At 39.4% G+C, this 230,686-nt stretch carries 205 protein-coding genes, 3 tRNA genes, 4 rRNA genes, 2 pseudogenes and 1 riboswitch (2 of these 215 running past the window's edge); of the genes and pseudogenes, 129 read left to right on the top strand and 85 right to left on the bottom strand.

Annotation, left to right across the window (positions count from 1 at the left end; translation table 11 throughout):
• The 3 genes in view from FGD67_RS09425 to FGD67_RS09415 are tightly spaced (at most 31 nt apart) and all read left to right on the top strand, a layout consistent with a single transcriptional unit that may run on beyond the window.
• On the top strand, positions 1-23 hold the 3' end of the coding sequence (locus tag FGD67_RS09425; protein WP_257174769.1) for a hypothetical protein. It extends 3,619 nt beyond the left edge of the window; 23 of the gene's 3,642 nt are visible here — the last part of the coding sequence; the start codon falls outside the window, past its left edge; it ends in the stop codon at positions 21-23.
• Complete coding sequence (locus FGD67_RS09420; RefSeq protein WP_257174768.1) at positions 20-229, top strand: DUF1289 domain-containing protein; 210 nt, start codon at positions 20-22, stop codon at positions 227-229. The genes FGD67_RS09425 and FGD67_RS09420 overlap by 4 nt, the downstream gene beginning before the upstream one ends.
• Positions 230-260: 31 nt before the next feature.
• Positions 261-1,904 (top strand): response regulator, encoded by a 1,644-nt coding sequence (locus FGD67_RS09415; RefSeq protein ID WP_257174767.1) that lies wholly within the window; start codon positions 261-263, stop codon positions 1,902-1,904.
• A 20-nt stretch (positions 1,905-1,924) separates the two neighbouring features.
• Here FGD67_RS09415 and queG read toward each other — a convergent pair whose 3' ends face one another.
• Positions 1,925-3,070 carry a tRNA epoxyqueuosine(34) reductase QueG gene (gene queG, locus FGD67_RS09410; RefSeq protein WP_257174766.1) on the bottom strand — a complete coding sequence of 382 codons (1,146 nt, stop codon included), beginning with the start codon at positions 3,068-3,070 and terminating at the stop codon, positions 1,925-1,927.
• Between queG and FGD67_RS09405 the strand changes: the two genes are divergently transcribed.
• The 15 genes from FGD67_RS09405 (at position 3,069) to FGD67_RS09335 (ending at position 20,748) form a co-directional block, all read left to right on the top strand.
• Positions 3,069-4,613: an NAD(P)H-hydrate dehydratase gene (locus FGD67_RS09405; RefSeq protein ID WP_257174765.1), complete on the top strand. Its 1,545-nt coding sequence runs from the start codon at positions 3,069-3,071 to the stop codon at positions 4,611-4,613. The two genes, queG and FGD67_RS09405, sit on opposite strands and share 2 nt — an antisense overlap.
• 41 nt (positions 4,614-4,654) lie before the next feature.
• The gene (tsaE, locus tag FGD67_RS09400; protein ID WP_257174764.1) at positions 4,655-5,140 is read left to right on the top strand and encodes a tRNA (adenosine(37)-N6)-threonylcarbamoyltransferase complex ATPase subunit type 1 TsaE; all 486 of its coding nucleotides are present in this window, start codon (positions 4,655-4,657) and stop codon (positions 5,138-5,140) included.
• A gap of 120 nt (positions 5,141-5,260) precedes the next feature.
• A complete protein-coding gene (locus FGD67_RS09395; protein WP_257174763.1) occupies positions 5,261-6,580 on the top strand; it encodes an N-acetylmuramoyl-L-alanine amidase in 1,320 nt (439 codons plus the stop codon).
• A gap of 7 nt (positions 6,581-6,587) precedes the next feature.
• Positions 6,588-8,546: a DNA mismatch repair endonuclease MutL gene (gene mutL, locus FGD67_RS09390; RefSeq protein ID WP_257174762.1), complete on the top strand. Its 1,959-nt coding sequence runs from the start codon at positions 6,588-6,590 to the stop codon at positions 8,544-8,546.
• A 12-nt stretch (positions 8,547-8,558) separates the two neighbouring features.
• Positions 8,559-9,515 (top strand): tRNA (adenosine(37)-N6)-dimethylallyltransferase MiaA, encoded by a 957-nt coding sequence (gene miaA / locus FGD67_RS09385; protein WP_257174761.1) that lies wholly within the window; start codon positions 8,559-8,561, stop codon positions 9,513-9,515.
• Positions 9,516-9,631: 116 nt separating this feature from the next.
• Complete coding sequence (hfq, locus tag FGD67_RS09380; protein ID WP_257174760.1) at positions 9,632-9,895, top strand: RNA chaperone Hfq; 264 nt, start codon at positions 9,632-9,634, stop codon at positions 9,893-9,895.
• A 33-nt stretch (positions 9,896-9,928) separates the two neighbouring features.
• Entirely contained in the window at positions 9,929-11,215 is a 1,287-nt protein-coding gene (hflX, locus tag FGD67_RS09375; RefSeq protein ID WP_257174759.1) for a ribosome rescue GTPase HflX, read from the top strand.
• A 75-nt stretch (positions 11,216-11,290) separates the two neighbouring features.
• Positions 11,291-12,436, top strand: a complete 1,146-nt coding sequence (hflK, locus tag FGD67_RS09370) for an FtsH protease activity modulator HflK (RefSeq protein WP_257174758.1) — start codon at positions 11,291-11,293, stop codon at positions 12,434-12,436.
• 3 nt (positions 12,437-12,439) lie between these two features.
• Positions 12,440-13,324 (top strand): protease modulator HflC, encoded by an 885-nt coding sequence (gene hflC / locus FGD67_RS09365; protein WP_257174757.1) that lies wholly within the window; start codon positions 12,440-12,442, stop codon positions 13,322-13,324.
• Positions 13,325-13,425: 101 nt separating this feature from the next.
• On the top strand, positions 13,426-13,611 hold the full coding sequence (locus FGD67_RS09360; protein WP_257174756.1) for a DUF2065 domain-containing protein: 186 nt from the start codon (positions 13,426-13,428) through the stop codon (positions 13,609-13,611).
• A 147-nt stretch (positions 13,612-13,758) separates the two neighbouring features.
• Positions 13,759-15,057 (top strand): adenylosuccinate synthase, encoded by a 1,299-nt coding sequence (locus FGD67_RS09355; protein ID WP_257174755.1) that lies wholly within the window; start codon positions 13,759-13,761, stop codon positions 15,055-15,057.
• A 551-nt stretch (positions 15,058-15,608) separates the two neighbouring features.
• Positions 15,609-16,850, top strand: a complete 1,242-nt coding sequence (locus FGD67_RS09350) for a malic enzyme-like NAD(P)-binding protein (RefSeq protein ID WP_257174754.1) — start codon at positions 15,609-15,611, stop codon at positions 16,848-16,850.
• A 234-nt stretch (positions 16,851-17,084) separates the two neighbouring features.
• The gene (locus FGD67_RS09345; protein WP_257174753.1) at positions 17,085-18,521 is read left to right on the top strand and encodes a sigma-54-dependent Fis family transcriptional regulator; all 1,437 of its coding nucleotides are present in this window, start codon (positions 17,085-17,087) and stop codon (positions 18,519-18,521) included.
• A 191-nt stretch (positions 18,522-18,712) separates the two neighbouring features.
• Positions 18,713-20,092 carry a cytochrome c oxidase accessory protein CcoG gene (ccoG, locus tag FGD67_RS09340; protein ID WP_257174752.1) on the top strand — a complete coding sequence of 460 codons (1,380 nt, stop codon included), beginning with the start codon at positions 18,713-18,715 and terminating at the stop codon, positions 20,090-20,092.
• Positions 20,093-20,334: 242 nt separating this feature from the next.
• Positions 20,335-20,748, top strand: a complete 414-nt coding sequence (locus FGD67_RS09335; RefSeq protein WP_257174751.1) for a VOC family protein — start codon at positions 20,335-20,337, stop codon at positions 20,746-20,748.
• A 116-nt stretch (positions 20,749-20,864) separates the two neighbouring features.
• On the opposite strand, the gene metJ is transcribed toward FGD67_RS09335, so the two are convergent.
• Positions 20,865-21,197 (bottom strand): met regulon transcriptional regulator MetJ, encoded by a 333-nt coding sequence (gene metJ / locus FGD67_RS09330; protein ID WP_077287301.1) that lies wholly within the window; start codon positions 21,195-21,197, stop codon positions 20,865-20,867.
• Between the two features lie 235 nt (positions 21,198-21,432).
• Between metJ and metB the strand changes: the two genes are divergently transcribed.
• Together metB and metL are read left to right on the top strand one after the other, a co-directional pair.
• The gene (gene metB / locus FGD67_RS09325) at positions 21,433-22,590 is read left to right on the top strand and encodes a cystathionine gamma-synthase (protein ID WP_257174750.1); all 1,158 of its coding nucleotides are present in this window, start codon (positions 21,433-21,435) and stop codon (positions 22,588-22,590) included.
• A 30-nt stretch (positions 22,591-22,620) separates the two neighbouring features.
• Positions 22,621-25,125 (top strand): bifunctional aspartate kinase/homoserine dehydrogenase II, encoded by a 2,505-nt coding sequence (gene metL / locus FGD67_RS09320; RefSeq protein WP_257174749.1) that lies wholly within the window; start codon positions 22,621-22,623, stop codon positions 25,123-25,125.
• A 1,065-nt stretch (positions 25,126-26,190) separates the two neighbouring features.
• Here metL and FGD67_RS09315 read toward each other — a convergent pair.
• A complete protein-coding gene (locus FGD67_RS09315; protein ID WP_257174748.1) occupies positions 26,191-26,856 on the bottom strand; it encodes a TorF family putative porin in 666 nt (221 codons plus the stop codon).
• Positions 26,857-27,183: 327 nt separating this feature from the next.
• Between FGD67_RS09315 and rpe the strand changes: the two genes are divergently transcribed.
• Entirely contained in the window at positions 27,184-27,855 is a 672-nt protein-coding gene (gene rpe, locus FGD67_RS09310; protein WP_257174747.1) for a ribulose-phosphate 3-epimerase, read from the top strand.
• A gap of 62 nt (positions 27,856-27,917) precedes the next feature.
• Entirely contained in the window at positions 27,918-28,922 is a 1,005-nt protein-coding gene (gene trpS, locus FGD67_RS09305) for a tryptophan--tRNA ligase (RefSeq protein ID WP_257174746.1), read from the top strand.
• A 136-nt stretch (positions 28,923-29,058) separates the two neighbouring features.
• Here the strand turns inward: trpS and FGD67_RS09300 are convergent, their stop codons facing one another.
• Positions 29,059-30,027: an FHA domain-containing protein gene (locus FGD67_RS09300; RefSeq protein ID WP_257174745.1), complete on the bottom strand. Its 969-nt coding sequence runs from the start codon at positions 30,025-30,027 to the stop codon at positions 29,059-29,061.
• Positions 30,018-31,271 carry a serine protease gene (locus FGD67_RS09295; RefSeq protein ID WP_257174744.1) on the bottom strand — a complete coding sequence of 418 codons (1,254 nt, stop codon included), beginning with the start codon at positions 31,269-31,271 and terminating at the stop codon, positions 30,018-30,020. Before FGD67_RS09295 ends, FGD67_RS09300 begins: the two co-directional genes overlap by 10 nt.
• Before the next feature lie 615 nt (positions 31,272-31,886).
• Between FGD67_RS09295 and FGD67_RS09290 the strand changes: the two genes are divergently transcribed.
• The 3 genes from FGD67_RS09290 to FGD67_RS09280 all read left to right on the top strand — a co-directional run bounded on the left by FGD67_RS09290 (position 31,887) and on the right by FGD67_RS09280 (position 34,788).
• The gene (locus tag FGD67_RS09290) at positions 31,887-32,114 is read left to right on the top strand and encodes a FeoA family protein (RefSeq protein ID WP_257174743.1); all 228 of its coding nucleotides are present in this window, start codon (positions 31,887-31,889) and stop codon (positions 32,112-32,114) included.
• Positions 32,114-34,294: a ferrous iron transport protein B gene (feoB, locus tag FGD67_RS09285; protein WP_257174742.1), complete on the top strand. Its 2,181-nt coding sequence runs from the start codon at positions 32,114-32,116 to the stop codon at positions 34,292-34,294. The genes FGD67_RS09290 and feoB overlap by 1 nt, the downstream gene beginning before the upstream one ends.
• Before the next feature lie 101 nt (positions 34,295-34,395).
• Complete coding sequence (locus FGD67_RS09280) at positions 34,396-34,788, top strand: MmcQ/YjbR family DNA-binding protein (protein ID WP_257174741.1); 393 nt, start codon at positions 34,396-34,398, stop codon at positions 34,786-34,788.
• A gap of 37 nt (positions 34,789-34,825) precedes the next feature.
• Here FGD67_RS09280 and FGD67_RS09275 read toward each other — a convergent pair whose 3' ends face one another.
• From FGD67_RS09275 to FGD67_RS09245, 7 genes are all read right to left on the bottom strand, one after another.
• A complete protein-coding gene (locus tag FGD67_RS09275; protein ID WP_257174740.1) occupies positions 34,826-36,037 on the bottom strand; it encodes a class I SAM-dependent methyltransferase in 1,212 nt (403 codons plus the stop codon).
• A 232-nt stretch (positions 36,038-36,269) separates the two neighbouring features.
• Positions 36,270-36,704 (bottom strand): thiol-disulfide oxidoreductase DCC family protein, encoded by a 435-nt coding sequence (locus tag FGD67_RS09270; RefSeq protein WP_257174739.1) that lies wholly within the window; start codon positions 36,702-36,704, stop codon positions 36,270-36,272.
• A gap of 12 nt (positions 36,705-36,716) precedes the next feature.
• Positions 36,717-37,370 (bottom strand): flavin reductase family protein, encoded by a 654-nt coding sequence (locus FGD67_RS09265; protein WP_257175097.1) that lies wholly within the window; start codon positions 37,368-37,370, stop codon positions 36,717-36,719.
• Positions 37,371-38,225: 855 nt separating this feature from the next.
• A complete protein-coding gene (locus tag FGD67_RS09260) occupies positions 38,226-39,971 on the bottom strand; it encodes a sugar phosphorylase (protein ID WP_257174738.1) in 1,746 nt (581 codons plus the stop codon).
• The gene (locus tag FGD67_RS09255) at positions 39,955-41,214 is read right to left on the bottom strand and encodes a glycosyl transferase (protein WP_257174737.1); all 1,260 of its coding nucleotides are present in this window, start codon (positions 41,212-41,214) and stop codon (positions 39,955-39,957) included. Before FGD67_RS09255 ends, FGD67_RS09260 begins: the two co-directional genes overlap by 17 nt.
• Before the next feature lie 18 nt (positions 41,215-41,232).
• Positions 41,233-42,090 carry a mannosyl-3-phosphoglycerate phosphatase gene (locus tag FGD67_RS09250; protein WP_257174736.1) on the bottom strand — a complete coding sequence of 286 codons (858 nt, stop codon included), beginning with the start codon at positions 42,088-42,090 and terminating at the stop codon, positions 41,233-41,235.
• Entirely contained in the window at positions 42,087-42,968 is an 882-nt protein-coding gene (locus tag FGD67_RS09245) for a kinase (RefSeq protein ID WP_257174735.1), read from the bottom strand. The genes FGD67_RS09250 and FGD67_RS09245 overlap by 4 nt, the downstream gene beginning before the upstream one ends.
• Positions 42,969-43,314: 346 nt before the next feature.
• On the opposite strand from FGD67_RS09245, the gene FGD67_RS09240 reads away from it, so the two are divergent.
• Together FGD67_RS09240 and FGD67_RS09235 are read left to right on the top strand one after the other, a co-directional pair.
• The gene (locus tag FGD67_RS09240; RefSeq protein WP_257174734.1) at positions 43,315-43,575 is read left to right on the top strand and encodes a DUF3081 domain-containing protein; all 261 of its coding nucleotides are present in this window, start codon (positions 43,315-43,317) and stop codon (positions 43,573-43,575) included.
• An 8-nt stretch (positions 43,576-43,583) separates the two neighbouring features.
• Entirely contained in the window at positions 43,584-43,802 is a 219-nt protein-coding gene (locus tag FGD67_RS09235) for a TIGR02450 family Trp-rich protein (RefSeq protein WP_373567867.1), read from the top strand.
• Positions 43,803-43,828: 26 nt separating this feature from the next.
• Here the strand turns inward: FGD67_RS09235 and FGD67_RS09230 are convergent, their stop codons facing one another.
• The 3 genes from FGD67_RS09230 to FGD67_RS09220 all read right to left on the bottom strand — a co-directional run bounded on the left by FGD67_RS09230 (position 43,829) and on the right by FGD67_RS09220 (position 45,816).
• Positions 43,829-44,530, bottom strand: a complete 702-nt coding sequence (locus tag FGD67_RS09230) for an SDR family NAD(P)-dependent oxidoreductase (protein WP_257174733.1) — start codon at positions 44,528-44,530, stop codon at positions 43,829-43,831.
• A gap of 621 nt (positions 44,531-45,151) precedes the next feature.
• On the bottom strand, positions 45,152-45,511 hold the full coding sequence (locus tag FGD67_RS09225; protein ID WP_257174732.1) for a hypothetical protein: 360 nt from the start codon (positions 45,509-45,511) through the stop codon (positions 45,152-45,154).
• Positions 45,508-45,816, bottom strand: a complete 309-nt coding sequence (locus FGD67_RS09220) for a hypothetical protein (RefSeq protein ID WP_257174731.1) — start codon at positions 45,814-45,816, stop codon at positions 45,508-45,510. The genes FGD67_RS09225 and FGD67_RS09220 overlap by 4 nt, the downstream gene beginning before the upstream one ends.
• Before the next feature lie 162 nt (positions 45,817-45,978).
• On the opposite strand from FGD67_RS09220, the gene FGD67_RS09215 reads away from it, so the two are divergent.
• From FGD67_RS09215 to FGD67_RS09190, 5 genes and pseudogenes are all read left to right on the top strand, one after another.
• Positions 45,979-46,959, top strand: coding sequence for a transposase (locus tag FGD67_RS09215; RefSeq protein ID WP_257174730.1), 981 nt, complete (start codon positions 45,979-45,981; stop codon positions 46,957-46,959).
• Between the two features lie 429 nt (positions 46,960-47,388).
• Positions 47,389-47,715, top strand: coding sequence for a hypothetical protein (locus tag FGD67_RS09210; protein ID WP_257174729.1), 327 nt, complete (start codon positions 47,389-47,391; stop codon positions 47,713-47,715).
• On the top strand, positions 47,716-49,164 hold the full coding sequence (locus FGD67_RS09205; protein WP_257174728.1) for a hypothetical protein: 1,449 nt from the start codon (positions 47,716-47,718) through the stop codon (positions 49,162-49,164).
• 332 nt (positions 49,165-49,496) lie between these two features.
• The gene (locus FGD67_RS09200) at positions 49,497-50,390 is read left to right on the top strand and encodes a site-specific integrase (protein ID WP_257174727.1); all 894 of its coding nucleotides are present in this window, start codon (positions 49,497-49,499) and stop codon (positions 50,388-50,390) included.
• Positions 50,391-50,397: 7 nt separating this feature from the next.
• Positions 50,398-51,628, top strand: a pseudogene (locus FGD67_RS09190) (IS91 family transposase).
• 489 nt (positions 51,629-52,117) lie between these two features.
• Here FGD67_RS09190 and FGD67_RS09185 read toward each other — a convergent pair.
• On the bottom strand, positions 52,118-52,645 hold the full coding sequence (locus FGD67_RS09185) for a transposase (protein WP_257174724.1): 528 nt from the start codon (positions 52,643-52,645) through the stop codon (positions 52,118-52,120).
• 60 nt (positions 52,646-52,705) lie between these two features.
• On the opposite strand from FGD67_RS09185, the gene FGD67_RS09180 reads away from it, so the two are divergent.
• Complete coding sequence (locus FGD67_RS09180) at positions 52,706-53,731, top strand: IS110 family transposase (protein ID WP_257171489.1); 1,026 nt, start codon at positions 52,706-52,708, stop codon at positions 53,729-53,731.
• A 420-nt stretch (positions 53,732-54,151) separates the two neighbouring features.
• Here the strand turns inward: FGD67_RS09180 and FGD67_RS09175 are convergent.
• Both FGD67_RS09175 and FGD67_RS09170 read right to left on the bottom strand, forming a co-directional pair.
• Positions 54,152-55,081: pseudogene (locus FGD67_RS09175) on the bottom strand (IS1182 family transposase); the annotation flags it as partial.
• A gap of 284 nt (positions 55,082-55,365) precedes the next feature.
• Positions 55,366-56,241, bottom strand: coding sequence for a LysR family transcriptional regulator (locus FGD67_RS09170; RefSeq protein ID WP_257174723.1), 876 nt, complete (start codon positions 56,239-56,241; stop codon positions 55,366-55,368).
• A 94-nt stretch (positions 56,242-56,335) separates the two neighbouring features.
• Between FGD67_RS09170 and FGD67_RS09165 the strand changes: the two genes are divergently transcribed.
• The 16 genes from FGD67_RS09165 (at position 56,336) to FGD67_RS09090 (ending at position 69,448) form a co-directional block, all read left to right on the top strand.
• On the top strand, positions 56,336-56,839 hold the full coding sequence (locus FGD67_RS09165) for a lactoylglutathione lyase family protein (RefSeq protein ID WP_257174722.1): 504 nt from the start codon (positions 56,336-56,338) through the stop codon (positions 56,837-56,839).
• 388 nt (positions 56,840-57,227) lie between these two features.
• Positions 57,228-57,866, top strand: coding sequence for a hypothetical protein (locus FGD67_RS09160; protein ID WP_257174721.1), 639 nt, complete (start codon positions 57,228-57,230; stop codon positions 57,864-57,866).
• A gap of 98 nt (positions 57,867-57,964) precedes the next feature.
• Positions 57,965-58,357 (top strand): hypothetical protein, encoded by a 393-nt coding sequence (locus FGD67_RS09155; RefSeq protein WP_257174720.1) that lies wholly within the window; start codon positions 57,965-57,967, stop codon positions 58,355-58,357.
• A 222-nt stretch (positions 58,358-58,579) separates the two neighbouring features.
• Complete coding sequence (locus tag FGD67_RS09150; protein WP_257174719.1) at positions 58,580-59,116, top strand: DUF2878 domain-containing protein; 537 nt, start codon at positions 58,580-58,582, stop codon at positions 59,114-59,116.
• Positions 59,100-59,711, top strand: coding sequence for a chalcone isomerase family protein (locus tag FGD67_RS09145; RefSeq protein ID WP_257174718.1), 612 nt, complete (start codon positions 59,100-59,102; stop codon positions 59,709-59,711). Before FGD67_RS09150 ends, FGD67_RS09145 begins: the two co-directional genes overlap by 17 nt.
• Positions 59,708-60,259 carry a DUF3833 domain-containing protein gene (locus FGD67_RS09140; protein WP_257174717.1) on the top strand — a complete coding sequence of 184 codons (552 nt, stop codon included), beginning with the start codon at positions 59,708-59,710 and terminating at the stop codon, positions 60,257-60,259. The genes FGD67_RS09145 and FGD67_RS09140 overlap by 4 nt, the downstream gene beginning before the upstream one ends.
• 190 nt (positions 60,260-60,449) lie before the next feature.
• Entirely contained in the window at positions 60,450-61,019 is a 570-nt protein-coding gene (locus tag FGD67_RS09135; RefSeq protein WP_257174716.1) for an LON peptidase substrate-binding domain-containing protein, read from the top strand.
• Positions 61,020-61,108: 89 nt separating this feature from the next.
• Positions 61,109-61,735: a sigma-70 family RNA polymerase sigma factor gene (locus FGD67_RS09130; RefSeq protein ID WP_257174715.1), complete on the top strand. Its 627-nt coding sequence runs from the start codon at positions 61,109-61,111 to the stop codon at positions 61,733-61,735.
• Positions 61,728-62,411 (top strand): ChrR family anti-sigma-E factor, encoded by a 684-nt coding sequence (locus FGD67_RS09125; RefSeq protein WP_257174714.1) that lies wholly within the window; start codon positions 61,728-61,730, stop codon positions 62,409-62,411. The genes FGD67_RS09130 and FGD67_RS09125 overlap by 8 nt, the downstream gene beginning before the upstream one ends.
• Before the next feature lie 11 nt (positions 62,412-62,422).
• Positions 62,423-63,382 (top strand): DUF523 and DUF1722 domain-containing protein, encoded by a 960-nt coding sequence (locus FGD67_RS09120; protein ID WP_257174713.1) that lies wholly within the window; start codon positions 62,423-62,425, stop codon positions 63,380-63,382.
• Positions 63,383-63,401: 19 nt separating this feature from the next.
• Positions 63,402-64,805, top strand: coding sequence for a deoxyribodipyrimidine photo-lyase (gene phrB / locus FGD67_RS09115; protein WP_257174712.1), 1,404 nt, complete (start codon positions 63,402-63,404; stop codon positions 64,803-64,805).
• A gap of 65 nt (positions 64,806-64,870) precedes the next feature.
• A complete protein-coding gene (locus tag FGD67_RS09110) occupies positions 64,871-65,350 on the top strand; it encodes a nuclear transport factor 2 family protein (protein WP_257174711.1) in 480 nt (159 codons plus the stop codon).
• A complete protein-coding gene (locus FGD67_RS09105) occupies positions 65,347-66,090 on the top strand; it encodes an SDR family NAD(P)-dependent oxidoreductase (RefSeq protein ID WP_257174710.1) in 744 nt (247 codons plus the stop codon). The genes FGD67_RS09110 and FGD67_RS09105 overlap by 4 nt, the downstream gene beginning before the upstream one ends.
• The gene (locus tag FGD67_RS09100) at positions 66,087-67,358 is read left to right on the top strand and encodes an NAD(P)/FAD-dependent oxidoreductase (protein WP_257174709.1); all 1,272 of its coding nucleotides are present in this window, start codon (positions 66,087-66,089) and stop codon (positions 67,356-67,358) included. Before FGD67_RS09105 ends, FGD67_RS09100 begins: the two co-directional genes overlap by 4 nt.
• A 5-nt stretch (positions 67,359-67,363) precedes the next feature.
• Positions 67,364-68,176: a DUF1365 domain-containing protein gene (locus FGD67_RS09095; protein WP_257174708.1), complete on the top strand. Its 813-nt coding sequence runs from the start codon at positions 67,364-67,366 to the stop codon at positions 68,174-68,176.
• Between the two features lie 42 nt (positions 68,177-68,218).
• Positions 68,219-69,448: a cyclopropane-fatty-acyl-phospholipid synthase family protein gene (locus tag FGD67_RS09090; RefSeq protein ID WP_257174707.1), complete on the top strand. Its 1,230-nt coding sequence runs from the start codon at positions 68,219-68,221 to the stop codon at positions 69,446-69,448.
• 53 nt (positions 69,449-69,501) lie between these two features.
• On the opposite strand, the gene FGD67_RS09085 is transcribed toward FGD67_RS09090, so the two are convergent.
• The 15 genes from FGD67_RS09085 to FGD67_RS09015 form a co-directional block, all read right to left on the bottom strand.
• Positions 69,502-71,643 carry a bifunctional diguanylate cyclase/phosphodiesterase gene (locus tag FGD67_RS09085; protein ID WP_257174706.1) on the bottom strand — a complete coding sequence of 714 codons (2,142 nt, stop codon included), beginning with the start codon at positions 71,641-71,643 and terminating at the stop codon, positions 69,502-69,504.
• The gene (locus FGD67_RS09080) at positions 71,627-72,142 is read right to left on the bottom strand and encodes a Rab family GTPase (RefSeq protein ID WP_257174705.1); all 516 of its coding nucleotides are present in this window, start codon (positions 72,140-72,142) and stop codon (positions 71,627-71,629) included. The genes FGD67_RS09085 and FGD67_RS09080 overlap by 17 nt, the downstream gene beginning before the upstream one ends.
• A gap of 113 nt (positions 72,143-72,255) precedes the next feature.
• Complete coding sequence (locus FGD67_RS09075) at positions 72,256-74,016, bottom strand: OmpA family protein (protein ID WP_257174704.1); 1,761 nt, start codon at positions 74,014-74,016, stop codon at positions 72,256-72,258.
• On the bottom strand, positions 74,016-74,552 hold the full coding sequence (locus FGD67_RS09070) for a hypothetical protein (RefSeq protein ID WP_257174703.1): 537 nt from the start codon (positions 74,550-74,552) through the stop codon (positions 74,016-74,018). Before FGD67_RS09070 ends, FGD67_RS09075 begins: the two co-directional genes overlap by 1 nt.
• A gap of 270 nt (positions 74,553-74,822) precedes the next feature.
• The gene (locus tag FGD67_RS09065; protein ID WP_257174702.1) at positions 74,823-79,103 is read right to left on the bottom strand and encodes a cobaltochelatase subunit CobN; all 4,281 of its coding nucleotides are present in this window, start codon (positions 79,101-79,103) and stop codon (positions 74,823-74,825) included.
• Between the two features lie 13 nt (positions 79,104-79,116).
• On the bottom strand, positions 79,117-79,422 hold the full coding sequence (locus FGD67_RS09060; RefSeq protein WP_126667454.1) for a DUF2149 domain-containing protein: 306 nt from the start codon (positions 79,420-79,422) through the stop codon (positions 79,117-79,119).
• Entirely contained in the window at positions 79,409-80,017 is a 609-nt protein-coding gene (locus FGD67_RS09055) for a MotA/TolQ/ExbB proton channel family protein (protein WP_126667455.1), read from the bottom strand. Before FGD67_RS09055 ends, FGD67_RS09060 begins: the two co-directional genes overlap by 14 nt.
• A gap of 105 nt (positions 80,018-80,122) precedes the next feature.
• The gene (locus tag FGD67_RS09050) at positions 80,123-81,325 is read right to left on the bottom strand and encodes an HmuY family protein (RefSeq protein ID WP_257174701.1); all 1,203 of its coding nucleotides are present in this window, start codon (positions 81,323-81,325) and stop codon (positions 80,123-80,125) included.
• 18 nt (positions 81,326-81,343) lie between these two features.
• Positions 81,344-83,302, bottom strand: coding sequence for a TonB-dependent siderophore receptor (locus FGD67_RS09045; RefSeq protein ID WP_257174700.1), 1,959 nt, complete (start codon positions 83,300-83,302; stop codon positions 81,344-81,346).
• Between the two features lie 218 nt (positions 83,303-83,520).
• Positions 83,521-84,336 carry a dienelactone hydrolase family protein gene (locus FGD67_RS09040; protein WP_257174699.1) on the bottom strand — a complete coding sequence of 272 codons (816 nt, stop codon included), beginning with the start codon at positions 84,334-84,336 and terminating at the stop codon, positions 83,521-83,523.
• 103 nt (positions 84,337-84,439) lie between these two features.
• A complete protein-coding gene (locus FGD67_RS09035) occupies positions 84,440-85,546 on the bottom strand; it encodes a type 1 glutamine amidotransferase domain-containing protein (RefSeq protein ID WP_257174698.1) in 1,107 nt (368 codons plus the stop codon).
• Between the two features lie 140 nt (positions 85,547-85,686).
• A complete protein-coding gene (locus FGD67_RS09030; RefSeq protein ID WP_257174697.1) occupies positions 85,687-87,033 on the bottom strand; it encodes a HAMP domain-containing sensor histidine kinase in 1,347 nt (448 codons plus the stop codon).
• Between the two features lie 35 nt (positions 87,034-87,068).
• A complete protein-coding gene (locus tag FGD67_RS09025) occupies positions 87,069-87,749 on the bottom strand; it encodes a response regulator transcription factor (protein ID WP_257174696.1) in 681 nt (226 codons plus the stop codon).
• Between the two features lie 487 nt (positions 87,750-88,236).
• Positions 88,237-89,202, bottom strand: a complete 966-nt coding sequence (locus FGD67_RS09020; RefSeq protein WP_257174695.1) for a siroheme synthase — start codon at positions 89,200-89,202, stop codon at positions 88,237-88,239.
• A gap of 68 nt (positions 89,203-89,270) precedes the next feature.
• Positions 89,271-89,753 (bottom strand): putative 4-hydroxy-4-methyl-2-oxoglutarate aldolase, encoded by a 483-nt coding sequence (locus FGD67_RS09015; RefSeq protein ID WP_257174694.1) that lies wholly within the window; start codon positions 89,751-89,753, stop codon positions 89,271-89,273.
• 218 nt (positions 89,754-89,971) lie between these two features.
• Between FGD67_RS09015 and prmA the strand changes: the two genes are divergently transcribed.
• The 6 genes from prmA to purD all read left to right on the top strand — a co-directional run bounded on the left by prmA (position 89,972) and on the right by purD (position 96,586).
• Positions 89,972-90,853, top strand: a complete 882-nt coding sequence (prmA, locus tag FGD67_RS09010; protein WP_257174693.1) for a 50S ribosomal protein L11 methyltransferase — start codon at positions 89,972-89,974, stop codon at positions 90,851-90,853.
• Positions 90,854-91,050: 197 nt separating this feature from the next.
• Positions 91,051-92,028, top strand: coding sequence for a tRNA dihydrouridine synthase DusB (gene dusB, locus FGD67_RS09005; RefSeq protein ID WP_257174692.1), 978 nt, complete (start codon positions 91,051-91,053; stop codon positions 92,026-92,028).
• Positions 92,029-92,033: 5 nt separating this feature from the next.
• Positions 92,034-92,321 (top strand): DNA-binding transcriptional regulator Fis, encoded by a 288-nt coding sequence (fis, locus tag FGD67_RS09000; RefSeq protein ID WP_044832893.1) that lies wholly within the window; start codon positions 92,034-92,036, stop codon positions 92,319-92,321.
• 214 nt (positions 92,322-92,535) lie between these two features.
• The gene (gene purH, locus FGD67_RS08995; RefSeq protein WP_257174691.1) at positions 92,536-94,131 is read left to right on the top strand and encodes a bifunctional phosphoribosylaminoimidazolecarboxamide formyltransferase/IMP cyclohydrolase; all 1,596 of its coding nucleotides are present in this window, start codon (positions 92,536-92,538) and stop codon (positions 94,129-94,131) included.
• 271 nt (positions 94,132-94,402) lie between these two features.
• Positions 94,403-95,230: a class I SAM-dependent methyltransferase gene (locus tag FGD67_RS08990; protein ID WP_257174690.1), complete on the top strand. Its 828-nt coding sequence runs from the start codon at positions 94,403-94,405 to the stop codon at positions 95,228-95,230.
• A 69-nt stretch (positions 95,231-95,299) separates the two neighbouring features.
• Positions 95,300-96,586: a phosphoribosylamine--glycine ligase gene (gene purD, locus FGD67_RS08985; RefSeq protein ID WP_257174689.1), complete on the top strand. Its 1,287-nt coding sequence runs from the start codon at positions 95,300-95,302 to the stop codon at positions 96,584-96,586.
• Between the two features lie 69 nt (positions 96,587-96,655).
• Here purD and FGD67_RS08980 read toward each other — a convergent pair whose 3' ends face one another.
• A complete protein-coding gene (locus FGD67_RS08980; protein WP_257174688.1) occupies positions 96,656-97,399 on the bottom strand; it encodes a hypothetical protein in 744 nt (247 codons plus the stop codon).
• Positions 97,400-98,237: 838 nt separating this feature from the next.
• Here FGD67_RS08980 and FGD67_RS08975 point away from each other — a divergent pair.
• The 7 genes from FGD67_RS08975 to epmA all read left to right on the top strand — a co-directional run bounded on the left by FGD67_RS08975 (position 98,238) and on the right by epmA (position 105,390).
• Positions 98,238-99,782 (top strand): 16S ribosomal RNA (locus FGD67_RS08975).
• Positions 99,783-99,904: 122 nt separating this feature from the next.
• Positions 99,905-99,981: transfer RNA gene (locus FGD67_RS08970), tRNA-Ile, on the top strand.
• A gap of 119 nt (positions 99,982-100,100) precedes the next feature.
• A tRNA-Ala gene (locus FGD67_RS08965) sits at positions 100,101-100,176 on the top strand.
• Between the two features lie 526 nt (positions 100,177-100,702).
• Positions 100,703-103,600: ribosomal RNA gene (locus tag FGD67_RS08960) — 23S ribosomal RNA — on the top strand.
• 309 nt (positions 103,601-103,909) lie between these two features.
• Positions 103,910-104,024 (top strand): 5S ribosomal RNA (rrf, locus tag FGD67_RS08955).
• Between the two features lie 97 nt (positions 104,025-104,121).
• A 5S ribosomal RNA gene (rrf, locus tag FGD67_RS08950) occupies positions 104,122-104,236 on the top strand.
• The 16S, 23S and 5S rRNA genes sit together here with 2 tRNA genes alongside, the layout of an rRNA operon.
• 176 nt (positions 104,237-104,412) lie before the next feature.
• Positions 104,413-105,390: an elongation factor P--(R)-beta-lysine ligase gene (gene epmA, locus FGD67_RS08945; RefSeq protein WP_257174687.1), complete on the top strand. Its 978-nt coding sequence runs from the start codon at positions 104,413-104,415 to the stop codon at positions 105,388-105,390.
• Between the two features lie 12 nt (positions 105,391-105,402).
• On the opposite strand, the gene glnG is transcribed toward epmA, so the two are convergent.
• The 4 genes from glnG to glnA all read right to left on the bottom strand — a co-directional run bounded on the left by glnG (position 105,403) and on the right by glnA (position 110,021).
• On the bottom strand, positions 105,403-106,812 hold the full coding sequence (gene glnG / locus FGD67_RS08940; protein WP_257174686.1) for a nitrogen regulation protein NR(I): 1,410 nt from the start codon (positions 106,810-106,812) through the stop codon (positions 105,403-105,405).
• Positions 106,809-107,897 (bottom strand): nitrogen regulation protein NR(II), encoded by a 1,089-nt coding sequence (gene glnL / locus FGD67_RS08935; RefSeq protein WP_257174685.1) that lies wholly within the window; start codon positions 107,895-107,897, stop codon positions 106,809-106,811. Before glnL ends, glnG begins: the two co-directional genes overlap by 4 nt.
• Positions 107,898-107,973: 76 nt before the next feature.
• Complete coding sequence (locus FGD67_RS08930; RefSeq protein ID WP_257174684.1) at positions 107,974-108,501, bottom strand: DUF4124 domain-containing protein; 528 nt, start codon at positions 108,499-108,501, stop codon at positions 107,974-107,976.
• A 113-nt stretch (positions 108,502-108,614) separates the two neighbouring features.
• Positions 108,615-110,021 carry a glutamate--ammonia ligase gene (gene glnA, locus FGD67_RS08925; RefSeq protein ID WP_257174683.1) on the bottom strand — a complete coding sequence of 469 codons (1,407 nt, stop codon included), beginning with the start codon at positions 110,019-110,021 and terminating at the stop codon, positions 108,615-108,617.
• Between the two features lie 344 nt (positions 110,022-110,365).
• Here glnA and typA point away from each other — a divergent pair, with 344 nt between their 5' ends.
• The 6 genes from typA (at position 110,366) to dtd (ending at position 115,515) form a co-directional block, all read left to right on the top strand.
• Complete coding sequence (gene typA, locus FGD67_RS08920) at positions 110,366-112,183, top strand: translational GTPase TypA (RefSeq protein WP_257174682.1); 1,818 nt, start codon at positions 110,366-110,368, stop codon at positions 112,181-112,183.
• Between the two features lie 313 nt (positions 112,184-112,496).
• Positions 112,497-112,679: a hypothetical protein gene (locus tag FGD67_RS08915; RefSeq protein ID WP_257174681.1), complete on the top strand. Its 183-nt coding sequence runs from the start codon at positions 112,497-112,499 to the stop codon at positions 112,677-112,679.
• A gap of 33 nt (positions 112,680-112,712) precedes the next feature.
• Positions 112,713-112,877 carry a hypothetical protein gene (locus tag FGD67_RS08910; protein ID WP_257174680.1) on the top strand — a complete coding sequence of 55 codons (165 nt, stop codon included), beginning with the start codon at positions 112,713-112,715 and terminating at the stop codon, positions 112,875-112,877.
• 262 nt (positions 112,878-113,139) lie between these two features.
• Entirely contained in the window at positions 113,140-114,018 is an 879-nt protein-coding gene (locus tag FGD67_RS08905) for a virulence factor BrkB family protein (RefSeq protein WP_257174679.1), read from the top strand.
• Positions 114,019-114,102: 84 nt separating this feature from the next.
• Positions 114,103-115,077, top strand: coding sequence for a prolyl aminopeptidase (gene pip, locus FGD67_RS08900; protein WP_257174678.1), 975 nt, complete (start codon positions 114,103-114,105; stop codon positions 115,075-115,077).
• Positions 115,078-115,515: a D-aminoacyl-tRNA deacylase gene (gene dtd / locus FGD67_RS08895; protein WP_257174677.1), complete on the top strand. Its 438-nt coding sequence runs from the start codon at positions 115,078-115,080 to the stop codon at positions 115,513-115,515.
• 11 nt (positions 115,516-115,526) lie between these two features.
• Here the strand turns inward: dtd and FGD67_RS08890 are convergent, their stop codons facing one another.
• Positions 115,527-116,294, bottom strand: coding sequence for a hypothetical protein (locus FGD67_RS08890; protein WP_257174676.1), 768 nt, complete (start codon positions 116,292-116,294; stop codon positions 115,527-115,529).
• Between the two features lie 70 nt (positions 116,295-116,364).
• Between FGD67_RS08890 and FGD67_RS08885 the strand changes: the two genes are divergently transcribed.
• From FGD67_RS08885 to FGD67_RS08870, 4 genes are all read left to right on the top strand, one after another.
• Positions 116,365-117,270 (top strand): bifunctional GNAT family N-acetyltransferase/hotdog fold thioesterase, encoded by a 906-nt coding sequence (locus FGD67_RS08885; protein WP_257174675.1) that lies wholly within the window; start codon positions 116,365-116,367, stop codon positions 117,268-117,270.
• A 109-nt stretch (positions 117,271-117,379) separates the two neighbouring features.
• A complete protein-coding gene (locus FGD67_RS08880; RefSeq protein WP_257174674.1) occupies positions 117,380-117,856 on the top strand; it encodes a nuclear transport factor 2 family protein in 477 nt (158 codons plus the stop codon).
• A gap of 45 nt (positions 117,857-117,901) precedes the next feature.
• Positions 117,902-118,753, top strand: a complete 852-nt coding sequence (locus FGD67_RS08875) for an SDR family NAD(P)-dependent oxidoreductase (protein ID WP_257174673.1) — start codon at positions 117,902-117,904, stop codon at positions 118,751-118,753.
• 94 nt (positions 118,754-118,847) lie between these two features.
• The gene (locus FGD67_RS08870; protein ID WP_257174672.1) at positions 118,848-119,171 is read left to right on the top strand and encodes a hypothetical protein; all 324 of its coding nucleotides are present in this window, start codon (positions 118,848-118,850) and stop codon (positions 119,169-119,171) included.
• Between the two features lie 79 nt (positions 119,172-119,250).
• Here the strand turns inward: FGD67_RS08870 and FGD67_RS08865 are convergent, their stop codons facing one another.
• Genes FGD67_RS08865 through FGD67_RS08855 form a run of 3 tightly spaced genes read right to left on the bottom strand, consistent with a single transcriptional unit; the run spans position 119,251 to position 121,603 of the window.
• Positions 119,251-120,186: an SPFH domain-containing protein gene (locus FGD67_RS08865; protein ID WP_257174671.1), complete on the bottom strand. Its 936-nt coding sequence runs from the start codon at positions 120,184-120,186 to the stop codon at positions 119,251-119,253.
• Positions 120,183-121,103: a stomatin-like protein gene (locus tag FGD67_RS08860; protein WP_257174670.1), complete on the bottom strand. Its 921-nt coding sequence runs from the start codon at positions 121,101-121,103 to the stop codon at positions 120,183-120,185. Before FGD67_RS08860 ends, FGD67_RS08865 begins: the two co-directional genes overlap by 4 nt.
• 47 nt (positions 121,104-121,150) lie before the next feature.
• Entirely contained in the window at positions 121,151-121,603 is a 453-nt protein-coding gene (locus tag FGD67_RS08855; protein ID WP_257174669.1) for an NfeD family protein, read from the bottom strand.
• A 255-nt stretch (positions 121,604-121,858) separates the two neighbouring features.
• On the opposite strand from FGD67_RS08855, the gene FGD67_RS08850 reads away from it, so the two are divergent.
• The gene (locus FGD67_RS08850; RefSeq protein WP_257174668.1) at positions 121,859-122,191 is read left to right on the top strand and encodes a PBPRA1643 family SWIM/SEC-C metal-binding motif protein; all 333 of its coding nucleotides are present in this window, start codon (positions 121,859-121,861) and stop codon (positions 122,189-122,191) included.
• 174 nt (positions 122,192-122,365) lie between these two features.
• Here FGD67_RS08850 and FGD67_RS08845 read toward each other — a convergent pair whose 3' ends face one another.
• The 3 genes from FGD67_RS08845 to hutC form a co-directional block, all read right to left on the bottom strand.
• Positions 122,366-124,396 carry a urocanate hydratase gene (locus FGD67_RS08845; RefSeq protein WP_257174667.1) on the bottom strand — a complete coding sequence of 677 codons (2,031 nt, stop codon included), beginning with the start codon at positions 124,394-124,396 and terminating at the stop codon, positions 122,366-122,368.
• A gap of 19 nt (positions 124,397-124,415) precedes the next feature.
• On the bottom strand, positions 124,416-125,945 hold the full coding sequence (hutH, locus tag FGD67_RS08840) for a histidine ammonia-lyase (RefSeq protein WP_257174666.1): 1,530 nt from the start codon (positions 125,943-125,945) through the stop codon (positions 124,416-124,418).
• A 168-nt stretch (positions 125,946-126,113) separates the two neighbouring features.
• Complete coding sequence (gene hutC, locus FGD67_RS08835; protein ID WP_373567865.1) at positions 126,114-126,830, bottom strand: histidine utilization repressor; 717 nt, start codon at positions 126,828-126,830, stop codon at positions 126,114-126,116.
• Positions 126,831-127,033: 203 nt separating this feature from the next.
• Here hutC and hutI point away from each other — a divergent pair, with 203 nt between their 5' ends.
• Complete coding sequence (gene hutI, locus FGD67_RS08830) at positions 127,034-128,269, top strand: imidazolonepropionase (RefSeq protein WP_257174665.1); 1,236 nt, start codon at positions 127,034-127,036, stop codon at positions 128,267-128,269.
• A 157-nt stretch (positions 128,270-128,426) separates the two neighbouring features.
• Here hutI and rraA read toward each other — a convergent pair whose 3' ends face one another.
• Positions 128,427-128,912 (bottom strand): ribonuclease E activity regulator RraA, encoded by a 486-nt coding sequence (gene rraA, locus FGD67_RS08825; RefSeq protein WP_257174664.1) that lies wholly within the window; start codon positions 128,910-128,912, stop codon positions 128,427-128,429.
• Between the two features lie 170 nt (positions 128,913-129,082).
• Here rraA and FGD67_RS08820 point away from each other — a divergent pair, with 170 nt between their 5' ends.
• Positions 129,083-131,083, top strand: a complete 2,001-nt coding sequence (locus FGD67_RS08820) for a bifunctional diguanylate cyclase/phosphodiesterase (RefSeq protein WP_257174663.1) — start codon at positions 129,083-129,085, stop codon at positions 131,081-131,083.
• Positions 131,084-131,095: 12 nt separating this feature from the next.
• Here the strand turns inward: FGD67_RS08820 and FGD67_RS08815 are convergent, their stop codons facing one another.
• The 5 genes from FGD67_RS08815 to priA form a co-directional block, all read right to left on the bottom strand.
• Complete coding sequence (locus tag FGD67_RS08815) at positions 131,096-131,482, bottom strand: gamma-butyrobetaine hydroxylase-like domain-containing protein (protein ID WP_257174662.1); 387 nt, start codon at positions 131,480-131,482, stop codon at positions 131,096-131,098.
• A gap of 27 nt (positions 131,483-131,509) precedes the next feature.
• Positions 131,510-132,838: an HslU--HslV peptidase ATPase subunit gene (hslU, locus tag FGD67_RS08810; RefSeq protein ID WP_257174661.1), complete on the bottom strand. Its 1,329-nt coding sequence runs from the start codon at positions 132,836-132,838 to the stop codon at positions 131,510-131,512.
• Between the two features lie 23 nt (positions 132,839-132,861).
• A complete protein-coding gene (gene hslV / locus FGD67_RS08805; protein WP_257174660.1) occupies positions 132,862-133,380 on the bottom strand; it encodes an ATP-dependent protease subunit HslV in 519 nt (172 codons plus the stop codon).
• Positions 133,381-133,561: 181 nt separating this feature from the next.
• Positions 133,562-134,113, bottom strand: coding sequence for an SPOR domain-containing protein (locus FGD67_RS08800; protein ID WP_257174659.1), 552 nt, complete (start codon positions 134,111-134,113; stop codon positions 133,562-133,564).
• Between the two features lie 110 nt (positions 134,114-134,223).
• Positions 134,224-136,440: a primosomal protein N' gene (priA, locus tag FGD67_RS08795; protein ID WP_257174658.1), complete on the bottom strand. Its 2,217-nt coding sequence runs from the start codon at positions 136,438-136,440 to the stop codon at positions 134,224-134,226.
• Positions 136,441-136,687: 247 nt separating this feature from the next.
• Between priA and rpmE the strand changes: the two genes are divergently transcribed.
• From rpmE to alr, 6 genes are all read left to right on the top strand, one after another.
• Positions 136,688-136,900: a 50S ribosomal protein L31 gene (gene rpmE, locus FGD67_RS08790; protein WP_077286181.1), complete on the top strand. Its 213-nt coding sequence runs from the start codon at positions 136,688-136,690 to the stop codon at positions 136,898-136,900.
• Positions 136,901-137,096: 196 nt separating this feature from the next.
• The gene (locus tag FGD67_RS08785; protein WP_257174657.1) at positions 137,097-137,654 is read left to right on the top strand and encodes an RNA polymerase sigma factor; all 558 of its coding nucleotides are present in this window, start codon (positions 137,097-137,099) and stop codon (positions 137,652-137,654) included.
• 3 nt (positions 137,655-137,657) lie between these two features.
• The gene (locus FGD67_RS08780) at positions 137,658-138,179 is read left to right on the top strand and encodes a hypothetical protein (RefSeq protein WP_257174656.1); all 522 of its coding nucleotides are present in this window, start codon (positions 137,658-137,660) and stop codon (positions 138,177-138,179) included.
• Positions 138,180-138,220: 41 nt separating this feature from the next.
• A complete protein-coding gene (locus tag FGD67_RS08775; RefSeq protein ID WP_257174655.1) occupies positions 138,221-139,162 on the top strand; it encodes a DUF4097 domain-containing protein in 942 nt (313 codons plus the stop codon).
• A 471-nt stretch (positions 139,163-139,633) separates the two neighbouring features.
• Positions 139,634-141,052, top strand: a complete 1,419-nt coding sequence (gene dnaB / locus FGD67_RS08770) for a replicative DNA helicase (RefSeq protein ID WP_257174654.1) — start codon at positions 139,634-139,636, stop codon at positions 141,050-141,052.
• A gap of 6 nt (positions 141,053-141,058) precedes the next feature.
• Positions 141,059-142,138, top strand: coding sequence for an alanine racemase (alr, locus tag FGD67_RS08765; protein ID WP_257174653.1), 1,080 nt, complete (start codon positions 141,059-141,061; stop codon positions 142,136-142,138).
• A gap of 231 nt (positions 142,139-142,369) precedes the next feature.
• Here the strand turns inward: alr and ccmE are convergent, their stop codons facing one another.
• The 5 genes from ccmE to ccmA are packed head-to-tail and all read right to left on the bottom strand — an operon-like array spanning position 142,370 to position 145,244.
• Positions 142,370-142,882, bottom strand: coding sequence for a cytochrome c maturation protein CcmE (gene ccmE / locus FGD67_RS08760; RefSeq protein ID WP_257174652.1), 513 nt, complete (start codon positions 142,880-142,882; stop codon positions 142,370-142,372).
• Between the two features lie 18 nt (positions 142,883-142,900).
• The gene (ccmD, locus tag FGD67_RS08755) at positions 142,901-143,128 is read right to left on the bottom strand and encodes a heme exporter protein CcmD (RefSeq protein WP_257174651.1); all 228 of its coding nucleotides are present in this window, start codon (positions 143,126-143,128) and stop codon (positions 142,901-142,903) included.
• A complete protein-coding gene (locus tag FGD67_RS08750) occupies positions 143,118-143,873 on the bottom strand; it encodes a heme ABC transporter permease (RefSeq protein ID WP_257175094.1) in 756 nt (251 codons plus the stop codon). The genes ccmD and FGD67_RS08750 overlap by 11 nt, the downstream gene beginning before the upstream one ends.
• Before the next feature lie 4 nt (positions 143,874-143,877).
• On the bottom strand, positions 143,878-144,561 hold the full coding sequence (gene ccmB / locus FGD67_RS08745; RefSeq protein WP_257174650.1) for a heme exporter protein CcmB: 684 nt from the start codon (positions 144,559-144,561) through the stop codon (positions 143,878-143,880).
• An 11-nt stretch (positions 144,562-144,572) separates the two neighbouring features.
• Positions 144,573-145,244 carry a cytochrome c biogenesis heme-transporting ATPase CcmA gene (ccmA, locus tag FGD67_RS08740; RefSeq protein ID WP_257174649.1) on the bottom strand — a complete coding sequence of 224 codons (672 nt, stop codon included), beginning with the start codon at positions 145,242-145,244 and terminating at the stop codon, positions 144,573-144,575.
• 277 nt (positions 145,245-145,521) lie between these two features.
• Between ccmA and FGD67_RS08735 the strand changes: the two genes are divergently transcribed.
• A complete protein-coding gene (locus tag FGD67_RS08735; RefSeq protein ID WP_257174648.1) occupies positions 145,522-146,073 on the top strand; it encodes a glutathione peroxidase in 552 nt (183 codons plus the stop codon).
• Positions 146,074-146,081: 8 nt separating this feature from the next.
• Entirely contained in the window at positions 146,082-147,101 is a 1,020-nt protein-coding gene (hemH, locus tag FGD67_RS08730) for a ferrochelatase (protein ID WP_257174647.1), read from the top strand.
• A 136-nt stretch (positions 147,102-147,237) separates the two neighbouring features.
• On the opposite strand, the gene FGD67_RS08725 is transcribed toward hemH, so the two are convergent.
• The 4 genes from FGD67_RS08725 to pepA all read right to left on the bottom strand — a co-directional run bounded on the left by FGD67_RS08725 (position 147,238) and on the right by pepA (position 152,663).
• Positions 147,238-147,447, bottom strand: coding sequence for a cold-shock protein (locus FGD67_RS08725; RefSeq protein ID WP_077286195.1), 210 nt, complete (start codon positions 147,445-147,447; stop codon positions 147,238-147,240).
• 310 nt (positions 147,448-147,757) lie between these two features.
• Complete coding sequence (locus FGD67_RS08720; protein ID WP_257174646.1) at positions 147,758-150,628, bottom strand: valine--tRNA ligase; 2,871 nt, start codon at positions 150,626-150,628, stop codon at positions 147,758-147,760.
• 22 nt (positions 150,629-150,650) lie between these two features.
• Positions 150,651-151,127 carry a DNA polymerase III subunit chi gene (locus FGD67_RS08715; RefSeq protein ID WP_257174645.1) on the bottom strand — a complete coding sequence of 159 codons (477 nt, stop codon included), beginning with the start codon at positions 151,125-151,127 and terminating at the stop codon, positions 150,651-150,653.
• A 30-nt stretch (positions 151,128-151,157) separates the two neighbouring features.
• Positions 151,158-152,663: a leucyl aminopeptidase gene (gene pepA, locus FGD67_RS08710; RefSeq protein WP_257174644.1), complete on the bottom strand. Its 1,506-nt coding sequence runs from the start codon at positions 152,661-152,663 to the stop codon at positions 151,158-151,160.
• A 251-nt stretch (positions 152,664-152,914) separates the two neighbouring features.
• Between pepA and lptF the strand changes: the two genes are divergently transcribed.
• Both lptF and lptG read left to right on the top strand, forming a co-directional pair.
• Positions 152,915-154,039 (top strand): LPS export ABC transporter permease LptF, encoded by a 1,125-nt coding sequence (gene lptF, locus FGD67_RS08705; RefSeq protein WP_257174643.1) that lies wholly within the window; start codon positions 152,915-152,917, stop codon positions 154,037-154,039.
• A complete protein-coding gene (lptG, locus tag FGD67_RS08700) occupies positions 154,039-155,106 on the top strand; it encodes an LPS export ABC transporter permease LptG (protein ID WP_257174642.1) in 1,068 nt (355 codons plus the stop codon). Before lptF ends, lptG begins: the two co-directional genes overlap by 1 nt.
• 32 nt (positions 155,107-155,138) lie before the next feature.
• On the opposite strand, the gene FGD67_RS08695 is transcribed toward lptG, so the two are convergent.
• Positions 155,139-155,639 carry an RDD family protein gene (locus FGD67_RS08695; protein ID WP_257174641.1) on the bottom strand — a complete coding sequence of 167 codons (501 nt, stop codon included), beginning with the start codon at positions 155,637-155,639 and terminating at the stop codon, positions 155,139-155,141.
• A 292-nt stretch (positions 155,640-155,931) separates the two neighbouring features.
• Between FGD67_RS08695 and FGD67_RS08690 the strand changes: the two genes are divergently transcribed.
• Positions 155,932-156,016, top strand: a tRNA-Leu gene (locus tag FGD67_RS08690).
• A 216-nt stretch (positions 156,017-156,232) separates the two neighbouring features.
• Complete coding sequence (locus FGD67_RS08685; protein WP_257174640.1) at positions 156,233-156,511, top strand: peptidylprolyl isomerase; 279 nt, start codon at positions 156,233-156,235, stop codon at positions 156,509-156,511.
• A 323-nt stretch (positions 156,512-156,834) separates the two neighbouring features.
• Here the strand turns inward: FGD67_RS08685 and FGD67_RS08680 are convergent, their stop codons facing one another.
• The 7 genes from FGD67_RS08680 to thiC form a co-directional block, all read right to left on the bottom strand.
• On the bottom strand, positions 156,835-157,755 hold the full coding sequence (locus tag FGD67_RS08680; protein WP_257174639.1) for a diguanylate cyclase: 921 nt from the start codon (positions 157,753-157,755) through the stop codon (positions 156,835-156,837).
• A gap of 4 nt (positions 157,756-157,759) precedes the next feature.
• Complete coding sequence (locus FGD67_RS08675) at positions 157,760-162,550, bottom strand: CHASE domain-containing protein (protein WP_257174638.1); 4,791 nt, start codon at positions 162,548-162,550, stop codon at positions 157,760-157,762.
• A 539-nt stretch (positions 162,551-163,089) separates the two neighbouring features.
• The gene (thiE, locus tag FGD67_RS08670; RefSeq protein WP_257174637.1) at positions 163,090-164,676 is read right to left on the bottom strand and encodes a thiamine phosphate synthase; all 1,587 of its coding nucleotides are present in this window, start codon (positions 164,674-164,676) and stop codon (positions 163,090-163,092) included.
• Positions 164,676-165,479: a thiazole synthase gene (locus FGD67_RS08665; protein WP_257174636.1), complete on the bottom strand. Its 804-nt coding sequence runs from the start codon at positions 165,477-165,479 to the stop codon at positions 164,676-164,678. Before FGD67_RS08665 ends, thiE begins: the two co-directional genes overlap by 1 nt.
• Positions 165,480-165,482: 3 nt before the next feature.
• Complete coding sequence (locus tag FGD67_RS08660; RefSeq protein ID WP_257174635.1) at positions 165,483-165,701, bottom strand: sulfur carrier protein ThiS; 219 nt, start codon at positions 165,699-165,701, stop codon at positions 165,483-165,485.
• Positions 165,702-165,728: 27 nt separating this feature from the next.
• A complete protein-coding gene (locus FGD67_RS08655; protein WP_257174634.1) occupies positions 165,729-166,904 on the bottom strand; it encodes an FAD-binding oxidoreductase in 1,176 nt (391 codons plus the stop codon).
• An 8-nt stretch (positions 166,905-166,912) separates the two neighbouring features.
• Complete coding sequence (gene thiC, locus FGD67_RS08650; protein ID WP_257174633.1) at positions 166,913-168,880, bottom strand: phosphomethylpyrimidine synthase ThiC; 1,968 nt, start codon at positions 168,878-168,880, stop codon at positions 166,913-166,915.
• A gap of 93 nt (positions 168,881-168,973) precedes the next feature.
• A riboswitch (TPP riboswitch) is annotated at positions 168,974-169,072 on the bottom strand.
• Positions 169,073-169,322: 250 nt separating this feature from the next.
• Between thiC and FGD67_RS08645 the strand changes: the two genes are divergently transcribed.
• From FGD67_RS08645 to FGD67_RS08635, 3 genes are all read left to right on the top strand, one after another.
• Positions 169,323-170,216, top strand: coding sequence for a mechanosensitive ion channel family protein (locus tag FGD67_RS08645; protein WP_257174632.1), 894 nt, complete (start codon positions 169,323-169,325; stop codon positions 170,214-170,216).
• Between the two features lie 27 nt (positions 170,217-170,243).
• Entirely contained in the window at positions 170,244-170,954 is a 711-nt protein-coding gene (locus tag FGD67_RS08640; protein ID WP_257174631.1) for a pseudouridine synthase, read from the top strand.
• A gap of 183 nt (positions 170,955-171,137) precedes the next feature.
• Positions 171,138-171,611, top strand: coding sequence for an FKBP-type peptidyl-prolyl cis-trans isomerase (locus tag FGD67_RS08635; protein ID WP_257174630.1), 474 nt, complete (start codon positions 171,138-171,140; stop codon positions 171,609-171,611).
• A gap of 140 nt (positions 171,612-171,751) precedes the next feature.
• Here FGD67_RS08635 and FGD67_RS08630 read toward each other — a convergent pair whose 3' ends face one another.
• The 3 genes from FGD67_RS08630 to FGD67_RS08620 all read right to left on the bottom strand — a co-directional run bounded on the left by FGD67_RS08630 (position 171,752) and on the right by FGD67_RS08620 (position 175,282).
• Positions 171,752-173,125: a sigma 54-interacting transcriptional regulator gene (locus FGD67_RS08630; protein WP_257174629.1), complete on the bottom strand. Its 1,374-nt coding sequence runs from the start codon at positions 173,123-173,125 to the stop codon at positions 171,752-171,754.
• 88 nt (positions 173,126-173,213) lie between these two features.
• Complete coding sequence (locus FGD67_RS08625; protein WP_257174628.1) at positions 173,214-173,774, bottom strand: hypothetical protein; 561 nt, start codon at positions 173,772-173,774, stop codon at positions 173,214-173,216.
• A complete protein-coding gene (locus FGD67_RS08620) occupies positions 173,774-175,282 on the bottom strand; it encodes a sensor histidine kinase (RefSeq protein ID WP_257174627.1) in 1,509 nt (502 codons plus the stop codon). Before FGD67_RS08620 ends, FGD67_RS08625 begins: the two co-directional genes overlap by 1 nt.
• Before the next feature lie 361 nt (positions 175,283-175,643).
• Here FGD67_RS08620 and FGD67_RS08615 point away from each other — a divergent pair, with 361 nt between their 5' ends.
• From FGD67_RS08615 to FGD67_RS08580, 8 genes are all read left to right on the top strand, one after another.
• Positions 175,644-175,943 (top strand): hypothetical protein, encoded by a 300-nt coding sequence (locus FGD67_RS08615; protein WP_257174626.1) that lies wholly within the window; start codon positions 175,644-175,646, stop codon positions 175,941-175,943.
• Positions 175,944-176,049: 106 nt separating this feature from the next.
• Complete coding sequence (locus tag FGD67_RS08610) at positions 176,050-176,400, top strand: hypothetical protein (RefSeq protein ID WP_257174625.1); 351 nt, start codon at positions 176,050-176,052, stop codon at positions 176,398-176,400.
• 57 nt (positions 176,401-176,457) lie between these two features.
• Positions 176,458-177,069: a fumarylacetoacetate hydrolase family protein gene (locus tag FGD67_RS08605; protein WP_257174624.1), complete on the top strand. Its 612-nt coding sequence runs from the start codon at positions 176,458-176,460 to the stop codon at positions 177,067-177,069.
• Between the two features lie 95 nt (positions 177,070-177,164).
• Entirely contained in the window at positions 177,165-177,395 is a 231-nt protein-coding gene (locus FGD67_RS08600) for a glutaredoxin family protein (RefSeq protein WP_257174623.1), read from the top strand.
• 367 nt (positions 177,396-177,762) lie between these two features.
• Positions 177,763-179,622 carry a diguanylate cyclase gene (locus tag FGD67_RS08595; RefSeq protein WP_257174622.1) on the top strand — a complete coding sequence of 620 codons (1,860 nt, stop codon included), beginning with the start codon at positions 177,763-177,765 and terminating at the stop codon, positions 179,620-179,622.
• A 161-nt stretch (positions 179,623-179,783) separates the two neighbouring features.
• The gene (locus FGD67_RS08590; RefSeq protein WP_257174621.1) at positions 179,784-180,887 is read left to right on the top strand and encodes a hypothetical protein; all 1,104 of its coding nucleotides are present in this window, start codon (positions 179,784-179,786) and stop codon (positions 180,885-180,887) included.
• Between the two features lie 54 nt (positions 180,888-180,941).
• Positions 180,942-183,050, top strand: a complete 2,109-nt coding sequence (gene ovoA, locus FGD67_RS08585) for a 5-histidylcysteine sulfoxide synthase (RefSeq protein WP_257174620.1) — start codon at positions 180,942-180,944, stop codon at positions 183,048-183,050.
• A 3-nt stretch (positions 183,051-183,053) separates the two neighbouring features.
• Positions 183,054-184,067 (top strand): pyridoxal phosphate-dependent aminotransferase, encoded by a 1,014-nt coding sequence (locus FGD67_RS08580; protein WP_257174619.1) that lies wholly within the window; start codon positions 183,054-183,056, stop codon positions 184,065-184,067.
• A 156-nt stretch (positions 184,068-184,223) separates the two neighbouring features.
• On the opposite strand, the gene FGD67_RS08575 is transcribed toward FGD67_RS08580, so the two are convergent.
• Together FGD67_RS08575 and FGD67_RS08570 are read right to left on the bottom strand one after the other, a co-directional pair.
• Positions 184,224-184,859, bottom strand: coding sequence for a hemolysin III family protein (locus FGD67_RS08575; protein WP_257174618.1), 636 nt, complete (start codon positions 184,857-184,859; stop codon positions 184,224-184,226).
• Between the two features lie 355 nt (positions 184,860-185,214).
• Positions 185,215-185,433 (bottom strand): EF-hand domain-containing protein, encoded by a 219-nt coding sequence (locus FGD67_RS08570; RefSeq protein ID WP_077286225.1) that lies wholly within the window; start codon positions 185,431-185,433, stop codon positions 185,215-185,217.
• Positions 185,434-185,808: 375 nt separating this feature from the next.
• Here FGD67_RS08570 and FGD67_RS08565 point away from each other — a divergent pair, with 375 nt between their 5' ends.
• From FGD67_RS08565 to ribBA, 10 genes are all read left to right on the top strand, one after another.
• Complete coding sequence (locus tag FGD67_RS08565) at positions 185,809-187,305, top strand: alpha/beta hydrolase (protein WP_257174617.1); 1,497 nt, start codon at positions 185,809-185,811, stop codon at positions 187,303-187,305.
• A 3-nt stretch (positions 187,306-187,308) separates the two neighbouring features.
• On the top strand, positions 187,309-188,055 hold the full coding sequence (locus tag FGD67_RS08560; RefSeq protein WP_257174616.1) for an ATP-binding cassette domain-containing protein: 747 nt from the start codon (positions 187,309-187,311) through the stop codon (positions 188,053-188,055).
• Positions 188,052-189,215 carry an ABC transporter permease gene (locus tag FGD67_RS08555; protein WP_257174615.1) on the top strand — a complete coding sequence of 388 codons (1,164 nt, stop codon included), beginning with the start codon at positions 188,052-188,054 and terminating at the stop codon, positions 189,213-189,215. The genes FGD67_RS08560 and FGD67_RS08555 overlap by 4 nt, the downstream gene beginning before the upstream one ends.
• A 31-nt stretch (positions 189,216-189,246) precedes the next feature.
• A complete protein-coding gene (locus FGD67_RS08550; protein ID WP_257174614.1) occupies positions 189,247-189,834 on the top strand; it encodes an RNA polymerase sigma factor in 588 nt (195 codons plus the stop codon).
• On the top strand, positions 189,831-190,508 hold the full coding sequence (locus FGD67_RS08545) for a hypothetical protein (protein ID WP_257174613.1): 678 nt from the start codon (positions 189,831-189,833) through the stop codon (positions 190,506-190,508). The genes FGD67_RS08550 and FGD67_RS08545 overlap by 4 nt, the downstream gene beginning before the upstream one ends.
• 290 nt (positions 190,509-190,798) lie before the next feature.
• The gene (glyA, locus tag FGD67_RS08540; RefSeq protein WP_257174612.1) at positions 190,799-192,055 is read left to right on the top strand and encodes a serine hydroxymethyltransferase; all 1,257 of its coding nucleotides are present in this window, start codon (positions 190,799-190,801) and stop codon (positions 192,053-192,055) included.
• 242 nt (positions 192,056-192,297) lie between these two features.
• Positions 192,298-192,753, top strand: a complete 456-nt coding sequence (gene nrdR / locus FGD67_RS08535; protein ID WP_077286232.1) for a transcriptional regulator NrdR — start codon at positions 192,298-192,300, stop codon at positions 192,751-192,753.
• A 38-nt stretch (positions 192,754-192,791) separates the two neighbouring features.
• Positions 192,792-193,919: a bifunctional diaminohydroxyphosphoribosylaminopyrimidine deaminase/5-amino-6-(5-phosphoribosylamino)uracil reductase RibD gene (gene ribD / locus FGD67_RS08530; RefSeq protein WP_257174611.1), complete on the top strand. Its 1,128-nt coding sequence runs from the start codon at positions 192,792-192,794 to the stop codon at positions 193,917-193,919.
• A 64-nt stretch (positions 193,920-193,983) separates the two neighbouring features.
• Positions 193,984-194,643 (top strand): riboflavin synthase, encoded by a 660-nt coding sequence (locus FGD67_RS08525; protein WP_257174610.1) that lies wholly within the window; start codon positions 193,984-193,986, stop codon positions 194,641-194,643.
• 10 nt (positions 194,644-194,653) lie between these two features.
• A complete protein-coding gene (ribBA, locus tag FGD67_RS08520; protein WP_257174609.1) occupies positions 194,654-195,763 on the top strand; it encodes a bifunctional 3,4-dihydroxy-2-butanone-4-phosphate synthase/GTP cyclohydrolase II in 1,110 nt (369 codons plus the stop codon).
• Between the two features lie 153 nt (positions 195,764-195,916).
• On the opposite strand, the gene dxs is transcribed toward ribBA, so the two are convergent.
• From dxs to xseB, 3 genes are read right to left on the bottom strand one after another with little or no spacing between them, the layout of a single operon-like run.
• Positions 195,917-197,803, bottom strand: a complete 1,887-nt coding sequence (dxs, locus tag FGD67_RS08515) for a 1-deoxy-D-xylulose-5-phosphate synthase (RefSeq protein ID WP_257174608.1) — start codon at positions 197,801-197,803, stop codon at positions 195,917-195,919.
• A 23-nt stretch (positions 197,804-197,826) separates the two neighbouring features.
• Positions 197,827-198,717, bottom strand: coding sequence for a (2E,6E)-farnesyl diphosphate synthase (ispA, locus tag FGD67_RS08510; protein ID WP_257174607.1), 891 nt, complete (start codon positions 198,715-198,717; stop codon positions 197,827-197,829).
• A complete protein-coding gene (gene xseB / locus FGD67_RS08505; RefSeq protein ID WP_257174606.1) occupies positions 198,710-198,964 on the bottom strand; it encodes an exodeoxyribonuclease VII small subunit in 255 nt (84 codons plus the stop codon). Before xseB ends, ispA begins: the two co-directional genes overlap by 8 nt.
• A gap of 234 nt (positions 198,965-199,198) precedes the next feature.
• Between xseB and pomA the strand changes: the two genes are divergently transcribed.
• The 3 genes from pomA to thiI all read left to right on the top strand — a co-directional run bounded on the left by pomA (position 199,199) and on the right by thiI (position 202,964).
• Positions 199,199-199,963: a flagellar motor protein PomA gene (gene pomA / locus FGD67_RS08500; protein WP_257174605.1), complete on the top strand. Its 765-nt coding sequence runs from the start codon at positions 199,199-199,201 to the stop codon at positions 199,961-199,963.
• A gap of 12 nt (positions 199,964-199,975) precedes the next feature.
• Positions 199,976-200,914, top strand: a complete 939-nt coding sequence (locus tag FGD67_RS08495) for a flagellar motor protein MotB (protein WP_257174604.1) — start codon at positions 199,976-199,978, stop codon at positions 200,912-200,914.
• A gap of 595 nt (positions 200,915-201,509) precedes the next feature.
• On the top strand, positions 201,510-202,964 hold the full coding sequence (gene thiI / locus FGD67_RS08490) for a tRNA uracil 4-sulfurtransferase ThiI (protein ID WP_257174603.1): 1,455 nt from the start codon (positions 201,510-201,512) through the stop codon (positions 202,962-202,964).
• Positions 202,965-203,043: 79 nt separating this feature from the next.
• Here thiI and FGD67_RS08485 read toward each other — a convergent pair whose 3' ends face one another.
• The gene (locus tag FGD67_RS08485) at positions 203,044-203,943 is read right to left on the bottom strand and encodes a ketopantoate reductase family protein (RefSeq protein WP_257174602.1); all 900 of its coding nucleotides are present in this window, start codon (positions 203,941-203,943) and stop codon (positions 203,044-203,046) included.
• Between the two features lie 2 nt (positions 203,944-203,945).
• A complete protein-coding gene (locus FGD67_RS08480) occupies positions 203,946-204,308 on the bottom strand; it encodes a VanZ family protein (protein WP_257174601.1) in 363 nt (120 codons plus the stop codon).
• Between the two features lie 193 nt (positions 204,309-204,501).
• Between FGD67_RS08480 and FGD67_RS08475 the strand changes: the two genes are divergently transcribed.
• Entirely contained in the window at positions 204,502-204,984 is a 483-nt protein-coding gene (locus FGD67_RS08475) for a YajQ family cyclic di-GMP-binding protein (protein ID WP_257174600.1), read from the top strand.
• Positions 204,985-205,236: 252 nt separating this feature from the next.
• Positions 205,237-206,583, top strand: a complete 1,347-nt coding sequence (locus FGD67_RS08470) for a sodium-dependent transporter (RefSeq protein WP_257174599.1) — start codon at positions 205,237-205,239, stop codon at positions 206,581-206,583.
• A gap of 109 nt (positions 206,584-206,692) precedes the next feature.
• On the opposite strand, the gene FGD67_RS08465 is transcribed toward FGD67_RS08470, so the two are convergent.
• Positions 206,693-207,397 (bottom strand): TIGR01621 family pseudouridine synthase, encoded by a 705-nt coding sequence (locus tag FGD67_RS08465; RefSeq protein WP_257174598.1) that lies wholly within the window; start codon positions 207,395-207,397, stop codon positions 206,693-206,695.
• Complete coding sequence (locus FGD67_RS08460; protein ID WP_257174597.1) at positions 207,397-208,755, bottom strand: Na+/H+ antiporter NhaC family protein; 1,359 nt, start codon at positions 208,753-208,755, stop codon at positions 207,397-207,399. Before FGD67_RS08460 ends, FGD67_RS08465 begins: the two co-directional genes overlap by 1 nt.
• Positions 208,756-209,167: 412 nt before the next feature.
• Here FGD67_RS08460 and gshA point away from each other — a divergent pair, with 412 nt between their 5' ends.
• Positions 209,168-210,736 (top strand): glutamate--cysteine ligase, encoded by a 1,569-nt coding sequence (gshA, locus tag FGD67_RS08455; protein WP_257174596.1) that lies wholly within the window; start codon positions 209,168-209,170, stop codon positions 210,734-210,736.
• A gap of 659 nt (positions 210,737-211,395) precedes the next feature.
• The gene (locus FGD67_RS08450; protein ID WP_257174595.1) at positions 211,396-212,019 is read left to right on the top strand and encodes a hypothetical protein; all 624 of its coding nucleotides are present in this window, start codon (positions 211,396-211,398) and stop codon (positions 212,017-212,019) included.
• A 306-nt stretch (positions 212,020-212,325) separates the two neighbouring features.
• On the opposite strand, the gene FGD67_RS08445 is transcribed toward FGD67_RS08450, so the two are convergent.
• The gene (locus tag FGD67_RS08445) at positions 212,326-213,216 is read right to left on the bottom strand and encodes a LysR family transcriptional regulator (protein ID WP_257174594.1); all 891 of its coding nucleotides are present in this window, start codon (positions 213,214-213,216) and stop codon (positions 212,326-212,328) included.
• Between the two features lie 127 nt (positions 213,217-213,343).
• On the opposite strand from FGD67_RS08445, the gene FGD67_RS08440 reads away from it, so the two are divergent.
• The 3 genes from FGD67_RS08440 (at position 213,344) to FGD67_RS08430 (ending at position 215,653) form a co-directional block, all read left to right on the top strand.
• Positions 213,344-214,330 carry a zinc-dependent alcohol dehydrogenase family protein gene (locus tag FGD67_RS08440; protein ID WP_257174593.1) on the top strand — a complete coding sequence of 329 codons (987 nt, stop codon included), beginning with the start codon at positions 213,344-213,346 and terminating at the stop codon, positions 214,328-214,330.
• 10 nt (positions 214,331-214,340) lie between these two features.
• On the top strand, positions 214,341-214,466 hold the full coding sequence (locus tag FGD67_RS08435; RefSeq protein WP_257174592.1) for a hypothetical protein: 126 nt from the start codon (positions 214,341-214,343) through the stop codon (positions 214,464-214,466).
• Between the two features lie 383 nt (positions 214,467-214,849).
• Entirely contained in the window at positions 214,850-215,653 is an 804-nt protein-coding gene (locus tag FGD67_RS08430) for an SDR family NAD(P)-dependent oxidoreductase (RefSeq protein ID WP_257174591.1), read from the top strand.
• 907 nt (positions 215,654-216,560) lie between these two features.
• On the opposite strand, the gene FGD67_RS08425 is transcribed toward FGD67_RS08430, so the two are convergent.
• The 3 genes from FGD67_RS08425 to FGD67_RS08415 all read right to left on the bottom strand — a co-directional run bounded on the left by FGD67_RS08425 (position 216,561) and on the right by FGD67_RS08415 (position 219,918).
• Positions 216,561-217,844: an HlyC/CorC family transporter gene (locus tag FGD67_RS08425; RefSeq protein WP_257174590.1), complete on the bottom strand. Its 1,284-nt coding sequence runs from the start codon at positions 217,842-217,844 to the stop codon at positions 216,561-216,563.
• 88 nt (positions 217,845-217,932) lie between these two features.
• A complete protein-coding gene (locus FGD67_RS08420) occupies positions 217,933-218,733 on the bottom strand; it encodes an inner membrane protein YpjD (RefSeq protein ID WP_257174589.1) in 801 nt (266 codons plus the stop codon).
• Positions 218,734-218,829: 96 nt separating this feature from the next.
• Positions 218,830-219,918 (bottom strand): SO_0444 family Cu/Zn efflux transporter, encoded by a 1,089-nt coding sequence (locus FGD67_RS08415; RefSeq protein ID WP_257174588.1) that lies wholly within the window; start codon positions 219,916-219,918, stop codon positions 218,830-218,832.
• 205 nt (positions 219,919-220,123) lie between these two features.
• On the opposite strand from FGD67_RS08415, the gene ffh reads away from it, so the two are divergent.
• Positions 220,124-221,509: a signal recognition particle protein gene (gene ffh, locus FGD67_RS08410; RefSeq protein ID WP_257174587.1), complete on the top strand. Its 1,386-nt coding sequence runs from the start codon at positions 220,124-220,126 to the stop codon at positions 221,507-221,509.
• 207 nt (positions 221,510-221,716) lie between these two features.
• Positions 221,717-221,953 (top strand): hypothetical protein, encoded by a 237-nt coding sequence (locus FGD67_RS08405; RefSeq protein ID WP_257174586.1) that lies wholly within the window; start codon positions 221,717-221,719, stop codon positions 221,951-221,953.
• A gap of 51 nt (positions 221,954-222,004) precedes the next feature.
• Here the strand turns inward: FGD67_RS08405 and FGD67_RS08400 are convergent, their stop codons facing one another.
• Positions 222,005-222,985: a DMT family transporter gene (locus FGD67_RS08400; protein WP_257174585.1), complete on the bottom strand. Its 981-nt coding sequence runs from the start codon at positions 222,983-222,985 to the stop codon at positions 222,005-222,007.
• A 238-nt stretch (positions 222,986-223,223) separates the two neighbouring features.
• On the opposite strand from FGD67_RS08400, the gene rpsP reads away from it, so the two are divergent.
• From rpsP to acs, 9 genes are all read left to right on the top strand, one after another.
• A complete protein-coding gene (rpsP, locus tag FGD67_RS08395) occupies positions 223,224-223,472 on the top strand; it encodes a 30S ribosomal protein S16 (RefSeq protein ID WP_077286254.1) in 249 nt (82 codons plus the stop codon).
• Between the two features lie 29 nt (positions 223,473-223,501).
• Positions 223,502-224,032 carry a ribosome maturation factor RimM gene (gene rimM, locus FGD67_RS08390; protein ID WP_373567863.1) on the top strand — a complete coding sequence of 177 codons (531 nt, stop codon included), beginning with the start codon at positions 223,502-223,504 and terminating at the stop codon, positions 224,030-224,032.
• Positions 224,033-224,034: 2 nt separating this feature from the next.
• Positions 224,035-224,835, top strand: coding sequence for a tRNA (guanosine(37)-N1)-methyltransferase TrmD (trmD, locus tag FGD67_RS08385; RefSeq protein ID WP_257174584.1), 801 nt, complete (start codon positions 224,035-224,037; stop codon positions 224,833-224,835).
• A 12-nt stretch (positions 224,836-224,847) separates the two neighbouring features.
• The gene (rplS, locus tag FGD67_RS08380) at positions 224,848-225,201 is read left to right on the top strand and encodes a 50S ribosomal protein L19 (protein ID WP_077286256.1); all 354 of its coding nucleotides are present in this window, start codon (positions 224,848-224,850) and stop codon (positions 225,199-225,201) included.
• A gap of 279 nt (positions 225,202-225,480) precedes the next feature.
• A complete protein-coding gene (locus FGD67_RS08375; RefSeq protein WP_257174583.1) occupies positions 225,481-226,068 on the top strand; it encodes an ECF-type sigma factor in 588 nt (195 codons plus the stop codon).
• Entirely contained in the window at positions 226,065-226,388 is a 324-nt protein-coding gene (locus FGD67_RS08370; RefSeq protein ID WP_257174582.1) for a hypothetical protein, read from the top strand. Before FGD67_RS08375 ends, FGD67_RS08370 begins: the two co-directional genes overlap by 4 nt.
• A gap of 389 nt (positions 226,389-226,777) precedes the next feature.
• Entirely contained in the window at positions 226,778-228,514 is a 1,737-nt protein-coding gene (locus tag FGD67_RS08365; protein ID WP_257174581.1) for a serine/threonine-protein kinase, read from the top strand.
• A gap of 303 nt (positions 228,515-228,817) precedes the next feature.
• Positions 228,818-229,771, top strand: a complete 954-nt coding sequence (locus tag FGD67_RS08360) for a DUF2703 domain-containing protein (RefSeq protein ID WP_257174580.1) — start codon at positions 228,818-228,820, stop codon at positions 229,769-229,771.
• 693 nt (positions 229,772-230,464) lie between these two features.
• A protein-coding gene (acs, locus tag FGD67_RS08355; RefSeq protein ID WP_257174579.1) for an acetate--CoA ligase crosses the window boundary here: on the top strand, positions 230,465-230,686 show its 5' portion. 1,722 nt of this gene lie beyond the right edge of the window; the window shows 222 of its 1,944 coding nt (coding positions 1-222); the start codon lies at positions 230,465-230,467; the stop codon falls past the right edge of the window.

Raw genomic sequence — 230,686 nt, 5'->3', positions numbered from 1 at the left:
CTGAGTTTGCAGAATCGATATGAGCGTTAAATACCACCAGCCAATAGACAATGTTGAGGATGATATTGCCAGTCCTTGTGTGCGTAATTGTTGCTTAAATGAGGCTGATATTTGCTTAGGCTGTTTTCGCCATATTGATGAGATTATGGCATGGCGAAAACTTGATGTCACAGGTAAAAAATCAGTACTTAATCAATGCCAGCAGCGTCAACAACAGCTAGGAAAATAGTAGCCTAGGATTATGGTCAACAGGGTGAATAATGGAAGAGGTTGAAAAAAATACCTTAGCGCAGCTAGATAAACTTAATGTGTTGATTATCGATGATAATTTATTGGTGCATAGCGTTTTAAAAGAAAGCCTATTTGCCCTTGGCATTAAAGAGGTACGTTGTGCACAAAACTCTTATTATGGACTTAGGTTGTGTGATGAAATGCACTTTCATATTATCATTTGTGCATTTAATGTTAAAAGTGATAAAGATGGCTTTCATCTATTAGAAGAACTGAAATTTAAAGGTCATGTCACTAAAACCACAGTATTGATTTTTCTTAGTACTGAAACCAATGAATCCTTAGTCAACTCTATTATCGAATTACAACCTGATGATTTTTGGACTAAACCCCTAGCGGTAAAAAAGGTTCGTACACGTTTAATTTCGACCTTAAAAATCAAACAAGTGCTGTTTAATATTAATAGTGCAATTGACAAAAAAGCCTATGCTAAAGCCATCTACTTTGCTGATAGGCACCTGCAAAATGAAAAGCTAGCGCATTTTTTCCCTAATATTAACCGTATTAAAGGTGAGTCATACATTTCATTACTTGAATTTGAAGAAGCGGAAGTTTTTTATCGTCAATTATTGAAGAAATACCAGTATTCTTGGGTCTATTTGGGCTATGCAAAAGCCTTGCTAAAGCAAGGGCGTTTAGATGAAATTAGTGACATGCTAAAAAACTTAGTTAATAAGCCTGAAACACGGTTTGGTGCTCACGATATGATGGCACAATATTTCATCGAACAAGAGCAATATCAGCAAGCTTATGAAGAAATTAAAAAAGCCATGGAGTTGGCGCCGAGAAATATTGAACGTAATAAGAAATCATGGGATTTAGCACGGTTAACTCATGATTATAAAGGACAGTTTTTAGCGACCCGTAATATTGCACAACAAGCGAAAAACTCTATTCATGACTCACCAGAGCTGATACTTAATGTGATTAGAGCCGGTATAGATCTGGTTTGTTCAACCCCCGATGAAAGTGCAGATGCGATATTGCAGCAGACCGAACGTTATATTAATCAGTTGGAACGCGATCGTGAAGATGCGAGCTTTTTTAAGCAACAATTATTAGTTGTTAAAGCGAGATTGCATAATGTAAGGGATGAACCAGATAAAGCGAAAAAATTGGTTGAAAATCATATGTCACTTAAGCCAAGTACGGTGTTAGAAGATAATTTAGATCGAGTCAAAGTGTTACATGAACTGGGTATGCGTGAAGATGCTGTGTTGCTTCTTGAAGCGATAAAGAATCAGATTTCTGGAGATAGCTTAAATAGTCAGGTGGTTAGACGCTATATCGCTCAGGAAACCCAAGAACGTGAAGAAGTGCACTTTAGTGCTAAAAAGCTTAACACCATGGCGGTTGAGCATTTCCAAAAAAACCGCTTTTTACCGGCACTTAATACTGTTGAACAAGCATTAAAAATTAACCCAGATAATGTCAAACTGCTCTTTAGCCAATTAAAAATATTGATGAAAATTAAGCAAGAAGGGTTAGACGAACCCGAGCATATAACGTTAGTTGACAATATTTTTGCTAAGTTAACATCTTTAAACTTGGAAGGTAAAAGTGCCACTGTTTTTGCTGATTTGGCTACGAAATGGCAGCAATTAAACGTATAATTTAAAGCGCTTGGTATTACTTAGGCATCACGCGGCATACCTTTTTCAACCGAGCGAATTAACCGTGCAGTTAAACGTAAATTTTTATCTTTATTTAATGCTTGTTGCTTTAATTTTTGCTGAGCGAGTGCCCATTCAATATGCTCGGCGACCATTGGCTCTGCGTTGTTAAGCTTCTCGGTTAATGCCTCGCTATTTTGCACTGAAAAATTGGCATTACCCAACGCAACGGCAATATTACGTTGCCAACATTGAAAACCAATACGACGAATGGGTGAACCTTCGGTTTTGTTTAGAAATGTTTTCTCGTCCCAAGCAAATAATGTCAGTAAAGCAATATTATCTAAATTTTGTCGAGGCTTAAAATCATCTTCGCTGCCAAGTTTTGCAAACTTATTCCATGGACAAATCAGTTGGCAGTCATCACAACCATAAATTCTATTGCCGATGAGTGGCCGAAACTCGACAGGAATAGCATCACGTAATTCTATTGTTAAGTAGGAAATACAACGTCTCGCATCAACAACATAAGGCTCGACAATAGCTTGTGTTGGACAAATTTTTATACAAGCGACGCAAGTGCCGCAATCGTTTTCTGGCTTAGTGTCAGGTATTAACGGTAAATCAACGAGTAGCTCACCGAGAAAAAACCATGAGCCTGCTTGTTTGTTGATCAATAAGGAATGTTTACCTACCCAGCCTAAACCAGCTTTTTCTGCTAACGGCCTTTCAAGTATGGGGGCAGAATCAACAAAAGGACGGTAATTAAAGTTTTCACAATGGGCTTTAATTTTTTCACCGAGTTGCTTTAGACGTTTACGCATGAGTTTGTGGTAATCGCGTCCTAATGCATAGCGACTGATATAGGCATGGTCTTTATTTTTTAAAATGCGCGCAAATTTGGCGTCAGTGGGTAAGTAGTCCATGCGAACACTGATCACATTAAGGGTACCCTCTACTAGCTCAGGCGCTCTTGCTCGCATTAAACCATGACGCGCCATATAATCCATATTGCCGTGATAATCATTTTCTAACCAGCGTGTTAGCGCGGCTTCATGTTTAGATAAGTCAACATCGCTGATGCCTACTTGTGAAAAACCAAGTTCTTGACCCCAAAGCTTGATTTTTTCTGTTAAATCTTGATAGTTAATAGCAGGTGTAGTCATGGTAGCCGAATGTTCAAACGATAAGGTGGTATTGCAAGTGTCGACAAGTTTAACACATCATGCTTATAAGGTTAATCAACTACAGCGCTATGAAGCTGATGCAGCGCAAGTGATAGGGATTAACTTATGGCAATTAATGCAACGGGCTGGAACGGCTGTTTTCCAACAAATATTAGCTAAATATCCTACGGCTCGCGAGCTAGTGATTATTTGCGGCAAAGGTAACAATGGCGGTGATGGTTATATTATCGCGAAATTGGCGCACCAGGCAGGCCTAGCGGTAACCGTTCTGGTTAATGGTATGAGAGAATCAATTGTTGATAATGCTCAACAGGCACTTAATCAACTTGACGATTGCCCAGTAAACATAACTTTTTATCGGGATGTTGAATCAATTCAACAAGCAGTTAAAAATTTTCAAGGAGATTTACTAATAGATTGCTTATTTGGTATTGGTTTTAATGGATCGTTATCGTCGTCATACCTGCAATTAATCTCAGAGATCAATAATGTGCCTTGTCCTCGGGTATCCGTCGATGTACCTTCAGGCCTTAATGCTGACTTAGGTACAGTATCGACAGTAGCAGTAAAGGCAACATTAACGGTTACACTGATAGCTTATAAACAAGGTTTATTAAGCGGACAAGCGGCGAATTATGTTGGTAATTTACAGCTAGAACCTTTGGGTATTAATCAGGCATTAGCTCAGGTAACTAAAGCGGTTTGCTTTGTACAAAACAAGAAAAATTTACCGGTCATACCCCCACGTCTACCTTGCAGTCATAAAGGGCATGTTGGATTGTTATTGGCGGTAGGAGGGAGCCATGCTTATACAGGGGCAATTTGTTTAGCCGCTGAAGCAGCATTGCGTTCAGGTGCATCACTGGTTAGCGTTTGTTGCCATGAAATGTCTCGGACAACCCTATTGACTCGACGACCTGAATTGATGATAGCAGCAAATTCAGTACAGGCCTTGAGTTGTTCGCCAGTTATTGAGAAAGCCAAAAGCATTATACTGGGGCCTGGTTTAGGGCAAGATACTTGGTCACTAGCGTTATTTGATTTTGTTATTCAATTACCTCAGCCTAAAGTTATCGATGCTGATGCTTTAAGATTATTGGCAGAAAAACCATCAAAAAATAGTCAATGGATATTAACCCCTCATCCAGGGGAAGCAGCAGCTTTATTGGCTTGTTCGATAGCAGAAATTGAAGCGGACCGCTTTTCAGCGGTGAAAAAAATTGCTCAACAATATGGTGGTATATGCGTGCTTAAAGGTGCGGGTACATTGATATCTGATGGCAATATCACTTGGATTAATAGTACCGGTAATCCGGGTATGGCAAGTGGTGGAATGGGTGATGTACTCAGTGGTATCATTGGCGCGCTAATTTTACAAACGGGTGATATATTGAGTGCCGCACGCTTAGGTGTCTATATTCATGGCCTTGCAGCTGATATTATTGCCCAAAAGCATGGTCAAATAGGCTTGTTGGCGAGTGATTTAGCGCCCGAAATTCAACGGCTAATTAACCAATGGTAATTACGCTATAGATGCGATACTTTAGAAGTAATAACGATACGATGAATGATTTTACGATAAAACAAAGTTTTATATTAGCAGATGAATTGGCAACAATAGCCATGGGAAATCAACTCGCTGATATTGTAAAAAACGAACTGAAACAAGGGGTTGTTGTTTTTTTAAATGGCGATCTCGGGGCAGGAAAAACCACCTTAACACGCGGCTTTGTACAAGGGATGGGGCATATAGGTCATGTTAAAAGTCCAACCTATACCTTAGTTGAACCCTATGATTTACCTGAGTGGCAAGTCTATCATTTTGATTTATATCGTTTAGCTGATGCTGAAGAATTAGAATACATGGGTATTCGGGATTATTTTAATAATAGCAGTTGCAGTTTTATTGAGTGGCCTGAAAAAGGTCAAGGTATGTTACCCGCACCAGATATAATTATAGATTTAGCCTACCATGACGAGCAACGACAAATTCTTTTGCACGCTAAAACGGCTTTAGGTGAGCGTTTATTGTCGAGGTTAGTGAAGTAGTCAATACTAAATATCGATAGTGGGTGCGTATGGCGTGCAGTACAGTTGAAAAATATAATTAGAAAAATAACCAGTAAATGAGTTATTTCAAGTAGTGTCTTTGTAGAGGTAATAAATTTAATGCGTTTAGCGAGTTATATAAAACAATCACTGACTGTATTTGTGCTTTGCTTCGGCTTAGTGGCTGTTACTTATGCCAGTAATAGTATTGATAGTGTGCGGATATGGCCGGCGCCAGAAAATACCCGTATTGTTTTTGACCTCAGTGGAAAGCCTGATTTTAAATATTTCCCTTTACAGTCGCCTCACCGCTTAGTGATAGATTTTAAAAATAGTAAGAATAATGCTGCCTTGATGTCGGCGATTAATGCTGATCGTCGAGTAAAAAAAATTCGTACCAGTACTTCAAAAACAAAAGGCAGTACACGTTTAGTGCTTGAATTAGCTGAAGACTTTAGAATTTCGGTTTTTCCACTGGCACCGGCAGGGCAATATGGTGATCGTTTGGTCATTGATCTCTATGATAAAAAAAGCCAGCATATTGAGAAGCATGATAACAACCAAGGTAAACGCGATATTGTTATTGCGATTGTTGCCGGTCATGGCGGTGAAGATCCCGGTTCTATCGGCGCGGCAGGTACTTACGAGAAACGTGTTACATTAAAAATAGCACAAAAACTGGCTGATTTAATCGATAAAAAACCAGGGCTAAAAGCGGTGATGATCCGCAGCGGCGACTACTATGTTGACCACAATCGGAAAACCGAATTAGCAAGAAAATCTAAGGCGGATTTACTGATTTCTATCCATGCGGATGCCTTTACATCGTCCAAACCTAATGGTGCCTCTGTATTAGTACAAGCAACTCGTCGTGCAGATTCAGAATTTACTCGTTGGATCGAGAATCGAGAAAAAAATTCCGAGCTATTAGGCGGTGCCGGAGAAACCATTAGAAATACTAAGGATAATAACTTAGCTATAGCACTGGCCGATATGAAGAAAGAATACACCATGGCGAGCAGCTATGACTTTGCTGAACATGTTGTTAAGCAACTGAAAAAAGTAACGAAACTACATAAAAAGAAACCTGAACGTTTGAGTTTAGCCGTGTTGAAATCTTCAGATATTCCATCAGTATTAATTGAAACCGGCTTTATTTCTAATCCACAAGAAGAAAAGCGTTTAAACAACACTCAGCATCAGCAGAAGTTGGCGAAAGCAATATATACCGCAATTGATGATTACTTTGCTCATAATGCACCTGATGGCACACTCGTTGCTAAAGCACGTGTCCGAGAGCATAAAATTAGCAGTGGAGAATCACTGTCTGTTGTTGCACAACGTTATAAAATTTCAGTCAATCAATTAAAGTCGGCTAACAATCTCAAATCTAATGTTGTCAGAATTGGCCAAACATTAAAAATACCACAGGCAGATTAATCCTCGTATGACCATTGCAATCTTACCAGCTCGCCTCGCTAACCAAATTGCCGCAGGCGAAGTTGTTGAACGTCCGGCTTCTGTCGTCAAAGAGCTGGTTGAAAACAGTATTGATGCTGGTGCGACAATGATCAAAATTGATATCGAAAAAGGTGGCGCAAAGCGAATTCGTATTAGTGATGATGGTAAGGGCATTGCTAAAGATGAATTAGCTTTAGCGTTGAGCCGACATGCCACCAGTAAAATTAAAGATCTTGATGATCTGGAAGCCATTAGTAGTTTGGGGTTTCGTGGTGAGGCTCTTGCTAGTATTAGCTCCGTTGCTCGTTTAACCTTGACTTCGAAACCTGAATTACAAAGCTCGGCATGGCAAGCGAACGCCGAAGGACGTGATATGGCGGTGTCGGTCAAGCCTGCGGCTCACCCTAAGGGGACTACCATAGATGTTAGTGATTTATTTTTTAACACCCCGGCGAGACGAAAATTTTTACGTACTGAAAAAACAGAATTTGCTCATATTGAAGAAGTTATTAAGCGTATCGCCTTAGCGCATTTTGATATTACTTTCGTTCTTACTCATAACCATAAAGTCGTTAAGCAATTTCGTGTCGCTAATTCGTCAATTCAACGCAGTAAACGTGTTGCCCAGGTTTGTGGCCAAAAATTTATTGATAATGCCATTGAAGTTGATTGTGAGCACGAGGGGCTACATTTACATGGCTGGATTGCGCAACCTAGCTTTTATCGTAACCAAAATGACTTAAGTTATAGCTATGTTAATGAGCGCATGATGCGTGATAAGTTAATTAATCATGCTATTCGTCAAGCTTATGCCGACTTACTGCCTAGCGATGCTTACCCAGCATTCGTGTTATTTTTGAAACTTGATTTTCATGAGGTTGATGTTAATGTGCATCCGGCTAAGCATGAAGTGCGTTTTCATCAAGGCCGTTATGTTCATGACTTTATCTATTCAGTGTGTAATAAAGCATTGAAAAATGAGCTAGAACTTAATGTTGATCATGGTACGGGTGAAATAATAGACGCTGAAAGTGCGCATGAAGCATCGCAGCAGTATACCGATCAAGATAGTAGCTTTGTAACGCCTTTGCGGGCCGGTACCGCTAGTGGTCAGCAAAACTATACAACAAGTCATGGTCAATCAACGAATCAAAGCGCTGAATTATCCACTAATTATGCAGCCTTGCGTGCTAATGGTTATACAAACAGAGCAAATGCCCAAAGCTATTCAACTAAAATACCCCCACAAGCCAGCAAAGCCTACAGCGATTTAATGACACCGCTAGCGCTTGACTCACAGATAACTGAGCCTGAGATAACAGCGGAAGCTGATAGTACGATGGCTCAAGTTATTCCTGCTGTGATAGCCGCTAGCACTGAAGATGAAATGACAGAAACAACAAAAGTATTGTTCTGGCAGGCGCCGCATTATTTGTTATTTCAACAACAGCAAAGCTTACGTTTACTCTCAGTTAAAAAAATTGAGTTATTACTAAAGCTGCAAACGATTAAGCAGCGCTGGCATGAAAAACTGGTTAGCCAGCCACTATTATTGCCGATAAAAATAGCGGCCAGTGAAAAAGTGGCAAAATTTGTCCAACTTAATACTGAGCAATTCCAACATATTGGTATGGATATTCAACCGTTAAATAACCATAAATTACAAATTCGACAATTTCCCGCTTTATTGCGAAATAAAGATGTTACTAATAGTTTTGATAGATTAATTAAGCAGTTAGATGTTGAGAATAATGATGATGTACATGCAGATATTGACTGGCAAATGGCATTAGCTGAGCTTATGCTCAGTGAGGAAAGTAGCCAAACACATGCGTTACAAATTTGGCGGAATGCACAAAAGCATTTTAATTGTCAATTTGAACAACAACTACGCTTGAATTCTGTTGCCCTAGACCTCACATCTTCTATAAATGAGTTAAAGTAAAAAATAGCGGTAATGACTAACGTGCTAAACCAACAACATATTGATGCTAATCAGCCGCCTGTTATTTGTTTAATGGGGCCAACAGCCTCAGGCAAAACAGCTTTGGCGATGGCGTTATATGATGCGTTACCCTGTGACATTATTAGTGTTGATTCAGCGTTAGTGTTTAAAGGTATGGATATAGGTACGGCTAAACCTACGGCAGAAGAATTAGCCGCGTACCCGCACCAATTGATCGATATCAGAGATCCAAGTGAGATTTATTCTGCTGCCGATTTTTGTCAAGATGCCTTAAAAGCTATAGCGAAAAGTCGTGAGAATGGCCGAATACCTTTATTGGTGGGCGGTACTATGATGTACTTTAAGAGCTTAATTGATGGAATTTCGCCACTTCCAGAAGCTGATGAAAATATACGGAAAAGTATAGCGTTAGAAGCTGCAGATAAAGGTTGGCTTGCGCTGCATGCAGAGTTACAGAGCTTTGATCCAGTATCTGCAGAACGTATTCATCCCAATGATCCACAACGACTCGCCCGAGCAATTGAGGTGTATCGAAAAACAGGTCACACTTTGACACAATTGACTGAAACAAAAGGTGATAAAGTCAGTGGAAATGTTTTACAGTTCGCCATAGCACCAAAAGAGCGAAGTGATTTACATGCGCGAATTGAGTTACGTTTTCAGCAAATGATCGAGCAAGATTTTAAACAAGAAGTTATTGCCTTAAAACAAAGAGGCGATTTGCACTTAAATTTACCTTCAATGCGTTGTGTTGGTTATCGTCAAATGTGGCAACACTTGCAAGGTGATTATGCTCATGATGAAATGATTTTCAAAGGTGTTTGTGCAACTCGCCAATTAGCCAAACGACAATTAACATGGCTACGAAGTTGGCAAAACTTACAATGGTTGCATATGGAAGATGAAAATAATTTACAAGTTATTTTATCGGCAGTAAGCAAAGTTTAGACATTGATGTATAATTAAAATAGTTGTGCATTAAGCAACTAGTTTTATTGAATAATTTTAATAAAAATTGAAATGAATATTTAACTTTACCTAAAAATAACAAAAGGGGCCAAATAATGGCAAAGGGGCAATCTTTACAAGACCCATTTTTGAACGCGTTACGTCGTGATCGCATTCCAGTAGCAATATACCTAGTTAATGGCATCAAACTACAAGGGCAAGTAGAATCATTTGATCAATTTGTGATTTTACTTAAAAACACCGTAAGTCAAATGGTATATAAACACGCTATCTCTACGGTAGTACCAGCGCGAGCAGTATCTACTATGCCAGCCCCACAAGCCAATCAACCAGGCTACAATCAGGATTCAGAAGATTAATGGCAAAAGCTAGTATTGTATGGAGTCGCTCATTTGTTTGATAGATATCAAGCAGGTGAGCAGGCGATACTTGTTCATTTAGACTTTCCAGATGATAATACCAGTGAAGATCTGCAAGAGTTCGAAATGCTTGTAGATTCTGCTGGGATAACAGCGTTAAATACGATTACAGGTAAACGCGCAACACCGCATCCGAAATATTTTGCTGGTACAGGTAAAGTGCAAGAAGTTGCCGACGCTGTACGTATGTTTGATGCAAATATTGTCTTGTTTAATCATAGTTTATCGCCATCTCAGGAAAAAAATATTGAAGCGCTGTGTGAATGCAGAGTTGTTGATCGTACCACCTTGATTTTAGATATTTTTGCCCAGCGCGCTCGCACGCATGAAGGTAAATTACAAGTAGAATTGGCACAGTTACGCCATATCAGTACCCGACTGATACGCGGTTGGACTCACTTAGAGCGCCAGAAAGGTGGTATTGGTTTACGTGGGCCGGGTGAAACTCAGCTTGAAACAGATAGGCGTTTGTTACGTGAGCGCATGGTTAATATTCGCAAACGTTTAGAAAAAGTGGAAAAGCAAAGACAACAAGGGCGTCGGGCGAGAAATCGAGCTGAGATCCCAACCGTGTCTTTAGTTGGTTATACCAATGCTGGTAAATCAACCTTGTTTAATAACATAACTCAGGCGGATGTTTATGCAGCAGATCAACTCTTTGCTACCTTAGATCCAACATTACGTAAAATTGAAGTTGATGAGGTCGGCCGTGTTATTCTTGCTGATACCGTTGGGTTTATTCGTCATCTGCCACATGATTTAGTGGCTGCGTTTAAAGCGACGTTGACAGAAACCCGAGAAGCAGAATTATTACTACATGTGATTGATATCGCTGATGAACGACGCAGTGAAAATATTGAACAAGTAGATGAAGTGTTAAAAGAAATAGAAGCGGGTGATGTTCCACAGCTATTGATTTGCAATAAAATTGACCGATTAGATGATGTGGAACCTAGAATTGATCGTGATGAGCAAGGCTTACCGATTCGAGTTTGGTTGTCGGCGCAGCAAGGTGTAGGTATTGAACTTTTATTTACTGCACTTGCCGAACGTCTAGGCAAACAAATCATTAAGCATTCACTCTGTTTACCGCCGAGTGCAGGTAAACTTCGTGGTCAACTTTATCAATTAAATTGTATTACTGATGAGTATTATGACGACAAGGGTAATTGTTTATTAGCGATAAAGTTACCGGTTCGAGAATGGAATCAATTACTAAAACAAGATGAAGCAGGAATAGAGCACTTTATTCAAACGTAACAGACTGATATATTAGGCAGTGTTTTATCGTTTATATAGCAGTTAGCGCATTAATTTTTTATAGCGGAGAGTAGCATGGCTTGGAATGAACCGGGGAATAATGATAAAGATCCCTGGAAAAATAAAGGTGGCAAAAATCAAGGCCCACCTGATTTAGACGATTTATTAAAAGATATCGGCAATAAATTTGGCGGTATTTTTGGTGGCAAAAAATCAGGAGGCGGTTCTGGGAAAAACTTTTCTAGCATTGGCATCATGATATTGCTTGTTGTGGCGATTTTAGTTTATGCCTTTAACGGTTTTTATACCATTAAAGAGGCTGAAAAAGGTATCGTTTTACGCTTTGGTCAATATGCTGGCATGATTGAGCCTGGCTTGAGCTGGAAATGGACTTTTGTTGACCGTATTATTCCCGTTGATATGCAAACCACACGTAACCTTCCATCTTCAGGTTTTATGTTAACCAAAGACGAGAATGTTGTGCGTGTTGAGATGGAAATTCAATACCGTGTTGTTGACGCGCGTAACTACATTTTTAGTGTTACTAACGCAGATGAAAGTTTAAGTGAATCACTTGATAGTGCTTTACGTTATGTTATTGGTCACGCAAAAATGGATGACATTTTGACCAGTGGACGTGAAGAAGTACGTCAAGCGGTATGGCAAGAACTAGAAAAAATAATTGAGCCTTACAACTTAGGTTTAATTGTTGTCGATGTTAACTTTAAAGATGCTCGTCCCCCTGAAGAAGTGAAAGACGCTTTTGATGATGCTATTTCTGCACAAGAAGATGAAGTGCGCTTTTTACGTGAAGCCGAAGCTTATGCTCGAGGGATTGAACCTCGTGCCCGTGGCCGTGTTAAACGTTTAGAGCAAGAAGCTTTAGCTTATAAAGCACAAATTCTACTTGATGCTGAAGGTGATGTTGCTCGTTTTAACAAGCTGTTACCTGAATACCTAGCAGCACCAGAAGTTACCCGTCAGCGTATGTATTTAAAGTCGATGGAAAACGTTTACAGCAATACCAGCAAAGTGATGGTGGATGTTGATGGTGGCAATAACATGATTTACTTACCACTAGATAAGATTATGCAACAACAATCTGGTAATCAACGTGTTATTCAACAGTCAACACCGACAGTAAACCAAACTTCAAATGGTAATAATACGTCACCAACGTTATCCGGTCGTAATGATCGTTTCAATAATGGGAGAGATTAAGCCATGAAGAATTTTTTATTGGCAATCATAGCCTTAATATTTGTACTAACGGTATCGTCTGTTTTTGTTGTTTTTGAAGGTCAGCGTGGCATTGTCTTTCAATTTTCAAAAATTAAACGTGATGGTGATACGGGTGATATGAAAGTGTATGAACCTGGTTTACACTTTAAATTTCCTTTTATTAACACCGTACGTAAAATTGATGCCCGTATTCAAACCTTAGATGAAGCAGCCGATCGTTTTGTAACATCTGAAAAGAAAGATTTAATGGTCGACTCATTTGTTAAATGGCGCATCGTTAATTTTTCAACCTACTACTTACGTACCTCAGGCTCAATTGAGAATGCTCGAGCGTTATTAAAACAGAAAGTTAATAATGGTCTACGTACAGAAATTGGTACCCGTACCATTAAAGAAATTGTTTCTGGCGATCGTGATGACATCATGGCTAAAGCATTAGAAAGTGCTGAAAGCAGCCGTGAAGACTTAGGTATTGAAGTGATTGATGTTCGTATTAAAGCGATTAATCTTCCGACCGAAGTTAGTAACTCGATATATGAACGTATGCGTGCTGAACGTACTGCGGTAGCGAAAGAACATCGCTCACAAGGTCAAGAGCAAGCTGAAATCATTCGTGCAACAATTGATGCAAAAGTGACGGTAATGTTAGCGACAGCACAAAAGAGCGCACAAGAAATTCGTGGTGAAGGTGATGCCTTAGCAGCGAAAGTTTATGCTGACTCATATAGCCAAGACGCTGAATTTTATAACTTCTTCCGTAGTCTTGAAGCTTATGAAAAAAGCTTTAGCTCGAAGAGTGATATCTTAGTCGTTAAACCGGATAGTGACTTTTTTAATTATCTAAAAGATGCTAAAAAAGCGAAGTAACTTTTAAGTTAATTCGTGATTGAAAAGCCATGACCTTGTCATGGCTTTTTTGTATTTAATGGCTAATAAATTGCTAAAACTGATAAATGACCAGGTGAAATATGATCTCTACCTTACTGATGGCACTCGCAATTGCTTTTATTCTTGAAGGCTTAATCCCTGCACTTTTTCCAAACAAATGGCGAGCTTATGTTCTAAAGTTAGCTAATGAGCCAGTCGCTGCTATTCGGCAAGTAGGAATTTTTTTGCTACTGATCGGCGCTTTATTACTCTGGGCAGTCAATTAAGGCGATTCTAAGCTAAATTAATTGTCTTGCTAACCCTAAGCTATCAATAGCTTTTTTTATAACGCGTTAAAAATCAACAATTATTACTTGGACTCAATATTGATATTTGATAGAATCCCCGCCTAATTTTCCTACCAATATGTGAACATGGGTAAAAACGTCGTAGTTCTAGGCACCCAATGGGGTGACGAAGGTAAAGGTAAAGTCGTTGACTTACTTACTGATAAAGCAAAATATGTAGTGCGCTATCAAGGTGGCCACAATGCTGGTCATACACTAGTCATTAACGGTGAAAAAACCGTTTTACACCTTATTCCATCAGGCGTATTACGTGATAACGTAAAATGTTTAATCGGTAACGGTGTTGTTCTTTGTCCTAAAGCCCTGATGACAGAAATGGCAATGTTAGAAGAGCGTGGCGTCCCGGTACGTGAACGTCTTTTAATTAGCGATGCTTGTCCGTTAATTCTTCCTTACCACAATGCTTTAGATGCAGCTCGTGAAAAAGCCCGTGGTAGCAAAGCTATCGGTACTACAGGTCGTGGTATTGGTCCAGCTTACGAAGATAAAGCTGCTCGCCGTGGTTTACGTGTTGGTGATTTATTTTGTGCAGAGTCATTTGCCGCAAAGTTAAAAGAAATTATGGAATACCATAACTTCGTATTAACCGAATATTACAAAGCTGAGCCAGTAAGCTACGAAGAAGTGCTTAAAGATGCAATGGCTGTTGCTGAAGTTATTAAAGGTATGGTTGCTGATATCTCTGAAATGTTAGATCAAGCGCGTAAAGCGGGCGAATCTATCATGTTTGAAGGTGCTCAAGGCACGTTACTTGATATTGACCACGGTACATACCCATATGTAACTTCGTCTAATACAACTGTTGGTGGCGTAGCTACGGGTAGTGGTTTTGGTCCACTTTACTTAGATTACGTACTTGGCATCACTAAAGCATACACAACACGTGTTGGTTCAGGTCCATTCCCAACTGAGCTAGATGACGAAGTTGGTCATCACTTAGGTACTGTAGGCCATGAATTTGGCGCGACTACTGGCCGTGAACGTCGTTGTGGTTGGTTCGATGCTGTTGCAATGCACCGTGCTGTACAAGTAAATAGTATCACTGGTTTTTGCTTAACTAAGCTTGATGTTTTAGATGGTTTAGAAACGTTAAAAATCTGTATCGGTTATAAAACGGCAGAGGGTGATGTGATCACTGTGCCACCAACAGCCGCTGAAGGTTACGAAAAAATCACCCCAGTATATGAAGAAATGCCAGGTTGGAGCGAATCAACTGTTGGCGCTACTAGTGTGGATGCTTTACCAGCAAATGCTATTGCGTACATTAAACGCATTGAAGAAGTGACTGGCGTACCTGTAGATATTATTTCTACCGGTCCAGATCGTGTTGAAACTATGATTTTAGTTAATCCATTTGACGAATAATTAAATTTTCACCGTTTTAATTTCTTTTTAAAAACCACCTTTTAGGTGGTTTTTTTATGCCTAAAATTATTTATTTATCCAGATAAGTACGAAGTGTAACAAGCCAGTATCTTGTATCAAATAGAGTATTTTTAAACTCACCAGGTTGACCAGTTTAACGTTAAGGTTTGAAGGAGAAATAACTAAATAGTCGCTAACTTCTGCTATCTGTCATGAAATGATATTAAGCATAACTAAAACAAGCATTTTAAGTTCATGCTTGCTCCTTAAGCCACTTATAACTTATTCAAGCAACATACGGGGCATTTTACGATGAATAGTCAGCGCTTTATGCTGAATATTCAGCTAAGTAATGTGAAATATGGAACAGCTAAGGCTATATTGCTTATAGCTTGTAGCGAATTAATATATACAAAATAGCTTGAAATTAGCAAGCACATTGCAATAACATATAAAATCATGATAATGAATATAACCATCATGAATTATTGCAACGGCAACATTAATACCGAACCAAACTCACCCATTAGCCTCACTTATTAGGAATGAACATGACAGATCTTCGTCAACAAGCACTTGATTATCACGCTTACCCAACCCCGGGAAAAATTAGTGTTGAATTAACGACTCCAGCTGAAACCAGCTATGATCTCTCGCTCGCGTATAGCCCGGGTGTTGCCGAGCCTGTTCGCGCTATTGCGGCAAACCCTGATGATGTTTATAAATATACTGGTAAAGGTAATACCGTTGCTGTGATCACCAATGGTACCGCTATTTTAGGTTTAGGCAACTTAGGGCCAATGGCGTCTAAACCTGTTATGGAAGGTAAAGCTTTATTGTTTAAACGCTTTGCTGGTATCAACTCTTTTGATATTGAAGTAAAACATAAAACCGTTGAAGACTTTGTTAATACCGTAGCCAATATCGCTGACAGTTTTGGTGGCATAAACTTGGAAGATATCAAAGCACCTGAGTGTTTTGCCATTGAAAAGGCGTTAATTGAACGCTGTAAAGTACCGGTATTTCATGATGACCAACACGGTACTGCTATTGTCACAGCTGCAGGTATGATTAATGCGCTTGAAATTCAAGGTAAAGAACTTCGCCATGCTAATATCGTTTGTATGGGCGCAGGTGCAGCGGCAATTGCTTGTATGGAATTATTGATTAAGTGCGGTGCGCAACGTGAAAAAATTTACATGCTTGACACTAAAGGGGTTATTCATACCCGTCGTGACGATCTAAATGAATATAAAAAATTGTTTGCTAATAATACCGATAAGCGCACATTAGATGAAGCTATTGATGGTGCTGACGTATTTGTTGGCGTATCTGGACCTAACGTACTTTCGGCTGAGCAGGTAAAATTAATGGCCGCTAAGCCAGTTATTTTTGCTTGTTCTAATCCAGATCCTGAAATTAAGCCCGAACTAGCACTAGCCACCCGCGATGATTTAATTATTGCTACCGGACGTTCTGATTATCCAAACCAAGTGAATAACGTGCTTTGTTTTCCTTTTATTTTCCGTGGTGCCTTAGATGTACGTGCACGTACGATAAATGATGAAATGAAAATTGCTGCCGTACATGCTATTTGTACTTTAGCGAAAGAAGAAGTTCCGGCGGAAGTTCTAGCGGCGAGTGATAGTAAAAGTTTAGTCTTTGGTAAAAATTATATTATTCCTAAGCCAATGGATTCTCGTTTACGCTCAGCGGTGGCTATTGCCGTTGCGCAAGCGGCGGTAGACTCAGGTGTCGCTGCTTTGGAAATGCCAGAGAACTATAACGGCTAAACCGCTAATAGATAAAATTTGAAAGTATTCAATTATTGACAAGGGAAGCGTAATGCTTCCCTTTTTAGTGTTCGTTATAACCAGCGGCTAATTGGTATAAATATCGTTGATAAATAAATGCGTGCTCACTTCAACAAATAACTAATCAATTAAGTGATGGCTTTTACATTGACTGAATATCCATCATAATACCCTCGAAATATCGTGGCCCTATTTTTAAGAGTAAAGTTATTGATGACGAATGAAATGAATCAAGAAATTAAAGCCTACCTTGCTGACTCAGAATTATTGCTCAATGCGGTTGGTGAAGGCATTTATGGCTTAGATGCACAAGGTCGTGCTATTTTCATTAATCCGGCCGCAGAAGCTATGACAGGCTGGACCTCTGCTGAATTGCTCGGAAAGAACATTCATCAATTTCACCATCACAGTTATAGTAATGGCGAGCCCTATCCTGCTTGCGATTGTAAAATCTTCAATACCGCGGTTGATGGTATCTCTCGACAAGTCACTGGTGAGGTGTTTTGGCGCAAAGATGGTAGTAATTTTCCGGTTGAATACACCACACAAGCGGTCTATAAAAATAATCATCTTATCGGTGCTGTTGCGGTCTTTCGTGATGTAAGTCAGCAACAACAAATTGAGTTAGCATTGCGCAGTGCTTTAGAAAACGTGCAGTCGCTTACCGAACAACTTAAAGCTGAAAATACCTATTTACAAAATGAATTAGCCCAAGAGTGGTCGTCAGCAGGGTTGGTGGGTAAAAGCGCAATTGTCAGACAAATGCTGTCACAAGTTGAGCTAGTGGCACAAACAGATAGTACGGTGTTGATTTTGGGTGAAAATGGTACGGGTAAAGAACTTGTTGCCCGTAATATTCATGCCCTGAGCCAACGTAAAAACTCTACTATGGTGAAAGTTAATTGTGCAGCCTTTACACCAAGTTTGTTGGAGTCAGAGCTTTTTGGTCACGAAAAAGGCGCCTTTACTGGTGCTATGGAACGTCGTAAAGGGCGTTTTGAATTGGCCAATGATGGCACACTATTTTTGGATGAAATTGGTGAGCTGTCAATGGAGGCGCAAGGAAAATTGTTGCGAGTATTACAAGAGCAAGAATTTGAAAGGGTAGGTGGAAGTGAAACCATCAAGGTGAATATACGCATTATTGCTGCTACCAATCGCGACTTATCAGCGATGATCGCAAGTAGCACATTTAGAATTGACCTATTTTATCGTTTAAATGTTTTTCCTGTTACTGTACCACCGCTGCGTGAACGCCAAGAAGACATTCCACTTTTATCGCAAGCGATTATTAGCACATTAAATACAAAGTTGGGGAAAAACATCAGTGCGATCAGTAATCGCAGCTTAACACAACTTATGCACTATCAATGGCCTGGTAATATTCGTGAATTACAAAATGTGCTGGAGCGTGAAATGATTTTAACCTCTGCATCGATTTTAAATTTTAATTTCAAAAACAATGTAAAAGCAGTAGTGCCAAAACTAGTAGAAACCTTAGTACAAGTTGAAGCCCAGCATATACTAACGACTTTAAAGGCATGTAAATGGCGTATTGGTGGTGAAATGGGAGCAGCTAAGCAATTAGGCTTACCGGAAAGTACACTACGCTCTCGAATGAAAAAACTGCATATTAGTCGACCTAATTAACTGATCTGCAGATTTGTCTTGATTTTTCTGTGATATATCGTGGTTCAGTGATATGTCGTGGGTTATGATAAACTTTGCTTTTAATTTCGTTTTAAAAATACACATATTAAACATGAAGTTATAATACTTATCTAACTTGGTTCATATTTTGCTATTGGTAATTATCCTAAGGTTAGTACTAGTAGTAAATCATGAAGTTTGATTATAAAGCAGAAGACTTAATCATTAAGCCATACAAGTCTGAATCTCCTGTTTATGTTCGTAAGCAAAAAGGTCACTATCAACGAATCCGGCAACTCACCGGCTTAGCCTTTGTTTTGTTATTTATTTTGGTACCTTGGATTAACTTTCAAGGTCACCAAGCGATACTGTTAGATATTGGTAAACAGCAATTCCATGTTTTTTCACAAACATTTTTTCCACAAGACTTCACGCTTTTAGCGGGGTTGTTGATTGTTAGTTGTTACTTACTGTTTTTTATCACTACGTGGTTAGGGCGAATTTGGTGTGGTTATACCTGTCCGCAAACGGTCTGGACTTTCAGCTTTATTTGGGTCGAAGAATGGCTAGAAGGTAGTCGCAACCAACGTATTAAACGTGATAAGCAGCCAACCACGTTAGATACCTTTGCGAGAAAGTCTGCCAAGCACCTTATTTGGGGGCTAATGGCATTTCTTACCGCAACGACCTTTATTAGTTATTTTTTACCGGCTAGAGCACTGTATGTCGATTTTTTCCAATGGCAATGGGACGGATTAACCACTTTCTGGGTCTTGTTCTTTGCTGTATGTACATACGGCAATGCAGGCTTTTTACGAGAAAAAATGTGCATTTATATGTGCCCTTACTCACGCTTTCAATCAGCCATGTTTGATAAAAACACACTGTTAGTGGCTTATGATAAATTACGCGGTGAAAACCGTGGCCGCCGTAAACGTAAAGAAGATCCAAAAGTACTGGGTTTAGGGGACTGTGTCGACTGTAATCTTTGTGTTGAAGTTTGCCCAGTTGGTATCGATATCCGTAATGGTTTGCAGTATGAATGCATTAATTGTGGTGCCTGTGCAGATGCTTGTGATCAAACTATGACTCAGTTTAATTATGCTAAAGGTCTAATTAGTTATACCAGCGAAAATGCTTTATTGGGCAAAAAGGCAAAGCTGCTCAGGCCGAAAATTATTGGCTATGGTATTTTATCGATATTAGCCATGCTATTTATGGTTTATACCGTGCAAGTACGAGTGCCAATTGAGTTTTCTGTATTACGTGATCGTGGCGCATTATTTCAACTCGATTTTCAGGATAATGTTACCAATAGCTATTTGTTAAAAATTACCAATAAATCGAAAATTGATCGGCAATTTGACATCAGTGTCCTGAACAATAATGTTACCTTAAGTGTTGCGGATCATATATTAATTAAAGGCGGTGAAATAGCTAGCGTGCCTGTACATTTAACGATGACGCCTGAGGAGGTTACAGAACGAGTAAGCGAAGTGTCATTACAGGTAAGTGTGCATGATTTACCGGAAGTTAAAGCGATAACCGTGACTAAGTTTTTCTCGAATTAGCTGTCGTGTTTTACGCATGAGTAACGCTTGGCAACATCAATAATACCAAGAGTATAGCCAGTATCATTCACTGCTCTTAAAAGACGTCGTACAGGCGTCTTTTTTTGATTTATTTGACCTGAAATGCGTTAAAATAGCGCCTTGTCTACTGATTAAAGTCCAATAAACTGTCAGTAAAATAGCCAGATAACGATAGTTAAAGACTGAAAAATAGCACTCACTATCAATTAAGAGTAAAACTAATGACGACAACCATCAAACAAAGAATATCGAATATCGCCCTAGTGGTTGAAGATTACGATGACGCAATTGCCTTCTATACCGAAAAGTTGAACTTTCAGCTTATTGAAGACACCGACTTAGGCGGCGGAAAACGTTGGGTGCTAATATCGCCACCAAACGGCAATGGCACTAATATATTACTTGCTAAGGCGAGTAATGCACAGCAAAGCCAATCAGTGGGTAACCAAGCCGGAGGACGAGTATTTTTATTCTTGCAAAGCAATGACTTTTGGCGTGATTATCATGAGATGAAAGCTCAAGGTGTTGAGTTTAATGAAGAGCCCCGCGTTGAAGAATATGGCACGGTTGTCGTGTTTAAAGATTTATATGGTACAAAGTGGGATTTACTCGAATTGAACGGCGAAAGTTGGTAACTTGCTTCTAGGCAATAGCTTTAACCTTATAGCTCTGGCGCGTAAAGTTAGGTCCAAAATAAGCAATAAAAAAGGCGCTGATCAGCGCCTTTTTATCTGCTTGTTGTGAGATTAGATTAATCTTCAATTTCAGCTTCGTATTCACTGAAGTCAGTGATGCCTTGTGCTTCTAACGCCCGACGAACACTTGCGGGTAATTTTTGTGTGTTGTCTTTTGCTAAGTCACCATCATCTGGCAAAGGTTGGCCAGTAAAAGCATGTAAGAATGCTTCACATAATAGTTCACTGTTAGTTGCATGACGTAGGTTATTTACCTGACGACGTGTTCTTTCATCAGTTAGCACTTTCAACACACGTAAAGGGATAGACACGGTGATCTTTTTTACTTGTTCACTTTTCTTCCCGTGTTCGGCGTATGGGTTAATATATTCGCCATTCCACTCTGCCATGAATATTCCTCTATGCTTAATTAATTGCGATAAACTTATAGTCGCGAAATCTTTTAGTTAGATTTGTTAGTTATAAGTTTATTCTTAGTTGTTGATTTTACTGGTTGTGGGGCGTGAGTCAATAACGAATGTGTAGAAGTTTAGATGTCTAAAGTTCTTGACCGCAGGCTTTAAACCGTTTAGATTTGTAGACGTCCAAACATCTATATAGAAAAGCGTCTATTCTGGAGCAGACATGAGTGAGAAAAAAATTGCCACCATCGCCGTTAGGGCAGGTATTAATAGTGACCAGCAACATGGTGGTGTGATCCCTGCTATTCATCTCTCAAGCACCTATGCCCTTAAAGGTTTTAATGAAAAACGTCAGTTTGATTATTCGCGCACTGGCAACCCAACACGTGCAACATTTGCTCAAGCTATTGCCGAATTAGAGCAAGGTGTTGTCGGTATTGTCACCAGTACCGGTATGTCAGCTGTACACCTTATTTGCCAATTGCTATCCGTTGAAGATACGGTGGTTATTCCGCATGATTGTTACGGTGGTAGTTTCCGATTATTTACCCATTTAGCTAAGCGTGGACAATTTAAGTTAGTGGTGGTTGATCAAAATGATCAAGCCGCCTTAACCCAAGCACTTTCGGCTAAACCTAAACTGGTGTTAATTGAAACACCGAGTAATCCATTATTACGTTTAGTCGATATTGCTGCTGTTACCGCACAAGCACATGCTGTTGGCGCATTAGTTGCCGTGGATAACACCTTTTTGTCACCTGTATTACAGCAACCTTTATTGCTTGGCGCTGATATTGTTTTTCATTCCACCACGAAATATATTAATGGTCATAGTGATGTGGTTGGTGGTGTTGTGGTGACCAAAGAGCAAACACTTGGTGAAGAACTTGCTTGGTGGGCAAACTGTATTGGCATTACCGGCTCAGCATTTGATAGCTACTTAGCGCTAAGAGGCTTAAAAACCTTACCTATACGTATGAAACAACACCAAATAAATGCTAATGCGGTAGCGCAATTTCTTGCTCAGCATGATGCCATTGAGCAAGTGTACTTTCCTGGTTTGGCAGATCACCCCCAACATGGCTTGGCGAAGCAACAGCAAAATGATTTTGGCGCCATGATGAGTTTCGAAATTAAAGGTGGCGTTGAAGCGGTGAAAGTACTATTTAATAAGCTTAAATTATTCACGCTAGCGCAATCGCTTGGTGGTGTTGAAAGTTTGATCAGTCACCCGTCAACCATGACGCACGCTGGTATGGCAATTGAAGCACAACTTGTTGCCGGTATTTCACAGTCACTGGTACGAATTTCAGTTGGTATTGAAGATATTGCTGACATTTTGGCTGATCTTAGCCAAGCATTAGATGCCAGCCAAACATAAAGTAAAGTGTCACACAGATATGGTAATAAAATGATAGAGTCAAATGTAGCGGTTAAGCTTACGCCGGCGAAAAATCAGTTAGCAAAAACTGCCAGTAACGTGCACAAATTCGGTGGCAGTAGCTTAGCTACTCCGGCTTGTATCGAACGCGTTATTGATATTATTCGCCAACATTGCCAGCTTAATGATGTGGTGGTGGTATCAGCTAATGGTAATACTACTGATGCGCTTTTTAGTCTCTATCAGCTGGGTGTAGAATATGTTGTGGCACAGCAAGAAAACTCAACACAGATTAACGACAATGAGCTGGTAAAATCACTACCTCAGCAACTTGAACTTGCGCTAACTGAACTGCAAACCTTACAAGGGGACTTGCTCAAGTCATTACTCAGTGTTGACAGCACAGCAAAGCTAACATCAATGTTGTCAGCTGATATTGCCCAGATAGCCAAACAATTAACTACAGACCCTGAAGCTTTTCAAAATGACTTATTAGCCTTTGGCGAAGTTTGGTCAGCGCGCTTGTTAGCAGCGGTATTAAGTGAGCGAGTTTGCCCAAGTTACATGTTAGACGCTAGAGATTTTCTTTTATTGGAAAGTGAAAAAAGCTGCGCTATTGATTACAACCAAAGTGAAAATAACTTTTTGGCTCAGCAACAACCGGGACAACTCGTGGTGGTCACGGGCTATATTGCCCGTGATCAACAACAAAAAACCTGCACCTTGGGCCGTAACGGTAGTGATTATTCCGCCACTATTATGGCCGCTTTAGTTGGCGCGCGTAACGTTACGCTTTGGACTGATGTCGATGGTATTTATAGTGCTGATCCGCGTGTTGTGCCACAGGCAAGAAAACTACATCGTTTGCCAAACGCCGTTGCTAACGAACTTGGTCGTTTGGGTAATCCGGTGTTACATGCAAAAACCTTACAGCCCTTAGCAAATCATAATAGTCATTTACATGTTGCGAGTAGTTTTGCGCCAGAAATTAGCGGTACTGAAATAGGCCAATTTGGCCAAATAGCAAAACAAGAGCTATCAGTTACGCATTTAAATGATTTGATTCTTGCGCATTCAGTAAGCTTGCTCGGGCAGGCTGGCCGTAAAGCGGTAGAGGAGTTTTCGCCGGTTTGTTATAACCTAACTGAAGGCTATTTAGTGGTACCCCAGGCACAGCAAAAAGCGCTTAGCCAATGGTTGGCGAGTCATGGTAACCAAGTATCGTTTACGCCTGTTGCTATTATTGCCGTGGTTGGTTATCAGGTGGCAAAGCAAGGGGATATGCGTGCTAGATTCAAAAGAGCATTGCGACATCAGCGCACTTTACATTTTGTTCAGGCAGAAAATAAACATAGTTATATTGCCGTATTACCTGAGCCTTGCACTAGCGAATGGCTTAACAATATTCATGCAGATATGACCAAAGATGCCCGCAATATTGGACTAGTGGTTGCCGGTATTGGCAATATCGGTCAACGATTTTTAGAAATGCTGCCTAAACAACTAGCGCGATTATCGGTATTAGAAAATGTTCATTTAGTGGCATTAGTTGGCGCGACTAAAGCGCTGATCAATACCGACGGTATTGATGTCAGCCATGCAATTACCCATTATCAACAACAAGCAAAAGCTTATGAAAGTGCTGAGCTAGTCGAATGGCTAAATAATCATCCTTATGATGAATTAATCGTAGTTGATATCACACCCAGCGAAGATTTTAGCGAATTATATCAACAGTTTTTTAGCCAAGGAATTCACGTGATTGGCGCAAATAAATGGGCCGCGTCATCACCAACAGCAAATTATCAACAATTGTTAAGTACCGCCAAACAGCATAATAGTTTATGGCTTGGAAATACCACAGTTGGTGCAGGTTTACCGATTAACGCGACGATTGCTGAGTTGATCAACAGCGGTGATGTTATTACCGAAATATCAGGTATATTTTCTGGCACCTTATCTTGGTTATTTCAATATTATGATGGCGCTATACCGTTTTCAACACTGTTATCAGATGCATTAACCCAAGGCTTAACAGAGCCAGATCCGCGTGAAGATTTATCCGGTAGAGATGTACAACGAAAGTTACTTATTTTGGCTAGAATGGCAGGCTTTGAATTATCATTAGCCGATATTGATTGTCAGAGTTTAGTGCCCGAAGCGCTGCGTGATATTCCACTCGCTGAGTTTTTGCAGCGCACTCATGAACTTGATGAACTATTTTTACAGCGCTTAAATCAAGCCAAAGCACAACGCTGTGGCATACGCTATGTTGCACGCTTTGCGAATGAAAATAACAAAATTAGTGCGAAAGTAAGTTTGGAAGTACTGACTAATGATGATGCTTTTACGCAGTTAACACCGTGCGATAATGTTTTTCAAATTAAGAGTCAGTGGTATCAAGAAAACCCGTTAATTATTCGTGGCCCGGGGGCAGGACGTGATGTTACCGCCGGAGGTATTCATGCGGATTTAGTGACTATTTGTCAGCAACTTAATCATCGCCAGCAGCGAGTGAAAATTAAAGGGCTTTAGCAAGTAAGTTGTCTTTATATGCTTTAGAAACACCGACAATACAGTATATTTTTTATTTCAAAAGTTTGGAATTTGATTTACTGCTTGGCGTCGGTGTGCCGACTGCACGCAAGGGGGAAATAGACACCGATCTCCCCCTTGCATCCACCACTGTGCCCAACTCCGCTAAAACTGAAATAGTAATTTTTGCTGTTATCGATTCCTGACGAATGCTCGTCCCTGCGCGACGTCAGTTCCAGCCATCCATGGCTGTCATCGATTAACGACGCTTAAAAATTAAAATTTCCACGCTGAGATGGGAATTAGCGATCGTTAAGCGTCAGTGAAAATAAATAGATCGAAAGGGTTACGGAAGATAAGCGATCACTCTGATCTGCTTGGGGAAAATGCTGAAAAAAATATCAATGTTTAGCTATTGCTGGCAGGACGCCAGCAAAGCGAAGTAGCACAGTGATATGTTCAGGACGAACGGTATTTTGCGCTGCCATCGATGGTAAGGAGCCTTGTGCTATTTAAGCGTTAGCTCGATACGTTTTATTTTATGAAGGAAAGATTTTTCAGCAGCGCGAGGGAGGTCGGCGTCAGCTTCCCTTTGGGTGCAGTCGCCACCGCGACAACGGTAAATCAAAGTAGAATAACTTAAATATGCACCAGAATTTACTTACTTTTGAGTAGGGGATGTCTTCTACTTCTTATGTGTTAGGTAAAATTCTTCTTTTCCTACCAGAAAATTTCCATCCTACTTAAGCTATTAATAGCTCAAGTAGGCATGTAATACCAATGCTAACTTACCGTAATAAAAGCCATTTTATGCGTCGAGTGAAGGAGCCATGCTAAATTCCTTAACTTGCAAGGGAGCAAGGAAATACTGTCGGTAAAGACAGTGTTTGTGATGATTAAAATCTAAAATAATAGATTTTGTACTATCGACTGTATTTTGATATACAAAGAAGGGTATTACCTTGAGTTAAAAAGGTAAGTAAGGCTAGGTTTTAGTTAAGCTTTGGCGCGGTGCTGTTCCCGCGCCAACTACTGTAAAAATGTTAACTTCCCATGGTCAGTGTTTTATAAATCAAAATCAACGCTATAACTGATCACAAAGTTTAAATCACCGTCAGCGCCTTCAATATCAGTATCTGATAAGGCAAAGGTAAAACCATTTTTACTCAAACTAACACCGTAATCGACATAATCACCGCCGGCGTCAAAGTCGTAGCTACCAATATGAAGTCCTAGTTCTAAACCCTCAGATACTTCAAAAGCTGCATCGGCAGATATGTAGGTATCATCACCCAAGTCACCGCCACCATCTGAGTCAACTAAAGTATTGTAGGTGATTGAATAAGCATCGTATGACAGTGAAAAGTTAACTTCACTAAAGTCAACATCAGCATCATTATCATAAGAATAATAGATATAACCTACACTATAACCTAAACCATTATCTAACTCGTTGGCATAGGCAGCATAAACATCAAGCTCATAAGTCATGTTCTCGGCCAAGTCAGCATTTGATGTCCAAGTACCAACCGAAAAACCTGAAGCATTTTCATAATCAATACCACCGGATACGGCGGCTGAATTGGTGGTTTGTGTAACACCACGCCACAAATAATTGCTTGATGCTGCTGCATTTGCTGATAAGCCTTCAACCGCATGTGCTGATGTTGCTGTAAGTGCCGAAGCCATTAATATCATTGAAATAGATAGAGAGGTAATTGATTTTGTCATCTTGTGTCCACTAAGTTTTTATAATTGTTAATAGCATTGCAAAGACAATGCCTGAGTGTTTCAAGATGTGTAAACTTATTATTTATCAGTTGGTTATGGTTTTATTTTGATTTTTTATTATTGTTTTTAAATCCTTGTTTGTACAGTGTTGGTGCAATAATATTGCTTTGTGAACAAAAAAAGTGCGTTATTTGATGGATAATTAAAGACAAATTTCCAAAAAGGGCAGTATTCTCTGGTTTTTTATATCAATTTTTGTGTGTGATCTCAGTCGCAAAATAACTGCAATTAAGTTAAAGTAGCGCAAATTTTGTCAAGGTTCTCACTATGTCTGATTTCTTAATTGCTCCATCAATTTTATCTGCAGACTTTGCTCGTTTGGGCGAAGATGTGGCAAACGTACTTAGCGCTGGCGCTGATGTTGTTCATTTTGATGTGATGGATAACCATTTTGTACCCAATCTTACTTTTGGCTCAATGATATGTAAATCATTACGCGACTACGGTATTACTGCACCTATTGATGTGCATTTAATGGTTAAACCTGTTGATAGCCTTATTCCAGATTTTGCTAAAGCAGGTGCTGATATCATTACTTTTCACCCTGAAGCCAGTGATCATATCGACAGAACCTTGCAGTTAATTAAAGATAATGGCTGTAAAGCTGGTTTAGTATTAAACCCAGCAACACCGCTGCACGTGTTAGATTTTGTGATGGATAAACTTGACGTGATTTTACTTATGTCAGTAAATCCTGGCTTTGGTGGTCAGTCTTTTATTCCCACTACTTTAGACAAGCTGCGTTTAGTGCGTGAAAAAATTGATGCTAGTGGTTATGACATTCGCTTACAAGTTGATGGCGGTGTTAAGGCTGATAATATCGCAGATATTGCAAAAGCGGGTGCAGATATGTTTGTTGCCGGCTCAGCTATTTTTTCAAAGCCTAACTATAAAATCGCTATTGATGAAATGCGTGCTGAATTAGCGACTGTAAAATAATAAACAGCTAATAGCGCTGTTAAGTAATAGATTAAATAATTCAAAGAATTAAAGGATAAAAAATGAGTAAACCTATTGTATTAAGTGGCTGCCAGCCATCAGGTGAGTTAACTATTGGTAATTACCTTGGTGCGTTAAAGCAATGGGTAAGCATGCAAGACAGTCACGAGTGTTATTACATGTTAGTTAATCAACATGCGATTACAGTTCGTCCTGATCCAGAAGCCTTACGTAAAGCAACTTTAGATGGTTTAGCTTTGTATTTAGCCTGTGGTGTTGATCCTGAAAAAAGCACTATTTTTATCCAGTCGCATGTTCCTGAGCACGCGCAATTAAGTTGGGTGTTAAATTGTTACACCCAAATGGGTGAGCTTAACAGAATGACGCAATATAAAGATAAGTCGGCAAAGTCTGAAGCTAACATGAACTCTGGCTTGTTTACTTACCCAGTATTAATGGCGGCTGATATTTTATTATACGGCGCTAATCAGGTGCCTGTTGGCGATGATCAAAAACAACATTTAGAATTAGCACGTGACATTGCAACACGTTTTAATAATTTACACGGCGAAACGTTTAAAGTACCAGAGCCTTATATTCCAGAGTTTGGTGCCCGTGTGATGAGCTTGTTAGAGCCAACAAAGAAAATGTCTAAGTCTGACACTAACCCAGGTAACTTTATTGGCTTGTTAGAAGACACCAAGAAAATTACCAAGAAAATTAAACGTGCAGTAACTGACTCTGACGAGCAAGCGAATATCTATTTTGATATTGCAGAAAAGCCGGGTGTGTCTAATTTGTTGTCATTATTATCATGTACTACCGGTAAAACCGTTGAAGAGCTTGTGCCTGAGTATGAAGACAAAATGTATGGCCACTTAAAAGGTGATGTTGCTGAAGCTGTGGTTGCTTTGTTAGCGCCAATTCAAGAGCGTTATCATCAGTTTCGTAATGACCAAGCCTACTTAGATGAAGTCATGCGTAAAGGGGCTGAAAAAGCTTCTGCTCGCGCGAGTAAGTTACTTGCTGAGGTATATCAAGCTGTCGGTTTTATTGCTAGACCTTAAGCGGGTCTATTTCGGGTATAAAAGAGTCAAACTTTGGCTGCTCATATTTATGAGCAGCCTTTTTATTAAAATAGCTGGTTAAATTTGATTAGTTTAACAACCTCATACCGGTGAGAGTTATCACTACGTTATATGGTTATTCTTTGTTATCTTCTTCAGCTTCCTTCGATACTTTGTCAAATAGCTTAGCGCTATCGCTAACAAAGTTTTCAACATTACTACTGGGGGTAAATAGAAAGGCTGGCGACATTATTGTCGTATCAAACTGTGGTCGAGGGTTAAAGTCTGGCCGTTTACTCATTTGTATGATTAAGCTGCCGCCAAATAGCAGTAGTACTAAACATAATGAGACAACGTTTCTACGACGCAAGGTCATATGAAAGCCAACATAGCAGTTGAGCCAAAACAAGCAAAATGCCAATAGTAAAGGGATGATGGCAATGGTCCACAACATTGAAAAGTTGCTTGAGGTATTAAAGTGCACAATATTTTCAAAAATATCACTGAACCACATTAAATTAAAAAAGATAAAGCTAATACCCATTTGGGTCCAAAAGCGCGCATCGTGTTTAGTTAAATGCGAAACTAATGCTATGCCAGCAGGCCATAAGGCAAAGCCAAATGTTAAACCTATGGTCGGTACTAGTATTTGGGTTAGCGTGACTTCATTGGCGTTGTTTAAGTTAATAATCCAACCGGCAATAAGAGCGAATAAACTCATGCTTAACGCCAGGACTAACGGATGACGTGCTAAGTTAATTAAGCCCTCAAACGGACTGATGGCTATACTTTCTTCAACCGGATGACTTGGAAAAACTAGGCGCACTTGGCTTTTACCAATGGTGATAATATCGCCAGACTTTACTTGCTGCTGAATAATGTTTTCTTTGCTGTCTTCAAGGTAGCTGCCATTAATTGAGCCTTGATCGCTAACGAGCCAATGTTCACCGTTAAATTGTAAGTGCAGGTGGTTGGCACAAACATGCGGGTCACTAATGATAATATCGTTGTCGTAACCACGACCAATAGTGATGTTATCTGTGGCAAATTTATGACGACCCAATAGCTTGTGACCATGGCTGATTTCTTCAATAATTATTTCCATGAAACCGACTCCATAAACTTAGCAAGAAAAGCCAATGAGGTGTCTTGTGCTACCCCTGATATGGTGAAATGGCTCAGTAATGCATATTGCTCATGATCAACAGATATTGCGATATAAAGTACATCGTAGAGGTCAGGAAAGGCTTTATAAGCGCGGGTACAAAATACTGCTTTATTTTTTATATTACTGGTTTCAGGCATCACAATGTCATGGTGGCATTGATAGTCGGTTACATCATCTTTACCTGCTTGGTTACCTGGCGCTACTTGGTTTAACTGGCGCTCAAAGATATGGTAAAACTTAGTACTGCCAATTTTATTTGACTCCATGTAACGATATTCCATTTCTAGCGAACCGGTAAAAAAGTCGGAAGAAATATAGGTATTCTCATCTAAGTCACAATTGGCGACGGCTGCCATAATTTGGGCATCAGCTTTATCTGAATTTGACTCACCCCAACAACGGACAAAAGGTACATCGATGGTTGGAATTAAGCCTCTGCCTAACTGCTTGAGTTGCCAATCACTGTCCATTATCGTACTGATCAACTTATTTTGGTTTTGCATCAGTTGCGCAGTCATTTGTTGTTCAATACTTTCTGGCGGACTAGCTTTATAGTCTAGGTATAGTGCTAGTAGCTTGTCATGTGGTACTAAAAAACCAATTTGATTGCCTGAGGTTGCAACGTTAATACCAACAACTTCGGTATTTTTGTTAACCACTGGGCCACCACTCATACCTGAGTTTACTGAGCCAGTGAAGTGGATTCGATCATTAAAGGATTCATTTTTTAAGCCATTATAGGTGCCGGGGACCACAATCATACCTAAATCATGAGGGTTACCTAATGAGTAAAGCTCTTCACCTTTAGTTGGCGCTTGCTGAGCAATGTCAAAATAAGGCATTTCGCTGCTAACCTCGCGCTGCACTATCGCTAAGTCATTAATAACATCAACACTTTTTAACTTCAGTTGCGCTTTGTTGCCTTGATTGTCTAAATATTCAATGGTGTATTTATGCGGGTGACGAGCATAACCAGAAATAACATGATAATTAGTGGCAATAAGGCCGTCACTGCTAATTTGAAAGCCCGAACCAATAGATGATTTCTCACCACTAGCTTTGTCGATTAAACGAATTTGATAAAGTGATGGGGCCAGTTGTTTAAAAATTTCTTCGGCCTGCTCAACTGCGTAACTTAAGGTACTAAAACCGATAAGTAGCAGAGCAAAAATAACTCTCATTGCATATCCTTTTGTATTATTACTTAGCTATTGTGCCAGTGTAATCTGATTTGTCATCCTTTATTCCGCCAATATAGTGACTTTGTCTGTTGCATATTACTGTTATCGTCTACTCGTCATAAATAATATTATACCAATTTTACTAAGTTTCTTCCCACTCAGTGAAGTTTAAAAGCTTTAGCGGCACAGGTTCACAGTTCCAGACTGAACCTAAGTACCTAAATCCATGCAGGCAAGGCATTGGTTGAAGATAATGGTTGTTCTCGACAACTGCTCCTGCGTTGCTCTAATGACTCACATCCCTGTGAGAACCTTATCGAAATCAATAACACGGCCTGTAAGCCTTTTAAAATCACTCTTGGTAAGCGCTCACAGAGAACAAACTTAATAGGTTTGGTATGACCTCGAAAGCATCTTTGGAAGTCAGAATGATTAAAAAAATTTGAGTAGAAAATAATCGTATCGATCAAATAATTAAGAGGCAATTTTAATAGCTAATAAGCTAGAACACTGAGTTAGATCAAAATAGCATTGAAATGATGATTTATTATGTTGTTGCAGGTGGTTCATTCTAGTACCATTAAATGATAATTATTATCGTTTGGATGTCTTGTTATGACTTTATCAGAGTTAACCGTGAACCAGTCGGCACGTATTAGCTATTTACCGACAGATTTTGATTTAAGTGCCCAACTGATTGAGCAAGGTTTTGCATTGAAAAGCGAAATATCACTGGCGCATAAAGCCCCATTTAACGGTCCTATTGCTTTTCACTTGCATGGTACGAAAATGTGTTTGCCCGTAGCAATTGCCAATCAAATTAAAATTGAGTTATTAGCCTAATGATCGAACAAAACTTTGCCTTAGTTGGCTTTGCTAATTCAGGAAAAAGCACACTATTTAATGCCTTAACAGGAGCGAAACAAAAAACTGGCAACTGGACTGGTGTTACGGTTGCGGCAAAAAAACAACAATGTCAATTGAATGGGAAGTTGACATTACTCACTGATTTACCTGGAATTAGCTCGTTAACTCAGCGCAATCAGCAAAGTAAAGACCTATCTATTAGCCAAGATTTTTTACGTCAAAATAGTATTGATTGTTTAGTTAATGTTATTGATGCCACCCAACTTAAACGACAATTATATTTAACCACGCAGTTACTTGAGCTTGGCATACCTATGATTGTTGTGCTCAATAAAGTGGATCGTAAAGAAGCGCCAAACATAGATTTGCAAAAACTGTCTGATAAATTAGCTTGTCCGGTAGTTACTGAGAATAGTATTGGTAAACATGCCGGCAACGCAATTAAAGCCGCATTAAAAGACATACCTAAGGCTAGCGCTAAGCGCCATGTATTAACCTTACCCGCTGAACTTGCTGATCATCAAGGTATGCCTTTAGAGTTGGAACGCCAAGCTTGTAGTAAAAACCAAGCATGTCAGTCAGCTGATAAAAATGCCATGGCAGTCATGCAGGCAAGATATGATTTTATTCATCAGCTATTGGCTGAAGTTGCCACGGAGCCAACAAATAACAGCAGATTTAGTGATAAATTAGATCACTGGATGCTACATCCTGTTTTGGGTGTACCGATATTTTTAGTGATGATGTATTTATTATTTATGTTCGCGATTAATATTGGTAGCGCTTTTATTGATTTTTTTGACATTTTAGCAGGTGCAATCTTTGTTGATTATCCTCTACATTTTTTAAGTAGCTTTAACTTACCTGCTTGGCTTACTACCATTTTAAGTGGTATCGGCTTAGGTATTCAAACGGTAGCTACATTCATTCCTGTTATTGCCTGTTTATTTATTGGCTTGTCATTACTAGAAAGTAGTGGCTATTTAGCTAGGGCGGCATTTGTTGTTGATACAGCGATGCAAAAAATTGGCCTACCAGGTAAAGCTTTTGTTCCCTTGATTGTTGGTTTTGGCTGTACTGTGCCGGCGGTGATGTCAGCACGAATTTTGGATAATGAACGCGAGCGTATTACGACGGTAATGATGTCGCCGTTTATGTCATGTGGTGCACGCTTACCGGTTTATGCTTTATTTGCTGCAGCGTTTTTTCCAGATTCAGGGCAGAACTTAGTCTTCTTGTTATACCTTATTGGTATTGCTGCGGCATTATTTACTGGCTTACTACTCAAGAAAACTATCTTAATGGGTAAAAATTCTATTAATATTATGGAATTACCTTTATATGAATGGCCTAAACCTTCATATTTATTTAAGCGTGTATGGCAACGCACTCGCTCATTTGTAGTTGGTGCCGGTAAAACCATTGTTGTCGTGGTGTGTATTCTAAACTTCTTTAACTCTTTAGGTACTGATGGTGAATTTGGTCATCATGATAGCCAAGATTCTTTATTGAGTAAGACTGCACAAGTGGTTACGCCATTACTCGCGCCAATGGGCGTTAAAGAAGACAATTGGCAAGCCAGTGTTGGCATTATAACCGGGTTATTTGCCAAAGAAGCCTTAGTTGCCACGTTTAATAGTTTATATTCGCCGATGTCAGAAGAGCCAACAGAGCCAGACTCAATGCAAGATTTATGGCAGCAAGCACTAACAAGTATCAGCGATAATTTACAAGGTATCGAAGCGGATGATCCATTAGGTACGGATATTGGTGATGTCTCGAGTATTGAGGTTGCCGCACAAGAACAAGGTGTTGCTGAAAGTACCATTACTATTATGCAGGCAGCATTTGCCGGAAAAATTGGTGCATTCAGTTATTTACTCTTCATTCTACTCTATACACCATGTGCTGCTGCTATGGGGGCGATTAAAAATGAGGTGGGCACGCGTTGGGCTGTGTTTGCAGCTTTATGGAGCTTTACCTTAGCTTATTTAGCTGCAACAGCATGTTACCAAATTGCGGTCCTTTCAACGCAGCCGCTTGACTCATTGCTCAGCCTTAGCCTAGTGTTTTCGGTATTTTTTAGTATTTATTACGGCTTAAAACGTGCAGGAAGTAAAATATTGACTATTCCTACACTAGTCACTTATCGCTAATGCAACTTATTAAGTGTTTTTGTGTTAAGGTTATTTATTAAGTTACTGATAAATTTATAGTTGTCTGGTTTTTAATAACATAAGAAAAGGGTGTTTACACTATGGATAATATGCAAGTTAAGCGTTACTTACTCGATAAAATTGAAGCTTGTATCTATCACCCTTTTGGCTCTGATGTTAGTGTCTTTAAGGTGAAAAATAAAATGTTCGCGACTTTATCTTTAGGTAAGGGTAATGAAAAAGGTACTAACGGCAAAATGGCAGGGCACTATTGTATTAACTTAAAATGTGGCCGCGATGAGGCTGTAATACTGCGAGATATTTTTCCAGCCATTATACCTGGCTATCATATGAATAAGTCACAATGGAATACGGTAATTTTAGATGGCTCAATTCCACAAGGTGAAATTGAGCGCATGATTGATAATTCTTACCTATTGGTGGTGAGCAAACTGCCGAAGAAAGAACAAGAGTCAATTTTACTACATCTTTAATCCTGCTATTTTTATAAAGATCCAGAGTTGTTGATTGTCAATGTGGGCAATAAATAATTTCTAACTGCAATAACTTTATTAACGCGTTGATAGCGTCTGTTTGTGATAAACCATTATCTTTAAGAGCAAAAATAAGCTCTTGACCTGTAAATAACCTATCTTGATCCACGAGTAGCAGAGCTGCTTTTGCGACAGCGTTGTCGGTAATTCGCAATGATTCATTTGCTTTTAATTTGTAGCTTATTGATTCAATACGTTGAAAACCATTTAGATTTCTTTTTTCTACTGAAAAGGAAACCTCAGGAGTAACAGAAAAATTAAGTTTATGTATCATATTAATCGGAACTGGTAGACGTCGAGGATTGTCTTTTTTACTTATCAGAAGCTCTAGACGCGGACGCTCAAACATTCGTTCAATAATCTTGAATTGATCTTTTGGCGCTAATTGGCGTAATTTATTTAGTAAATGTGGAGCCGTAAATAAATGTTCAATTGACCACTCGGCAATATTATCCCATCGAATAAAATGCATATCTGCTTTGTCGATTAACTCCCACAAGGAATCAATATCGTAACTGACTTCGTTGACATTTAAACAGCGATCAACAAACTCTACGTCATTTACTTTATCGGTATCTTGCCAGTAATTGTTTTTGAACAGTGACTGTCCGGCAGCTTGTGACATTAGCCTTGTGTAGGGTAAGCGTTCTTTTATTGTTTTTTCGTCTGGCATTAATATATCAATGCCCTCTATAAACCGGTATAGGGCTTGGCGACCATAACTTCCGTATAACATGAGGGATATAACGCCATGTGGCGCTAGAATTTTCTCTAAATTTTGTAACCCTACCAACGGGTCCGAAAGGTGATGGAGCACTCCTGAAGAATAAATAACATCGAAGCCTCCGGGCGGAACTTCGATCCCCTCAAGTGTCATCAAGTTAGCTTCAACAAATTTAACATTGTTAATATTTCTTTCTTCAGCCGTTTTTTTAGCATCTTTTAGTGCTGTGGTATTCATATCAGCGCCAATGAAATGAATATTTGGTTGCAGCATTGCAGCACCAATTACACCAACTCCACGTCCACAACCTGCATCTAAAGCATACATTGGCCCTGAAGTTTTTCGTGATATTTCTACGTGACTTAATAGTAAATTAACATCGCACCCCGATCTCATCATAATGCCACCGGTTGGGTATGGGTATTCTTCATACATTGCTTTTACATTAAGGGTTGTTTCATCCACAATATTTATCCTTTAAATGATTTCCACTTTAATAACAGCGTCAATAAAATTACCTGTTGTAGACTCTAAGCAACATGTGAGCCGTAAATTTATTATCTTATTTTTAAATAAAGGATTTTTTGATATATGGATTAAACCAAAGGTGCATTGCTTTTAGTAGCAACTATAATCACAAGCTTGCTAAGCGTCCCAGAGCGCCTGATCGGATAAAATAAGGCTTCTAACGTTATTATTAACGCTCTTCATCAGTCTTTTTTTGCTGAACATAACAACTTCCAGCTTTACATGAATTTATGCCAATACCGAATCGATTGAATAAGTAATGAGAAATTGGCTGTCGGTATTTTGCTAGTAATAAATAACAACCATGTGCAAGCTGCTTTATGATAGGAAATTGTAGGGGGGCAACCAGTATTCCTTTGCCTACCAGTGTCCATGCTCTGTGTGTTACATCTAATGCCAGCAGGGTTTTGCCTTGATAAAAACCATGTAATATTTTCATCGCTGCATCGGTATTTATATCTGGGTACTTTATCGGGAAATCTTTTTGGTGCAAATTCTCCAAGGTAATAAGGTTATTAGTGTCATAGCGTTTTAGCTTTTGCATTTCTAGCGTACATAAAGGGCAATTACCGTCATAAAAAATAGTTAAGGTTTTATTTGTCATATATTCATCTTATTAACTGCTTGTTATTTTTTGTAGGGTATCATCGATGATAGCGCTACCATCTAATGCGATAGAGGTCGTTTTTAACTCGGGTTTTGCATAAGCCAAACGCGCTATTCGTTCACCAGTATGATAACTATCTAAACCTGAAGCAGTGACAGTGTTTAGTGATTCTATATCAATATATCCATCACCTTGAATAGCCGTACTATCACAAATAACATGAACAATTTCACCAATAATAAGTTGAGTGTTATTGATTGCTATTGGCATTATTTCTTGTAATTTCACTGCATATTTTAATCGACTTTGTTGAACGAATGGCGCATTGAACCCATCAATATAATGCTCAGATAAGTTGCAAGTAACAAATTCACTTTCATGTTCAGGGTAACGAGCTGAGGTTTGATGTGCCGCTTGATAAAAATCAGCTGAAACTTGGTTAATCGTATAATTTTGGCTTTGTGTAATATTATCTAGTGTGTGCCTTGAGCCGTTATCGGGTCTCATGATAAAACCAATGAGTGCCGGTGATGCGCCTAAATGCACAACCGAGCTGAATATTGCTAAATTGCTTTGGCCGTCGAGGTTTTGTGTGCCAACAAGGTTGACACTTTTATATCCAGACAAGCTGTTAATAAACTTTGCGCGGTAGCGACTCGACATTTTTGCTAAGTCAGCACTGTCGTAATGTTGATAGTTGATGTTGTTCTCCCAGATATTGTTAGCTTCTATTGCTGCATTAAATTGCCATGACACACCAAGCTAAAATTCAGCGCTTAATGCATGATGGATATATACGAGCGTTATTATTGATAAGATCTTAACAATCTTATTTTTAGCTTATTTTTAACTTTGGGCGAGCGATTCCGGTATTGTTAACTTAGCTTATGGGTTGGCTTGGTATAATACTGGTTATTTTTGTATATATCATTTGTTTGAAAAATATACAATCACAGGTGCTATCTCGATTACAGTAGTAAATTTGACGGATAATATAGCACCAAAAGTTATGTTGATACTGAGTATAAAATCCAGAATAAACTCTGCGCGAGAAATTCTAAAGATAAAATGTGGCAGCAATATGTGCCATAAAGCATTGAAATTTAATGTTTTTTGAAGTTAAAATCATTTGATCGTTATTGAGGTGTGTACTGATAAGCTGCATTGATTTAGTGTATTAAATCCTACAGGCATCTGTGAAACGAAGTGATATCAGCGCAATATTGCCAATGAGGTTTTAGTGCAACCACTGAATGCGTTATACGAGATTTATGAAAAAAGTACTACTTAGCTCAGTAGTACTTTTTCTGTTTTACAGATTACTTTTTAAATCTTCGTACAGCAAAATCCATGATCCCGAGTGCTAAAATAGCAAGACTAGATAGCTCTGATACTTGTGCACTAGCTACTGATGTTATAGCAACATTATCAATATATCAGAAGCGCCAGTGTTATCGCTTCTTTGGCTTTAGTAAAAGTTTTAAGATAGAAATATTTTAAAACTAATGTCTTATATCGTTATTGGTTAGCTATCCAAACTGTTTGATAGGGAGATAAGATGAGCTCTTGGTTTAACTCGGTAATTTTTGTCTGGCTGATCAGCTCTTGCCATGATTCAGTGATGATTAAATTAAGCTCGCTTAACGGCAATGCTACCGGTTTATTGGAGATGTTACTGACACAAAATATACTTTGTTTTCGGTTCTGACTTTGTCGCCAAAAACCAAACAACTGCAAGCCTAAATGCAAAGTAAATTGTGTAGCATTGGGGTGAAATGCCGGCTGTTTAATACGTATGTCTAATAAAAACTTTAATGTTGATAACACTTTATAGTGATGTGAGTGGTTGTCTGTTAGCACAGCCTCTAAGCTATCTTCTTGCCAGCGATGGCGGTTAATCGATCTATTATGATGAGTGTTAGCTAACTTGTTATAGTCATTCTGGGTTCCTAGTATGCTATGGATATAAATACCGGGTATGCCTTCAAGCGCAAACATAATGGCATGTGCGCAAATAAAACGTTGAAAATTCCACTGATCTTTACCGTCAACAGTACCTTGTAGTGCATCGTACAGGGCAATATTCATTTCATAAGCTTTTTGCTCGCCATTGTCTGTAGTTCGCCATGAAATTTTGCCACCAAAGTTTTCAACGGTATGAATTAAATTATCAAGTTCCACATCGCTTAACAGTCCTTCAGCGGGGCGCAAACCAATACCGTCATGAGAAGCAATAAAATTAAAATAAAGCGTGCCATCTTGCGCTGGTGGCATGCTCATTAACCAGCGCTTTAAGTATAAACAGTTACCGGTGAGTAAAGTATTGAGCAATAAGGGGGGGAGTGAAAAATTATAAATACCGTGCGCTTCATTGGCGTTACCAAAATAGGTCAAATTTTGGGTGTTAGGAATATTAGTCTCGGTAATGATAATTGCGTGTGGCTCAGCGGCTTCAATTAATGTTCTTAATAACCTAACCACTTCATGGGTTTGTGGTAAATTGATACTTTTACTGCCAACCACTTTCCATAGAAATGCGATAGCGTCAAAGCGGAATATTTTTACGCCGTTATCAAGATATTGTCGAATAATCGAGGTAAAAGTTTTTAATACTTCAGGGTTACGAAAATCAAAATCAACTTGATCATGACTAAAAGTACACCAGACAAACTTTTTACCTTGGCCCGTTTCAATCTCTTTAAGTAGCGGTGAGGTTCTAGGCCTTACTACTTCACTTAAATCATCCTCAGGCTGTGCGGTAAAGAAAAAGTCATGTCCTATGCCTTCGCCCTTAATAAAGTTGTCAAACCAGGCACTTCGGCTTGAACAATGATTTATCACCAGATCTGACATTAGCTGATATTGTTGGCTGATCTGCGTAATGTCCTGCCATGTACCTAATGACTCATTAACCGATGAATAATCAATAACCGAAAAACCATCATCAGAGCTATAAGGAAAAAATGGTAAAATATGCACACTGTTAATGGTATTTTTTAGGTGGGAGTCTAAAAATTTCTTTAATGTTTTTAGCGGTGGCTGATTTGGACTGATAATGCTATCGCCATAGGTGATCAGAATAATGTCGCTTTCCGACCAATGATTAGTAAAAGGCGTTGGTACCGCGACATGATTTGCCAAGCGCATAATATCAATCAGTGCATCTGCAATATCAGCCGATTCTTGTGTAATAGCCACGTTTTGATAAATAGTATCAAGTTGCTGAATGAGCTTGTTTTTTAACTGTTCAATCTGCGCTGGCATAAGCGGTGCTTTCCTTTAATGCTTGACTAAATTCTTGATTATCCAATTCCACGGCTGTTTTCAGTTGCGATAAAATATCAGGAATAGCACTGACCACACGATTCCAAGACGGTATAAACGGTGTTTCCATCGGGTTCTCTAAAAAGGTGTTACCGGCGGTTAAAATATTTTCGGCAAACATTTCTACGGCTTTTTCTTCGTTATGAATATCGAGTTCAAGGCCATTCATCATCGCGTCATTACGATAAGTTTCAACATAGTCTAAAGCGATACGGTAGTAAGTGGCTTTTAAGGTTCTAAATTTTTCAGCGCTGAAGGTTTCACCTTGTGTGGCAAGCTTTCGAATAAAAGCTTTGCTGATATCAATCGACATTTTTGAAAGTCCGCCGGCAGTGTTATCTAGCGACAAATCTTGATGTTTATGGTCGTAAGTAGCGGCAATATCCACTTGGCATAAACGGTTCGGAGAATAGTTGCGATACATTTCAGAGAGTACGCCAATCTCTAAACCCCAGTCACTGGGAATACGAATGTCGTTTAAGACATCGCGACGAAATGAAAACTCACCAGCAAGTGGATACAAAAAGCTGTCCATGTACTCTAAATAATCACAATGGCCGACGGTTTTTTTCAATGCCTTGATCAAAGGTGTGACCAATAAACGAGAAACCCGACCATTGATTTTTCCGCCAGCAACACGGGCATAAAACCCCTTAGAAAATTCATAGTTAAAGAGTGGGTTGGCAACCGGATAAAGAAGTCGGTCAAGCAGTTCTTTTTCATAGGTCAAAATATCACAATCATGTAAGGCAATAGACTCGGCTTTACCCGAAGCCAAAATATAGCCCATGCAATACCAAACGTTACGGCCTTTGCCGAGCTCTTTTGGTGCTAAACCAAGTGCTTGTAGCTTGGCGTCGATTGCTTGTAGCCTAGGACCATCATTCCACAACACGCGGTGATGCTGAGGCAACTGTCCAAAAAATGATAGCGCATGTTTGTATTGCTTTAGATCGGCGCGATCTAGGCCAATTACAATTTCAGATAAGTACTTTACGTCTTTTATCTTATTAATAATATCGGGTAAGGCTTTACCTTCTAATTCAGAAAATAACGAAGGTAAAATAAGCCCTAATGAACGAATTTTTGAAAACTCGAGTAATTCGGCCGCCATATCTTCAGGCTCACGCTGAGCCAAGTTATGTAATGTAGTAACCGTACCGTTTTGATAGAAGTCAGCCATGGTTTACCTCTTGTTTTATTAAACTAAATTAGGTTGAATTAAATGTGAGTCGAATTGATTGGTTAAAAGCTGCTGTATCGCATCGGCCCAACCCTCAGGACCATATCGTTCGGTTTGACTCGTTTTATATTGCTGATACAGTGGCGGAAAGTCATGAACAGGTGAGCGTATTTGCACGGCAATGTCAGCTGCCTCTAACATCGGAATGTCGTTTTCGCCATCACCTAAGGCGATGGTATAAACGCTGTTGTTAGCGAAATGTTCTCGATATTGTTCGGTTAACCAAATCAGCGCTTGGCCTTTATCACAGTAGCCACCAATATGCATAAACCGGCCACCTTGAACAACGCTTGCGCCTAATTCAACAAGATGCTCTATAAATAATTTCTTGGTTGGTTCATCGCCAAGCCATTGCACAGGTTCGCCGTATTGTCGTTGTTTTGCGCGTTCAGCTTGGGCTAAATCTAAGCCGGTGACTTGGCATAATTCAGCGCTAGAGAGAGTTGAAAATCCTTGGTAATAAGGCTGAAATTGTTCACATTGTTGGCTCAGTAGATCTAGCCAATGCTGTCGTGGAGAACAGAATGATTTTAGCCAGTAGTTTCCGAACACTTCTGTGTCTTCGGGCTGTGTTTTAAAGGTATTGATTGGAATATAAATGGCGGCACCATTTTCGATAATAAAAGGGGTTTCAAGTTCTAGCTCTGCACGAATAATGTTTAATTCAGCCAGTGTTTTACTGGTATTTAAAATGACCGGTATTTTAGCGTCATGCAGTTGTTTTAGTGTCGGCTGCGCAGCAGTCGACTGATAGCTATAGTGGTCAAGCAAAGTACCATCGAGGTCACTAAAAATTAACGTTTGCTTAGCACTCATTCCGCGTCCACTATCGGCGTTTTTGTTATATTTCTTGCATGATCTAAATAAAAAATGGCATCCGCTGACTGCGAGATAGTGTTACAAGCCTGTACGCTAAGTCTTTGAAAATACTGTGTGAAATTTAAAACGCCAGCAGGTCCCATCACCTTAGAATTTGCCAGGTCGATATTTCTTGCCTGCAGCTTTTGCTCTTGCTCTAAACGCCATTTGTAAACACAATCAAATGACGGTGCTTGTAGTGCTAACCAAAAATCCATTTCTTTATATAAAGGTTGGTAATAGCTTTTTAGTTGTTGATTAACATAATTTCGCCACTGGCCATTCACATCATGTTTAAATTCCAGCTCGTTAACGGGAGCTGCTAGTTGCTGATCTGTTTGTGGTTTTACGCCCCAACACCATCCTTCTAATAAAATAATGTCTACTGGCTTGTCAATAACTGGCCATTGGCTCTCAGGATAGGGTTCATCGGTTGCTTTATTAAATCGTGGCATAGCAAAGCCGGTTTGCTTGGTTTTTAACTTATTTAAGGTTTGCTTTAGCGCAGCTATATCGTGAGTGCCGGGCACTCCTCGTGTAGCTAATAAGGGATGAACTTCATGTGCCAGTTGCTGGCGTTTTTCACCGGTCAGATAAAAATCATCTAATGACATTACCATAATGGTTAATTGGTAAGTGGTCGCTAAATATTCTGCCAGGTAATCTGTTAACGTTGACTTACCACTGCCTTGGCAACCATTGATACCAACAAAAAAAGCGCCGTCATGTTTACCAAATTGGCCAAATATCTGCTCGGCGAGCGGTTGGTAGTGCTTTTCTGCCGTGAATTTAAATGTTTCAGGCAATTTATGTTGCTTAATAAAGGTTGAAAGCATAATTCCCACTGTCGCTAAAATATTCGTTATGGTTGTTATTATACCTTCAACTCCTGTGCCATTTTATCTAGTAGCTACTGAGTCGTTGTAATGTATTGTAAAGTAAGATGTATTTATTTTTATCGATGAAGGCTAAGGCATTTTAAAATTAAGAAAAGTGCACTAAAATAAGCCACTGCTTTGTTTTGGTGCAATATAGAGGGCGCAACAAAACAGCTAATATTGTTAAGGTAAGCGTGACTAAACCGGTAAGCGGGTTAAATATTATGTTTAAAGTAAACTTTTTGCTTTATGACTTCGTAAAATCAATATAAATAATAGCGCTAAATTAAACGGGTGTAATGCTATGAAACTTTCTCAGTACCTTTATGTGTTCAATCAAGTGATTTCAGAGGGTGAAAAGCATGATGATAAATACTGTTTACATGGGCTTAATGCTTGGCATGACTTAGACGGTTACACCTGTTACCTAAGTTATAACCAAGTGACCATGTCGATGTACTTTCATGGCCGCTTTGCATTTGATTGTGAAGACGAAGCCAAGTTGCAGCCGTTTAATAAGCTTGTGGAAAAAGTATATTCCCCCTCTGCGATGAATAAAAGTTAGTTAGGAGCATGATGAATAAAATTAGCCCGAAAGCACTGCTTGATAGTAAGTGGACAAAAATAACCGTAGAGAATAAAGAAAAGCACTTTGCCATTACCAAATTAACTGTTGATGAAGAACAGCGCGTGACTGCCTGTGTTATCGAGGCAGTGATTAACAATAACGAATATGTCATTAATTGGCGTGACCTAAAAGACAGCAAACAATGGAAGATGGGTTGGCAGTAACAACTGTAATAGCTAAAACGATAGAATTACCAAGGTATTTTCTTGCCTTGCCAATCCAAGTAGCTTGCCTGACCGTCAACAACCGCTGATTCAACAATGCTGAGTAATTGGCTAGCAACGAACTGGCTATTGAATAGTTTGTCTTTAGGGACATTTTTTTGAAATGGTTTCGACAGCGGGCTATCGGTAGTACCAGGATGAAAAGAGATTAACTTGATGTTTTTAGCTCTTCGAGCCAGTTCAACTGCGGCCGAGGTAATGAGCATATTCATCGCCGCTTTTGACGCTCTATAACTGTACCAACCACCTAATTTATTATCGCTAATACTGCCAACGCGGGCGCTAAATACCACCACTTTACATTCATGCTTTCCGGCCAATAATGGCGTTAAATGTTTTAACCACAGCATAGGAGTAACGGTATTAGCGGTCAGGGTTTCAATAAACATCTCTGTAGAAAAATCTTCCAAGCGTTTTTCCGGCTGGCAGCGCTCGTTGTGCAAAATACCGTGGCAAATAAATACCTGTGTAATAGTCACCGGCATGCTGGTTTTTAGTGTTTCTACCGCTTGGCTAATCGCTTTTTCTTGATAGTTATCGATACTAATAACTTTAGTATTAGCGAATTGTTCTTGTTGATAAAAGCTACAGTCACGGCTAATAACAATGAGTTGTGTAGCCTCATTGCTAATAGCTTGTAATGCAATTGCTTTCGCTATTGGCGCCAATGATCAGCGCTGTTGGTGATTTCATCTTTACTCCTTTGCTCGGCCGCTGTCTGTTAACTCTTTAATACGAAAAAGTGTCGCGATGAGATCAACGGGGGTCATTTAATCTGAACCTGAAATAATTGTAGAATTTCACCAATAACGAAAACTCTTGAACTCTGGCATTAGGGCTTACAGCTCAATAGGAATAAATTTTGTGCGCATTGCGGACTCTAGCAGTTTTTATTCTAACGTCCGCTTAACTAATAAAGCGGTCATTAGCATCGAAGATAACCTTGTGACTTCTGTTAGCCAATAGCAGACATTAGGTTTATACCTGTACTGTCAACTTGTGAGCCTAAAACTGCCACATATAATTTAAAAATGTCTATTAATTTACACCTAAAATCTTATTCAATACTTTTCGTACAATTATCTACCCAATCTCAAAAACGGACATTAGAATCAACTAAGGTCCACATAAAATAGAGTATTAATTCTAAGGCGCAATCGCCCCCATTGCACCACAGAAAGTTGTAATGTTTTAACATTACCTAAATAGTACATCATTATTAAAAACACGCCCTAATAAGTTTTTCAAAGCACGCTAGCAAGTTATCATGGGTGGTCTAATAAGGTTTCCTAATCAGTTAAGCTTGCATTAATAATCCCAATATCTGCAGTAAGATTGCTTTTGCCTACTATGATTTCTGTTTCATAGTGAACTTTGGCCTCTTTTGATCCGCAGATGATATTAAACTTATATTGAATATCTTTTGGTGATACAGAAATATTGGCTTCAAATTGTTGCTTCAATTTTTCTTTATAAATGACAAAGGAGCTCTCTGCAATACTTATTTGAAAAGAGCAAGATTCTTCATTTTTAAGAGATTTATAAAAGTTTTTTGACAATTCAGCTTTGACATATGCTGAGTTGTCACCGATCGTAATACAAGCCGTTAAAATCAGAGGTAACAGTAGCATTATTAATTTATTCATCATTTCCTCATGTGCTGATTTATTGACACCCTAAAATTAGCTAAATTATCTCTCGCAAATCCCTTAGCTTGTCTTTCATATTTGTTATCATAACCATTAATCATCGCTTCCCAAAGATAGCTAGATTTTGTCATTTCTCCAGTATTCCATTGCTCTACTACATGGAAATATTCTTCTAATACCGTAAAATCTAAATTATAACCGCCTTCCCCAAAAAAGTTATTATAAGAATTACAGTTTGGACAAGTTTTCGGTGAAATATGAGCCCAAATTTGATTTACATCCGTTGTTGCTAAAACTTGAAGCAACTCAGCTCGCCCATTTTTAGCCCATTTTACGTCCCAAACAGTTGGTCCAAATAGTCCTTCAAGAGCAAGTAACAGAAACTTAACAAGCCACCCATAATAACTTGTTCAAATTTCAATCAATAAGCTACACTGAATTTACCTTAATTCAGTGTGGTGATTGTCATGCCAAAACCCCGTTCACAACAAATTAGTTTATCAGATACGCCGTATTATCATATTTGTAGTCGAACCGTGCGCAAAGCCTTTTTATGCGGCGTTGATACCGAAACAGGGGTTAGTTTTGAACACAGGCGTCATTGGATTGAGAAGCGTATTTTTCAATTATCTCAAGTTTTTTCTATTGATATTTGTGCCCATGCCGTTATGCATAATCATTTACACTTGGTATTACATGTCGATAGCGAGCAAGTAAAAAAGTGGTCTACACTGGACGTGCTTACCCGTTGGCATAAACTATTTAAAGGCACACACCTGACCAAAAAATATCAGCATAACTCCCCATTAGATAAATACGAACTCGAGATGGTGGAAGAAACAGCAATGGCGTATAAACAACGCTTAATAGATATCAGTTGGTTTATGCGTTCACTGAACGAGCCCATTGCTCGACAAGCCAATAAAGAAGATAAGTGCACGGGACATTTTTGGGAAGGTCGCTTTCAGTCTCAAGCCTTATTAGATGAAGGTGCTTTATTGTCGTGTATGGCTTATGTAGATTTAAACCCTGTACGTGCGGGTATCGCCGCGACACCTGAGCAGTCGAGCTTCACCAGTATTCAATTACGTATAAAAGCGGCCATAAAGGGCAAACAACCCTCAGCTTTACTGCCCTTTATCGGTAATGAACATCAAAACAAAACCACCGGCTTAGCCTTTAGCTTAAAAGATTACCTAATCCTCGTGGATGAAACAGGTCGAATACTGCGGGAAGATAAACGCGGGGCAATTAACGCTAAAGTTACTAAAATACTCGCAAGGTTACACATCAGTGATAACAGTTGGTTAACACTGACCACGAATTTTGAAGGTGTTTTCACCGGCGCGGTCGGCACAGCAGAGCACTTGTGTGTATTTAGTGAACATGTTGGCTTAAAACGCACGCATGGTATCGCCAGTGCAGAAGCCTGTTTGAATAGCGCCTAACACTTATTTTTAATTAAAACTTAATCACTAAAAAGCTAAAACCTAGGGTTATCTTCGTATAACAGCATTAACTCGCCTGAAATTCACTGACTTAGTCATTGGTAAGTGATCATTGTCAACCGAGTACCTATTGAGTGAATAAATGAGGCTTTGTCTGTTATTACAATGAGGGAAACAGTGTTATGTTATAACTTAAACTTATTATGGGTGGCTAAGTTAACAGCTAAGTTAACACAACACATGCATCACCTGACTTACTTTTTCTATTCTAACTATGTAACCAAATTCATCATGCCGCTACACCAACCTGTTTGCAGAAAAAATAATATTTTCTCCCCCTGATAGATTCCTTCCCATCGATTAAAGTGGGCTAAGTGGATAGAGACTACCCACGAATACGATTGATAAACTATTTAGGAGTAATAAGCTATGTCAGATTTCAAAGACGGTATTAACGATATATTAGCCGAAGGTGTTGATGCGCTAGATAAAATTCGAACACCAAAAAGTCGTTCAGCTGATGCGATCGAACGCTGTGCTGCACTGTTAGAGGCTGATGTTCCTTCGCGTATAATAGCTTTACTAATGGAAGAAAACACCGGAGAATCTTTTAGTGAGCAAGATGTCAGTTCTTATGGCAAGCTATACAAGGTGTCACATTCAAAGGTGGCTCTTACTAAGAAACAGACAGTAGCCCTAGTTCGAAATCAAAAAAGAAAGATGGCTCATTTCCCCAAAGATTATCTAGCAGAGTAAATGACAGTGTTTTATGAACATATTTTGAAGGCAAACGACCTTACTAACGACATTGCTACACTTAAGCCTTACCTTACTGATATGGTTGGCCTAGAAGGGGAAGCTAGTTCTTCGTTCGTGCAAAGAAATGTTGTTGGTCGAGTAATTGGTTGCCCTTGGGGCAACCTGCATGGTTACATTTTTTCCAACCTTACCGATGAACAGAAATGTGGAATCTATGAATCAGCTTACGAGGCTGGTTACCCGAGTGATGAATTGCCATCGAAGAGTGAAACAGAATTCTTTCATTACTTAGAGTCGAGGTACGGGGGGAGTGTAGAGGATCTAAGTAAGGATATCCGCACCGATATTAAAAAAATCACTTCCCTGCCGTTTAAGGATTGGGTCAAACAAGACCGAGTTGTAGCGTATCGCGTACTAACTTTGCTATATCGGTTACATCGATTCCGCCCGAAGTTGAGAACATTGTTAATGAGTGACTCGGATAACTCTTGTAGTTTTGAGTTTAGAGCCGAATGGCCACTTCTAGAAGATAAGGCGATGGAAAACTCCTCCATCTTGTCAGAGCTGCTATGCAGACTTAGCTTTATGATGCCACGCCAAGAACAGAGCCAAGCGCTTGAGGTGCGGGATACTCTTTCTAGAGCTCAGGATTATGTAGCTGATGACTTCCTGAATCTATACCGAGATGGGATAAGCAAATTAGGTCTCAGCGAGCAAAAAAGTCTTGAGTTAGTGAAGGTAAAGATTACAAAGTGGCATGAAGCGTTACCGAACTGTGATGATAGTAATGAACCTCGTTTAGACGTGCTGTTGAGTCACTATATTAATGTACGAGCTTTTAGTCAGAGAATTAAATCGAACAAGATTATTACTGATATTGTACTGGCATATCCTCTTGACCTTAATTCCTATGCTACAAAGTCTTGGGTCAACAAATCAGAGTCAGCATGCCTTACATATTTAACGGACTCCCCAAAGCCTTTAAGAATCAAGCCGACCTTGAATGAACAAGCGGAATTTGTAGAGTCGATTGTGGCCGGACCTTTAACACAGTTAGAATTAGAAAGAACAAAAGCACTTAATTTGATAATCAAAGCCACTATATTGCACGATGAAAAACAGGGAGTGGAAGTTCCATCAAGAATTACTGGATTAATCAATGTGGAGAGTTCACCAATAGCTCTTTTAAAAAAAGCAGTACGACAGAAAGCTGAGCATGGCATAGTATTGAATCCAAATGCATCACCAGAAGGTCTAAGTAATTATTGGTTTAGTCGTATAGCATTAGCGATAGCTCGGCAAAATTATGGAAAAGAACGTGGAAATCTTCAATTCACACATAAAGCAATTATAGAGCACGAAGTTTGCAAGCTCTTGATTGAATATGTCAATAAAGGTGGGCCGAGTGCTAGCCGACAATTATATAAGCTTTATGTAGCGCCTTAAATGAGCAAGCATCAATTGTAGTGGACTAGTGATTTTGGTCAGGTACATGTATGAGAAAGCACATGCTTGCAATACTAGGAGTAATCGGAAAAGTTAGAGTTCTCTACGAATCGTAACTCAAAGATGTCCAAATACGAATTGGTTGAACGCCCGCTATTGCAATTGGATTTAAGGTATTAAGTTAGTGGTGAATGGCCGAAAATGGCACAAAGAACTAAACCGCTCGCGCGGTAATGGCGTTCTTGGCTACCACTGAATTCCTTTTCAACCTTTGTACTTTTTACGACTCTAACTCCTCAGGCATTTCGCCTATAACCCGAGGAGTTCATCTCATGAATATCAGCACTTACTTCCCACCTGAATTACTTAAACGTCTTGAAGACGATATCACCTTACGTAAACTCGGCTCAGGTAGTCTCGTGGCCTACGTTAGAGGGATTTCTAAACTCTGCGATTATCTGCAACGCTCGCCAGAAAATATTACGGCTGAAGACTTACGACTATTCCAATTACATTTAGTTAATATTGGCACCACAGGTCAAACGATTAATGTCACCTTGACCGCCTTGCGCTTCCTATACAATATTACACTGGATAAACCCGAAGTCGTGTATAAGCTCAGCAGTGTACCGGTCGCTCGTAAATTACCCGAAATACTCAGCATGGATGAAGCCAAACAGCTCATTGATTCGGCGATGCACCCGAAATTTAAAGCGGCATTGGCCGTAGCTTATGGCGCTGGTTTACGGGTGAGTGAAGTCGTCAATCTCAAGGTCAGCGATATTGACAGTGAACGAATGGCACTTCGGGTTGAACAAGGTAAAGGCCAACGAGACCGTTATGCCATGTTATCCCCGGTATTGCTTGAACACCTGCGCAACTGGTGGCGCTTTGCTAATCAACAGGGGCAGATGTTTGAAGGGGGTTGGTTATTTCCGAGCAATAACCCTATCTATCATATGACCTCTCGCCATTTGAGCCGAATATGTAAAGCCGCCGTTTCTACAGCAGGTATCACTAAAAAGATATCTATGCATTCCTTGAGGCATAGCTTTGCCACGCACTTATTGGAAGCCAAAGTGGATATTCGCGTGATACAAGTACTGCTTGGACACAGTAAACTCAATAGCACCGCCTTGTATGCGCAAGTTGCGACGGATTTATTAAAAGAAGTCACGAGTCCGTTAGATACCATCATGAAGAAGAAAGGTAAAGCAAAGGAGTGAGTCGGTCATGTCTCGCCCTAAACTGGAAGTAGCGGATGTGTTTCGTGTTGCGGGTCAAACTTATCGTGATGAGAATGCAGGCCATTTAAGCTTACAACAACACAAAGTCATGTCAGCCATTGAACACTGTCGAACCAGTGTGCTCGGGGGGGCATGTTTTGCAATGCCCTGAATGTGAGCATGTTCAGGTTGCCTATAACTCTTGTCGAAATCGCCATTGCCCGAAGTGCCAAGCCAGCTCAGCTAAACGCTGGTTAGAGGCTAGGCAAACAGAGCTATTACCGGTTGAGTATTATCATTTAGTCTTCAGTTTACCTAGCGAACTTGCTGATTTGGCTTATTACAACAAGGACGTGATGTATGGAATTTTGATGAAAACGGCAGCACAAACCTTATTAACCATTGCGGCAGATAAAAAACATTTGGGCGCACAAGTGGGGGTAACCTTCGTGTTGCATACGTGGGGAAGTGCCATGATGCACCACCCACACGTGCATGGGATTGTCCCAGGCGGTGGACTGTCTCTCAATGGTAAACAATGGCTCAGTTGTAAAAAAGGCTTCTTCTTGCCTGTTCGGGTCTTATCGCGTCTGTTTCGCCGTTTGTATTTAGCGCGGCTCAGCGAGGCTTATCAGCAAGGTAAATTACAGTTCTTCGCCAACACGAAAACGCTAGCAGATGAGCATGAGTTCAATGCTTGGTTAAGTAAACACCGTAAAATGGAGTGGGTTGTGTATGCCAAACGCCCGTTTTCTGGCCCTGACGCCGTATTAAGGTATTTGGCTAGATACACTCATCGAGTCGCAATTGCCAATTCTCGCTTAGTGTCGATGGATAAAAATACTGTCAGTTTCCGCTGGAAAAACTACCGTGTCAAAGCACGATGTCGACAACGTGTGATGCAACTGAGTCATGATGAGTTTATACGTCGCTTCTTGCTGCATGTACTGCCCTCGGGCTTTCACCGTATTCGTCATTATGGTTTAGTGGCTAATGCCGGTAGAAAGCGAAATCTGCAACAAGCAAGGCGGTTACTCAATGTGCCAGCGCTTGAGACAGCAGTACAGGAAGCCGCAGAAGTAGCGAAGCTAGATCGTACTGATCCCTTTATCTGCCCGAAATGTCATACGCCAATGATGATCATTGAGTTGCTTGTTGGGATAAATTATCCTCGCGCTCCGCCTGAGAAGATCATTAATCCAGTAGAGAGAATGACGTTTAAAAAAAGGACAGTATAATCGTCAGGGATAGCTTTGCCTTACTGGCTGAAAAGGCGTTATCACATCAACAAAAGAGAGAGTATTTATGATGGAAAATCGAATGGTTGTGACTTACCACGGTCAATCCAGACAAGTTAAGATAAAAGCCACCCTACAACTACCACCCACAGAGATACAATCCCCATAGGCACTTGCTTCCCGCGGTTTCTTCATTGTGGGCTTTGTCGACATCCGCTCCAATTAGGGCATCATCACGGCTTAGATCATGACACTGATGATCTACAAACCTACACAAAGAAGTCATAAAATCCAATTAGTGAAATGTCCGCAATCGTATCAAAGTGATCGTTAGGCGGGATGATTTTTATTCGTAAATTTAGACCGCTTTGTGGCCAGCCTGTGTAAAAACTCATTGTTGTTTATATAAATTTTAAAATACGTTTTACAGCTTAGTTTGTTTATTTTGGATGAGAGTCAAATTTAAAATAAAAAGATAAGGTTAGAGCCTTATATCTTGGCCTTTATGGCGCTCATTAACCCTTCAATACCCATTATGTTTAACATTCGCTTGAAGTTATAAGCCAGAACATGGAGATTCATTTCGGTTCGGACGTTTTTAAATCGACGAGTGAGTAAATGTGTCATCCCCATCCAACACTTAATCGTACCGAACGGGTGCTCGACACTCTGTTTTCTAATTAGCATCAAGTCTGGCCGTTTTTTCATTAACTTATCCATATTGTCTATTCTGTCTTGATGCTCCCATCGAGTTATCTTTCTTGGTGTTGCACTTTTGGTACATTGTGGCTGCAAGCTACAATGTCGGCAATCTTTGACTCTAGCTCGGTAATGCATCAAATATAAATCACGATCTTTTGTCATGGTTTTACCTGGCATTAATTGACTGTTGTTGGGACAAATATAAACCTCTTTTTCTTTATCATAGGTAAATTTAGAACGATTAAAGATGCCTTTTTTATCGCTACCTGAGGTATCTCCCTTTGGTACAAGTGGTGATGTGATGGACGCTCCCAATTACGGCGTCAATGCGCCAAACTGGTTAAAAACAATCAGTTAATTTAAGGAACGTCCGTCATGAAAGTTAGCACAATATCAATTGATTTAGCAAAAAACGTTTTTCAACTCATGGGGTTTACTGAGGCTAATAAAGGCGTTTTTAATAAGCGCTTGAACCGCGCTCAACTGAAGCATTTTATGCAAATGCAACCCCCATGTCGTGTTGTGATGGAGGCCTGTTATTCTTCTCATTATTGGGGCCGGTTGTTTGAATCCATCGGTCACACTGTGCACTTAATTCCTGCGCAACACGTGACACCTTTTGTGCGAGGAAACAAGAATGACAGTAACGATACACTGGCCATATTCGAAGCAAGTAGGCGACCTTTCATTCGGTTTGTCCCCATCAAAACCCAAACTCAGCAAGAAACGTTAATGCTACATCGCTTGCGAGAAAGGTTACTTAAAACACGTACAGCGGTCACTAATCAACTACGTGGTTTATTAGCTGACATTGGCCTTGTTTTCCCGTTAGGCATACCTGCTTTTAATGAAAGTATGCAAGCATTATCACTTGATACCACGTTATCGGTATCAGTTCAGTGGCTAGTTAACGATGTTTATCAAGAATTCAAAACCTTAAACCTACGTATTAAAGCGATTGAAAAACAATTAAAAACTGACATTGAAGCCAATTCATTAGGGCAAATACTATTGAGTATCCCTGGCATTGGTTACCTCAATGCTTCTGCCTTTATTGCCTCTATAGGCAGTGGACAAGCCTTCACCAGTGCACGCGACTTTGCTGTTTGGCTAGGCATTACACCCAAACAATTTGCCTCAGGCAATAAAAGCGTGATGGGCGGCATCAGTAAACGTGGAGACCAATACCTGCGTAAACAGCTTATCCATGGTGCGCGTGCCATCATCGTTCATGCCAGAAAGAAACACGATGCATTGAGTGTGTGGATAACCCAGTTAAGTGCACGAAAACCGTTCAATTGTACCGCGGTTGCCACTGCGCACAAGTTAGCACGCATCATGTGGACATTGTTACAAAAGCAATGCCATTACACGCCTCAACCGGTTAAGGTAATCACATGATTGACGACCCGTTTTACCCTCTAGTAAGCCTGTGTAGGACAAAGGCCATGAGTCTGTGTGGGTGTTTAGGCTGCTAGAGGGGACTTAATTTATCCAGAAAACTTTTCAAGACTGTTGTTGATAAGATGAAAAAAAGGCACTAGCCAACTAGAACAAAGCCTGTGAGAGGACAAGTGTATCTATCACGTTTGGGTGAACAATGTTTTAAGGTATTTCTAGTTCGCAACTTATCTGGAGCATGGATAACAAACCATAGCTCAAATATATGTCAGTACAGTTTGCTTTAAGCAAGCGAAAGCGCCTGTCATCATGAACAAAAGTATGAAAAGAGTAATGCTCAGTAATCAAAAACATAAGCCCGTTTTGTTATGTTTTCGTATTCACTTGGGTTGACATCAAGGAAGCGTCCATATATGTCATACCAGCATCTTGTGTGTCTTTGATATCTTGGCCGCTGAAGTAACCCTTATCTGCGATAACTGTTAGGTCTTTTCTTTTTAGCGCGTGTTGAGCTAAAACCGCTGTAGGACAGAGTTGGCCTCGGTCAGTGGTATTGGTCACTTCATGTGCAACAATGAGATGATGCTTGGTATCAACAGCACTTTGAATGTTGTAGCTGACGACTCTCGTCATACCTTGAGTTTTCATCAACCTTGAATCAGGATCAGTGGTGGATATTTGTTTTTCTGGATGGTCTTTGACTTCTTTTTCTAGTATTTTTAATTCAGCGAGTTTTTGTTTTAAATTGCTAATAGTTTCTTGTGTTGCCTTGATTGTTTGAGGGCTATGTTGCTCTTCATCAGCTCTGTCTAGTTTTTCTAAATAGTTACTAATATGTTTTTCAACTCGCTCAATATGAAAGGCCATTTTCTTTGGGGTGTAATTGTTATCTTTGTTGTTGCTAGCTTTAAATTTACTGCCATCAATGGCGATCTCACCTTCATCAAACATATGAAGTTGTCTACATAGCTGAACGAATGTACGGCAAACATGCTTAATTCCCTTAGCATTATTTTTCCTAAAGTCAGCAATGGTTTTAAAATCTGGAGCAAGTCGTTCAAGTAACCACATGAGTTCAATATTTCTATTCGCTTCAATTTCTAATCTTCTAGAGGATTGGACTCGATTAAGATAGCCATAGAGATAGAGTTTTAACATGACAGCAGGGTGATACTTAGGACGGCCAGTAGACTTGATGATCATGCCCGCGAAACCTAACGCTGCTAAATCCAATGCCTCAATAAACACATCAATGACTCTGACGGTATTTTCAGCAATAACAAAGTCATCGAGAGATTCTGGAAAGAGTGTAGATTGGGAGCGGTTAACACCTTTAATAAAGCCTGACATGATACTTACCAATAAAGATTAACTTACTGATAAGTATAGCAAACGTGTGTTTTTTTGTGGATAAGGTTAAGACCGATTGATCATAACTATCAGGTGGTTATACGAAAAAGTGATCAAAAGGTTTTCACACAGTCTGTGGCATTAGTGAACATACGAGAGGTTTATTTCAAAGATTAAGGACAATCACAAAACGTCATTAATATGTTGAATTTTCTCATACTGTGACGCGTTTCTCATTATTTATGACGTTCCAAATAATAGCGATGATTTATCTTGAGCTTACGTTACTTAGCAATATGCTTGATGATTTCATTGCTGATAAAGTTAATACGCTGCGCTCTATGTGAGTATTGGTTATGACAAATATAGAGCGGTTCATCAATAGTTTCAGTTAGATGATGAATCTTAATTAAGCTCGGCTGATGAAAAGCTAAAGCCGCATATAGCGGCAATACCGTAAAGCCTAACCCTAAGCTCACCGGCGCTAAAATTAGGCTTATTTGATTGGAAAAACCTTTGTGTTGGAACTGGCTAATATGACTAAACTCGGTAAAGTTTTTCTGCAACAACAAATTAGCGTGATGAGCTGCATCAGGGTGATCAATAAAGCCTAGTTCGTTCAACACTGGCCAAGTAATTTGGTTAACAGCTGCCGGTGTTACTAATACTAAGGGTTCAACGCCAATGGCTGTGCTATTGATACGATGATCTTGTGGCTTCTTGGTTACCAAACCGATATCAATGTTACGTTCAATTAACGCCAGTTCAATACTGTGATTGGGCGCAAAGGTATAATCGAGTGATAATTTCGGGTGCTCTTGCTGAATAGCGATTAACTGTGGATAAAGCTTTAGTCCTATACTGCCGGGAGAAGAAATACGTATATTGCCAATGTGGGCGTCATCTTGTTTGATTGACTGTGCAAGGTCATCACTTTTTTCCAGTAACAACTTTCCCTGCTGATATAAGCGTAAGCCTTCATCGCTTAAAGTAAAAGACTTGCCCTCTCGAAGCAGCAGCGTCACCGCTAGTTGTTGTTCAAGTTTTTTAATATGTTGGCTGACTCCTGACTGCGTCATAAACAAAACCTCTGCTGTTTTGGTGAAATGACCAACCTCAGCAAGGGTACAAAATGTTTTTAACCAGTTAAGATTTATCATAACAAAACGTACTCATATCCATAATAAATGATAATTTTTTGTATTCTATCAGCTGGGCTATACTTTTGCTATCAACGTTAGCGAGGAAAAAAACATGAGCAAAGCATACCCAAGAACATTTTCACATATCGGCATCTCAGTACCGAGTGTAGAAAAAGCCGTTAAGTTTTATACCGAAGTACTTGGTTGGTATTTAATTATGGAGCCAACAGAAGTCGTTGAAGACGACAGTGCTATAGGCGTGATGTGCACCGATGTATTTGGTGCTAATTGGGACAAATTTAAAATTGCCCACATGTCGACAGGTGATCGTGTTGGTGTCGAGTTATTTGAATTTAAAAACCAAGAAAATCCAGAAAATAATTTTGAATATTGGAAAACAGGTGTATTTCACTTCTGTGTTCAAGATCCAAATTTAGAAGAATTGGTCGAAAAAATTGTTGCCGCCGGTGGTAAAAAACGTATGGCTGAGCCACGCTATTATTATCCAGGTGAAAAGCCTTACCGTATGATTTACATGGAAGACCCGTTTGGTAATATTTTAGAAATTTATAGCCATAGCTATGAACTAACCTATGCCGCTGGCGCATACCAATAAGTTATTGGCGCTAGATTTTCTGCTCTAAGTTACGGAATTTAGGCAGTACATGAAACAAAGCAGCCCTTGTTGGGCTGCTTTGTGCTTTTTGTCATTTCAAATGTCTGCAGTAAATAGCAAAGTTAAATACTGCAAAGCTTGTTAATCATTTACTGCTTTAAATATCGCCGTTTTGTGCATCCTCCTTAGCCATAAGCCAAATCATAAAATTGAGATACTTTCCTCATTTCGTTCTAAATTTTAGCTAGTTTTACTTACAAGTAAGCAGTGGTAATCGCTACAAGGATTTGTTATTAATAGGTAAATAAGATGGAAACTTTCTTGTAGGAACAAAGTTTCCTTTGGTTAAGTTGTTATGCGTAAATGTTAACTTCAACTAAGGAGTATCATGCAAAAAGGTAATTCATACATACTTTTGGATGAAAGATGGAAATTAGAAGATTTCGCAATACTGACAAAAGAATATATGCAACTGTATGGTTTTTTTTATGCCTTACGTTCTGTTGAGAGTAATCAACTTTCACAATTAGAATTTGAAAGAATGCCTTGGTTAGGTGGCGGTAGTGTTGTTGGGTTTTTTAGTATAATGGGGAGACTTGTTCCTCCCGAAAATAACCCAGAAGTGAAACGCATCCAATATGCATCTCCAGGCTTCATTGAATTAACATTAATTACAGAGGTAGCAAAAGATATTGGTATTATTGTTTCATCTATATGTGCTTCTATTGCGAGTATCGCAGGAACTTACAGTTTAATTTACTCGCAATATCAAAAGCGTAAATTGACTCAACTAAAAATTAAAGATCTAGAAGCTAAACAATTAAGAGAAGAAATTATTTTTGTAAAAAACTCGATAAAACAGTTGCATGAAGGCTTCAGTCTAACTAATAACCAAGTTCAGTCTTTGCACAAAATATCGAAAGGCGATGAATTAGTTCAGTTAAAAATGTTACTTGCTTTATACCGGCGAGCTAAACCGATTGCAGAGCTACAAGCTAATAAGAAAGCCAATTTCAAAAAAGCATAGGAACTTTAAGCGGAAGCGTTTGCTCGATTTCGCTTTGCTAGAGATTTAATTAATATCTACTCAGGCTATTATTTGGCCAGTGACTAAACGAGGAACACATGAGAACACTACTACTATTATCGCTATTTGCATCGTCGGTATTTGCAGAAAAGCCAGATTTAGACACTTACTCTACGTCCCTAGAGTTCGCTCAGGTGACAGGTGTGCTTGCGACGCAGAAAGCTGATGGCAGTTGGTGCTTTGGTACGTCGGTTCGACATAATGATCAAGGTTGGCAACATTACGCCGATGGTTGGCAGGTGCTCGACCCTGACGGTAATCAAATAGCCTTTCGTTTACTGGGTCATCCTCATGTTAATGAACAACCATTCACTCGCAGCAAGTGTAATATCAGTGTCCCATCAGAGCTTTCTAAGGTCATTGTACGGGCCAAGTGCAATAAGCATGGTTACGGCGGTAAGCCATTTGTGGTCAACTTAAAGTCACGCTAACGTACTAACGTTTTTGCTAATTCTCATCACTAGAACATTCAGTTAACATCATTAAAGTGAGCGAGACGTCGCTCGCTTTCGCCTCGCTATAGATCACATCGCATTTAACTTATTTCTCTTGTCAGCAGCATTGTTGTTCAAATAATTATTTTTATCAGACTAATCCAAATACCTATTACTTACGTATTGTCCGTCAAGATAATAAAATTGTTGTGATAAAGCGTGATAAAACCGAGCTTAACCTTAAGCAATAATCTAATCCTAGTTAACTTACTGGGTTTCAATGCCATTTGGTTCGGGCTGATCTTACTTGGCAATGTTTTTATTCCAATTGCAGTGATAATGCTGTTGCTTCATCTGTACTACCAAGCAGATAAAAATGAGTTAGTGCTTATTTTGATTGTTGCTGGTGTGGGCGTGTTATTAGATAGCGCTTTGATTTATTCAGGAACTTTTGTTTTTCCTGGATCTACGCAGTTACCATTTTGGCTAATTACCCTGTGGTTATGTTTTGCCGCTACGGTGCGACACAGCTTAGGTTTTTTGGCAAATTCTAAAATATTACAATGCTTGATAGGCGCTATTTTTGCGCCGTTAAGTTACTTGGCTGGGGCAAAGTTTTCTGTGGTCTATATCACGCCACCGTTTGAGTTGAGCTACTTACTGCTTGCTGGTTTATGGGGACCATTAATGGTGCTTGTTTTTGCCTTAAGTGCTTGGCTTCAAATTGAGGAGAAAAACCATGTTGCGCAACTTTAATTACTTTATTGTTTTGATAATGTCGCTCAGCACCATGTTTTCAAGCGCTCAAGCAAGTAACGATATTGCAGCTGATAATGCTAAACGCATGACCCAATGTCGAGCGACTGAGCAAACTCCCATGACGGTCGATGAATTAGCGCCGTCGATTGCTGAGCAGCATTTTCAGTTGTTAGGTAGCGCTAAGTTCTCAGTATTGTTCTGGGATATCTACCAAAGCACATTATTAACCACTGATGGGCAACCACCGTTTAGTCATACTTGTCAGCATGCTTTGTTTGAAATTCATTATTTACGCGATATTAGTAAAGCAGAATTATTAGAAAATACCCTTTCGCAGTGGCGTCATTTAGCACTTGATGAAGATGATTATATCGAATTTTTGCCGTTATTAGCGGGCATTTGGCCAGACATAAAGGCCGGTGATCAACTATCAATGTTAAGCCAAGCAAACAGTACGACATTTTATTTAAATCGGCACAGAATAGGGGTAATTGACAGTGCCACTTTCGCTCAGCTGTTTCTTGCTATTTGGCTAGATGAAAACACGAGCGAGCCGAAATTACGTCAGCAACTACTTGGAGAGTTAATATGAAATGGCATTATAAATTCAGTGCTCTTGCCACGGTGATATTGTTGTTATCGAGCTGCACAACGCAACTAAAAGATTATCAAGCAAGCTCGCCTGAACTCGATATTGCGCAATATTTTTCCGGCAAGCTTATCGCGTGGGGCATGGTGCAAGATTATACCGACAATGTGACGCGTCGATTTTGTGTTGAAATTGACGGCCAATGGCAGGGTGATAATGGCCTGTTAAAGGAAGTGTTTTATTTTGCCGATGGTGAAGTAAGTTATCGTAATTGGCAGCTTAAAAAGCTCCCGCAGGGCAGATATCAAGGCAGTGCGGAAGATGTTGTTGGTGAAGCTTTTGGTCAGCAAGTCGGTTTTGCTTTTCAATGGCAATATGACTTATTAGTGCCTATTGACGGCGAAACCATAGAATTTTCGCTTGATGATTGGATGTATCAAATAGATGAGTATCGTGTTTTTAATCGTACCGAAATGAAAAAAATTGGCGTAACGCTGGCGGAAATAAGCTTATTTTTTGACAAACAGATACCAGAAAAAACCTGTCGATAGAGCGCTAAAACTAATAATGGTATGCCGTGTTTTATATCGTGCTGTGTAACGAGGAAATTTATCACTACTTGCTGTGTGTCCTTTGCCCCTATTATGCAATATATTTGCTGTCGGGGCTTTTTTTTGATCGTTTTGTATTTTTCTACGTATAACACTCTATCAACTCAGCTGCATTTATTATTGTGAAACTATGACAACAGTGAACTTACCTATTTTTCCATTACCAGTCTTCTTGTTACCACAAGGGCTAACTCGCTTGCGCATTTTTGAAAAGCGCTATTTAAAAATGGTTGCCCATGCGATGAAACATGACGGTTTTGTTATTTTAGCGTATGACAAAGCTGAAAACGTTAGTGATATGCCAACCGGTAGTTGGGTTGAAATTGTTAACTTCGATCAGGGTGACGATGGCTTGTTATTGATAGATGTGCGCTGTAAGTGCTTAGTTGATATTAACGCCATGACACAAGATCAAGACAAGCTTCATCATGGTGATGTCAGCGTTAAAGCTCATTGGTCAGACAGTGGCATAGATGAAACAGCCGATCCGCTTGCACAGTCGTTAAGTAAGGTCTTTGATGACAACGTGGAATTAAACGCTTTATACCCTACGCCATACTTTAGCCAAAGCAGTTGGGTGGTGGCACGTTGGTTAGAACTACTGCCGGTGACTATCGATGAAAAACGTTTATTTGTCGAGTCAGGCTCATTTAGTGCTGCGAAAGAGTTTTTACAAAGTATTATTTTAGCTGAGCAATAACTGTTGCTGAAAAATAAAATGAAAAAATGTGATCTCAAGCCATTTTTACTGCGTATAAATTAATATCAGTGAAATAATGGGTAAGAATTATGCAGTCTGTTCATTCAGAGTTGCCAAGTCGTCAAACAGCTGCTACATCTAGTAGCATGACTAATAAAATCGATCATTCCCAACTTTGTCAATGGCTTAAATCAATAGCGGTTGATAGAGACAAACAAGCATTTACTGGCGTGTTTAAATTCTTTGCCCCTAAAATACAGCGTATTGCTCAAAGCAAACTGAACAATGAGGCGCTTGCCGCTGAAGTGTTACAAGACACCATGAGCAATGTTTGGCGCAAGGCACATTTATTTGATGATAGTAAAGGTGCTGCCACCACATGGGTATACACCATAATGCGTAACGTGACCTTTGACCTATTGCGCAAAATGAAAGCCAATAAAGAAGACAATCTCAGTGATGATATTTGGCCGATAGCTGAAGCATTAAACACCGAAGATGAAAGTTTTACTGACCATATTCAAAGTCGTAATTTACTCGGCGTTATTGAAACCCTGCCTGAAAATCAGCAGCAAGTGGTTAAAGGTTTTTATTTTATGGAGATGTCACAAGAGCAACTTGCTGTTCATCTTAATTTACCGCTTGGCACGATAAAATCGCGGCTTCGACTTGCCCTTGGCAAACTAAAGTTGAAACTTGGAGATCATCATGATTAAACACCACCCTAAATTTTCCTTATTACAAAGTTTTGTTGATGGTGACTTACCGGCTTCACTTGCTGCTGGTATCGCAATACATGCTGAAATGTGTCCTTTGTGCCAACAAAAAGTAACTCAACTCACTGAACAAGTGGCAGAGGCAAGTTTTGAAGAAAGCTTTGATGCCGAGTTTATTGTTGATGATGCCGACACGAAAGCTGCTGAATTAGATTTTGACGACATCATTGGCCAAATTACCGCTTCTGATGATGTTGAGCCGATGAAAGCCGCTAGCGTTGAACGCTCGGTTAGTTTTAAAGGCACACAGTATGTTTTACCTAATGCGCTACGAAATATGTCATTAGGAAAAACCGCTCAAATAGGTAAATTATCACGGGCACGCATCTTGTTAGATGAAGGTGGAATTCATACTAATTTATTGCACATTGGCGCTGGCGGTTCTATACCTGAGCACACACACAAAGGTTTTGAGCTAACCTTACTATTAGCAGGGACCTTTGCTGATGAACAAGGTGAGTATGTGCAAGGTGATTTTATCATGCTAGATAAGCGCCATCAACATCAGCCAGCGACTGAGCAAGGCTGTCTTTGCTATACCGTTGCCAATGATGCTTTGCATTTTACTCAAGGTATCAACAAGTTGCTTAACCCTATTGGCTCTTTTATTTATTAGTTGGGATGACTATGCATAAAAAATTTACAAAAGAAGATGTGCTTATTGGCATTAGTGCTTGTTTAATTGGTGAAAAAGTTCGTTTTGACGCGAGCAACAAACCATCAAATTTTTGTATTCATGAGCTAAGCCAGCATGTAACTTACAAGGCTTATTGCCCTGAAGTAGCTGTTGGTATGCCAATTCCTCGTCCAACCATACGGTTGATTAAAGACGAGCAGATGATCAAGGTGTCACGCCCTGACGGCTCGGGTGATGTTACTAGTGAGATTAAAGCTTATGGTAAAAAAGTAGCGTCATTCTCTAAAAACCTCAGTGGCTATGTATTTTGTGCTAAAAGTCCAAGCTGTGGCATGGAGCGCGTTAAAGTGTATTCGCCGACTGGCGATCCGCTACAAGCAAAAGGTATTGGGGTTTTTTCTCGAGAAATAATGAAAGCGAACCCGCTGCTACCTTGTGAAGAGAACGGTCGCTTGAATGATCCTATTATTCGCGAAAACTTTGTTGCTCGTGTTTACGCTTATCGTCATTGGTTGGCATTGGTCGAGTCAGGCATTAGCAAACATAAACTGACCAGTTTTCATGCGCAATATAAATATACCGTGATGAGCCATAATCTGGTTGCTTATAAAGAGCTCGGACGTTTATTGGCGCGTGCTGATTTACCCGTTGAAGAAATGGCAGAGCAATATATTAGTGGCTTGATGGCCGCGTTAACAATAAAAGCAACGTGTAAAAATCATTCTAATACTTTGTCACATATTCAAGGGTATTTCTCAAAGTACTTAAACGCAGAGCAACGAAAAGAGTTATCTGCACAAGTTGATGCCTACCGTACGGGATTAGTGCCACTGATGGTGCCACTGACCTTGGTTAATCATTATTTGTTAGCACACCCTAATGATTATTTAGCTCAGCAAGCGTATTTAAATCCTTATCCTGAATCGTTAAAGCTGAGATACGGATATTAACCCACTTGATTATTAAGGAATGTCCTTGTTACTTTGGTTTCGCAACGATATTAGAATACACGACAATCCGGCTTTAGATTATTTTCTGGCACAAAAAAACGGCTTACTTCCCGGTAAAGCTGTTTTTTTTGTCAGCGAAAAACAATGGCTAGCTCATGACTGGTCGTCGATAAAAATTGATTTTATCAAGCGTCATGTTAATGCGCTTGCCAAGCAGCTATTGTCATTAAATATCAGCTTAGAGGTTGTACATTGTGATGATTTTTCTGAGCAAATTTCATTTTTACAGCGCTATTGCCAGCTACATAATGTTAAAGAAGTAGTGGTGAATCAAGAACTTGAATTTAATGAAAATCAACGTGACCAACTTTGCTTAGCAACAGGTATTCCATTACGGATGTTTGAAAGCGATGTGATTGTCGCGAAAGGCAAAGTGCTCAATAAAACCGGTGAAATGTATAAAGTATTCACTCCTTTTAAACGGGCTTGGCTAACGTACGTTCGACAACATGGTTTTGACTATCTTGGTAAACCTAGCCCAGTAAAAACCGAGACGATCGCTGAGCAAGAAGTAGCTGAGTTAATGCCGCTGCTAACATCTACTGGTGAGTCTGACGCTTGGCCTTTGGCCGAGCAGGTTGAGCAACAGGTAGTACCTGATTTTTATCAAAATAAAGTCGCCAGTTACGGCGAAAAACGTGATTTTCCTGCTATTAAAGCCACGTCTGGCTTATCACCTTATTTAGCTATAGGTGCGATTAGTCCACGCTATTTACTACTGTTATTTCTACAGCGTTTTCCTGATATTTTGGTGGCATCAGATAGCCCAGAATTCACCTGGTTAAATGAGCTTATTTGGCGTGAATTTTATCGTAATTTAATCTTTCATAAACAAGGCTTATGTAAGCATCAGTGCTTTAACGCTAAATATAGCGCCGTCATTTGGCCTAATAACCCTGCGTTATTTAGTGCTTGGTGCGAAGGTAAAACCGGATATCCGCTAGTTGATGCTGCCATGAGACAATTGAATCAAACGGGTTGGATGCACAATCGACTCCGTATGGTGGTCGCCAGTTTTCTGACTAAGCATTTATTGATTGATTGGCGTTGGGGTGAAAAATATTTTATGCAAAAGCTGATTGATGGCGACCTTGCAGCGAATAATGGTGGCTGGCAATGGGCGGCAAGTACTGGCTGTGATGCACAGCCTTATTTTCGAGTATTTAACCCGATACGACAAAGCGAAAGATTTGATCCTAAAGGTGAATTCGTTCGTAAGTACATACCAGAGCTGGCGAAATTACCTGATAAAGAAATTCATTTTCCGCATCAATATCTCGCCAAAGAAAAATTAACGCTTTATTGGCCGGCTATTGTTGACCATAAGCAAGCTAGATTAGCCGCTCTTGAGTTTTATAGATAACAGTAATGGATATTATGCTTGTTGAAATAAGCTCAAGAATAAAGGCATAGCAAGGAATAGTCTTTATGTCAGATGAAAAATTTCAGCAAGCGAATGAATTAAATATTCAACCTCCGCATGCACTTTGGTTAATTAAGTTTGTCGATATCTATCAGCGATTATCGGTTGATAATTTGCACTTGTTAGCTGAGCTTTATCATCAAAATATTACCTTTATTGATCCCATGCATAAACTGACCGGTTTTGAGCAATTAGCCCATTATTTTGATGGACTGTATCAACAGCTCAGCTATTGTGAATTTAGTATTGAGCAGGTGATAGCAGAAGAAAATGAAGCGGCTATTTATTGGAATATGAGCTATCAGCATCCACGTTTAAATGCCGGTAATGTGGTGCATGTACAAGGTAGCTCGCACATAAGAGGTGATGGCGATAAAGTTATTTTTCATCGTGATTATATCGATTTAGGCGCAATGCTTTATGAACAAGTACCTTTATTAGGACGCATTATTCGCTTCCTGAAACGTAGGGCGACCAACTCATGAATGCAAAACGCACTATTCTTATTACCGGTGCTACTTCTGGTATCGGCGAGTCTTTGCTACATCATTACTTAGCCAACGACTATCAGGTTATTGCCTGTGGTCGTAATAAAGAAAAGCTTAAACAACTAGCTGATAGTAATGCCGATGTTATTCCTGTTGCCTTTGATATTACTGATAGTGAGCAAATAAAAGCCGCTGCAGCTGAACTCAAGCAAATAGCCCGTATAGATATTTTAATGTTTAACGCCGGTGATTGTCGCTATATCGACAATGCCAAGGCATTTGATGGCGAGTTATTTGCTAGTGTTATCGCAACAAATCTGCAATCTTTAGGTTATTTACTAGAGTATTTTTTACCAAAAGTGGATGCCGGAGGGCAGGTTGTATTTATTAGCTCTAGTGCGACATTATTGCCGTTTCCTCGAGCCGAAGCTTATGGTGCTTCTAAAGCAGGTATTGATTACTTAGCCAATAGCTTACGGATAGATTTAAAAGCGCAAGATATTGCTGTAACTCTCGTACACCCTGGTTTTATCAAAACGCCATTAACGGATAAAAATGATTTTTCTATGCCATTTTTACTATCCAGTCAACAAGCGGCTAGCCGAATTTATCAAGGTGTAAGCGCTAAAAAATCTTATCTACATTTTCCCAAAAGATTAACCTTGTTATTGAAACTGCTCGCGCTATTTCCTGACGTTGTTTGGCAAAATATTGCCTTAAAGAGTGAGAAAAAATGAAACATATCGCTATTATCGGATCAGGTGTGTCGGGTTTAACTGCCGCCTATTTATTAGCTAAAAAGCATCAAGTGAGTGTTTTTGAAAAGGCTTCGGCTATCGGCGGACACACCGCAACGGTAGATGTTGAAGTTGATAACACATGGTATGCCATCGACACTGGTTTTATTGTTTTTAATAATAAAACCTATCCAAACTATTTAGCGTTATTAGACGAAATAGGTGTCGGTAAGCAAGAAACACAAATGAGCTTTTCGGTACATAATACGGATACGGGGATGGAGTATAACGGCCATAACCTTGATAGCTTATTTGCACAGCGTCGTAATATTTTCAACCCGAAATTTTGGTTATTAATTAGCGATATTCTTAAATTTAATAAACTGTGCAAACAAAGCTTTCAAAGCAAAAACTATACTGAGCAATTGACCTTAGGCGAGTTTTTAAGTGAGCATAAATTCAGTGATTACTTTGCTGAGCATTATATTTTGCCGATGGGGGCTGCGATTTGGTCTAGTTCCTTAGAGCAAATGGAGCAGTTTCAATTTCAGTTTTTTGTTAATTTTTTCCATCACCATGGCTTATTGAATATAGCCGGTAGGCCACAATGGTATGTTGTGCCGGGGGGATCGAGAAGCTACTTGGCACCTTTGTCTGCATCGTTCGCTGATAATATTCATCTTAACGCTGATATTAGTGCGGTAACACGAGAAAATAACCAAGTTCAGCTGCATTTTGCTAGCGGTGAAATACAAACGTTTGATGAAGTGGTATTGGCTTGTCATTCTGATCAAGCGCTGGCTTTACTTGGTGATGCGAGCGAGCAAGAACAAAATATATTGGGTGCGATACCTTACAGCGATAATTCTGTGGTGTTACATACCGATATTAGTTTACTGCCGAAAAGGCAAAAGGCATGGGCGAGTTGGAACTATCAATTAACTTCAAATAGAACCAAGCCTGCGAGCGTTACTTACAATATGAATATCTTGCAGGGATTAAATTCTGAGCATACTTTTTGTGTCACTTTGAATCAGCGAGAGGATATTGACCCGAGTAAAGTATTGCGAGAATTTACTTATCATCATCCGGTATTTTCAATAGCGTCTATTGAAGCGCAGCGTCAACGTATACAGATATGTGGTCAACAAAACACTCATTTTGTTGGTGCATATTGGTATAGCGGCTTCCATGAAGATGGCGTCAGAAGCGCTGTTGATGTAGCGCAGCGATTTGATTGCTATTTGCAAGACAGTGCAGCGAAGTAATAATCATGACTGAACACTCTCCTTATAGTCATATTTATCGCGGGCAAATCAGCCATCGACGCTTTAGCCCTAAGCCACATAGCTTTAACTATCAGTTATATATGCTGGCGCTTGATGCTGATGAAATGGAAAAAAAACAAGCACCGAAAGGCATTTTTGGTTTTGCTTGGTTTAATTTGTTGAGGTTTGAGCAAAATGATTATCTAAAAGGTGAACCAGGATCTCTTAAGCAACGTATAAAGAATAAAGTAGCAGTTTTAACGGCTAATGATGATATTGCTGACAAGATAGCTCGCATCACTATGTTAGTTCAGGTTAGGTGTTTAGGGCTTTATTTTAGTCCAGCAAATTTTTATTTTTGCTATGACGCCAATGAAATTTGTCAGCAAGTGTTAGTGGAAGTGAGTAATACACCGTGGCATGAGCGGCATTATTATTTAGTACCGTTAAGTCATGATGAAAACAGTGAACTCGATGCCAAGCCTCATATTACCGAGAAAAATTTTCAGGTGTCACCTTTTATGGATTTGAATATGTGTTATCAATGGCGAATTAAGCCACCGATGCTCAATAGTGGCAAGTTACTCGTTCATATTGAAAACCACTCAAAAGGTGACAGTGAAAATGGTAAAGCTGAGCAAAAAATATTTGCTGCAACAATGAATTTAACCAAAGTGCCATTTACCCGTACCTCGCTATGGAAGCTCTGGTGTAATTTTCCGGTAATGACCTTGAAAATAGTTTTGGGCATATATTGGCAAGCTTTGAAGATTTTTTGTAAAGGTATTCCCTTTATTGGCTATCAAAAAGCTAAGTAATTGTTATAACGCTAGGTCAAAAAGCTTTAATTAAGGAGTTTAATGGTGGAACAAGTGTCAGGATTAAAAGTAAGAAAACAAGCTAATTGGTTAGATAAGCGTTGTCGTAGTTTAGTGTTCTCAGTTTTAGCAAAACTTGACTACGGGCAAATTGAATTGGTTGATAATAGTCAGCGCTTTCTATTTCCTGAGTTTGCGGAAAATAAATCCTTACTGGGACGTATTAATATTCATGACAGCAGTGTTTATCGTGATTTTGTTAAGGGTGGCAGCATAGGAGCTGCTGAGGCTTATATTGCTGGCAAATGGAGCAGTCCTAATTTAACCACAGTTATTAGAATTTTTGCTCGCGCTCAGCAGCAAACCGATGCACTTGAGCAAAAAAAACCTTGGTTAACTAAACTTAAATACGCTTTATTACATCGTAGCAATCGTAACAGTCAAACAGGTTCAAAAAAGAATATTCTTGCTCATTATGATTTAGGCAATGAGCTTTATAGTCGCTTTCTTGATCCACAAATGATGTATTCATCAGCGATTTACCCACAAGCGGAAGCTAGCTTAGCGCAGGCGCAACAGCATAAGCTGTCGACTATTTGTCAGCGTTTGGAATTAAAAACCACTGATCATTTATTAGAGATAGGTACAGGTTGGGGCGGTTTAGCTATTTATGCCGCTCAGCATTATGGCTGCAAAGTTACCACAACAACCATTTCTGATGCACAATATGCTTATGCAAAGCAACGTATTGAAGCCTTAGGCTTGACAGAGCAAATAACATTATTAAAAAAAGATTACCGTGATTTAACCGGTGAATACGACAAGTTAGTGTCAATTGAAATGATTGAAGCGGTTGGGTTTGAATATTTACCGAGCTTTTTCCAGCAATGTAACCAACGTTTGAAATCAGGCGGTAAGTTATTAATACAGTCAATCACTATTGCTGATCAACGTTTTGGTTACTACAAACAGAATGTTGATTTTATTCAGCGTTATATTTTCCCCGGTGGTTTTTTACCTTCAGTGACGATTTTAACGCAAAACCTTACCCAACATACCGAGCTTGTAACAGAATCGATTGACGATATAGGTTTAGATTATGCAAAAACATTAGCCCATTGGCGAGAGGCGTTCTTAAATTCTTGGTCAGAGCTGACACAGTTTGGTTATGATGAAAAATTTAAACGTTTATGGCTATATTATTTTGCATATTGTGAAGGTGCTTTTTTAGAGCGCTCGACCAGTACCGTTCATTTACTTGCTAGAAAGTAACGGGTTAAACAAATTATAAAGCTTAACTTCTCTGCACTTAATTTAAATGAACTTCAGTTTATGGTTTTTTGTTCATTAAGCAGCTTAATGAAATGCTCTAATTTAATCGGTCTGCTTAACATGTAACCTTGTACTGAGTTACATGAGTTATTAATCAGGAAGGTTAGTTGCTCTTTAGTTTCAACGCCTTCTGCTGTGACGCATAAATTTAAATTATGGGCCATAGCAATAACGGCCCGCACTATCGCTTTATCGTTATCATCGGTGACAATTTCTTTAATAAATGAGCGATCAATTTTTAAATAATCTAATGGTAGTTTTTTTAAGTAGGCAAGCGAGCTGTAACCGGTGCCAAAATCATCAACAGAAACGCTCATACCAATCATTCTGACTTTGCTTAATAACTTCTCTGCGACTGCATAATCATCAACTAATACACCTTCTGTGACTTCTAACTCTAATAAGCCAGGGTTAAGTTGGTTGTCTTTAATGCAGCTACGTAAATGAGAAAATAAATTAACGTCAGTGACCTGAGAAGGGGATAGGTTCATGGATATTTTAACATTATAACCTAGCTGATTAATTGCTTTCGCTATTTGGCAAGAGCGGCTTATAACCCATTGACCTAGTGCTATTATTAAACCACTTTTCTCAGCGATAGGAATAAACTGGTCCGGACTGATTAAACCATTTTCTGGATGATTCCAGCGGATCAATGCTTCGGCCTTGTTAATGCAGTTAGTTTTGACATCAATAATCGGTTGTAAATATAATTCAAATTCGTTGTTTGCGATTGCTTGTCGTAACTCTTGTTCTATTTTAATTAGGTCATGTGAAGCATCTTTCATTGATTTTGAATAAAATTGCACTGAGTTTTTTTTGTTTTTCTTACCGTTATAAGCACTCAAGTCGACAAATTTCATTAACTCTTCAACGCTTTCTGCATCATTAGGGTAATTGGCGACGCCAATGCTAACCTTAATTGCGAAAAGCTCGAGTTCTTTAGTTTGAAATGGCTTGTTAATATTTTCTATGATGCGTTTTATGGCTAATTCGCAGGCTTTTTTATTATCAATACCACTGAGAATAATAGCAAACTCATCACCACCGACTCTGGCAATAAAGTCAACGGCTTTAATAACGCGGCGAATACGCTTACTGAGTTCGATGAGTAACTTGTCACCTTCATGATGACCATAAAATTCGTTGTGTCGCCTAAAGTCATTAATATCAATATAGAGTAAATAAAATGCTTGTTTCGAAGCAATATGCTCTTCTAATGTTTGCCAAAACGCAAAGCGATTCGGTAGCTCTGTTAGCATATCTTGCATTGCAAGTAATTCGTTACGCTGTGTTAAGTGTTTAATGGTGCTGATGTCGTTGGCAAATATGATCCAGCTTTCTACTTGGTTGTTTTTGCTTTTTACCGGATAAAAGCCGATTTTCAGCCACTTTAGCGTTGAGGGAGGCAAAATCCAACACAACTCGCCATCCCAACTTGAGCCTGTTGCGAGTATGCGTTGGTATTCAGGTAATTGATTTTTCATCAAGGTAATGAGAATGTCTATCGGGCGAGCCGATTGTGATCTTAGTAAATCATCTTGTTTAAATAGACTGAGTGCGGCTGAATTTTCAATACTGGTGGTGAAGTCTTTACTAGCAATTAAAACTGCAAACTCTGCATTTTCAATGACTTTAGCCAGTGTTGCTAGCACATTACTTTGGTCGGTAGGCTGATTTAAAATAGACAGTAATCGTGTATGCAGATATTCATTTTTTAAAAAAAGTCGATCGTAAGACAATAAAACTTCACGTGCTAACTGTTTAGTTTTTTGTTGAATTTTAAAGTTTTCTAATTGGTTACTTATCACTAAAATATTGCGTTGCTGGTGTTTTATCGCAATGGCTTCTAAATGTAACTCTTTATTATTTGAGGTTATTTCAGTCCATAAACCCGAGTGCAATTTAGCATTTTCTTGTTGCTGCCAAATGGTTTTAGCATCAATGAGAAAATCCAGTAAAAAAGGAATATCTTCATTAATAGTAAATGCTTGTTGATCGCTAGATTGGGGGAATAAATCACTTGCCCATGTGCTACCACCTTCCAGTAATTTTACTGTGCAGGATTTGGCGTCAGTTACTTCCAGTACAACTTGTTCTAAGGCATTTAAAGCGGTATTAAGTAGTGAGGTCATTTTTTTCACGCTTTAATAGCAATTCAGCCAATGATGAGAACATTTGCTCGACATTATTGCCAGTTTTAGCACTGGTTAAAAAATGCAGAGCAAATAAATCTTGATAGGCTTCATATTCGCTGTCATCTAAATGCCAGGTAGCCAGTAAGTCGCTTTTATTAATGGCCAATATTGCTGGGCAATCAGTAACTTGGCGTGCGAGCGTGTGAATGTCGATACCTTCAAGCAATGAAGAAGCACGAGTTTGATCAACAACTATAATATAGCCAGCAGCACCGCGTAAGTACTTCTCTTGAAAAACGTTATAACTATCATTGCCTTCCATATCCCATAGCAGCAGATTAACTTGCTCATTTGCTATCGATAGCGTTTTTTTGTCAATTTTAACACCAATGGTAGTTAGATATTTTTCACTAAAAATACCTTCGACAAATTGTTTAACTAAACTGGTTTTACCAACACTCGATGCGCCTAATAGGCAGATTTTTTTTTGAATCAAAGCGTCACCTCCCTTTTCGACCGCTTGTTGTTTATTAATAATACCACTTAAAATACTACTCTTATTTACAACAGAGTCACCTTATTATTTTATTTATCCTGAGTTCAGGTTATTTAGTCGTGATTTATATATATTACCTTGAACATAACGCTTCTTGCTGTCCTGCTAATATTTTTGATGTTTATCTGCCCTAAACCAACCACATACATTTTATCTTTAGCTATGCCTTTGCTCTGTAATATCTCTGCAGTATTGTTGGCTCTTTTTATACTCAAAATGTTATTAGTGTTTTTACTGCCGGTGTTATCGCTACTGCCTAAAATGAGTAAACCAAAATCAATATTAAGGTCTTTAGCTATCGGGGTTAATTGTTGCATATACAGATATAGCCGCTGTAATGATGTTTGCATTTGTGGGGTGATACTTTCACTGGCAACTGAAAAATTAAGTTGAATAGATGCTATGCGACCAATTAACTGCTCAAACAGTTGTTGCTTAATTTCTTCGCTGGCTATTGAAGGAGAGTTTGCTACCAACGTGAGTTGTTCAGTGTTAAGGTTTTCTCCTTCGGTGAAGCCGGCGATAGCTAGAGTGTTGCGTAGTTGTTCTATTTTTATTAAATCTACGGTGCCAGTAATCATAAGGTGATGATTTTGCCAACTAGCATTAATACTTGGATATGCTGAAATAATACGTTGCGCTCGTTGTTGTAATATTTGTTGATCAAGCGAGCGATAGTTACGTTCAGTAATCGTGAGTTGTGCTGGAATTAATGCATTTTCTTTCAGCCAATCATTAATATTTAAGGCATCGGGATCGCGTAATATATCTAAGCTGATGTTATCAAGCTGATTTATTTTTAGCCGCTTGATAATGATCCCAGGTTGATTATCTAGTTGCATTATTTTTTCGTGCAGCTGGGCGCTTTTAAACCAGTTAAAGGATTGGTATCCGACGTAGATCATAACTAATGATACGATTGACCAAGCCAACCAAGGAATTTTCTTCTTCTCAGCTGTTACGGTTTTCTGTTCAGATAACAAACAGTCGCGTAATAAATTGTCGACGCTATCAAAGTCTTTATTGTCACCATTGAAACTATTGAGTTCATCAAAGTATAAACTATGGATGTTTTCTAGTGTCAGTTGCAGTTGATTACTGATACTTTGCGGTGGATTACCACTCACGGCAGCTACAACTAGCGCACTCGGTCCTGGTTTTATCAGTAAGTTAAAGTTGTCGGTACTCACCGCTTGTAATTGTTCTTTTTGACCTTCTTGATCGGTTAGAAACGAATCACCAACGAAGTCATTAATCGCGGTTAACATGGCAGAGACAATATCTGCGTTACTGTTACTTTCATGCTCCCGAGCAACAGTGCTTAATAATAGACCGCTCTCTCTGTGAATAAGAAAAACATGTTCTACACGATAAACAAAGGTTTGTGATGCGGCATATTGAGCATAACTGATGCCACTTTGCCGTGCTTTAAAGCGCCATTTTAATCCTTTGATGGTTAAACTATTTTCTAGTAACTGATTGGTTTTCTCCATAAAATCACTAAGAAAAGCAGCAACAGACTTTCTGACCAAGCTACCAACAAGTGGGTATAAAGCGCTAACCAGTTGTTCACTATTGTGAGCAACAGATTGTTTAACGGACTCTTCAACGAATGGTTGCAGTACCTTATTCACTGAATTGTCTTTTTTTTGTCTATCATGCAGTGCTTCAGTAATAACATCAGCCACTAGGCTACGAGCATCTTTTTTTATGCTTGCTGTTACTTTGCTGTTTTCTTTACCTAAGAGCAGGGTACGTATTTTTTCTAATTGTTGCTCTGAGTCAGCATGATCTGTTGCGGCATCAGTTGGCATTATATTTGGTCGTCTTCTAAATTGGTTGCCATGGTTGCGAGTAATTTAGCCAAGGTTTTTCTGTCGGTTTTTGAAGAGCTAAGTTCATTTGATACCGCTTCAAGATGTGTTTTTAATTGTTCTAGTTGCTCATTAAAATTACCGGTAAGCAACTGACTTTCATGATCAATTGCTTGCTCTATATTTTTGAAATCTTGTTGAGTAGCGCTGGTAAACATTTCATGCTCTGATGATAGACTGGCAAGATTTTTCTCAATTGAAGCCTCGTTATCGTCATGGTTTTTATCAAAAAGTTGTAATTTTTGCTCAAGCTCAGTAAATCGTTTGTTAATATTTTCCTGCATTTGCACTAGACGATCATTAAAACTGCTATTTTGTTTACTTAACGCCTGCTCAATATCGCTGCGTGTTGAGGCAATTTGTTGTTTTAGTTGTTGTTCTGCTGCGCCAAAAACAATTTGCCGAAGCTGATCAAGTTCATTTGTCGGAGTGACATCTGGCTGTTGCTCTTTTTTGCTATTTTTATTATTTGGCATCTATAACATTCCATTTTAGTAGACTTTTCTCTTTAATTCAGTGTAACTCAAAATTATAAAATAACCTGTTTTTAGTCATTTAGTTATTATAAACCAAGCTCTTGTCAGATTATTATACTTGCCTAGGCTTGTCTATAAATTGAACATAATGTGGTGGTTTATTATCAACAAGATAGATTTACTCTATAAAAAGCCGCAACGCTTGTTGCGGCCTTTACTGTAGAAAATCAAGTCGAATACTGCTTAAGTATGTCAGGTATTTCCTGCTGGTTAGCTGTTTTTAGTTAAGGTAAATAGCTGGTTTCTATTATGTTTGCGATTTCGGGTTTGCCAAGCAGCGCCGCAGCCGATTAAAAATAATATACTGGTAAGGCTGTAGTAGATAAAATCATTCGGTGTTGCGGCATGTTGGGTTTGTTTATCAAGCTTTTGCCCTTCCACTTGTTGTTCATTTTCCACAAGTTTAGCATCAGCTTTTTTTTGTTCAGCAAGTTGTTGGTTGTTCATGGCTTGCTGGGCTTTTGCGCTAGCGGCCATGGCTTCTAGGGTTTTTGCTACCAGTGGCGCTAAACCAAAACCTTCGGCTAGTTCATTTACATGCGCTTTTACCGCGTCATTTAAAATCACTAAATCATTGTTATTAACCACGGCAACGTATTGTTCAACAAGTTGTTTCAAACGTTCAGGGTCTGCTTGCCAATAGTCTTTACGCTCTGCTTCTAGCATACGTTCCATCATACGGGCGAAGGCGGCAGGGTTAATATCTTTAAACCATTGGTTGAGCTTCAGGTCGAGTTTGTCGTTAACATAAATATCTAAGTACTCATCCCATTGATCGTTTCTGATCAAGTTAGGATCAACGACTTGCCAGCCAAAAAAGTTATCCATTTTTGAGGCTAATGACACGGCACCTGAATAACCTTCTTTTTGTAGCTCTTTTATCCAGCGAGGATGAAACATGCGAGTACGTAATTCTTTGGCAAGAAATAAACCGGCATCTTCGGCTTTAGCGTTTTTAGCGTCACGTAAGTTGGCTATTACCATGTCAGGACTTTTACCATCAATGTTACGTACTGCTAAACTGAGTGCGCCAAAGTATTCAAACGGGTCATCAGTACTTAACATACCAAATAGATTCGAAGAACGAGCAAACATGGCGATGTCAGTGCCTGATAATTGTTTGGCGTAAAGTTGTACTTCTTTACCGTCGGTATTTGCCGCTTTTTGTCCCCAGCGGCTATTGTCAGCACCGAAGAAGTAGCCCATTTTACCTAGATAGTTATCTGATATTTTTTTATCATCTTCCCATGTATCACTGGCCCAAGCAGCGTCGTCTACGCCGGTACCGTAATCACCTGATTGATTTGAAAAAATTCGAATAGTTGATAAATACTCTGCTTCTTTTTCATCAACACCTTCGGCCAGTAAGTCTGCTTTTACTTTTTCACTATTTTGCCAAATCGAGTTGTTGTCTTCTTTTAATGCCGCGACCTGATTGACCGCTTTTGCTAGCATTTGCATGACATTAGGAAAAGCATCACGGTATAGACCTGTGGCTGACACCACGACATCTATACGTGGACGCTTTAATTCGCTGTAAGGAATGATTTCGGTGCCAATAACACGGCCGCTTGCACTCCATTTCGGCTTAACACCCATGGCATAAAGTACTTGAGATTCAAGTACGCCGTAGTGACGCATGGTTTCAATTGACCATAACGAGAAGGCCATTTTGTCAGGGTAACGTTGATGCTTTTGATAGTAATTAGCGATCATTTGTTCTGTCAGTTCTTTGCCTTGCTCGAAAGCTGCTTGGGTTGGAACGCGAGCAGGGTTAAAGCCAAATAAGTTATAGCCAGTAGCTAAAGATTCGGGATGACGTATGGGATCTCCACCTGATTTTACCGGGATATACTTAGCACTCAAGAAGTCGACCATGGCATCGAGTTCGTGGATACTTGCCATGCTTTTATATAGCGCTTTACCACGTTCGATATCTGCTTGTAGCTCAGTTGAGAGTTGAGAGAACTCCAGCGGACGTTGGGCCGTTTGATCTGTAGCATCAATGATATAATTTTTAACGGTTAAGTAACCTGATAAACGGCTGACATCATTTTCTTCAACTGTTTCAGTACGGGTGATATTATCTTTTTCATGCCCTTTTTCATGCCTTTTTTCATGGTAAGTATGGCTATGAGCAACACTTTCGTCACTTTCGTTAGTGCCGTCGCCGTGATGCTCACCAATTAAGCTTTCACCGTAGTTATCATGTTCAAACTCACTAGCCCTTGCAGTAAAGTCGTTGCCCAGCATTTGTACTAAGGTTGATATCGTTAAGGCTTGTTCTGGAATATAACCAAAAGTATGTAAACCTAGTGGCTGATTAGCCGTTGCTAACGCTTCTAAGTGAATATGTAAGGCGTCGATAAACTCATCAAACGCTTGGTCAATTTGTGCTTGTTCCCACGCTAGGTCTTTACAGATATTGGTATCAAAACATAACTGAGTTAATTGCACGGCCGTTTTTTGTTTTACGCCACCTTGATCGAGTTGTTTATATTGATGCATCAATTCATGCAAATTTCGAATCTCGCCTTCTAATCCGGCAGCAGCAAATGGTGGTGTCATGTGTGAAATTACAGTAGCGCGGCCACGGCGTTTGGTTTGCATCGCTTCACCAACATCATCGACAATAAATGGGTATACCACGGGCGTATCCCAAACCGCTAAATTTCCTTGGTCATAAATAGATAAACCCCGTTCTTTGCCGCCTAAATACTCTTGTGAACCATGGGTACCTAAATGAACAATAGCGTCGGATTGCCAATACTCGCGGGCATAATAATAAGCGGCAAGGTAGAAATGATTGATAGGTACTAAACCTTGGTGATAAATCATGTTTTCATCATTTTTACTATCAGAACGCGGTGGTTGTCGCATGATCAGCATATTGCCATTGCGAATACGTGGCAGGATAAAAAAGTGCTTACCGTCTTTTTCTACGGCCATAAAGTTATCTTGTGGCTGGCCCCAATGATCCGTTATTTTTTGCGTTAATTCAGTTGGCAGGGCATTAAACCAGCTTAAATAGTCATCAATCGGCATTAACTCGGCTAAGTCATGATCTAACAATTCGGTTAATTGATAATCACGATAGAAAGGGTCGAGAATTTTCTTGGCGTTGGCAACAAAATATTCTGCATCACGTTCTGCGGTGTTGTAGCCTTCATTAGCTAAGCGCTGACTAATGGCTTCAATACTTTTAGGGATATTCATAAAAGAAGCGCCAACATCTTTGTCGCCCCAAACAAATAAGGTGAGCTTTTTATCTTTATTGGCTTTGTATTTTAAATTAACGACATTAATGGCTTTGTTCACTAGGTGCTCTAGTTGGTAGTCGATAACTTCAACTTTTTGATCTGTCATGTTCATTGCTGCCACGATCATCGGATCAATCACGCCGGCGTTTTCTGGTAACACTAAAGTGAATGACATCATATTGGCGCTGACGCCTTGCATATCAGCTTCCCATGTTTCTTTATCACCAGAATAATAAGTCATTGCTTGCATGACAGGCACATTGAATTTTTCAAACTCGACTTTACGTTGATTAGCCCAATGAATGTTACGAAAGTTGATGATCAAATCAACATCAGTTTCTTGACCAACAACCTGGCCATCTTTAGTGATTGGCAGTTGTAGCAAATGGCTATAGTCGCTGGTAACAGGACTTAGTTTGAAAAAGAACGGTACAACGTAAGCACCTTTGGCTTCTAGCTGGGCTATGGTGGCATCAATTAATTGCGTTTGTTCAGACTCTATTAATGCGCGTTGTAGCAATACCGCTATTTTAGGTTGTTGAGGTTTGACCGGACGGCGTTTTTTATATTCGGCTAAATCTTTGATAATTAAGTCCGGCAATGCCGGGTGATAAATGCCCTGTTGAGGAAAAATAATTGGAGCAGGTACTTTGCTAACCGTAGGAGTTGCTGACATTGCTAGCGTTGAGCTTGCTTGCTTAGCGTTGCCAACATTTTCTGCAATATAGGACAGCATGTTATCGAGATTGCGACGGCCAGCGTTCAGCCAATAATCTTCTAAAGTACTGGCATTATCAGCGCTTAAAGCTTTATTGAGTTTAGCGTTTTGTAAATATTTAAAAGCAACGACGGCAGAATTTACTTGGCTGATTGCCTCGGCGTAATTATCGAAAGCGGCACTGGCTTCTCGTACTGACACCGCGTCGAGAATGACTAAATCATATTGATTAAACAAGGAGACTAGTGTGCTTGTTTGGTTAGTCGCGTCGAGCAATGACTTCGCCGACTTTTGTTGGATATGCCAAGTCGAAGCCACTCTTTCTTTAGCGACCTCTTTTAATAAGGTTATTTTTGCAGTATTAGCATGAGCGGTACTAATAAATAATACGTTATGCGCTTTACCTGTCGGTGCTTGCTCTTGTTTGACACTCGGTGCTTGGGCAAAAACATTACTGATAACTGTAATGCAGGAAAATAATAAGATGGAAATTTTAATTAAAGGATTTTTCATGTGATAAATATCGCTACTCTTTTACGTAAATCATGCTGCCATCGGCCATTTCATAAGCAGTACCTGCTTTCTTACCTGTGCCTGCTCCCGTTTTGCCATCACTTTTAAAGCTCTCGATGGTATTACCTTTTTTAACGATAATTTCCATATTATCTTTACCGGCATTTTTAATAACGGTGACATCTTCGGCTAGAAAGGGATTCAATGGGTTTTGTGCAATAGCAATTAATAAGGCGGCCACTAACACTAAAAATACATCGACTAAGTTGACGACCGATAATGCAGGGTTAATGCCTTCATCTTCATCAAGCAACCTCATAGTCTTGCTCCACAGCTTTTACAGGTAAGGTAAGTGTTTGCTGATTAATTACCGGCGCTTTGTTGTTGATCAGCGGCATTAATGCGACGAGTTCTTCAACCATCCAACGCTTTTTAACTGAGGCGATCCAAAAGGTAATTGAGGCGATTATCAAACCAAAAATAACCGCAGAAAATGCGACGATTAAGTTTTCACTGATGCCTTGTATATTGCCATCGGCTAAGCTTTTTAAAGCAGGTCCCATTGGGATCATAGTCGCGATTAAACCTAACATAGGGGCTAAACGGCTGACATTACGCACGCCTTCCAGCTCTTTTAGTGCCGCGACATCAAGTTGGTCTTGACTGATGTTGGGAATTTCATTTGCCAAAGATGCCATTGGGTAGCCATTCAGCATTAAGTCCGGCTTATTGCCTAATCTGCTGTTAAGTAATTGTATGAAAGACTTATAGTGACGACGACGTTGCAGGGTTTGACTAAAAAATTGTCCGCTAGCAAATAAAGAGTAAATAAACAGTAATGCAATAAGACAAAGCACAGGAGCCATAAAGAAATCAGACAGCTGGTACATGGTTTGTTCGATCAGGGCGATCATAATATTTCCTAACAGGTAGTTAATTTAAGTGATAAACAATGCAGGTGAGTCAGGGACTCAAGGCGCAGGAGAGGTTTACGCCTTGAGTATGAGGTTTACTCGGGTTTACTCATTAGCGGCTTCGCCAACAAGTTCGGTTACTTCATCAGCTCTGAAGCTATAGTTACCAGAGGTAACACTTTCATCGTAGTAGCTGGTTATTTGTAGTTTATGAGTGGCTGTCGGTGTTTTAATTAAATAAATGTCGAATTGCGACCACAATAAATGGCCACCATTAAGTGCGTATTGGTACCAATTATGGGTAAAGGATTTAAAAGTGTTTTCCGAATAACTACTACTTTTAAAACCTAAAAACTCGGCTGAAGCAGGATCAATAGCGTCATAGCTGTTTTCGAAATCTTGTAATGCTGTGGCATCATCAGCAAGCTTAATTTCGAAACTTGCGCCAGTCTTATCTTCAGCACAAGGTAGGCTAATATCCCAAGCATCAGCTTCGGTCACTTCTTGATTGCTATCAAAATCAACATACACCGCGGTTACGTCGCCTGAACAAGTTAATGCGGCGTCTATAACAAGCGCTTGCTCAGGGGCAAAAGCAACGTCACTGCTACCTTGATAAGCAGTCTGTAAAGTTATTTGGCCTATGCCTCGACCTGCAGTGGTAATGCTTGTTGCTCTAAATTTAGTAAAGGCACCGTCTGAATCAGTAATGAAGTATTTGGTATCAGCGGCACTAACCACATGTGTTGTCGAATTGTAGTCGTAGAAACCTGCAATAATATTTGCGGTAACATCAGCGATGAACAAGGTTTCATCGGTTGGTATATCGCTAGTTTTTACCGCTAAATAATCATCTAACTCAGTGTCAGCATTGGCGGCAATGAAACTTGCTGCGATAGGGTCGCCATTGGCATCAAAAAAGTCGCTATTATTACCCATGGCATAGGCTGTAATAGTATTGTCACTGTTTTGATTAAGATAAATGTTGGTACGTTTAAAGGCTATGTCCCATACCGTGTTTGCTGCAGCTTCTTCTTCTGTCGCTAATTCAACAACGGCTTTAGCATCTAAATCGTAATATACCAATACCGGCTCGCTAGTACTGCCAGTGCTATGTGGCCCAATAATATCACCTTGCGTTGGTGCTGTTGGAGTCGTTGGTTCAGGTGTTGTTGGTGTCGTTGGTGTCGTTGGTTCAGATGTGGTTTCCTCACTTGAACTACCGCCACCACCACAAGCTGTTAGTAAAACGCACAGTGCTAAGCTGGTTAATTTGAATTTCTGGTTTAAATCTTTATTAAGTCTCATGTTGTTTTCCTATATTCCCTAAAATTTATAGCTAATGCCAGCACTTATGGTGCGGCTACTAACAGGTCTTGCATCAAATAAATTTTGACTGCTTGCAGTCGGTTTTTTGTGTTTATCAAAGATATTGTCAACACTTATTCGCCACGACAGTTTGTCTGTTATGGCTTGATTAAATACCGTGTTAAAGGTGGTATATTCATTATTTTCGACGCCTTGGTAGCTATCAGGCACAGCTTCTCCTGCTTGATAAACGGCGTAGGCGATAATTTCGATATCATAAGCGTCGATATCATAATTAATGTTGAATTTTATTTGATGACGCGGACGGGAAAGTAGGCGTTGGTTATTTTCATCTTCGCTGGTTAAGTAGCTGTAATTTAATTGTGTTTTCCATTGACTAAAGGTCAGTTGCGTACTGATATCAAAACCATGAATTTTCGCTTCACTGATATTTTGATACTGATAAATAGATAAACCTGTTTCTTGTGATTGTTCAACATCAATGATCGAGTCAATTAGGTTGTCAGTTTTTGAGTAATGGACACTGATATCGCTGCGCAAGTCGACTTTGTTATCCGCCAAAGTGGTGTTAAAAGTTAAACTTGAGTTAAATGAATCGGCTGTTTCTGGTTCAAGGTCTTTGTTGCCTAATACCATGTAGCCTAAAGCGCTATGATCGAAGACATAGAAACGCTCTTTTAAGTTTGGCACGCGATAGCTTTGACCTATGCCTGCACGCCATTGCAATTTACCTTCACCTAAAGCAAAGTTTTTCATTGCGCTAAGGCGTAAGGCGTTATGCCAACCAAAATCTGAGTCGTATTGGCTACGCATACCGGCAAGGAGTTGATAGTCTGATTTTACCCAGTTGCCTTGTACAAATACTTCAACGCTTTCACGGCTTTCATTATCAACTTCAATAACCTTTTCAGCGGGTTTATCTTGTGTCAGTTTGTCAGCATGAACGGCTGCACCGGTAACTAACTCAATATTGTTGAATTGAAAAACTTTTTGGCCATTAATTTCGGACAGAATAATATTGGTGTCACGTAAGCTATTTGATTGGCCACTGGTTTCTTGATGATTAATGTAGCGAGCATTAAGTTGCCAAGGTGATTTTGGATGTTTAGTACTTTTTAAGCCCAGATCGATTTGCTGTTGATCTACCTCTGTTCTATAAAAAATAACCTCGTTTTGTCCCGGGATTATCGAACTATCACGTAGCTTTTCATCACTTAACCATTGGTATTTAATGCTTGTGGCTAGATCTTCAAAGGCTTTATTCGTGCTTACTGTAATGAATTTTTTATCAACACTGGCCGCATCTTGGCTGACGGTATTGCTGTCGTAATCATAACCTTGGTCATCGATGACCAACGCGTTAAGTTGTGTACGCCAGCCAGAGAAACTTTCCACCGCATTTATTTTTAGCGTGTGGTTTAAGTCGCCATCTTCAAGGGTATTACCTTGATATTGACTGACATCATAATCAAGCTTTAGTGCTGGTTCGTCAGATTTATGGGTAATTATATTAATTACACCACCCATGGCTGAGCTGCCATACATAACCGAAGCCGCACCACGAATAATTTCAATTTGGGCAATATTACTGGCGGGAACTTGGTCTAGATCCGCGGATGAGCCAGTAGGACTTATAATGGGTTGACCGTCAATCAAGACTAAAACATGGTCACCATCAAAGCCTTGCATTTGAATGTTATAGCCGTCTTTTACGCTACGTTTCACGACGACACCCGGAATATAATTTAGTGCTTGCGCTAACGTGCCATGACTAATTTTGGCAATAGTTTCACCATTAATAACATCGACTAATACTGGAGAGTCACTTAAAAGCTTTGCGGTACGGGTGCCGGTAACAACAATGTGTTCAGTTTGACTTCTGTCTGGTGCTATTTGCGCTATGGTGTTGATGGGCAAAGTTAAAATGAGAGCGGATAGGCTAGCTTTAATATACATGTTTATTAATACCAATAAGAATCTAAATACGAATGATTATCGATTGCGATCGTAATGGTAAGGAGAATAAATAGCAAGCAAAATTATTTATTCTCGGATATTAAGTTTACGGGGGAGTTATTTAATGCTTTCGTCAGGCAGGTTTAACAATAACATCGTCCTAGTTGGCTTTGATAAATATCGAAAATATTCATCAAAACCGTTATCGTTCAGTGTGGTTAATTAGTCGCTAAAAACGGTAGCAATTGCTCTACGTAATGAGCCGGTAATATGTGTCCGCTGTCAAAATCAATTCGTTGCTTTTTTTCACTGTTAATTAAACTAAACAGTAAATTATTTTCAAGCTGACTTGCATATTCATCATTGCTCGCTGTCATCAGAAGTGTGGAGGCATTGCGCATATTCGGCACTAAGTTTTTAGGGGCTACAGCCGCTACTTTGTCATTTATAAACGGTGGTGCAATAGCGATAATCTTATCGATGCGCGGGTCTACGCTGGCCAGTAGTAGTGATATTTGCCCGCCCATACTGTAACCGGCAACAGTGACTTTACCGACTGAAAATTGAGTTTGTTCCATTAACCAGTCAAGTAATACACGGTGATCTTTAACGGTATTGGTGATCATATTAAGATACCCTTTGCGATCACCCCAAAGGTGTAAATTATTCATTATTTTACTTAAAGGCAGTGACTCCTGTTTGCGTTTACCATGAAACCTGGCGTCAATGGCTACCACAACATAACCTTGTTGATTTGCCAGTTGAGCGATTTTATCTACTTGGGTCAACGTGGGATTGCCATTAAAACTATCGGCCCACCAACGGACATAACTTCGGCCCATCGCTGAAATGCCAATTAATACTGGGTAATGCTCAGCCTGCTTTTTTGGATAGCTTATTTGTCCGTACACGACTTCACCGTCAAACGAGTGATAGCTAAATTGTAAATTGTGCTCATCAATGGCTACAAAGCTGATATCTAACGACGGGTTATGTTGATATTCATACTGCGCAAAAATATCTTTTTGTGACATAGGCTGAAGCTTCAGAGCAAGCATCAGATACCAAAGCAGTGCCAATGTAAAAAGTGAAAATGTTGCGAGTAATATATAGCGCAGTGTTTTAAGATAATTTATTTTAAGCATTATTTTTATCTCGTGCCAAGCTGCTCGTATGTCGCTTAATATGTTCTTTTATACTCAAGGTGAGGCGAATTAAGTCACTAGATTTAACGACTTTAAATTCCATTAGCGCAACAATAGCATGCATTAATAAGAGCACTTGTTGTTGCTCGATATTCACCGATGCTTGCAGGTAGTGTTGAGTTTTATCAAAACCATGTTGTTGATAGTACGCGAGTAGATCAATGGTGTTCTCTTCAGGGGACTTTATTCTTGGCATAGGTTGATAGCCCAATTGTGTAACCACCGCTTCAGCCAAAGCCCATACTGACCATGGGTTTTGTCCGGTGATTAAATTGCCTTCCCAGCTGATTTTTTCAAGATAGTTCGCTGCAGCTTGATAATTTGCACCTTGCTGCTTGAGCTTACTTTCCAATAAAAATGGAAAGATGTCATCAGCATCAGGTATTAAAAATAACTCTTCACTATTGCTAAAAGCACTGATATTTTTGTTATCAACCAAAAAACTACCGTCGTCTAATATAACGTTTACTAATGCTGCGGGACCATGACATACGGCGGCGATGACTTTATTGCTTTGATGATGTTGTTTTATTAGCTGTTGAATCGCGAGGTTATTAGGAAAATCAAACATGGCGCCTTTACCACCAACGAAGTAGACGCCTTGGTAATCATCTGGATTAATGTCGGCAATCTTTATTGAATGAGTGACTTTGTGTTGTGCTGCTTCGTCATTTAAAAAGGCAAAGTCAAATATTCCCATGTCGTCGTCATCTATGATCACAGGTGGCTTTCCTCCTTGAGGACTGGCAATATCTACCTCAAAGCCATTAGCCTGAAAAACCCAATAAGCTCGAGCAAGTTCGGTTAATTCATAGCCGGTTTTTTTATCTGTATCCCCCATTTTATTAGTGCTAGTGACTACAGCGAGAATTTTTCCACCTGTGGCTGCTCTGGCATTGTTTAAATAGGCAATATCACTTTTTTTACTTTGCACTAATTTTTCACGCTCGCTTACTGGCACTAGTGACAAAAACCAAGCACCTGAAGCAACCAAGGCTAACAGTAAGACAAGAGTGGCGATCAGTAGTTTTTTCCACATAATAATTCCTTAATTTGGACATAACCTTTAGCTAGGGTATGTCACTCGAGAGTTGGATTATGCAGAAATGATACGCTTAGTTAAGTGAAATCAAGGTGAAAAAAAGCGGATTACTTTTAGCTACGTTAAATTAAGTTAAGCTAAGTAATTGATTGTATTTTTAGTGTAAAAATCCCATGGCTCTTATCTATTTCAATACTAAGTTGTAAGGCGCGGGCGATACGCTCTATTAAGAATAAGCCTTGACCTATGCTGTGATTGAGTAATGTTGGTGGTTTAGTTTGCAATGACGATACCGGTTTTGTGATTTGATAAGGGTTTTGAAAACTTAATCTTGTTTCCATACATGTGTTCGCTAGCCTTTTACGTGAACAATAAATATTAAGTTCAGCGGAACTCGCGTGATTAATAGCATTGTTAATGACATTACTCAGCAATAAGGTAAACAGTGTTTGATGGCTGGTCAGTATGATATCGCTATCTTCGTTATTACTGCTTTTGCTGTCGCTATTGTCGATATGGATGTTGATGATAAATTGCGCTGCACGTTCATTGGCATGGCATGACAATATAACTTCTTCGAGCAGGGCACGCAGTGAAAACTGTGTGGCATATTGATTAAATTCAGTTGTTAAGGTATGTGTTCTAGCCAAGGTTAGCAATACTTCTATCGTGCTTTTCATTTGTTCACTAGCTTGTGCAATGTGCTGCTTATCTTCAGCTGTTATTGCTCTTTGTTCACTTAATGCTAGCGTGTTGGAAATAATAGTTAGTGGCGTGCGTAGTTCATGACTAACATCTTTAGTAAATTCTTGTTCCCGATTTAACGCTTGTTGTAAATCATTGAAAGTGCTCTGCAGGGTCCGAGACAAATAACCTAGCTCATCATTAAGTATCGGTAGCTTAATTGCTTGACTATTATTTTGTTGAGCTTGCAGTGCTGAGGTTAACTGTAAGATAGGTGTTGTAGAATGCAGTGCTATTTTATAAGCCAACCAAGTAGCGAGTATTAAGGTGATAAAAAACACCGTGATAAACAGTAAAAGTACGTCAATAGAAATATTGCTTACCACTAATAAATCAGCGACATTGGCCAGTAAAATCGCTGGCTCTACAGCGGGCTTTATCGAAAAGTTTTCGCCAGCAGCGGTAGGTGTTTTTAGATAGGTTAAGTGAAAATGATTGTTGTCGTCGGTAAATATTTCTCGTGCTTTTGGCGTTGCTTTTAATGCGTCTTTGACAAAATCGGGTAAACTTTTTGCTGTTTTATAAACAGTCATGCCAGCAATATTAGCTGTCGGTAGTACGCCGGTTTTTTGATATTGCTGGTTGAGCCTTTTTGCTTCTATCAACAATACTTTTTCTATTATTTTATCTTCAACAATATAGGCCGTTAATACAGTCAATACAGAATAAATGATGCCAATAAATAGCGTAAATGAACTCAGTAATAAGATAGCTTTGGTTTTTATACTGTTAATTTGCACTTTACCTCCAGCGCGTTTCTTATTAATGCTTAACGTTAAAATGAAAGCTTGTAGCCAACATTCATGACGGTTGACAGCAACGCTTTTTCGAATGGCTTATCCAAGGCTTGGCGTAAACTATAAATATGTGATTTTAGTGCATCGCTTTCTGGTGGTGAATCACCCCATAGCTCATGAATCAATAAGCTGCGCGAGATAGGTTGTGGGTGATGTTGCATCAACAAGTTCAAAATTGTAAAACCAACCGTGGTTAGTTTGAGTTCGTTGTCATCACGAAAGGCGCTTTTTTCCGTAATTTTTAGCAGTAAGTGACTATTGTTTTTTGCTAAACTGATGGTGTTTTCTTGGTGTAATTGTTGGCGACGTGTCAGCGCTTGACAGCGTAGGGCTAATTCACGTAAATCAAAGGGCTTAGTTAAATAGTCATCGGCACCAAACCCAAAGCCGGCGGCTTTGTCGTCAAAACTGTCGCGGGCTGTTAGCATTAAAATTGCCGGAATTTTTTCACTCTGCGCTTTAATTTGTTGGCAAACCTCAAGGCCATCTATATCAGGTAGATTGAGGTCGAGTAAAACTAGATCATAAATATTACTTGTGGCAAGTGTTAGGGCAAGTTTACCAGTGTGAGCATAATCAAGCTGCCATTGTTGTGCAGATAAGAATTCTACCAGCTGTTTTGCTATGGTTTGGTTGTCTTCCACCAGCAGTATTTTCATCTTGCTATCCAATTAATTCTGCAATTCCCTCAAGTCATTAACTTATCATTAATTGGTGAATTTTAGGTGAAATATTAATTAAATGATGACTACATATATAAACAGCGTAAGACAATATAAATGTAAGGAAGCGTAAAGCTTGGAACTTAATCGGCTATTGACGGTTCTATAGTATTACTTAGCTAATATGTTTACCGTGGAGTTACTTATGCAAGATGATAATCAATTGACCGCTGCAAGCCCTATCATTAATCTAATACATAGTGTTGCGGTATTCATGTTATTAGTGGCCATTGCGCTGGTAGCATAAGCAAGCCTAAAATACGCAGCTTCAGTCATGCTCTGCTTTTTTACGAACGACTTATGTCGATAATAATGAAGCTATACCGTTTGAATGACTACGGTTTAGCCCAATGTTCCAATGTTCTTGCACAATGGTGCAATTTTTTAACATGAGTTTTCACTTTAAGCTTTCGTCTTCAAAGTCTTAAGTGCCGCTATAAATATGCTTTTTAGTAATGGCGCTTTCAGCTAAGGTTTTATTGCTCGGTAGTTCTAATACGCCGTGCAGTAAATAAATCACTTTTTCACCCTTTTCAGCTAAGTCGAGCGCGTGTTGTACATTAATTAAAATACTTGATGATATATCTTGAGGGAACTTACTGGCGTCACGTCTGATGTATTCAATGATATCGGTGTTGACTTCTTGGTCGTAAAAAACCGCATCGGCAAATTGCATTTCTCTGTGCGCATTTAGGGTCAGGTTGTCAGGATTACCATCACCTGTGTGTATAAATACTATTTCACCACTTGGCGGTGGCACTTGAGCTTTTAAGCTGGCAATTAATTGTTGCTCAGCCGAGGTTGTTTCGCCAGCTAAAATAGCTGCACCTATACTACCTCGTAATGTGCGCTCCCAAAAAGTACGACGGTCACGTATGCTTTTTACTCGTGCTTTGACGTGATCTCTAAACTTAAAAGAAAACTCGGCTAGCTTGCCATAACCATAAGGTAGGGTTTTTTCGATTTGCTCTCGTAGCATACGTAGTAAAATAGGCGCGCTACCAGAGCTCGACATAGCAATAATCATTGGGTTTCGATCAATAATCGCTGGCGTTATATAGTTACAAAGCTCAGGTTGGTCGACAACATTGGTTAAGATTTTTAACTGCTTACTTTCTGCTGCGACAGCGCTATTAACTTCACTGCTATCAGTGGCGGCAATAACAATATTATAATTATTGAGATGGCCCAGTTGATAGTTGTGCTTAAGCCAAGTTAATTGATGCAAATTGACTAAACGTTCGACACTACTATTAAGCGTTTCAGACATTATGGTGATGTTTGTTGTCGACTTTAATAACAAGTCTATTTTACGGGCGGCAACTTCACCGCCACCTATTATCATGGCGTTGATATAATTGGCGTCTAGATAAATAGGAAAATACTTCATTGTTATAATACTCTAAGGTTTAGCTTTATTTATAATCTCAGTAATAGGCTTATTACGCAGATTTTTTCTTAAAAAGATAATAGTGCTTTACTGATAGCTAAGCCATTACTATCACCATAAATATATTGACCTGGATTAAAGCTTAGGTTGGCAAAGCTAATAATACTGTTAATTTCACCTTTTCCTAACTTTTCAGTTTTTATTGGACAGCAGCCAATAGCCTTTACAGCAAGTGGTAATGTAGCGATAGTGCCGGCATCACGAATACAGCCATTGATAACAATAGCTTGCCAACCATTTTTTACCGCTTGTTCAGCTAACATATCACCAAGCAAAGCATTAGTGATGCTAGCTTTGCCATCAACAACCATGACTTTATTGCGGCCATCAGTGGCAACAAGCTCTTTAACTTTTGAATTATCGTTATAACAGCTGACAGTTACTATCTCGCCAAAGAATATTTTCTTGCCGCCATAATCGTTAAAAATAGGTTGAGCTAAAGAAAGTTTATCAGCATGGTTATCAAATAAGTCAGGCAGTAAATCTAGCATAGGTATCCTTAAGGGTGAATAAGTGCAAGATTACTTTATCAGAACATTGCGTTTGGATCTGTACAGAAGAGTAATAGTGAGTATTGGGCTAATTTATTTTACTTGTGTTTCTTATCTAATAATCTAGCCTGCTTAATTCTGTCAGTACTTAGCTGAATTGGCTATTCTGTCTCGATATAGAATGATAAACTAGCGAAAATTTTTTGATGAGATTAAACATGCCTTGGATCCAGCTTAGATTAAGTGCCAATGAAGAGACTGCAGAAAAGTATAGTGATTGGCTAAGTGCTTGTGGTGCACAAGCAGTCACCTTTATTGATGCTAAAGACACACCTATATATGAGCCTCTTCCCGGTGATGAAGTGATCTATTGGAATAATACCGTTGTTATGGGCTTATACGATGCTAGCCATGACATGGACAAAGTGTTGAATTACCTAAAAGGCATTCACCCAGATAAAGCCAACATGGTTTATAAGCTTGAACAGTTAGAAGATAAAGATTGGGAACGCGAGTGGATGGATAACTTTCATCCAATGAAATTTGGTCAACGCTTATGGATTTGTCCAAGCTGGCGTGATGTGCCTGATCCAGCCGCGGTTAATGTGATGCTTGATCCGGGCTTAGCATTTGGTACCGGTACACATCCAACAACGGCTTTATGTTTAACTTGGCTTGATGGTTTAGACCTTGAAGGTAAAACTGTTGTAGATTTTGGCTGTGGCTCTGGTATTTTGTCACTTGCCGCGCTGAAATTAGGTGCGAAGAAAGTTATCGGCATTGATATCGATCCACAAGCACTCCAAGCAAGCTTAGAAAATGCTAAACGTAACCAATGTGAAGATCGCTTAGCATTATACTTACCTAAAGATCAGCCCGAATTTAAAGCCGATGTCGTCGTGGCAAATATCCTAGCAGGGCCATTACGTGAACTTGCCCCAGTGATCATTGAATATGTTGCTAGCAATGGCGTACTTGCATTATCCGGTGTTTTGGAAGAGCAAGCTGAGCAATTACAGACTATATATGGTGAGTTTTGTCAGATGGATGCTATTACTGTTCAAGATGAATGGGTACGTTTATCCGGTGTTCGTAAATAGTCGTTTATAAATGTATTAAAAAATGAGCAGCTTTTGTTATCAAATTGTACAAAATCTGCTCGCATCAACACTTTAGAAAATGTCAATATGAAAAACGTGAAAAAAAGCGCTTTTTGTTCAATTTATATCCTTTTCAATCCGAAAAAAAACACGTAAACTTAGCGCCCTTTTGACTAGTAGCTCAAAAAAACAACAGCGTGAAGATAGGTCCATACACATTAGCAAGTAATACCATACTTGCACCCATGGCGGGAATTACCGATCAACCATTTCGACAATTATGTTGTCAGATGGGGGCAGGGTTAGCAGTATCAGAGATGATGTCATCTAATCCAAAAGTGTGGAATACCGGTAAATCTCAGCGTCGAATGTTGCACAGCGAAGAAGCAGGTATACGGTCGGTGCAAATTGCCGGTTCTGACCCTGAAGAATTAGCTTTTGCTGCAAAGTTTAATGCTGATAACGGCGCTCAAATTATTGATATCAATATGGGCTGCCCAGCTAAAAAGGTAAATAAAAAATTAGCAGGTTCAGCGTTATTGAAAGAACCTGCGTTAGTCGAGCTGATTGTTAAAGCTGTGGTTAATGCAGTAGATATTCCGGTAACGTTGAAAATTCGTACTGGCTGGTGTGAAAACACTCGCAACGGTATTGAAATAGCCAATATTGCTGAGTATAACGGAATACAATCACTTGCCGTGCATGGCCGTACACGTAACGACTTTTATAAAGGCGATGCAGAATACGATACCATTAAAGCAATCAAGCAAGCGGTGAATATTCCTGTTATTGCTAATGGTGATGTTACTTGTGCTGAAAAAGCAGAGCAAGTGCTGAATTACACCGGGGCTGATGCCATTATGATTGGTCGTGGTGCCCAAGGGAGACCTTGGATTTTTCGAGAAATTAATCATTTTTTGAAAACGGGTAGGCATTTGTCTGCTCCAACAACGGAAGAAGTTCGTTCAATTTTAATTGGGCATGTAATGGAATTACACAAATTTTACGGTGAATTTATGGGTCTGCGTTTTGCCCGTAAACATGTTTCTTGGTACATGCAAACGCATGAACAAGGAAAATCGTTTCGTTCTATTTTTAATGCACTTGAGTCAGTTACTGAACAACTCGACGCATTAACTATGTATTTTGATAATTTAACTTTAGAAAGAGTCTGAACTTTATGTTTGAACAAAATATTTCCTCTCCATTTATTACCGGTGATCTACAAACTCAGACAAAGGCCTCGCCTTTACGCACACAAGCAAAAGTAGCTATTAAAAACTACTTGTCTCAGTTAAACGGTAATGACGTTGATGATATGTACGACCTTGTACTTTCAGAAATTGAAGCGCCAATGCTTGAAGAAGTCATGCAATATACACGTGGTAACCAAACCCGTGCGGCAAACTTATTAGGCATCAACCGTGGTACTTTACGTAAAAAGTTAAAAAAATACGGCATGAACTAAGAAATACGACAGGCTAACCTGTCAATTAAAAGCACCCTCGGGTGCTTTTTTGTTTTTAGGGATGTAAAAGTTATCCAATTAGTCAACTTTTACCCCGCAAAGAGTAAACATCGCATATCAATGATAATGGACGCGATAAAGAGCGAAGCTCACTGCCAAGGACATGTGTCATAGGCCAGACAACCATTTTAATTTATAGGTAATTAGAAAAACCATGCATACACCACGCCCAATCAAACGTGCACTATTAAGTGTTTCAGATAAAACCGGTATTGTAGAATTTGCTCGCTCGTTATCAGAAAAAGGTGTTGACCTTTTATCAACGGGTGGTACTGCGAAATTATTGGCTGAAAATGGTATAAAAGTAACGGAAGTATCTGATTATACAGGCCATCCAGAAATTATGGATGGTCGTGTTAAGACTTTGCACCCAAAAGTACACGGTGGCATTTTAGCGCGTCGTGATATGGACGAAGCGGTAATGGCTGAAAATGATATCAGTGCCATTGATTTAGTTGTGGTAAATCTTTACCCATTTGCTGATGCCGTTGCTGATGAAAATTGTTCATTAGAAAATGCCATTGAAAACATTGATATTGGCGGGCCAACAATGGTGCGCGCAGCAGCTAAAAATCATAAAGACGTTACTATTGTGGTTAATGCACAAGATTACGCACGTGTTTTAGCTGAAATGGCTGTTAATGATGGTTCTTTGGTTTATCAAACACGTTTTGATCTTGCTATAGCCGCTTATGAGCACACTGCAGCTTATGACGGTATGATTGCTAACTATTTTGGTAAAATGTTGCCAGTACATGGTAGTAACGAAACGGCAAGTGTGGAAAAGCAAAAATTCCCACGTACTTTTAATAGCCAATTCATTAAAAAACAAGACTTACGCTACGGTGAGAACTCACATCAAGATGCGGCGTTTTATGTTGAAGCGAATCCAGAAGAAGCTTCAGTGTCTACAGCTAAACAAATTCAGGGTAAGGCGTTATCGTATAACAATATTGCCGATACAGATTCAGCACTCGAGTGTGTGAAAGAATTTGAAGAAGCAGCCTGTGTTATCGTAAAACACGCTAATCCTTGTGGTGTTGCTATTGGTGACAACATATTAGCCGCATACAATAGCGCTTATACAACAGACCCTACATCTGCCTTCGGTGGTATTATTGCTTTTAACCGTGAATTAGATGCAGAAACCGCTGAAGCAATCGTTTCTCGTCAATTTGTGGAAGTAATTATCGCACCAAGTATTTCAGAAGCTGCTGCACAAATTGTTGCTGCTAAACCGAATGTACGTTTATTAGTTTGTGGTCAATGGACTACCCAAACCACAGGCCTTGATTATAAGCGTGTTAATGGTGGTTTATTAATTCAAGATCGTGACCAAGGTAAAGTGCAGGCTGATGAGTTAAAAGTTGTGACAAAACGTCACCCCACTGATGCTGAAATGCGTGATTTACAATTTTGCTGGAAAGTTGCGAAATATGTGAAATCAAACGCCATCGTCTATGTTAAAAATAGCATGACTATTGGTGTTGGTGCTGGTCAAATGAGTCGTGTCTATTCAGCAAAAGTTGCCGGTATTAAAGCGGCAGATGAAAATTTAGAAGTAGCTGGTTCTGTTATGGCATCAGATGCTTTCTTTCCATTCCGTGATGGTTTAGATGCCGCCGCTGCTGCTGGCATTACTGCGGTAATTCAACCAGGTGGCTCTATGCGCGATAATGAAGTTATTGCTGCGGCTGATGAACACAATATTGCTATGGTATTCACGGGTATGCGTCACTTCCGTCATTAATTGTTAAAGTAGATAAGAAATGTGCTCGCAAGTATTTTTCTTATCTGCATCATAGTTAAGTGTATGTCTAAGGGAAGTAATACTTAGACATACACGATATAAGTTAAAATGCAGCTTTTCGTCGATAAGATAAAGCGATCTGCACTGAACATCTGAAAGAAATCTGTTATAAATAGTGTCTGTTTAACATTCGGTTTATAGTTCTGTTACTTTTGTAAAAGCTTAACAGCCGCTAACCACTATAAAATTTACTCGTTAATGGAAGATAACAATGCATACAACAGCTCAAACTATAAAAAAAGTTTTTACAGCGTCAATCATCTCAGCCACGTTATTGTGTTCTGGCTTGGTCAGTGCTCATCAAGACGTTGCTCATCAAAGTCAGCTTGAACAAGCTATTGCCGGTGAACACCGTTCAGCAAAAAATAAAGCTCGTGATGAATTTCGTCATCCAAAAGAAACCTTAGAATTTTTTGGCTTTAAGCCATCAATGACCGTTGTTGAAATTACCCCTGGCGGCGGTTGGTATACTGAAATATTAGCTCCTGCAATAAAAGGTAAAGGTAAACTTTACGGTGCTCACTATCCTGATACAGGTGAAGACAACTATTATAGTAATTCACGTAAGCAATTAGTTGCAATGCTAGCGAGTAACGCGGTATTTAGTGAAGTCGAATTGACTAACTTTGTTCCACGTCAAGCAAGCGAACTTGCACCTGCTGGCACCGCTGATTTGGTATTAACTTTCCGTAATTTACATAACTGGCGTGATGACGGTGTAGAGCAGGCATTTAAAGATGCTTATAAAGCCTTGAAAAAAGGTGGTGTTTTAGGTGTTGTTGAACATCGCTTACCGGCAGGTGTTGATGCTGAAAAAGCAAAAGGCTATGTCTCACAAAGTAAAACTATTGAACAAGCGAAAGCTGCTGGTTTTACCTTAGCAGCAAGCAGTGAAATAAATGCTAATGCTAAAGATAGCGTTATCTATCCAAAAGGTGTTTGGACATTACCGCCGGTTTTACGTCTAGGTGAACAAGATAAAGCAAAATACATGGCGATTGGCGAAAGCGATCGTATGACATTAAAATTTGTAAAATAACATGACTAGCCTGCTATAACTTGACTTTACAGGTTATAGCAGATTAAAAAATATTAGGAATTTAAGTAAATGAATGTTTTGGTAATTGGTGGTGGTGGCCGTGAACATGCTTTAGCATGGAAAGCAGCACAATCAGATGCAGTAACAAAAGTATTTGTAGCGCCGGGTAATGCAGGAACAGCAACAGAAGCTAAGCTCGAAAATGTTGCGCTTAATGTCAGCGATATATCAGCCTTGGTTAGTTTTGCTAAAAGTAATGAGGTGGCGTTAACTATTGTGGGCCCAGAGCAACCATTAGTTGATGGTGTTGTTGATGCTTTTCAAGCAGAAGGGCTGATGATTTTTGGTCCAAGCGCTAAAGCAGCACAACTTGAAGGTTCGAAATCATTTACTAAAGACTTCTTAGCAAGAAATAATATTCCTACCGGCGCTTATCAAAACTTTACCGAAATCGATCCTGCACTTGCTTATGTTCGTCAACAAGGTGCTCCAATTGTTGTTAAGGCTGACGGTCTTGCAGCAGGTAAAGGTGTTATTGTTGCGATGACACTTGAGGAAGCGGAAAACGCAATTAAAGATATGCTTGCTGGTAATGCTTTTGGTGATGCTGGTCATCGGGTAGTGATTGAAGAGTTCTTAGAAGGTGAAGAAGCTAGCTTTATTGTTATGGTTGATGGTAAAAATGTTTTAGCATTTGCTACTAGCCAAGATCATAAGCGTGCATATGATGGCGATCAAGGGCCGAACACCGGTGGCATGGGCGCGTATTCTCCAGCACCAGTAGTGACACCTGAAATTCATCAGCGTGCGATGAAAGAAGTTATTATGCCTACAGTTGAAGGCATGGCAAGAGAAGGTGCGCCATATACTGGATTTTTATATGCGGGTTTAATGATTGATAGTGATGGTACACCGAAAGTTATTGAATATAATTGTCGTTTTGGTGATCCTGAAACTCAACCGATCATGATGCGCTTAAATTCAGATTTAGTAGAGCTATGCATGATGGCATGTCGTGGTGAACTGGACCAAGCAACGATTGATTTTGATCCTCGTCCTGCAGTAGGTGTAGTTTTAGCAGCAGCTGGATATCCAGGTAACTATCCGAAAGGAGATGTTATTTCTGGACTTGATAAAAATCAAGCTGCAGACCGTAAAACATTCCATGCAGGTACAAGTGAAAAAGAGGGTGAGGTTGTAACCGCTGGTGGTCGAGTTTTATGTGCGACAGCCTTAGGTGATAATGTGACTCAAGCACAACAAGCTGCATATGAATTGTTGCAGCAAATATCTTGGCCGGGTGTTGAGTATCGTACCGATATTGCTTACCGTGCGATTAAGCGTGAACAAGTTTAAGCCTTGATAAAAAACTAAAAGCCCAGTATATGACTGGGCTTTTTTATACATATTAGAAATATAAATGTATTAATTATTTAGTTTAGCTAAGGTTTCTTTCTTTGCTCCACCGGCTATAGCCGCTGCAATTGCTGAGTCTCTATCAAATCCAGAGTCTATAGCAGCATTAACAATATCTGTGTTATGGCTATCAGTGCTTTTATTGACCGCAGTAGTGACTACTGAATCGGCTTGCCCAGGAAATAGACGCAATATACCTTTGACGATATTTGTCGCTTGTTCGGGGATAGCCGTTATAGCAGCAGTAAGAATATCTAATATTTTGCTTGGATGATTTGATACCGTATTGTTAACTATATTACTCGTATCATAAGGCTCTGTGCGTATTGCTACTCTAACAATGCTTTCGAGTTCACTCGGACTGTATTGGACTGCAGTATTAACAATCTCTTGGGCATAAGCAGGCTCTGCTTCAATAGCTATTTTTACTAATTCACTACTCGGAGCAACATTGGCCTTAATAGCATGTTCTATAACATCGCAAGCTAATACAGGTTCTGCCGATAGTGCACCAAGCATGATTTGGCGATATTTTTCTGGATAACGTTTTAGTGCTACGGCCATTACTACATCGACTTTCTCTGGATAACGAGAAAGAATTGAATGAACACTACTTTTAATACTTCTATGCTTTTTAACTTGTTGGTTTAATATTTTGGCAATTAAACGTTCTTGTTTATACTCGGCATAATCCTTTGCCATGGCTGCACTACTAATGCCAGCAAGCATTAACAAGATGATAAGTTTTTTCATTTGTTATGCTCTCTGTATCCATAGCATGGTGAAGCCCATACTATTTGTATTTTATTATTTTTATGTCCAAACCAATATAGAGTATAAATAATTTTATATCTCCTGTGTATTTGTACATGAAAATGAGATTTAATTTAAAATAACTAGATGGAAATAATCCCATATTCTTTTTGTTAGTCTGTTAAATGGGCGAATAGTTCAATTTAGAAGCAAACAGTTATATTTCTGCCATTTAATTGCATTTAGCTGTTGACGTGAAGCGAGAAATCTCTAGAATGCGCTCCAGTTCCAAGGGGTCACCCCAACGAGCTGTTTTAATAAGTTATCTCGTACGGTTCAGGCTGAATTGGTTAACTTAACGTTTTAAAGATTAGTTTTGAAAGGTTTAAAAACTTTAAAAATAAATTCAAATAAAACGTTGACATTAAAACTGAGTTGCGTAGAATGCGCATCTCGCTTCAGAAGCCCTTAGCGTCAAGCAAAGAGTGGTCTGCAGCAACGAAACAACTTACGGTATAGAGCGAATGAGATTCTGTATCGGTATCATCTTAGATGATACGTTCTTTAACAATTAGTTATCATGCAATTTGTGTGGACACTCACATTAACGTTGATTTTACATAGTTACCTATTTCTTCGGAAAGAACGTAACAAAAAAACAGCTTAATATGATGTCACACAAAAAATAAGTATCATTTAAACTTTCGGGTTTGAATATACGTTTTATGTAGTTACTTTCTTCTTTAGTCGGATAGGAAGTAACACGACAGAATTCATTGAGCAGATGTCTTTTCTTAGTTAACTTCGGTTCGTTAAGGTGAGCATCACAAACGATTTTTAATTGAAGAGTTTGATCATGGCTCAGATTGAACGCTGGCGGCAGGCTTAACACATGCAAGTCGAGCGGAAACGAGAATAGCTTGCTATTCGGCGTCGAGCGGCGGACGGGTGAGTAATGCTTGGGAATATGCCTTTGAGTGGGGGACAACAGTTGGAAACGACTGCTAATACCGCATAACGTCTACGGACCAAAGGGGGGGACGCTTCGGCACCTCTCGCTCATTGATTAGCCCAAGTGAGATTAGCTAGTTGGTAAGGTAATGGCTTACCAAGGCGACGATCTCTAGCTGGTTTGAGAGGATGATCAGCCACACTGGGACTGAGACACGGCCCAGACTCCTACGGGAGGCAGCAGTGGGGAATATTGCACAATGGGCGAAAGCCTGATGCAGCCATGCCGCGTGTGTGAAGAAGGCCTTCGGGTTGTAAAGCACTTTCAGCGAGGAGGAAAGGGTGTTGTTTAATACGCAACATCTGTGACGTTACTCGCAGAAGAAGCACCGGCTAACTTCGTGCCAGCAGCCGCGGTAATACGAGGGGTGCAAGCGTTAATCGGAATTACTGGGCGTAAAGCGTGCGTAGGTGGTTTGTTAAGCAAGATGTGAAAGCCCTGGGCTCAACCTGGGAACTGCATTTTGAACTGGCAAGCTAGAGTTTTGTAGAGGGTAGTGGAATTTCCAGTGTAGCGGTGAAATGCGTAGAGATTGGAAGGAACATCAGTGGCGAAGGCGGCTACCTGGACAAAGACTGACACTGAGGCACGAAAGCGTGGGGAGCAAACAGGATTAGATACCCTGGTAGTCCACGCCGTAAACGATGTCAACTAGCCGTCTGTGGTCTTGAACCGTGGGTGGCGTAGCTAACGCGCTAAGTTGACCGCCTGGGGAGTACGGCCGCAAGGTTAAAACTCAAATGAATTGACGGGGGCCCGCACAAGCGGTGGAGCATGTGGTTTAATTCGATGCAACGCGAAGAACCTTACCATCCCTTGACATCCAGAGAAGAGACTAGAGATAGACTTGTGCCTTCGGGAACTCTGTGACAGGTGCTGCATGGCTGTCGTCAGCTCGTGTTGTGAAATGTTGGGTTAAGTCCCGCAACGAGCGCAACCCCTATCCTTATTTGCCAGCGCGTAGTGGCGGGAACTCTAAGGAGACTGCCGGTGATAAACCGGAGGAAGGTGGGGACGACGTCAAGTCATCATGGCCCTTACGGGATGGGCTACACACGTGCTACAATGGCAAGTACAGAGGGCAGCAATACCGCGAGGTGGAGCGAATCCCACAAAGCTTGTCGTAGTCCGGATTGGAGTCTGCAACTCGACTCCATGAAGTCGGAATCGCTAGTAATCGTAGATCAGAATGCTACGGTGAATACGTTCCCGGGCCTTGTACACACCGCCCGTCACACCATGGGAGTGGGTTGCAAAAGAAGTGGCTAGTTTAACCCTTCGGGGAGGACGGTCACCACTTTGTGATTCATGACTGGGGTGAAGTCGTAACAAGGTAACCCTAGGGGAACCTGGGGTTGGATCACCTCCTTATCTTGAAGTAAAACAGCTTAATGAGTACTTCGGTACTACGAGTGTCTACACAAATTACATGATAACGAATTAGAAGAAGTCCAAACATGCTAGCTTCGGACGTAAATTCTTGAAAGAGAAATAGGTCTGTAGCTCAGCTGGTTAGAGCGCACCCCTGATAAGGGTGAGGTCGGCAGTTCAAGTCTGCCCAGACCTACCAATTTACGCTTTTTACGGCGTTGGTTCATCACTCGTGTAGAAAACCTACACTTCGCGATAAACCGCCTTGTAAAAAACGTAAATCTGAGTTTTGTTCTAGCTTAAAGATGTTTCCCATTTGGGGCTATAGCTCAGCTGGGAGAGCGCCTGCCTTGCACGCAGGAGGTCAGCAGTTCGATCCTGCTTAGCTCCACCACTTCTTCACTAAGAATTGAAAGACCAAACTTAAGTTATGCTTTGTTTAAGCTACTTTAAGTTTGGTTTTTAACCAAGTCACCACCGAATGCGTGTGAATGACAAGTTCTTTAACAATCTGGAAAGCTGATATAAATACCGGTATTTATATGATTTAAGGCGTGTCGCGCGTTCTTATTTATAATTATAAATACCAAGCTGTTATTAATGGGAATATCGCCTGTTAATAATGGTGATTACGGTTCCTCCTCGGAAACGTAATCAACCCGGTAGTAAATTTACTTTTACGAGTTGAATTTATTACCACTCTTATTCAAGACACACTTTGTGTGCGTGAAAATGTCAGACTTTACAATTAGTTCGGATTAGTCTCCGAACAATCCAATAGGAAATGTTTTAGCAATAAAATGATTTCGCAGGATTTTAGGTGTTAAACAAGACGCTTTGAACGATGTGTAGTTTACTACATGAGCGAAAAAGCAACGAAGGTTAACGCTTAAAAGACCAGAAACTACTTGGGGTTGTATGGTTAAGTGACTAAGCGTATGTGGTGGATGCCTTGGCAGTTAGAGGCGATGAAGGACGTGTTAATCTGCGAAAAGCTTTGGTGAGGTGATAAAAACCGTTATAGCCAAAGATGTCCGAATGGGGAAACCCACCCGTCGTAAGGCGGGTATCGTTAAGTGAATACATAGCTTAACGAGGCGAACCGGGAGAACTGAAACATCTAAGTACCCCGAGGAAAAGAAATCAACCGAGATTTCGTTAGTAGCGGCGAGCGAACGCGAATTAGCCCTTAAGTGGTTTGTAAGTTAGTGGAATCTACTGGAAAGTAGAGCGATACAGGGTGATAGCCCCGTACACGAAAATAAACTTATCATGAAATCGAGTAGGTCGGCACACGTGAAACGTTGACTGAACATGGGGGGACCATCCTCCAAGGCTAAATACTCCTAACTGACCGATAGTGAACCAGTACCGTGAGGGAAAGGCGAAAAGAACCCCTGTGAGGGGAGTGAAATAGAACCTGAAACCGCATACGTACAAGCAGTGAGAGCCGGATTTAGTCCGGTGATTGCGTACCTTTTGTATAATGGGTCAGCGACTTATATTCTGTAGCAAGGTTAACCGAATAGGGGAGCCGTAGCGAAAGCGAGTGTTAACTGCGCGTTTAGTTGCAGGGTATAGACCCGAAACCCGGCGATCTACCCATGGGCAGGTTGAAGGTTGAGTAACATCAACTGGAGGACCGAACACACGTATGTTGAAAAATGCGGTGATGACTTGTGGGTCGGAGTGAAAGGCTAATCAAGCCGGGAGATAGCTGGTTCTCCCCGAAATCTATTTAGGTAGAGCCTCGCACGAACACCATTGGGGGTAGAGCACTGTTAAGGCTAGGGGGTCATCCCGACTTACCAACCCTTTGCAAACTCCGAATACCAATGAGTGATATGCGGGAGACACACTACGGGTGCTAACGTCCGTTGTGAAGAGGGAAACAACCCAGACCGCCAGCTAAGGTCCCAAAGTACTAGTTAAGTGGGAAACGATGTGGAAAGGCATAGACAGCTAGGAGGTTGGCTTAGAAGCAGCCATCCTTTAAAGAAAGCGTAATAGCTCACTAGTCGAGTCGGTCTGCGCGGAAGATGTAACGGGGCTAAACTAGTCACCGAAGCTGCGGATTTGAACTTAGGTTCAAGTGGTAGGGGAGCGTTCTGTAAGCCGTTGAAGGTGAGTTGTAAAGCTTGCTGGAGGTATCAGAAGTGCGAATGCTGACATGAGTAACGATAAGGGGGAGTGAAAAACTCCCCCGCCGAAAGACCAAGGTTTCCTGTCCCATGTTAATCAGGGCAGGGTAAGTCGGCCCCTAAGGCGAGGCGGAAACGCGTAGTCGATGGGAAACAGATTAATATTTCTGTACTTCTATATATTGCGAAGGAGGGACGGAGTAGGCTAGGTGAGCACGGCGTTGGTAGTCCGTGTGAAAGTATGTAGGCGGTTATCTTAGGTAAATCCGGGATTTCATTTAAACGCTGAGATACGAGACGAGTCTCCAAGGAGATGAAGTCATTGATGCCATGCTTCCAGGAAAAGCTTCTAAGCTTCAGATATATAGGAACCGTACCCCAAACCGACACAGGTGGTTAGGTAGAGAATACTAAGGCGCTTGAGAGAACTCGGGTGAAGGAACTAGGCAAAATAGTACCGTAACTTCGGGAGAAGGTACGCTCTCTAATGTGAATGACTTGCTCAGTAAGCAATGGAGAGTCGAAGTAACCAGGTGGCTGGAACTGTTTATTAAAAACACAGCACTGTGCAAAATCGAAAGATGACGTATACGGTGTGACGCCTGCCCGGTGCCGGAAGGTTAATTGATTGGGTTAGTCCTCGGACGAAGCTCATGATCGAAGCCCCGGTAAACGGCGGCCGTAACTATAACGGTCCTAAGGTAGCGAAATTCCTTGTCGGGTAAGTTCCGACCTGCACGAATGGCGTAATCATGGCCACACTGTCTCCACCCGAGACTCAGTGAAATTGAAATTGCGGTTAAGATGCCGTATACCCGCGGCTAGACGGAAAGACCCCGTGAACCTTTACTATAGCTTGACAGTGAACATTGCTCCTACATGTGTAGGATAGGTGGGAGGCTTTGAAACCATGTCGCTAGATGTGGTGGAGCCAACCTTGAAATACCACCCTTGTATGCGTGATGTTCTAACCTAGGGCCCTTATCGGGCTTGGGGACACTGTCTGGTGGGTAGTTTGACTGGGGCGGTCTCCTCCTAAAGAGTAACGGAGGAGCACGAAGGTTGGCTAAGTACGGTCGGACATCGTACGGTTAGTGCAATGGCATAAGCCAGCTTAACTGCGAGACAGACACGTCGAGCAGGTACGAAAGTAGGTCATAGTGATCCGGTGGTTCTGTATGGAAGGGCCATCGCTCAACGGATAAAAAGGTACTCCGGGGATAACAGGCTGATACCGCCCAAGAGTTCATATCGACGGCGGTGTTTGGCACCTCGATGTCGGCTCATCACATCCTGGGGCTGAAGTCGGTCCCAAGGGTATGGCTGTTCGCCATTTAAAGTGGTACGCGAGCTGGGTTTAGAACGTCGTGAGACAGTTCGGTCCCTATCTGCCGTGGGCGTTTGAGAATTGAAGAGGGCTGCTCCTAGTACGAGAGGACCGGAGTGGACGAACCGCTGGTGTTCGGGTTGTTATGCCAATAGCATTGCCCGGTAGCTACGTTCGGAACTGATAACCGCTGAAAGCATCTAAGCGGGAAGCAGGCTTTGAGATGAGTTCTCACTGGAGCTTTAAGCTCCCTAAAGGGTCGTTGGAGACTACAACGTTGATAGGTTGGGTGTGGAAGTGCTGCGAGGCATTGAGCTAACCAATACTAATTACCCGTGAGGCTTAACCATACAACACCCAAGTGGTTTTGTTGTATGAAGTTTGACACAGTGTAGGAATACACACATCACGCATGACAATAGTGTGAATAAGAGATAGATAAGCTAACAGTTAAAAGCTGTCAGCTATCAGTAAAACGAGTATTTTTAACTCTTAACAGAGTTCAGCTTTCTAAGATTATTACTTGTTAATCATTTACGAAGGTAAGTGACGAATTGACAAAGCAGCAAATGAGCGAGAAACGAAGTTGAGTTTACTCAATGAGTATCAGAGCGATTGTAGCAATGGCGTCAATTTGGTAATTAACAAGAAAATTTTTGTCTAGCGACAATAGCGACATGGCCCCACCTGATCCCATTCCGAACTCAGAAGTGAAACGTGTTAGCGCCGATGGTAGTGTGGGAGTTCCCATGTGAGAGTAGGACATTGCTAGGCTTCTATTAAGAAAAACCCGTTACTGATGTAACGGGTTTTTTGCCTAAACCTTATGACTTAGCTAATTTATAAGTTAATTAATTCATAAAGTTTTTTGTCTGATGACAATAGCGACATGGTCCCACCTGATCCCATTCCGAACTCAGAAGTGAAACGTGTTAGCGCCGATGGTAGTGTGGGAGTTCCCATGTGAGAGTAGGACATTATCAGACTCCTATTAAAGAGCCCGTTACGAAAGTGACGGGCTTTTTGCTGCTTGGTTTAAATTCATTTACACTACCATGTGATTATTTAGCGTTAAAAATATATCTGTTGCATCACTTGAATATTATTTATTATTCACTCAATTGCTATTCTCTTTTTCGATAACCTATAGGCAAACTTATTTATGTCATGGCAACCTACGATGGATTGGCATTATGCCAAACAACGTGCGAACGTGTTAACTAAGATAAGATCGTTTTTTTTAACACGTAGTGTTGTTGAAGTTGAAACTCCCATATTTTCTCATTCAACGGTTACTGATGCACATTTAGATGCTTTTACTACTCAGTATCGTTTTTCAGAAGCTAGCCATTGTGATGAATCAGTCGCATTATATGCTCAAACATCACCTGAGTTTGCTATGAAACGTCTATTGGCAAGTGGTTATGGCTGTTGTTATCAGATTTGTAAAGCGTTCCGCCATGAGCAACATGGTCGTTATCACAATCCCGAGTTTTCTATTTTGGAGTGGTATCGGCTTGGCTTTGATCATTTCAGGCTAATGGATGAGCTTGCCGAATTGTTGAACTTAGTTCTTGGTTGTCAGCAAGTCGACCGAATTAGCTATCAAGCGCTTTTTATACGAGAAGTTGGAATTGATCCTTTAGTTACCTCGAAAGCTGAATTAATTTCACTTATAGCTAGCCATGATAAGTTGAGCGATTGGCTAGAGAGAGAAGAGGATGTCGATACTTTATTGCAATTTGTTATGGCAGAATTAATTGAACCTCGTATTGGCCAAGAGCTTCCGTGTTTTGTTTATCACTTTCCAGCGAGCCAAGCATCACTAGCAAAAATCAGTGTCAATGATCCTCGCGTCGCTGAACGTTTTGAGTGCTATTTTAAAGGTATTGAACTCGCAAACGGTTTTCACGAGTTGACTGATGCCGAACAGCAAAAATCACGCTTTGAGCAGGATAATGAAGCGCGCACTAAATTAGGTAAAATCGAACAAGACATTGATCAACATTTTATCTCGGCATTAGAGCGCGGCTTACCTGCATGTGCAGGTGTTGCACTGGGCGTTGACCGGCTCGTTATGCTTGCTTTATCGGTGAAGGAAATAGAGCAAATTATCACTTTTCCGATAGAAAATGCTTAGTAACGAATAAGGTTAATCTGGCATATTTAGTTCTTTTAGCTTTCTCGTTAAGGTGTTTCTACCCCAGCCTAAGCGTTTGGCTGCTTCCTGTTTGTGGCCTTGAGTATGTTTTAATGCGCTTTCTAGTAATACTTTCTCAAACTCAGGTAAAGCTTGTTCAATAATATTACTTTTGCCTAGTGCTAATTCATTGTCTACCCATGTTTTTAAGCTTTCCTGCCAACTATGTTGAGAATTGTTTGTCATAGTTACTGGTTTTTCGGTCAGTTCACTGGGTAAATCTGTTATCAGAATTTCTTTGCCGCTAGCCATCACGGTTAGAAAGCGACATATATTTTCTAGTTGCCTAACATTACCTGGCCATTCGCATTGTTCTAAATAGGCGAGAGTATTTTTGTGCAGTGTTTTTACTTCCACTGAAAGTTCATTTGCTGCTTGCTTTAAAAAGTGTTGTGCTAGTTGACTGATATCTTCTTTTCTTTCACTAAGACTCGGTATTTGAATTCTTATCACATTAAGACGATGGAATAAATCTTCACGAAATTCACCACTATTTACTCGCTCTTCTAAATTTTGATGAGTGGCTGCAATAATACGGACATCAACCTGAATTGGTGAATGTCCGCCAACTCGATAAAATTGACCGTCGGCAAGTACCCTAAGTAAGCGTGTTTGAATGTCTAATGGCATATCGCCAATTTCATCCAAGAACAAGGTGCCTTGGTGTGCTTGTTCAAAGCGTCCTTGTCGTACAGCGTTAGCACCAGTGAAGGCGCCTTTCTCATGACCAAATAACTCAGACTCAATTAAATCTTTCGGAATAGCAGCCATATTAAGTGGAATAAATGGTGCTGAAGAACGTGGGCTGTGCATATGTAGAGCATGGGCAACTAACTCTTTACCTGTACCCGATTCACCGTTAATTAAGACACTTATACTTGAGCGAGATAATCGTCCAATGGCTCTAAATACTTCCTGCATTGATGGTGCAGCGCCGATTATACCAACACTATCTACAGAGGGGACGTTAAGCTGTTTTTTGGATTTCAGTTCGTGAGCATGAGTTAAGGCTCTATTGGCGAGAGTGATGGCATCATCAATATCAAATGGTTTTGGTAAATACTCAAATGCGCCACCTTGGTAGGCATTGACAGCACTATCAAGATCTGAATGTGCTGTCATAATAATGACCGGTATATGAGCAAATTGATCATTGATTTGCGCTAAAAGCGTCATGCCATCTATATTAGGCATGCGAATATCTGAAATAATCACCTCAGGCTGATTATGCTCTAAAGCCGTTAGGAGATCTTCAGGGTTGTGAAATGTACCAACACTTATATTGGCATTTGATAAGGCTTTCTCTAACACCCATCTAATCGAACTATCATCGTCTACTATCCATACTTGCTCGGTGATCATTGGCTTTTCTCGCTGTCAAAAGGTAATAAAATAGTAAACTCCGTATGCCCAGGGCGACTTTTACAGGATAATTTTCCGTTGTGTTGATGAACTATGGTTTGGCAAATAGAAAGGCCTAAGCCTGTTCCAGAGGCTCTACCAGAAACCATAGGATAAAATAATGTACTTTGTATATGTTCAGGAATACCAGGGCCATTGTCGATTATGCTGATTTCGGCACAAAGCTTGATACGTTTGCCATTAATGGTTTTATTGCTAGCCGCACGAGTTCTTAAAGTTATTTTGTTTTCATCATCTAGTGCTTGAATGGCATTATTGACAATATTGATAATGGTTTGTTGTAACTTGTCTTGATCAAAAGTTAACTCGGGTATGGACGGATCATAATCACGAGCTAGCGTAATGTTTTTTGGATTATCAAATTGTGTTAACTGAAAAACTTTTTCGATGATGGCATGAATATTTTGTAACTTCATTACCGGTAAATGATTAGGTCCTAACAAGCGATCAACAAGGTTTGTCAGTCTATCTGCTTGTTCTATGATCATCGCGGTATATTCTTTTTGTTCGAGGTTTAGCTCCAAATCTAATAATTGTGCCGCTCCGCGAAGTCCTCCAAGCGGATTTTTAATTTCGTGTGCTAAGCCACGAATAAGATCTCGTGCTGATTCCCATTGTTGCTGTTGAAATGCTTCCGCACTGATCTGCTTTTGTTGATCAATTTGTTTAAATTCTAATAAAATATGTGGGCACTGTTCAAACATAACCGAAGAGGCCGTGATTTCAACGGTGATTTGTTGATGATCAAAAAACTCAATAGTGACATCACTATCACTAAACTCTTGGCCTGTGGTTAGTAGCTGTCGTAAACGATTATTGTTAATTGGTGTGTTATAAAATACTTGATCAATGGGTAGGCGATAAAGTTTACTTAAACTTTTAACTAATAATGCCTCAGCCGCTGGATTGACATAACAAATGGCGAGATCATGATCTAACACCACGACAGCTGTTACCATTTGATTTGGCAGTGCTTGCTGATAGTGTAATTTTATTTTTTTTAAATTTACCACGTTACTAGACATTACTTTCCTCTGCACTAAATTGGTGCGTTAAGTAACGAGTGTAAATAAAAATGGTGCAATATGCACTGAAATCAGACTAGTTTGCCTTGTTAACAGAAGTTCTATGCATATAAAACGTTACTGAAGAAGATGTTGCAATAACCTTGCCTTTATCATCAAGTAAGGACATTTTTATTTGATGCTCTCCCCGATCTATATTTCTCAGGACAAACATTGAGTGTGTTTGTGGTTTTTCGTAGGCGCTGTTATCTAAATATAATTGAATTTTCAGACCACGCTTGAAGATGGGCTTTATCCGCGCCGAAACATAAACTGAGCCGGTGTTATCTCTTACTGTCGCATTGTTTTTAGGTTGGAAAATATCGACTTGGTAACTGTTGTTTATGACTTTAGGTTTTATATCTAAAATAGAGGTATCAATTGAGGATTTTATTGTATTCGGCTCTTTTACATCGACCTCTTCCGCACCGGGTTGAGGGCTATCTGAAAAAACTAGCACGCCTTGCTCATTGCGCCAGACATAAATTTTAGCAGAGCCAGCAAACACAGAAAAAGCTTGTGTGAGCAATATAAACAAAATGCAAAAGCGTACTGTGTTAATCAAAAGTAATATCCTAGTTCCATAGGTCTACTGTTAATCTATCCAAATAACGTTGAATGTGCCACAAAAAAAGCTCACCGAAGTGAGCTTATTTAATATCTATCTATTTGAATTATCTACACGCTGTAGTACATATCAAATTCAACAGGGTGAGTAGTTTGGTTTAATAACTCAACTTCTTTGCGCTTTATATCAATGTAAGCATTGATCATATCTTTGTCCATGACTCCACCTTCAAGAAGGAAATCCATGTCGCTTTCTAGAGAATCTAGTGCATCTTCTAAAGACGTTGCAACTTGTGGAATCGCAGCAGCTTCTTCAGCCGGTAGATCATAAAGATCTTTATCCATAGCATCGCCAGGATGAATTTTATTTTTAATACCATCAAGACCAGCCATTAATAATGCTGAAAATGCTAAGTAAGGGTTCGCTGCTGGATCAGGGAAGCGAGCTTCGATACGCATTGCTTTTGGTGATGGTACAATTGGAATACGAATAGATGCTGAGCGGTTACGTGCAGAATATGCAAGCATTACTGGCGCTTCAAAATGTGGCACCAAACGCTTATAAGAGTTTGTTGAAGGGTTAGTGAAAGCATTCAATGCTTTTGCGTGCTTGATAATGCCACCAATATAGAAAAGTGCCATCTCAGATAAACCGCCGTACTTGTCACCAGCAAATAAGTTTACGCCATCTTTAGCAAGTGATTGATGAACATGCATACCTGAGCCGTTATCACCAACTAATGGTTTAGGCATAAAGGTTGCTGTCTTACCGTAAGCATGTGCAACATTGTGGACAACATACTTGTAGATTTGCACTTCATCGGCTTTTAATACCATGGTATTAAAACGACAAGCTATTTCGTTTTGACCTGCTGTAGCCACTTCATGATGATGTGCTTCAACGACTAGACCCATTTCTTCCATTACTAAACACATAGCAGAACGTAAATCTTGTGATGAATCTACTGGTGATGTAGGGAAGTAACCACCTTTCACACCAGGACGATGTCCCATATTACCTTCTTCGTATTCTGTACCAGAATTCCAAGCGGCTTCTTTATCATCGATCTTATAGAAAGAACCACTCATATCTGTGTGGAAACGAACGTCATCAAACACGAAAAATTCTGGTTCAGGGCCAATCAATACTGAGTCAGCGATACCAGTGCTACGCATATAGTCTTCAGCACGCTTTGCCACTGAACGAGGATCACGGCTATAACCTTGCATTGTAGCAGGTTCAAGAATGTCACAACGAATATTTAATGTTACTGCTTCAGTGAAAGGGTCAAGTACTGCTGATTCTGCCACTGGCATCATTACCATGTCAGATTCATTAATACCTTTCCATCCTTCAATTGAAGAACCATCAAACATTTTACCGTCTTCAAAAAAATCTTCAGTTACTTGATGATGAGGAATTGAAACGTGTTGCTCTTTACCTTTTGAATCAGTAAAACGTAGGTCAACAAATTTGACGTCATGCTCTTTAATTAAATCTAAAACTGCATTTGACATTGAAAGTCTCCGTTGTAGTTAGTTCTTTAAATTTTCAAAAAATTAATTTTGTTTGCATCTGCTTAAGCTAATAATGTGCCAAAGCTAAAGTCATTGAAATATAAGGTTTTAATGTTTTTACTTTTATTGGTCTGCACTATTTTCGTGCGTTGAGCGCTACATTGTGGTGCGCGTGCTCTAATTTGACCATCAGCAGTATATCAACTGAGAATATTTTTGTTGGTTATATTTCGCTTGGTAGTGTATTTGTTATCACTCATGCTGTATAATCCGCGCCCAATTGTAGCCCTATAACGTTAATATGCTTATGTAGCAATAAACGATAGTAACAGCGAGTAACGCCTGTGTTAGATAAATTAAGAAATGTGGCAATTATTGCTCACGTTGACCACGGAAAAACCACTTTAGTCGATAAATTGTTAGAACAGTCAGGTACGCTAGACGCCCGTGGCGGTTTAGAAGAACGTACGATGGATTCAAATGATATCGAAAAAGAACGTGGTATCACAATCTTAGCTAAAAACACGGCTATTAACTGGAACGGCTACCGTGTAAACATTGTAGATACTCCTGGCCATGCTGATTTTGGTGGTGAAGTCGAGCGTGTAATGTCAATGGTAGATTCAGTACTACTTATTGTTGATGCTCAAGAAGGCCCAATGCCACAAACGCGTTTCGTAACGAAAAAAGCGTTTGCTCAAGGTTTAAAGCCAATTGTTGTTATTAACAAAGTTGATAAGCCTGGCTCTCGACCTGATTGGGTTATGGACCAAGTTTTTGAATTGTTTGATAACTTAGGTGCTACTGATGAACAACTTGATTTTAAAGTAGTTTACGCTTCAGCAATCAATGGTTGGGCTACGCTTGAAGAAGGCGAAACTGGCACAGATATGACGCCTTTGTTCGATACTATTCTTAAAGAAGTACCAGCACCTGTTGCAGATCCTGATGCGCCTTTCCAAATGCAAATCTCTCAACTTGATTACAGCTCATACTTGGGTGTTATCGGTGTTGGTCGTATTACGCGTGGTTCTGTTAAGCCAAACCAACAAGTGACTATTAAATTAGCAAACGGTGGCGTACACAATGCTAAAGTAGGTAAAGTGTTTGGTTACTTAGGTTTAGAGCGTCATGATATCGAAGAAGGTTTTGCAGGTGATATCATTGCAATTACTGGTTTAGGCGAGTTAAAAATATCTGATACAGTTTGTTGTCCTACTGATGTTGTCGGTTTACCGGCATTATCTGTTGATGAACCAACAATCAACATGACTTTCCAAGTAAACACTTCACCATTTTGTGGTAAAGAAGGTAAGTATGTTACTTCACGTAACATCAAAGACCGTTTGGACAAAGAGCTAATTCATAACGTTGCTTTACGTGTTGAACAATTAGAAGATGCTGATAAATTTAAAGTATCAGGCCGTGGTGAACTTCACTTAGGTATCTTGATTGAAAACATGCGTCGTGAAGGTTTTGAGCTAGCTGTATCACGTCCAGAAGTTATTATTCGTGAAGTAAATGGCGAGTTACAAGAACCTTATGAAACAGTAACCATTGATGTTGAAGAACAGCATCAAGGACCTATTATGGAAAAAATGGGTGTTCGTAAAGCAGAACTAACTGATATGGCACCGGACGGTACTGGTCGTATCCGTATGGATTTCATCATGCCAAGCCGTGGCTTAATTGGTTTCCAAACTGAATTCATGACATTAACGTCAGGTTCTGGTTTGATTTACCATACATTCTTTGAATACGGACCTCACAAGGGTGGCGAAATTGGCCAACGTAAAAATGGTGTAATGATCGCTAATGCAACAGGTAAAGCATTAACTAACGCAATCTTTAACTTACAATCTCGCGGTCGTATGTTAATTGGTCACGGTGTTGATATTTATGAAGGTCAAGTTATTGGTATTCATAGCCGTGATAACGATTTAACGGTAAATGCCCTTAAAGGTAAGCAGTTAACAAACGTTCGTTCATCAGGTACTGATGAAGCGCAAACGTTAACGCCGCCGATCATTATGTCTTTAGAACAAGCATTAGAGTTTATTGATAATGATGAGTTAGTTGAAGTAACACCAGAAAGTATCCGTATACGTAAGAAATTCTTGAAAGAGAATGACCGCAAACGTGAAGGTCGTGGTGTTAAGTAAGCCATAGTCAGCCGTTTATTAGAGAACCATTCGAAGCAATTCGAATGGTTTTTTTTTGTCTTTATGACAACACAGAGCTTGTTTATGTAAGACATATCTGAAACTGCCGTTAACCCACTTCATTCCACTGCTTTTAATTTTATATTTAGCATATAAAAATCATGAAGTTATAATTTTTATATGCGTAGTGCTTTCGTTAGACAAAATTATATTCACTGATTGTATTTCTTCTACCTTTTAGAACGTTTATTAACTGCTATATTTAAGTTTGTAAACTGTTCGAAATAGTATGAATATTAATAGGGTGATGAGCATGGAACCGAACAAACTAGCTAGACTAAGTTGTCTATTTGAGAAAGCAGTTGACAATAATGCTCAATTTTTAGAAAAACGCGAATTAGATGAGTTGTATGATGAGTTTATCAATGATGGTCGCGATATGATGAAAAGCAAAATGGTGGTTTTTCCTCTAGAAATAAAGCGTTCAGCAAGTTAAGAGTTAACGATACAAGAAAAAGGAAATTTCTTAATGTCTGCAGAGCAATTAGAAAAATTACAGCAGCTAAATCAATTATTTGCACAGGGTGCTGCTGGGCCTAAGCAAGTGAAGCAATTGTCGGCTCTTTTGGCGGAAATTAATCAGTTAGCAAATTGGTCGGAAGAAAATATTCAACAAGCTTTTTCCTCATACTAACCCCCACTACTATTATCGCCATTACTATCCACTTTTAGCAAACTGAGATGCCTTCGTTATATTGCTTAGTTGACTGATTTTATTAAAAGTTTCTTTATGTTACCCTACTTTACACATCGTCAAATAGATTTCATTATTACGTAGCTATAACGCTTATTACTTTAAGTATAAGTAGCTGAAACATAGTGTTATTGATATTGTCACTACCGTTATTTTAGCTATTGCCTTACTATTAAGGTAATAGTGTTAATTAGTAATTTATATGCATCCGAAATTAGAAAAAGTAAAGCAACACCCTTATATTGAGGCCGTTATAGGCTTTTTATCATTGTTTTTAAGCAATTTTAACAAAGAGCGTATTCATGTTACTGCCGGCTATTTATCTTATGTGACCTTGATGTCATTAGTGCCGCTAATGGTAGTTATGTTATCTGTTATGACTGCTTTTCCAATTTTTTCTGAAATTCGAGAACTGATAGAAAACTTTGTTTATCAAAACTTCGTTCCAGCCTCTGGCGACGTGGTGCAAGAGCATATTACCGGTTTTGTCAGTAATGCTTCTAAAATGTCTGCTGTCGCGATCACGGCATTATTTATTTTTGCCATGATGCTTATTTCTGCTATTGATAAATGTTTAAATAAATTATGGCGAGTTGATGAAAAGCGAAGAGTGATTACGTCATTTTCAATGTATTGGATGGTGTTGACACTGGGGCCGGTATTGGTTGGTAGTAGTTTAGTGATGAGCTCTTACATTCTTTCTTTAGTGTCGTTAGGTGATTATGATCTATTAGGGCTAACAAATATATTTGTTAGAGCGTTGCCATTATTTGCCTCAGTAGCGGCTTTCTTTATTTTATATATGGTGGTGCCTAATAAAGTGGTGCCAGTTAAGTTTGCTCTTGCAGGGGCTACATTGGCGGCGATTTTATTTGAAATAGCCAAAAAAGCTTTTGCAGTTTATGTTACCCAACAGCTCTCCTATCAAGCCATTTATGGTGCACTGTCGAGTATTCCTATTTTGTTTTTGTGGGTATATTTGAGTTGGCTTGTGGTACTTGTTGGCGCTTTATTTACTGTGTCACTAGAGGACTTTGATACGAAAAATAAGCTAGCGAGCTCAAAGAAAAATATTGATTAAGATATCTTTTACTCTCATGGTTTAACATCGCTATTCAATAGTTAAGCAGCTAAACTGATTAGGTTTTCTTTAAAGGTGGGCTTTATGTCTAGAGTACTTTTTCCGAATATTGCTGCTTATCAACAAGAATGGCTTGATGTTGGCGATGGCCATCAACTCTATCTTGAGCAGTCAGGTAACCCCGATGGTATTGCTGTGGTTTATCTACATGGTGGGCCTGGTGGTGGTTCATCTAAAAATTATCGACGATATTTTGATCCTGAAAAGTATCGAATCATTTTATTTGACCAACGGGGTTGTGGTCGCTCTAAACCTTCTCCTAGCCTGAGCCATAATACGACAAGTCATTTAATCAGTGATATAGAAACCATTCGTAAACATTTACATATATCGCAATGGCTAGTTACTGGCGGCTCTTGGGGCACAACCTTAGCCTTACTTTATGGAATAAAGTATCCAGAGCGCGTATTAGCTTTTATTTTACGAGGAATTTTTCTCGGTACCACGGCTGAATATGACTGGCTATATACCCAGAGTGGAGCGGCGGGCTTTTTTCCGGAATACTATCGTGAGTTTATCGAACAACGTCCTGACATAAAATCCGCTAGCATATTACAGGGCTATTACGATTTATTGACGGGTAATAATGAAATTGCTGCTATTGCTGCCAGTAAGGCTTGGTGTTTATGGGAGCTTAGGTTATCGACAATAGAGCATCATCATATTGAACCTCATCATATAACGGATGCCCATCAAGCGTTATGCATGGCAAAAGTATCGAGCCATTATTTTGTTAATAAATGCTTTGTTGCTGAAGACTTTATTTTAACGGCTATTGAAAAAATAAAAACAATACCTGCGATTATTTTACATGGCCGCTATGACATGGTGTGTCAAATGCGCCATGCCGATAAATTAGTACAAGCATGGCCAAATGCCCAATTGCAGATATTACCTAAAGCGGGACATGGCGGCTTTGAAACACAAACTATTGATGGCTTTTGCAAAGCAGCAGATACTATGGCCAATTTTATTGCAGAACAAGGTAGTAAAAAGTAGATGATCGCATTATTGCAAAGGGTGTTAGAAGCGAGAGTCAGTGTTGATAATAAAATCGTTGGCGAGATCGAGCACGGCTTACTGGTATTATTAGCCATTGAACCAGAGGATACTGAAGCAAAAGCTAAACGTTTAGCTGAACGGGTGGCTGGCTATCGAATTTTTTCCGATGAAAATGACAAAATGAATTTAAACGTTAAGCAAGTCCACGGTGAGATACTAGTCGTTTCGCAGTTTACCCTTGCTGCTAACACGGCTAAAGGATTACGACCAAGCTTTACTAGCGCGGCATCGCCAAAAATGAGTGACACGTTATATCAGTGTTTTTGTCACCATTTGCGATCGCAAGGCTTTGCTGTGCCAACCGGTATATTTGGTGCTGATATGCAAGTCAGGTTGCTCAATGATGGCCCAGTGACAATTAATTTACAGGGCTAATATACGCCAAATTATGTGCTGGTATGGTGAGTAAAATACTGTTGCCAGCGACGATATTGCCACAAAGGTAGGTAAGTCGTTTTAGAGCGTTTTCTCAGCTTAGCTATCGGCCAGTGATTAGGGAGTAGATGTATCACAATATTAAGGTAGCGTGGAATATGAAAATAGATGATTTGATGCGAACTTTGTAATTGTTTTAATATTGTTAAACAGAGGTTTACTTCATGATCGTCAAGATCAGGTAGATTGATCGTTAAACAGGCATCATCTGTTAAGTTATCTATTAGTGCGGTTAACAGTTTTACTCGGTTCTGAAAGCTATCAGCATGATGTTGATATACATCACAAATTAACCAATCTGCCGGTTGGTAATTACTGTTCTCATTCTCCTGTAACCATGTCAGTGCCGCTTTATTTTCAATGCTAATGTTATGCCGTAACGGATTAAAAAACTGCTTAAAACAATGGATAACTTGGCTAGAAAGTTCCACGCTAAGCACATCAATATTTGAATCTAATGTGTTTAGAAATCGACTAATGTTACCACCGCCCAAGCCTAATTCGACTACCTTTTTAGCTTTAAAAAATAGCAACGGCATAAGTACCGCATATTGATGCGGTAACGTTAACTTTTCAGGTTGACGTAAATGCATGACGCTTTGAATAACATCATCAAACATTAGCCATCGATAATGCATATTTTCACTAATGGATATTTGGTCTGCATCATTACTAAGGTACACTAGGTGGCCTTGATCAACATGTTTAGTTAATTTCACGTGTATGTAAATTCCTAAAATGAAAAGCAGCTAAGCAATTATTTATTTCCTTTGCAAATAAGAATAGACAATGTATCGATGTAGAGCACCCAAAAATCAGGCCGAGTTAGATGCTTATTATCAATTGCGCTGGCAAGTGCTACGTAGCCCTTGGCAGCAACCTAAAGGCAGTGAACAAGATGAACTAGAGTCGCAATCATATCATCGCGTGATCTTGGATGATATGGATAATGTCATTGGTGTAGGTCGCTTACATAAAAGTGAGCAACATAAAGCACAAGTGCGTTATATGGCTATTGCTGAAACAGCAAAAGGTCAAGGGTTAGGTAAATTATTACTGACCGAGTTAGAAAGTATTGCCAGGCAAGTTGGGGTGGATAGCATAGAACTTAATGCCAGAGAAAGCGCTATTGGCTTTTACCTACAACTTGGCTATCAGGATCAAGGTTTTTCGCATCTTCTCTATGAAAAGATAGCCCATACTAAAATGAGCAAGCATCTTGGTTATTCGAGTGAGCATTTAATTGAAAAATCCCAAGTGTTACAAACACTATGGCATCAAACTATTCCATTAAGCCAAGCGATGAATATTAATATCTGCTATTTTGATCAGCAGAAATTAGTGACTAATTGTGAGCCAGCATTTAATAAAAATTTACATCATACAATGTTTGCTGGCAGTATTTATACCTTGGCAACATTAACGGGTTGGGCGTGGGTTTATTTTGCCTTACAAACCTATCAACAACAGGCTGATATTGTTTTAGCTGAAGGTAGTATTCGCTACTTAGCACCGCTGGCAGGTGTCGCGCATGCACAAACTTGTCAGGCCTTAGTTACCGGTAATGGTGATGCACTGAGCTTAGGTAAAAATGCACGCTTTACCATCGAGGTACAAGTTTGTTGTGGCGATAAAACCGTAGCGTTATTTACCGGCGCTTATGTAGCGGTTCTAAAAAGACAGACACTAACTTAAGAGGGGTAAAGTAACCCTCTGATAAAACTGTTTTAAATCGAATTATTTTTGCTTATTGAATCCATTGCTCAAATAGCGTTTTTCACTTTCAGGTAAGGAGTTAGTTGATATGTATAAAGTTATTTTGAGTTTATTATTGTTGAGCTTTTTTAGCTCGGCAAATGAAGATATTGAGCTATTATTAAATAAATTTCACCGAGCTGCAGCAGAAGCTAATTACGAGCAATATATTGATTTATTGGCAGACAATGCGGTTTATCTCGGTACGGATAGTGGCGAACGATGGAATAAAGCTGAATTCTCAGCTTTTGTTAAGCCTTATTTTAGTCAAGGAAAAGGTTGGTTATATCAACCAATTGAACGCCATATTAGTGTTGCTCAAGTTAACGAGATTGTTTTTTTCGATGAACTATTATTCAACAAAAACTATGGTCGCTGTCGCGGCAGTGGTTTATTGGTTAATACCGAGCATGGCTGGAAGATACTCCAGTATAACTTGTCAATTCCTATCCCAAATGCCATTGCTGGTGACGTAGTTGAAGTGATTAAAGATTTTCGTACAGATAAAGCTAAAAGTGCGGGTTAGTCGATTGTTAAAAATGATGAACAATTTTTGGGAGATGTTGCGTTTATGAGCGTTAGTATTATAGGGTGTGGTTGGTTAGGGCAGGCGCTAGCAACGGTTTTGTTAGCGGAAAAGGTTCCGGTACTTGCAAGTTACCAATCTCAGGCAACATTAGAAAAGCTTAATAGTTTAAATATACCTGCTACGCAGTTAATATTACCTATTGCTGCAGATATAAATGCTATAGCAAGTGGTAGTAACACTGTAAATGTTGATCAGGCGTTATTTGAAAATGACGTGCTAATTATTGCCATTCCACCACAATTAAAAAAAGGTAAATTAGATTACCCGCTAAAAATTAAGCAATTAGTGAAATTAGCGGAGCAGGGAAAAACTCAACATATCATTTTATTAAATTCTACGGCTATTTATAATGGCTTAGTGGGAGCTATTAATGAAAATAGCAGCCTAGATAGTAGCGCTGCAAAGGTTGAAACACTATTAGCTGCTGAGCAAGCAGTAAAGGAATTCTCTAAGCAAGTACATATTTTACGCTTGGCTGGTTTAGTTGGACCAAACCGTCATCCTGGTAAGTTTTTACAATCAGGCCGTGTTTTTACTCATGCCAGCGCACAAGTAAATTTAGTGCATCAAGCTGACGTAGTTAATATCATTAAGCTATTAATTAAAGATACCCATCATCAACCCCCAGTCGTTTATAATGTGGTCAGCCATACTAAGATTAACCGTAAAGGTTATTATCAAGCGGCAGCAAAAGCTTTAGACTTATCTGTGCCTTGTTTTGAACCAGAGCAAGATGAGCAGGCGAGTAAACAGGTTATCGGTGACAAGCTTTGCACAGAGTTACAATATCGCTATGTTTATGATGATTTATTACACTGGGCAGTAACCTTGTAATCAGTTGAATTTTAACCTTTGTGATAGTCAGAATATCGGCAATAAAGAGCAAACTATTCAGTCAGAGTGAAGTAATAATTAAGGTAAGTATTTTATGGCGAATAATGTTATTACGAAAACATTAAAAGTGATTTATCAGTACAAAATACTATTGATGTTTTTTGTTTTATGGGCGCATGTTTCGCTGTTAAATTTATTTTTTGTTAATTACCGTGGCCCGGTTTTTCTTTGGCAAGAAAATAGTGAACTGCTCACTATCCAAGTACATTTTTTTATCGCGTTATTAACCACATTTTTTTATTTAACCGTGAGTAAATTGAGGCAATTAAAGGGTACTAAAAAGTTCATCATAGCCGATAAAACTTGGTTGCTTTTGTCATTAGTTTTAGTATTGAGTATTGGTTTTTTATTACTATAAGATAAGCCGACATAATCGTCGGCTTATTCATTTATGTGCTAGCGTTGATAATAAATCATATTACTAAGCTGAGCGCAGGCTATTTATGATGAATGCCGGCAGTTGCTAACCATTGCTTAAAATCAAGCAAGTTGGCAGGCAATATTACCTTAGTTGATTGCTGACTTAAGCCTTTCATTTGTTGTAAGTATTGTTCGCTTAATTGCATATCTAATGCCTGTTGGCCACCGGGTTGTTCTATGGCTGCTGCCAACTTACTGATGGAATCGCCAGTTGCTTGAGCAATGGCTAATATTTCAGCTGCTTTACCTTCTGCTGAGTTGATTCTGCGTTGTTTTTCACCTTCAGATAAATTAATTAACTCCGTCATCTGACCCTCTGAGCGATTAATGCGACTGGCTTTATCACCTAAGCTTTTTGCTAAAATAGCACGACGTTCACGTTCGGCATTAACTTGCATCTCCATAGCATTGCGCACTGTGACCGGTGGCGTAATATTTTTAATTTCATAGCGGTGAACTCTTATCCCCCAGCTTTCTCCTGCTTTATCAAGCACCTCAACCACTTTTGCACTGATAATATCACGCTCTTCAAAAGTTCTATCTAGTTCAAGCGTACCAATGACTGAACGGGTGGTGGTTTGAGCAAGTTGCATGGCGGCAAAGCGATAGTCAGTTATGCCATAACTTGCTTTTACTGCGTCAATAACTTGGATGTAAATAACGCCATCCACTTCAACATTAACTTCATCTTTTGAAAAACACTCTTGCGGTGGTACTTCTATGGTTTCTTCTTTTAAGTCTTGAATAAATGCTACTCGGTCAATAAACGGTAACAGCAAATGAAAGCCGGCATCTAGAGTACAGCGATACTTACCTAAACGTTCAACGACATAGGCTGATTTGGTAGGGACCAAACAAATAGCTTGGAAGAACTTAAAGGCTAGGAATAAGAATATAAATGCCCAAATGGCTAATACGGCTAAATCAATGGTATTTGCATCAATCGCTATCATGATTTTGCTCCTTGAATATTTTGCGTTACTTTTTCCATGCCTTGGAAAAAACCTTCTAATTTTGCCACTTCGCTTGGCATGATAGAAACATCTGCGGTTTTAAGAATATTGCCTGTTTGCGAAATAAATTGTTCTAATAAACGCATTTTAATCGCTTGATCACCACTTGGTAACGCTGCTGCTTTGGCAATTAAATTAATACCTTCAGCGGAGGCTTGAGTAAGAATAGCTATTTCTTGTGCGCGGCCATGAGCCTCATTAATTTGTTTTTGTTTATCACCTTCAGACAGGTTGATCGCTTCTTGGCGTTGGCCTTCTGACAGGTTGATGGTCGATTCTTTTTCTGCTTCTGCTAAGGTAATTTCAGCACGTTTTTGTCGCTCAGCCTCCATTTGCTTTTCAAGCGTATGGATAACATTATCTGATGGCGTAATATTGCGTACTTCGTAGCGTAATACTTTAATACCCCAAGGATCAGAAGCTTTATCAATCTCGCTGACGATGGTTTCGTTTAAGGTATCTCGCTCGGAAAATGTTTGGCTTAAATTTAACTTACCTATTTCAGAGCGCATGGTGGTTTGTGCTAAGTTAATGCTGGCACGGCGGTAATCTTCGATACCATAACTGGCCTTTTCACCGTCCATTACTTGGATATAAACCAAGCCATCAACGCTAATTTGAATGTTATCACGAGAAATACAACTCTGTGCTGGTATATCAAGTACCTGCTCTCGGGTTTCATGGCGATAGGCGACGCGATCGATAAAGGGAATTAAGAAATGTAATCCAGGTTGGAGTACAGCACGAAACTTCCCTAGGCGCTCTATCACGCAAACTTCTTTCATTTGTACTACAAGTACTAGCTTTACGACGATGAAGAGCAATGCTAGAAAAGCAAAGGTAACAGTAGCTAACATAGGTATTCTCCTACTAAATGTTAAGGTATTTAAATGGGTTATAAAAGTTATTTGCTTGGTTCAACGACGAGAGAAATATTTTCTTTACAAACAATAGAAGCTTGGCCGCCAGCAGGAATAATAGAGCCGTCGCCGAGTGCAGTCCATGTGGTACCTTGAAACTCCACTCTACCTGATTGTGTTCCAGGACCTATTTGTTCAACAACATTGACGGTTTTTCCATATATATCTAACTCTTCAAAGACATTTTCTATGGTAGTATCGCCGGCAAAAAATCGCTCAGTGATAAAATAAACGCTGATCAGGAGAAGTGTCGCAAGAATAAACCATGTGGTTAAGGTTAATATCCAAGTATCAAGGATTTGTTGCTGTACACCAATAGCGACAAGTAGCGAGGCTACCCCTAAATTAAGTAGAATACCGCCAGGGACAAAAATCTCTAAGCAGGCAAATAAGATAGCGAGAAAAATCCAAGTTTCAAAAAATAGTATGTATTCCATTACCACCTCCATTATAAGCTGAACTGTTAACGGTAAGTTAGCAATTATATAATTACGTTAACCTGCTTGACATATTATGTCAAGCTTGCAGTAATAGTCACTGCAATGGTATTCAACGGCAATAAGAAATAATTAATGTTAGTTTCAGTAAAAAGTCAGGTAAGGGCCCTGTTGCTCAATTCAACGGTCGACTATTTCACGGTTTAGGTTATACTGCCGCGCTCAAATCAAGTATTTAATTAGCGGAGTTTTGTTATGCACGATCTGTATTACAAAGGGCGTATCCATACCAGAGTCAATCATGTCAAAACAGGTTATAGCACTAAGCGTACCGTTAAACTTGGCAGCGAAAAAAATCCATTAACCTTAGTAGTTAACAGTGACGAAAAAAAAGCTGAAGTTGCTGCTTTAGTTGCTGATAATAATTTATTCGCCATAATTAATGTTGATAGTGTCGCTAATGAAGACCTCAATGAACTTGAAGTCATTCTTAATAAGCCAACGACAACAATATTCGACAAAACCCCAAGTCGTAATGATCCTTGTTCATGCGGTAGTGGCAAGAAATATAAAAAGTGTTGTGGTTAATTATACCTGACTATATTTAGGTACATAGATATAAGTAAGTGACTATGATATGCCTTTAGATAATAAGAAAAAGCACCAATGATTATCATTGGTGCTTTTTTATTTTATTTCCTTTATCTCTTCTGCCAATATTTGTTCTGCAAACAGCATTGCGTTAGCTAATATGTTAGCCTTTTACAATGATAAGTTATCTAAAATATCATCTGCAACTAAGTTTGCTAAAGTTACCTTAAGCTTTGGCGTGCGTGCCATTTCACGTTTAATAGCGAAGTTTGCCTCGGAGTTACGTGCCCAACTACGACGGGCAATACCATTGTTAACATCAAACAATAACATTGATTTTAAGCGACGTTCTGCTGCTGCTGAGCCGTCAAGTAACATACCAAAACCACCATTAACTACTTCACCCCAACCAACGCCGCCGCCATTATGAATTGATACCCAAGTTGCACCACGGAAACTGTCCCCAATTACATTGTGAATCGCCATATCGGCGGTAAAACGACTACCGTCATAGATGTTTGAGGTTTCACGAAATGGTGAGTCTGTACCACTAACATCGTGATGATCACGCCCCAGTACGACCGGGCCAATTTCACCGCTATCGATAGCATCATTAAAGGCTTTGGCAATTTCCATACGTCCTTGTGCATCGGCATAAAGAATACGCGCTTGTGAACCCACAACTAACTTGTTTTTTTTGGCGTCTTCAATCCAAGTAATGTTGTCTTGCATTTGTTGCTGAATTTCTTCAGGTGACTCTTGCATTATTTTTTTCAAAACACTTGCAGCGATAGCATCCGTTTTATCTAAATCTTCTGGCTTACCTGAAGCACAAACCCAACGAAATGGACCAAAACCATAATCGAAACACATCGGGCCTAAGATATCTTGCACATATGATGGGTATTTAAAATCAATGCCATTTTCTGCCATGACATCGCCGCCGGCGCGTGATGCTTCAAGTAAGAAAGCATTACCGTAATCGAAAAAGTAAGTGCCACGTGCTGTGTGTTTGTTAACGGCAGCTGCATGACGTTTCAGTGTTGCTTGTACTTTTTCTTTAAATACTTCAGGCTCTTCACGAATTAAACGATTCGATTCTTCGTAGCTAATACCTACTGGGTAGTATCCGCCTGACCACGGGTTGTGCAATGAGGTTTGGTCTGAGCCTAAGTGAATAAAAATATCTTGTTCGTAGAAGCTTTCCCAGACATCGACGATGTTGCCGATATAAGCAATTGATACTACTTCTTCAAGCGCTTGCGCGGTTTTAACACGGGCAACTAGCTCAGCCATATTATCGATTAATTCATCAACCCAACCTTGCTGATGACGCTTAATTGCTGCTTTTGCATTAACTTCAGCGCAAACCGTTACACAGTTCGCAATGTTACCCGCTTTTGGTTGCGCGCCACTCATGCCACCCAAACCTGCGGTAAGGAAGATTTTACCTTGCGGGCTATCACCTTTGTTAAGCACCTTACGAAAAGCGTTCATCACAGTAATGGTTGTACCGTGTACTATGCCTTGTGGGCCAATGTACATAAATGAACCCGCAGTCATCTGGCCATACTGAGTAACACCTAAGGCGTTAAACTTTTCCCAGTCATCTGGTTGAGAATAATTAGGGATCATCATACCGTTGGTTACAACGACACGTGGCGCATCTTCCGATGATGGAAATAAGCCCATCGGGTGACCAGAGTATAAATGTAAGGTTTGATCGCTTTCCATCTCACTTAAATACTTCATGGCTAATAAGTACTGTGCCCAGTTTTGGAAAACTGCGCCGTTGCCGCCATAAGTAATGAGTTCTTCTGGATGCTGCGCAACGGCTGGATCTAAGTTATTTTCCACCATTAACATAATCGCGGCCGCTTGCTGGCACTGTGCGGGGTAGTCAGTAATTGAGCGTGCTTTTAAGTGATAGCTTGGCTTAAAGCGATACATGTAAATACGGCCAAAGTCTTTTAACTCTTGCGCGAATTCAGTTGCCAGTTCTTGATGCCACGCTTTTGGGAAATAACGTAAAGCGTTTCTCACGGCTAGCTGTTTTTCTTCTACAGACAGAATGTCTTTGCGCTTAGGGGCGCGATTAGCATCCGCTGGATAAGGTTTAGCTTCAGGTAATACATTGGGAATACCTTGCCTTATGCTCGCTTGAAAAAGCCTTTGTTCTTGAAGATTCATTGCTGTTTCCATTTTTAAAAGCTCCCTTTATTTATTCACTAACTTCAATGCTAAAGCTAACCGTAAATGCTTGTGATCTTACTAAGGCGATCATGGCATCAATATCAGGCTTCAACAGTCTATCTTCTTCAAGCTTTGCCACTTTCGCTCTGATCACGGCAAAGTTCTTCTCAATAATGTCTGAGCATTTATTCGGACGTCTAAAGTCAATTGCTTGCGCGGCATACATTAACTCAATTGCCAAAATTTTCTCTAAATTGCCTAATATCTGGTTAAACTGTCGGCTTGAAATACTGCCCATAGACACGTGATCTTCTTGTCCCATTGACGTAGGTACACTGTCAGCAGAAGGAGGGAAACAAAGCGATTTGTTTTCAGTCACTAACGCCGCGGTGGTGTATTGCGGGATCATCATGCCTGAATTTAAGCCCCCAGAGGCGGTTAATAAGCGTGGTAAACCATGTAAACCTTCTAACAGTAAGTAACAACGGCGGTCAGATATATTGCCAAGTTCAGCACAAGCAATAGAAGCATAATCAAGCACCATCGCTAAAGGTTGACCGTGGAAGTTACCGCCAGAAATAGCTTCTTCGCTACTGATAACAATGGGGTTATCAGTGACTGAGTTCATTTCAATTTCAGCAAGTTCTTTTAAGTGGTTGTAGGCGTTGCGAGATGCACCGTGAACTTGCGGTATACACCTTAGCGAGTAAGGATCTTGTACACGTTCACAATTAGTGTGAGAAGACATATTTTGCGAGCCTGCAAAGAACATTCTCATGCGGCTAGCAACATCTAAACTGCCCTGAAAAGGGCGAGTTGCATGCAGTTCTGCTCTAAATGGGGATTCACTACCTTGCATGCCTTCGATACTCATGGCACCTGTTAAGTCAGCTAAGTCTAATAAGTAACGCATCTTGGTTAAGCCAGTGATTGCATGGGATAAGATAAATTGCGTACCGTTAATTAACGCCAAGCCTTCTTTGGCATGTAATGCCATTGGTGCTAAACCGTTTTCTTGTAGCGCTTGCGCTGCAGGAATAATTTTGTCCGCTTGCCCCTCTGTACTTTGCCAGAACTCGCCTTCACCCAATAATGGTAAGAATAGGTGTGAAAGTGGTGCTAAATCACCTGATGCGCCAACTGAACCTTGCTCAGGTACTACAGGGATAAGGTCAAGCTCGATAAATGCTAGCATTCTTTCGACTGTTGCTAGGCGAATACCTGAGAAGCCTTTACTTAAGGCATGCACTTTGGTGATCAACATTAACTTTGAAATTGCCTTGGAGATTGGCTCACCAACGCCTACGGCATGAGTAATAAGCAAATTTGTTTGCAATAAATTGGTTTCTTCAGGGGTGATCTGAGTGTCACATAAAGGGCCAAAGCCGGTATTAATACCGTATACCGCTTTATTAGAAGCGGCCATTTTCTCAACTCTTTGACGGCTTGTATTAATTTTATCTAAAGCTTCTTGGCAAAGCTCTGCTTTGATAGTGCCGTTGGCAATACCGTTGACAATATCAAGATCTAAATGGTCAATACCATATTTAAACGTCATTTTAACGCTCCTAAATTAAAAAACTAATTGGCCTTCCAGTCAGAAACTTCTGACCAGCTGCCGTTCAAGTGGCTTTGATTCTGTCGTCAGCAATACCATTTACGGTATCAATATTTAAAAGGTCGATACCATATTTAAACATCATGTTAACGCTCATCATTTCAAAGATTAAAAAACTAAATGGCTACCTAAGCGGTACTTATTTCCCGGCGAGGTCAAAATGGCTAAGCTGACGACACCTTGGCTAGACCAAGTACGACGTTTAACCTGTAAACATGGGGTAACATTGCTGATGTTCAGTAATTCACAGACATCTTTACTCGCAAGAATAGCTTCAACTTCATGCGTTGCTTCAGTTAATGGTGCTTCAGAAGAAAGGTATTCATGTGGGGTAATTTGGGTGAAATCTTGGCTTAAATATTGTGTGACTAACTTAGGGTTAACGAAGCGTTGTTCTAATTGAAGCGCCACGTTGTTTTCAAAGTGTAGTACACTAGAGAAATAAGCTTTGTCGCCAGGCTTTAATGCTAACAGAATAGAAATTTCGTCGTTTACCTCAACAGCTTGTAAAGCTAATTGCTCAGCATGATATTGATGGCCACGTTCATGGATTTCATCGGCGATATTACGAATTTCTAACAGCGAAGACTGAGATTTAAAGGTTGCAACAAAAGTGCCTGAGCCTTGCGAACGCACTAATAATCCTTGTTCGGTAAGCTCTTGTAAAGCACGTCGTGCGGTCATACGGCTAACAGAGAATTGTTCGGTAAGCTCATTTTCAGAAGGCACTTTACTATGTTCAAGCCACTGACCAGATTCTATTTTTTCACAAATGTATTGTTTGATAACACTATATTTTGCGGTTTTTACTTGTGTCATTGTCATGTCTAATATTACACCGTATGCAAAGTTTACTTAACTTGTATATACAATCTCATTTTTTTACCACAAGGTCAAGGGTTGTATATACAAGCTTGCTTGTTAATTTGCTATCAGTTAGAGTGCCAATTATTGGTAACAGTTAAACCTTGATTAAATGCTATAAATCTAGATTAAGCGTAGCTGAAAACAACTTTTTTGGAATTTTTATGTCGATGAAAATACAGCTCTGGCAAACCCTTTGGACGAATGTAAACCTTGCCACCATGAGCGACGGTGCTAATAGTTATGGTGTAATTGAAAACGGTGCACTGGCGATAGCCAATGGTAAAATTGTTTGGCTTGGTGCAATGGACCAATTGCCGGCGTTTGATAATGAAACCGTTAATGTTATTGATGGTAAAGGCGCTTGGTTAACACCAGGTTTAGTTGATTGTCATACCCATCTGGTTTTTGGCGGTAATCGTGCAAATGAATTTGAAATGCGCCTTGAAGGGAAAAGCTATCAAGAAATAGCCAATGCTGGCGGTGGTATTGTATCAACCGTTACGGCAACTCGTGCCGCGAGCGAGAGTGAATTATTTGCAAGTGCTTTCAAGCGTCTAGCTGCACTTCATCAACAAGGTGTAACCACGGTAGAAATTAAATCGGGTTATGGCTTAGATAGCAAAAATGAAATAAAAATGCTGCAAGTAGCAGGGCAGTTAGCGCAAAGTTTGCCTGTTACGGTGAGAAAAACATTTTTAGGTGCCCATGCCTTACCAGTTGAATACAAAGACCGTGCCGATGATTATATTAAATTAGTTTGTGAAGATATGTTGCCGAAAGTGGCCAGTTTACAATTAGCCGATGCTGTAGATGTTTTTTGTGAAGGTATTGGTTTTAGTTTGGCGCAAACACAGCAAGTATTTGCTGCGGCAAAAAAATACCATTTACCTGTAAAAGTACATGCTGAGCAACTTTCTAATTTAGGTGGCACGGCATTAGCGGCAAAATATCAGGCTTTATCTTCTGATCATATTGAGTTTCTTGATGAAGCTGGCGTTATTGCGATGAAAGCGGCGAATATGACCGCGGTACTATTACCGGGCGCATTTTACTTTTTAAGAGAAACGCAGCTACCGCCAATCGAGCTACTGCGCAAGCATGAGGTCAGTATGGCTGTTGCGACAGATGCCAATCCGGGTACGTCACCTATTAACTCTCTGCAATTGATGTTGAATATGGCGTGTACGCTTTTTAGATTAACGCCTGTTGAAGCTTTAGCTGGTGTAACATGTCATGGGGCTAAAGCGCTAGGGCTGGCAAACAGCAAGGGACAGTTAGCAGTTGGTTATGATGCAGATGTCGCTTGTTGGGATATTAAACAACCGGCAGAGCTATGTTATCAGTTTGGTGTTAATCCATTAAGTCAATTAATGCAGGCAGGCAAGATAGTTATTTAATTGTCATACTTTTGGCCAGCTTTAATTTCACTTTTATAGCACTAGAGTCAACATTAGCTTAGCGGCCAATAGTGCTAATAAAATAACAGACGAATAACGTAGTTACTTATTCGTCTGTTGCTGTAAAGTAAGACCTTACAGTACTTTCTTTGTACATTTATTCAATATCCAACGGCTCTGGAGATAAAATTACGCCCGTATTATCGGCATAAATATGATCATCAGGTAAGAATGTTACGCCAGCAAAGTTGATAGCTAGGTCGCTTTCACCAATATCACTGGTACTTGCTCCTACGGGTATCGATAACAAACCTTGAATACCAAGATCAACATCTTCCAATGCGTCAACATCGCGAACACTGCCAAAGCAAATAATGCCTTCCCAATTATTTTTGGCCGCAAGTTCTGCAATCTTGATATTAATCAGTGCTCGGCGTGTTGAACCGCCACCGTCAATAACAAGGACTTTACCTGTTCCGTCTGTATCAACAATTTCCGAAATCAATCCATTGTTTTCAAAGCACTTTATAGTTACAACCTTTCCGCCAAACGAGCTTCGGCCACCATAATTACTAAATACCGGTTCAAGTACATCGACTAAATCAGTGTAAATATCACATAACTCTGAAGTGTTGTATTCCATAGTAAGTTTTCCTAGTAGCTTTTTGTATTAGCTAGTATAACGGCTGAGTACACAGGTACAACAGCTAAGCAGTTATAGTTGTTAAATAAATATTGAGTAAACTGTCGCTTGTAATTAGATAAAAAACATTATTTAATAACAGGCCTTACTTTCCTATAAGAGTTGTGTTCATGGCTGATCTGGCATTTACCCAGAGCTTAATTTATTCTACAGAAACTCTTGTTTTTACTATTCTTGCTTTACTTCTTTTTACTTATTATCGTGGTTTTGGCCATCAGTACGTCAAATTTTGGATGTTGAGTTTATCAGCCTTGGCAGTTAATCAATTAGCGCTTGCTTGTCAGAGTGTTTTTAACGATCAGCATATTGGTAGTTTAATTGACATAACCATCGCACTCGTTTGGCAAATCAGTAATTATTTACATTTATTATTCTTGATGTTGGGTATATATAGCGCAATAAAACCAGTGCAATTATCAGCGAGATCATTATATATAAGTATTATCGCGGCTATGGTTCTTGGTACTATAGCAGCATTAATGTATGGCTTTGATAGTCACAGTGTTTTTAATCGCTTCTATTTACGAGAGAGTTTAGCTGCTTTTATTTTTGGTTGTGCCTTTATCAGCGCAGCACTTTATATCTATTCATCTAATGTAAAACATTTCTCTGGAAAAATATTATTAGCCTACTGTAGCTTAGTTGGCATTCGTTTTGTCGCTTATTCATTCGCTTCTATTGTGTCATTGACTGATGACTGGTTTCGTTACCTTACCGACTACTTGCTATATATCGATATGGGGCTTAATACGATTTTAGGTTTTATTATACTAATATGGTTGCAAGGTGCGGAAAGAAATGTCGCTTCCACAGCAATTAATCGGGCAAAATACTTAGGCAAGCATGATTCTTTAACGGGTGTGTTAAATCGAGAACAAGTGCTTGAAAAGTTAACCAACGAAATGAAAGTTGCTGATAGTAAAGGGCAAAAACTTTGTATTTATTTGTTGGACATTAAGCGTTTCAAATTCATTAATGATACCCATGGTTTGAAAATTGGTGACTTGATTCTGGGTGAAATAGCACGTCGACTTAATCACAGCTTACTTAAACCTAAGGTTGTCGGTCGACTTAGCGGTGACTCTTTTATGTATGTCATTGACTATTCTTATACACATCAGCAATTAACAGCAGCCGAGCATATACATGCACTCATTGCGCGCCCGTACCAAGTGGCTGAACAAGAAGTGCATTTACAATGTAGTGTCGGCTATTGTGACTACCCAGAAGACGCAGATAGTGCTGATGACTTACTGCAAAAGGCGAATTTAGCATTATTTCAGGCAGAAAGTCACAATATCCAAACCGTTAAATTTGAAGCGGGTATGCAGTCACATGGACGGCATTTATTAGCAATGGAAAAAGAGATTTGTCGTGCCATTACCAATGAAGAGTTTATTCTACATTTCCAACCACAATTAAATTTAAAAAGTAATCGTTTAGAGGGTGCAGAGGTGTTAGTACGTTGGCAGCACCCCGAGAAAGGTTTATTGGCGCCTGGGCAATTTTTTGATGATATTGAAGCACTAAATTTATACAGTGAACTTGATAATTATGTGTTAGAAAAAACCTGTCAAACGATTGCCAAATGGTATAAAGCTTACAAACGACGAGTGCCGCTAGCGATAAACATCACCGCTGTTGAGTTTCAGGCAGCTAACTTTGTGAACAATATCCAAAAACTATTAATAAAATATGAGATCCCACCAATTTATCTTGAATTAGAAGTCACAGAAAGCGTTGTTATTACAGATATTGAGCTAGTGATGAAAACTATTATAGAGCTACAAAATATGGGCATTAAGGTTTCTATTGATGATTTCGGGACGGGTTATTCATCATTAGCATATCTACGTAAATTACCGATAGATAAAATAAAAATAGATAGAAGTTTTATTCAAGAAGTCACAACCAATGACTCTGATTTAACTATTGTAAAAACCATGGTTGAATTATCACACGGGCTAGGTAAGCGTGTATTGGCCGAAGGCGTTGAAACACAGCAGCAGTTGCAGTTATTACGTAATATAGGTTGTGATGCTGTTCAAGGCTACTTTATTAGTAAACCGATAAGCGAAGAAGAGTTTACTAAGTATTTAAAGCGTAAATAATACAAGCTCAAATTATTTAAGCTCTTTTATTTCTATTGTTGCTTCTCGGCTATTTGCGGCTGTGCTAGTGTGCTGTAGATAATTTTGCCAGCGCGTTTGGTATTCATTCGCTAATACTTGTAGGTAATTAGCACTATAGATATCGCTATGGTGATCATCAAAAATAAATCGGTAGCCATGTTTAGCAACCGATTCGATTTTTAGCAGCTGTACTTGTTTTTTATGAAATACTTTTGGGGTAGAGCCTATCGCTTGACCTTTATCGTTAGTTGGAGCAAATACGCGTAAATATTCAAAGCTTAACTTAATGGCTTTGCTGTTATCCTGCTCGGCATTATCATCTAATATCGATAAGGTTGCAGTCGCTTTGTCGATGACAAAGCGCTTAATTATATTCATATTTACTCCGGTACATATTTTATTTAACTATAAAATAAAGCGACTTAAATCTTCATCTTTAACTAATTCAGATAGAATATTAGCCACAAACTCAGCATCAATGAGAATGCTTTCACCTGAACGGTCATTAGCGGTGAATGAAAGCTCTTCAATTAAGCGTTCCATCATGGTATGTAAACGACGTGCGCCAATGTTTTCAGTGCTTTCGTTAACTTGCCATGCAGCATTAGCAATGGCTTGAATACCCTCTTTACTAAATGATATATCAACACCTTCAGTGGCAAGCAATGCAATGTATTGCTCAGTTAACGAGGCATTAGGCTCTGTTAATATACGAACAAAGTCTTCAGTTGTTAGCGCTTGTAATTCAACACGAATAGGTAAACGACCTTGTAGCTCAGGGATCAAATCAGACGGTTTTGACATCTGAAAAGCACCGGAAGCGATAAAAAGGATATGGTCAGTTTTCACCATACCGTGCTTAGTGCTAACCGTTGAGCCCTCAATTAATGGTAATAAATCTCGTTGTACACCTTCTCTTGAAACGTCAGGGCCTGAGCTGTCGCCACGTTTACAAATTTTGTCAATTTCATCAATAAATACAATGCCATTTTGTTCAACGGCATAGATTGCTTTTTCTTTGATGTCATCTTGGTTGACAATTTTTGCTGCTTCTTCTTCTTGCAACGCTTTTAAAGCATCTTTAATTTTTAGCTTACGCTTCTTAGTCTTTTCGCTAGACATGCTCTGGAACATGTTTTGCAATTGCGACGTCATGTCTTCCATGCCAGGAGGTGCCATGATTTCAACACCAACTTGTGGCGCGGCTAAGTCGAGTTCAATTTCTTTATCGTCAAGTTGACCTTCGCGTAATTTTTTACGAAAAACTTGGCGTGTTGAAGAGTCTTCTGTTTTTTCATCATTACCAAAGCCATCGCGTGCTGGCGGTAATAAAACATCTAAAATGCGCTCTTCAGCAGCTTCTTCAGCTAAATGCTTAACACGTGCCATTTCTTGCTCTTTGGTCATTTTAATGGCCATATCTGCAAGATCACGAATAATCGTTTCTACTTCTTTACCAACATAGCCCACTTCAGTGAACTTAGTTGCTTCAACTTTAATAAATGGTGCATTAGCTAGCTTAGCTAAACGGCGAGCAATTTCTGTTTTACCAACACCTGTTGGCCCAATCATCAAAATATTTTTAGGGGTAACTTCAGCGCGCAACTCTTCATTCAGTTGCATTCTACGCCAACGGTTTCTCAGCGCTATGGCAACGGCACGTTTGGCATCGCTTTGGCCAACGATATGGCTATCAAGTTCGTGAACAATTTCACGTGGTGTCATATTTGACATATTAATTCCTTACAAATTGGCCGTTATAGTTCATCAATTACGTGCTGTTGGTTGGTAAATACGCAAATATCGCCAGCAATTTTCAATGATTTTTCAACAATTTCTTTCGCAGAAAGTTCGGTATTTTCAAGCAATGCTGTCGCTGCTGATTGGGCAAAGTTACCACCACTACCTATCGCAATAAGGTCGTTTTCTGGTTGAATAACATCACCATTACCGGTAATGATCAATGATGCCGTTTCATCGGCAACAGCCAATAAAGCTTCTAATTTTCTCAGAGCACGATCACTGCGCCAATCTTTTGCTAATTCAACGGCGGCTTTAGTTAAATGACCTTGATGAATTTCCAACTTGCTCTCGAAGCGTTCAAATAGTGTAAATGCATCCGCTGTGCCGCCAGCAAAGCCTGCTAGTACTTTGCCATTATATAAACGGCGCACTTTGCGAGCATTGCCTTTCATTACCGTGTTGCCAAGAGAAACTTGACCATCACCACCAATGGCCACTTTGCCATTACGTCTGACTGAAACAATAGTAGTCACAATTAACCTCTTACATTTTGCCCACTGAGGTAGTGGGCTTGTCTAATGTAGATTAGATAAGGGGTAGCTTAAGCTTTTTCAAGGGAGCTATGCTGAATTTATAAGATTTTTTATTAAAGAAAGGTCACAATACAGCCCTTAGTTAGGGCTGAATTAAATAGCTGAGGTAGTCTGGGGTATACTAATCCCAGCCCCAAATTTTACAGCCGTGAACAGCATTGTTTTTTAATTTGTGCTTATCTTTTTCTGCATTACGCTTTTTAGTGTAAGGCCCTAAATAAACTTTATACCAAGTCGAGCTAGTACCAACAGATTTACTGACTTGTGCCTCTAAGCCAGTAAAGGCGATTTTTGCTTTCAATGATTCTGCTTGTTTACGAGTTTTAAACGAGCCACATTGCATTTTATATGGGCCTCTTTGTTTTACTTCGTATTCACCTACTTCAACTTGCTTACTTTTTAAGTCATCAACATAAGTCCACTTTTCTTCTGGTGGCTCGGGGAGATCTGTGGTTTTTTTCGCTTTATTAACTTTAGGGATAACAACGGTGTCAGGTGGCACATCTTTAATGCTCCAGAGCATATAGCCAAAGCTTGGTAAGGCGATAACGAGAAAAGCCGCAATTAGTTTTACTTTTAAGGGTGTTCCTGCAACAGGCTCGGCATTTTTTTTATATGGACTTTGTTTTTTATTTTTTGCCCGAGAGCGAGAAACGTAATCTTGATGTGCCATGGAAAACTTTATACTGGAAGACTTTCGCCAATTCTAACCAACTGGTAAGAAAATAGCATCAATTGATATCACTTTATTTTGTCATTAGCACAGCGGAAAAATAGTGATAGCTACCAACTTAAGTCGACGGGATCGATATCAATAGACCATCTTACTTTTGACTGCCATTCATTTGTTGCACTATGATAAATAAGTTTAAATACCGCCTGGTGTAGTTGCTTTCGAGACTTAGCTTGTAAAATTAAATGAAAACGGAATTTACCGGCTTTTTTCTCCATGGCAGCCGGCACCGGCCCCGCAAATTGACAGCCTTCAAGTGGTATTTCTGTCATGGTACGTAAAAACTTCTCTGGGTAAGAAGGGTAGTTAGCATCTGCCCGAAACAAAGCTTGAAAACTAAACGGCGGTAATAACGCTTGTTGGCGCTCAATCAGTGCTTGTTTAGCAAAGTGTTGATAGCCATTATGAATTAAATCTTGCAGCAATGGATGATCTGGGAAATTGCTTTGCACCATGACCTTGCCAGGTTTGCTTGCGCGTCCTGCTCGGCCTGATACCTGCACTAATAGTTGTGCCATATGTTCTGCTGCACGAAAATCATAACTAAATAAGGCGCCATCAACATCAAGTACAGCAACTAAAGTAACATCGGGAAAATGATGACCTTTGGCTAGCATTTGGGTGCCAATAAGCAATTGATGCTCTTTATTAGCCACTTCCGTTAACAACTTAGCTAAAGCCCCTTTTTTACGTGTACTGTCGCGATCGATTCGCACTGTTGAATAGTCAGGAAATAGTGCGCTAATTTTTTCTTCTAATTGCTCGGTACCTTGCCCCAATGGTTTAATACGAACGCTACCACAACTAGGGCATTGGGCCGGAATACGTTTTTGACTACCGCAATGGTGACAAATCAGTAACCCTTGTCCTTGATGCAAAGTGTAGGGTTTATTACAGCGTTGACAATCGGCAACCCAATGGCACTCTTGACAGTTTATTGCCGGCGCATAACCACGGCGGTTAAGAAATATTAACGCCTGCTCACCGCGAGCTAAGGTATTTTTAATCGCCTGTTTTAAGGTACCAGAAAGCCCATGTTCCATTTGTTGCTGCGCGACATCGATCAAGCTTATTTTCGCGGTTGATGCATTACCTGCTCGTTTGCGTAATTGGTGATAATGATACTTACCGGTTAAGGCATTTTGTAACGACTCAAAGCTCGGTGTTGCACTACCAAGTATAATGGGTATATTTAGCTGTCTTGCTCGCAAAATAGCAATGTCGCGCGCGTGATAGCGAAAACTATCTTGTTGTTTAAATGAGGCATCATGCTCTTCATCGACAATGATCAAGCCTAAATCATGCAGTGGTGTAAAAATGGCGGAGCGAGTACCAATAACAATGGCCGCACTGCCGCGTTGCGCTGCTAACCAAGTTTGTAAGCGTTCTTTGTCATTTAAGCCTGAGTGATGCAAACTTATTGGTACATTAAATCGTTGTTCAAAGCGGCTTAATGTTTGCGGTGTCAGACCTATCTCTGGCACTAATACTAAAACTTGCTGACTTTTTGCTAATACTTGTTCAATGGCTTGTAAATAGACTTCAGTTTTACCGCTACCAGTAATACCATCGACTAAATGACATGAGAACTGTGCTTGCATTTCTTTCATGGTGGCGACAATGATGGCTTGTTCAGCCGAAAGCTCTAATCTGTTTTCTTTTTGCAAGGCTTGCTCTTGCCATTTGAATAATGTTGCTGCTCGAGTTTCACTATAAATCAGGTGTTTTTTCTCAAGCGCCGTCAGTTGTGCTTTATTAAAGCCTAGTGTTAATAATTCTGACCAAGTCATGCCTTGATGTTGCTTGATAAAACTCAGCAGTTCGGCCTGTTTAGGTGAGCGTTTAGCTATCATGCTTGGTTGTGTTTCGTCCAAAGGCTCTTTCACTAGCCAAACTTGCGGTAACTCGATGTCAGGTTGTTTTATTTGTCGTAACAAAACCGGCAATGCTTGCTGGAAAACATCGCCAATAGGGTGGTGATAATAATCGCTACAGCGTTGAATAAAATGCAGTAATTTTGGCGAAAAGCTGAAGTTATCATTTACTCGACTTAATATCGATTTGAGTTTTGCCGGCGCATATTCAGTACTTTCATCTATCGATAAAACAATACCGACCACTTGACGGGAGCCAAACGGTACAATAACTCGTTCTCCAAGTTGCATGGTTTTAGCGGCTAACTTCGCCGGCACTTTATAAGTAAACAATTGGCGTATAGGTACCGGAATGGCAACCTGTACATAGATATCTGTTGAAGTTACTGGCAAAAATGCGGCCATATAAAAAGAAAATGTTACGGCTATTCTACTGTTAAATGACTCAATGCCAAGTGAGAAAATTAGTTGAAAAGTATTTTTATGAAATAAAGTGACAAATTGCTTATTTTTTTAGCGGTTTTTATTGCTATGCGAAGGGGGATCTTATAATATTCGCCTCCATTATTTTTAACTCGTATGGTGCTTGGCAGCAATAATGACTGATCAAGTGGCGATACGGCCTTAACAGAGGTTTCCCATGAAAGACGGTATTCATCCAAATTATGTAGAGTTCAAGGCAACTTGTTCTTGTGGTAACGTTATTACAACTCGTTCAACTGTAGGTAAAGACTTACACTTAGACGTATGTTCAGAATGTCACCCATTCTACACTGGTAAGCAAAAAGCTGCTGAGACTGGTGGTCGTGTTGATAAATTCAACAAGCGTTTTGGTGCTCTTAGCAAGAAGTAATTCTGCTAATATACCAGATGAAAAAAGCACCTTAGGGTGCTTTTTTTTTACGTAAATTAGCCAGAGTCACTTATTTAACAACTAGCCGTTTAAGTTTTTTATACTTTTTCAGTAACTATTTTTACTTTTCTTTAAACCCTTTTCCTGCATACTGCATCTAACTTAGTAATTAGGCAAAACGTCGAGAATTCACTTTTTGGATAAGTTAAAAATTATTGATGCCAATGAGCGCTTTAGCCCAGATCTTGAATCCCAATGGATAGCGCAAGCACAACAGGGAGATCAACAAGCATTTCATCACTTATATAAGAACCATCATCGCCGTATTTATGCCTTGTGCTGGCGTATGCTGGCTGATAAAGATAGTGCTGAAGATGTTTGTCAGGAAGTTTTTGTTCAATTATGGCAGAAAATTAATAATTTTCGTGGTGAAAGTAAATTTTCAACTTGGTTGCATAGTGTCGCGAGTAATATCGCGTTAGGGCATATACGTAAGAATAAAACCTGGATACAGCGCATTTTTAGTATCGAAGAACAGGCTGTTGAAGATGTTGCTGTCGATATGCCAGATTGCTCAAACTTAGATAAGAATATTCTTAAGTTACCTGAAAGAGCACGGTTAGTATTTGTATTGTTTGCTATTGAAGGTTATCGCCATGAAGAAATTGCTAGCATGTTAGGCATGGCAGTGGGCACGAGTAAAGCCCAATACCATCGAGCTAGAGGTTTATTACGCGAGTCGTTAAGTGAGTAGAAAATGAAAGAAAATAATATTGCCAATAACAGTGCGGAAAAAAGCTTACAAGCAGCAATAACAAAGTTGCCAAAAGAAATGTCGCCAGAACGAGACTTATGGCTAGGTATTGATAAAGCGATTAACCAAAATACTGCGGTATTAGAAAAAGCAAATACCCGAAAGGTTATTATGCCAACTGCTTGGGCTGCGTCGATAGTTGCAGCGGTATTATTAACCTGGATGACTTTAGGGCCAGAATTATCAACGACTGAGCCGTCGATAAGTTTAGTTGCAGAAATTCAATATAACTTTCAGCAACAAAAGCACAGCATGCTAGTTAGCTTTGGCCGACCTGATATTAAGCAGCTACCAGTCGCAATGCAGACTGAGTTAGTTAAATTAGCATCAGCACAAAAAACCATTAGCAAAGCCCTTGTTGAAGATCCTAATAATAGTGATTTATTAAACTTATTACGTTGGACTCAGCAGCAAGAGCTAGATTTATTAAAACAACTATATAGTCCGCAGTGGCAAGAGATTTAGTTGTTATATTGTTATTATTGAATGTGAAACAAGAGGTTAATATGGGAAGCTTACGTAATTATTTACCACTAGTGCTTTTTATCACTGCAACAGCAAGTGTTGCTGGAGAGCGTATAGATAAATCTATGTCACTGGGTAGTATTACCAATGTCACCATTGAAAATTTACGTGGTGAAGTAACCATTACCGGCACTAGCGGTGATACCGTATCGGTTATGGGAGAACTAGACGATAAAGCTGAAGGTTTTACCTTTGAAAAATCAGGCTCGCGGATCATTATTAAAGTAGAAGTACCTCAAGGTAATCATAATGGTTGGGGCAATAATGGCTCGGAACTTAGCATTGAAATTCCTCAGCATGTTCGGGTTAATTTTAAAGGTGTTTCATCAGACATTAATATCAGCAAGTTTAGCCATGGCAGTGAAATTCAAACGGTTAGTGGTGATATTAATGCTAAATATTTACAGCAACAGATAGAATTAGCGACAGTAAGCGGTAACATTGAAAGTAATAACTTGGCAGGAAAAATTCGTCTTTCCTCGGTTAGTGGTGACATACACGATCGTAACTCGAGTGGACGAGCGCACTTTAAAACCATTAGTGGTAGCCTAAGTTCGAGCTCTAGTGCGAATGAAATCTCGGCCAATACAGTATCAGGTGATATTGATCTTCGTTTAGCTGACATTGATGAATTAATTGTTTCAACTGTTAGTGGTGAATTCAATAGCCAATTATCGCTCAATGACAATGGCTTATTAAAAATGTCGAGTGTTAGTGGTGATTTATCGGTAGCCTTCAAAAATAAAGTACAAGCGAGCTTTAATTTAAAAGCTAATGCTGGTGGCGATATTATTAATCGCTTAAGTTCAGCGAAAGCGAAAAAAGCAAAATATGGCCCTAGTTCTAAATTATCTTTTGAAACAGGAAAGGCGAGTGCTTCAGTGCGTGCGAGTACCGTGAGTGGAAACATCGAAATAAAATAGCCGGATCAGCTAGACGTTCTGCTGTGTTGGCACGTTTAGCCGTTGGCTTTCATTACTAAGTTGAACTCTGGATAAGCAGTACTTGTGCAATATTTCCTTTTATTCCATTATCAGTCTTAAAAATATTGATAGCGGATATAACAAGGTTAATTTGGCGTAGCTTTATCGCATCAGATAAACACTTGATTTTACTTAAACATCAAGCAGTATTATTCATAGACCAACGTAACTCAATTCTTTATTTGAAAGTAAATGATATCAGGCCCAATAATTATGATTAGCTAGGCTCTGAGCGTTACTTTTTATATCTTCTTGGCTTAACTACCGCTTAATAATAGTTTTCTTTTTCATTTTTCTTAGCGGTAAATTCTGCTACATTAGCTCTCTTTATTTTCGAATAATTTTAAATACTAAAAAGTGTCATAATTGCACTTTTAAGTAGAGATTATCGCCAAGCATTTAAGGTGTGATATGGCCGATCGTAAGCCAGCCAGGTTTAGTAAAAACAACCAATTTCCTCGTGACAAACAAATTGATGAGTTAAAAGTTCCGCCGCATTCCTTAGAGGCCGAGCAATCGGTGCTGGGTGGTTTATTGTTAGATAATGAAACCTTTGATCGAGTTGGCGAACGCGTTGTTGCGCAAGATTTTTACAGTCGTTCACATCGTATCACTTATGAAACCATTGCGGCGTTAATCGAATTGGGTGAGCCGGTAGATTTGATCACCTTATCTGAAGCGCTTGAAAATGATCAAAAGCTTGATGATGCCGGCGGCTTTGTTTATCTCGCTGAAATGATGAAAAACACGCCCAGTGCCGCCAATATCACTGCCTATGCAGATATTGTTCGTGAACGTGCAGTAACGCGTGAAATGATCAGTGTTGCTAATGAAATTGCTGAAGCGGGCTACGATCCACAAGGCCGTAGCAGTGCCGATTTACTCGACTTTGCCGAAACAAAGGTTTTTGCTATTGCTGAGCAGCGAGCAAATAAGTCGGAAGGCCCTGAAAATATTAGCTCAGTATTAGAAAAAACCGTTGATCGTATAGAAAAACTTTGTGCATCGCCAACAAACGGTGTCACCGGTGTTTCGAGTGGTTTTACTGATTTAGACAAAATGACCGCTGGTTTCCAAAAATCTGATTTGATCATTGTTGCCGGCCGTCCGTCGATGGGTAAAACAACCTTTGCAATGAACTTGGCCGAAAATGCCGCTATGACCGAAGATAAGCCGGCGTTAATTTTTAGTTTAGAGATGCCTTCAGAGCAGCTGATGATGAGGATGTTGGCCTCGCTTGGTCGCATTGATCAAACTAAAATTCGTACGGGTCAGTTAGAAGATGAGGATTGGGCTCGTTTATCATCAACCATGGGTTTGTTAATCGAAAAAGGCAAAATGTATATCGACGATGCTGCCGGTTTAACGCCTACCGATGTACGTTCTCGAGCACGCCGTATCGCTCGAGATCATGGCGGCATTAGTTTGATCATGATCGATTACTTGCAATTGATGCGTGCGCCACAATTTTCTGATAACCGAACCTTAGAAATCGCGGAAATATCGCGCTCATTAAAGGCCTTGGCAAAAGAGTTAGAGGTGCCGGTTATTGCACTATCTCAGCTTAACCGTGGCTTGGAGCAACGTGCAGATAAACGTCCGATAAACTCAGATTTACGTGAATCAGGTTCAATAGAGCAAGATGCTGATTTAATCATGTTTATTTATCGTGACGAGGTTTATCACGATGACTCTGAATATAAAGGCATGGCTGAAATTATTATTGGTAAACAGCGTAATGGTCCTATTGGCCGAGTACCGTTGACTTTCCAAGGACAGTTCTCACGTTTTGATAATTATGCTGGCCCGCACGTACTTGACGAAGATTAAACACAAATGACTTTACGTACTGCTACGGCGGTAATTGATTTGCATGCGCTTAGCAATAATTACCACCTTATCCAAGCTATTGCGCCTGATACCAAAGTTTTAGCTGTGCTTAAGGCTAATGGCTATGGCCATGGTCTAGAGCGTATCGCCAAAGCTTTACCCAATGCCGATGCTTTTGGTGTCGCACGTATTGATGAAGCACTTGCACTTAGAGCTGCGGGGATTGAAAGACCCATTGTCTTGCTTGAAGGCTTTTTTGCTACAGAAGATATTGCTATTCTGGCGGCTAATAACTTACAAACCATAGTACATAACGAGCAGCAGCTGGATGCAATTATTAATGCAAAGCTAGCAAAGCCGTTGAACGTTTGGTTGAAAATTGATACCGGCATGCACCGATTAGGCATTAATCCTGAACAACTAACGCAATTTTACCAAGCACTGAGTCAGTCAGAAAATGTTCAACAGCCTATCGTATTGATGAGCCATTTAGGCTGTGCGGATGAGAGCAAAAATTTAGCGACGCCAAAACAAATTGCGTTGTTTAATGAACTCAGCGCCAACTTTTCACTAGAAAAAAGTTTAGCCAACTCGGCTGGCGTTTTACTTTGGCCGCAAAGTCACTACCAATGGATCAGACCGGGCTTATTGCTTTATGGCGTTTCTCCTTTGCCTAGCCAGACAAAGGTTGAAGGTATTGTGCCAGTGATGACCTTACAATCAAGCCTGATTTCTGTACGAACAATCGCTGCCGGAGAATGTGTTGGTTATAGTGGCACTTGGGTTAGTGAGAGAAATACTACCATAGGTGTGGTTGCCATTGGTTATGGTGATGGTTATCCGCGCCATGCATCTAATGGTACACCGGTACTGATTAATGGCCGTCGTGTACCACTTATTGGTCGAGTCTCTATGGATATGATCTCAGTAGATTTAGGTGCTCAAAGTAAGGACAAGGTAGGTGATATCGCGACGTTATGGGGTAAAGGTTTGCCGGTGGAAGAAGTGGCTGAATTTGCCACCACTATACCTTACGAACTTTTGTGTAATATTTCCCGTCGTGTACATATTCAGCTCGCTAAATAACTCGCAACGAGTTTTTACTAACAGCGGATGAACACAATCATGTGTTCCCTTAGTTAAAAATTTATACTTTAGAAGCAGGGTATTACACTTAAAGACTCAAAAATAACTTGCTATAGTTCATCATAATTCCTTTTGGACGGCAGTGGGATTAACTTGATAAACACTTTTTGTATACATAAAAAGCGAACTAGCGGCTAGTTCGCTTTTATTGACCGGTAAATCTAGCTAAAATTAGTTAGTTGTTTCTAACTGCTCTTTGCTATAACTTTGCTTAACGTGTTGTTCATTTGCATCGTCAGCAAGCTCTTTTGGCATATAGTTTTCATCATGTTTCGCTAGTACTTCACTGGCTTCAATCATATTGCCATTAACTAAGACACCATTAGCAACGATACCTTGTCCCTCACGAAATAAGTCAGGTAAAATGCCATCATAGCTGACAGTAACCGTAGGGTCTGTGTCTGAGAAGCTGATTGGCATTCTCATGTCTGTTAGCTTAAAACTGACCTTTAGGCTGTCGCTATTACGATGAACACTTCCCGGAACAACTAAGCCACCAATACGTAAGCGTTGGCCATTAATTGCTTTAAGACCGGTGTCTTCTTTACCATTATATATTTCAGATGGCTTATAGAATAAATCAATATTTTGACTTAATGCGTACAAAACCAGTCCGGCTACAACACCTAAACCTATGATTATTGATGCGACTATGGTTAATCGCTTTTTACGACGGGGATTCATGTTACTACCTCTTTAATATTATAAACTGGTGTCTGCACTGGTTTGTGCTTTTTGCCGCTCAGCTGCCTGACGTAATTTTATTTCACGCTTTTGGCGTTGAGTAATTTGCTGCTTAATTTTTTTATGACTACTGAGGCTAGAGAAAACTAATAGCGCTAAGACAAAGGTACTAACACCATAAGATAGCCAGACATAAAAGCCATAGCCGCCCATATTTAAAAAAGCACTAATACTATCAAACTGCATGAGTTTTCTCCTCATTAGCCACTAACTCGCGTACCCAAGGGCGCATACTATTTCGGTTTAATACTTCGGTACGAAATCGTAGACAGATTAAAGCGGTCACTAAAAAAGCAAAGCCGATAAAACAGATCAAAAATGGCCAAAACATATCGGCAGTCATCGAAGGTTGACCTAATTTACTGACCGTTGCACCTTGATGAAGCGTATTCCACCACTCAACAGAGTATTTGATAATAGGTAAGTTGATGACGCCGACCAAGGCAAGTATGCCGGCGGCTTTTCCGGCTAAACTTTTATCTTCAAAAGCATTATGTAAAGCAATAACACCAAGATATAAAAATAATAAAATTAACTCTGAGGTCAGTCTAGCATCCCAGATCCACCATGTGCCCCACATAGGTTTCCCCCATGCAGCGCCAGTAACTAAAGCGATAAAAGTAAAGGCAGCACCTATAGGTGCCATCGCGGCAGCTGAGGCATCAGCCAGTTTTAATTGCCAAACTAAACTTGATAGCGCGGCAATTGCCATGCCTAAATAAATGCCCATTGACAACATAGCAGCGGGCACATGCAAATAAAATATTCTAAAAGTATCACCTTGTTGATAATCCGCTGGCGCAAATAGTAGCGCCCAAACAATACCAAGGCTTAAAAAAATAAAAGCTAGTCGTGCGCACCAAGGTAATATTTTACCGGCAAAATGATAGCTAATCTCAGGATTTGCATAAGGGTGTAGCCATTTCCACATCATATTAATTTGTACTCACTTTCAACGCTGCGCTAACAGCAAATGGGGCCAAGGTTAACGAGGCAAAAAATATTGCCGCGATTATAGCAAGTTGACCGTTATAAGGTAAGTTCATTGCCGCAGTATCAATTGCGCTAGTGGCAAAAATAAGTACGGGAATGTAAAGCGGCAGTACCAGTAAACTTAATAGCACCCCACCTTTTTTAATGCCGACCGTTAAAGCAACGCCAATTGCGCCCAATAAACTCAGCACTGGCGTGCCTAGCAGTAGTGTCAGCATTAGTGCACCATAGCTACTTTCATGTAAATGTAGCAATACCGCTAATAATGGTGCAATAAGTATTAGTGGTAAGCCAGTTAGTAACCAGTGTGCGACAATTTTTGCCAGTACTAAAATAAATACCGGGTGAGGACTCAATAACATCTGCTCTAGCGAGCCGTCAGCATAATCGGACTTAAATAATCGGTCCAGTGAAAGTAATGTCGCCAGTAACGCTGCAACCCAAATAATACCCGGTGCGATGCGTGATAGGGTGGTGCTTTCTGGGCCTACTCCTAACGGAAATAGCGTCACGACAATAATGAAGAATAGTAATGGGTTGATGATATCGTCGCGATGACGAAAAGCGATCATCAGATCTCTTTTGACGATTAAAGTGAATGCTGCCCGATAAGAAAGTTGTGTCATAAACAATTATCCTAGGAAAATCGATAAGCTAAAGTGACTTTCTTTACACGCTCAGCGGGTAATGAGAGGTCTTGATGAGTAGTTAGAACAACGCAGCCACCGTTATCAGCATGTTGTAAAAATAGTTGTTCTAACTTTTTTACGCCTAATTTATCAATAGCGGTAAAAGGTTCGTCTAAAATCCAAATTTTGGCTTGGCTTTGCCATAAACGTGCTAAAGCAATACGACGATGTTGCCCAGCACTCAAATGCGAGGCAAGGGCGTCTTCAAAACCAAGTAAATTAACTTCTGATAATGTTTTTTCAGCCGTATTACTATTCAAACCGTGTAAAGCAAGGTTAAATTCAAGGTTTTCTTGAGCCGTCATTTCGTCTTTAACGCCCGGTAAATGGCCTAAATAAAGTAGCTCTTGGTGAAACGTTTCACGTTGTTGCGCAAGTGGGTTTTCTTGAAAATAAATATTGCCATCATAAGGTTGAGATAAACCGGCAAGAATCCGTAGTAAGCTGGTTTTACCGGCGCCGTTTGGCCCTTCTATTTGCACAATGTCGCCAGCAGCAATAGTAAATTCTAACTCTTCAAACAATATTCGTTCTTCACGGATACAGGTCAAGCCGCGAGCGCTTAATAAGGTATTCGTGCTTACGCTTGTTGTTTCAATTTTTGCGTTTAAATTCGACAAATCTATTCACTTCGCTAATGTATTGCAACATGGGATGATAATAACTCAATAAATGCGATTACAATTTGACTTATGTCACTATATTCTAACTTTGATCTTACTAAGTCGCGGCTATGATACTATATTGCTCAATAAAGGCTAGTAACAGATTTTCTGCTAAGACTATTTTTTATAAATATAAATAAGCTAATGATATTGTTTATGAATATACTAGCTAATTCCTTTGAACGACAATTTGCGATAATATATCGTGAGAAATACTCTACTAAGGACATTGATGAAAATTTTGCTAGCGATGGCATTTATTACCCTGATAACATTTAATGCTCAGGCAAAAGATACGACAGATTTAAGCCAATGTTTATCCTTTATGCAGCATAGTGAAAAAAAACTGCATGCCAAAGAACAACTTGACCTCTGCCAACTCACCGCAGGAAAGCCGATACTGATCGTCAATACGGCTAGTCATTGTGGCTTTACGCCGCAATTTACTGCCCTTGAAGCATTGCACAAAGCATATAAAGATAAAGGTCTGGTGGTGATAGGCTTTCCTTCTAATGACTTTTTTCAAGAAGAAGATGAAGAAAAAGCAACTGCCGACATTTGTTTTGTCAATTATGGCGTAACGTTCACTATGTTATCGCCAGTGCATGTCTGGGGGAGCAATGCCCATCCAATTTTTAAAGAATTAGCGGATAAAACGACGGCACCAAAATGGAATTTTTATAAGTATTTAATCAGTGCTGATGGTAAAAATATTCAGCATTTTAATAGTAAAGTAACACCAGATTCAGACGTTTTTATTAACGCTGTTAACACTATTTTGTAGAGAAGTTTATGTCAAGATATGCAGGAAGAAGTAAAAAAGTTCATGATAGCAGCGCTAAAACCGGTGTTTTACTGACTAACTTAGGTACACCTGATAGCCCAACTCCAGGAGCACTGCGTCGTTATTTAGCTGAGTTTTTGTCTGATCCTCGGGTGGTAGAAATTCCTCGCTTACTTTGGCTAATCATCTTACATGGCATAATTTTACGGGTTAGGCCGAAAAAATCAGCCAAACTATACCAAAGTATTTGGACCGAGGAAGGCTCGCCGCTGTTGGTGATTAGTCAGCAGCAAAAAGTCAAAGTTGAGCAAATCTTGACTGAAAAATATGGTGATAAAGTGCTTGTTGATGTAGCGATGCGTTATGGCACACCGTCAATTGCTCATGCCTTAGATAACTTTCAAGAGCAGGGGGTTAATAATATTATTGTGTTGCCTTTGTATCCACAATACGGTGGCCCGACCACAGGCTCAACCTTTGATGCAGTATTTAATAAAATTAAAACTTGGCGTTGGATCCCCAGTATTCATTTTCAAAGTGGTTATCATGATCAACCATTATATATTAAAGCATTAGCGGCAAGCATAGGTAAACATATAGCCATGAATGGTAAACCCGATAAGTTAGTTTTTTCTTATCATGGTATGCCGAAATATTTTCTTGAACAGGGCGACCCATACTATTGCTTTAGCCATAAAACCACCCGTTTAGTGGTTGAAGAACTTGGCTTAAGTAAAGATGATTACGCTATGACCTTTCAGTCGCGCTTTGGCAAAGCAGAGTGGCTTAAGCCGTATACCGATGAAACCTTAGCGCAACTTGCCGCAGAAGGTAATAAACATGTTGCTATTATTAGTCCAGCGTTTAGTGCCGATTGTTTAGAAACTCTGGAAGAATTGGTTCATGAAAATCGTGAAGTTTTTATTACTGCGGGTGGAGAGCAATACCATTATATTCCGGCATTAAATGATGATGATATGCATATTGCTGCTATGGTGGACTTAATCGAACCCTATATTAATAAGTAGTTAAGTAGCGTTAGCAACCAATAAACTTGGTATAAGGTAATTTTACAAGCGATAGAAACAAAAAAACGAAACATAAGTTTCGTTTTTTTATTTAATCTTTAGTCAATGCTAAAGATAAGTATGCACTTAAATCAAATTAAGATGCAACTACGTTTTCAGCTTCAGGACCTTTTTGGCCTTGTTTTACGCTGAAAGTTACCGCTTGACCATCAGTCAAAGTGCGGAAACCGTCACCAGAGATTGCACTAAAGTGAACAAAAACGTCAGCGCCGTTTTCTTGCTCGATGAAACCAAATCCTTTAGATTCGTTAAAAAATTTTACTTTACCAGTTACTGTATCAGACATACCAACATTTCTCGCAGGTCAAAAATTAAAGTTTAGCCAAAACGGCCATATACGGAGTAAATGCCCTCTACCTATGAAGTACAGACAGAGAAAGGTTTCCAGTAACACATATTAAAGCGTCTAGGCTGATCAAAAGTCTAATGACATAGTGATCTCTCCTTCTCCCGAAACGCAAAAACTCAACGCAAAAACATGTTAACACATTAGAATTGAGGAATCTCTAAAAAAAATGCAGATTACTTTACTTTTTTATGACCTAAAAAAAACCAGCTAAGGTGCTGGCTTTTTTAAGTTCTTTCTAACTAATTGTTTATATTTCGGCTATTTGAGCTTTCTGGTCAACCATTTTAGCTAAGGTAGATTCAGCTTCAGCTAATTTTGCTTTCTCTTTATTAATAACCGCTTCCGGTGCTTTATCAACAAAGTTTGCATTACTAAGCTTGCCGCGTACACGATCAGCGTCTTTTGTTAACTTCTCAATCGCTTTATCTAAACGCGCTAATTCTGCGTCTTTATCGATTAAGCCAGCCATCGGTATTAATACTGATAAATCACCAACGACAGCGGTTGCAGAAGCGGGGCCATTATCATCATTAGCTAGCACCGTAATACTTTCAAGCTTAGCTAGGGCACTAATAAATTGCTCATTTTCAGACAAGCGACGTTGATCGTCAGCATTAACATTTTTCAAAAGTACAGGTAATGGCTTGCTAGGAGCAATATCCATTTCGCCTCGAATGTTACGAATAGCAACAATGAACTGTTTAAGCCATTCTAAATCACCAATAGCGGTTTGGTCACACTGACTTTCGTCAAACTGCGGGAAGCTTTGTATCATAATGCTATCACCAGTTTTCTCAAAGTTAGTCAAAGGTACAACGCGTTGCCAAATGGTTTCAGTGATAAATGGCATAATAGGGTGCATTAAACGTAATAGAGCTTCTAAAACCGTCACTAAGGTATGACGTGTTCCGCGCTGTTGTGCTTCACTGCCTTTAAACAGTACCGGTTTAGTTAACTCTAAGTACCAGTCACAGAATTGGTTCCAAGTAAACTCATACAAGGCTTGTGAAGCCAGATCAAAACGATAAGAGTCAAATGCTTCATGTACCGTTTTTACAGTTTGTTGAAATTGCCCCATAATCCAGCGATCCGCTAATGAAAATTCCATTGCACCTGCTGGTTCGTTTGCTGAAGAGCGACCACAATCAAATTCTTCAGTGTTCATCATCACGTAACGGCTGGCATTCCATAGTTTATTGGTAAAATTACGGTAACCTTCTAGACGTTTCATGTCCCAGCTGATATCACGACCAGTAGTCGCTACTGACGTTAAGGTAAAACGCAAGGCATCAGTACCATGTGCTTCAATACCGTTTGGATATTCTTTCCGGGTCAGTTTTTCAATTTTAGCGGCCAATTTAGGCTGCATCATATTACCGGTGCGTTTTTCTAATAAGTCTTCAAGAGAAATACCGTCAATCATATCTAATGGATCAACAACATTGCCTTTTGATTTACTCATCTTATCGCCATTTTCATCGCGAATAAGGCCGGTCATATAGACTTTTTTAAACGGTATTTGCGCTTTGCCATTTTCATCTTTGTTGAAATGCATGGTCATCATGATCATACGAGCAACCCAGAAGAAGATAATGTCAAAACCTGTTACCAGTACATCCGTTGGATGAAAAGTTTTTAAATCTTCAGTTTCTTTTGGCCATCCTAAGGTTGAGAATGTCCAAAGTGCAGATGAGAACCAGGTATCAAGTACGTCATCATCTTGGCGTAGCTTCATGTCGTCGCTAATGGTGTTATTAGCACGAACTTCAGCTTCAGTACGACCAACATAAACTTTGCCATTTTCGTCGTACCAAGCTGGAATACGATGTCCCCACCACAGTTGACGAGAAATACACCAATCTTGAATATTGTTCATCCAAGCAAAATACATGTTTTCGTATTGCTTAGGGACAAATTCAATTTGACCGTCTTTTACTGCATCTACAGCAGGACCTGCTAATTTTTCAACACGTACATACCATTGGTCAGTCAATAATGGCTCGATAATAACACCAGAGCGATCGCCGTAAGGCGCGACTAAATCATGCGCTTTTACTTCAACTAATAAACCTAATTCGTCGAACTTAGCGACAATTGCTTTACGGGCAACAAATCGGTCCATACCAGCAAACTCAGCGGGTAATTCAGTGCTGTATGCATCGCACACTTCACCTTTCGTGTCATAAACTTCAGCCGCCGCTAATACCGCAGCGTCTTTATCAAAAATATTGATTTGTGGTAATTGATGACGCTTACCTACTTCATTATCGTTAAAGTCATGGGCAGGGGTGATTTTTACACAACCTGTGCCTTTTTCCATATCGGCATGATCATCACCAACAATTGGAATTAAGCGATTAACTAAAGGCAATAATACTTGTTTGCCAATTAAGTCTTTATAACGTGGATCTTCAGGATTAACCGCAATACCGGTATCACCCAACATAGTTTCAGGGCGCGTGGTTGCAACGACTAAATAATCTAGGCCTTCAGCCGTTCTTGCGCCATTAGCAAGTGGGTAACGCAAGTGCCACATGTGGCCTTTTTTATCTTTATTTTCTACTTCTAAATCAGAAATAGCAGTGTGGAATTTTGGATCCCAATTCACTAAGCGCTTACCACGGTAAATCAGGTCATCTTCAAATAAACGCACAAAAACTTCTTGTACCGCTTCAGACATGCCGTCATCCATGGTAAAACGTTCACGGCTCCAATCGATTGAGTTACCTAGGCGACGCATTTGCTTATCGATAGTGCCGCCAGACTCTTCTTTCCACTGCCAAATTTTATCAATAAAACCTTCACGGCCGTAGTCGTGACGAGTTTTATCTTCTTCAGCGGCAATCTTACGCTCAACAACCATTTGTGTTGCGATACCGGCGTGATCACAGCCCGTTTGCCATAAGGTATTTTTACCTTGCATACGTTGGTAACGAATGAGCGTGTCCATAATAGTCTGCTGAAAAGCATGACCCATATGCAAGCTACCGGTGACATTAGGTGGTGGTATAGCAATACTGTAGCTGTCGCCTTCGCCCGTTGGACTAAAGTAACCTTGTTCTTCCCAGCTTTTATACAGGGATTGTTCAATGTCAGAGGGGGTAAATGTTTTTTCCATCAGAGTTTCCGTCAGAAGATTTTTAACTGGTTGTATCGATAGGTTGTGGTGCGCTAGCCACTTGATGAGCTACATTGAAACCCCATTGACGACAAGTTCGAAAACGATTTCGAGCTTGTTCTTTGAGTGTTTCATCGGCAGGGACAAAATCTATCAGATGCGAAAATTGGTTAGCAAAGTTAGGAACATCGCTAGTTAAATTAATTAAAACCGCACGGCGGTTAGTAGGGGGCTGCCAGCTAATTTCGACAGCAGCACCTTGTTTTGGGCCTTCACCTATAAGATTGTGTGGCACAAAACTGTCGGGATCAAAGGCCCATAACATTTCATCAATATTATGCGCGCTTTCTTGATCTTGGGTATAAATAAACACTCGCTGGTTTTGGCGGTAAAAATAAGCCGCTTGCAGGCAAGCATAGTGCAGGTGTAACTGTTCAACAGATACGCCTACGACTTTACTTTGTTCTTCAATACTGTAGAACATTGCTTGTGTTTGCATGACTTATTCCGCGTAGTAACTCAGAGTGAACTATTCGCCTTGCTCAGCGCCAGACCGATTAAGTAAAAATTGCGTTAGCATGCTTACCGGACGACCAGTCGAACCTTTGTTCTTACCACCGCGCCATGCTGTACCGGCAATATCTAAATGTGCCCAATGATATTTTTTGGTAAATTTAGATAAGAAACAGGCCGCAGTAATTGTGCCTGCTTCTTTACCACCTAAATTAGTAAAATCAGCAAATGGACTTTCAAGTTGATCTTGATAATCATCCCACAATGGTAAACGCCATGCTCTGTCGCCACTTTGCTCAGAAGCATTGAGTAACTCATGGGCTAATGGGTTATGACTACTCAATAAGCCAGTAGCGTGCGCACCTAAGGCAACAACACAAGCACCAGTTAAAGTCGCAACATCAATAACCAACTCAGGATCAAAGCGTTCTACATAGGTTAATGCGTCACACAATACTAAACGACCTTCAGCGTCAGTATTTAATACTTCAACTGTTTGACCAGACATTGTGGTTAATATATCACCCGGACGATAGGCATTACTGCTAGGCATATTTTCACAGCCAGCTAAAACGCCAATAACATTAATTGGTAGCTTAAGCTCTGCTAATGAGTGCATCGCACCTAAAACACCTGCTGCGCCACCCATGTCATATTTCATTTCATCCATACCCGCGCCGGGTTTTAATGAAATGCCGCCACTGTCAAAGGTTAGCCCTTTACCGACTAACACTAATGGTTTTGAATCATCACCAGCACCATTATATTTAATAATACTCATCAGCGACTCATTGACTGAGCCACGGCCGACGGCTAAGTATGAGCCCATGCCGAGTTCTTCCATTTCTTTTTCGCCAATGATTTGGGTACTGACATTGTCGTAATCATTTTCAAGAATACGCGCTTGCTCAGCCAAATAGGCAGGGTTACAAATATTAGGTGGCATATTAGCCACGTTTTTACAGGTTGTAATACCTTCAGCAATAGCCAGGCCATGGCTAATAGCACGCTCGCCAATGGGCAGTTCACGACGAGTAGGAACATTAAAAACAATTTTACGCAAAGGGCGACGAGGCTCTTCTTTACGGGTTTTTAAACTGTTAAAGCTATAAAGACAATCTTGAGTTGCTTCAATAGCTTGACGTACTTTCCAATAAGTATCGCGACCTTTAACATGCAATTCAGATAAGAAGCATACCGCTTCCATTGAACCAGTTTCATTTAAGGTGTTAATGGTTTTGCTGATGATTTGGCGATATTGGCGTTCATCTAACTCACGTTCTTTACCACAGCCGACGAGCAATACGCGCTCACTGAGAATATTAGGCACATGATGTAATAACAACATCTGACCAGATTTGCCTTCTAAATCGCCACGGCGTAGTAAATTGCTAATATAGCCTTCACTAATTTCATCGAGTTGCTCAGCGATAGCTGATAAACGACGAGGTTCGAAAACACCGACGACAATACAGGCGCTACGTTGCTTTTCCGGACTGCCACTTTTTACACTGAACTCCATGATGTCTCCTAATTTGACTCAAATGCGTATATTTTATTGTAAATATACTATTTAGCTTGCTAAAAACAGTAATTAATCGCTAAGCTTACTTTTAAATGTATTGGGCTAAAGGCTATAATTATAGCCGGATTGCACAGCATTACCTGTAAGCTTACATTTAATTTAATGCTAAAAATGACAAGTTTACTGAAAAAATGGCTGTATGTCAGAAAAAAACCATGTTTTATAGAAAGTTTTTATAGGATCACTTTGTGATTATATTTCGTTATTTGCTCAAAGAAGTTGCTAAAACCCAGCTTGCGGTATTTCTCGTTATCATGACGATATTTATCAGTAATAAATTCGTTCGTGTACTCGATGATGCATCAGAAGGCGGTATTCCCGGGCATTTAGTGATGACCTTTATTGGCCTGAAAATACCTGATCTTGCGGGCATGATTCTACCGTTAAGTTTTTTCCTTGGGGTTTTGTTGGCTTATGGTCGTATTTATGCTGAAAATGAAATGACCGTATTGCATGCTTGTGGGGTCAGTGAATGGTATGTGGTGCGAGTTACCTTAATACTCGGTGTTGTAACCGCTATTATCACCGGTGTATTTACGCTTTATTTATCGCCAATGGCAGCCGAGTATGAATACCAAGTTAAAGATCAAATCGCGGCTGACTCCGGATTAAGTTCACTTATTGCTGGGCGTTTTCAGACCACGGGTAACAAAAAAGCGGTGGTTTTTATTCATGAAAAAAATCGTACCGACAATACTTTCGAAAAAGTATTTGTTGCCCAATTACCAGATAAAGATACACCAAACGCTAGCGTTATCGATTCTAGCTTGGTTTATGCGGCAACAGGGCAGGTTGTTGAAGAAGATACTGGCTCGCAACGTTTAATTCTTTCTGCTGGCACGCGTTATCAAAATGACATAAAAAATAAAGAATTTCGCCAAGTCGCGTTTGATAAATATTATATCCAAATACAAGATCAAAAAGTGGCTCATAAACGCCGTAAACTCAGTGCTATTCCAACCAGTGAACTCTATCAAGAGCAAACCCCTGAAGCGAGTGCAGAAAGCCAATGGCGTATCGCTTTTCCATTGGCCTGCATTATTATGACTTTGGTGGCAGTACCTTTGAGTGTGGTTAATCCACGGCAAGGTAAATTCGGCAAAATGCTACCCGCGTTATTATTATTTTTAAGCTACTTCTTACTGCTAACGGCTATTCGTTCAGGCATAGAAAAAGGCTCAGTTCCACAGTATATCGGTTTATGGCCCGTACATGTTATTGTGCTCATTTTAGGTTTCAGTTTGTTAGTTAAAGGTCGTAAAAGCGGCCGAATATTTAAAGCAAAACTGACTAAAAATAAGGTAGCTGTTTAATGCGCATTTTAGATATGTATATAGGGCGTGTGATAGCTTCTACGACCTTTTTGACTTTAACCGTATTTGTCAGCCTAAGTGGTATTATTAAATTTGTTGAACAAATGAAGTCAGTGGGTAAAGGCAATTATGATTTAGCGCACGCTGCACTTTATGTGCTTTATGCTATCCCACAAGATGTGTCGTTATTTTTCCCTATGTCGGCCTTGATTGGTGGCTTGATTGGTATGGGTATGATGGCAAGCAGTAGTGAGCTGGTGGTGATGCAAGCCGCTGGCTTATCACGGCTTGATATTATTAAATCAGTGATGAAATCAGCCTTGTTATTAATTGTCATTAGTATGGCGGTTGGTGAATGGCTTGCACCACAAGGTGAGGCAGCAGCTCGACAAGTACGTGCTCAAGCGATTTCTGGCGGCAGTTTAATTTCTTCTTCAGGTGGCACTTGGGCGAAAGACGGTGATTACTTTGTTCATATTGGTGAAGTGCAGGATCAAGGCTCTTTGAAAAACATCCAAATTTATCGTTTTAATGAGCAACTTAAACTATCTAGTTGGGTCTCGGCTAGTAGTGCTGTTTATCAAAAAAATGCCTGGCAATTACGTGATGTTATTGAAACTCAAATTACAGCGAAAGAGATTATTAAAGCTAGCCAACCAGTAATGTCATGGAGTTCAACCTTAACGCCAGATAAACTAGGTGTGGTAACTGTTAAGCCCGAGTCATTATCGTTACGAGGTTTAAACGACTATTTAGATTATCTTGAAGCTAATAAGCAAGATTCCAGTCGGTATTTATTGGCGTTTTGGCGCAAGATAGCGCAGCCAATAACCCTAGCCGTTATGCTGTTGGTAGCCTTATCTTTTATTTTTGGTCCATTACGATCGGTATCGATGGGTGCAAGAATTATGATGGGTGTAGCAACCGGAATTTTATTCTTTATTGTTAATGAGGTATTAGGCTCATTGAGTTTAGTTTACCAACTGCCAGCAATTTTTGGCGCTTTCATGCCAAGTTTGATTTTTGTTACGGTAGCACTGTATTTTCTGAAAAAACGCGCCAGTTAGCGGCGCGTTTTAATTACTTAACCTTAGGCAATTTATAACCTGCCACGATTTGCTTCAAGCGTCAGCAGCACGACTTCAGTATCCGTTAAACGGTCTTGAATGCTCAACTTGTTTTTTCTATCAACCAGTACTGCAAAGTTACCCAAGCCCAATAACGTTGGTAATAAGCGCTTCATAGCGGTTGTTTTAGTCATTAAACTACCGTCTTGATTTTGCACCTTTAAGCGCCATGCTTTCATGCCTAAGGTTTGCCCGCTTTTCGACCAAAACCAAACAAAGAAAAAAGCTACCCAGCCTAGTTTCCAAAGCTCATTGGGTAACAACAACCAGTAGGTATTTGTAATGGTGTCACTTAAATGCTCATAACCTTGTAAATCAAAAACAGTAAAATGCACCAGTAATGAAATGATTAAAAACGAAGCAGCACCTGCAGTCATATAAACTGCAATGGCAAGTAATAAATCGTATAACCAAGACGCCATACGACGACGAAAGCCAGCCCGTGGAAATGGAGAGTTTTTAACTAATGACATATGTTGAACAGTGATAAAATTTGCGCTAGTTTAGCAAAAGGAAAATAAAAGTATAAGTGACTGAGCATAATTAATAATCCACGAGTACTTTACTATGTCGCTGCTGTAAAGTGTCGTTGTAGTAAAATGTTGGTTAGAAAATCAACTTAACTCGATTGTTTGTTAGATTGATGAACAAATATGCAGCACTCAAGCGATAATCAAATAAAAACTATTGCTAAGCGTTTAATTTTTCGTATAATGCTCGCCTCTTCGTAATGTTATGCGTTATTTGAAGTGATAGAAAAGAAATGCCAGCGTGATGAAATTGGTATACATGGGGGATTCAAAATCCCCTGTCGAAAGACGTGTCGGTTCGAGTCCGACCGCTGGTACCATTCTTCCCTTGTTCTTAAAGGGCTATAATAAACCGACTGTTAATGTCGGTTTTTTTATGTCTGAAATTTACTGATATTTCTCAGCAGGTTATCTAAAATATTATAATTCGTTGGATTTATGTTTCTATCAAGCAAGGGGTATAAATTAATGTCAGTGTACCGGTGATTCTCGCTGGTTAATTTTTGGGGTTTAAACAACATTTTAAAGGCTTTTACATGGCAACTACAGCGTACGCACTCCACATATTAGTTAAGCACAAAGAAATTGCCGAAGATATTATTAAGCAGTTAGCCAAAGGAGCTAAATTTCAAACCTTAGCTAAAAAATATTCGTCATGCCCATCTGGTAAAAAAGGTGGTGATTTAGGTGAGTTTAAACGCGGTACAATGGTATCTCAATTTGATAAAATAGCATTTAGTGGTGCAATATTAGAGCCACACCTCGTTAAAACCAAGTTTGGTTGGCATGTTATCAAAGTGCTGTATAGGACTTAATTTACCACGGATTTTTTCATATACTGCCTCCAGTTCGGGCTAAGCTACTTTACTCAATCATGCTATTTAAGGGCCTATCAGCGTTATTCTCACGCTCAAGAGCTCGTTATTGCTTGGTAAAAATACTTTGCTAAGCTGCTAAATTTCATCCTTTCGGCTTGGTATTAATCTTTACTTAAAGAGAACTCGTGAATAATTTAGCCAATAACACTATGAATAAACTGGTTATAAAGCCCGTTAGCGCATACGTTGATGTTGGTTTTTGTCACTGCTATCTCCAACATCAATTTATATCAAACGTAGTAGAATTGGTATTACTTACTTCATTGAGGAGTATAAATACAGGCACGTCCATTTTCTTTCGCTTTAAATAATGCAGCATCCGTTGTTTTAAGTAAATCTTCGTATGAATCCTTATGTGTTGGTATCAAAGAATAGTAACCAATTGACAAGGTAACATTGCTACGTTTAGCTGTCGGCGCATGGCTTATATTTAAGTTTAAAATATTATTTAAAATACTTTCTGCAAAATATTTTGCCCCTTCTAAGTCTGTGTCGGGTAGCACGATTGCAAATTCTTCACCACCGTATCGTGCGACAAAATCAGTCGTTCTCTGTACTGTTTCTAGCAGTGCACTTGCTGTTTGTTGAATACATACATCCCCCATTACATGGCCAAAATGGTCGTTATATTTTTTAAACTCATCTATATCTAACATTAGTAATGTAATGGGGATGCCGGAGCGTTGAGCGCGTGTAAACTCGAGTGAAAATTTTGTATCAAATGCTCTGCGATTATATAAACCGGTTAAGCCGTCCGTTAAGCTTAGGTGCTCTAACCTTTCAAGTGCCCGTTTATAGTTAAGCTGCAAACTTGCTCTAGCCAATACGACTCGAGGGTTTAAAGGTTTATTTATATAGTCGGATGCACCAGCATCGAAGACTTTCATTTCAAAGTCAGAGCCGCTGTGGCTGGTGATAAAAATGATCGGAATATGAGCCGTTTGCTCTTTTTTCTTGAGGTGCTGACAAACTTCAAAACCATTCATGTCGGGCATCTCTGCATCAAGTAGAATGACATCCGGTAATTTTGTTTCTGCTAACATTAAGGCATCAGAGCCATTGGTGGCGAAAATTATTTTCCCTAAGCCATTAAGCGCTTTACTCGTTGTTACTATAATTGAAGGGTCATCATCAACAATTAAAATAGTTACATCTAAATGTTCTTTTTCTGTAGATGGCATATGTTTATTGATTCCTCACATTTGATTGTAATAAAGTTAAAGCATCCTTAAATTTAAGGTTAGTAATGTAATCATGAAAAATTGCAAAATCATCATTAACCATTAAAGCTTTAAGCTCTGGGGTATTGTTATTTAAAAATTGCAGTGCCGCAATATCATTACTCTTTAACATTAACTCTAGTTCCTTGATTTTAATAGGATCCATAAGGGTAATATCTTGAGATACTACATCATCTGAGCTGAGATCTTTTATTTGGTGCTGTAATAATAAAGCTTGGCAGCTATCACGTAAATCAATAAACTCTTGGCGAAAAGCCTTCAGTAATAACATGGTGTTTTCATTACTTGAACGTAATGAAATTTCAGCCTCGCCGGCGGTTTGAAATAGCTTTTGCGCACCAATTAAGCCTAAAGAGCCTCTTAATTTGTGTATCTGATTGGCTAAACTGGTTTTATCTTCTTCTGTGATAACTTGATGAATCTCACTATTACTGAGTAATAGTAAGTTTTCATGTTCACTAAATATTCGTTGGATGATCGAGATAAAAAATGGCAAATCACCGTCTAATAAGTTCTTGTCGTGCACTAAACCATTGATAACAGGCCAGTCATCGGCATCGTATGTGACTTCAGTATTAATACCTTGTAATTTGACGGTACGGCTTCGGTAAGCTTCAACTAATTTACGTATTGAACGAATAAGGTTAGTGGGTTCAACAGGCTTAGTAAGAAAGTCATTCATACCGGCTGCTAGCGACTTTCTTCTTTCTTCCATTAATGTTCCAGCTGTTAGGGCAATAATAGGTAGGGAGTGGAGTTTAAGCTCGTTTCGTATATGTTGCGTGGTCTCTAAACCATCCATTTCTGGCATTTGAATATCCATAAGTACGACATCCACAGTATCTGTTGATTTTAAATACTCAATCGCGGCAGCGCCACTGCTAACTTTATTTGCTATGGCACCATTGCGTTCCAGTATATTGCCAACAACTTCTAAGTTTATTTCGCTATCATCAACAACGAGTATGTTCACATTCAGTAACCATTTTGCTTTAATTGTTTCAGTTTTAGTTGATTTGAAAACTCGCTCTGAATTGCCGGTGTGCTTTACTACCACATCATTAACAGCATTGAATAATTGTGGGATATTAACCGGTTTATGCAAAATAATGTCGATTAAACTTTTAGAGTCTAATTTTGCTATACGCTCTTTTTCAAAGGCTGATATTACTAATACTGCAGGTAAATTTTTAATGCCTATTTCTTCTGTTAATAGCGATAACGCTTGTAGTCCATCTAATTCTGGCATTTGCCAGTCAACCAGTAAAACATCAGGAAGTGCTTGCCCAGAGTCAAAATATTCTTTAATTTTAGCGATCAGCTGAGTGCCATTACTGACAGCCGTCACGCGCCAGCCAAGTGCTTTACAGTCATTAACCAATTTTAATTGTTGATTAATATCATCTTCAGCGATTAAGACACTTAAGGTTACGTCTTGTGTGTCATGAGCTTCTAGCTCGTCTTCAGAAGGCTCTACTACAGGCAAATAAAGTGAAAAGCTACTCCCTTGATTAGGCACGCTTTTTAACTTTACTTCACCACCAAGTAGCTCAATCATATTGCTGACAATAGATAACCCTAAACCCGTACCTCCAAACTGCCTGTTGGCGCTTTCATCTACTTGGCTAAAGGGTTGAAATAATTTTCTTTGTGCTTCAATAGGAATACCTATGCCGGTATCTGAGACTTCAAAAACAACGACTTTGACTTTATTTATGTTCGCAGCCTTAGGTTCATTACAGCTTACTTTCAGTAAAATATGCCCTTGTTTAGTGAATTTTATCGCGTTACCCAATAAATTAGTCAGCATTTGGCGCATCAACTTCTCATCTGTCATGATCCAAGGAGGCACTTCAGGACTAATCTCAACGTTTAATGTGAGTCCCTTTGATTCAGCTTGAGATGAAAAAACACTGATTAACTCTCTAAGTAGTATTTTTATTTTACAAGGTTCTAAGATAACATTGACTTCGTTTGCTTCAATTTTAGCTAGGTCTAAAACATCATTAACAATACCGAGGAGTGAACGGCCAGATAATTGCACTTTAATGACTAAATCCATTTGTGCTTTGGTTAGTTTCTCATCTCTGAGTAGGTAGGTTAAGCCGATCACTGCATTTAAAGGTGTGCGGATTTCATGGCTCATATTTGCTAAAAATGAGCTTTTTGCTTTGTTTGCACGCTCTGCTTCATAAGAGGCGGCACGCAAAGTGTCTTCAATGCGCATTCTTTCTGAAATATCTCTGATCGATGCGGCAAATAATAACTTATCTTCAACTTGTACTGGGCTGATACTGATTTCTACAGGAAATTTATTGCCCTCAAAGTTCAAGCCATGTATTTCTAGGTCGTCAGCTAAATGTTTAAGTTTTGTCTTATGAACATTATTAACCAATATCGTATCATGTAACTGGCTATCCAAATTGGGTATAAAAATATTAATATGTCGACCAAGCATGTCAGTTCTATGATACCTAAAGAGTTTCTCTGTTTGGGTGTTGATTATTTCAATAGTACCTTTGGCATCACAAATGATAAGTGCTTCAGGTGATAGCTCAATTAGGCTTTCAAACATTTTATCTTTTTTGCGCTGGGTTGATTGTTGCTGTTCTATTCTTGTTCTTTGAAGTTGAGCCCAGTTAAAATATATAAATATTGTTGCAAGTAGCCCAATGAAAACTAATATTGCAAGGTAGGTTGTTAGCATTATTAGATTTTTTTTATATAAATCAGAAACTAATGATGTTGCTTTAAATTGTATTTTACCGATAGCTCGTTGGCTGTTGGGAATAAACTCATGCTCAGCTACTAATATATCACCCTGAGTACCTTGCCAAGTACTTGTGTTTATGTGTTTTAGCTGAAATGGTAAAGAGCTTGCTGTAAACTCCTGTTCCCATTTGTATGGTGTTCCAACATCGGTTCCAAATAGCTTAGTAGCTTGAGGGTGGAGAATAAAATCACCTTCAGAGTTAGTGACATATAAAGCTTCACCGGATGAAGGCAGTTTTTTTAAGTCATTTAATAGCGGGTTAGCATCGATATTTATAACAACGACGCCAAAAAGCTCTTTTTGTTTATCAAATACTGGTGATAAATAGCGATAAGTAGGTCGATAAGGAAGCTCAAGCGTATTGTTTTCTTTATTGAGTTCAATATCAGATAACCATACTTCGCCATTGTCTAGCTCAACTGCTTGTTTAATATAAGGCCTGTCGCCCTTAAATTGTAATGCTGAATCCGGTACTACGTATATGCCGTCATCACGTCTTTCTACTCTGACTATTTCATAACCATTACGGGCATATTGTATTAACCTTACTTGATAAACATTGGGTGAAGAGATGATATAGGCCTTAAATATCTCAATTAGGCGCACTTTCCAATCAGTTAATAAAGGGTCATCTATGCCATTTTCTTGATTTTTAATAGCATTAATTAAACCATTTATCGGGGGAGTAGAAGCTAAAAAAAGTAAGTCTTCTTTGTGTTCTTGACTATTGCGCACTAAGATAGCCTGGCTGCGCTGTGCGAGATTAATAAGCTTTTCGCTTTTTGCTTGTATTTGCTCCGGAAGTCTTAGAAAAGCTATAATTATCAAAAATATAATTATTAATGATAGATAGGATAATAGTAATTTTTTAATCGCAGGACTGTTTAAAAATGAACGTATATCTACAGCCGATTTGATTTGATACTCACTTTTATTATTTATAAACCCAGCCCAAATAATAAAGCCTAATAAACTGGACAGTAATAAAGATAAAAGCCCAACCCAAACTGGCGACCACAAGCCTAATATAGCCGGTATGGTCGGTAAGCTATAGGTATTTAAGATCCATTTTCGGCCCATAAATTGAATTGTTCGTTCAGTGGCGGCAGTATAAATAAAGTCGGAATTAATATTTTTAATATTTTCATAAAAAGGCGCACTTTCAACTTCATCAGTCAGTGTCAGTTTTACGCCTTTTTTCGACATACCTAAATCAGCTAATACTTCATCAACGACGAGTGGGGCAAAAGTCCAACCGAGTAAGGCCTCTATTCTATTTTCTGTTGTTTGGGTCGGTAAAACAGGATCATAAATAGGTAATAATACTAAAAAGCCGCGGCGTTTTTTTCCCTCTGCTTGTACTAAGGTTATCGGGGCAGTCAGTTTTGCTTTGCCTTCTCTAGCGGCTTTTAAAGCAGCAACTCTTCTGTTTTTCTCTGATGCTATATCTAATCCTGTTGCACCTTCATTATTTTTTTGCGGGTAAATATACTGAATAATGAAACGATCATTATAATGTGGGTTGATTGTTCTAATATTAAAATCTTTAGCGTTATCAGCTCTTGCCTGTTGAATAAACTGATTTTCCATCGTCAGGGGAACTCGCCTAATAAAGCCAAAGCCTCTAGCACCAGGAAATTCACTCGCTAGGTTACGAGAGGTAACATAACGTTCAAATATGGTACGATTTAAATGCTCAATGCCCGCGCCGAAAATTACTCCCTTAGCTCCACCTAAGCCATACTCATAATGCTCAAAACGTTTTTTAACTAGCTCTTCAGTATCAACAGATAATGACTCAATATAAGATTGCACAAGGTTTTGGTTATGTTGGTATAAATACCAACTTATTAATGAAGAAAAAATGATCCCAATACCTACGGCGATTAAGAATACTTTTTTTATAGCTTTTGTACGAAATAGAGAAGAAAAAGAACGTAAAATACGAACATTAGTAGGCATTAGGTAACTCACAATATATTAAGATAAAGGTAGCTATTTATTAGCTGAAATAGTGAAGTTTAGATCTTATGTATGATAACAAATGATGATGTTATTTAAAAACAACAAGCTGTACAAAAGTCATATAAATACTGACTTTATGCACAAGTATAAGTATTGATGCTTTTAGCTATATAGCATCAAGCCGTAACATACGGTTTTAATTTTAAGTATTTAAAAAAGTCATGCTTTAATATAAGAAATTTTAAGCTACTCTTCAAGTTTTACTGAGTATCGTCTATTTATTATCTGTTCACAAGCTAGCGCCTAACTCTTTGAGGTTTTTGATGTTTTTATCGGCTTACTTGCTGTGATTTTTGTATGGTGTTCTTTGACAGTGAGCAATATCTTAGTGGTACTTCAAGCTTGTTTTTTAGCGTTTATCAGCTAATTTGGTTATTAATAGCCAACTAGCTGTTTTAGTTTCAGAGACAGGTTAAGCCTTGAGCCAATGCAACAGTAGGATTGGTATAAGTTAGTTAAAATGTGCAGCTAAAGTATCAATTTTTCAATATAGCTTGCATGCTTTGAGTTGCAGCAATTGGCTGTTTAGCTTCTGTTATGGCAGTCACTACTGCAACTGCACTTACGTTAGTACGCCATACCCGTTCAATACGTTGTTGGTTGATGCCGCCAATAGCGATGACAGGAATATGCTCGGCCAGTGACAATATCTGCATTAAGTTTTCCAAGCCTTGAATTTGTCCTGTCATGTCTTTTGTTTTGGTTGGAAATATAGCGCCAATGGCGAGGTAAGAAGGTTGCAATTGCTTGGCTAATAAAAATTCGTAACAGCCATGAGTACTTATGCCTAGACGTAATCCTGCATTCGCAATTGCGCTTAAATCGGCCTTGGCAAGGTCTTCTTGGCCGATATGAATACCGTATGCACCATGTTTTATCGCTAGTTGCCAATAGTCATTTATAAACAGTCGACAAGAGTGCAACCGTGCCAAAGTCACTGCTTTTTCTATAATCGAGTCTAATTCTTCGCTGTTTTTATTTTTAATCCGTAGTTGAATAATATTTAAATTCAGTGGTAATAAACGCTCTAACCATTCTAGAGAATCAATAACGGGGTAAAGACCAAGCTTTTCATTTGTCTTTAAGTCAAGGGAAGGGAACTTTGCTGATATTTGATGCCGCTGAGCCAAGGGACTGATAACTTGTGGGAAGTGCTCTGGCTGGCTCGGCCACGAGCCTTGTTCAAAGGCACCATAATATGATTGATTACTATGGTTGTTTTCTCGCTGACTTGATAATGATAAGCCTTGATTAATAAAGGCTTTAGTTAGGGTGAAAGCATCACGTAGTAGGTAACCATGAGCAAGAAAACTTGCTAAGGCACTGGCAAAACTACAGCCACCACCGTGACTGTAACTTGTTGTAATTCTTGGTGAGCGTAATTCGATTGTTTGTGTTGATATTGAGCTTGATGTTGAGTTTAAACGCTGTAAACATAAATCCGTACAATGAGCTGATAATTTACTCGACTCTGTACTTTCAGTATGTCCGCCTTTGATGATAACGGCTTTGCAGCCTAAAGTTAATAACTGCTCGGCTAGCTGCAAAGGGTTATGTTTAACCTTGTGTGTTGATAAAACATTTAATTGCTGCGCCTCAATTAAATTGGGAGTAATAATATCAATCAAAGGTAATAAAGCGCGTAATGCTATTGCTGTTACGCTTGATAAACTTCCGCCAACACTGGCTTGGCCGACCGGATCGTAAATAACTATTAAATTAGTTAATTGTTGTTTAAGCGCCATTAACAGCGTTACTAGCCAAGTAACTTGTGCGCTATTGGCAATTAAACCTATTTTGATCACGCTTGGTGGCTTGTCAAAGCGCAGCGCTTGCGCTTGTGCGTCTAAAATATCGACCGCTGTTGGATTAATCGCTATTAACTGCTGAGAATTTTGCACAGTATTAGCGGTGAGTAGATGGCAAACTTCAACCTTAAGCTTATGACCAGTTTTAATATCGGCGGCAATGCCTGCACCACCTGAGCAGTCAGCACCGGATATAGTCCAAATAATAGCCTTACGGTTTAGTTTATTTATCGGTAAGGGAGTCTGAAACGTCATTATTTATGCTCTGAGTTGTGCCAAAAAGGGCTGTCGAGTGTGGGGGTGCTAGGGTGCGCGGTTTGTCGTTCTGGCATTGTACCGGCAATGTAGGCTGATTCTCCGGCGGTAATCGCTGTGGCAAAGGCCTTTGCCATCATTACCGGATTATCAGCAAGGGCAATAGCACTATTTAATAGTACGCCATCAAAGCCCATTTCCATGGCTATACAGGCATCAGAAGGTTTGCCAATACCGGCATCAAGAATGAGTGTTGCGTTTGGTAGACGCTGACGAATGCTGGCTAAGTTATAAGGATTCATTAAGCCTTTTCCTGTGCCGATAGGCGATGCCCAAGGCATAATAACTTTGCAACCAAGCTCATATAAACGTTGGCAAATAACTAAGTCATCGGTGCAATAAGGCAGTACTTTGAAGCCATCAGCCAGTAATTGTTCAGTGGCAATTAATAGCGCTATTGGATCCGGTTGCAAGTTATAATCATCGCCGATAACTTCGAGTTTTATCCAATCGGTTTTAAATAACTCACGACTCATTTTAGCTAAAGTGATGGCTTCTTTCGCATTTTTGCAACCGGCAGTATTCGGTAGCAAAAATCCTTGGCTTTGCTGAACCGTATCTTGAATATAACGCCAAATTTTTTCGCCGGATTGCGCCAAGGGGTTTTGCCGTTTTAGTGACAAAGTGACAACTTGGGAGCCACTGGCAAGAATGGCCTGTTTCATCACTTCTGGAGAAGGATAGAGCGCTGAGCCAATCAGTAAACGGCTATCAAGTTGTTGGCCATAAATGCTTAAGGACATGGGTTAACCTCCAACAATGGGGAAAAGTACATCAATACTGTCATTGCTTTGAATGAAGGTAGCGCAATAATCTTCGCGGCCAATAAAGTTACCATTAAGTGCTAAAGCAAAGCTTTGTTGTTGCTGACTATCAGGTAAAGTTGCTGTCAGCACGGATGTGATATTGATGGGACTTGGTAAGTGAGAAAGCTTAAACACTTGACCATTAATATAAATTTTCATTTTTTCTCACTTCTCATGAACTGTGCGTTAATAACATGGCTCAGTTTGATAAATTGAAAGTAAACTAGTGTATCGATAATCATCAATATGGCGGTGTTGTTGCCGCATTAAATTGTCAACATGCTCGAGTACTTGTGATAGCACGATAGGGGCAATCAAAAAACCATGGCGGTAAAGACCGTTCACTTGCATTAAGGCATTGTTGGCAATGATTTTTGGTTGATTGTCGCTAAACGCGGGCCGAACTTGGCTGATATGCTGACGGATATTAGCCTCGGCGAAACCCGGATGTACACTGAAAGCCGCGCTGAGTAACTCCATCGCGGAACGCACCGTCATAGGGGAAATATCATCACTTTCAATTTCCGTGGCGCCGATGACATAATGGCCTTTGCCTTTTGGTGCAATATAAAGTTGATAGCGAGGGTGCATTAGCCTGACGGGTCGTGAAATATTAACTTGAGGCGCAAAAAGTTGAAAAAGTTCACCGCGCACGGCGCGTAAATCGCTGAGCTCTGCGTTGTTATCTAGCTCGTTTTTTGTCGATTTTTTTGCACCAATGCCACGGCAATCAATAGCGAGGTCAAATGATTGCTGCTGAACGTTTTTGGACTGTTGGCTATCGTGAAAATGTAATTGACAACCATGCGTGAAATGGTCACTTTTCATTCTAATCACAGTCGTTTTGCTGCGCCATTCAACCCCTTCGTCAGTGAGTTGCTGATGTAAAGCAATCAGTAGTTTTCGATTACCGATTTGTCCTTCGCTGGGTAAATAAAGCGCCTGTGAAAATTTATACGCTAGCTCCGGCTCTAGTGCCGCAAGTTGCTCTCGGTTTAACTGATGTTGTTCATGGTTTGGGTAATGATTGGCTAAAAACCTGCCGAGCCTTTGACGGTCAGCTTTATCTTGTTCATGGCTAACAACTAGCGAACCTGACTGTTGAAAAAAGCTATAACCGCTAAGTGTTGTTAGTAATTTCGGCCATAAGGGGAGAGCAGCAAAGCCCATCGCCACAATATTGGCAGGGCTGTGCATCGCTTCACCAAGTGGCGTTAATAGCCCCGCGGCGGCATAAGCGGCACTTTGCTGACCGTTTTTTTGGTCTTTATCGAATAGCGTGACTTGGTAGCCTTGTCGATTTAACGACAAGGCTAGCAAGCGACCCATTAGGCCGGCGCCAATAATAGCAATAGTTGGCATCTGGCTACCTAACGTTGTGATTTGCGTTGAAGCTTTTCACGCTGGTGATAAAGCTCGCTACCATTGGCTTTAAATTCAGCTGATTTTTCCGCCATACCTTGGGTTGAAATACTGATGGTTTCATCAAGCAGCTTGACTTCAATATGTTGTTCGCTATTAGCTGCATTATCTAAGCCGGCGGCATAATCTCGTACCTCTTGAGAGATTTTCATCGAACAAAATTTAGGGCCACACATTGAACAAAAATGCGCAACTTTGCCTGATTCTTGTGGCAAGGTTTCATCGTGATAAGCGCGTGCTTTTTCAGGATCTAAGCTGATATTGAATTGATCGTACCAGCGAAACTCAAAACGGGCTTTAGACATGGCGTTATCGCGAATTTGTGCGCCGGGATGGCCTTTGGCTAAATCACCAGCATGAGCAGCAATTTTATAGGTCATTAAGCCTTCTTTAACATCGTCTTTATTAGGTAAGCCTAAATGCTCTTTTGGGGTGACGTAACAAAGCATGGCGCAGCCATACCAGCCAATATTAGCGGCACCGATGCCTGAGGTGATGTGATCATAGCCAGGTGCAATATCGGTTGTTAGTGGTCCTAAGGTGTAAAAAGGTGCTTCCCCGCAATGCTTCAGTTGCTCGGCCATGTTCTTCTGGATCATGTGTAGTGGTACATGACCAGGGCCTTCAATAATGGTTTGTACCTCATGCTGCCAAGCTATTTTTGTTAACTCACCTAAAGTGCGTAACTCAGAAAATTGTGCTTCATCATTCGCATCAGCCACCGACCCCGGACGCAAACCATCGCCTAATGAAAAAGAGACATCGTAGGTTTTTAATATTTCGCAAATGTCTTCAAAATGCGTATAGAGAAAGTTTTCTTTATGATGGGCCAAACACCACTTCGCCATAATTGAGCCACCACGAGAGACAATACCCGTAACCCGTTTAGCGGTCATTGGTACGTAGCGCAGCAGAACACCGGCGTGAATAGTAAAGTAATCAACCCCTTGCTCTGCTTGCTCAATTAAGGTATCGCGAAATATTTCCCAAGTAAGATCTTCGGCGACACCGTTAACTTTTTCTAAGGCTTGATAAATTGGTACCGTGCCAATCGGCACCGGAGAGTTGCGAATGATCCATTCACGGGTTTCATGAATATAGCGACCGGTCGAAAGATCCATGACCGTATCTGCGCCCCATTTGGTTGACCAAACGAGCTTTTCAACTTCTTCTTCAATAGAAGAGGTAACGGCTGAATTGCCAATATTAGCGTTTACTTTGATCAAAAAATTTCGCCCAATGATCATAGGTTCAACTTCAGGGTGGTTAATGTTTACCGGTATTATTGCCCGACCTCTTGCTACTTCATCACGGACAAATTTTGCGGTGATTTGTTCAGGAATGCTAGCGCCAAATGACTGCCCTGGGTGCTGTTGCAGCAGTATTTCGTCTTTCACTTCTTGACGTTTGATATTCTCGCGAATAGCAATATATTCCATTTCAGGGGTAATAATACCTTGACGAGCATAATGCATTTGCGTGACATTTTTACCTTTTTTAGCTTTACGTACTTTCGGTAAGTGTTCAAAGCGAATGTGGTCAAGCCCTTCATCTGCTAAGCGTTGCTGACTGTAGGAAGATGATTTTTCTGGTAAAAATTCAACATCGTTGCGTGATGTTATCCATTGTTCACGTAACCGTGGAATACCTTTATGGACATCAATGTTGACAGTGTCGTCGGTATAGAACCCCGAAGTATCATAAACACATAAAGGCGGATTTTTTTCGTGGTTAGGGGTGTTTTTGTCGCCACCGACTAAGGTATCAGACAAAGATATTTCGCGCATACCGACACGAATATCGTGTATCTTGCCCGGTACGTACACTTTTTTAGAATTTGGGAATGATTGATCAGCAACGTTTGTTAAAAATTCTGTTGCTTGGTTTCGACGTTCGCGTCTTGATAATGAACTCATGTTCTCTCGCCTTTTATTATATAAAAAATAGGCGGAGCTTTATTGGGGTAGTAACGAGGAGCAAGTTCAAGAGCAATATTTAACAATAGCTATTGGAGTCACTCACTTGTTCCCTTCGCAGATGTTAATCTAATCAGGTTCTACGGATCCCGCTTTCGCGATCTCAGCCCTTTGGCACTCCGACAAGTCAATACGTTTAATACGGTCTAGGTATTAAACGTGGCTAGATTCTAACGTGTATTTTGTTGGTTAAGCAAAGGTTTTTAATAAATTAATTCACAAGCGACTATTTTATTCTCATGATAAGCGAGCATGTTCCACCAGAAGTTACAGCCTAAAAAAGCGTTGTTTTATCGGTTAACGGTGAATTATATGATAAATTTGGCGCCAAATTGTCGTAATATAGCGCAACAGAGCAACGCAAACTATATGGAATTAATTTATGGCCGAATCGAGCACCGCTAGCAACACTGAGCAAATAACTAGAACTTTAGATCCCACCCTGTTACTGAAAGATGAACTGGACCAAGTTGGCCGTATTTATAATATTATTGTCGAGTTTTTTACTAACTACAGCTTCCAATTAATTGGTGCCTTTATAATTTTCATTATTGGCTACATGTTTGCCGGTAAAATCGCCAACGTTGTGTTGAAGTTATGTGAGCGACATAAGCTTGATGTCACCTTAAGCCGCTTTTTAGCTAACACCAGTAAAATGCTGATTGTGGTGATGATCACGATAGTGGCTTTAGGTAAGTTAGGTATCAGTGTTACGCCATTTATTGCCGCTATTGGTGCTATTTCATTAGGTGCTGGTTTAGCGTTACAAGGCTTATTAGCTAACTATGCCGCTGGTTTCAATATCATCATCATTCGTCCTTTTGTTGTTGGTGATACCATTACAGTACAAGGTGTTACCGGGCTAGTGAAAGAAGTGCTACTGGCTTATACTATTTTATCGGATGAAGATAACGTCGAAATTACCATTCCAAATAAACATATTGTTGGTGAGATTTTACACAATTCGCGCCATGATTCGTTGTTAGAGCTAAGTGTTGGTATTGATTATAGTGAAAACCCGTTAGAAGTTGTTGCTATGCTCGAAGAAGTAATAGGCAAATTGGATATCGTTAGTGAAGTACGTAAGCCGCTTATTGGTATTGATGCTTTTGCTGATAGTGCTATTAATATCGCCATACGCTTATGGACGCCAACAGAGCATTTATATAGTGCAAAATACACTGCCTACAAAGAAATTTATCAGGCATTAGATAACGCCAATATTAAAATTCCATTTCCACAACGTGATGTTCATTTTATTAAGGGTTCGGCTTAATTTTTATGCCGTTTGAGTTGTTTCTTTATGGCACTAAATAAGGCAAGACTGGATCGCTTTCTAGCACAATACTGTCAAATCAGTCGCAAAGATGTGCGGCTGATGCTGGCGAAAAATAGAGTGAAAATTAATGGTGTTCTTGCCCATGATATAGATGAGATTATCGATACGTTCAGCCATATCACATTAGATGGTCAGGTCATTCAAGCTAACTCAGCGCATTATATAATGCTGAATAAGCCGGTTGGCGTGGTGAGCGCTACCCAAGATAGTCAGCATAAAACCGTGATTGACCTACTGGAACAACCGTTTAAAAATGAGCTACACATTGTTGGTCGGCTTGACCTTAATACCTCAGGTCTAGTGTTATTGACCAATGATAGTCGTTGGTCTGAGCGCTTAACTTTACCTGAGCATAAAGTCAGTAAGCGTTATATTGTCAGCTTGAAAAATAAACTTCATACAGAATATATTAGCGCTTTTGCTGAAGGTATGTATTTTGGTTTTGAAGATATCACAACAAAACCGGCAAAATTAACCATTATTAATGACTATCAGGCTGAAGTGGAGTTAATTGAAGGGCGCTACCATCAAATTAAACGTATGTTTGGCCGTTTTCAAAATGCTGTTACTGCTTTGCATCGTGCATCTATTGGCAACTTACCACTGGATAGTGAGTTGTCCGCTGGGCAAAGTAGAATATTAACCTCCGTAGAGGTGAATAATATTGGAAAATAACCATAATGCGGAGGATTTTTAATGAGTTGCCAGCGATTTGATAACCGCCGATAATTTCTTTCCTATAGAATAACTATATTCAAAAAATGTTTGTTGTTCTCAAACCGCTAGTAAGCGCTGAGAGAGAACAAACTTAATAGGTTTGGTACAATATAGCCACTAATATAATAAAAAGGATCAAAAATGACTAAAGCTATTATTCTCATCATTGTACTGGGCTTAATTGTATGCTTTTTCGTGCGTAATAATGCCAATCGTGAAGCGGCTAAGGTTAATGCAGCACAAGCGGCTAAATTTTTACAAGAGAATAAACATAAAGAGGGGGTGATTGAAACCGCCTCTGGTTTGCAATATAAAGTTTTAACCGCAGGTGACGATGATGCTCATCCTACCGCGAGATCAAAAGTAACCGTGCATTATCATGGTACTTTGCTCGATGGCACCGTATTTGATAGCTCAGTTGACAGAAATGAGCCAATAAGCTTTGCTTTAAACCAAGTTATAAAAGGTTGGACTGAAGGACTACAACTGATGGTTATTGGTGAGAAAACGCGTTTATTTATTCCAGCAAACCTAGGCTATGGTAATAGTGCGGCAGGTAAAATTCCACCAGGTGCTTTATTGATTTTTGATGTTGAGTTACTTGCTATAAAATAGCCAAGAACTCTTTATTGGCAGGGCATGATTAACAACTGAATTAGGGCTTAAAGGCTTTGAATAAAGCGTTTAAGCCTCGATACTATTCAACATTCAACATTCAACATTCAACATTCAACATTCAACATTCAACGCTAGTATTATTCCTCTCTAAATGCCTCTGCTGAAAGGTGATGACGGTTGAGCAATTTGTAAAATTCGGTACGATTTCTTTGTGCTATTTTAGCCGCTTGTGAAACATTTCCGGCGGTAATTCTTAATAATTTGGCGAGATAATCGCGTTCAAATTTATCTCTGGCTTGGACAAATGATGGCAATATTGTGGTTTTATCGCGTAAGGCATTTCTCACTAACATTTCACTGATTAACGGTTCAGTCGATAGTGCGACTGTTTGCTCAACAACATTTTGTAGTTGCCTAATATTGCCGGGCCAAGCGGCGCTGATCAGCATCTCCATGGCTTCTTGGGAAAAACCGGAAATATTAATCTGTGATTGCTCTGTTGATTTACTCAAAAAATACTGAGCAAGTAAGGGAATATCTTCTCGGCGCTCAGATAGCGGGGGTAACTCAAGTTCAACAACATTCAAGCGATAATATAAATCTTCACGAAAGGTTTTATCGATGATGGCTTGTTGCAAGTTTTTATGGGTAGCTGAAATGATCCGAACATCGACTTTAATCGATTGTGTACTGCCGACAGGGCGAACTTCTCGTTCTTGTAATACTCGCAGAAGTTTGACTTGAAAGCTCATCGGCATATCACCAATTTCATCTAAAAATAGTGTCCCACCATCAGTGGCCTGAAATAAGCCAATGTGGTTTCTTTCCGCACCGGTAAATGCGCCTTTGTTATGGCCAAATAACTCAGACTCAAGTAATTGTTCAGGAATCGCGGCGCAATTAATTGCGGTAAATTTTTCTTGATGTCGCGGGCTAGCTAAGTGAATAGCTTTTGCTAATAGTTCTTTGCCGGTACCACTTTGGCTATGAATAAGTAAACTGAAGTCGCTTTTTGCCACCTGTTTACTTTGCTGTAAAAGTGACTCCATAACCGTACTACGGCTAATAATTTTGTCACGCCATTGATTATCAGTCTGGCTATGGTTTAGCTCTGCCGGTTGTAGCCGAATAGCTTGTTGTACTATTTCTAGTAATTCTTTACTTTCAAATGGCTTAGTGAGAAAGCTAAAAACGCCTTGTTTTGTGGCATTTATGGCATCGGGAATCGTGCCGTGTGCGGTCATAATAATGACGGGAATATGAGGATGCTTGGCGCGAATTTGCTCAAACAGTGCCATACCGTCCATACCTTCCATTTTCAGGTCGCTGATCACCAATTGTGGATGAAAGCTTTCTAATCGCCCTAAAGCTATTTTAGCATTTTTTGCTGACTCAACTTGATAGCCAGCTGCTGATAAACGAATACCGAGTAAGCGCAACAAACTAGGATCGTCATCGACGATAAGAACTTTACTGTCGATTATCACTTTAGGCGGGTTTGGGTTGTTCATGGTTTACTCTCGATACATTTCTAAAACTAAAACTAAAATTGATTATTTATTGCTAGTGACCTGATGAAGTTAGCAGCTCATACCTTTGTTATTGATCTCTTTTATCAATGGCTTGTTCAATATTTTTCAATTGTTTAATGATTTGTTCTAATAATTGCACTTGCTCAACTAATTGTTGCTGTTGTTCGAGTGCTTTTTTTTTCTGCTCTTGCTGTTGTGCTAGCAGGCGATTTCGCATCAGTAAACGTTGATTTAATTGATCACGCAATAAGGTAATAAAGGCTTGTTCACTGGGATTTATCTGGGCAAACGCGGCATTATCTCCTTCAGTTCTAAGTCGATTTAGTAGTGCTTTAGCATTGAAACTATTATAGATAGGAGACTTAGGCAGGCTATAAAGTAACAGTAACTTTATCTGTGGATCATGTGCACTATACTCGTTCGTTTGCGTTTGTTGTGCCACTAATGCTTGCTGTTGTTCGACCTCTTCAGCTAATTGCTGTGGATTAAGTTGCTGTAGAGTTAAGTAATACTCGCCATAAGTTTCATTGTTGTTCGAGTTTACGGCGGTGAGTTGGCAACCAAGTAACAACAGTAATGTTAGACACAAAAGTAATGTTTTTTTTGTAAGCTGCTGAAGACTAAGCATTATATTTTTTCCTCTTGACGAAAAGCGCGTGGCAAAGTGATTTTCATTTTAGTTCCAACTTGCTCGCCTTGTGGATACATCAGTTCAATGTTGCCATTGAGACGTAATAATAGCTCTTTTACTATTGTTAAACCAAGACCGCTGCCTTTGATCGCGTTATTTTCAGGTGCTATTCCTTGATAAAAGGCATCAAATATTTTGTCTTGGTTTTCTTGGGTAATTCCTATGCCCTGATCGCTAATAAAAATTTGTAATTGCTCATCAACAAGTACAGTTGTAATCTCGATGACGCCTTCATCTGGAGAATACTTTATCGCATTGGATAATATATTATCGATAATTACTGCTACTTGTTTACGGTTACTGACAAGAAATACATTGTTACTGGTTTTCTTTAAATTGATTTTTTTTCTTTTTATGTCCAGTTTTCGCTCTGCTAGTACCTGAGATATAACATTATCAATCGGCATTGACTCGCAGTCTTGTAAGCTTGTTGAGTCGAGGACAATATTAAAGTCGAGTAAATCTTCAATATGTTTTTGTAAGCGAAATACGCTGTCTTTAATGATTTGAGATATTTCCTGCTGCTCGGCATTCAACTCACCGACACTATTATCGTAAAGTAGCTCAGTACCCTCTCTAATTGCAGCAAGCGGGGTTTTTAGTTCATGTGAAATATGTCGAATGAAACTTGATTTTTGTAACTCTAAGGCTTGTAAACGCGTCCGCATATTCTCTAATGCCAGTGCTATTTCTTGAATTTCGGGTGAGCCGGTTACTTTAATCTCCTGGTCAAAATCACCTTGCTGTAGGCGAAAAATCTTTTGCGTTAATATTTTTAATGGGCTGGTGATTAAAAAAATGAATATTGCCGCGATCAGTAAACTGACCGGAATAATAATTAAGCTCTGGATCATAATATCGCGAGTGGCTTGGGCGGCTTGCTTAATATTAGTGATATGCAGGGTATTTAGCTCGTTACTGCGTTGCGTAATTTGTTCATAAATTTGTGTTAGTGCATTAAATTTGCTTTGGATCGGTTTGATAATTGTGCTGTCGGTTGGTGACTTTTTTACTGCTGATGGCATGGTTTGCTCAATGAGCGTAGTGATAGTTTCAGCGTACTCAATAACTAGCTGTTGTAAGCTATGGTCTTGGCTGGTAATAATTAACTGTTTAGTCAGCTGTAGTATTTGCTGACTTTGCTCATGATAGCTTGTTGCTAAAGCTTGATCTCGCAGCACTAAATATTGTGCGGCGCTGCGTTCCATTTTTATTTGGTTACTTTTTAATAACTGCTGGCTATCTAATACTTTTGCTATATCGATAATTGCTCCCTCGCTTTGTTTAGCAAGAGTATTAACCTGTGAAGCGCCAAAAATTAACGCAATAACCAGTGGTAAAGCGACTAAGCCAAAACCTAATAAAGTTAATGATTTTATTGATAAACTCTTAATCGAAAAACTGTTATGAGTTGTTTTGATTTTTGGTACTTTTGAATTACTCACAATCTGCTGTATGGCCTTATTCTGTTGATAGTATACCAGTGTAGTGTTAGCTAAAATTAGGTAAAAAACAATGATGTCTCAATATGGAGACAGGTTGATGGTAAAGATTTTTTTATTGTAGTCTTTTGTTTTATAGGTAAATTATAAGATTTTTATGTTCCTGCTTGCCAGTAATAAATTATTAACGCTATAAATTGTAGTTAATAGGAGACACTTTTTGGTGTGGTGTTTTAAATTAATTCTTTTTAATCAACGGCTTATGTTATTGGCATGACCTGTGCTATATCCTGATTGTATGTGGCACTCGCCATGGTCGGCATATTTGTTGATGTGCTATTTAATTAATCTGAAGGATTCAAACATGAAAAATATTAGCTTAAAAAAACTATCAATTACTGTTGTTGTTGCATCACTGGCATCAAACCTTGTTTTTGCTAACAGTGATATGAATGAAGCGCTACCAAAAGTAGAGCAGCCAATGTCTTCTTTTTCTCAATTAATCACCGATTATGATGCCGATAAAAATAATACTTTAAGTGATAAAGAGTTAGCTAAAAATGAAAAATTAAGCCAAATTTTTGCTCAACTTGATGCTAATGGTGATAAAGAAATTAGCGAGCAAGAATACAACTTGTACCTAAAAACAATGAAAAATCATTAACCTAGATATTAAACTTTGCGAATTAATCGCACCATTTATTGCCGACTGTAAGCATTCGTTCCCAGCCAAACAGTCGGCCTTTTTATACTGAATTTAAGGCCCCCTCATGAATAATCAATCATCTAATGACACTCTATCTCGCTATGTTCAAATTGATAAATGGATTTTTGAAGTTAAATCTGTACGCGCAATCCGTGTTGATGATTTTGGTAAACCTTATTCAGCTATCGCTAATTTTTCCTTAAATGGTGATAGTGCTTATATCGACGGTTTACTTACCAGAGAAGATGATGATTTTACTCGTGAAGACTACCAAACATTTGTCAAGATGACTCAACAATTAGGCTTGAAAAATGTAAGTTTCGACCGTTTTAAGCAACAACGTAAAGTCTCTGATACAGTGAAAGTGCCAGCAATGAATTGCACTAAACCAGAATTAAAGTTAGTGAAAGCGTAGCAAATGAAGCTTATTTTGTTTTAGAATATTTACTTCACTTATTTGCAAGGCGTAATGATGAAGTCGGTTAAAGTTGATAGCGGTTATACCATTCCCTCAAAGATTATTTGTGTTGGGAGGAATTATGTTAATCATATCAGTGAATTAGGCAATGAAGTGCCTGATGATATGGTGATATTTCTTAAGCCTAATAGCGCCATAGGCCATCAACTACGCTCGTATCACCAAGAGACATTACATTATGAAGCCGAACTTTGTTTTCTCTATCAGCAAGGCTGTTTCTCTGCTGTTGCTATCGGTTTAGATCTTACTAAGCGGGCATTGCAGTCTCAGTTGAAAGCAAAAGGCTTGCCGTGGGAGCGTGCTAAGGCTTTCACAGATTCTGCGCTTTTTAGTCATTTTGTCACGCTAGCTACTATTGATGATGAGTTGGCACTAGAGCTATCTATTAATGGTGAGTCTCGACAAACAGGGACTGTTGCCATGATGCTGTATTCACCACAAGCGATATTAAAAGAAATACAATCTTTTATTGAATTAGAAGATGGCGATATCATTATGACAGGTACGCCAGCAGGTGTTGGTGAAGTAGTCGCTGGTGATGTTTTTGAAGGACAAGTACGAACTGGTGATAGTGTTTTAGTAAGCCAACAATGGCAAGCCATTTAGTTGTCATAGCTTATTAAAAATAAGCTATGACAATAGTTATTTATGCTTTGGGCTGTGCGATAATCAAATAAAGTTAACAACCCAAGCTCCATCTTATGAAACGTGTCATTCTCTATACCATGAGTAATTGCCCTCATTGTCAAACGGCCAAGCGCTACCTCGAAGAGAAGAATATCCCTTTTCGTTTATGTAATATTAAAACCGCGGCTGGGCAAAAAGAATTTTCTAAATTAAACTTACGCGGCGTACCTGTATTGAAAATCGGAGATCAAGTACTGAATGGTTTCAATATAAAAAACTTCAATCAACTGTATAAAGGCTACTAGAGCTATCTCTTCATGGCTGGTTAGCCTAATAATACCAATGCTACTAAGTTTCTTCCCACTCAGTAAGATTTAAAAGCTTTAGCGGCACAGGTTCATAGTTCCAGACTGAACCTAAGTACCTACATCCATGCGCAAGGCATTGATTGAAGATAAGGGTTGTTCTCGACAACTGCTCCTGCGTTGTTCTAATGACTCACACCCCTGTGAGAACCTTATCAAAACACTTGTAAGCGCTGAAGTGGGAACAAACTTAATAGGTTTGGTGCTAATTATGTTTTTGAGCAGGTAGATGATTTTTAGTCGTTTCTTGATTTTTTTTGTGCTAGCGTAAGACTAAGTTTGAATGGATTCCCACTACGGATACACTATGACAAAAGCTTTACAAGCCTGTTATGTAACTTTAATCATACTCTTGTTAAGTTTTCCTCTAACAACACTGGCGGATAAGCACGTAAATTTCATCGACATGGATCATGAGATCTATCTTGAGCCATGGTTGTCCTACCAAAAATTGATTGGTTTGCAGTTAGAAGCTAAATCTTACGATGAGTTGCATTACTTATGGTGGTTATTACGTAAAGCTCAAGCCGAAAATTTAATTTACTTTTATGATGATTTTAGCCGCTCAGTTAAGCAGGCTAACAATTTAGTGACCACAAGTACTCCTTTAGCTATTCAAGCGCGTCTAAGTTTATTTCAAGGTCTTATTGAGCGACGACAAGGAGATTATAATCGTTCTCAAGAATCACTTGCTAAAGCCTTAATACAAGCTAAGGAAGCTCAGTTAAGTAGTTTATATGTTTATGGAAAACAAGAGCTTGCCTATACAAAAACCCTGACAGAGCTATTTGAGACTTCCTTAATTGATATCCAAGAAGCTTATGTTGAAGCCTTCGCGTTGAAAGATCAGTTTTTAATCGCCTCAATAAATGAAACCTATGGTGCTATTTATGGTTATTTACAGGACTATAAAAAGTCAATTGAGTATTATCAAAGAGCACTTGAGGCTTATCAAAACTTGCAATATCCAGCACATATAGCAGAGGCTATTTATGGCTTGGCATCAACGTATCGTTACTGGGGGAAATATCAATTAGCCATAGAGTATTTTGAAAAATATCAACAGCAGATTGCTTATACTCCTAACTCAAATATTAGTTTCTTTTCTGCTTATGGCATAGGTATGACGTTGGCAGAGCAAGGTGACTGTCTTGCTGCTATTAACGTTATAGATAAGGCCTTGACCTTAAAAGGTATTGTTGACTACAACGCGGAGTTATATAAACGTAAAGCGAGTTGCTTAATTACCCTAGGCCGCTTTGAAGAAGCGGAAAAGGCACTTGATAGCGCGGCTCTAATTTTTGCTGATATTCCTGAACTTATAGGAACAAACTGGCAACTAGAAGTGCTAAAAATATCAGCTGAATTAACCCATGCTCGCGGCGAGTATGATATTGGTTATAGTATGCTTGAGCAGTATTATCGCCAGTACACTGAGCTATTATTAAAAAACTCCTCGAAAAGGTTGCTAAAAGTAAGAGCTAGCTTGGAAGTTGAGCGCCAAAAAATTGCGCAAGCATTGACAGCAGAACACCTACAAGTAGAATCACTCGAGCTAGAAAAGCAGCAAAGTAACACAACTCAAGATATTTATTTTACCGTTTTTATTACTTGCGGCAGCTTAATTGTGCTGATTGTAATTATTGCACAATACCGTAGTAATAGAAAAATGCACTTATTAACGATAAAGGATCCCTTATCTGGTTTGTTTAATCGTCGTTATATTTTTGATTATCTAGATAAGGCGGCACTAGCCGATGCATCAGAAAAAATCCAAATGTCGATTATTTTAATCGATATTGATGATTTCAAAAAAATAAATGATAAATATGGCCATCCTGTTGGTGATGATGTTATTTGTCAGGTGGCAGAAATCGGTAGTGAAATTTTTCGTCAGGATGATATTTTCGGCCGTATTGGCGGTGAAGAGTTTATGTGTATTCTACCCCGAACAGACGTTACCACTGCAAAGAAAATTGCGGAACGTTTTTTATCTGCAATTAACCAGTCTACAGTGGTCAAAGGTCATCAAGATAACGTAACTGTTAGTATTGGCATCGCGACGCTATCAGCACAATGTCGTGATATTAATCAACTCTATATCAATGCTGATCAAGCACTATATCAAGCCAAGCACTTCGGTAAAAATCAAATTAAAATTTTTTAATCCTAAATGCTCTTAGTTGCGTATATAGACAAATAGATAAATTTTGCTTAATCGCTTAATAAATTAATCCTATGACAGTAACTAGAAATTAATAATCAAGATACAAGGTCTGTTATTATTCAGCATTACACCCAAGATAAAAATTCAAGCACGTGCTTATTATGACTAGTTTTACTCAGCTCGAAATCACTGTAATTTCTCAGTTGCAAGATTACATTCATCAGCGAGGATTTCGGGCATTAATTCACTTTGAATTAGAAGGTTGTTATCAAATACCACTAGGTAAACGTATAGATTATAAAAAGGTCAACCAGAAATTACTAAGCCTTGGTGTTGATGGTGAAGTCGTTGCAGAGTATTGGAGTAACCAGTGGGAGTATGTTTCACTTTTTAATGGTCAAAGTCCATTAAAAGAAGCGCATAACCTCAAGCAAGCGCTGTACTTATTACCTAAAATTTTTGCCACCCAGGGGGTGACAAATACTTTGATCAAACCCGTAGTTTGGGCTGGCGATTACGGTAAGTTAGCCTTAGGGTGCGAAAATGTTTTTAGTGCCGATAACCGTGCTGTTCATATACCTAATGCGGTGCAAATCAACGTTAGCGTGCAAGATCTAGCAGGGAATAATTTACTGGTTGCTGGTGATTTTGCTGAACGGTTGCAGCAAGCTTTATTGCAGACAAGTTTGGCGTGCTGCTTACTATATTTACCTGAAGAAGAGGCTTTTGAGCGTTTACTGTTAAAATCAAAATATGGTTTGGCAGATGAATTATGCTCACCTGTAGATATTTCTGGTGGTCATCAAGGCAGTATTGCACTTTATCGAGATATCGGTAAGCACAATCAAAAAATGGGTATGGAGCCAGTGATTTATGATGATAAAAATAATGTTATCGTCAGTCATGAGAATTGGCATAAAACAGCGCGTATAGAACACAGGCTTGGCGCATCGAGTGAGCATTATAATCCTTACTTGAATGTTATTTATACTTTATTAAATGTCATTGACACTATTGATGAGATAAAACATGACCAGCCATCAGCGCAGGAGCTAAGTAACCAATTGCCTCGCTCGCTCTATGATCAGCAAACTGAACAGGGGGCAATAACATTGTTTGCTAATAATAACTGGTTCAGCGAAAGCATAGATAGAACTCTGAACAGGGTACAAACTGATACTGACATGGCAGCAGAATTAAGCATTGGCCAACAAGTAAAACAAAATTATTTAACACAATTTCAACAGCCTAGTATTATTATTTAATACAGCTAAAGTTGAAATGAAATTCAGATCACAATAATAGCTAGTGAAAAGTAGATGATAAAGCAATTAAATACGCCAACACTTGATGGCAACTCGGTAGCAGAAAAGCGACAAGAGCTCATCGCATATTTTAAAAATACGTGGTCGACTTATCAGTCCTTATTTTCCTTGATTAACCACGACGATGCTTATTTTCTCCGTCCTGAGCCTTTACGGCACCCGTTGGTGTTTTACTTTGGCCATACTGCAACCTTTTATGTCAATAAACTTATTCTTGGTAAATATATCAAGCAACGCATTAACAGTAGGTTAGAAGCTATTTGTGCCGTTGGTGTTGATGAAATGAGCTGGGATGATCTTGATAGTGAGCATTATGACTGGCCCAGTGTTGATGAGGTGCGTGATTACCGACAAGAAGTTTATCACTTAGTATTAAGCTTGATTGAAACTATGGAGTTGAGTTTACCGATAACGCAAGACTCACTAGCTTGGATTATTTTAATGGGTTGTGAACACGAACGGATTCACCTTGAAACCTCATCAGTTATCATGCGCATGCTACCGCTGAACTTGTTAAGTGCCGATGAACAATGGCAACCTTGTTTACAGTCAACCGCTGCGCCTGAAAATGCATTAGTACCAGTAAGAGCACGTAACTTAACATTAGGTAAAAAGCCTCAAGATAATACCTATGGTTGGGATAATGAATATGGCCAGCAGGTAGTTGACATCGATGATTTTAGTGCTGCTAAATATTTAGTCTCGAATCAAGAGTATCTTGGCTTTGTCGAGGCTGGTGGTTATCAGTTAACAGAGTTTTGGTGTCAAGAAGGACAAGCATGGTTAGCGTTTACCAAAGCGGCTATGCCTAAATTTTGGCGTCAACATGACGGTAAATACTATCAGCGAAATTTACTCCACGAAATGCCATTACCGTTAGATTGGCCAGTAGAAGTAAATTGCTTGGAAGCTAAGGCATTTTGTCAATGGCGACAAGCGAGTACAACTGGCTTTATCCGCTTACCTACCGAAGCTGAATGGTACTGTCTTCGCGATCATGTCAGTGGTGATCAACACCAATGGCCAGAAGTGCCAGGTAATATTGATTTAGCCTATAATGCGTCATCATGTCCGGTAAATCGTCATCAGCAAGGTGATTTTTTTGATGTTATCGGTAATGTTTGGCAGTGGACTGAGTCAGCGATTGATGGTTTTGAAGGTTTTAGCGTCCATCCATTGTACGATGATTTTTCTACGCCGACCTTTGATGGTAAACATAACTTGATCAAAGGTGGCTCTTGGATCTCAACTGGAAATGAAACCTTAGCGGCTTCGCGCTACGCTTTTCGTCGACATTTTTATCAACATGCCGGCTTTAGATATATCGAGAGTAAAGACTCTGCATTGCCAGAGGTAGCGTTTAATAAGTTTGAAACTAGTCAAGATATTTGCCAACAACTTGCTTGCTACTTTGGTCAGGAGTTATTGGGTTATGAGAACTACGGACAGCAAATAGCAAAACAGGTGGTAAATTTAATTGTCAGCCAAGGTTTAATGACTGAACGTTTACTTAATTTAGGTTGCAGTGTTGGCCGAGTGGCATTTGAGCTTAGTCAGTATTTTCAACATATAGATGCTGTTGATTTTTCGGCTCGCACTATTCAACATGGTGTGCAATTACAAACGGGTGCTAGTGTGCGCTATACCAGCACCATTGAAGGTGAAATTTGTCAATACCATGAAGTTACATTGGCAGATTTCGTCGAACAAGTTAAGGGCGAGCGGATATTATTTAGCCAAGGCGATGGAGGTAATCTAAAACAGCACTTTAATCACTACGATGTGGTTTTAGTTCAGCATGCACTAGAGCAAAGCTATGATCCTAAACGTTTATTATCGAATGCGGTTAGTCGACTTAACCCGTCAGGCTTATTGATCGTTATTTCTGATTACTATTATCAAGCAAAGATAACAGAAAAAAGTAAATGGCTGAGCGGTATAAAAGTTAATGGTGAAAATTTATCTGGCTTTGATGCTTTGAACCAGCAACTTAGCAGCGATTTTGACTTGGTTAGTCAGCAAGAACTCTCTCGTGTATTAGCTGATTCAGTACGTAGCTTTAATTTATCACACTGCCAGCTTACGGCATGGCGAGCAAAATAGCTTATGCCGAAATATTTATTGCCCAAGCATATTGCTTATACTCGAGGTTTGGCAGATCACATCAAATTTAATTTCAGTGATTCGACTGCGCACGCTTTGACTTATGAGCAATTATGCGCATTCTCAGTGGATGAGCTGAATAGCATACTGCTAAGTTACTCTCCGGTACAAGGTGATGTATTGCTGCGCCAATTAATTATTAATTTTCATCAAGGGTTAAATTGTCATCGCCAAACACTTGAGGCTGATAATGCGGTAACTTTCTGTGGAGCACAAGAAGCATTGTCGGCGGTTTATCAAGCGTTGTTAGATGCTGATGATGAAATTATCGTACTGACACCGAGTTACCCATCTTTGGTTACTATGGCAAAAACCATGGGCGTGGTTGTTAAAGAAATAGCACTGTGTGCTGATAATCATTGGCAAGTTCATATTGAAGATTTTAGCCGCTTGATGACGGAAAAAACTCGTTTGATCGTCCTTAACTCACCACATAATCCAACCGGTAGCATTATTGATAGTGCATTGGCTGAGCAAGTATTACAACTGGCTGAGCAATATCAATGCTATTTATTGAGTGATGATGTATCCCAAGCCAGTAATTACCATGATTTAGCCTTGGCTCATCGCTATCTTGATTACTCAAAAAGTATCATTGTTGGTGTTATGTCAAAAAGCTTAGGCTTAGCCGGTGTGCGCATTGGTTGGGCAGTAACACCCGATGACACTTTACTGAATAGTTTACTGGCAATTAAAGCCATGAGCTCTATTTGTTGCTCAAAAATAGATGAAAATTTAGCCAGCATAGCACTACAATATAGCCATGAAATTATAGCGACTAACAATGTTATTATTCGCGATAATATTGCTTTGTTTTCTGCTTTTATCAACCGCTATAAGCAAGCATTCAGTTGGCATCCACCGCAAGCGGGCATATTAGCGTTAGTTGAAGTTAAAAATATTGCTTCTATGATGGCTTGGTCAAATAGGCTGGTAAAAAAAAAACCGGTATATTAGCCTTGCCAAGTGAGTTGTTCGGCTTGCAGGGAAATTATTTTCGTTTAGGTTTAGGACAAAAAAGCTTTGCTCAAACACTGGCGATATTCGAGCATTATGTTAATCAGCAGATAAAAAGTGAGTAAAGTAGCTTAAGCCAAACTGGGGTTAAGTATATTAAAGCACGTAGAAAAACATCATGAAAAAGTGACAAAGAGCGGCCATAAAAACAAATAAGTGCCAAATAGCATGGCTATATTGTTTATTCTTTCTGATATAAAAAATCGTCCCTAAACCATAAATAATACCGCCTAAGGCGAGTAAGAATATCCCCTCAGCAGCAAGCTTAACATTGAGCTTATCAATAAATATTAAAGAAATTAAGCCCAAGCCAAGATAGGTAGCTAATGACAATTTTTTATACTTATTGCCAAATTTAATTTTAAAAGCAATGCCTGACAGAGCAAGGCCCCAGATAATGCTCAATATTATATAGCCAACGTCATCAGCTAATGTAACTAGCATCAGTGGTGTGTATGTACCGGCAATTAATAAATAAATTGCGCAATGATCAAGTAGCTTAAATATTCTTTTGGCTTTGTCATGTAATAAAGCATGATAAAGGGTTGAAGCGCTAAACAGTAAAACTAAACTAGCGCCATAGATACTAAAACTGATCACTTTAGTGATATCAGCTTGTAACCAAGCTAAAGTAACTAAAAGCGTTAAGCCGGCAACACTAAGTAATGCTGCTAATCCGTGACTGATCGCATTGATAATTTCTTCTGCTAAGCCGTAGTCTTGAGTTTGCACCTTAAGATTCCTATTTCAGTGTACATGTGTACGCTGTTTATGGTAGCAAACTGTGCATTAGAATACTAGAGGTCTGACCTTTGTACTTTGGTAAGCTGACCTAGCAGGAGTCTAGGTCAATCAGTTTCTGTGAGTAAACTTTTGCAGCTATAGAATTGCTTTAGCAATGGCTTGCTGGGGAATAATAAAAGAAGTGTTGCATTGGGAATACGGTAGTGAATATTAGCCACTGAAGCTAATAGCTAGCCTTGATGATGGTTTATTCCTAAAGTAGAAATAATTTTTGCGTTTATAAAACGGTGAGATTTTACCGGATATAAACGCAAATAAGGGCACGCTAACTGTGTTTGTATGATTACAAGGCGAGATCAATAACCATTTCACGTAATTCATCTTTGGAGATCGAGTTATCATGATTTTTATCAAAACGATTAAAAATGGTTTCACACATACGAATGCCTTTGTCTTGCAATAAGCAGTCAATCAATTCTACGAATTCACTTCTATTGATTACGCCATCTTTGTCTTCATCAAAAACTTCAAATAGTTCATCAACCCACTGATTTAATTCCATCAGTTATCCTCTTTTTGGCGAAATATATCTACTGCTGACTTTATCGTTATTTGCAGCATATGTGAATGATTAATTATGTTATTTGGCGTAAATATAGCTTTTTACAGCCTAACACGAGTTTTTTGCTAGCTAAGGCTTTAGTTAGCTGATATTTAACGGTATCAACACTGATGATAAAAGTAGCTATTCACCACTACATCATAGGCTTAGCAAGGTTAACTTTAACAAAAAAAGACTTAGTATAATTTATCAATAGCTTGCGTTATTTCAATTAGTTAGCTACTAAAACAAGTCGATTCTAAATAGTTTAAAAATAAATGTAATAAATTTGTAAATGTTGAGACTAAGCAATCAATGTTTTAAAAGGAGGATAAAATGAAAATAGCTTGGAAAAATTTATTTACCACGAGTTTATTTATTTCAGTAGCGGGGCTCAGCCATAGTAGCCTTGCTGAAAGTGCTTTAAATCAACAACTCACCTTAGAAAGTTGCCATGTAAAAGGCATTCGTCAACAAGTGCAGTGCGGCACTTTAGTCGTGCCAGAAAATTATGCAAAAGCCGATGGTGCAAAAATTAATATTAATTTTGTTGTATTACCGGCGATAGATAATAGCAAAGAAAAACAGCCGCTAATGTTTTTAGCTGGTGGGCCAGGTCAAGCTGCAACAGAGCTTTCTGGGCAAATCTATACCGGCTTTAACGAGATTAGAAAAACCCGTGATTTATTATTGATTGATCAGCGAGGCACGGGTAAATCGCATCCGTTACAATGCGAAGAACCGTTAGACATTGACCCCTACACCAGTATTCCTGAAGACTTTTCAGTAACAGATATCGAAGAATGCTTATCGCAACTTAGTGGTGACCTTAGCCAATATACCTCAGAAAACTCTATTCGAGATTTCGACGCAGTTCGTCAAGCTTTAGGTCACGAACAGGTGCATATCTATGGCGGCTCTTATGGTACACGTGCGGGCTTGGTTTATATGCGCATGTTTCCAACATCAATAAAAAGTGTCGTGCTTGATAGTGTTGGTCCTATTGAAGTACCTATTGGCTTATTTGGGAAAAGTGCAGAGCAATCTTTTGTTAAATTACTTAACAATTGTCAAAATGATGATAAGTGTGCCAAACAATATCCTGACTTGGCAAAAGAGTTTGCCAAGGTCAGTGCTAAGTTGTCACTTGCGCCTGTGACAGTAAACATTGCGCACCCCAGACTCGGTACTGATATTGAATTTACCATCAGTAAAGAAAAGTTTATCTCAACCATACAAATGCAATTGTATTCCATGCAAACACGTAGTTTGGTACCGCTGTTAATTCATCAGGCTTATTTAGGTGATTATAAGCCGTTGGCGGGGCTTATTGCTCAAGGCGAAGGTGGCATGGGTATCTATATTGGTTTGCACTTTAATATTGTTTGTAATGAAGATTTTCCTAAAATCACTGGTAGTATGAGAGCCGCAGATGCCGAAAATAACTTTGCGAAAGGCATGAGTTTAGACATGGTTGGTAAAGCTTGTGCTGCTTGGCCAAAGTATCAACCCAGTGCTAATTTTTATCAGACAGTAACGGCCGATATTCCAACACTGATCATGTCAGGTGCTTTAGATCCTGTTACGCCAGCAAGTAATGGCGAAAAATCCGATAAAAATTTACCGAATAGCCATCATATTATTGCTAAAAATAATGCTCATATTGTTGCTTCAACAACTTGTGGCATCAGCATTGTAAATGAATTTTTAGCGCTACAAACACCAAAAGATCTTGATGAATCGTGCTTAGCAGACATTCCTGATGAATCATTTATGCTGGGCTTAAATGGTGGAGCAGCACCGGTAACTACGCCAGTAAAAGTAAAGGAATAGATAATGATTGAAGTTAATAATTTACATAAAAGTTTTGTCAGCAAGAAAAACACTGTTAAAGCGCTAGATGGCTTATCATTTACCGCAAAAGATGGCGAAATTACCGGCATATTAGGCCCAAACGGTGCCGGAAAAACCACTTGTTTACGCACACTCTATGGCTTACTACGTGCTGATGAAGGTTACGCCACTATTGACGGTATTAAAGTCACTGAAGAACCGATTAAAGCGAGAAAATTATTAGGTATTTTTCCTGATAAATTTGGCTTATACGAGCGGTTAACCGCTTATGAACAAATTGATTATTTTGCCAGTATTCATGGTATGAAAGGCGCCAATAAACATGCAGCTATTGAGCAAATTCTCAATGATCTTGAGATGACTGAGTTAGCGCATCGTAAAACAGTAGGTTTTTCTCAGGGGCAGCGCATGAAAGTGACACTAGCCCAAGCGTTGGTACATCAACCAAAAAACTTTGTTTTGGATGAACCAACACGTGGTTTAGACGTGATGAGCACACGAATTTTGCGTAATCATTTAGCTAAATTCAAAGCAAAAGGCCACTGCATTTTATTTTCCTCACATGTTATGCAAGAAGTGGCAGCACTTTGTGATCGCGTGATTATTGTCTCTAATGGCAAGTTAGCTGCGCAAGGAACACCACAAGAATTATGTGATCTAGCCGGAGAGAAGTTATTGGAAGAAGCCTTCGTTAAATTGATCGGCTCAGATGAAGGAGTAGCGGCATGATGCAATTACAAGCCTTAATGGTAAAAGAGTTTAAAGAAGCCTTTCGTGATCGACGTGCGTTAATGGTGGCAATGAGCATGGCGTTATTAATGCCAGTGATGATCATGGTGATGTTAAAAGTAGCCATTAAAGAGGCGGTTGATAACCCTGCGGTATATGTGAAATATACCGGTGAGCAACATGCCCCCAAGCTTATCAAAGCGTTGCAAGATGAAAATATTCTCTCTTTTGCTGATGTACCTGAAGATGAAGAACGTAACTGGAATGAGCGCAATATTGCGCTCTCCATTCCTGATACTTTTGTTGCTGATATGGCGGCAGGTAAACCGATAGAGCTAACCTTACGAGCCGATTATAACGAGAAGTCGTTATCGTCACCTATTCGTCGCATTAAAGACATTATTAGAGAGCACTCACTCACCATTGGCTATAAGCGCTTATTGGTGCGTGGGGTTGATATCAAGTTGCTGCAACCGATCAAACTGCTTGAACAAGATACCTCTTTACCAAGTAGTAATGCGGTAATGATCTCATTAATTTTAGGTGTTTATCTCATGATGGCAGCATTTATGTCGGGTTTACCGGTTGCTATTGACTCTAGTGCCGGTGAGCGTGAACGTAATGTGCTGGAAATGTTACTGTGCCAGCCGGTAAGTACCTTAAAAATAGTGCTTGCTAAACTCAGTTGTGCCAGCTCTATTGCGATTATCTCTATTATTTTAATGTTGGTGTTAACTTCGGTTGCGATGAACTTTGTTGATCTGACAAAAATAGGTGCCACTTTCAGTATTGATGCCAGTACTTTTGCGATTTTATTATTGCTGTTAGTGCCTATTTGCTTCCTTGCTGCTTCATTACAGCTTCTGTTTGCCTTTCAGGCGAAGAGTTTTAAAGAGGCGCAATCAACGGTAACTATGTTGATTATGGCACCAAGCTTTATTCCTTTTGCACTGATGATGATGGATGATAAACCTGCTTGGGTTGAATGGTTGCCGATTTCCGGCCAATCATTATTAATGGAAGATGTTTTTAAAGGTTTACCTATCGATTGGAGTGCCTTGTTATTTACCAGTGTTGCTACCATCGTCTTAACAGTGGCGTTAGTGTTAATTTTGGCAAAACGTTTAACCTCTGAAAAAGTAGTGATGTCGTTAAGTTAGCAATAGTGAATGAATGCTAGGATTGAATAAAATGAATAACTCAGTAGAATTGAGCGACTCAAAAAAGACTGTTTTTAAAACAGCTCAACATCAACTGGGTTATTCATTGAGCAATCAAAAACTATTTATCAAATGGGTTTCTGAACATGAGAAACTGTTACGTCATATTATTAATGGCTTTGAAGCTAAACCTGCGATTCAAGAAGAGCTATTTCAAGAAATAGCATTAAATATTTGGCAAGCATTACCAAGCTTTAGAGCTGATGCTGCGGTTAAAACTTTCATTGCACGTATCGCCCATAACGTATTAGCAACACATGTTGCTAAGGCGGTAAAAACAGTGAAAACAGAGTCAGAGCAAGAATTATCGCCTCTTCAAGATGAACAGCAATGCCAGCAACCTAACCCTTATCAGTCATTAGATCAACAACAAAGGCAACAGCGACTTGCTCAAGCTATTCGTCGTTTAACACTTGAACAGCAACAAGTGATCACTTTGGCACTAGAAGGCATGAGTTATCAAGAAATAGCTGATGTGTTAGCGATTACAGTAAATTTAGTCGGCGTAAGGTTACAACGAGCAAAAACTGCGTTAATGCAGTTATTGGAGGCCGTATGAGCGAAGAGAATGATAAAATTAAGATGGCAACTGAAAGTGAGCAAATACAAGACAAACTTGAGTCTACAACACTGATTATGCGAAAAAAAGACAGCCGCCCTGAATCAAATAAAGTGCTTGATGATACCTGGGCTGAATTAACACAAGATTGGCAAGCACAACCAACAGCTAAAACGGATATTGCCACTTTGGTCAAGCGCACCCGTCGTAGAACTTATGGTGCGAAACTTTGTTTTGTCTTAAATATCCTCGCCACTTTAGCAATCTTTATTGCCTTTTTTTATGGTATTTATCAGGGTGAATGGGGCGAGCCAGTTAATATTTATCTCGGCTTTGGTAGCTTATTGTCAGTTGCTTTTGTTTATTTTGAAATGAAAGTTCGTGTAGCGGCGTGGTCACAGTTATGTGACAGTCCTGAAAAGGCAATTGATAATGCTATTAGCAGTTGTGAATCGTCAATGAAATATATGAGGATTACCCAAATTTCGTTATTACCTTTTCTGCCGCTAGTTAATTGGTTTATTTATACGCTAGCTCAAACCAGTACTAAAGCCGTTTTACCGGCTTACCTTATTGCAAATGGCTTGATGTTTGTTGTCTATATTGTTGTCGATTATTTATACCGAAAACGTAAGAAAGAGCATCAGCAACTTGTGAAAGTTAAATTAGCATAAAGAACGGTTAATTTAAAATAAGTAGCATTTAATTTTGATATTCAGCTATATGTCGTTTTAAATTTGTTGTTTTTGCTTTTTTTAGAACGTATATTGGTTTTAATTGTTGATTTAAGCTGATAATAAAACTTATTTCACTCACTTTTACGACTATTTGATTGCAAAATGAACTAAAAGAGCGGGGTTTTACCGTGTACAAGCTTTACAAGTTCAGGCAAAATATGCCGCAATTAATTTTGCATTAACGCCAACCAAAGTCTTGCTATTGGCAGACTACTTGAGGATATAACATGTTTACACGTGATATGAATATTGCTGATTTTGATCCAGAACTTTATCAAGCAATGAGTAATGAAGTTGTTCGCCAAGAAGAACACATTGAACTTATTGCTTCTGAAAACTACTGTAGCCCACGTGTACTTGAAGCTCAAGGCTCACAACTAACCAATAAATATGCTGAGGGCTACCCTGGCAAACGTTATTACGGTGGTTGTGAATATGTTGATGTTGCTGAGCAACTAGCGATTGACCGTGCAAAAGAATTATTTGGTGCAACTTACGCTAACGTACAACCACACGCAGGCTCACAAGCAAACGCAGCCGTTTTCCAAGCGTTAGTATCGCCTGGCGGCAAAGTGCTCGGTATGAGCTTGGCTCACGGTGGTCACTTAACACATGGTTCGCATGTCAACTTTTCTGGTAAGTCATATGAAGCGATTCAATATGGTTTACACCCTGAAACGGGCGATATTGATTATGTTGAATTAGAACGTTTAGCATTAGAGCATAAACCAGAAATGATCATTGGTGGTTTTTCTGCATTCTCTGGCATAGTTGACTGGGCTCGTATGCGTGAAATCGCCGATAAAGTTGATGCCTACTTCTTCGTTGATATGGCGCACGTTGCCGGTTTAGTTGCTGCAGGTTTATACCCAAATCCAGTGCCACACGCACACGTAGTATCGACAACAACTCATAAAACATTAGCAGGCCCACGTGGTGGTTTAATTGTTTCTGGTTGTGACGACGCAGCAATTTACAAAAAATTAGACAGTGCGGTATTTCCTGGTGGCCAAGGTGGCCCATTAATGCACATTATCGCGGCGAAAGCGGTAGCATTTAAAGAAGCGTTAGCACCGGAATTTAAAGTTTACCAACAAAACGTGTTAGATAATGCCAAAGCTATGGTGGCAGTGTTACAAGAGCGTGGTTATAAAGTTGTGTCAAATGGCACTGAAAACCATTTATTACTACTTGATCTAATTGATAAAGACATTACCGGTAAAGATGCTGATGCAGCATTAGGTCGTGCTCATATCACCGTTAATAAAAACTCTGTACCAAATGACCCACGTTCACCGTTTGTAACGTCTGGCTTACGTTTAGGTACCCCAGCGATTACGCGTCGTGGCTTTGGTGTTGAAGAAACTCAAATGATCACGGGTTGGATTTGTGATATTTTAGACGATATTAACAATGACGCTGTGATTGCTAAAGTGCAAGCAGGTGTAAGTGAACTTTGTGCACGTTTTCCTGTTTATAAGTAATTCGTTATAACAAAGTGAATAAATCACGACTTCTTTACTAAACGTAAGGCAAGTCATAAAAAATGGCCACAGTAGTGGCCATTTTTTATTTAACGGTTTAATACCAATTTTACTAAGTTTCTGAGTGGGAACAAACTTAATAAACTTGGTATAAATTCGCTTTAATGGCAAGATTTTTAGCTTAATGAATGATTTTCAATTAAAATAGCGAGATTAAATTCTCACGACTGTGGAACTAATCCATGTATTGCCCTTTTTGTTCAGCCACCGATACTAAAGTTATCGACTCTCGTTTAGTTTCTGATGGTCATCAAGTCCGCCGTCGTCGCGAATGTTTAGCGTGCCATGAAAGGTATACTACCTTTGAAAGTGCTGAGTTAGTGATGCCGCGCATTATAAAACGTGATGGTTCTCGTGAACCTTTCAACGAAGATAAAATGCGCAGTGGCTTATTACGAGCCTTAGAAAAAAGACCGGTTAGCACCGAAGAAATGGAATTGTCGATTAATAAACTTAAATCGCAACTACGAGCTACTGGTGAGCGGGAAGTATCGAGTGAAATGTTGGGAACTATTATTATGAAGCAACTAAAAAGCTTAGATAAAGTTGCTTATATTCGTTTTGCTTCAGTTTATCGTTCGTTTGAAGATATCAAAGAATTTGGTGAAGAAATTGCCCGTTTAGGCGATGATGACTAACGAGTTAAACATAATTAGGCTTAACCTCGAGTGCAATAATGAGTGATTTTTCTTTAGCAGATTATAAGTTTATGCAAGGTGCCATTAATTTGGCAAAGCGTGGCCACTTTACCACTTCGCCTAACCCACGGGTTGGTTGCGTGATCGTGCTCAATGATGAAATTGTCGGCGAAGGTTATCATCAAAAAGCTGGGCAGGGGCATGCTGAAGTTCATGCGTTAAAACAAGCGGGCAACAAGGCGAAGGGCGCTACTGCCTATGTTACATTAGAGCCTTGTAGTCATTATGGTTTAACACCACCGTGTGCAGAAGCGTTAATTAAAGCGCAAGTAGGCCATGTTATTGCCGCTATGGTGGATCCTAATCCGAAAGTATCGGGCCGCGGCCTTGAACTTTTAAATGCTGCAGGTATAACGACACAATTTGGGCTACTTGAGCAAGATGCCCGGGCTTTAAATCCGGGCTTTATTCAATTAATGACCACTAAACTGCCTTATGTTCGCGTTAAGCTTGCCGCAAGCCTTGATGGTAAAACCGCAATGGCCAGCGGTGAAAGTCAATGGATAACCTCGAGTGAAGCGCGCACTGATGTGCAACGCCTAAGAGCGCAAAGTTGTGCGGTTGTTTGTGGCGCCGATTCGGTCATTTTTGATGCTGCCAAGATGACTGTACGTTGGCATGACTTAGGTGAGTTAAAAAATAGCTATGCACAAGCCGATGTTAGACAACCTGTGCGTATTATTATTGATGGCAAAAACCGCTTAACACCTGATCTCGCTATCTTCCAAAGCGAGAGTAAAATATTATTAATTCGACATACTATTGAAAATGACCTAACTTGGCCTCATTTCGTAGAACAAGTGCCTATGGTTAAGGCGAAAAATAGTGATCATATTGATCTTCGTGCATTATTGGCTTATTTAGCTAAACAAGGTTTGAACGATATTTTAATTGAGTCAGGTGCTCAGTTAGCTGGCGCATTTATTAGCGAAAATTTAGTTGACGAATTAGTACTTTACCAAGCGCCTAAACTTATGGGCGCTGACGGAAAAAGCTTAGTTAATATGCCCGACGTTAAGCAGTTATCAGCAGCGAAAAATCTTGATGTTACCGATATTCGCATGATAGGCAAAGATATTAGATTAACGGCAAAATTTAGTCGTTAATATCGATAGGCTGACAAGAGTATTCTTTTCAGTATAAACAGATAAATAAGTGACGAGATAAACAATGTTTACAGGGATCATAGAAGCCGTAGGGCGTTTGAGAGCAATTAATACCTCCGGTGGTGGCGCACGCGTTACTATTGATACTGCAACATTAGACTTGTCAGATGTTAAATTAGGCGACTCAATTGCCACTAATGGCATTTGCTTAACGGTTGTTGCGATAGACAGTGCTAGCTTTAGCGCTGATGTTTCGAGTGAAACATTAGCACGCACAGCTTTAGCTTATTATCAAATAGGTGATAGCGTTAATCTTGAAAAAGCCATGCTACCAACCACGCGTTTTGGCGGCCATATGGTTTCAGGGCATGTTGATTCGGTGAGTGAAATTACCAGCATTGAGCATCAAGGTAATAGTATTGATTACTGGCTGACTATGCCAACAGAACTAGCCGCCTATATTGCCGAAAAAGGTTCAATTACTATTGATGGTACAAGCTTAACCGTTAACAGCTTAACAGCAGATAAGTTTCGTTTAACGATTGTGCCACATACCACACAACAAACTATTATCAATCAATATCAAGTGGGCACTAAAGTTAACCTAGAAGTTGATTTAATCGCCCGATACATTGAAAGATTACTTACCAAGCAAACAGCTGACAAGCCAGAAGCTTCAGGTGTTACACACGCGTTATTAGCGCGCAGTGGTTTTATTAAATAAAGAGGTTGTCATGAATTTAAACACGCCACAAGAGATTATCGACGATATAGCTCAAGGTAAAATGGTCATCCTAATGGATGACGAAGATCGCGAAAATGAAGGTGACTTCATTATGGCAGCAGAAAAAGTTACGCCAGAAGCGATTAACTTTATGGCAACTCATGGCCGTGGCCTTATTTGTATGCCAATGTCAGCAGAACGCTGTGAATTGTTAAAATTACCTTTGATGGTTGATAAAAATGACGCACAATTTACCACTAACTTTACGGTTTCTATTGAAGCTGCTGAAGGTGTTACCACAGGTATTTCTGCTGCTGATCGAGCGACAACCGTATTAGCGGCAGTCGGCAAGGATGCTGATCATAACTCGATCGTACAACCAGGCCATATTTTCCCGCTGATTGCTAAAGATGGTGGTGTTTTAAATCGTGCTGGCCATACTGAAGCAAGTGTTGATTTAGCACGTTTAGCTGGTCTTGAAGCGGCCGCTGTTATTGTTGAAATACTCAATGAAGACGGCACCATGGCGCGTCGTCCTGATCTTGAAGTTATTGCTGAAAAACACGGCGTTAAAATGGGCACTATTGCCGATTTAATTGAATACCGTAATGCTAACGAAACCACCATTGAACGTGTTTCTCAATGTAAGCTACCAACCGCGTTTGGTGATTTTGATCTTACGGTATTTAAAGACACTATTGACGGCCAAGCACATTTTGCCTTAACGAAAGGTGAAATTAATCCAGAAGAGCCCACTTTAGTGCGTGTACACTTAGAAAACACCTTTAGAGATTTATTATTTAGTCAACGCGAAAGTGTCGCTAAATGGCCAATGGCTGATGCGTTAGAAAAAATTGCCAAAGAAGGCGGTGTGTTAGTCCTATTAGGCAAACATGAGTCACCTATGGAGCTTATTGCGCAAGTACAAAAATATGCAAAATTAGACGCCGGTGGAGCTGTTAAAGAAGTTAAACGTCATGTTGGCTCTCGCAACGTTGGTGTTGGCTCACAAATTTTAGCTAATCTAGGAGTCAGTAAAATGCGTTTATTAAGCTCACAGACTAAATATCATTCACTTTCAGGCTTTGGTCTAGAAGTGGTTGAGTATATTGCTGATTAAAAACGGTTTTGTTAAGCGAAATCAACGTACTTGTTATTCAATTGAGTGCGTTGTAATTACTTATCACTAGAATAACTTTTAGCAGCTCAATAAAAAAGCTATTTGATTAAATTCAAATAGCTTTTTTATTATCTTTGAATATGTTTTAAAGGTTTAATTTAAAGCGGTAAACTGCTTTATCTTCTCAAGTATACCTTCACTATCCAAACCAAGCTCTTGGTGAATTTCAGCCTGTGTGCCGTGCTTAATAAAACTATCAGGTAGTCCTATATTGAGGATCTTTTTCGCTATACCTTGGCTTAAAATAAACTCATTAACACCCGAGCCTGCACCACCGGCAATGGCATTATCTTCAACGGTGACGATACAGTCGTGGTTAGCACATAATGTTTTGATGATATCTTGGTCTAACGGTTTAACGAAACGCATATCAACTAACGTGGCATTAATATCTTCTGCGGCTATTTTCGCTTGGCTCAGTGTTGTACCAAAGTTAAGTATCGCCACTTTAGTGGTTGTAGTGCTGTCATCTATTGCACGTATGGTATTAGCTTTACCAAGCTCAATAGTTTCATTGAGTGTAGGTAATTCAGCACCATTGCCACAGCCGCGTGGGTAACGTACAGCAGCTGGGGTAGTTAATTGATAGCCCGTGTTGAGCATTAATTGGCATTCACGCTCATCAGATGGCGCCATAATCGTTAAGTTAGGTATGCAACGCATAAAGCTTAAATCAAATGAACCTTGATGTGTAGGGCCATCAGCACCAACAATACCGGCGCGATCAATAGCAAACAAAACCGGTAAGTTTTGAATAGCAACATCATGAATAAATTGGTCATAGCCACGCTGTAAAAAGCTTGAGTAAATAGCGACAACAGGCTTGCGTCCACCAATAGCTAAACCGGCAGCAAAGGTTACCGCATGTTGTTCGGCAATAGCGACATCAAAATATTGTTCTGGAAAGCGCTGGCTAAATTGCACCATACCAGAGCCTTCTCGCATGGCTGGAGTGATCGCGGCTAGTTTACTGTCTTGCTCGGCTGTTTTGCAGAGCCAATCGCCGAATATGGCTGAATAGCTTGGCAAGCTTGGTGCACTTTTAGGTAATGTTGTTTCTGTGTGATCAAACTTAGGTACAGCATGATACTTGATTGGATCTTGCTCAGCCTGTTGATAACCTTTACCTTTTTTAGTGGCAATATGTAATAACTGAGGGCCTTTTAGGTTGCGCATATTGGAAATAGTATTTACTAAACCGTTAACATCATGACCATCAATAGGGCCAATATAATTAAAGCCCAATTCTTCGAAGAAAGTACTTGGCACTACCATGCCTTTTAAGTGCTCTTCAGCGCGACTAGCAAGTTCTTTAATAGGAGGAATGTTTTTAAGTATCCGCTTACTACCTTCACGAATGCCGGTATATATGCTGCCTGAAAGTAGTTTTGCTAAATGATTATTTAAAGCGCCAACATTTTCTGAAATCGACATTTCATTATCATTTAATATGACGAGCATATCTTTATTGATATCACCGGCATGATTTAATGCTTCAAATGCCATACCCGCAGTCATAGCACCATCACCAATAACGGCAACCACTTTACGGTTTTTCGCTTCTTGCTCTGCAGCAACCGCCAAACCTAAAGCAGCAGAAATTGAAGTGCTTGAATGTCCGACACTCAGCACGTCATATTCGCTTTCTTCGCGCCATGGGAAAGGGTGTAAACCATCTTTTTGACGAATAGTGTGCAGTTGATCGCGACGACCAGTCAATATTTTATGTGGATAGGCTTGATGGCCTACATCCCAAATTAAGTGATCAAATGGTGTGTTATAAACATAATGTAAGGCAACCGTTAGCTCAATAGTGCCTAGCCCTGAAGCAAAGTGGCCACTACTTTTACTGACTGAGTTTAAGAGGTAACGCCTTAATTCTTCACTGGCTTGCGTTAATTTATTTTTATTTATTTTTCGCAAATCTTCAGGCCTGTCAATATTGGCCAGTAAAGGATATTCAGTTAGGTTTATAGTCATATTATTCAATTAAATTTTTTATATTAATGTTTGCGACTAACAATGAAAGTCGCAAAATCGGACAAGCTCTGGGTATTGTAAGGCAAAGTGCTTAAAGCTTGAAGCGCTTGTTGATATAAGTTTTCTGCTTTCTCTTGTGCGCCAGATAAACCCAACAGTGCAGGGTAGGTACTTTTGTTAGCAGCAAGGTCAGAGCCTGTTGGTTTGCCTAACTCTTCTTCCGTTGATGTGATATCGATAATATCATCTCGCACTTGGTAAGCTAAACCAATTAATTTAGCATATTGTACTAATTGTTTTTTATCATTTTCTGTCGCTTGTTGACTGCATTCAGCAGCCATCATAACCGATGCCTCAAGTAAAGCGCCGGTTTTTAAAGAATGTAAGTGCTCTAATTCTGCAAGTGTAATGCTTTTATCTGTGCCAGCTAAATCTAACGCTTGACCGCCACACATACCTTGATAACCTGCGGCATTGACTAAGTAACGTAATAAAATAATACGTTTACTAGTAACAGCTTCAGAGAAATCATGATTGGCAATAATATCAAAAGCTAAGGTTTGTAAACTATCACCAGCGAGAATAGCGGTCGCTTCATCAAAGGCTTTGTGACAAGTCGGTTGACCACGACGTAAGTCATCGTCATCCATTGCCGGTAGGTCATCGTGCAATAAGGAATAGGCATGAATGCACTCAATTGCTGCGGCAACACCGTCAATGTCATGTTGCTCAGCAGCTAAAGCTTCGCCGGTAATATAGGCTAAGTAGGGACGCATACGCTTACCACCAATGAGTAAACCATAACGCATAGCAGCCAATAGTTTTTCATCATTGCGCGCTAAGCTGTCAAGTTTAGCAGTTAAATAAGTGTCAATACGCGCTTGCACATTATCAAGGTTTTTAAGTTTAGTCACTGCTGATAGTCTCGTCAGTATTGAATGGTGATAATTGGCTTTGGCCATTTTTTTCTAGCAAAATATTAATTTGCTGCTCAGCACTTTTTAGCTTTTCTTGATTATGTTGACTTAGGTGCAAACCGCGCTCAAATAAAGCCATTGACTCTTCAAGAGCAAGATCGCCTTGCTCTAAATTTTGCACTATGGTGTCTAATTCATCTAATGATTCTTCAAAGCTTAAATTTTCAATTTTTTTTCTGGCCATGGACTTTTTTAGCGTGATATGAACTCTAGGCGCAAACTTACCTTAGCTGGCGCGCTGGGTCAATTAATGATGAATTTAAGCTGAAGAGTAAAATATTGACATTATCTTCTTAAGTTATTGACAATAAGAGCGATAATAGTCGTAATACGAAAAATATTAGTATTCGCGAAACATCAATTCATCAGGTATTATCAACACAGCGGATATATTCAAGAAAATTTACCGGAGGCATTTGTGGATTTAGCAACGTTAATAGGCATAGTCGGGGCTATAAGTTTACTGATTATGGCAATGTTACTCGCTGGTGACATTAGCATGTTTGCCGATGTGCAATCAGTGATCATTGTATTTGGCGGCTCAATCTTTGTTGTTTTAGCAAATTACAATTTAGGTCAGTTTTTCGGTATTGGGAAAATTGTCGCTAAATCTTTCATGTTTAAATTGGAGAGACCTGAAGAGTTAATCGAGAGAGCAGTTGAAATGGCTGACGCTGCACGTAAAGGCGGTTTTTTAGCGCTAGAAGAGGCTGAAATATCTAATGCTTTTATGCAAAAGGGTGTTGATATGCTAGTTGATGGCCATGATGCCGATGTTGTGCGAGCTACCATGCAGAAGGATATTGATCTGACAACAGAGCGTCATGAGTCAGGTTCTAACATGATGATGGCATTAGCCGATGTTGCTCCAGCTATGGGGATGATTGGTACTCTGATTGGTCTAGTGGCGATGTTATCAAATATGGATGATCCCAAGGCCATTGGTCCAGCTATGGCGGTGGCACTACTAACCACATTATATGGTGCCTTTTTAGCCAACGTTATTGCCATTCCCATCGCCAATAAATTAAAATTACGCATGGCAGAAGAGAAACTGAATCAAGAGTTAGTGCTTGATGCCGTATTAGGAATTCAGGATGGGCAAAATCCGCGGGTAATTGAGGGCTTGTTGAAGAACTATCTTGCTGAAGGTAAGCGAGCTGTGGATACCACCGAAGAATAGCGGGAGTTAATTATGGCAGATAAATGTAAGTGTCCACCTCCAGGGCTACCGGCATGGATGGGAACATTCGCCGACTTAATGTCGCTATTGATGTGTTTTTTCGTCTTGCTTTTATCATTTTCTGAAATGGATGTCTTAAAGTTCAAGCAAATTGCGGGTTCAATGAAATTTGCTTTTGGTGTACAGAATAAAATTGAAGTTAAAGATATTCCCAAAGGTACCAGTATTATTGCTCAGGAGTTTCGTCCAGGTAAACCTGAGCCAACACCGATTGAAGTTATTCAACAGCAAACCATGGAAATGACCCAGCAAATGTTGGAATTTCAAGCCGGTGATGAAACCTCTGCGGGTGGTCGTCAAGAGCAACGTGGTACTGAACGTGGCGGACAATCACAAAGTACTGCTGATGAAATGTCAGCACAAGCCATGCAAAAAGCGAAAGATGACTTAGAGCAAGCCTCACAAGAACAAGTTAATGAGTTAGTAAAGAAAATTGCTGAACAAATGGAGCAGCAAATTCAAGATGGTGCTATTGAGTTAGAGTCTTTAGGGCAGCAAGTTATCATTCGTATTCGTGAAAATGGTTCCTTTCCTTCTGGTTCGGCCTTTTTACAACCGCAGTTTAAGCCGATCATGCGTGAAATAGGTTTACTCTTGAACACAGTGCCAGGTGAAATAATGATATCGGGTAATACTGATAATCAAGGTATAAATTCAGAATTGTTCACTTCTAATTGGGATTTATCCAGTAAACGTGCGGTGGCAATTGCCCATGAAATTATCAAAGTACCTGGCTTTGATCAATCTCGTTTATTGGTTGTAGGACATGCGGATACTCGACCCTTAGTGCCGAATACGAATAGATTTAATCGTCGTCGAAACCGTCGTGTAGAAATTGCTATTAACCAAGGTAAAGCGAAGGAAACGGCTCCTATTTCAATTAGCCAATAATAAATGTTGCTGATTATTAATTAACCTTTAAGGGGTACAAACGCTGTACTCCTTTTTTATTTTTATAGCCATACTACCTCAAGATGCGAACTTCAGCTGAATCTAGCAGTGTCATGGGTATATAGTCTTATACCAATTTGATTAAATTTTTTCTCAATTCAGAGCGCTTCTCTTATGTGCAAAAACAAGGCGAATTTGTTTCGGTTTAGTCACTCTAAATCAAATAAATTTAACGAAGCTAGTGAATATCGAGAAAGCTCCCAGAGCTCGATTTTAAAAGGTTTACCTGCTGCGTTATTGATTTTGACAAGGTGCTCACAAGGATGTGAGTCATTAGAACAACGCTGGAGCAGTTGTCGAGAATAACCCTTATCTTCAATCAATACCTTGCCTGCATCTAGGTACTTAGGTTCAGTCTGGAACTATGAACCTGTGCCGCTAAGCCTTTAAATTCTCGCTGAGTGCGAAAGAACTTAATCAATTTGGTATTAATTATATCAAGCCTAGCTCTGGTGCTTAGTCGCTGGCGAAATTGCATCTTGTAGTATAACGGGTATATAATGCGCGCCATTCTAAGTGTGAGTATTATAGTTAAATGAAATTTATTGTTAAGTTGCAGGCTGAAATTACCATTAAAAGCCGTCCGGTGCGTAAACGTTTTACTAAGATATTAGAGTCGAGCGTTAAAAATGTTTTACGTCGTGTTGATGAAGAAGTGACAACGCGAATGAACTGGGACAATATTGAAGTTAATACTAAAAATAACACAGCAGAAAATCGTTCAAAATTAATTGAAGCATTAAAGTGTATCCCCGGCATTCCGCAGTTTCTTGAAGTGCAACAGACAACATTTACTGATTTACATGATATCTTTGAGAAAACCTTAGCGGTTCATGCTGAAAATATCGAGAACAAAACTTTTTGTGTTCGAGTTAAACGTACAGGTACACATGACTTTAATTCGATCAAGGTAGAGCAATACGTTGGTGGTGGCTTAAATCAACACGTTGAATCAGCTCGGGTTAAATTGACCAAACCTGATGTCACTGTATATTTAGAAATTAAAAACGAAAACTTATTTATTGTTACCGAGCGTCATACCGGTCTAGGTGGCTTCCCAATTGCGACTCAAGAAGATGTATTATCGTTAATGTCTGGTGGTTTTGACTCGGGTGTTGCCAGCTATCAAATGATCAGGAAAGGTGCACGTACACATTATTGTTTCTTCAATTTAGGTGGCGCAGCACATGAAGTAGGCGTAAAACAAGTGAGTCACTACTTATGGAATAAGTATGGCGCCTCACATCGTGTGAAATTTTTTGCTGTTGACTTCGAACCTGTTGTCGCCGAAATATTAGAAAATATTGAAAATGGACAAATGGGCGTTGTGCTTAAACGTATGATGATGCGTGCTGCTGCTCAAGTGGCGGAAAAAATGGGTATTCAGGCCTTAGTAACCGGGGAAGCACTAGGACAAGTCTCAAGTCAAACGCTGACTAATCTTAATGTAATTGATCGCGTAACAGAAACTTTGATCCTGCGTCCTTTAACCGCTTACGATAAACAAGACATTATTAATATTGCTCGTACCATTGGCACCGAAGATTTTGCCAAAACTATTCCGGAATACTGTGGTGTTATTTCTAAAAAACCAACAGTTAAAGCGATATTATCAAAAGTAGAAGCTGAAGAAGAAAACTTCGACTTTGCTATTTTAGATAAAGTGGTTGCTGAAACGCGTGTTTTTGATATTAGAGATATCGGTAATGAAAGCGAAGCAGAAATTCATGCTGTTGATACCTTAGATAATATACCTGAAAACTCAGTGGTGTTAGATATTCGTAGTCCAGATGAAGAAGATGAAAACCCGTTAGCACTCGACGGTGTTGAAATTATGCACTTACCTTTCTATAAACTCGCAACGCAATTTGGCGACTTAGACAAGTCTAAAGACTACTTGCTTTACTGCGACCAAGGTGTGATGAGTAAACTACAAGCCTTGTATTTATTAGGCACAGGCTTTACTAATGTGAAAGTTTATCGTCCATAAGTCAGGCTGATCGCCTTAAATACCAACAAGCCTTTAAACACTAGCTGTTTAAAGGCTTTTTTAATGCAAGCACGAGTTTTTACTTTACCTCTAGTGCTCTTACTTGTTGAATTAATTTTTCATGTTCGGGGACCGAAATGCCTATTTTTTTAGCCGTATTGGCTATGTAGCCGTTGATATAGTCAATTTCAGTTTTACGTTTTTTTAAAATATCGCTTCGCATTGAAGAACAATTTTTCGCTGTTTTTTCTGCCACATCCAACACTTGATTTTTTAAGTCTTCGAAAGAAAATATAATATCTTCCTTGTTGGCAACGCTGATGATTTCAGCCAGTAACTTATCGATTATTATGCTGTATTTTTGCTGCAACAACTGACCATTTTCAATATTATCAATGGCAGTGAGCGGGTTGATCACACAATTAATTGCCAACTTTAACCATTGTTTCTCTTTAATATGATGGCTTAATGTCAGCGATGGTAGTGCTGTGGCTAAAGCTTTTACAACTTGCGCTTGCTTTTTTTGTTGAATGCTTCCATAGATTAATCCTAAATCATTATGTCCTAAGCCCGTATGTTGAACATGAAATGGCTGAATGATTTTACTGCCATGAGTTGTGAGTAATGTGTAGCAAGCTTGTGATAAATCGGGCAGCTGATTGAAATCTACCATACCGTTGTGACAATAAATGACTATGGCATTGACATCAATACGATTTTTCAAGGATGCGATCGCTTCTACAACATGATAAGACTTAACACAGCAGAGAATTAATTCTGCATGCCGTAATATTTGATTATTTGCCGGTATTAATGCTTTGCTGCTGGTGTTGTCGTCAATATCGGTAAACTTAGTTGCTTGTGGAACAGACGTTATACGGGCAGAACAAAGGAGGCTGACATGATTGTTTAGGTTTTGTGCTAAACGATGATACCAAAGTAAACCTATTGCACCTTGTCCGATAACCGTAATATTCATCGTTACAGTCTTCTACTTGATCTATTGCGGTACATTAAAATTGACCACCTTATAATAGCAAACAATGCAATACCGATTAAATCAGAGATAAAATCACTCAACTGTGCGCTGCGAAAACCGAGATAATATTGTCCTATCTCGGTCAATGCGCCATAAAACGCTATGGTTAACATGGTATTAAATAGTGGCAGTTTTAAAATACTATGTAGCACCCAAGTTAAGCAAAAAAAGCTAATAATGTGACCAATAGAGTCTATTTCTGTACTGCGAAATACCACGCGTCTAAAATCAGGAGAACTAAAATAGAGACAGAAAAATAGTAGCGCAATAATGGCGAGAATTGATAAGTGATAGCGACTTTTCATTAAGATGTTAGTTATTGTATTGCACGAAGTTAGATGCTATTCATCATATCAGGGCTAAGTAATGAAAACTATCATTGTTAATTTTGTTAAGGGACTTCTGTAGTGATTAAGTGCTTAATTTATATCTTCTGTATTGGTATTAATGAGAGATATTGATAATATATCGTCAATGTTTGTTAGATAGAGAATTATAATGCCTTCAATGGATATCGTTTCCGAAATTAATTTGGAAGAAGTAAAAAATGCGACTGAAAATGCCGTTCGTGAATTGGCCACTCGTTTCGATTTTCGTGGTACCAATGCTAGTTTTGAGTGGAAAAGCCCTGCGGTAACAATGAAAGGGGACTCTGACGCTCAGTTAAAACAAATGGCTGAAATGTTACGTGGACAATTAGTGAAAAGAAAAGTGGATGCTAAAGCATTAACTTTAGGTAGCGTTGAAAGTTCAGGCAGAAACTTCAACCAAGTCGCGACCTTCAAAGAAGGTATTGAACAGCCGGTTGCTAAAAAAGTTGTTAAACTTATAAAAGACAGTAAGTTAAAAGTGCAGGCGTCTATTCAAGGTGAACAAGTACGTGTGACAGGTAAAAAGCGTGATGACTTGCAAGCGGTGATGCAATTACTAAGAGAAACAGACTTAGAGCAGTCATTTCAATTTAATAACTTTAAAGATTAATATCTGTAGTTATATAATCTGCATTTTTGAGAGCAGAGGCTGTGGCCTCTTTTTTCCTATCTATCAATCATGCTTAATAGGCAGTGACATAACCAACTGTATACTGATTGTAATTTGAGCAGTAATTAAACCTTTACGCTGTAAATATTCATTAAAACAGCTTTGATGACGGTTTTTACTAATAAGAGCTGTTTTTTTGTCAGTAGTTTAAGTAAATTAAGCTTCATTGAAATAATAATAAGATGGTTTTAAATGGCTGCTTCTAGAGGTGCGTTCAGTTCTCGTATAGGTTTTATCATGGCTGCTGCGGGTTCTGCTGTAGGGTTAGGTAATATATGGGGTTTTCCAACACAAACAGCAAGTAATGGTGGTGCAGCTTTTGTGCTTGTCTACTTAGTACTTGCCTTCTGTCTAGCGTATCCTGCTTTTATGGCCGAATTGCTTATCGGGCGATACGGTCAAGCTAATGCGGTAACGTCACTACAAAAAATTTCCCGTAATATCTTCCATAAACGCTTTGCTTTTATTGTCGGTTTTGGCGGTATTATTTGTGCAGCTCTAATCTTAAGTTTCTATGGCATTTTAGCCGGTTGGATGATGTCGTATGCGGTAGAACCTTTTACTCGCATAATCGGCATGGAATCAACAGCTGACTGGGTAATAACGCAGTCATTGCCGCGTAACCTATTGTTTTGTGCTTTATTTATGTTTCTCACTATTTTTATTATTCGTCGTGGTGTAGAAGACGGTATTGAAAAGTGGTCGAAGCGCCTTATGCCCGTGCTGATTTTCTTACTTATTGGTTTGATCTCTTACGTCATGACCTTAAAAGGCGCTAGAGAAGGTGTTAGTGCTTATTTAAACCCAGATATTAGTCGTGTATTAGAGCCTGATTTATTGATTAGTGCATTAGGACAAGCATTTTTCTCTCTGTCGTTAGGTACCAGTGTTATGGTGATATACGGCTCGTATATTTCCAAGAAAGAAAACCTTGTGACTTTAGGTGCGCAAGTAACCTTAATTGATGTCTCAATTGCTTTTTTAGCAGGCTTATTAATTATTCCATCAATGTATGTGGCGCAAGCCCAAGGAGTCGCTATTTTTGCTGAAGATGGTAGTTTAATTTCAGGTTCAAGCTTAGTGTTTACGGTGTTACCGAGTTTATTTAATAGCATGGGCAATATCGGCTTATATGTCGCGTTAGCATTTTTTATTTTGATGTCAGTTGCTGCACTAACGTCTTCTATTTCCATGTTAGAAGGACCGGTTTCTTATGCTGTTGAGCGCCATAACTTGCAGCGTAAAAAAGTCACCACTTATATTGGTATTGGTATTTTTATGTTAAGCGCTATTATTATTGCTAACATTAGTTTTATGCTCGACTTTGTCGCGATATTAGCCACCCAATATGGTCAGCCAATTATTGCCATGCTGTGTTGTGTTTTTGTTGGCTGGATTTGGTTTCGTAATGATATTTTAACTGAGCTAAAACAAGGTAATGATATGGTTGAGCATTCATTGTTTTGGAAGATTTGGCCTTGGTATACTAAATTTGTTTGTCCAACGGCAATTGCTATCGTGTTCTGGCATTCACTGTAAGCGAATAAAGTTACAGTTTAGTCATTGAAAAGGCAGCTATTTAGCTGCCTTTTTGTTTGATATGTCGACTTAGCGTACTGATACAATGTTGTGCTTTAGCGGAGCAACATTAAAGTGTGGGCCATGGTTGTTGCCAAGGTGGTGTTAGTTTATTGATGACATCAAGCGTTGATGGGGTATTAAAAACACTGCCATTACTCGGCGCCAAGCAATATTGGTATTGTTGCTTGTTCAAACTAAAACTTAAGGCAAAGGCATGCAAATAACCTCGGTCAGCATTCACAGCATTGTTGTAAAGCGCATCGCCAAGTATAGGAACGCCAATGCTATTCAATGCCACTCTAATTTGATGGGTTTTACCTGAATGAGGTTTGATTAAGTAAAGTCGCTGCTTTGGGGCAAGGGTGTAAGAAAAAAACTGACTAACAGCTGGATTGTCCATCGTTCGTAGCAATTTCCACATGCCTCTACGGCTCTTTTCCATATCACCTTTAATAATACCTTGCTTTTTCTTCGGCTTACCTTCTGCAATCGCAAGGTAGTACTTCTGTATTTGGTGTTGTTGAAACTGTTGCTGAAACGTTCTTGCTGTCGCACTATTCTTAGCGACAAGTATTAACCCCGATGTCATTTTGTCTAAACGATGAACAGGATAAAGTTCAGTTAAACCATATTGTGACTTGAGTTGTGTTTTTATCTGCGAAAAAAAACCGCAGCCAATATTACCTTCATCATGAAAACTGAGGCCATGTGGTTTATCAATGACGAGAAAGTCGTCCTGATGATCGATAATTGTTAGCGCTTGTTCAATCATTAAAAGCTTAGCCCAATAAATACATAAGTCACAAGGGTAATGGCCGCGCCCACTAAAGCATAAGGTAATTGTGTTTTTACATGCTCAAAGTGATCACAACCACTGGCAATAGATGCCACAACCGTAGTATCTGAAATTGGCGAGGCGTGGTCACCAAAAATGCCACCGCCAAGGACGGCAGCGACTAAAAACTCAATAGGCAAACCACTTTGTTGAGCAATCGGAACGGCAATCGGAATCAGGATAGCAAAGGTTCCCCATGAGGTTCCAGTCGCAAAGGCCATAACAGCCGCAGCAATAAATAAAATGGGCGCCATTAAAAATAACGGCACTTCAATATTAATTAATTGGCTAACATAAACGCCGGTACCAAGCGCTTTTATCGCATCACCAAAAGCAAATGATAATACCAGAATGGCAACGGCTGGCGACATGTACTTAATACCCGTGATCATGGCGTTAAAAATTTGGGGAAAAGGCATTAGCTTGTGACGACTAATTAACAACACTAATAATATTAAAGCACTGACAACTGACCAGAATACTGAGAAAGCACCTGAGCCACGACGTATATCTCCATCACCAGTGTACCAAAGTAAAATAAAGGTGATTAATAATAGCGTTAACATAGGTAACCACATAATCCGGGCTGGAGCAACATGGTCGACTGCTGTTTGCTGTGTTTCTTGCACTAATGATTCAGCGTACTTCAAAGGGCCAAAAACTTTACCGCTATAAGCCGTGTAGTAAGCCAAAATAACCGCAACGATGGCATAAATGTTATAGCCAATAGTACCAATTAATATCCCAACAGGATCGCTGAAAGAATAGCCATCAAGCAGGCCTAAAATATAAGCGCCCCAACCGTTTACTAAAAATAAAATACTTACTGGTGCGCAGGTTGAATCAACTATGTAAGCTAAGCGTGCTCGGCTAAGTTTGTGATGATCGAATAGCTTTTGGCTCGCCATACCGGCGGTAAACATGCTGAGATTAGTGTCGGTAAAAATGCTGGTACCGATAATGGTTGGTAGCATACTGGCTTGTCGACTATTTTTTACTAAATTTAGTGAAGCTAAATGGTTAATAAAACCATTTACTGCTCCAGATAAATTCATCAGCGTTACTAGTGCGCCAATTAATAAGCTGAAACTGATAATATAAATATTACCTAGCGAGTTAAATACGCCAGCAATACCAAGCACTGTCGCGGTTAAACTTTCAACAGGTTGCCCATTTGCAATCATTAAATAACAAAGCGCTACACCACAAAAAAGAGCGAACAGTGCGTTTTTTCGCCAAATAGCAATGATAATAGCAACAAGTGGAGGGAGTAAGCTGAAGATGCTGTCTTGCATAGGAAACCTATATTATTATTTTAAGTAGGATTATCTGGGCTTTTAACGACAACTTAAAAGCTCAAAGCGCTTAACTTTACCGTAAGCCCAAGTAATAAGGAACTGTATTAGTCGCAAACACGAAGAGAAGCAGGTTAAGATAAAAGAAATAAACTACTTTTAAGTCGGGTCAACTTTATATAATTAAAGCAATATTGATGACAAACAGAGATAAATACCGTGAAATCACCTATATTTTATCAGTGTAAGGTAGCGAATTTAAAGCGAGTTTTAACTGCTGACACCTTTGCTTATACTTTATTTGTTTGACCTAGCTGATATTTACATAATAATAAATCATGGTAGGCATTGAAAATTCAGCTTTCACCCTTAAATAACAGTTACTCACTGGCGTAAAACATCAGGAATCATTTTGACATTATCATTAAACGAATATATCGCGGCTTTTGCTCAAGAAAAGCATATCACTTCTTTGAGCCAGTTTGGTCGGGGTATAGAGCGTGAAGCGCTGCGAGTTTTACCAGAAGGTCGCTTATCGGAACGACCACACAGTGAGCGCTTAGGTGCTGCGTTAACGCACCCTAATATAACCACTGATTATTCAGAAACCTTGCTGGAGTTTATTACCCCAGTGAGCCATAGCCCTGAAACTGCTATTGCGCAATTAGAAGATGTGCAAAAATTTACCTTAAGCCAGCTTGATGGCGAGCTATTATGGCCTATGAGTATGCCGTGCTTTGTTGATGATGATGATAAAATACCACTCGCGCAGTTCGGTAAATCTAATATTGGCAAAATGAAAACGGTTTATCGTCAAGGTTTGAAAAATCGCTATGGCAGTATGATGCAAGTTATTTCAGGTATTCATTTTAACTTTTCCTTTCCACAAAGCTTTTTTCAATCGTTGCAAACTATTGAGCAAAATACCGATGCGTTAGATGATTATATTTCGGATAAATATTTTGCATTATTAAGAAACTACAAACGCTTTTGTTGGCTTATCCCATACTTGTATGGCAGTTCACCTGCTATTTGTGGATCGTTTTTAAAAAATAAACCGACAGATTTACCGTTTAAAAGAACCGATAAAGGTTATATGTACTTGGAATATGCGACTTCGCTACGAATGAGTGATTTGGGTTATACCAATAGTGAACAGTCGTCTTTACAGATTTGTTATAACAACTTATCCGGTTACTTAGATGGCGTGAGAAGTGCGATAAACTTACCATCGAAAAAATTTGAAAAAATAGGCCTTAAAGTTAATGGTAAGTACCAGCAACTGAATAGTAATGTTTTACAAATAGAAAATGAACTATATGCACCGGTTCGTCCTAAATGTGTTGCCAAAGCCGGCGAAAAACCATCGCAAGCGTTAAAAAATCGTGGCGTTGAATATGTTGAAGTTAGAGCGTTAGATGTGAATCCTTTTTCTGCTACCGGGATTAATGTTGAACAAATTCGATTTTTAGATACGTTTCTTACTTTCTGTATGCTCGAAGATAGCCCGAGACTTAGCTGTGAAGAACAAGGTATTAGTGAAGAGAACATGGATGCTATTGTGATCCGCGGCCGCGATCCTAAGTTGCTGTTACGTGATAATGCTGAGGATAAATCTGTACAGCAATGGGGTGGTGAAATTTTTGCTAAAATGACTGATATTGCCACTTTATTGGATCAAGCCAATGAAAGTCAGCTTTACAGTAAAGTTTTAGCGGCTGAAGCGGCAAAGATTAATGATAGTAGTTTAACGCCGTCGGCAAAAATTCTCGCGGGTGTTGTTAATAACAATCAATCGTTAACAAAATCAGCCCTAAGCAAAGCAACTGATTATCGCCAACAGCTTTTGGCTCAGGACTACCAAGAATTTAGTGATGAATATTTCACCAATACGGTGGCAGAGTCATTACAAAAGCAATCTGACATTGAGCTAAGCGATACGTTAGACTTTGATGCATTTTTGCAAGACTATTTTGCCTAATTAATCTTTTAAGGTAATAGAGTGAGTATTTGCTAGTATTTAGTAAACACTAAGCAAAAAAAAGCGCGTTAGGGCAACGCGCTGCAAATAATAAGAAAGCAGTCCAGGGAGGTTTTGCTTTCAAGTTATCTGACCGGTATTTGTTTTTATAGTTCATTTTTTATGCGGTTTTTTTATTCTCATAAATTATAATTTTACTTTTGTTATGACTTTAATGGCAATTAGCCTTCAGATAAGTGATTTTCTGGTCTTTAAAAACCTTAAATTTATTAGCGCAACAAAAGAAATTCTTGTAAAAAAAAGCCCATTTATTTAATAATAAATGGGCTTTACAATATAAAACACTACAGGGGAACAACTCTCTCACATACTATGAGTACAGAGAGTAAAATTAGTTCCCAGCACAGTAATATATTTTTATCTATTTGAAGGAAATACACTCTCTGAGATGCTGTGAGTATTAATTAATATCCGTTTTGTCACAATAGTCCGTGATTGGAGTAGTACTTTCATTTTAATCGTAGCGAAACTTTGGTGATTGAGTTGGGCGTAAATAGAGTAAACATTGCGATAAAATGTGTAATAAATTACGACTTTAACCTGAAAATTTGTAAATATTCTGGCATGATATTGCTACTCAAAATTAACTGACGGCGTCCATGACTTTTTTTAAAACCCTTATTATTTCAATGTTAATTTGCTTAACGTTATCGAGTTGTGCAACCAGTCCTCCGAAAAACCCTGAAAATTTATGTGAAATTTTTCGTGAACATCGAAGTTGGTATTTTGCTGCCAAAGAGGTGCGAGAACGTTGGGGAGTGCCAATTCATGTGCCAATGAGTATGATGTATCAAGAAAGCTCATTTAAAGCTGGCGCATTACCACCTAAGGACTATTTGCTAGGGTTTATTCCTTGGGGACGTGTTAGTAGTGCTTATGGCTATTCACAAGCAAAAACTATGACTTGGAAAGATTACGTTAGAGAAACAGGTAACTCTGGAGCCGATCGTGATGACTTTGAAGATGCTATCGACTTTATGGGTTGGTTTATTTTTAAAACTCAAAAAATTAATAAAGTCTCTAAATGGGATGCCTACGGGCAGTATTTAAACTACCACGAAGGTTGGGGTGGCTTTAAACGTAAAAGTTATAAGAAAAAGGCTTGGTTGGTCAAGGTAGCTCGCAAAGTTGATAATAGAGCTAAACGTTATAGTAGTCAGCTGAAAAGTTGCGAAGAAGAATTAAATCATGGTTGGTTGTGGCGGTTGTTTTTTGGTGACTAATGAAGGTAAGCAAGAGGTAAATAAATTTTAGCCTCTTGCTCTTCCCAATATTGGCCACTACTTATTTGTTTTCGCTGTAAGTTTCACTTAACGCAGCAGTCGAAAACTATTATAGCTAGTAGCTGATATTGATATTTTATTTTGCTTACTAACGGTATTGTGAGAATAGCTATCCTCATGTTTATGTCTTCTGTGCCAAGGCTAGCTATATTGCAAGTACTTTTCTCTAGCACTAACCCTCTTATTTTGTAAATTCAGGTCAGTTTTAAAAGCATATTAACTGGAAGAGAAATACTTCTAAATAGTTCACTCCCAGTAAGGGATATCGCCAAAATATTCGGTAAAGTAATCAATAAAGGCTCTCACTTTTGGGGCAAGTAGCCTAGAGCTAGGATAAACAGCCCAAATGGCGGTATTAGTAGCAATAGGATATTCGCTCAGTATTTGTATGAGTTCGCCATTTTGCAGGTGTTTATAAACACTCCATTTAGAGCTGATGGTAATACCTAAACCATTAATACAAGCATCTCTTACAGCTTCCCCATTATCGGTTCTTAAAGCGCCTTTAACCTTAATATTTACTTGTCCTTTTGGCGTATGAAACGGCCAGTCATCCAAGCCGATTAAGGTAATGCATTGATGAGAATTTAGCGCTTCTGGAGATTTAGGCTCGCCATTTTTAGCTAAATAGGTTGGTGATGAGCATAATATTCTACTATCTGGAGCTAACTTTCGTGCAATTAAACTCGAATCCTTCAATGCAGAGTTGCGAATGGCGATATCAAAGCCACCTTCAACTAGATCAACAATAGTATCAGAAAGCTTTAAATCAACATGTAAATCAGGGTATAAGGCTAGAAAACTTGTTAACGCAGGCAGTATATGCATTCGTCCAAAAGAAGCTGGCGCTGCAACACGTAGTGTTCCTCTGGGAAATGCGTTACCCGCACCAACTGAAGCTCGTGCTGCTTCAATACTTGAGATCACATCTTCAGCATGTGGAAGAAAGGCTTTGCCTTCTTCAGTAAGTGACACTTTTCGAGTGGTGCGATGAATTAACCTTACCCCCAATTCGGCTTCTAATTTATTGATGTGAGCACTAGCAACGGCTGGAGATAATCTTAATTCACTGCCCGCTAAGCTAATGTTATGAGTGGTTGCGATTCTAATAAAAAGTTTAAGATGTTGAATATTCATGATTATCAATAGAAACTATAAAGTGATTCTTTATTTAAAGCTATTATCAAATTAATTAATAGTAAATATACTTATTTTATTAAATAACGTCTATTAGTTAATGACTTAATCAAAAAGGATAAAGCTGATGAAAGCAATGATCATAAAAAGTTTTGGCGCTTCAGAAGTATTTGAAATGGCCGAGATAACAAAGCCTGAAATTAAATCGGGCCATGTTTTAGTTAATATTAAAGCAAGCAGTGTAAACACGGTAGATACTATGATACGCCTAATAGGGGATGATTTACCGCTTGCGCCACCATTACCTGCAGTATTAGGAATGGACTTTGCCGGAATCGTTGAAGCGGTAGGTACAGGTGTTACTCAGTTTTCAGTGGGAGATGAAGTTTATGGTTGTGCTGGTGGCTTAGGCGATTTACCAGGCACCTTGGCAGAGTACATAGTGGCGGATGCTAATTTAATCGCTAGAAAAGCGAAAAACTTAACCATGCGTGAAGCGGCTGCAATGCCTTTGGTAGGTATTACCGCTTATGAAGGATTAACCCGTGCAAATACCAGCAAAGGTCAAAATGTATTAGTACATGGTGGCTCAGGAGGCGTTGGACATATCGCTATTCAACTCGCTAACTACATGGGGGCTAATGTTTTTGCTACTGGTGGTGGTGATAAGCAACTAGCTTTAATTGAAGCGCTTGGTGCAACAGGCATAAATTACAAAAGCGAAACCGTTGAAGAGTACGTTGCTAAACATACCGCTGGTAATGGTTTTGATGTGATATTTGATTCTGTTGGTGGCGAAAATATGACCAATTCGTTTAACGCAGCATCGTTAAACGGCCATGTTGCTTCAACGGTTGCTATGGTGGAATTAGATTTAAGCGTAGCGCACTTTAAAGGACTTTCATTGCATGTTGTCTTTATGTTGATCCCTATGTTGCATAACTATAAACGTGAAGCCCATGCTCAGATTCTTAACACCTTAACTGAAATAGCCGAAGCTGGTGCTTTACGCCCAGTGTTAGATGAGCAAAGCTTTAGTTTAGCAGAAGCAGGTAAAGCACACGATCGTCTTGCAAGTGGCCAAGGCATGGGGAAAGTCGTGGTAGATATTTAAGGAATTATTCATGTTAGATACAACATTTGAAGATATTGCTTGGATTGCGGCGGCTAAGCCAACACGTATGCTTTACTTAGGCGATCTGCATGACGATTTACGTGAACGCCATGCAGTATTATACCAATTGAATTAATGAATACACCACTTAGCGAGAATTAAAAGCCTTATAGGCCGTGTTATTGATTTCGATAAGGGAATAAGTATTATCTTCAATCAATGCCTTGCCTCTAAAGCTTTTAAATTTCACTGAGTGGGAACAAACTTAATAAACTTGGTATTAGTTGATGATCTAGACTTTCCTCCAACACTTATTCACCTAGATTTTAGGATTGGCACTAGGCATCTTATTAGCTATTTAAACCCGTTAGAAAGCATAGGGATAAATCAGGTTGCACTTAACTTACGATTTAATCAATTGAATATTCCAGCAACATTAAACGTATTGCGGATGAAGTGCTACCTGATTTTACTACGTAACTTTACGGCATAACTTTTACTATTTTAAGGAAAAACAACATGAAAAAAATGATCCTGATCACAGGTGCAACTGACGGTATTGGCTTAGAAACAGCGAAACTTTTAGCTTCTAATGGGCATGATTTATTAATACATGGACGTAATATTGAAAAGTTAAACTCTGTAAAAAAGCTATTGACTGCAATAGCCAATGCCGGCAGAATCAACGGTTATTTAGCGGATTTATCTGTCTTTTCTGATGTAGCAAAACTTGTAAGTAATATTAAGAATGAACATAAAAATCTAGATGTACTTATCAATAACGCAGGTGTATTTAAGATAAATAACACCATGACATCTGATGGCTTAGATGTCCGATTTGTTGTTAATACTATTTCACCATATATCTTGACCCAAGAACTTTTACCTTTGCTTGGGAATTCAGGGCGAATTATCAACCTTTCTTCGGCCGCTCAAGCGCCTGTAAATATTCAAGCATTACTTGGAAAAACAAAACTGAGTGATATCGAAGCTTATGCTCAAAGCAAATTGGCCATTACTATGTGGAGCAAAGTGCTTGCCGATAAAATTGACGACAAAGGGCCAACAATTATTGCCGTTAATCCTGGATCTTTACTCGCCTCAAAAATGGTAAAAGAGGGCTTTGGTGTTGCAGGACATGATTTAAGTATAGGCGCTAAAATATTAACACGTATGGCACTAGAAGGCGGTATTTCTGAACATTCTGGTCAATATTTTGATAACGACAGTGGTCAATTTTCTCAACCACATCCAGACGGATTAAATCTAAAAAAGTCAGCTGAGGTTGTAGGAGTGATAGAGACTATTATAAATAGAAGCTAAAGTTCTATTCTACTTTTTGTTCTTTAAGTCATCATAAAATGGAGTTTATGCCTGCTTTATGCTCGAAAGCTGCACTTTGCTTGAACTAATACCAAACTTATTCGAATTGGTATAATCAGTTGTGCTGAAAATAACAGCCCCTAAAATAGCATTTTTATTAACGTCTTATTTCGCATCAACAGTGACTAGAAAATGCGTTCGAAATTTACCGCTGCTAAAGGTTCCTGAGTGGCAAAAGTTAGGGGGCCGAGATAAAATACCACTGGCAACTATAAACCATAAGCTTTTAGCGGTTATGGCGGTTTTGTTAACTAATAGTTATAATCATCTTTAGGGCAATATTAGCCTCAAATAACTGCTTGCAGGAAGTGAAACATCAGGCTTAAAGTCGTGGTGTGATTTCACACCAAGCGTAAATTTTTCATGTGCTGATGCAAATGTTGCTATTAATGTAGTTCAGCAAAAAGTGACAATAGTCAGCTTTATTTATTAACGAATTTCTGTTTATAAAATACTGCATAGTTCTTGCCAAAGTTAATATAATTGCACTATTTTTCAGCAATTCAAGCGCGAATAAGGGCTAGAAAATAAGCAAGATTTTTTTTTAAAAAAACTTCTATTTTTTTGCAAAAATCGATTGCAAAATACAAAGTCTAATCCCAACTGGGCTTGCATTTGTTATCCACAGAAATTGTGGAAACTTGATCCTTAGATCTAAAGCTGTGCATAACTTTGTTATTAACTTTCATTAGGGCTACTTATATCCACAAAGCGCATTAAAAATAGAGTGAAAGCTGTATTTCAACTAAAGCCAGTTATTAAGAACTTATTGAAAGGGAATGGTATAAAGACACGGTTGAAGCATACCGACTGTGTCTTTCTTAAAATATTTTATAAAACCTAAAACCTAGGATTCTGTGACTTCACCATCGTAAAAGTCGGGTAAAATTCTAACCGTTTTGATCATGTTGTCTTTTACTTCGATAATCTCTAGTGGGTAACCTGATATTCTAACGCTTAAGTTAGCTTCGGGTATATCTTCAAGGTATTCCAAGATCAAGCCATTGATGGTTTTTGGACCGTCAGTAGGAAAGCTCCATGTCATTTCTTTATTAACGTCACGAACCGTTGCACTACCATCAACTAAGTAGCTGCCGTCAGGTTGTATATTAACTTCATCGCTGGTTGTTGGTGTCATAGTCGTGGTGAAATCACCAACAATTTCTTCTAGAATGTCTTCTAATGTTACTAAGCCTTGAATATCACCATATTCATCAACAACCAAGCCTAGGCGTTCTTTGGCGCGTTGAAATTTCAGTAGTTGCACATTTAGTGGTGTCCCTTCGGGAATAAAGTAAATTTCACGTACAGCACGTAACAGTGTGGCTTTAGTGAATTGTCCTTTCGAGACTAGTCTTAAAGCATCGCGCATATGAACATAACCCACGACGTCGTCAATATTGTCGCGGTATAATAAAACACGGGTATGATTTGATTGTGTTAACTTTTTCTGAATACGTTTCCATTCATCATTGATATCTATGCCGACAAGCTCATTACGTGGGATCATAATATCTTCAACGGTAACATTTTCTAAATCAAGGATCCCGACTAACATATCTTGATCTCTGGATTTTAACATTGCACCTGATTCATTGACCACGGTACGTAGTTCTTCAGAGCTTAAGCTGTGTTGCTCTCGTTGTTCAGAACTAATGCCTAATATTGCTAAAATACCGTTGGTGATCCAATTGACCGCGATGACAAATGGATAGAGTAACTTTAAGAGTAAAGTGAGGATAAATGAGCTAGGAAAAGCAACTTTCTCGGGATACAGTGCTGCTAAGGTTTTTGGTGTGATCTCGGCAAAGATTAAAATCACTAAAGTGAGTAATAAACCTGAATAAAACACGCCGGCATCGCCATAAAGTCTTTGGGCAATGATACCGGTGATCAGGGTAGCAAAAATATTAACTAAGTTGTTGCCAATTAAGATCAAGCCGATTAGTTTATCGGGTTTTGCCAGTAATTTACTGACCCGCTTAGCACCACTATGATTTTGTTTTTCCAAGTGTTTTAATCGATAACGATTAATCGACATCATGCCAGTTTCAGAGCCAGAGAAATAGGCTGATATGAATATGAGAATGACGAGCACGACAAACAGCATATCGGTAGAGATGTTATCCAAAAAAGGGATCCTATATTTAGTTAATTTTTAAACCGTATCACTACACCAAATTGGAAAAGCAATACAAAGTTAACTTATACGCTAAAATTTATAATAAGAGAAATTCTTTCACAAATCGGCTACCAAAATAAGCCAAAGTTAATATGAAAGTAGCAATCACTGTCAGTATTAGTACTCGTTGACCGCGCCAACCTTGTTTAAAATGGCCCCATAGCGTCACAAAATATAGTGCGCACGCTAGCAATGATAGAATTGTTTTATGAGCATTTTCTTTGGAGATCATGCCGTCAATAAATATAAAACCTAGTATTTCGCTTAGTAATAAGAAGATGCTACCTAAGAGTAAAATGGTAAATAATTGTCGTTCGACTTGCATTAATGGGGGTAAATGGCTTACTGCTTGTAGGTTTTTACTTTTTAATTTCATATTAATGTAAGAGACTTGAAAGGCATATAAAGTCGCAATAACTAAAATACAGTAGGCAATAAGCGCCAAGGTAATGTGGCTAAGCATAGCGAGTTTATCTGTGGCAATTTCCATATTACCCATCGGAGTTATGAAAATCATACTGAGTTGCCATAGTCCGGCAAAACCGTAAACTACCGGCAAAAGTAAATTAACTTTAAAGCGTAATGCCGCCAATGAAATAACTAAGGTAATAATTAAGCTAACTAGAGAAACTACATTGGGCAGTGAGAAGTTCAGGTTATGATGTGTAAACAAAAACTGCGAACTACTTAAGGCATGAAAAATTATTGCCAAACAGGCAAAAATCAGTGTAACAATTAAATTGGGCCCTTTAGGGTGAAATAAACGCGATAAAATTGACAGCGTCGCGATGCTATAGCACACAAAAGCTGTAAAAGAACTGATACTTGAAAATTCCACAAAGCGCTCCGAAAAAATAAAAACTGTTCATAACACGGTTGGTTAATGTTGCGATTCTAGCAGAATACCTACTAGACTCCATAACTATTGTTTAGTTTATATCAACAGTTTACGTAACGGTTTAATAGCTAAAAAGGCTAATATTCCTGTACAAGTTAAACCAAACCAATAGGGTAGTAATTCATGACTGTGTTGCATTTGTTGACTGATGTCGATATTAAAGTTTTCCAAGCCCCAGTCTAGTAACAAACCAAAACTAACCGCCGAAATACTGATACCTAAAAGGTATTTTATTAATACGACACTACCCATTTCACTTTTGATAACACCTAAAGTTGATATATTAGTTGCCGGACCTGCCATCATAAAGACCAATGCGGTACCCGGTGATATACCCGCCATAATAAAGCCTGTGGCGACAGGTGTAGAGGCTGTCGCACAAATGTACATTGGGATCGACAGCGCAATCATGACTAGCATAGCTTGTAGGCCACTACCATAGCTTAATAAAAAAGAGCTTGGGACGAAGGTGCGTACAACGGTTGCAAACAACAAGCCAATGACTAGCCAGCCTATTAAGTCATCAATTAATTGTGTCGTACTATAACGAATGCCACTCAGAGTCTTTGTGATAATGCTATTGTTTTCTTGTTTCACTGTAGGTGTACAACAAGCGCTACTGGTTGGCTTAATTTTTTCTGTTGCTACTAATGCCTTACTACTAACACAACAATTTGTTGTTTTTGCTTTATTAGTATTAGCGTCGATCTTTTCTTCATTGTTAGAGGTTGCAACGAGCATGCCGGTAAATATTGCCGAGAATATTGCGCTGATAGGTCGATAAATAGCGAAAATAGGCCCTAATAAAGCATAGGATACCGATACTGAGTCTATACCCGTTTCAGGTGTCGCCACTAAAAATGCGGAAGTGGCAGGAGCCGATGCACCAGAGCGCCGTAGTTCAGTGGCAACAGGGATCACGCCACATGAGCATAGAGGTAATGGTGCGCCGATAAAGGCTGCTTTAATAATGGCTTTATTTCCCTGTCCTAAATGTCGGCTTAAAATTTTAGTTGGCACCCAAGCTTTCATTAGTCCTGCAATGAGTATACCGAGTAATAGCCAAGGACTTGCTTCTACACTGAGTTGTAATAAATTTTCAAAAAATAGTATGATGGTACTCACACTTGATCCAAAAGTGATGACATTAACGACAGTTTATCATAAAACTTTTTGCTATTATTGATCTGCATACTGGCTTTTTTCTTTATCAATCATTGTAAGATTAAATATCGTCATTATCTTAAAAGCATAACTTCTACTTTCGCTAATTAATTGTACGGGTATAATAGAGTTAATTTTTTGCGCAAAGTTAATATTTGAGTCCTTTATGTTTGAAAATCTTTCCGATCGTTTAACGAAAACACTAAAAAATATCAGTGGCCGTGGTCGCCTAACTGAAGACAATATAAAAGATACTTTACGTGAAGTGCGAATGGCATTGCTCGAAGCTGATGTTGCTTTGCCTGTTATTCGTGATTTTATTGCCAAAGTTAAAGCAAGTGCTGTTGGTCAAGATGTCTCGAAAAGTTTAACACCCGGGCAAGTTTTCGTAAAAATAGTTCAAAAAGAACTCGAAGCAGCTATGGGTGATGTTAACGAAGCACTTGATCTAAAAGCAGCACCGCCAGCTGTGGTATTGATGGCCGGTTTGCAAGGGGCAGGTAAAACCACCTCAGTAGCAAAATTGGCCAAATTTTTAACCACACGTGAAAAGAAAAAAGTGTTAGTGGTTAGTGCCGATGTTTATCGTCCGGCGGCGATTAAACAGCTTGAAACCTTAGCAAAAGAAATTGATGTTGGTTTTTTCCCGAGTGATATTAAGCAAAAGCCGATTGATATTGCTACAGCCGCGATTGATCACGCAAAGAAAAACTTTTTTGATGTGTTAATTGTTGATACCGCCGGTCGTTTACATATTGATGGCGATATGATGGCTGAAATCCAACAGCTACATGCGGCAATCAATCCTATTGAAACACTATTCACTGTTGACGCCATGACAGGTCAAGATGCGGCAAACACCGCGAAAGCCTTTAATGACGCCTTACCGTTAACCGGTATAATTTTAACTAAAACCGATGGTGATGCTCGCGGTGGTGCTGCGTTATCAATTCGTCATATTACCGGCAAGCCAATCAAGTTTATGGGGGTTGGCGAAAAAATTGAAGCACTTGAGCCTTTTCATCCGGATCGTATTGCTTCACGTATTCTTGGCATGGGCGATGTTCTTTCTTTAATTGAAGAAGTAGAACAAAAAGTTGATCGCAAGCAAGCTGAAAAATTAGCGAAGAAAGTTAAAAGCGGTAAAGGTTTTGATTTAGAAGATTTTCGCGATCAGTTAGTTCAAATGAAAAGTATGGGCGGTATGATGGGCTTAATGGATAAATTACCCGGTATGGGGAATATGTCTGAGCAAGTTAAAGGCCAAATGGATGATAAAGTCACCATACGCATGGAAGCCATGATTAATTCGATGACACCTGCAGAGCGTAAGCGTCCTGAAATTATTAAAGGTTCACGTAAGCGTCGTATTGCTGCTGGCTCAGGCACACAAATACAAGATGTGAATAAATTATTGAAACAATTTACTCAGATGCAAAAAATGATGAAGAAAATGTCAGGCAAAGGCGGCATGCAAAAAATGATGCGCTCTATGAAAGGCATGATGCCTCCTGGCGGCGGTGGAATGGGCGGCGGCATGTTTGGCCGTTAAATAACACGAACATTTAGCTCCGTGAGTTACTAATAAAGGTAGCAAATTGCTACCTTTATTATTTTCTACACTACACTGAAAGCAATTGCTTAATCTATGGTGTTATACCAAAGCTATTAAATTTCACTGAGTGGGAAGAAACTTATTGGTATTATTATTTTTGCGAAAATTTATCCAGAGTTCGGGTTAGCCTAAGGAGCACTCACTGTGTTGGAACAAGAAATTATTAGTCAGAAAGATTTAGACGAATTACTGCATATCAATGAGTTTATTGAGCAACAAAGTGAAAACTCATTGGTTGGCGAGCTAAAAAAAGCGATATTAGACTCTGGAAAACTCGAGTTAGCACAATGGGAGTCTTTACGTGAGCACATCAATGAAATAGAAACGCTTATTCCTCATATTGAACTAATCATTAAATTAAAAAAAGAAAATAAATCTTAACCACCTGCGCCTTTTCGATAAACTTTCTCTTTAATGGCCTTAGCAAGTAAATCAGATGTTTCTATTTTTAAAGCCTAAATAACCTTTAAAGGTATTGATATTTTTTTTGTTGAGTATTTTATCACCAAGTGCGGTCAGCATTGAGCCTAGCACGACTAAGCCAGCCCCCATATAAGCCAGTAAGTTTAAATGTTGTGCTTGAAATGTTGTTGGCCAAAGCTGCTCAGCGATAGTGGCAAAGATTACCGTCAGTAATGGTGTTATTGCCAAGGTTGCACTGACTTTTGCTGTCGGAAGATATTCTAATGATTTGGCAAAGGTACCATAAGCAATGAGTGTATTCGCACAGCAAAAAAATAACAGTAGTAACGCCGTGTCATCTAGTGACATTATTTCTTGTGGGCTTGCTAGCGGTAAGAAAAATAAAGCGCTTAATAAATAAATACACCACATAATTTGATTTGAGCTGTAATAGCGCAGCATCTTTTTTTGCATAATGGCATAAGCAGCCCAAGTTATAGCTGCACCGAACATAATGATAAAGCCAACTAAAAAATCATCATGGCTAATATTACTGCTATCAATGAATTGTTGGTTAAAAAATAATAATAAACCTGAAATAAGCACGAAAGAGCCAACCATTTGACCGCGACTAAAACTTTCTTTAATAAAAACCACACTGCCTATGAGCATTAAGAATGGTGCCATTTGGATCAGCATTTGAGCTGTTTCTGCCGGAATAAAATACAATGATGCGAGATACAATATATAATTTAAACTCAACAATATTGCCGCAATAAATAATCTTTTCATTAAGCTTGGTTGTTGTAATACAGTGCTAGGGAGCTTTCGTTTCATTGATAGCAATATGGCTACGAAGCATGCCGCAAAGACAAAGCGATACCAAGTAATGGTATAAGCGTCCATCAAAACTAGAACAGATTTTAGTGCTAACGGTAGTAAGCCCCACATAATGGCGGTGATCATCGCTAACATTAAGCCTTTAGTGCTGTTGCTTGCTTGTTGAGTCATGATTTTTCCATCCAGAAAAGACAAATAATAGTGCAGCTTTAAGTATCACCGAGTTTGGCGCGTGGATTATATAGCTATATTGCAGGCGCGGTAACTAATTTGTTAAATAAGCTAGTAAAGTTTAGCTTTAGGTTGCTTTGTCAGCAAAAAAGCGTAAAATACGCGAGCTTTTCTGTCACTAAGTTGATAGAAATGTCTGGAAAATTCGTTTTAACACTTAAATTATATAGAGGACGATATGGTTACCATTCGTTTAGCTCGTGGCGGCGCAAAGAAGCGTCCATTCTATCAGGTTGTTGTTGCAGATAGCCGTAACTCTCGCGATGGTCGTTTCATCGAGAAAGTTGGTTTCTTTAACCCTACAGCGCAAGGTCAAGCGGAAAAATTACGTTTAGACCTAGACCGTGTCAACCATTGGGTTGGTCAAGGTGCAACTGTATCTGATCGTGTGGCCAAATTAGTTAAAGATGCTCAAAAAGCAGCTTAAATTAAATTGGTAGGTTTTAGGAGTTAGTTGTGGAAGTTATTGGTAAAGAAGTCATCTTAGGTAAAGTAGGCGCAGTCTACGGCATCAAGGGTTGGTTGAAAATTCATTCATTCACAGATGACCAAGAAGCCATACTAGACTATTTCCCTTGGTCTTTAAAATTAGGGAATAAGATTCAATCAGTAGATATTACCGATTGGCGTAAACATAACAATGGTCTTGTTGTTAAAGTTGCAGGTATTGATGATCGTGACGTAGCCCAAAAGCTTGTTGGCTCAGAAATATTTGTTAGCGAAGACGCGTTATCAGACTTACCTGAAGGTGAGTTTTATTGGCGTGATCTAATCGGCATGACTGTAGTTACTGACAAAGGTTACGATCTAGGTCAGGTTTCCGACATAATGGAAACGGGCGCTAACGATGTACTGGTTGTAAAAGCGAATCTTAAGGATGGCTTTGGAAAGAAAGAAAGGTTAATACCTTACTTAATGGACCAAGTTATACTTTCGGTGAGCGCTGAAGATAAACAAATTTGTGTTGACTGGGATCCAGGTTTCTAAACTTGAGTAACTGCAAATTATGGATTGGGGTGATCAGCCTTTTTCCGGAAATGTTTGATGCAATTACCGAGTACGGGGTGACTGGCCGAGCTATTCGTAAAGGTTTAATTGACTTTCATAAGTGGAATCCTAGAGATTTTACTCATGATAAACATCGCACCGTAGATGATCGCCCTTATGGCGGTGGTCCAGGGATGCTGATGATGGTTCAACCGTTACGAGATGCCATTATTGCTGCACGTGCTGTAGCTGAAGTTGATGGTAAAAAAGCTAAGGTTATATATTTGTCGCCGCAAGGACGAAAATTGGACCAAGCCGGTGTACGCGAATTAGCACAACATGACCGACTGATATTTATAGCGGGACGTTATGAAGGTATAGATGAGCGACTCATTGAATCTGAAATAGATGAAGAGTGGTCGGTCGGCGATTATGTTTTAAGTGGTGGGGAACTGCCTGCTATGAATGTAATTGATGCCGTAGCACGCTTTGTGCCTGGTGTATTAGGACATCAACAATCAGCCGAGCAGGATTCATTTTCTGACGGTTTATTGGATTGTCCTCATTATACTCGGCCAGAGGTAATGGATGTTTCGTTAACCGAAACAAAGCCCGTTCCCAAAGTGTTGTTAAGTGGTAATCACGAACACATTAGGCAATGGCGCCAATATCAGTCATTAGAACGAACATGGGCCAGAAGACCAGAACTATTAACTAACCTAGCTCTGACAGCGGAACAGCAAAAAATGTTAGTAGCCATTAAGGCTGATAACAAAAATACTGTTGATGACTGTGAACCCTAGGAAGAAGGTATTATGAGTAATATTATTAAGCAGCTTGAAGCTGAGCAAATGAAAAAAGATGTACCAGCGTATAGCCCAGGCGATACTGTTGTTGTACAAGTAAAAGTTACAGAAGGTGATAAATCACGTCTTCAAGCATTTGAAGGTGTTGTAATCGCAATTAAAAACCGCGGCATCAATTCTGCATTCACTGTTCGTAAAATTTCAAACGGTGTTGGTGTAGAGCGTGTATTCCAGACACATAGCCCAATCGTTGACTCAATTGAAGTCAAACGTCGCGGTGATGTACGTCAAGCTAAGCTTTACTATCTTCGTGAGCGTTCAGGTAAATCTGCACGTATCAAAGAGAAATTGGCAAAAAGATAATCCCTCTTTAGTAAGAGTTTTATCGCTTAATTTTTTAGTAAAGAAAGATGATGAAAAAAGCCTGAATAAGCAATTATTCAGGCTTTTTGTTTTCTATTGCTTTATGAAAAATAGTGACTCTTTACTTACGGGTTTAGGGCTGGAAAACGTAGCTGTGCATTTATTGACAATCATAGTATGTTTAAATCACAGGACTCTTTATCCACTCTTACCCTAAGTAAAGTATTGAATAAAGATGTAAAGTTGGTTTAAAGCCTTTACAAATAACGTTATGGAAGCATGATGAAACAAGATATCACTCAAGCTATCGTTGACTGGGCTGAAGGTAGCGCCCAATCACAAGAAAATCTATATGTACTTATTTATGATCATTTACGGAAATTAGCATCAAAGCAAAGATTGAAAGTGGCTGATAAGTTTGGTCAAAGTAGTATTGAGGAGCATATCAACTCCACTACAGCAATTGTGCATGAAGTCTATATAAAACTTGAGAGCAGTAATGGCGAGTACTTTCGTCATCGCAAAGAGTTTTTTATTATGGTTGCTCGTACCATTCATAATATTTTAGTCGATCAAGCGAGAAAAAATGCCGCGCAAAAACGGCAAGCGGAATTGACAACGTTTGATGATATAGGTGAAGAACTGGCTTTTGAATTTTCGGAACAAGATCAAAAAATGTTAGATTTAGGTAATGCACTACAACAAATGGAAGTTGAATATCCAAGGCAAGCACAAAGTATGCAGTTAAAATATTTTGGCGGTTTGCTGGTTAAAGAAATTTCCGATATTCTTGCGATTAGTACTTCCAGTGCAGAAAAAGATTTGGCCTTTGCTAAATCATGGCTTAAATTAAGGTTAACATCATGAAAACCTTAGTGCTATCAACTAAGTATCAGGGTTATAACTTAGCTTGTTATTGGCATTCGATAAGCAAAAGTGTTGAATTTTATGCCGTCAATAAACCGTTGAAGTTTCATACCGGCTTCGGTTTTTTAAGTCGTTTTAAAACGGCAAAAATCGGCACGAATTTATCGGTAGAAGTACATTTTAGAAAGCTTGTAAAAGAAAAAATTGCCATTATTATGCTGAAAGTAAAAGGAGTTATTTTAAAAGCACAGGCGATAGAAGTAACTACAGGGGAAAAAGTACCAATGTCCTCTATTACCTACCAGCAATTGACCAAATAACCCTCCATACAAAATAAACGGTAAAACCTATTAATTTTGCTTGTATAAACTTCGTCGGTAATGACTCAAGCTATTGGTGTTTTAACTGGAATTTAATTTTACTTGCGATTTATGGTGTTGAGGCACTATAACCGTGACAAGTTAATGATGTACTATGGGCGATATACACCATAGTTTCTGAAATTAATGGCTTAATATTTTATATTCGCATACTTGTTACCTAAGATGCTGCTTAGGCATATTAATACAACGCACTTGTTTAGCTTGCAAAGCTAATTAAACTCTTATATAAAACTATAGATAATAAACAAGTACTTGATAATAAAAATAAAATGTTAACTAATTTCATCCTTAATACAACTTGTTGTTATAAGCTAGCAGGTCAATAAATGGCCTCAACTGCCTTATTTGAGCATTTCTCATTGCTTATTGATTTACCCAAAAATCAACATGTGAGTTATTTCAATCAGCATATTAGTGACCCATCACAGGCAGAAGAGCTGAAAGCACTGCTTAATAACCATTTTAGCAATAGTGATAAAACACAATGGCATGAGCTCATTGCTCAACAAGCCCAAGATATCACCGGTGATGAACAGTTGGATGACTTACTTGGTAGCAACCTCGGCGTTTATACCTTAACGGAAGTTATTGGCGAAGGGGGCATGGGCATTGTATTTTTAGCTGAGCGTAATGATGGCATGATGCAGCAACAAGTCGCTATCAAGTTTTTGTTTCCGTCAATTGTTCATGTTGTGGGGTCAAAATTGGTTCATAACCAAGCCCAAATTTTAGCAAGACTGAATCACCCCAATATAACGCAAGTTTATGATGCAGGTACCAGCCCAACAGGACTACATTATGTCGTGATGGAGTACGTGGCTGGTCAGCCTATTGATCTGTATTGCCAACAGCAAAAGCTTAACTTTATAGAGCGAGTTCATTTGTTTTTAGACGTTTGTGATGCAATAACTAAGACTCATTTAATTAATATTGCTCATAGCGATATTAAACCGGGCAATGTGCTGGTTAACAAGGATGGTTTGGTAAAAATACTCGACTTTGATATTGCAAAAATGCTGCACAGTAATGAGCAAGAAGCTGAAGATGACAGTGTGAAACGTTATCTTCGTGCGCTGAGTCTTGCTTATGCGTCGCCTGAGCAATTAACTGGTCAGATGCTAACGTTAGCAACTGACCAATATTCGTTAGCGGTGCTATTTTATGTTTTGCTGAGTGAGCAGACTCCCTTTGATATCGAACGAAAAAATATCAATGAGTTAGTAGAAGATATTCAGTCAGGCCGAGCTAAAACATTGGTGATTAATCAAGATCATATCCAAATAACAATCGGCCAACATTGGGCTATGGTGAGCGATATGGCGAAAATAATCACCAAAGCCATGTCGGCAAATGTCAATGACCGTTACCCAACGGTTGCGGCTTTTAAATCAGACATTCATAAAACCCTAAAATATTTTCCTACTGAGGTAAATTATTCATTATGGCAGCGAGCTAAAAAGTGGTTAATACGAAAGCCTTTACTTGCGTTAGTGTATGCGGTGCTGATTATTGCAAGCCTGTCTTTTGCTGTGCAAAATGAAAATATTGAGCAAGAGCGTAATTTAGCCTTAATCGCTCAGCAATATGCTGAGCAGAAAACACAGCTTGCTGAACGAGATAAAATGCATGCAGTAGCGGTTGCTAGTCAATTAGCAAATATTTTAAAGCAAAAAAATACTAATCAAACTCAAGCTGAGCGGAGTGCTGTTAAGGCTATGCTTATGCAAGGTTATGAGAGCATCATGAACTCAAGCACGCTCAACAGCGTGGAAAAATTACACCTAGTACAAGTTATTGTTGAAAGTTATCTTAATCAAAAACAACACCAAGCAGCGATAACAGCACTCGAGAGAACACTCGATATATCTGAATTGCTGATGCAAGATATAGTGCAGCAATTACCATTATCACTTTTGTTGATCGAAACTTATTTACAGATAGAGCAAAGGCTTCGGGCAAGTACTTTTGTCGAACGATTGAAAAAAGCAATAAGCTCTCAAGGTCATAGTAGTGAAACTGAAAAGTTACTGTTATTGGCTGAAAGGGCTTTGTCGCAGGCTTGATAGCTTTTTTAATCGCTAAACAGTGCCGCTTATATTTCGGCTTTACATAGCCCTCTCCACTCATAGTACCTTTGTGGGCCTGTTTTTATACATCCATTTAAAGAACACCATTTAGGCTCTTTATTCAATTTCCTCCACATCTTTATAAAAAATCATTACGGTTTTTATCGTCAACTTCGTAGCTATAACGCTGCAGAGTAACGAGGTAAATTTACCTCAACAACACAGAGAATTGTCAGCATAAGGGCGACTCGAAAAGTGTCGATGTAGGTTAAACAAATCAAATAATAAATAGGATGTTAAATGGCTTTAATAAATTGTTGGGAATGTGACGCTACTATCAGTACAACAGCTGAGGCTTGTCCGAAATGCGGTGCACCATCAAAGCATGTAAATTCAGTTGCTCAAGACCTGCAGCCTGTAGTGCAAACTATCGGCATAGACCCAGAAGTGCACAAGGAAATGCTAGCTCAAGCGAGTATTACGGTAAAGCGTAAAAAACTGTTGAAAAATTTGCAGGACATTGTTGCCGGCACTGTCCATGAAAAGTTTTTGAATGCCAAAGGTAATGGGAAAAAGGTTTATGCGCAAATTCAATGGAAGCATTATTTTATTGATGATCATGAAAAAGATAAAACTACGCAAACACACGTAAGTAAAACAACCGGTTTTACTAATCGCGGTAACAGTTATGTAAAAGATGTCAACGTAAGTACGACGACAACACATTATGATTATGTTGATGTTATTGATACAAAAGATCATAAATCGACATACCGTTTAGTTGATTGCCAACTAGACAAATTAAAGGCCGGCCAAGTTATTTCCTTAGGATGGGTGAATAAATCGGAACAACCTTTAGTTGATGAGCAATGCTCCGAGGATTCTGGGCCGATAGGTCAAAGCTGGGGGGAAAACATTCAACCGTCAATTTTTGTCTCTCACCTTGACCCTAAAGGCGGTAGTGAAAGTAATTGGCAGGCGTTAGCATCTGAAGAATTTAATGATAGTTTTATCAGTAGTAGTATTGGTAAATGGCATTTACTTTGGCTGACTCCAGTAGTACTTAGTGTAGCTAATTTTCAAGAGGAACTGCTCATTAGCGGCTCTGTGATTGCTTTGTCGGCGATGATTGTCGTTAAAGTCGCGCGTAGTATCAAAGCCGGTAAACAATTTAAATTATTTAAAGAATGGTACCGAAATGAAGCCAGTCAAATGTTACATAAAGGCAATGATAGCTATGAGCGATTAAGGTAATTCGACCCGATACTATGAGAGCAAATAAAAGCCGTGCAGTTACCTATCATCTATTCACTTAGGGTAAATGGTAGGTCATGATGAAACAGAGCAATAGCCCCCTAAACATTGACGAAATATAAAAACTATTGAGCGCTTTAAAATGATGGCTTTATGGTTAGTAGCTAGCGATAGAAATTGATGTTGCTAATGTTATTTTTATTTATCAGCATTTGTTTTAGATAGTTGATTATATTTGTATTTTTAATTTTCTCTGGCTTTTTCAGACAAGCTTTCTTGCTTTCCAAAACTCATTGTCTTGCGCTAACAGCAGGAAAATCTTCTCTGTTAAATATTTTAGCTCCAAGCACTTTTATCTTACAACCTCTGACCTTTGCGTTTAATGCTTTCACTGCATGTATTCTAAAGTTATAAAAAATAATCTTAGCTTTATTTTACAATCACGGACAAGATTTTTAAGCTTCTGTTTTTATAATAATTATCACTCTTTTTAGCGCTATTTTATGCGCTTGCTGTGCCTTCATTTGATAGTGAAATATAAGGAATAATTACTTAATATTCGACTTTAGTGGTGTATTACAACACGAAAACTTAGGCTATGATGTTGGCAAGTTAAAATATAATGATAGTTGAATGAAGCCGTTACTTCGACATATCAGAAACCACTAGATATTAGAAAATGAAGGATTAAGCATGCAAGAACTTAAAAGCCGTTATCCCGTATTAGAGCAGGCAAAAGCTCACACCTATATTGATGCCGCAACTTATGATGCCATGTATCAACAATCAATCGAGCAACCTGAAGTTTTTTGGGCTGAACAAGCTGAAGAATTTCTTGATTGGTATAAACCTTGGGATAGTGTGACTGATGTCGACATGAAGTCTGCAGATATCAAATGGTTTTCTGGTGGTAAA

The organism is Colwellia sp. M166 (assembly GCF_024585285.1).
In the GTDB taxonomy this organism is placed as follows: Bacteria; Pseudomonadota; Gammaproteobacteria; order Enterobacterales; family Alteromonadaceae; genus Cognaticolwellia.
This window is presented reverse-complemented; position numbering and strand designations above follow the sequence as displayed.

What these genes read in the sequence shown, in the direction of transcription:
- FGD67_RS09075 (WP_257174704.1), bottom strand. Translation starts at nt 74,016, where the DNA reads ATGCCAACTGATGCCGCAACAGATCATGCTGACTCAGAGCAACAATTA.
- FGD67_RS08680 (WP_257174639.1), bottom strand. Translation starts at nt 157,755, where the DNA reads ATGCCATCTACAGAAAAAGAACATTTAGATGTAACTATTTTAATTGTT.
- ccmB (WP_257174650.1), bottom strand. Translation starts at nt 144,561, where the DNA reads ATGACACAACTTTCTTATCGGGCAGCATTCACTTTAATCGTCAAAAGA.
- FGD67_RS08375 (WP_257174583.1), top strand. Translation starts at nt 225,481, where the DNA reads ATGATGAAACAAGATATCACTCAAGCTATCGTTGACTGGGCTGAAGGT.
- dnaB (WP_257174654.1), top strand. Translation starts at nt 139,634, where the DNA reads ATGGCCGATCGTAAGCCAGCCAGGTTTAGTAAAAACAACCAATTTCCT.
- hutI (WP_257174665.1), top strand. Translation starts at nt 127,034, where the DNA reads ATGTCGATGAAAATACAGCTCTGGCAAACCCTTTGGACGAATGTAAAC.
- FGD67_RS09355 (WP_257174755.1), top strand. Translation starts at nt 13,759, where the DNA reads ATGGGTAAAAACGTCGTAGTTCTAGGCACCCAATGGGGTGACGAAGGT.
- miaA (WP_257174761.1), top strand. Translation starts at nt 8,559, where the DNA reads ATGACTAACGTGCTAAACCAACAACATATTGATGCTAATCAGCCGCCT.
- FGD67_RS08430 (WP_257174591.1), top strand. Translation starts at nt 214,850, where the DNA reads ATGAAAAAAATGATCCTGATCACAGGTGCAACTGACGGTATTGGCTTA.
- rraA (WP_257174664.1), bottom strand. Translation starts at nt 128,912, where the DNA reads ATGGAATACAACACTTCAGAGTTATGTGATATTTACACTGATTTAGTC.
- FGD67_RS09240 (WP_257174734.1), top strand. Translation starts at nt 43,315, where the DNA reads ATGAAACTTTCTCAGTACCTTTATGTGTTCAATCAAGTGATTTCAGAG.
- FGD67_RS09245 (WP_257174735.1), bottom strand. Translation starts at nt 42,968, where the DNA reads ATGCTTTCAACCTTTATTAAGCAACATAAATTGCCTGAAACATTTAAA.
- ribD (WP_257174611.1), top strand. Translation starts at nt 192,792, where the DNA reads ATGAGTGATTTTTCTTTAGCAGATTATAAGTTTATGCAAGGTGCCATT.
- FGD67_RS08480 (WP_257174601.1), bottom strand. Translation starts at nt 204,308, where the DNA reads ATGAAAAGTCGCTATCACTTATCAATTCTCGCCATTATTGCGCTACTA.
- phrB (WP_257174712.1), top strand. Translation starts at nt 63,402, where the DNA reads ATGTCCTTGTTACTTTGGTTTCGCAACGATATTAGAATACACGACAAT.
- FGD67_RS09300 (WP_257174745.1), bottom strand. Translation starts at nt 30,027, where the DNA reads ATGGAAATAATTATTGAAGAAATCAGCCATGGTCACAAGCTATTGGGT.
- FGD67_RS08915 (WP_257174681.1), top strand. Translation starts at nt 112,497, where the DNA reads ATGGAACCGAACAAACTAGCTAGACTAAGTTGTCTATTTGAGAAAGCA.
- metL (WP_257174749.1), top strand. Translation starts at nt 22,621, where the DNA reads ATGATAGAGTCAAATGTAGCGGTTAAGCTTACGCCGGCGAAAAATCAG.
- FGD67_RS08665 (WP_257174636.1), bottom strand. Translation starts at nt 165,479, where the DNA reads ATGTCCTTAAGCATTTATGGCCAACAACTTGATAGCCGTTTACTGATT.
- FGD67_RS09180 (WP_257171489.1), top strand. Translation starts at nt 52,706, where the DNA reads ATGAAAGTTAGCACAATATCAATTGATTTAGCAAAAAACGTTTTTCAA.
- FGD67_RS08715 (WP_257174645.1), bottom strand. Translation starts at nt 151,127, where the DNA reads ATGCAAACACAAGCAATGTTCTACAGTATTGAAGAACAAAGTAAAGTC.
- FGD67_RS09165 (WP_257174722.1), top strand. Translation starts at nt 56,336, where the DNA reads ATGAGCAAAGCATACCCAAGAACATTTTCACATATCGGCATCTCAGTA.
- FGD67_RS09260 (WP_257174738.1), bottom strand. Translation starts at nt 39,971, where the DNA reads ATGCCAGCGCAGATTGAACAGTTAAAAAACAAGCTCATTCAGCAACTT.
- purD (WP_257174689.1), top strand. Translation starts at nt 95,300, where the DNA reads ATGAATGTTTTGGTAATTGGTGGTGGTGGCCGTGAACATGCTTTAGCA.
- FGD67_RS08855 (WP_257174669.1), bottom strand. Translation starts at nt 121,603, where the DNA reads ATGGAATACATACTATTTTTTGAAACTTGGATTTTTCTCGCTATCTTA.
- trpS (WP_257174746.1), top strand. Translation starts at nt 27,918, where the DNA reads ATGAGTAAACCTATTGTATTAAGTGGCTGCCAGCCATCAGGTGAGTTA.
- epmA (WP_257174687.1), top strand. Translation starts at nt 104,413, where the DNA reads ATGTCATGGCAACCTACGATGGATTGGCATTATGCCAAACAACGTGCG.
- FGD67_RS08435 (WP_257174592.1), top strand. Translation starts at nt 214,341, where the DNA reads ATGTTAGATACAACATTTGAAGATATTGCTTGGATTGCGGCGGCTAAG.
- hflK (WP_257174758.1), top strand. Translation starts at nt 11,291, where the DNA reads ATGGCTTGGAATGAACCGGGGAATAATGATAAAGATCCCTGGAAAAAT.
- FGD67_RS09235 (WP_373567867.1), top strand. Translation starts at nt 43,584, where the DNA reads ATGATGAATAAAATTAGCCCGAAAGCACTGCTTGATAGTAAGTGGACA.
- FGD67_RS09405 (WP_257174765.1), top strand. Translation starts at nt 3,069, where the DNA reads ATGGTAGCCGAATGTTCAAACGATAAGGTGGTATTGCAAGTGTCGACA.
- FGD67_RS08600 (WP_257174623.1), top strand. Translation starts at nt 177,165, where the DNA reads ATGAAACGTGTCATTCTCTATACCATGAGTAATTGCCCTCATTGTCAA.
- FGD67_RS08570 (WP_077286225.1), bottom strand. Translation starts at nt 185,433, where the DNA reads ATGGAATTAAATCAGTGGGTTGATGAACTATTTGAAGTTTTTGATGAA.
- ccmE (WP_257174652.1), bottom strand. Translation starts at nt 142,882, where the DNA reads ATGAATCCCCGTCGTAAAAAGCGATTAACCATAGTCGCATCAATAATC.
- rpsP (WP_077286254.1), top strand. Translation starts at nt 223,224, where the DNA reads ATGGTTACCATTCGTTTAGCTCGTGGCGGCGCAAAGAAGCGTCCATTC.
- FGD67_RS08815 (WP_257174662.1), bottom strand. Translation starts at nt 131,482, where the DNA reads ATGAATATAATTAAGCGCTTTGTCATCGACAAAGCGACTGCAACCTTA.
- thiE (WP_257174637.1), bottom strand. Translation starts at nt 164,676, where the DNA reads ATGACGTTTCAGACTCCCTTACCGATAAATAAACTAAACCGTAAGGCT.
- queG (WP_257174766.1), bottom strand. Translation starts at nt 3,070, where the DNA reads ATGACTACACCTGCTATTAACTATCAAGATTTAACAGAAAAAATCAAG.
- thiI (WP_257174603.1), top strand. Translation starts at nt 201,510, where the DNA reads ATGAAATTTATTGTTAAGTTGCAGGCTGAAATTACCATTAAAAGCCGT.
- FGD67_RS08910 (WP_257174680.1), top strand. Translation starts at nt 112,713, where the DNA reads ATGTCTGCAGAGCAATTAGAAAAATTACAGCAGCTAAATCAATTATTT.
- FGD67_RS08370 (WP_257174582.1), top strand. Translation starts at nt 226,065, where the DNA reads ATGAAAACCTTAGTGCTATCAACTAAGTATCAGGGTTATAACTTAGCT.
- FGD67_RS08545 (WP_257174613.1), top strand. Translation starts at nt 189,831, where the DNA reads ATGAGCGAAGAGAATGATAAAATTAAGATGGCAACTGAAAGTGAGCAA.
- FGD67_RS09280 (WP_257174741.1), top strand. Translation starts at nt 34,396, where the DNA reads ATGGATAATATGCAAGTTAAGCGTTACTTACTCGATAAAATTGAAGCT.
- FGD67_RS08655 (WP_257174634.1), bottom strand. Translation starts at nt 166,904, where the DNA reads ATGCCAACTATTGCTATTATTGGCGCCGGCCTAATGGGTCGCTTGCTA.
- FGD67_RS09350 (WP_257174754.1), top strand. Translation starts at nt 15,609, where the DNA reads ATGACAGATCTTCGTCAACAAGCACTTGATTATCACGCTTACCCAACC.
- metB (WP_257174750.1), top strand. Translation starts at nt 21,433, where the DNA reads ATGAGTGAGAAAAAAATTGCCACCATCGCCGTTAGGGCAGGTATTAAT.
- FGD67_RS09360 (WP_257174756.1), top strand. Translation starts at nt 13,426, where the DNA reads ATGATCTCTACCTTACTGATGGCACTCGCAATTGCTTTTATTCTTGAA.
- FGD67_RS09055 (WP_126667455.1), bottom strand. Translation starts at nt 80,017, where the DNA reads ATGATCGCCCTGATCGAACAAACCATGTACCAGCTGTCTGATTTCTTT.
- FGD67_RS08610 (WP_257174625.1), top strand. Translation starts at nt 176,050, where the DNA reads ATGAATAATCAATCATCTAATGACACTCTATCTCGCTATGTTCAAATT.
- FGD67_RS08775 (WP_257174655.1), top strand. Translation starts at nt 138,221, where the DNA reads ATGGGAAGCTTACGTAATTATTTACCACTAGTGCTTTTTATCACTGCA.
- FGD67_RS09105 (WP_257174710.1), top strand. Translation starts at nt 65,347, where the DNA reads ATGAATGCAAAACGCACTATTCTTATTACCGGTGCTACTTCTGGTATC.
- FGD67_RS08905 (WP_257174679.1), top strand. Translation starts at nt 113,140, where the DNA reads ATGCATCCGAAATTAGAAAAAGTAAAGCAACACCCTTATATTGAGGCC.
- thiC (WP_257174633.1), bottom strand. Translation starts at nt 168,880, where the DNA reads ATGAGTTCATTATCAAGACGCGAACGTCGAAACCAAGCAACAGAATTT.
- FGD67_RS08365 (WP_257174581.1), top strand. Translation starts at nt 226,778, where the DNA reads ATGGCCTCAACTGCCTTATTTGAGCATTTCTCATTGCTTATTGATTTA.
- FGD67_RS08590 (WP_257174621.1), top strand. Translation starts at nt 179,784, where the DNA reads ATGACTAGTTTTACTCAGCTCGAAATCACTGTAATTTCTCAGTTGCAA.
- FGD67_RS09015 (WP_257174694.1), bottom strand. Translation starts at nt 89,753, where the DNA reads ATGCTAGATTTACTGCCTGACTTATTTGATAACCATGCTGATAAACTT.
- FGD67_RS08495 (WP_257174604.1), top strand. Translation starts at nt 199,976, where the DNA reads ATGGCAGATAAATGTAAGTGTCCACCTCCAGGGCTACCGGCATGGATG.
- FGD67_RS08735 (WP_257174648.1), top strand. Translation starts at nt 145,522, where the DNA reads ATGAAAATTTTGCTAGCGATGGCATTTATTACCCTGATAACATTTAAT.
- FGD67_RS08695 (WP_257174641.1), bottom strand. Translation starts at nt 155,639, where the DNA reads ATGTCATTAGTTAAAAACTCTCCATTTCCACGGGCTGGCTTTCGTCGT.
- FGD67_RS09270 (WP_257174739.1), bottom strand. Translation starts at nt 36,704, where the DNA reads ATGACAAATAAAACCTTAACTATTTTTTATGACGGTAATTGCCCTTTA.
- dtd (WP_257174677.1), top strand. Translation starts at nt 115,078, where the DNA reads ATGATCGCATTATTGCAAAGGGTGTTAGAAGCGAGAGTCAGTGTTGAT.
- glyA (WP_257174612.1), top strand. Translation starts at nt 190,799, where the DNA reads ATGTTTACACGTGATATGAATATTGCTGATTTTGATCCAGAACTTTAT.
- FGD67_RS08860 (WP_257174670.1), bottom strand. Translation starts at nt 121,103, where the DNA reads ATGTTAGCTACTGTTACCTTTGCTTTTCTAGCATTGCTCTTCATCGTC.
- glnL (WP_257174685.1), bottom strand. Translation starts at nt 107,897, where the DNA reads ATGTCTAGTAACGTGGTAAATTTAAAAAAAATAAAATTACACTATCAG.
- FGD67_RS08685 (WP_257174640.1), top strand. Translation starts at nt 156,233, where the DNA reads ATGGCAACTACAGCGTACGCACTCCACATATTAGTTAAGCACAAAGAA.
- hfq (WP_257174760.1), top strand. Translation starts at nt 9,632, where the DNA reads ATGGCAAAGGGGCAATCTTTACAAGACCCATTTTTGAACGCGTTACGT.
- FGD67_RS08725 (WP_077286195.1), bottom strand. Translation starts at nt 147,447, where the DNA reads ATGTCTGATACAGTAACTGGTAAAGTAAAATTTTTTAACGAATCTAAA.
- FGD67_RS09050 (WP_257174701.1), bottom strand. Translation starts at nt 81,325, where the DNA reads ATGAGACTTAATAAAGATTTAAACCAGAAATTCAAATTAACCAGCTTA.
- FGD67_RS09315 (WP_257174748.1), bottom strand. Translation starts at nt 26,856, where the DNA reads ATGACAAAATCAATTACCTCTCTATCTATTTCAATGATATTAATGGCT.
- FGD67_RS08660 (WP_257174635.1), bottom strand. Translation starts at nt 165,701, where the DNA reads ATGAAAATTTATATTAATGGTCAAGTGTTTAAGCTTTCTCACTTACCA.
- FGD67_RS08460 (WP_257174597.1), bottom strand. Translation starts at nt 208,755, where the DNA reads ATGCAAGACAGCATCTTCAGCTTACTCCCTCCACTTGTTGCTATTATC.
- FGD67_RS09135 (WP_257174716.1), top strand. Translation starts at nt 60,450, where the DNA reads ATGACAACAGTGAACTTACCTATTTTTCCATTACCAGTCTTCTTGTTA.
- FGD67_RS08720 (WP_257174646.1), bottom strand. Translation starts at nt 150,628, where the DNA reads ATGGAAAAAACATTTACCCCCTCTGACATTGAACAATCCCTGTATAAA.
- FGD67_RS09215 (WP_257174730.1), top strand. Translation starts at nt 45,979, where the DNA reads ATGCCAAAACCCCGTTCACAACAAATTAGTTTATCAGATACGCCGTAT.
- dxs (WP_257174608.1), bottom strand. Translation starts at nt 197,803, where the DNA reads ATGACTATAAACCTAACTGAATATCCTTTACTGGCCAATATTGACAGG.
- hslU (WP_257174661.1), bottom strand. Translation starts at nt 132,838, where the DNA reads ATGTCAAATATGACACCACGTGAAATTGTTCACGAACTTGATAGCCAT.
- FGD67_RS08880 (WP_257174674.1), top strand. Translation starts at nt 117,380, where the DNA reads ATGTATAAAGTTATTTTGAGTTTATTATTGTTGAGCTTTTTTAGCTCG.
- fis (WP_044832893.1), top strand. Translation starts at nt 92,034, where the DNA reads ATGTTTGAACAAAATATTTCCTCTCCATTTATTACCGGTGATCTACAA.
- FGD67_RS08820 (WP_257174663.1), top strand. Translation starts at nt 129,083, where the DNA reads ATGGCTGATCTGGCATTTACCCAGAGCTTAATTTATTCTACAGAAACT.
- FGD67_RS08595 (WP_257174622.1), top strand. Translation starts at nt 177,763, where the DNA reads ATGACAAAAGCTTTACAAGCCTGTTATGTAACTTTAATCATACTCTTG.
- FGD67_RS08870 (WP_257174672.1), top strand. Translation starts at nt 118,848, where the DNA reads ATGGCGAATAATGTTATTACGAAAACATTAAAAGTGATTTATCAGTAC.
- FGD67_RS09295 (WP_257174744.1), bottom strand. Translation starts at nt 31,271, where the DNA reads ATGAGAGTTATTTTTGCTCTGCTACTTATCGGTTTTAGTACCTTAAGT.
- rpe (WP_257174747.1), top strand. Translation starts at nt 27,184, where the DNA reads ATGTCTGATTTCTTAATTGCTCCATCAATTTTATCTGCAGACTTTGCT.
- FGD67_RS08865 (WP_257174671.1), bottom strand. Translation starts at nt 120,186, where the DNA reads ATGATAGCGATTGATGCAAATACCATTGATTTAGCCGTATTAGCCATT.
- ovoA (WP_257174620.1), top strand. Translation starts at nt 180,942, where the DNA reads ATGATAAAGCAATTAAATACGCCAACACTTGATGGCAACTCGGTAGCA.
- nrdR (WP_077286232.1), top strand. Translation starts at nt 192,298, where the DNA reads ATGTATTGCCCTTTTTGTTCAGCCACCGATACTAAAGTTATCGACTCT.
- FGD67_RS09060 (WP_126667454.1), bottom strand. Translation starts at nt 79,422, where the DNA reads ATGAGGTTGCTTGATGAAGATGAAGGCATTAACCCTGCATTATCGGTC.
- glnG (WP_257174686.1), bottom strand. Translation starts at nt 106,812, where the DNA reads ATGATCACCGAGCAAGTATGGATAGTAGACGATGATAGTTCGATTAGA.
- FGD67_RS09020 (WP_257174695.1), bottom strand. Translation starts at nt 89,202, where the DNA reads ATGAAGTATTTTCCTATTTATCTAGACGCCAATTATATCAACGCCATG.
- FGD67_RS09395 (WP_257174763.1), top strand. Translation starts at nt 5,261, where the DNA reads ATGCGTTTAGCGAGTTATATAAAACAATCACTGACTGTATTTGTGCTT.
- metJ (WP_077287301.1), bottom strand. Translation starts at nt 21,197, where the DNA reads ATGGCAGAGTGGAATGGCGAATATATTAACCCATACGCCGAACACGGG.
- FGD67_RS08440 (WP_257174593.1), top strand. Translation starts at nt 213,344, where the DNA reads ATGAAAGCAATGATCATAAAAAGTTTTGGCGCTTCAGAAGTATTTGAA.
- FGD67_RS09205 (WP_257174728.1), top strand. Translation starts at nt 47,716, where the DNA reads ATGACAGTGTTTTATGAACATATTTTGAAGGCAAACGACCTTACTAAC.
- FGD67_RS09070 (WP_257174703.1), bottom strand. Translation starts at nt 74,552, where the DNA reads ATGCCAAATAATAAAAATAGCAAAAAAGAGCAACAGCCAGATGTCACT.
- hutC (WP_373567865.1), bottom strand. Translation starts at nt 126,830, where the DNA reads ATGACAATGACACAAGTAAAAACCGCAAAATATAGTGTTATCAAACAA.
- tsaE (WP_257174764.1), top strand. Translation starts at nt 4,655, where the DNA reads ATGAATGATTTTACGATAAAACAAAGTTTTATATTAGCAGATGAATTG.
- purH (WP_257174691.1), top strand. Translation starts at nt 92,536, where the DNA reads ATGCATACACCACGCCCAATCAAACGTGCACTATTAAGTGTTTCAGAT.
- FGD67_RS09210 (WP_257174729.1), top strand. Translation starts at nt 47,389, where the DNA reads ATGTCAGATTTCAAAGACGGTATTAACGATATATTAGCCGAAGGTGTT.
- rpmE (WP_077286181.1), top strand. Translation starts at nt 136,688, where the DNA reads ATGAAAGACGGTATTCATCCAAATTATGTAGAGTTCAAGGCAACTTGT.
- FGD67_RS09035 (WP_257174698.1), bottom strand. Translation starts at nt 85,546, where the DNA reads ATGTGGAAAAAACTACTGATCGCCACTCTTGTCTTACTGTTAGCCTTG.
- FGD67_RS09250 (WP_257174736.1), bottom strand. Translation starts at nt 42,090, where the DNA reads ATGAGTGCTAAGCAAACGTTAATTTTTAGTGACCTCGATGGTACTTTG.
- FGD67_RS08525 (WP_257174610.1), top strand. Translation starts at nt 193,984, where the DNA reads ATGTTTACAGGGATCATAGAAGCCGTAGGGCGTTTGAGAGCAATTAAT.
- FGD67_RS08800 (WP_257174659.1), bottom strand. Translation starts at nt 134,113, where the DNA reads ATGGCACATCAAGATTACGTTTCTCGCTCTCGGGCAAAAAATAAAAAA.
- hemH (WP_257174647.1), top strand. Translation starts at nt 146,082, where the DNA reads ATGTCAAGATATGCAGGAAGAAGTAAAAAAGTTCATGATAGCAGCGCT.
- hflC (WP_257174757.1), top strand. Translation starts at nt 12,440, where the DNA reads ATGAAGAATTTTTTATTGGCAATCATAGCCTTAATATTTGTACTAACG.
- FGD67_RS08580 (WP_257174619.1), top strand. Translation starts at nt 183,054, where the DNA reads ATGCCGAAATATTTATTGCCCAAGCATATTGCTTATACTCGAGGTTTG.
- ribBA (WP_257174609.1), top strand. Translation starts at nt 194,654, where the DNA reads ATGAATTTAAACACGCCACAAGAGATTATCGACGATATAGCTCAAGGT.
- FGD67_RS08450 (WP_257174595.1), top strand. Translation starts at nt 211,396, where the DNA reads ATGACTTTTTTTAAAACCCTTATTATTTCAATGTTAATTTGCTTAACG.
- mutL (WP_257174762.1), top strand. Translation starts at nt 6,588, where the DNA reads ATGACCATTGCAATCTTACCAGCTCGCCTCGCTAACCAAATTGCCGCA.
- pip (WP_257174678.1), top strand. Translation starts at nt 114,103, where the DNA reads ATGTCTAGAGTACTTTTTCCGAATATTGCTGCTTATCAACAAGAATGG.
- FGD67_RS09290 (WP_257174743.1), top strand. Translation starts at nt 31,887, where the DNA reads ATGACTTTATCAGAGTTAACCGTGAACCAGTCGGCACGTATTAGCTAT.
- FGD67_RS09265 (WP_257175097.1), bottom strand. Translation starts at nt 37,370, where the DNA reads ATGTCGAGTCGCTACCGCGCAAAGTTTATTAACAGCTTGTCTGGATAT.
- FGD67_RS09155 (WP_257174720.1), top strand. Translation starts at nt 57,965, where the DNA reads ATGAGAACACTACTACTATTATCGCTATTTGCATCGTCGGTATTTGCA.
- FGD67_RS08850 (WP_257174668.1), top strand. Translation starts at nt 121,859, where the DNA reads ATGCACGATCTGTATTACAAAGGGCGTATCCATACCAGAGTCAATCAT.
- FGD67_RS08845 (WP_257174667.1), bottom strand. Translation starts at nt 124,396, where the DNA reads ATGGAAACAGCAATGAATCTTCAAGAACAAAGGCTTTTTCAAGCGAGC.
- FGD67_RS08980 (WP_257174688.1), bottom strand. Translation starts at nt 97,399, where the DNA reads ATGAAAAAACTTATCATCTTGTTAATGCTTGCTGGCATTAGTAGTGCA.
- FGD67_RS09025 (WP_257174696.1), bottom strand. Translation starts at nt 87,749, where the DNA reads ATGAAAATACTGCTGGTGGAAGACAACCAAACCATAGCAAAACAGCTG.
- FGD67_RS08555 (WP_257174615.1), top strand. Translation starts at nt 188,052, where the DNA reads ATGATGCAATTACAAGCCTTAATGGTAAAAGAGTTTAAAGAAGCCTTT.
- pepA (WP_257174644.1), bottom strand. Translation starts at nt 152,663, where the DNA reads ATGGAGTTCAGTGTAAAAAGTGGCAGTCCGGAAAAGCAACGTAGCGCC.
- ccmD (WP_257174651.1), bottom strand. Translation starts at nt 143,128, where the DNA reads ATGCAGTTTGATAGTATTAGTGCTTTTTTAAATATGGGCGGCTATGGC.
- FGD67_RS08885 (WP_257174675.1), top strand. Translation starts at nt 116,365, where the DNA reads ATGTATCGATGTAGAGCACCCAAAAATCAGGCCGAGTTAGATGCTTAT.
- FGD67_RS09255 (WP_257174737.1), bottom strand. Translation starts at nt 41,214, where the DNA reads ATGGCTGACTTCTATCAAAACGGTACGGTTACTACATTACATAACTTG.
- FGD67_RS09085 (WP_257174706.1), bottom strand. Translation starts at nt 71,643, where the DNA reads ATGACCTCACTACTTAATACCGCTTTAAATGCCTTAGAACAAGTTGTA.
- FGD67_RS08625 (WP_257174628.1), bottom strand. Translation starts at nt 173,774, where the DNA reads ATGCTTAGTCTTCAGCAGCTTACAAAAAAAACATTACTTTTGTGTCTA.
- FGD67_RS09415 (WP_257174767.1), top strand. Translation starts at nt 261, where the DNA reads ATGGAAGAGGTTGAAAAAAATACCTTAGCGCAGCTAGATAAACTTAAT.
- FGD67_RS09225 (WP_257174732.1), bottom strand. Translation starts at nt 45,511, where the DNA reads ATGATGAATAAATTAATAATGCTACTGTTACCTCTGATTTTAACGGCT.
- FGD67_RS08560 (WP_257174616.1), top strand. Translation starts at nt 187,309, where the DNA reads ATGATTGAAGTTAATAATTTACATAAAAGTTTTGTCAGCAAGAAAAAC.
- FGD67_RS09065 (WP_257174702.1), bottom strand. Translation starts at nt 79,103, where the DNA reads ATGAAAAATCCTTTAATTAAAATTTCCATCTTATTATTTTCCTGCATT.
- lptG (WP_257174642.1), top strand. Translation starts at nt 154,039, where the DNA reads ATGCGCATTTTAGATATGTATATAGGGCGTGTGATAGCTTCTACGACC.
- FGD67_RS08875 (WP_257174673.1), top strand. Translation starts at nt 117,902, where the DNA reads ATGAGCGTTAGTATTATAGGGTGTGGTTGGTTAGGGCAGGCGCTAGCA.
- FGD67_RS09095 (WP_257174708.1), top strand. Translation starts at nt 67,364, where the DNA reads ATGACTGAACACTCTCCTTATAGTCATATTTATCGCGGGCAAATCAGC.
- FGD67_RS09100 (WP_257174709.1), top strand. Translation starts at nt 66,087, where the DNA reads ATGAAACATATCGCTATTATCGGATCAGGTGTGTCGGGTTTAACTGCC.
- FGD67_RS08630 (WP_257174629.1), bottom strand. Translation starts at nt 173,125, where the DNA reads ATGAACAACCCAAACCCGCCTAAAGTGATAATCGACAGTAAAGTTCTT.
- FGD67_RS08990 (WP_257174690.1), top strand. Translation starts at nt 94,403, where the DNA reads ATGCATACAACAGCTCAAACTATAAAAAAAGTTTTTACAGCGTCAATC.
- FGD67_RS09335 (WP_257174751.1), top strand. Translation starts at nt 20,335, where the DNA reads ATGACGACAACCATCAAACAAAGAATATCGAATATCGCCCTAGTGGTT.
- feoB (WP_257174742.1), top strand. Translation starts at nt 32,114, where the DNA reads ATGATCGAACAAAACTTTGCCTTAGTTGGCTTTGCTAATTCAGGAAAA.
- ccoG (WP_257174752.1), top strand. Translation starts at nt 18,713, where the DNA reads ATGAAGTTTGATTATAAAGCAGAAGACTTAATCATTAAGCCATACAAG.
- FGD67_RS08445 (WP_257174594.1), bottom strand. Translation starts at nt 213,216, where the DNA reads ATGAATATTCAACATCTTAAACTTTTTATTAGAATCGCAACCACTCAT.
- FGD67_RS09110 (WP_257174711.1), top strand. Translation starts at nt 64,871, where the DNA reads ATGTCAGATGAAAAATTTCAGCAAGCGAATGAATTAAATATTCAACCT.
- FGD67_RS09345 (WP_257174753.1), top strand. Translation starts at nt 17,085, where the DNA reads ATGACGAATGAAATGAATCAAGAAATTAAAGCCTACCTTGCTGACTCA.
- FGD67_RS09040 (WP_257174699.1), bottom strand. Translation starts at nt 84,336, where the DNA reads ATGTCACAAAAAGATATTTTTGCGCAGTATGAATATCAACATAACCCG.
- FGD67_RS08645 (WP_257174632.1), top strand. Translation starts at nt 169,323, where the DNA reads ATGGCCGAATCGAGCACCGCTAGCAACACTGAGCAAATAACTAGAACT.
- alr (WP_257174653.1), top strand. Translation starts at nt 141,059, where the DNA reads ATGACTTTACGTACTGCTACGGCGGTAATTGATTTGCATGCGCTTAGC.
- FGD67_RS08470 (WP_257174599.1), top strand. Translation starts at nt 205,237, where the DNA reads ATGGCTGCTTCTAGAGGTGCGTTCAGTTCTCGTATAGGTTTTATCATG.
- FGD67_RS09125 (WP_257174714.1), top strand. Translation starts at nt 61,728, where the DNA reads ATGATTAAACACCACCCTAAATTTTCCTTATTACAAAGTTTTGTTGAT.
- FGD67_RS08635 (WP_257174630.1), top strand. Translation starts at nt 171,138, where the DNA reads ATGACTAAAGCTATTATTCTCATCATTGTACTGGGCTTAATTGTATGC.
- FGD67_RS09140 (WP_257174717.1), top strand. Translation starts at nt 59,708, where the DNA reads ATGAAATGGCATTATAAATTCAGTGCTCTTGCCACGGTGATATTGTTG.
- FGD67_RS08640 (WP_257174631.1), top strand. Translation starts at nt 170,244, where the DNA reads ATGGCACTAAATAAGGCAAGACTGGATCGCTTTCTAGCACAATACTGT.
- FGD67_RS08780 (WP_257174656.1), top strand. Translation starts at nt 137,658, where the DNA reads ATGAAAGAAAATAATATTGCCAATAACAGTGCGGAAAAAAGCTTACAA.
- xseB (WP_257174606.1), bottom strand. Translation starts at nt 198,964, where the DNA reads ATGGCCAGAAAAAAAATTGAAAATTTAAGCTTTGAAGAATCATTAGAT.
- FGD67_RS08475 (WP_257174600.1), top strand. Translation starts at nt 204,502, where the DNA reads ATGCCTTCAATGGATATCGTTTCCGAAATTAATTTGGAAGAAGTAAAA.
- FGD67_RS09120 (WP_257174713.1), top strand. Translation starts at nt 62,423, where the DNA reads ATGCATAAAAAATTTACAAAAGAAGATGTGCTTATTGGCATTAGTGCT.
- FGD67_RS09130 (WP_257174715.1), top strand. Translation starts at nt 61,109, where the DNA reads ATGCAGTCTGTTCATTCAGAGTTGCCAAGTCGTCAAACAGCTGCTACA.
- prmA (WP_257174693.1), top strand. Translation starts at nt 89,972, where the DNA reads ATGCCTTGGATCCAGCTTAGATTAAGTGCCAATGAAGAGACTGCAGAA.
- glnA (WP_257174683.1), bottom strand. Translation starts at nt 110,021, where the DNA reads ATGTCAAATGCAGTTTTAGATTTAATTAAAGAGCATGACGTCAAATTT.
- FGD67_RS08465 (WP_257174598.1), bottom strand. Translation starts at nt 207,397, where the DNA reads ATGATTGAACAAGCGCTAACAATTATCGATCATCAGGACGACTTTCTC.
- FGD67_RS09170 (WP_257174723.1), bottom strand. Translation starts at nt 56,241, where the DNA reads ATGATAAATCTTAACTGGTTAAAAACATTTTGTACCCTTGCTGAGGTT.
- FGD67_RS08675 (WP_257174638.1), bottom strand. Translation starts at nt 162,550, where the DNA reads ATGCCTACTAATGTTCGTATTTTACGTTCTTTTTCTTCTCTATTTCGT.
- FGD67_RS09045 (WP_257174700.1), bottom strand. Translation starts at nt 83,302, where the DNA reads ATGTATATTAAAGCTAGCCTATCCGCTCTCATTTTAACTTTGCCCATC.
- FGD67_RS08400 (WP_257174585.1), bottom strand. Translation starts at nt 222,985, where the DNA reads ATGACTCAACAAGCAAGCAACAGCACTAAAGGCTTAATGTTAGCGATG.
- FGD67_RS08550 (WP_257174614.1), top strand. Translation starts at nt 189,247, where the DNA reads ATGAATAACTCAGTAGAATTGAGCGACTCAAAAAAGACTGTTTTTAAA.
- FGD67_RS09160 (WP_257174721.1), top strand. Translation starts at nt 57,228, where the DNA reads ATGCAAAAAGGTAATTCATACATACTTTTGGATGAAAGATGGAAATTA.
- FGD67_RS08605 (WP_257174624.1), top strand. Translation starts at nt 176,458, where the DNA reads ATGAAGTCGGTTAAAGTTGATAGCGGTTATACCATTCCCTCAAAGATT.
- FGD67_RS08485 (WP_257174602.1), bottom strand. Translation starts at nt 203,943, where the DNA reads ATGAATATTACGGTTATCGGACAAGGTGCAATAGGTTTACTTTGGTAT.
- rplS (WP_077286256.1), top strand. Translation starts at nt 224,848, where the DNA reads ATGAGTAATATTATTAAGCAGCTTGAAGCTGAGCAAATGAAAAAAGAT.
- FGD67_RS08360 (WP_257174580.1), top strand. Translation starts at nt 228,818, where the DNA reads ATGGCTTTAATAAATTGTTGGGAATGTGACGCTACTATCAGTACAACA.
- FGD67_RS08615 (WP_257174626.1), top strand. Translation starts at nt 175,644, where the DNA reads ATGAAAAATATTAGCTTAAAAAAACTATCAATTACTGTTGTTGTTGCA.
- ffh (WP_257174587.1), top strand. Translation starts at nt 220,124, where the DNA reads ATGTTTGAAAATCTTTCCGATCGTTTAACGAAAACACTAAAAAATATC.
- hutH (WP_257174666.1), bottom strand. Translation starts at nt 125,945, where the DNA reads ATGACGTTTAAATATGGTATTGACCATTTAGATCTTGATATTGTCAAC.
- FGD67_RS08565 (WP_257174617.1), top strand. Translation starts at nt 185,809, where the DNA reads ATGAAAATAGCTTGGAAAAATTTATTTACCACGAGTTTATTTATTTCA.
- FGD67_RS09145 (WP_257174718.1), top strand. Translation starts at nt 59,100, where the DNA reads ATGTTGCGCAACTTTAATTACTTTATTGTTTTGATAATGTCGCTCAGC.
- FGD67_RS09200 (WP_257174727.1), top strand. Translation starts at nt 49,497, where the DNA reads ATGAATATCAGCACTTACTTCCCACCTGAATTACTTAAACGTCTTGAA.
- FGD67_RS08750 (WP_257175094.1), bottom strand. Translation starts at nt 143,873, where the DNA reads ATGTGGAAATGGCTACACCCTTATGCAAATCCTGAGATTAGCTATCAT.
- FGD67_RS09420 (WP_257174768.1), top strand. Translation starts at nt 20, where the DNA reads ATGAGCGTTAAATACCACCAGCCAATAGACAATGTTGAGGATGATATT.
- FGD67_RS09090 (WP_257174707.1), top strand. Translation starts at nt 68,219, where the DNA reads ATGGTGGAACAAGTGTCAGGATTAAAAGTAAGAAAACAAGCTAATTGG.